The sequence below is a fragment of the Peribacillus simplex genome, from assembly GCF_001578185.1.
GTDB classification, from domain to species: domain Bacteria; phylum Bacillota; class Bacilli; order Bacillales; family DSM-1321; genus Peribacillus; species Peribacillus simplex_A.
In genome coordinates, this window is sequence record NZ_CP011008.1 from 549,043 (window position 1) to 779,728 (window position 230,686).

195 protein-coding genes, 10 pseudogenes and 3 riboswitches (1 of these 208 cut by a window edge) are annotated in these 230,686 nt (G+C 37.8%); of the genes and pseudogenes, 149 read left to right on the plus strand and 56 right to left on the minus strand.

Translation table 11 applies throughout. The features are described 5' to 3' along the window. Window positions 1-218, minus strand: the 5' portion of a protein-coding gene (locus tag UP17_RS02595; RefSeq protein ID WP_061461460.1) for a molybdopterin oxidoreductase family protein. It extends 1,831 nt beyond the left edge of the window; the window shows 218 of its 2,049 coding nt (coding positions 1-218); the start codon lies at window positions 216-218; its stop codon lies beyond the left edge, outside the window. A gap of 191 nt (window positions 219-409) precedes the next feature. On the opposite strand from UP17_RS02595, the gene putP reads away from it, so the two are divergent. The 3 genes from putP to UP17_RS02610 all read left to right on the plus strand — a co-directional run bounded on the left by putP (window position 410) and on the right by UP17_RS02610 (window position 4,507). Next, entirely contained in the window at window positions 410-1,879 is a 1,470-nt protein-coding gene (gene putP, locus UP17_RS02600; protein WP_061461462.1) for a sodium/proline symporter PutP, read from the plus strand. A 166-nt stretch (window positions 1,880-2,045) separates the two neighbouring features. Then, the gene (locus tag UP17_RS02605) at window positions 2,046-3,323 is read left to right on the plus strand and encodes an ATP-binding protein (protein WP_061461464.1); all 1,278 of its coding nucleotides are present in this window, start codon (window positions 2,046-2,048) and stop codon (window positions 3,321-3,323) included. Between the two features lie 47 nt (window positions 3,324-3,370). Beyond that, window positions 3,371-4,507, plus strand: coding sequence for a DEAD/DEAH box helicase (locus tag UP17_RS02610; protein WP_061461466.1), 1,137 nt, complete (start codon window positions 3,371-3,373; stop codon window positions 4,505-4,507). Between the two features lie 108 nt (window positions 4,508-4,615). Here the strand turns inward: UP17_RS02610 and UP17_RS02615 are convergent, their stop codons facing one another. Then, on the minus strand, window positions 4,616-5,509 hold the full coding sequence (locus UP17_RS02615; RefSeq protein WP_061461468.1) for a DMT family transporter: 894 nt from the start codon (window positions 5,507-5,509) through the stop codon (window positions 4,616-4,618). Window positions 5,510-5,674: 165 nt separating this feature from the next. Between UP17_RS02615 and megL the strand changes: the two genes are divergently transcribed. Next, window positions 5,675-6,850, plus strand: a complete 1,176-nt coding sequence (gene megL / locus UP17_RS02620; protein WP_061461471.1) for a methionine gamma-lyase — start codon at window positions 5,675-5,677, stop codon at window positions 6,848-6,850. Window positions 6,851-6,867: 17 nt separating this feature from the next. Here megL and UP17_RS02625 read toward each other — a convergent pair whose 3' ends face one another. After that, window positions 6,868-7,332, minus strand: a complete 465-nt coding sequence (locus UP17_RS02625; RefSeq protein ID WP_250211746.1) for a hypothetical protein — start codon at window positions 7,330-7,332, stop codon at window positions 6,868-6,870. 452 nt (window positions 7,333-7,784) lie between these two features. Continuing rightward, a riboswitch (FMN riboswitch) is annotated at window positions 7,785-7,915 on the plus strand. A 147-nt stretch (window positions 7,916-8,062) separates the two neighbouring features. On the opposite strand from UP17_RS02625, the gene ribE reads away from it, so the two are divergent. The 4 genes and pseudogenes from ribE to UP17_RS02645 all read left to right on the plus strand — a co-directional run bounded on the left by ribE (window position 8,063) and on the right by UP17_RS02645 (window position 11,551). Then, window positions 8,063-8,701 (plus strand): riboflavin synthase, encoded by a 639-nt coding sequence (ribE, locus tag UP17_RS02630; protein WP_061461474.1) that lies wholly within the window; start codon window positions 8,063-8,065, stop codon window positions 8,699-8,701. An 18-nt stretch (window positions 8,702-8,719) separates the two neighbouring features. Continuing rightward, window positions 8,720-9,358: pseudogene (gene ribB, locus UP17_RS02635) on the plus strand (3,4-dihydroxy-2-butanone-4-phosphate synthase); the annotation flags it as partial. 78 nt (window positions 9,359-9,436) lie between these two features. Next, the gene (ribH, locus tag UP17_RS02640; RefSeq protein WP_061461475.1) at window positions 9,437-9,907 is read left to right on the plus strand and encodes a 6,7-dimethyl-8-ribityllumazine synthase; all 471 of its coding nucleotides are present in this window, start codon (window positions 9,437-9,439) and stop codon (window positions 9,905-9,907) included. A gap of 477 nt (window positions 9,908-10,384) precedes the next feature. Next, complete coding sequence (locus tag UP17_RS02645; protein WP_061461477.1) at window positions 10,385-11,551, plus strand: DHH family phosphoesterase; 1,167 nt, start codon at window positions 10,385-10,387, stop codon at window positions 11,549-11,551. A 66-nt stretch (window positions 11,552-11,617) separates the two neighbouring features. On the opposite strand, the gene UP17_RS02650 is transcribed toward UP17_RS02645, so the two are convergent. The 7 genes from UP17_RS02650 to UP17_RS02680 all read right to left on the minus strand — a co-directional run bounded on the left by UP17_RS02650 (window position 11,618) and on the right by UP17_RS02680 (window position 17,182). Next, the gene (locus tag UP17_RS02650) at window positions 11,618-12,484 is read right to left on the minus strand and encodes a YihY/virulence factor BrkB family protein (RefSeq protein WP_061461479.1); all 867 of its coding nucleotides are present in this window, start codon (window positions 12,482-12,484) and stop codon (window positions 11,618-11,620) included. A 121-nt stretch (window positions 12,485-12,605) separates the two neighbouring features. Then, window positions 12,606-13,049 carry a hypothetical protein gene (locus UP17_RS02655; protein WP_061461481.1) on the minus strand — a complete coding sequence of 148 codons (444 nt, stop codon included), beginning with the start codon at window positions 13,047-13,049 and terminating at the stop codon, window positions 12,606-12,608. A gap of 117 nt (window positions 13,050-13,166) precedes the next feature. Next, window positions 13,167-14,393 carry a cation:proton antiporter gene (locus UP17_RS02660; RefSeq protein ID WP_061461483.1) on the minus strand — a complete coding sequence of 409 codons (1,227 nt, stop codon included), beginning with the start codon at window positions 14,391-14,393 and terminating at the stop codon, window positions 13,167-13,169. 6 nt (window positions 14,394-14,399) lie between these two features. Then, entirely contained in the window at window positions 14,400-14,897 is a 498-nt protein-coding gene (locus UP17_RS02665; RefSeq protein ID WP_061461485.1) for a cation:proton antiporter regulatory subunit, read from the minus strand. A gap of 51 nt (window positions 14,898-14,948) precedes the next feature. Continuing rightward, window positions 14,949-15,512, minus strand: a complete 564-nt coding sequence (locus tag UP17_RS02670; protein WP_061461487.1) for a tyrosine-type recombinase/integrase — start codon at window positions 15,510-15,512, stop codon at window positions 14,949-14,951. Window positions 15,513-15,775: 263 nt separating this feature from the next. Further along, entirely contained in the window at window positions 15,776-16,783 is a 1,008-nt protein-coding gene (gene mreBH, locus UP17_RS02675) for a rod-share determining protein MreBH (RefSeq protein ID WP_061461488.1), read from the minus strand. A gap of 111 nt (window positions 16,784-16,894) precedes the next feature. Continuing rightward, entirely contained in the window at window positions 16,895-17,182 is a 288-nt protein-coding gene (locus UP17_RS02680) for a hypothetical protein (protein WP_061461490.1), read from the minus strand. 127 nt (window positions 17,183-17,309) lie between these two features. On the opposite strand from UP17_RS02680, the gene UP17_RS02685 reads away from it, so the two are divergent. The 6 genes from UP17_RS02685 to map all read left to right on the plus strand — a co-directional run bounded on the left by UP17_RS02685 (window position 17,310) and on the right by map (window position 22,249). Continuing rightward, window positions 17,310-18,407 carry an AbrB family transcriptional regulator gene (locus tag UP17_RS02685; RefSeq protein ID WP_061461492.1) on the plus strand — a complete coding sequence of 366 codons (1,098 nt, stop codon included), beginning with the start codon at window positions 17,310-17,312 and terminating at the stop codon, window positions 18,405-18,407. Between the two features lie 365 nt (window positions 18,408-18,772). Then, window positions 18,773-19,564, plus strand: coding sequence for a flagellar motor stator protein MotA (gene motA / locus UP17_RS02690; protein WP_061461494.1), 792 nt, complete (start codon window positions 18,773-18,775; stop codon window positions 19,562-19,564). Further along, on the plus strand, window positions 19,557-20,309 hold the full coding sequence (gene motB, locus UP17_RS02695) for a flagellar motor protein MotB (RefSeq protein ID WP_061461496.1): 753 nt from the start codon (window positions 19,557-19,559) through the stop codon (window positions 20,307-20,309). Before motA ends, motB begins: the two co-directional genes overlap by 8 nt. 51 nt (window positions 20,310-20,360) lie before the next feature. Continuing rightward, window positions 20,361-20,519, plus strand: a complete 159-nt coding sequence (locus UP17_RS28525) for a late competence development ComFB family protein (protein WP_250211747.1) — start codon at window positions 20,361-20,363, stop codon at window positions 20,517-20,519. A gap of 352 nt (window positions 20,520-20,871) precedes the next feature. After that, window positions 20,872-21,387 carry a type 1 glutamine amidotransferase domain-containing protein gene (locus UP17_RS02700; protein WP_061461498.1) on the plus strand — a complete coding sequence of 172 codons (516 nt, stop codon included), beginning with the start codon at window positions 20,872-20,874 and terminating at the stop codon, window positions 21,385-21,387. A gap of 115 nt (window positions 21,388-21,502) precedes the next feature. Beyond that, window positions 21,503-22,249: a type I methionyl aminopeptidase gene (gene map / locus UP17_RS02705; RefSeq protein WP_061461499.1), complete on the plus strand. Its 747-nt coding sequence runs from the start codon at window positions 21,503-21,505 to the stop codon at window positions 22,247-22,249. A 41-nt stretch (window positions 22,250-22,290) separates the two neighbouring features. Here map and UP17_RS02710 read toward each other — a convergent pair whose 3' ends face one another. From UP17_RS02710 to UP17_RS02725, 4 genes are all read right to left on the minus strand, one after another. Continuing rightward, window positions 22,291-22,533, minus strand: coding sequence for a DUF2164 domain-containing protein (locus UP17_RS02710; RefSeq protein ID WP_061461502.1), 243 nt, complete (start codon window positions 22,531-22,533; stop codon window positions 22,291-22,293). Window positions 22,534-22,544: 11 nt separating this feature from the next. Continuing rightward, window positions 22,545-23,060 carry a molybdopterin-guanine dinucleotide biosynthesis protein B gene (gene mobB, locus UP17_RS02715; RefSeq protein ID WP_061461503.1) on the minus strand — a complete coding sequence of 172 codons (516 nt, stop codon included), beginning with the start codon at window positions 23,058-23,060 and terminating at the stop codon, window positions 22,545-22,547. Continuing rightward, window positions 23,048-24,313 (minus strand): molybdopterin molybdotransferase MoeA, encoded by a 1,266-nt coding sequence (locus UP17_RS02720; protein ID WP_061461505.1) that lies wholly within the window; start codon window positions 24,311-24,313, stop codon window positions 23,048-23,050. The genes mobB and UP17_RS02720 overlap by 13 nt, the downstream gene beginning before the upstream one ends. A 102-nt stretch (window positions 24,314-24,415) precedes the next feature. Continuing rightward, window positions 24,416-24,640 (minus strand): DUF1128 domain-containing protein, encoded by a 225-nt coding sequence (locus tag UP17_RS02725; protein WP_061461507.1) that lies wholly within the window; start codon window positions 24,638-24,640, stop codon window positions 24,416-24,418. A 230-nt stretch (window positions 24,641-24,870) separates the two neighbouring features. Here UP17_RS02725 and UP17_RS02730 point away from each other — a divergent pair, with 230 nt between their 5' ends. Further along, window positions 24,871-25,269, plus strand: a complete 399-nt coding sequence (locus UP17_RS02730; RefSeq protein WP_061461509.1) for a YtxH domain-containing protein — start codon at window positions 24,871-24,873, stop codon at window positions 25,267-25,269. 16 nt (window positions 25,270-25,285) lie between these two features. Then, on the plus strand, window positions 25,286-26,125 hold the full coding sequence (locus UP17_RS02735) for a YihY/virulence factor BrkB family protein (protein ID WP_061461511.1): 840 nt from the start codon (window positions 25,286-25,288) through the stop codon (window positions 26,123-26,125). A gap of 334 nt (window positions 26,126-26,459) precedes the next feature. Here the strand turns inward: UP17_RS02735 and UP17_RS02740 are convergent, their stop codons facing one another. The 3 genes from UP17_RS02740 to UP17_RS02750 form a co-directional block, all read right to left on the minus strand. Then, window positions 26,460-27,818, minus strand: coding sequence for an IS1182 family transposase (locus UP17_RS02740; protein WP_061461513.1), 1,359 nt, complete (start codon window positions 27,816-27,818; stop codon window positions 26,460-26,462). A gap of 303 nt (window positions 27,819-28,121) precedes the next feature. Beyond that, window positions 28,122-30,041 carry a heavy metal translocating P-type ATPase gene (locus UP17_RS02745; protein WP_061461515.1) on the minus strand — a complete coding sequence of 640 codons (1,920 nt, stop codon included), beginning with the start codon at window positions 30,039-30,041 and terminating at the stop codon, window positions 28,122-28,124. Window positions 30,042-30,374: 333 nt separating this feature from the next. After that, window positions 30,375-31,541 carry an MFS transporter gene (locus tag UP17_RS02750; RefSeq protein WP_061461517.1) on the minus strand — a complete coding sequence of 389 codons (1,167 nt, stop codon included), beginning with the start codon at window positions 31,539-31,541 and terminating at the stop codon, window positions 30,375-30,377. 187 nt (window positions 31,542-31,728) lie between these two features. On the opposite strand from UP17_RS02750, the gene cax reads away from it, so the two are divergent. Further along, the gene (gene cax, locus UP17_RS02755) at window positions 31,729-32,787 is read left to right on the plus strand and encodes a calcium/proton exchanger (RefSeq protein WP_061465948.1); all 1,059 of its coding nucleotides are present in this window, start codon (window positions 31,729-31,731) and stop codon (window positions 32,785-32,787) included. Between the two features lie 459 nt (window positions 32,788-33,246). Beyond that, window positions 33,247-34,059: a YfkD famly protein gene (locus UP17_RS02760; RefSeq protein ID WP_061461519.1), complete on the plus strand. Its 813-nt coding sequence runs from the start codon at window positions 33,247-33,249 to the stop codon at window positions 34,057-34,059. A gap of 33 nt (window positions 34,060-34,092) precedes the next feature. On the opposite strand, the gene yfkAB is transcribed toward UP17_RS02760, so the two are convergent. Further along, window positions 34,093-35,220, minus strand: coding sequence for a radical SAM/CxCxxxxC motif protein YfkAB (gene yfkAB / locus UP17_RS02765; protein ID WP_061461521.1), 1,128 nt, complete (start codon window positions 35,218-35,220; stop codon window positions 34,093-34,095). A 149-nt stretch (window positions 35,221-35,369) separates the two neighbouring features. Here yfkAB and UP17_RS02770 point away from each other — a divergent pair, with 149 nt between their 5' ends. Further along, window positions 35,370-35,555: an SE1561 family protein gene (locus tag UP17_RS02770; RefSeq protein WP_061461523.1), complete on the plus strand. Its 186-nt coding sequence runs from the start codon at window positions 35,370-35,372 to the stop codon at window positions 35,553-35,555. Window positions 35,556-35,875: 320 nt separating this feature from the next. After that, window positions 35,876-37,444 (plus strand): fumarate hydratase, encoded by a 1,569-nt coding sequence (locus UP17_RS02775; protein WP_061461525.1) that lies wholly within the window; start codon window positions 35,876-35,878, stop codon window positions 37,442-37,444. A gap of 52 nt (window positions 37,445-37,496) precedes the next feature. Here the strand turns inward: UP17_RS02775 and UP17_RS28175 are convergent, their stop codons facing one another. After that, window positions 37,497-37,634 carry a hypothetical protein gene (locus tag UP17_RS28175; protein ID WP_167555963.1) on the minus strand — a complete coding sequence of 46 codons (138 nt, stop codon included), beginning with the start codon at window positions 37,632-37,634 and terminating at the stop codon, window positions 37,497-37,499. A 111-nt stretch (window positions 37,635-37,745) separates the two neighbouring features. Here UP17_RS28175 and UP17_RS02780 point away from each other — a divergent pair, with 111 nt between their 5' ends. The 7 genes from UP17_RS02780 (at window position 37,746) to UP17_RS02810 (ending at window position 45,233) form a co-directional block, all read left to right on the plus strand. After that, entirely contained in the window at window positions 37,746-37,931 is a 186-nt protein-coding gene (locus UP17_RS02780) for a hypothetical protein (protein ID WP_061461527.1), read from the plus strand. Between the two features lie 299 nt (window positions 37,932-38,230). Next, complete coding sequence (gene pdaA / locus UP17_RS02785) at window positions 38,231-39,016, plus strand: delta-lactam-biosynthetic de-N-acetylase (protein ID WP_061461529.1); 786 nt, start codon at window positions 38,231-38,233, stop codon at window positions 39,014-39,016. Between the two features lie 122 nt (window positions 39,017-39,138). After that, the gene (locus tag UP17_RS02790) at window positions 39,139-40,023 is read left to right on the plus strand and encodes a DNA-3-methyladenine glycosylase family protein (RefSeq protein WP_061461531.1); all 885 of its coding nucleotides are present in this window, start codon (window positions 39,139-39,141) and stop codon (window positions 40,021-40,023) included. Then, window positions 40,020-41,408, plus strand: a complete 1,389-nt coding sequence (gene rlmD, locus UP17_RS02795; RefSeq protein ID WP_061461533.1) for a 23S rRNA (uracil(1939)-C(5))-methyltransferase RlmD — start codon at window positions 40,020-40,022, stop codon at window positions 41,406-41,408. Before UP17_RS02790 ends, rlmD begins: the two co-directional genes overlap by 4 nt. Before the next feature lie 222 nt (window positions 41,409-41,630). Beyond that, on the plus strand, window positions 41,631-42,614 hold the full coding sequence (locus UP17_RS02800) for a tRNA dihydrouridine synthase (protein WP_208857040.1): 984 nt from the start codon (window positions 41,631-41,633) through the stop codon (window positions 42,612-42,614). 363 nt (window positions 42,615-42,977) lie between these two features. Next, the gene (locus UP17_RS02805; RefSeq protein WP_061461537.1) at window positions 42,978-43,496 is read left to right on the plus strand and encodes a YehS family protein; all 519 of its coding nucleotides are present in this window, start codon (window positions 42,978-42,980) and stop codon (window positions 43,494-43,496) included. A 468-nt stretch (window positions 43,497-43,964) separates the two neighbouring features. Continuing rightward, complete coding sequence (locus UP17_RS02810) at window positions 43,965-45,233, plus strand: S-adenosylmethionine decarboxylase related protein (protein ID WP_061461539.1); 1,269 nt, start codon at window positions 43,965-43,967, stop codon at window positions 45,231-45,233. Between the two features lie 269 nt (window positions 45,234-45,502). On the opposite strand, the gene UP17_RS29135 is transcribed toward UP17_RS02810, so the two are convergent. Continuing rightward, window positions 45,503-45,634 carry a hypothetical protein gene (locus UP17_RS29135; RefSeq protein WP_284149555.1) on the minus strand — a complete coding sequence of 44 codons (132 nt, stop codon included), beginning with the start codon at window positions 45,632-45,634 and terminating at the stop codon, window positions 45,503-45,505. 372 nt (window positions 45,635-46,006) lie between these two features. On the opposite strand from UP17_RS29135, the gene UP17_RS02815 reads away from it, so the two are divergent. From UP17_RS02815 to UP17_RS02840, 6 genes are all read left to right on the plus strand, one after another. Further along, complete coding sequence (locus UP17_RS02815; protein WP_061461541.1) at window positions 46,007-47,197, plus strand: glycine C-acetyltransferase; 1,191 nt, start codon at window positions 46,007-46,009, stop codon at window positions 47,195-47,197. Between the two features lie 42 nt (window positions 47,198-47,239). Further along, the gene (locus UP17_RS02820; protein WP_061461543.1) at window positions 47,240-48,199 is read left to right on the plus strand and encodes an L-threonine 3-dehydrogenase; all 960 of its coding nucleotides are present in this window, start codon (window positions 47,240-47,242) and stop codon (window positions 48,197-48,199) included. 408 nt (window positions 48,200-48,607) lie between these two features. Further along, entirely contained in the window at window positions 48,608-50,011 is a 1,404-nt protein-coding gene (locus UP17_RS02825) for an amino acid permease (protein WP_061461545.1), read from the plus strand. A gap of 690 nt (window positions 50,012-50,701) precedes the next feature. Continuing rightward, the gene (locus tag UP17_RS02830; RefSeq protein ID WP_061461547.1) at window positions 50,702-50,995 is read left to right on the plus strand and encodes an RNA polymerase alpha subunit C-terminal domain-containing protein; all 294 of its coding nucleotides are present in this window, start codon (window positions 50,702-50,704) and stop codon (window positions 50,993-50,995) included. Window positions 50,996-51,170: 175 nt separating this feature from the next. Next, the gene (gene coaA, locus UP17_RS02835; RefSeq protein ID WP_061465949.1) at window positions 51,171-52,091 is read left to right on the plus strand and encodes a type I pantothenate kinase; all 921 of its coding nucleotides are present in this window, start codon (window positions 51,171-51,173) and stop codon (window positions 52,089-52,091) included. A gap of 135 nt (window positions 52,092-52,226) precedes the next feature. Then, complete coding sequence (locus UP17_RS02840; protein ID WP_061461549.1) at window positions 52,227-52,469, plus strand: PepSY domain-containing protein; 243 nt, start codon at window positions 52,227-52,229, stop codon at window positions 52,467-52,469. An 883-nt stretch (window positions 52,470-53,352) separates the two neighbouring features. On the opposite strand, the gene UP17_RS28450 is transcribed toward UP17_RS02840, so the two are convergent. Both UP17_RS28450 and UP17_RS29415 read right to left on the minus strand, forming a co-directional pair. Further along, window positions 53,353-53,547 (minus strand): Glu/Leu/Phe/Val dehydrogenase dimerization domain-containing protein, encoded by a 195-nt coding sequence (locus tag UP17_RS28450; RefSeq protein ID WP_061461551.1) that lies wholly within the window; start codon window positions 53,545-53,547, stop codon window positions 53,353-53,355. 445 nt (window positions 53,548-53,992) lie between these two features. Then, window positions 53,993-54,307, minus strand: a complete 315-nt coding sequence (locus tag UP17_RS29415) for an APC family permease (RefSeq protein ID WP_349817586.1) — start codon at window positions 54,305-54,307, stop codon at window positions 53,993-53,995. A gap of 324 nt (window positions 54,308-54,631) precedes the next feature. Here UP17_RS29415 and UP17_RS02855 point away from each other — a divergent pair, with 324 nt between their 5' ends. The 3 genes from UP17_RS02855 to UP17_RS02865 all read left to right on the plus strand — a co-directional run bounded on the left by UP17_RS02855 (window position 54,632) and on the right by UP17_RS02865 (window position 56,223). Further along, on the plus strand, window positions 54,632-54,928 hold the full coding sequence (locus UP17_RS02855; protein WP_061461555.1) for a TIGR04104 family putative zinc finger protein: 297 nt from the start codon (window positions 54,632-54,634) through the stop codon (window positions 54,926-54,928). A 161-nt stretch (window positions 54,929-55,089) separates the two neighbouring features. Continuing rightward, window positions 55,090-55,725, plus strand: coding sequence for a Type 1 glutamine amidotransferase-like domain-containing protein (locus UP17_RS02860; RefSeq protein ID WP_061461557.1), 636 nt, complete (start codon window positions 55,090-55,092; stop codon window positions 55,723-55,725). A gap of 132 nt (window positions 55,726-55,857) precedes the next feature. Then, on the plus strand, window positions 55,858-56,223 hold the full coding sequence (locus UP17_RS02865; protein ID WP_061461559.1) for a winged helix-turn-helix transcriptional regulator: 366 nt from the start codon (window positions 55,858-55,860) through the stop codon (window positions 56,221-56,223). Window positions 56,224-56,286: 63 nt separating this feature from the next. On the opposite strand, the gene UP17_RS02870 is transcribed toward UP17_RS02865, so the two are convergent. After that, entirely contained in the window at window positions 56,287-56,817 is a 531-nt protein-coding gene (locus tag UP17_RS02870; RefSeq protein ID WP_061461561.1) for an NAD(P)H-dependent oxidoreductase, read from the minus strand. 430 nt (window positions 56,818-57,247) lie between these two features. Here UP17_RS02870 and UP17_RS02875 point away from each other — a divergent pair, with 430 nt between their 5' ends. The 4 genes from UP17_RS02875 to ltrA (UP17_RS02885) all read left to right on the plus strand — a co-directional run bounded on the left by UP17_RS02875 (window position 57,248) and on the right by ltrA (UP17_RS02885) (window position 60,876). Next, window positions 57,248-57,859, plus strand: coding sequence for a PadR family transcriptional regulator (locus UP17_RS02875; protein WP_250211748.1), 612 nt, complete (start codon window positions 57,248-57,250; stop codon window positions 57,857-57,859). 3 nt (window positions 57,860-57,862) lie between these two features. Further along, a complete protein-coding gene (locus tag UP17_RS28535; protein WP_250211749.1) occupies window positions 57,863-58,249 on the plus strand; it encodes an MFS transporter in 387 nt (128 codons plus the stop codon). 255 nt (window positions 58,250-58,504) lie between these two features. Further along, entirely contained in the window at window positions 58,505-58,843 is a 339-nt protein-coding gene (locus UP17_RS28540) for an MFS transporter (RefSeq protein WP_250211750.1), read from the plus strand. 704 nt (window positions 58,844-59,547) lie between these two features. Beyond that, a complete protein-coding gene (ltrA, locus tag UP17_RS02885; protein ID WP_061461564.1) occupies window positions 59,548-60,876 on the plus strand; it encodes a group II intron reverse transcriptase/maturase in 1,329 nt (442 codons plus the stop codon). A gap of 253 nt (window positions 60,877-61,129) precedes the next feature. On the opposite strand, the gene UP17_RS02890 is transcribed toward ltrA (UP17_RS02885), so the two are convergent. Beyond that, window positions 61,130-61,774 carry a hypothetical protein gene (locus tag UP17_RS02890; RefSeq protein ID WP_061465951.1) on the minus strand — a complete coding sequence of 215 codons (645 nt, stop codon included), beginning with the start codon at window positions 61,772-61,774 and terminating at the stop codon, window positions 61,130-61,132. 615 nt (window positions 61,775-62,389) lie between these two features. Between UP17_RS02890 and UP17_RS02895 the strand changes: the two genes are divergently transcribed. Next, window positions 62,390-63,574 (plus strand): D-alanyl-D-alanine carboxypeptidase family protein, encoded by a 1,185-nt coding sequence (locus tag UP17_RS02895; protein WP_061461566.1) that lies wholly within the window; start codon window positions 62,390-62,392, stop codon window positions 63,572-63,574. Window positions 63,575-64,014: 440 nt separating this feature from the next. Here the strand turns inward: UP17_RS02895 and UP17_RS02900 are convergent, their stop codons facing one another. Further along, window positions 64,015-64,194: a small acid-soluble spore protein H gene (locus UP17_RS02900; RefSeq protein ID WP_061461568.1), complete on the minus strand. Its 180-nt coding sequence runs from the start codon at window positions 64,192-64,194 to the stop codon at window positions 64,015-64,017. Between the two features lie 1,522 nt (window positions 64,195-65,716). On the opposite strand from UP17_RS02900, the gene UP17_RS02905 reads away from it, so the two are divergent. From UP17_RS02905 to UP17_RS02920, 4 genes and pseudogenes are all read left to right on the plus strand, one after another. Next, window positions 65,717-67,243 carry a malate:quinone oxidoreductase gene (locus UP17_RS02905; RefSeq protein WP_284149578.1) on the plus strand — a complete coding sequence of 509 codons (1,527 nt, stop codon included), beginning with the start codon at window positions 65,717-65,719 and terminating at the stop codon, window positions 67,241-67,243. Between the two features lie 315 nt (window positions 67,244-67,558). Beyond that, window positions 67,559-68,709 (plus strand): IS3 family transposase gene (locus tag UP17_RS02915; protein WP_434218677.1). Its coding sequence is split into 2 segments (ribosomal slippage): window positions 67,559-67,808 and window positions 67,808-68,709, totalling 1,152 coding nucleotides; the frame shifts between segments, so codons are not numbered across the junction. Window positions 68,710-68,869: 160 nt separating this feature from the next. Next, window positions 68,870-69,331 (plus strand): annotated as a pseudogene (locus UP17_RS28545) (isochorismatase family protein); the annotation flags it as partial. A gap of 151 nt (window positions 69,332-69,482) precedes the next feature. Then, window positions 69,483-69,890: a YbaN family protein gene (locus UP17_RS02920; RefSeq protein ID WP_250211751.1), complete on the plus strand. Its 408-nt coding sequence runs from the start codon at window positions 69,483-69,485 to the stop codon at window positions 69,888-69,890. A gap of 306 nt (window positions 69,891-70,196) precedes the next feature. On the opposite strand, the gene UP17_RS02925 is transcribed toward UP17_RS02920, so the two are convergent. Further along, window positions 70,197-71,456, minus strand: coding sequence for an MFS transporter (locus UP17_RS02925; RefSeq protein ID WP_061465953.1), 1,260 nt, complete (start codon window positions 71,454-71,456; stop codon window positions 70,197-70,199). A 222-nt stretch (window positions 71,457-71,678) separates the two neighbouring features. Between UP17_RS02925 and UP17_RS02930 the strand changes: the two genes are divergently transcribed. Genes UP17_RS02930 through UP17_RS02940 form a run of 3 tightly spaced genes read left to right on the plus strand, consistent with a single transcriptional unit; the run spans window position 71,679 to window position 73,486 of the window. Beyond that, entirely contained in the window at window positions 71,679-72,221 is a 543-nt protein-coding gene (locus UP17_RS02930; RefSeq protein ID WP_081108682.1) for an ester cyclase, read from the plus strand. A gap of 44 nt (window positions 72,222-72,265) precedes the next feature. After that, window positions 72,266-72,847 carry a TetR/AcrR family transcriptional regulator gene (locus UP17_RS02935; protein WP_061461580.1) on the plus strand — a complete coding sequence of 194 codons (582 nt, stop codon included), beginning with the start codon at window positions 72,266-72,268 and terminating at the stop codon, window positions 72,845-72,847. Between the two features lie 42 nt (window positions 72,848-72,889). Beyond that, window positions 72,890-73,486, plus strand: a complete 597-nt coding sequence (locus tag UP17_RS02940) for a DUF4937 domain-containing protein (protein WP_250211809.1) — start codon at window positions 72,890-72,892, stop codon at window positions 73,484-73,486. 146 nt (window positions 73,487-73,632) lie between these two features. On the opposite strand, the gene UP17_RS02945 is transcribed toward UP17_RS02940, so the two are convergent. Further along, a complete protein-coding gene (locus UP17_RS02945) occupies window positions 73,633-73,977 on the minus strand; it encodes a DUF6176 family protein (protein ID WP_061461584.1) in 345 nt (114 codons plus the stop codon). Window positions 73,978-74,292: 315 nt separating this feature from the next. On the opposite strand from UP17_RS02945, the gene UP17_RS02950 reads away from it, so the two are divergent. Continuing rightward, a complete protein-coding gene (locus tag UP17_RS02950) occupies window positions 74,293-75,039 on the plus strand; it encodes a formylglycine-generating enzyme family protein (protein WP_061461586.1) in 747 nt (248 codons plus the stop codon). 1,009 nt (window positions 75,040-76,048) lie between these two features. On the opposite strand, the gene UP17_RS02955 is transcribed toward UP17_RS02950, so the two are convergent. The 4 genes from UP17_RS02955 to UP17_RS02965 all read right to left on the minus strand — a co-directional run bounded on the left by UP17_RS02955 (window position 76,049) and on the right by UP17_RS02965 (window position 78,718). Then, complete coding sequence (locus UP17_RS02955) at window positions 76,049-76,195, minus strand: sporulation histidine kinase inhibitor Sda (RefSeq protein ID WP_061461588.1); 147 nt, start codon at window positions 76,193-76,195, stop codon at window positions 76,049-76,051. Between the two features lie 340 nt (window positions 76,196-76,535). Continuing rightward, entirely contained in the window at window positions 76,536-76,814 is a 279-nt protein-coding gene (locus tag UP17_RS28550) for a hypothetical protein (RefSeq protein ID WP_250211739.1), read from the minus strand. Window positions 76,815-76,819: 5 nt separating this feature from the next. Beyond that, the gene (locus tag UP17_RS02960; protein WP_250211738.1) at window positions 76,820-77,767 is read right to left on the minus strand and encodes an IS110 family RNA-guided transposase; all 948 of its coding nucleotides are present in this window, start codon (window positions 77,765-77,767) and stop codon (window positions 76,820-76,822) included. 570 nt (window positions 77,768-78,337) lie between these two features. Continuing rightward, a complete protein-coding gene (locus tag UP17_RS02965) occupies window positions 78,338-78,718 on the minus strand; it encodes a MerR family transcriptional regulator (protein WP_061461589.1) in 381 nt (126 codons plus the stop codon). Between the two features lie 140 nt (window positions 78,719-78,858). Between UP17_RS02965 and UP17_RS02970 the strand changes: the two genes are divergently transcribed. The 6 genes from UP17_RS02970 (at window position 78,859) to ltrA (UP17_RS02995) (ending at window position 84,947) form a co-directional block, all read left to right on the plus strand. Further along, a complete protein-coding gene (locus tag UP17_RS02970; protein ID WP_061461590.1) occupies window positions 78,859-79,626 on the plus strand; it encodes an SDR family NAD(P)-dependent oxidoreductase in 768 nt (255 codons plus the stop codon). Between the two features lie 217 nt (window positions 79,627-79,843). Further along, window positions 79,844-80,215 (plus strand): YkvA family protein, encoded by a 372-nt coding sequence (locus UP17_RS02975; protein WP_061461591.1) that lies wholly within the window; start codon window positions 79,844-79,846, stop codon window positions 80,213-80,215. Between the two features lie 597 nt (window positions 80,216-80,812). Then, the gene (gene ltrA, locus UP17_RS02980) at window positions 80,813-82,075 is read left to right on the plus strand and encodes a group II intron reverse transcriptase/maturase (protein WP_061461592.1); all 1,263 of its coding nucleotides are present in this window, start codon (window positions 80,813-80,815) and stop codon (window positions 82,073-82,075) included. 174 nt (window positions 82,076-82,249) lie between these two features. Further along, window positions 82,250-82,783: a hypothetical protein gene (locus UP17_RS02985; protein ID WP_061461593.1), complete on the plus strand. Its 534-nt coding sequence runs from the start codon at window positions 82,250-82,252 to the stop codon at window positions 82,781-82,783. A gap of 158 nt (window positions 82,784-82,941) precedes the next feature. Continuing rightward, the gene (locus UP17_RS02990) at window positions 82,942-83,115 is read left to right on the plus strand and encodes a hypothetical protein (RefSeq protein WP_061461594.1); all 174 of its coding nucleotides are present in this window, start codon (window positions 82,942-82,944) and stop codon (window positions 83,113-83,115) included. 557 nt (window positions 83,116-83,672) lie between these two features. Next, complete coding sequence (ltrA, locus tag UP17_RS02995) at window positions 83,673-84,947, plus strand: group II intron reverse transcriptase/maturase (protein WP_061461595.1); 1,275 nt, start codon at window positions 83,673-83,675, stop codon at window positions 84,945-84,947. Between the two features lie 124 nt (window positions 84,948-85,071). Here ltrA (UP17_RS02995) and UP17_RS03000 read toward each other — a convergent pair whose 3' ends face one another. Continuing rightward, window positions 85,072-85,881, minus strand: coding sequence for a polysaccharide deacetylase family protein (locus tag UP17_RS03000; RefSeq protein WP_061461596.1), 810 nt, complete (start codon window positions 85,879-85,881; stop codon window positions 85,072-85,074). 377 nt (window positions 85,882-86,258) lie between these two features. After that, window positions 86,259-86,426 carry a hypothetical protein gene (locus UP17_RS27260; RefSeq protein ID WP_155727190.1) on the minus strand — a complete coding sequence of 56 codons (168 nt, stop codon included), beginning with the start codon at window positions 86,424-86,426 and terminating at the stop codon, window positions 86,259-86,261. A gap of 592 nt (window positions 86,427-87,018) precedes the next feature. Here UP17_RS27260 and UP17_RS03010 point away from each other — a divergent pair. From UP17_RS03010 to UP17_RS03040, 7 genes are all read left to right on the plus strand, one after another. Then, complete coding sequence (locus UP17_RS03010) at window positions 87,019-87,753, plus strand: SDR family NAD(P)-dependent oxidoreductase (RefSeq protein WP_061461598.1); 735 nt, start codon at window positions 87,019-87,021, stop codon at window positions 87,751-87,753. A 181-nt stretch (window positions 87,754-87,934) separates the two neighbouring features. Beyond that, window positions 87,935-88,546, plus strand: coding sequence for a Type 1 glutamine amidotransferase-like domain-containing protein (locus UP17_RS03015; protein WP_061461599.1), 612 nt, complete (start codon window positions 87,935-87,937; stop codon window positions 88,544-88,546). A 307-nt stretch (window positions 88,547-88,853) separates the two neighbouring features. Then, window positions 88,854-89,195 (plus strand): VOC family protein, encoded by a 342-nt coding sequence (locus UP17_RS03020; RefSeq protein WP_061461600.1) that lies wholly within the window; start codon window positions 88,854-88,856, stop codon window positions 89,193-89,195. Window positions 89,196-90,376: 1,181 nt separating this feature from the next. After that, window positions 90,377-90,883 (plus strand): RNA polymerase sigma factor, encoded by a 507-nt coding sequence (locus tag UP17_RS03025; RefSeq protein ID WP_061461601.1) that lies wholly within the window; start codon window positions 90,377-90,379, stop codon window positions 90,881-90,883. Then, the gene (locus tag UP17_RS03030) at window positions 90,867-91,841 is read left to right on the plus strand and encodes an anti sigma factor C-terminal domain-containing protein (protein ID WP_061461602.1); all 975 of its coding nucleotides are present in this window, start codon (window positions 90,867-90,869) and stop codon (window positions 91,839-91,841) included. The genes UP17_RS03025 and UP17_RS03030 overlap by 17 nt, the downstream gene beginning before the upstream one ends. Window positions 91,842-93,001: 1,160 nt before the next feature. Further along, window positions 93,002-94,276 (plus strand): group II intron reverse transcriptase/maturase, encoded by a 1,275-nt coding sequence (gene ltrA, locus UP17_RS03035; protein ID WP_061461603.1) that lies wholly within the window; start codon window positions 93,002-93,004, stop codon window positions 94,274-94,276. Between the two features lie 362 nt (window positions 94,277-94,638). Continuing rightward, entirely contained in the window at window positions 94,639-94,962 is a 324-nt protein-coding gene (locus tag UP17_RS03040; RefSeq protein ID WP_061461604.1) for a hypothetical protein, read from the plus strand. A gap of 120 nt (window positions 94,963-95,082) precedes the next feature. Here the strand turns inward: UP17_RS03040 and UP17_RS29420 are convergent, their stop codons facing one another. After that, window positions 95,083-95,310 carry a ribosomal-processing cysteine protease Prp gene (locus tag UP17_RS29420; RefSeq protein WP_081108685.1) on the minus strand — a complete coding sequence of 76 codons (228 nt, stop codon included), beginning with the start codon at window positions 95,308-95,310 and terminating at the stop codon, window positions 95,083-95,085. A 591-nt stretch (window positions 95,311-95,901) separates the two neighbouring features. On the opposite strand from UP17_RS29420, the gene UP17_RS03045 reads away from it, so the two are divergent. Both UP17_RS03045 and UP17_RS03050 read left to right on the plus strand, forming a co-directional pair. Beyond that, entirely contained in the window at window positions 95,902-96,300 is a 399-nt protein-coding gene (locus tag UP17_RS03045) for a hypothetical protein (protein ID WP_061461605.1), read from the plus strand. 330 nt (window positions 96,301-96,630) lie between these two features. Next, window positions 96,631-97,020 carry a hypothetical protein gene (locus UP17_RS03050; RefSeq protein WP_081108970.1) on the plus strand — a complete coding sequence of 130 codons (390 nt, stop codon included), beginning with the start codon at window positions 96,631-96,633 and terminating at the stop codon, window positions 97,018-97,020. A gap of 269 nt (window positions 97,021-97,289) precedes the next feature. Here the strand turns inward: UP17_RS03050 and UP17_RS03055 are convergent. Continuing rightward, a pseudogene (locus UP17_RS03055) lies at window positions 97,290-98,458 on the minus strand (IS4 family transposase); the annotation flags it as partial. Between the two features lie 110 nt (window positions 98,459-98,568). On the opposite strand from UP17_RS03055, the gene UP17_RS03060 reads away from it, so the two are divergent. Next, window positions 98,569-99,135 carry a TetR/AcrR family transcriptional regulator gene (locus tag UP17_RS03060; protein WP_061461606.1) on the plus strand — a complete coding sequence of 189 codons (567 nt, stop codon included), beginning with the start codon at window positions 98,569-98,571 and terminating at the stop codon, window positions 99,133-99,135. Window positions 99,136-99,193: 58 nt separating this feature from the next. Further along, window positions 99,194-101,050, plus strand: coding sequence for an alpha/beta fold hydrolase (locus UP17_RS03065; RefSeq protein ID WP_061461607.1), 1,857 nt, complete (start codon window positions 99,194-99,196; stop codon window positions 101,048-101,050). Window positions 101,051-101,344: 294 nt separating this feature from the next. Here the strand turns inward: UP17_RS03065 and UP17_RS03070 are convergent. After that, window positions 101,345-102,108, minus strand: a pseudogene (locus UP17_RS03070) (transposase); the annotation flags it as partial. Between the two features lie 388 nt (window positions 102,109-102,496). Here UP17_RS03070 and UP17_RS03080 point away from each other — a divergent pair. The 9 genes and pseudogenes from UP17_RS03080 (at window position 102,497) to UP17_RS28560 (ending at window position 110,752) form a co-directional block, all read left to right on the plus strand. After that, window positions 102,497-102,808, plus strand: a complete 312-nt coding sequence (locus tag UP17_RS03080) for an ArsR/SmtB family transcription factor (protein WP_002013825.1) — start codon at window positions 102,497-102,499, stop codon at window positions 102,806-102,808. A 120-nt stretch (window positions 102,809-102,928) separates the two neighbouring features. Further along, window positions 102,929-104,017, plus strand: coding sequence for a saccharopine dehydrogenase family protein (locus UP17_RS03085; RefSeq protein ID WP_061461608.1), 1,089 nt, complete (start codon window positions 102,929-102,931; stop codon window positions 104,015-104,017). Window positions 104,018-104,470: 453 nt separating this feature from the next. Continuing rightward, window positions 104,471-104,656, plus strand: a pseudogene (locus tag UP17_RS03090) (GNAT family N-acetyltransferase); the annotation flags it as partial. Window positions 104,657-104,715: 59 nt separating this feature from the next. Next, window positions 104,716-105,866 (plus strand): IS3 family transposase gene (locus UP17_RS03100; RefSeq protein ID WP_434218677.1). Its coding sequence is split into 2 segments (ribosomal slippage): window positions 104,716-104,965 and window positions 104,965-105,866, totalling 1,152 coding nucleotides; the frame shifts between segments, so codons are not numbered across the junction. A gap of 30 nt (window positions 105,867-105,896) precedes the next feature. After that, a pseudogene (locus tag UP17_RS03105) lies at window positions 105,897-106,211 on the plus strand (GNAT family N-acetyltransferase); the annotation flags it as partial. Between the two features lie 292 nt (window positions 106,212-106,503). Next, complete coding sequence (aiiA, locus tag UP17_RS03110) at window positions 106,504-107,256, plus strand: quorum-quenching N-acyl homoserine lactonase AiiA (protein WP_061461609.1); 753 nt, start codon at window positions 106,504-106,506, stop codon at window positions 107,254-107,256. 625 nt (window positions 107,257-107,881) lie between these two features. Further along, window positions 107,882-109,210 (plus strand): group II intron reverse transcriptase/maturase, encoded by a 1,329-nt coding sequence (gene ltrA, locus UP17_RS03115; protein WP_061461610.1) that lies wholly within the window; start codon window positions 107,882-107,884, stop codon window positions 109,208-109,210. Window positions 109,211-109,696: 486 nt separating this feature from the next. Further along, window positions 109,697-110,011: pseudogene (locus tag UP17_RS28555) on the plus strand (DUF642 domain-containing protein); the annotation flags it as partial. Window positions 110,012-110,422: 411 nt separating this feature from the next. Further along, window positions 110,423-110,752, plus strand: a complete 330-nt coding sequence (locus tag UP17_RS28560; protein WP_061465956.1) for a hypothetical protein — start codon at window positions 110,423-110,425, stop codon at window positions 110,750-110,752. A gap of 1,549 nt (window positions 110,753-112,301) precedes the next feature. Here the strand turns inward: UP17_RS28560 and UP17_RS28565 are convergent. Beyond that, window positions 112,302-112,457, minus strand: a pseudogene (locus UP17_RS28565) (FAD-dependent oxidoreductase); the annotation flags it as partial. Here UP17_RS28565 and UP17_RS29140 point away from each other — a divergent pair. Both UP17_RS29140 and UP17_RS25995 read left to right on the plus strand, forming a co-directional pair. After that, the gene (locus tag UP17_RS29140) at window positions 112,434-112,697 is read left to right on the plus strand and encodes a DapH/DapD/GlmU-related protein (RefSeq protein ID WP_284149556.1); all 264 of its coding nucleotides are present in this window, start codon (window positions 112,434-112,436) and stop codon (window positions 112,695-112,697) included. The pseudogene UP17_RS28565 and the gene UP17_RS29140 overlap by 24 nt on opposite strands. A 186-nt stretch (window positions 112,698-112,883) precedes the next feature. Continuing rightward, window positions 112,884-114,214 (plus strand): IS3 family transposase gene (locus UP17_RS25995; RefSeq protein WP_155727194.1). Its coding sequence is split into 2 segments (ribosomal slippage): window positions 112,884-113,271 and window positions 113,271-114,214, totalling 1,332 coding nucleotides; the frame shifts between segments, so codons are not numbered across the junction. A 214-nt stretch (window positions 114,215-114,428) separates the two neighbouring features. Here UP17_RS25995 and UP17_RS27270 read toward each other — a convergent pair. After that, window positions 114,429-114,596: a hypothetical protein gene (locus tag UP17_RS27270; protein ID WP_155727196.1), complete on the minus strand. Its 168-nt coding sequence runs from the start codon at window positions 114,594-114,596 to the stop codon at window positions 114,429-114,431. 489 nt (window positions 114,597-115,085) lie between these two features. Between UP17_RS27270 and gntB the strand changes: the two genes are divergently transcribed. Further along, the gene (gntB, locus tag UP17_RS03140; protein WP_061461613.1) at window positions 115,086-116,072 is read left to right on the plus strand and encodes a guanitoxin biosynthesis L-arginine gamma (S) hydroxylase; all 987 of its coding nucleotides are present in this window, start codon (window positions 115,086-115,088) and stop codon (window positions 116,070-116,072) included. Continuing rightward, the gene (locus UP17_RS03145) at window positions 116,069-116,965 is read left to right on the plus strand and encodes a DMT family transporter (protein ID WP_061461614.1); all 897 of its coding nucleotides are present in this window, start codon (window positions 116,069-116,071) and stop codon (window positions 116,963-116,965) included. The genes gntB and UP17_RS03145 overlap by 4 nt, the downstream gene beginning before the upstream one ends. A gap of 934 nt (window positions 116,966-117,899) precedes the next feature. On the opposite strand, the gene UP17_RS03150 is transcribed toward UP17_RS03145, so the two are convergent. Next, on the minus strand, window positions 117,900-119,930 hold the full coding sequence (locus tag UP17_RS03150; RefSeq protein ID WP_061461615.1) for a serine hydrolase domain-containing protein: 2,031 nt from the start codon (window positions 119,928-119,930) through the stop codon (window positions 117,900-117,902). Between the two features lie 510 nt (window positions 119,931-120,440). On the opposite strand from UP17_RS03150, the gene UP17_RS03155 reads away from it, so the two are divergent. Continuing rightward, a complete protein-coding gene (locus UP17_RS03155; RefSeq protein WP_061461616.1) occupies window positions 120,441-121,613 on the plus strand; it encodes a serine hydrolase domain-containing protein in 1,173 nt (390 codons plus the stop codon). A gap of 329 nt (window positions 121,614-121,942) precedes the next feature. Next, window positions 121,943-122,308: a cupin domain-containing protein gene (locus UP17_RS03160; RefSeq protein ID WP_061461617.1), complete on the plus strand. Its 366-nt coding sequence runs from the start codon at window positions 121,943-121,945 to the stop codon at window positions 122,306-122,308. A gap of 534 nt (window positions 122,309-122,842) precedes the next feature. Here the strand turns inward: UP17_RS03160 and UP17_RS03165 are convergent. After that, window positions 122,843-123,493 (minus strand): TetR/AcrR family transcriptional regulator, encoded by a 651-nt coding sequence (locus UP17_RS03165; RefSeq protein ID WP_061461618.1) that lies wholly within the window; start codon window positions 123,491-123,493, stop codon window positions 122,843-122,845. A 288-nt stretch (window positions 123,494-123,781) separates the two neighbouring features. On the opposite strand from UP17_RS03165, the gene UP17_RS03170 reads away from it, so the two are divergent. The 4 genes from UP17_RS03170 to ltrA (UP17_RS03185) all read left to right on the plus strand — a co-directional run bounded on the left by UP17_RS03170 (window position 123,782) and on the right by ltrA (UP17_RS03185) (window position 129,188). Then, on the plus strand, window positions 123,782-124,624 hold the full coding sequence (locus UP17_RS03170; protein WP_061461619.1) for an SDR family NAD(P)-dependent oxidoreductase: 843 nt from the start codon (window positions 123,782-123,784) through the stop codon (window positions 124,622-124,624). An 847-nt stretch (window positions 124,625-125,471) separates the two neighbouring features. Further along, complete coding sequence (locus UP17_RS03175) at window positions 125,472-125,777, plus strand: NIPSNAP family protein (protein ID WP_061461620.1); 306 nt, start codon at window positions 125,472-125,474, stop codon at window positions 125,775-125,777. 549 nt (window positions 125,778-126,326) lie between these two features. Beyond that, a complete protein-coding gene (locus UP17_RS03180) occupies window positions 126,327-127,310 on the plus strand; it encodes a ketoacyl-ACP synthase III (protein WP_061461621.1) in 984 nt (327 codons plus the stop codon). A gap of 615 nt (window positions 127,311-127,925) precedes the next feature. Continuing rightward, on the plus strand, window positions 127,926-129,188 hold the full coding sequence (gene ltrA / locus UP17_RS03185; RefSeq protein WP_061461592.1) for a group II intron reverse transcriptase/maturase: 1,263 nt from the start codon (window positions 127,926-127,928) through the stop codon (window positions 129,186-129,188). 124 nt (window positions 129,189-129,312) lie between these two features. Here ltrA (UP17_RS03185) and UP17_RS03190 read toward each other — a convergent pair whose 3' ends face one another. Continuing rightward, window positions 129,313-129,957 (minus strand): YczE/YyaS/YitT family protein, encoded by a 645-nt coding sequence (locus UP17_RS03190; protein WP_061461622.1) that lies wholly within the window; start codon window positions 129,955-129,957, stop codon window positions 129,313-129,315. Between the two features lie 116 nt (window positions 129,958-130,073). Here UP17_RS03190 and UP17_RS03195 point away from each other — a divergent pair, with 116 nt between their 5' ends. The 23 genes and pseudogenes from UP17_RS03195 to UP17_RS03295 all read left to right on the plus strand — a co-directional run bounded on the left by UP17_RS03195 (window position 130,074) and on the right by UP17_RS03295 (window position 153,826). Then, entirely contained in the window at window positions 130,074-130,526 is a 453-nt protein-coding gene (locus UP17_RS03195; protein ID WP_061461623.1) for a MarR family winged helix-turn-helix transcriptional regulator, read from the plus strand. Window positions 130,527-130,547: 21 nt separating this feature from the next. After that, complete coding sequence (locus tag UP17_RS03200) at window positions 130,548-131,066, plus strand: spermidine/spermine N(1)-acetyltransferase (protein WP_061461624.1); 519 nt, start codon at window positions 130,548-130,550, stop codon at window positions 131,064-131,066. A 181-nt stretch (window positions 131,067-131,247) separates the two neighbouring features. Then, window positions 131,248-131,859, plus strand: a complete 612-nt coding sequence (locus UP17_RS03205; RefSeq protein ID WP_061461625.1) for an FMN-binding negative transcriptional regulator — start codon at window positions 131,248-131,250, stop codon at window positions 131,857-131,859. 348 nt (window positions 131,860-132,207) lie between these two features. After that, a complete protein-coding gene (locus UP17_RS03210) occupies window positions 132,208-132,687 on the plus strand; it encodes a metallophosphoesterase (protein WP_061461626.1) in 480 nt (159 codons plus the stop codon). Between the two features lie 23 nt (window positions 132,688-132,710). Continuing rightward, window positions 132,711-132,869, plus strand: a complete 159-nt coding sequence (locus UP17_RS27275; RefSeq protein WP_155727198.1) for a hypothetical protein — start codon at window positions 132,711-132,713, stop codon at window positions 132,867-132,869. 86 nt (window positions 132,870-132,955) lie between these two features. Beyond that, window positions 132,956-133,180: a hypothetical protein gene (locus tag UP17_RS03215; protein WP_061461627.1), complete on the plus strand. Its 225-nt coding sequence runs from the start codon at window positions 132,956-132,958 to the stop codon at window positions 133,178-133,180. 620 nt (window positions 133,181-133,800) lie between these two features. Next, complete coding sequence (gene ltrA, locus UP17_RS03220) at window positions 133,801-135,063, plus strand: group II intron reverse transcriptase/maturase (RefSeq protein WP_061461628.1); 1,263 nt, start codon at window positions 133,801-133,803, stop codon at window positions 135,061-135,063. Between the two features lie 248 nt (window positions 135,064-135,311). After that, window positions 135,312-135,701 (plus strand): cupredoxin domain-containing protein, encoded by a 390-nt coding sequence (locus UP17_RS03225; protein WP_061461629.1) that lies wholly within the window; start codon window positions 135,312-135,314, stop codon window positions 135,699-135,701. 307 nt (window positions 135,702-136,008) lie between these two features. Beyond that, entirely contained in the window at window positions 136,009-136,395 is a 387-nt protein-coding gene (locus tag UP17_RS03230; protein ID WP_061461630.1) for a DUF1259 domain-containing protein, read from the plus strand. Between the two features lie 29 nt (window positions 136,396-136,424). Then, window positions 136,425-137,522 (plus strand): annotated as a pseudogene (locus tag UP17_RS03235) (IS110 family transposase); the annotation flags it as partial. Between the two features lie 441 nt (window positions 137,523-137,963). Further along, window positions 137,964-138,229, plus strand: a pseudogene (locus UP17_RS28575) (IS6 family transposase); the annotation flags it as partial. 107 nt (window positions 138,230-138,336) lie between these two features. Next, the gene (locus UP17_RS03240; RefSeq protein ID WP_061461631.1) at window positions 138,337-139,833 is read left to right on the plus strand and encodes a helix-turn-helix domain-containing protein; all 1,497 of its coding nucleotides are present in this window, start codon (window positions 138,337-138,339) and stop codon (window positions 139,831-139,833) included. 174 nt (window positions 139,834-140,007) lie between these two features. Next, window positions 140,008-141,378, plus strand: a complete 1,371-nt coding sequence (locus UP17_RS03245; RefSeq protein WP_061461632.1) for an MFS transporter — start codon at window positions 140,008-140,010, stop codon at window positions 141,376-141,378. A gap of 129 nt (window positions 141,379-141,507) precedes the next feature. Further along, window positions 141,508-143,043: a histidine ammonia-lyase gene (gene hutH / locus UP17_RS03250; protein WP_061461633.1), complete on the plus strand. Its 1,536-nt coding sequence runs from the start codon at window positions 141,508-141,510 to the stop codon at window positions 143,041-143,043. Between the two features lie 304 nt (window positions 143,044-143,347). Continuing rightward, entirely contained in the window at window positions 143,348-143,608 is a 261-nt protein-coding gene (locus UP17_RS03255; protein WP_061461634.1) for a hypothetical protein, read from the plus strand. Between the two features lie 413 nt (window positions 143,609-144,021). Next, on the plus strand, window positions 144,022-144,654 hold the full coding sequence (locus UP17_RS03260) for a LysE family translocator (protein WP_061461635.1): 633 nt from the start codon (window positions 144,022-144,024) through the stop codon (window positions 144,652-144,654). Between the two features lie 317 nt (window positions 144,655-144,971). Then, entirely contained in the window at window positions 144,972-146,246 is a 1,275-nt protein-coding gene (locus UP17_RS03265) for an IS110 family RNA-guided transposase (protein ID WP_061461636.1), read from the plus strand. Between the two features lie 553 nt (window positions 146,247-146,799). Further along, window positions 146,800-147,270, plus strand: a complete 471-nt coding sequence (locus tag UP17_RS03270) for a hypothetical protein (protein WP_061461637.1) — start codon at window positions 146,800-146,802, stop codon at window positions 147,268-147,270. A gap of 722 nt (window positions 147,271-147,992) precedes the next feature. After that, window positions 147,993-149,321, plus strand: a complete 1,329-nt coding sequence (ltrA, locus tag UP17_RS03275) for a group II intron reverse transcriptase/maturase (RefSeq protein ID WP_061461564.1) — start codon at window positions 147,993-147,995, stop codon at window positions 149,319-149,321. A 227-nt stretch (window positions 149,322-149,548) separates the two neighbouring features. Further along, window positions 149,549-150,367 (plus strand): MerR family transcriptional regulator, encoded by an 819-nt coding sequence (locus UP17_RS03280; RefSeq protein ID WP_061461638.1) that lies wholly within the window; start codon window positions 149,549-149,551, stop codon window positions 150,365-150,367. Between the two features lie 62 nt (window positions 150,368-150,429). Beyond that, the gene (locus UP17_RS03285; protein WP_034314427.1) at window positions 150,430-151,113 is read left to right on the plus strand and encodes a DUF554 domain-containing protein; all 684 of its coding nucleotides are present in this window, start codon (window positions 150,430-150,432) and stop codon (window positions 151,111-151,113) included. 779 nt (window positions 151,114-151,892) lie between these two features. Beyond that, window positions 151,893-152,546: an ArsR/SmtB family transcription factor gene (locus UP17_RS03290; protein ID WP_061461639.1), complete on the plus strand. Its 654-nt coding sequence runs from the start codon at window positions 151,893-151,895 to the stop codon at window positions 152,544-152,546. Window positions 152,547-152,557: 11 nt separating this feature from the next. Beyond that, the gene (locus tag UP17_RS03295; protein WP_061461640.1) at window positions 152,558-153,826 is read left to right on the plus strand and encodes an MFS transporter; all 1,269 of its coding nucleotides are present in this window, start codon (window positions 152,558-152,560) and stop codon (window positions 153,824-153,826) included. Between the two features lie 236 nt (window positions 153,827-154,062). Here UP17_RS03295 and UP17_RS03300 read toward each other — a convergent pair whose 3' ends face one another. Further along, complete coding sequence (locus UP17_RS03300; protein WP_061461641.1) at window positions 154,063-155,253, minus strand: MFS transporter; 1,191 nt, start codon at window positions 155,251-155,253, stop codon at window positions 154,063-154,065. A gap of 928 nt (window positions 155,254-156,181) precedes the next feature. Here UP17_RS03300 and UP17_RS03305 point away from each other — a divergent pair. Then, window positions 156,182-156,598 (plus strand): hypothetical protein, encoded by a 417-nt coding sequence (locus UP17_RS03305; protein WP_061461642.1) that lies wholly within the window; start codon window positions 156,182-156,184, stop codon window positions 156,596-156,598. Between the two features lie 428 nt (window positions 156,599-157,026). Here the strand turns inward: UP17_RS03305 and UP17_RS03310 are convergent, their stop codons facing one another. Next, a complete protein-coding gene (locus UP17_RS03310; RefSeq protein WP_081108688.1) occupies window positions 157,027-157,971 on the minus strand; it encodes an urea transporter in 945 nt (314 codons plus the stop codon). A gap of 746 nt (window positions 157,972-158,717) precedes the next feature. Between UP17_RS03310 and UP17_RS03315 the strand changes: the two genes are divergently transcribed. The 9 genes from UP17_RS03315 to UP17_RS03355 all read left to right on the plus strand — a co-directional run bounded on the left by UP17_RS03315 (window position 158,718) and on the right by UP17_RS03355 (window position 165,215). Beyond that, window positions 158,718-159,020 (plus strand): urease subunit gamma, encoded by a 303-nt coding sequence (locus tag UP17_RS03315; RefSeq protein WP_061465959.1) that lies wholly within the window; start codon window positions 158,718-158,720, stop codon window positions 159,018-159,020. A 23-nt stretch (window positions 159,021-159,043) separates the two neighbouring features. Beyond that, entirely contained in the window at window positions 159,044-159,367 is a 324-nt protein-coding gene (locus tag UP17_RS03320; RefSeq protein WP_061461643.1) for an urease subunit beta, read from the plus strand. Then, the gene (gene ureC, locus UP17_RS03325; protein ID WP_061461644.1) at window positions 159,364-161,076 is read left to right on the plus strand and encodes an urease subunit alpha; all 1,713 of its coding nucleotides are present in this window, start codon (window positions 159,364-159,366) and stop codon (window positions 161,074-161,076) included. Before UP17_RS03320 ends, ureC begins: the two co-directional genes overlap by 4 nt. Before the next feature lie 22 nt (window positions 161,077-161,098). Then, complete coding sequence (ureE, locus tag UP17_RS03330; protein WP_061461645.1) at window positions 161,099-161,557, plus strand: urease accessory protein UreE; 459 nt, start codon at window positions 161,099-161,101, stop codon at window positions 161,555-161,557. Continuing rightward, window positions 161,547-162,233 carry an urease accessory protein UreF gene (locus tag UP17_RS03335; RefSeq protein WP_061461646.1) on the plus strand — a complete coding sequence of 229 codons (687 nt, stop codon included), beginning with the start codon at window positions 161,547-161,549 and terminating at the stop codon, window positions 162,231-162,233. Before ureE ends, UP17_RS03335 begins: the two co-directional genes overlap by 11 nt. Window positions 162,234-162,253: 20 nt before the next feature. Continuing rightward, a complete protein-coding gene (gene ureG, locus UP17_RS03340; protein ID WP_061461647.1) occupies window positions 162,254-162,865 on the plus strand; it encodes an urease accessory protein UreG in 612 nt (203 codons plus the stop codon). Then, window positions 162,865-163,689: an urease accessory protein UreD gene (locus tag UP17_RS03345; RefSeq protein WP_061461648.1), complete on the plus strand. Its 825-nt coding sequence runs from the start codon at window positions 162,865-162,867 to the stop codon at window positions 163,687-163,689. The genes ureG and UP17_RS03345 overlap by 1 nt, the downstream gene beginning before the upstream one ends. Window positions 163,690-163,811: 122 nt before the next feature. After that, on the plus strand, window positions 163,812-164,525 hold the full coding sequence (locus tag UP17_RS03350; protein WP_061461649.1) for a HoxN/HupN/NixA family nickel/cobalt transporter: 714 nt from the start codon (window positions 163,812-163,814) through the stop codon (window positions 164,523-164,525). 78 nt (window positions 164,526-164,603) lie between these two features. After that, complete coding sequence (locus tag UP17_RS03355; RefSeq protein WP_061461650.1) at window positions 164,604-165,215, plus strand: PadR family transcriptional regulator; 612 nt, start codon at window positions 164,604-164,606, stop codon at window positions 165,213-165,215. 377 nt (window positions 165,216-165,592) lie between these two features. Here UP17_RS03355 and UP17_RS03360 read toward each other — a convergent pair whose 3' ends face one another. Next, window positions 165,593-168,097, minus strand: a complete 2,505-nt coding sequence (locus UP17_RS03360; protein ID WP_061461651.1) for an NEW3 domain-containing protein — start codon at window positions 168,095-168,097, stop codon at window positions 165,593-165,595. 262 nt (window positions 168,098-168,359) lie between these two features. Here UP17_RS03360 and UP17_RS03365 point away from each other — a divergent pair, with 262 nt between their 5' ends. Genes UP17_RS03365 through argH form a run of 5 tightly spaced genes read left to right on the plus strand, consistent with a single transcriptional unit; the run spans window position 168,360 to window position 174,989 of the window. Further along, a complete protein-coding gene (locus UP17_RS03365) occupies window positions 168,360-169,583 on the plus strand; it encodes an ROK family transcriptional regulator (RefSeq protein WP_061461652.1) in 1,224 nt (407 codons plus the stop codon). A gap of 2 nt (window positions 169,584-169,585) precedes the next feature. Beyond that, complete coding sequence (locus UP17_RS03370) at window positions 169,586-170,677, plus strand: extracellular solute-binding protein (protein ID WP_061461653.1); 1,092 nt, start codon at window positions 169,586-169,588, stop codon at window positions 170,675-170,677. A 14-nt stretch (window positions 170,678-170,691) separates the two neighbouring features. Then, window positions 170,692-171,804, plus strand: coding sequence for an ABC transporter ATP-binding protein (locus tag UP17_RS03375; RefSeq protein WP_061461654.1), 1,113 nt, complete (start codon window positions 170,692-170,694; stop codon window positions 171,802-171,804). Next, window positions 171,801-173,489 (plus strand): ABC transporter permease, encoded by a 1,689-nt coding sequence (locus UP17_RS03380; RefSeq protein ID WP_061461655.1) that lies wholly within the window; start codon window positions 171,801-171,803, stop codon window positions 173,487-173,489. The genes UP17_RS03375 and UP17_RS03380 overlap by 4 nt, the downstream gene beginning before the upstream one ends. A gap of 15 nt (window positions 173,490-173,504) precedes the next feature. Next, window positions 173,505-174,989 (plus strand): argininosuccinate lyase, encoded by a 1,485-nt coding sequence (argH, locus tag UP17_RS03385; protein ID WP_061461656.1) that lies wholly within the window; start codon window positions 173,505-173,507, stop codon window positions 174,987-174,989. A 25-nt stretch (window positions 174,990-175,014) separates the two neighbouring features. Here argH and UP17_RS27280 read toward each other — a convergent pair whose 3' ends face one another. The 3 genes from UP17_RS27280 to UP17_RS29145 are packed head-to-tail and all read right to left on the minus strand — an operon-like array spanning window position 175,015 to window position 175,606. Next, window positions 175,015-175,158, minus strand: a complete 144-nt coding sequence (locus UP17_RS27280; protein ID WP_155727202.1) for a hypothetical protein — start codon at window positions 175,156-175,158, stop codon at window positions 175,015-175,017. Next, on the minus strand, window positions 175,115-175,447 hold the full coding sequence (locus UP17_RS03390) for a hypothetical protein (protein ID WP_061461657.1): 333 nt from the start codon (window positions 175,445-175,447) through the stop codon (window positions 175,115-175,117). The genes UP17_RS27280 and UP17_RS03390 overlap by 44 nt, the downstream gene beginning before the upstream one ends. A 36-nt stretch (window positions 175,448-175,483) precedes the next feature. Then, complete coding sequence (locus UP17_RS29145) at window positions 175,484-175,606, minus strand: hypothetical protein (protein ID WP_284149558.1); 123 nt, start codon at window positions 175,604-175,606, stop codon at window positions 175,484-175,486. 99 nt (window positions 175,607-175,705) lie between these two features. On the opposite strand from UP17_RS29145, the gene UP17_RS03395 reads away from it, so the two are divergent. Next, window positions 175,706-176,002 (plus strand): hypothetical protein, encoded by a 297-nt coding sequence (locus tag UP17_RS03395; RefSeq protein WP_061461658.1) that lies wholly within the window; start codon window positions 175,706-175,708, stop codon window positions 176,000-176,002. A gap of 162 nt (window positions 176,003-176,164) precedes the next feature. Here UP17_RS03395 and UP17_RS03400 read toward each other — a convergent pair whose 3' ends face one another. From UP17_RS03400 to UP17_RS03410, 3 genes are all read right to left on the minus strand, one after another. Next, the gene (locus tag UP17_RS03400; RefSeq protein ID WP_061461659.1) at window positions 176,165-177,646 is read right to left on the minus strand and encodes a sodium:solute symporter family protein; all 1,482 of its coding nucleotides are present in this window, start codon (window positions 177,644-177,646) and stop codon (window positions 176,165-176,167) included. Beyond that, window positions 177,643-177,843, minus strand: coding sequence for a DUF3311 domain-containing protein (locus UP17_RS03405; RefSeq protein ID WP_061461660.1), 201 nt, complete (start codon window positions 177,841-177,843; stop codon window positions 177,643-177,645). The genes UP17_RS03400 and UP17_RS03405 overlap by 4 nt, the downstream gene beginning before the upstream one ends. A 267-nt stretch (window positions 177,844-178,110) precedes the next feature. Continuing rightward, entirely contained in the window at window positions 178,111-179,451 is a 1,341-nt protein-coding gene (locus tag UP17_RS03410) for an amino acid permease (RefSeq protein WP_061461661.1), read from the minus strand. Window positions 179,452-179,655: 204 nt separating this feature from the next. Then, window positions 179,656-179,734: riboswitch (glycine riboswitch) on the minus strand. 549 nt (window positions 179,735-180,283) lie between these two features. Between UP17_RS03410 and UP17_RS03415 the strand changes: the two genes are divergently transcribed. The 3 genes from UP17_RS03415 to UP17_RS03425 all read left to right on the plus strand — a co-directional run bounded on the left by UP17_RS03415 (window position 180,284) and on the right by UP17_RS03425 (window position 185,709). After that, the gene (locus tag UP17_RS03415) at window positions 180,284-181,672 is read left to right on the plus strand and encodes an amino acid permease (RefSeq protein ID WP_061461662.1); all 1,389 of its coding nucleotides are present in this window, start codon (window positions 180,284-180,286) and stop codon (window positions 181,670-181,672) included. 630 nt (window positions 181,673-182,302) lie between these two features. Further along, a riboswitch (ZMP/ZTP riboswitch) is annotated at window positions 182,303-182,381 on the plus strand. Between the two features lie 52 nt (window positions 182,382-182,433). Continuing rightward, on the plus strand, window positions 182,434-184,026 hold the full coding sequence (locus UP17_RS03420) for a glutamate/serine transporter AimA (protein WP_061461663.1): 1,593 nt from the start codon (window positions 182,434-182,436) through the stop codon (window positions 184,024-184,026). Between the two features lie 333 nt (window positions 184,027-184,359). Then, complete coding sequence (locus UP17_RS03425) at window positions 184,360-185,709, plus strand: FAD-binding oxidoreductase (protein ID WP_061461664.1); 1,350 nt, start codon at window positions 184,360-184,362, stop codon at window positions 185,707-185,709. 403 nt (window positions 185,710-186,112) lie between these two features. Here the strand turns inward: UP17_RS03425 and UP17_RS29675 are convergent, their stop codons facing one another. After that, a complete protein-coding gene (locus tag UP17_RS29675; RefSeq protein WP_155727204.1) occupies window positions 186,113-186,292 on the minus strand; it encodes a hypothetical protein in 180 nt (59 codons plus the stop codon). Window positions 186,293-186,557: 265 nt separating this feature from the next. On the opposite strand from UP17_RS29675, the gene UP17_RS03440 reads away from it, so the two are divergent. Further along, a complete protein-coding gene (locus tag UP17_RS03440) occupies window positions 186,558-187,118 on the plus strand; it encodes a thioredoxin family protein (RefSeq protein ID WP_061461667.1) in 561 nt (186 codons plus the stop codon). 233 nt (window positions 187,119-187,351) lie between these two features. Here the strand turns inward: UP17_RS03440 and UP17_RS03445 are convergent, their stop codons facing one another. After that, complete coding sequence (locus UP17_RS03445) at window positions 187,352-187,897, minus strand: helix-turn-helix domain-containing protein (RefSeq protein WP_061461668.1); 546 nt, start codon at window positions 187,895-187,897, stop codon at window positions 187,352-187,354. 449 nt (window positions 187,898-188,346) lie between these two features. Here UP17_RS03445 and UP17_RS03450 point away from each other — a divergent pair, with 449 nt between their 5' ends. From UP17_RS03450 to UP17_RS03520, 15 genes are all read left to right on the plus strand, one after another. Beyond that, a complete protein-coding gene (locus UP17_RS03450; RefSeq protein ID WP_061461669.1) occupies window positions 188,347-188,586 on the plus strand; it encodes a PLD nuclease N-terminal domain-containing protein in 240 nt (79 codons plus the stop codon). Then, window positions 188,583-189,488 (plus strand): ABC transporter ATP-binding protein, encoded by a 906-nt coding sequence (locus UP17_RS03455; RefSeq protein WP_061461670.1) that lies wholly within the window; start codon window positions 188,583-188,585, stop codon window positions 189,486-189,488. The genes UP17_RS03450 and UP17_RS03455 overlap by 4 nt, the downstream gene beginning before the upstream one ends. Further along, window positions 189,485-190,273, plus strand: a complete 789-nt coding sequence (locus UP17_RS03460; protein ID WP_061461671.1) for an ABC transporter permease — start codon at window positions 189,485-189,487, stop codon at window positions 190,271-190,273. The genes UP17_RS03455 and UP17_RS03460 overlap by 4 nt, the downstream gene beginning before the upstream one ends. Before the next feature lie 48 nt (window positions 190,274-190,321). Further along, a complete protein-coding gene (locus UP17_RS03465) occupies window positions 190,322-191,038 on the plus strand; it encodes an ABC transporter ATP-binding protein (protein ID WP_061461672.1) in 717 nt (238 codons plus the stop codon). After that, on the plus strand, window positions 191,013-192,605 hold the full coding sequence (locus tag UP17_RS03470) for a hypothetical protein (protein ID WP_061461673.1): 1,593 nt from the start codon (window positions 191,013-191,015) through the stop codon (window positions 192,603-192,605). The genes UP17_RS03465 and UP17_RS03470 overlap by 26 nt, the downstream gene beginning before the upstream one ends. An 88-nt stretch (window positions 192,606-192,693) precedes the next feature. Further along, window positions 192,694-192,978 (plus strand): transposase, encoded by a 285-nt coding sequence (locus UP17_RS03475; protein WP_061461674.1) that lies wholly within the window; start codon window positions 192,694-192,696, stop codon window positions 192,976-192,978. Between the two features lie 591 nt (window positions 192,979-193,569). Next, complete coding sequence (locus tag UP17_RS03480; protein ID WP_061461675.1) at window positions 193,570-193,794, plus strand: hypothetical protein; 225 nt, start codon at window positions 193,570-193,572, stop codon at window positions 193,792-193,794. 17 nt (window positions 193,795-193,811) lie between these two features. After that, on the plus strand, window positions 193,812-194,468 hold the full coding sequence (locus UP17_RS03485) for a hypothetical protein (RefSeq protein ID WP_061461676.1): 657 nt from the start codon (window positions 193,812-193,814) through the stop codon (window positions 194,466-194,468). A 12-nt stretch (window positions 194,469-194,480) separates the two neighbouring features. Continuing rightward, on the plus strand, window positions 194,481-202,004 hold the full coding sequence (locus tag UP17_RS03490; RefSeq protein ID WP_061461677.1) for a non-ribosomal peptide synthetase: 7,524 nt from the start codon (window positions 194,481-194,483) through the stop codon (window positions 202,002-202,004). A 10-nt stretch (window positions 202,005-202,014) separates the two neighbouring features. Further along, window positions 202,015-202,281 (plus strand): phosphopantetheine-binding protein, encoded by a 267-nt coding sequence (locus UP17_RS03495; RefSeq protein ID WP_061461678.1) that lies wholly within the window; start codon window positions 202,015-202,017, stop codon window positions 202,279-202,281. Between the two features lie 26 nt (window positions 202,282-202,307). Further along, window positions 202,308-207,026, plus strand: a complete 4,719-nt coding sequence (locus UP17_RS03500) for a non-ribosomal peptide synthetase (protein ID WP_061461679.1) — start codon at window positions 202,308-202,310, stop codon at window positions 207,024-207,026. Between the two features lie 79 nt (window positions 207,027-207,105). Beyond that, window positions 207,106-214,791 (plus strand): non-ribosomal peptide synthetase, encoded by a 7,686-nt coding sequence (locus tag UP17_RS03505; RefSeq protein WP_061461680.1) that lies wholly within the window; start codon window positions 207,106-207,108, stop codon window positions 214,789-214,791. Beyond that, window positions 214,788-217,694, plus strand: coding sequence for a non-ribosomal peptide synthetase (locus UP17_RS03510; protein WP_061461681.1), 2,907 nt, complete (start codon window positions 214,788-214,790; stop codon window positions 217,692-217,694). Before UP17_RS03505 ends, UP17_RS03510 begins: the two co-directional genes overlap by 4 nt. A gap of 24 nt (window positions 217,695-217,718) precedes the next feature. Next, window positions 217,719-218,450, plus strand: coding sequence for a thioesterase II family protein (locus UP17_RS03515; protein WP_061461682.1), 732 nt, complete (start codon window positions 217,719-217,721; stop codon window positions 218,448-218,450). Window positions 218,451-218,933: 483 nt separating this feature from the next. Continuing rightward, window positions 218,934-219,950, plus strand: coding sequence for an alpha/beta hydrolase (locus UP17_RS03520; protein ID WP_349817587.1), 1,017 nt, complete (start codon window positions 218,934-218,936; stop codon window positions 219,948-219,950). A 472-nt stretch (window positions 219,951-220,422) separates the two neighbouring features. Here UP17_RS03520 and UP17_RS03525 read toward each other — a convergent pair whose 3' ends face one another. Further along, window positions 220,423-221,814: a hypothetical protein gene (locus UP17_RS03525; protein ID WP_061461683.1), complete on the minus strand. Its 1,392-nt coding sequence runs from the start codon at window positions 221,812-221,814 to the stop codon at window positions 220,423-220,425. A 788-nt stretch (window positions 221,815-222,602) separates the two neighbouring features. On the opposite strand from UP17_RS03525, the gene UP17_RS03530 reads away from it, so the two are divergent. Further along, entirely contained in the window at window positions 222,603-223,097 is a 495-nt protein-coding gene (locus tag UP17_RS03530) for a hypothetical protein (RefSeq protein WP_061461684.1), read from the plus strand. Window positions 223,098-223,131: 34 nt separating this feature from the next. Here the strand turns inward: UP17_RS03530 and UP17_RS29155 are convergent, their stop codons facing one another. Further along, complete coding sequence (locus tag UP17_RS29155; protein ID WP_284149559.1) at window positions 223,132-223,260, minus strand: hypothetical protein; 129 nt, start codon at window positions 223,258-223,260, stop codon at window positions 223,132-223,134. 151 nt (window positions 223,261-223,411) lie between these two features. Here UP17_RS29155 and UP17_RS03535 point away from each other — a divergent pair, with 151 nt between their 5' ends. The 5 genes from UP17_RS03535 (at window position 223,412) to UP17_RS03555 (ending at window position 228,224) form a co-directional block, all read left to right on the plus strand. After that, complete coding sequence (locus tag UP17_RS03535; protein WP_061461685.1) at window positions 223,412-224,476, plus strand: C45 family autoproteolytic acyltransferase/hydrolase; 1,065 nt, start codon at window positions 223,412-223,414, stop codon at window positions 224,474-224,476. A 236-nt stretch (window positions 224,477-224,712) separates the two neighbouring features. Continuing rightward, window positions 224,713-225,003, plus strand: coding sequence for a DUF3817 domain-containing protein (locus tag UP17_RS03540; protein ID WP_061461686.1), 291 nt, complete (start codon window positions 224,713-224,715; stop codon window positions 225,001-225,003). A gap of 188 nt (window positions 225,004-225,191) precedes the next feature. Further along, complete coding sequence (locus UP17_RS03545) at window positions 225,192-225,959, plus strand: ABC transporter ATP-binding protein (protein ID WP_061461687.1); 768 nt, start codon at window positions 225,192-225,194, stop codon at window positions 225,957-225,959. Continuing rightward, complete coding sequence (locus tag UP17_RS03550; RefSeq protein ID WP_061461688.1) at window positions 225,946-227,865, plus strand: ABC transporter permease; 1,920 nt, start codon at window positions 225,946-225,948, stop codon at window positions 227,863-227,865. The genes UP17_RS03545 and UP17_RS03550 overlap by 14 nt, the downstream gene beginning before the upstream one ends. 5 nt (window positions 227,866-227,870) lie before the next feature. Then, window positions 227,871-228,224 (plus strand): YxeA family protein, encoded by a 354-nt coding sequence (locus UP17_RS03555; protein WP_061461689.1) that lies wholly within the window; start codon window positions 227,871-227,873, stop codon window positions 228,222-228,224. A gap of 59 nt (window positions 228,225-228,283) precedes the next feature. On the opposite strand, the gene UP17_RS03560 is transcribed toward UP17_RS03555, so the two are convergent. Further along, entirely contained in the window at window positions 228,284-229,684 is a 1,401-nt protein-coding gene (locus tag UP17_RS03560) for a sensor histidine kinase (RefSeq protein ID WP_061461690.1), read from the minus strand. 6 nt (window positions 229,685-229,690) lie between these two features. Continuing rightward, a complete protein-coding gene (locus tag UP17_RS03565) occupies window positions 229,691-230,392 on the minus strand; it encodes a response regulator transcription factor (protein ID WP_061461691.1) in 702 nt (233 codons plus the stop codon). Window positions 230,393-230,686: the final 294 nt, after the last annotated feature.

The window sequence follows — 230,686 nt, forward strand, 5'->3', positions numbered from 1 at the left end:
TTTAATGGCTGCTTTAAGCGATTGGGGTCATATAGGCGGGCAGTCATGTTTCGGACTTTGTTGCAAATATTCCCTTTGGTGACTGGGTGATCAGGGTCCCCCAGGACTTTAATGATTTTCCCGTCTTTTTTGTGCAGCAGTAAACCGCATTGATCAGGACAGTCAAGCGAGCAAACAGAGGGAAAGACTCCATCTGGCTGATCGATATAGGATTGCATGGGCGTATTCCTCCTAATAATCTAATCTCATAAATGAATCCAAAATTCTTTTATATCTTAATTATATTGAAAGTGAAATCATTGAAAGGTGCAAGAACTTCTTAACATATGTTTTTTTTTCTGATAAGCTTACAAGATGAAAATTAACCTATATTTATCACAAAACCAATAAGTAATAGGAGGATTCATTTTTGGATTATGGAATTATAGTATCAATTGGGATATATATGGCAGGTATGCTGTTAATTGGTTATTTCGCCTATCGGAAAACGGCCAACTTAACAGATTATATGCTTGGCGGACGGAACTTGGGCCCGGCTGTAACTGCATTGAGTGCAGGTGCTTCCGATATGAGCGGTTGGCTATTGATGGGTCTTCCGGGTGCAATGTACATTAGCGGTTTGAGTGCTGGCTGGATTGTCATCGGCCTGTGTGCAGGATCTTATTTAAACTGGTTATTCGTGGCGCCGCGACTTCGGACATATACGGAAGTGGCCGACAATTCGATTACGATTCCCGACTTTCTGGGAAATCGCTTTAAAGATGAATCCCGGATTTTAAAAGTGGTATCAGCATCGGTCATTTTAATTTTCTTCACCTTTTACACATCTTCAGGTATGGTAGCAGGCGGTGAGCTTTTCCGCTCCACTTTCAATTTGGACTACCGGTGGGGCATCTGGCTGACGGCGAGCGTCGTTATTCTTTATACATTATTTGGCGGATTTCTGGCTGTTAGCTGGACGGACTTCGTACAAGGTACGATTATGTTCATTGCCTTAATTCTAGTACCAGTTGTCACGATTGTAAATATTGGTGGCTGGGATCCTACCTTCAATGAAATAAAATCGATTAACCCGAATTTATTACATGCTTTTGAAGGAACATCAACCATAGGCATCATATCACTTCTGGCTTGGGGACTTGGTTATTTCGGCCAGCCTCATATAATCGTTCGATTCATGGCGGTTTCATCTGTTAAAGATTTGAAAAGGGCACGAAGAATCGGTATGGGCTGGATGATTTTTGCTATCGTAGGAGCCATGTTCACCGGATTGGTAGGGATTGCTTATTTTAACCTGACAGGCAGTCCTTTAGGGGAAAGAAATGCAGAGTCTGTCTTCATCCTTTTAGCTAAAGAACTGTTTCCTTCTTTAATTACAGGTTTCTTGTTGGCGGCGATTTTAGCAGCGGTCATGAGTACGATTGCGTCTCAGCTGTTAGTTTCGGCAAGTGCTCTGACGGATGATTTCTATAAGCAGTTCATTCGGCCAAATGCATCGGATAAGGAATTGGTGCTGGTGGGACGGTTCGGCGTTTTGGCAATTGCTGCCATAGCCCTCATTTTAGCTTTTAATCCCAGTGGTACGATTCTTAAATTGGTGGGTTACGCATGGGCTGGTTTTGGAGCGGCTTTCGGTCCGGTCATTTTGTTAAGCCTGTACTGGAAGCGAATGACGAAATGGGGAGCACTGGCGGGAATGATTGTCGGTACCGCAACCGTGATCATCTGGGAAATGATTGATAAGTTCTCTGAAGTATACGAAATCATTCCCGGTTTCATTGCTGGTACAATAGCGGTGGTTGTCTTCAGCTTATTATCGGCCAAGCCTTCAAAAGATATAGAAGAGGAATTCAATCAGGCCATCAAAAACCTCTCTTGATCCTTTGAAACAGCCCAGTTAAATGGTGCTGGATTTTTTAGAGATATGAAACAATGAATGCAATATATATGATACAATATCCAGAGAGTCCTTATGTTGAAAACATGAGGGCTTTTTTTGAGTGATTTGGGAATAATAAACCAAAAAACAATACAAAGGATAAAACATGAACCAATCTCATAAAATTGCATGTAAAGTGGCTATTATATATATAATCATTGGGGTCTTATGGATTATCGTTACGGATTATATCTCTATGACACAGGCAAAGGAAGATGTTCAGATATATGCAATGTTTCAACATTCCAAAGGGTGGATTTTCATTTTCATAACCGGGCTTTTCTTATACTTCATAATTAGGTATTGGACAGGGGAAATGTTGAGGTCCCAACAGGAATTTAATCTGAAGGATGAACAGTATCAGTCACTGTTCAACCATAACCCGGATTGTGTCCTTGAACTGAATCTCGAAGGTAATGTCGTTTCGATTAACCCGGAAGCTGAAAAGCTGTTAGGTAATAACAGTGACAATTTGAAAGGCAAGAATGCGAAGCATCTCATCAACTGGAATGAAAGGGAAAAGGTATCTGTTTTCTTTATACAGTCCCTTAAAGGCGAGGCTGTAAAATTCGAAACGACCATTCAGAATAAGAGTGGTGAAGAACGGATAATCCGTGTAACCTTTTTACCGATCATCGTTCAAGCGGAGTTGCTTGGAGTATATGCAATCGTTAGGGATATTACTGAATCACGGCGAGAAGAGGAATTGATGATCATGTCTGAAAAGCTATCCGTAATCGGACATCTGGCCGCGGCCGTGGCACATGAGATAAGGAATCCGCTGACATCGTTAAAAGGATTCGTACAGTTAATGGATATGACGAAGGAAGTCAATCCGCTGCATTCTGATATCATGTTAAAGGAAATTGATCGAATTAATATAATCTCGAGTGAACTTTTGGTTCTCGGAAAAAAACAGGATGTCGCTTTCCAAAGGATTGATCTTGCCGACAGTTTACAACAGGTATTCACGTTAATGAAAGCAGAGACGAATTTGAATAATATCGAGATGGGGTTCAGGGTTAAAACCGCCGAACCGATTTATATTATGGCTGATACAATCGAACTTAAACAGTTGATAATCAATATTGTCAAGAACAGCATTGAAGCGATTGACGGAAATGGGAAAATTGATCTGTCGCTGCAAATCATTGATGATCAAGCTGTAGTCAGCGTGAGTGATAATGGTATAGGAATGGTACCCGAGCGCCTTGAACGGATTGGTGAACCTTTCTATTCGACAAAGGAAAAGGGCACAGGGATCGGGCTTGCGATTTGCCGGAAGATCGTTCATCGCCTTGATGGGGAAATGCATTTTGAAAGTGAGATAAACAAAGGAACGACGGTTACAATTCGTATTCCGTTGGCTACTGGACAAGAATAAATGGTACTATGAAAGATAGGAAAAGTTTTATATTAAAGGAGAACGATATGAGCGAATTACCTGCATTAGTGAACGATAGAAAACCATATATACAAGAGGTCTGGAAAAAATCCGGGTTCGGACAACTTACCCCGATTCAAACGAAAGCGATTCCCGTGATTGTTGAGGGAAAAGACATCTTGGCTGAATCACCGACTGGAACCGGAAAAACTTTAGCTTATTTACTGCCATTGCTAGAAAAGATAGATCCTGAAAAAAAATCGCCCCAAGCTTTGATTTTAGCATCATCCCGTGAACTGGTTATGCAAATCAATGAAGAAATTCGCATTTGGTCAGAGGGAAGCGGTATAAATGGTGCAGCATTCATCGGCGGTGCTAATGTAAAAAGGCAGTTGGACAAACTGAAGAAGCATCCACAGGTCATTGCTGGAACACCAGGACGGATTTACGAATTGATTGCCCAAAAAAAATTGAAGATGCATGAAGTTAAGACGATTGTACTTGATGAAGGTGACCAATTGATCACTCCAGAGCATATGGGAACGATCAATAATATTATCAAAACAACGCTAAAAGACCGGCAAATCATGGTGTTTTCGGCAACCCTGCCAGAGGAAACGGAAAAAGCGGCCAGAGGATTCATGAATGAACCCGAAATGATCAAGGTCGATAAGCATGAAAAAATGGAATCGAAAGTGGACCATCTTTACTTTGTTGTAGAGAGACGGGAAAAATCCAAGATTCTTGAGAAAATCACAAGACTTAAAGATGTGAAGGCCCTTGCCTTCCTTAACGATATAGCAGAGCTGAGCGTCCTACATGAAAAGCTGAGTTATAAAGGTGTTGAAATGGGTGTGCTTCACGGGGAATCCAATAAAGTCGACCGGGAGAAGGCGCTGCGCAAGCTTCGTTCCGGAAAATCCCCGATGTTGATCGCAACGGATGTAGCGGCAAGAGGGCTAGATATAAAAGGCCTCACAGCAGTCGTTCATATTGATATGGCTGACAACATCGATCAATATATCCATAGATCAGGGAGAACAGGGCGTGCAGGTGCAGATGGCACTGTTATTTCAATCGTAACGGAAAGAGAAGAGCGAGAGTTGAAAAAAATGGCTCGTGAACTGGAGATTCCATTAACTAGAGTAACTTTCTATGGTGGAAACATCGTAGTCGATGAATGAGTTGGGGAAAAGGGATGGCCGTTGCGGCTGTCTCTTTTTTTTGCAGGAGTCAGATACAATCCGCAAACATGCCTGAACTCCTTCTCGTCTTGAAATTAAAGTGGATATTCATTTTGCAGAATCCACTCTACATGCCTTTTCCACTGTATGGTGGGATTCCCAGTTAACCAAAAATATGCCGATGAAAATGAGTGAACCTCCAACCGCAACGTACCAGTGAACAGGCTCATCCAGCAAGAGGTAGCCAGATAGGACACCAAAAAAGGGAGCTAGAAATAGAAAGGCGCTCGTTTTGGCTGAATCCCCCTTTTGTAATAGGAAAAACCAAACAGAAAATTGAACGATGGATGCCATGATGGCCAGCCATAACAAAATAAGGATGGATGCCTGGGAAATCTTGAAAAAGGGCTGTTCAAAAAGAAATGATCCAATGAGCAGGAGAAAACCTCCGCACAGCATTTGATAGGCTGACATGACCCAAGTGTCGAAGGTATGTCCCCAAACTTTCATCAATAGGGTCGCAATGGACCACGAAATGGCTGACATCAATCCAAGAAGAGTACCGGTCTTCAAATCAAGATGTGCCCCCATTGTGATAAAAACGCCAATAAAGCCGAGCAAAACTCCCGACCATTGTTGCAAGGTGTAAATCGTTCTAAGAAATAGCGTTCCAAAAATGACCACTAATAATGGGTTCATGAATGTCAAGATCGAAAGTTCCCCGGCTGAAATGGTCCTTAAACCTACAAAGATGCATCCCATTACACCAGCCGTCTGGAAAAAACCGATGATACTCAATTTTGACCAGTCCTTGATCTTTTTTGGATGCGGGCGTTTGATGAGCTTGACGACAATGGCCATGATGAAACCTGCTAGGATGAACCGAATCGCTGCAAGTAACATTGGGGAAGTATACGCTAAGCCAATTTTTCCTATAGCGAATGAAGAACCCATTAACGCAGTCGTTAAAATGACCAGAAAACCAAAAATGAATTTGTTCATCTTGTGCCCTCCCGAAGTCTTCAACTATAAATACCAGATTGTGAAATTATATCACACATACTAAAATATGGTTTTTTACAACAGGGATATCCATGCGTGAAAACGCTTCCTTTATGTGGATTTTTGACATATGATATCTATAGACATAGGTTAGGAGGAGATGTTATGACAGGAAAGTATAAACAGTTTGAAACGGCGGTCATACATGAAGGATATGACTCGAAGAAGCATTTAGGAAGCTTGGCAACACCATTATTCCAAACCTCAACATTCACTTTTGAAACGGCCGAGCAAGGGGAACGGCGTTTTGCCGGTATAGAAGAGGGATATATTTATTCACGCCTTGGAAATCCGACGGTACAAGTGCTGGAAGAAAAGATTGCCGCTTTGGAAGGCGGGGAAGCTGGCCTTGCTTTCGGATCAGGTATGGCTGCAGTTTCTGCGGTGCTTTTTGCCTTAACTAAAACGGATGACCACATCCTGTGTTCACAGGGTTTATATGGTTGTACTTTTGGCCTTCTGCAGTTAATGAAAAATAAATACCGCATCACTCATGATTTTTGTGAAATGGATACAGAAGAAAATGTAAGGAAAATGATTCGGCCGGAAACGACCTGCATTTATGTAGAAACCCCGATCAATCCGACGATGAAAATGATTGACTTACAGATGGTAGTGAGAGTAGCGAAGGAATATAATGTGACGATTGTAGTCGATAATACGTTTTCGACACCCTACTTACAGAGACCCCTTGAATATGGGTGTGATATCGTCCTTCATAGTGCTACGAAATATCTTTGCGGACATGGGGATGTCGTTGCGGGCCTTGTCGTTGGTAAGAAGGACTTTATTAATATGGTAGCTGGGACTACACAGAAGGATATCGGTGGAATCATTTCACCATTCGATGCCTGGTTACTATTGCGGGGGTTAAAGACCTTGCCTGTTAGGATGGATCGTCACTCAGCCAATGCAATGAACATCTTTCATGAACTTGAGAAACATCCAAAGGTGAAAAAGGTATATTATCCAGGTGATGAAGCTTCACCGGATCATTATATAATGCAAAAACAGATGAAACACGGAGGCGGCCTTATCTCCTTCGAATTGCATGGTACAAAACAGGATGCACAGGAATTCCTCAATAAATTGAAACTTATCAAAATTGCCGTCAGTCTAGGGGATGCCGAGACATTGATCCAGCATCCCGCTACCATGACGCATTCTGCCGTTCCTGAAGAATCGCGGGAACAAATGGGCATCAGTGACCAACTGGTCCGTCTCTCAGTTGGCCTTGAAGCTTGGCAGGACATCTGGCACGATCTTCAGCAAGCTTTTTAGACCACCAGATTTCCCTATCAGTTCTTCCGATTTTTAATGAAGGTCGTGATCGACACGATAAACATGAGAGCAGCCAGAATATAAGAAATATCTGTGATTACCTGGTAGGGCGCACCATTTCGGATCCCGATGCCAACGAACGCCCAAACGAATACGAGAGGATAGCACCAATCCCGGTTTTTACCAGCAAAGACAAAGGCCAGGATTGTTGCTGCAATCAGCAAAACGATCGTCCAAGCTACACTGGAAATCCCAAAACCGTCCCATTCGATATAGGTATGGTAATAAGAAATGTCGGCGATGGCTGCAACACTCACCCAGCCGGTATAAACGGAAAACGGAAATAGGTCGAAAGGAGTATGCTCCACTTTTTTAATGCTTGTATAACTGACCAATAATATAGCCAAAAGAGCAATGATAATCGTTCGTAATGCCAAGCCAAAAGCCAAGCGCCATTTAGGACACAGCTTAAAGCGAACCAAGGGAAGGATGCCTTATTGGCAGGGCTGTTTTGATGTTTACTTAAAAACTGCCTGAATACCCAGATGGCGAGCAGAAAATAGATTAAACCCCATATGGAAAATACATAACCGGCAGGAGTGAAGAGGACATCCAGTTTATCGGAAATCTCTCCAGGTGTTCGGCCGTTCAAAGGCAGGAAATTGGCTAAAAAATTCATCGTGACGACGAATAGAAAGAAAAGAAAATTGTTGATGGCAATAAGCTTGGGCTTCCTCCTTGTTTGAATTGTAATCCCTATAACCTATTCCACCAATTAGGCCCGGTTAACCTTTTGGAGCACATCGAAGTTACTTGGAGCGGAATTTCATTTTTCCATAAAGTGAGGGAGTTCCTGTAACAAATGAACCATTTAAGTTTAGAAATTTTACATCCTCACTTTAAGGTGATAAAATATTCAAAGATTCATATTATTTTAGTCCTTCGGGGTCGGGTGAAAATCCCAACCGGCGGTGATGAAGAAATTCTAAGCCCGCGAGCCTGATAAAGGCAGGATTTGGTGAGATTCCAAAGCCGACAGTAAAGTCTGGATGGGAGAAGGACGTGTGGAACCCAAGTGTATACGTACGCCTAATTTTTCAAAAAAGAAAATATTGGGCTTTTTAGGTATACAGTTTTTTTCACTCATTTCTCCTGTTAACTCCTTAGGTCATCCTAAGGGGTTTTTTTATATTTTATAAAAGGGGGAAAAACATGTTTACGGGAATCATCGAGGATATCGGTACCGTCCATTCCTTGAAAAAAGGGAAAAGCAGTATGGAGTTGTCGATTCGTTCTGAAAAAATCCTTGAAGATGTTCATCTGGGGGATAGTATTTCAGTCAACGGGGTCTGCTTAACGGTAACGTCCTTCACGAAAAGTTTGTTTACGGTCGACGTAATGCCGGAAACGGTCAAAGCTTCCTCGATCCGGACGTTAAAATTGGGATCACCTGTGAATCTCGAACGAGCCATGAGTGCACAGGGAAGGTTTGGCGGTCATTTTGTTTCAGGTCATATCGACGGGACCGGAACAATCATAAAAAAAGAACGAAAAGAAAATGCCGTATATTATGTAATCCAATTGGAAGAAGGGCTCAGTGCCTTTTGCATTCCAAAAGGCTCTGTAGCCATTGATGGAACGAGCCTGACGATATTTGGAATTGAACGAAACCTTTTGACTGTATCTCTGATTCCATTGACTCATCAGGACACCGTATTGGGACAAAAAGCGGCTGGCGATATCGTTAACATTGAAAACGACATGATAGGGAAATATATTATACATCAAATGAAAAATGGCGATTCAAAACCAGGACTGAATTTAGAGTTTTTGGCAGAGCACGGATTCTAATAAAAGGGCGGTGTAATGATGTTCCATACAATTGAAGAAGCGATCGAGGATTTGAAAGCTGGCAAGGTAGTAATCGTATCCGATGATGAAGACCGTGAAAACGAAGGGGATTTCGTCTTGTTGGCCGAAAAGGCTACGCCGGAAGCGATCAATTTCATGGCGACTCATGGACGAGGTTTGATATGTACAACCATTACAGAAGAACTGGCAGGGAAATTGAACCTGCATCCTATGGTAGGAGAAAATACCGATCATCATGGTACTGCCTTTACGGTAAGTGTTGATCATAAAAGCACTTCGACAGGAATAAGTGCTTTTGAACGGTCCTTGACCATTCTTGAGCTTCTTAAAGAAGGTTCGGTTGCTGAAGATTTTCAAAGGCCTGGTCACACTTTTCCGATAGTCGCTAAAGAAGGCGGCGTATTAAGGAGGGCAGGACATACGGAGGCTTCGGTGGATTTGGCAAAATTATGCGGTGCCGCTCCAGCTGGTGTCATATGTGAAATCATGAATGATGATGGATCGATGGCACGCGTATCCGATTTAGAAGTCATCGCTGGGAAATTCAACCTGAAGTTCATTACGATAGCCGATTTGATTCGGTATCTTGAACAAAGTGATACAATCGGGAAACAGGCACTTGAACTGAACATCCCGAATGCTTGAAGGATTTTTAGCGAAATTAATCTTTAAATGAAAAAAATGATATTTTTTAAAAATTAGGAGGAATTGGACATGGGGAAAGTTATTGAAGCACAATTAATAGGATCAGGATTGAAAGTCGGAATCGTGGTAGGAAGATTTAATGAGTTTATCACAAGCAAGCTTTTAGGAGGGGCATTGGATGGCCTTAAGCGTCATGGCGTTGATGAAAATGATGTTGACATCGCGTGGGTGCCGGGTGCTTTCGAACTTCCGTTAATTGCGAAGAAACTTGTGAATACGGGTAAATACGATGCGGTTATCGGACTTGGAACGGTAATCAGGGGTGCCACTTCACATTATGATTATGTCTGCAATGAAGCAGCTAAAGGCATGGCTTCCGTTTCCTTGGACACAGGTGTACCGGTTATCTTCGGTTTGTTGACAACTGAGAACATTGAACAAGCCATTGAACGTGCCGGAACAAAATCAGGTAACAAAGGCTATGAAGCTGCCGTTAGTGCCATTGAAATGGCCAACCTTGGAAAATTGATAGAACAGTGATTTCACATCAGGAAAGCCGCAGGGAATAACATTCCCTGCGGCTTTTTGATGTGCCGGATTTTAAGGTCAATGAAGCATTTGTGACTTCCTATTTTTCCCCTGTTGTATGGACAATCTTGAAAATGGATAAGGCCACTTATTGGGAGGGACCTAGAAAGATGGATAGGGTAAGACTTTAAGTAGTCACTAACAGGGGAGATGTCAGAATCATTAAAGGTTAACTGTGCTGCCCTGTCAGTTTTAAAGGAATACATGGAAATACAATTTCAAAGTAATGTGTTTTCATTATATTTGGGTATAATTTCTGTGAAATAATGAATCATTAGTGGTTTTTCGAAAAAAAAAACGAACAAAAGCATCGCGTAATGAAAGCATGATAAAATATGCGGATATGATTATGCTACAATTGTAAAGATTGCAATTGAAATTCCTGTCTTTAGGGAAAAGTAAAATTATTAGTTATTAGGAGGGGTTTGTGTGTACCATCTCTTTACACATAATGATTTAGATGGAGTCGGCTGCGGCATTGTCGCTAAGCTGGCATTCGGAGAAGAAGTAGTGGTTAGTTATAATTCAATCGGTCGCCTTAATCAAAATGTAGGAGCATTTCTTGAGCAGGCAAAGATTGAGGATACATTGATTGTTACTGATCTATCGGTTGATGAAGATAACGAAAAAATGATTACGCAGTTTGTGGAAGACGGAGGCAAAGCGCTGCTGATCGATCATCATAAGTCAGCACTGCATTTGAACGAGCATGATTGGGCATCTGTAACTGTCGAGCAGGAAGACGGTAAACAGACGGCAGCAACTTCATTATTCTATCAGTATGCAGTTGATAATAAATTGCTGGAACCCTCAAATATTGTCGCTGAATTCGTTGAATTGGTCCGTCAATACGATACTTGGGAATGGGAAGTAAATAAAAATTCAACGGCAAAACGGTTGAATGACCTGTTTTTCATGATTCCGATAGAGGAATTCGAAATGAAAATCGCAAATAAGCTTTCTACTGCTGAAAGTTTCACTTTTGACGAAGTGGAGCAAACGCTTCTAAATGTAGAAGAAAGTCGAGTAGATCGGTACATAAACAGGAAAAAAAGAGAAGTTTATCAAGCTACGGTCGGTCCACATACAGCTGGTGTGGTCCACGCAGAGTCATATCACTCAGAACTTGGAAACGAACTGTCGAAAGAATTCTCACATTTGGATTATATCGCAATCCTGATGGTCGGAAGTAAAAGAATCAGCTTCCGGACAATCCACGATGACATAGATGTTTCTGAAGTTGCTGGCAAGTACGATGGGGGGGGCCATCAAAAAGCAGCCGGTTGTACCATGTCCGAAAAGGCATATAGTCAATATGTCGAAAAGACCTTCTTTGCCGAGCCTCTTAAACGCGATGCACATAAAAATCAATTGAATGTAAAAGAATCCCCAGAGGGATGCCTATATTCAACAAGAGAAAAACAGGACATATTCATCTATGAAGATGAAGAAGAGGAATGGATTGTTGAAATCAACGGAAAACAACAGAAAAAAACATTCGATACATTTGGGGATGCGGAAAAATACATGAAGCGGAAATATGCGGCATGGCTGGCCCATGATGAGAGATATGAAGAGTTTGTCAATAAAGGGTGAATAGGAAAAGCGGCTGTCCGAATGGAATAGCCGCTTTCTTAGTTTCTTCCATCGAAATTCATGATTTTATCTTTTGAGCGGGACAGGATGTACAATCGTACGTGACTGTTTTTTTGGAATGGAATTTTGGCGATGAAGGATTGCATTTATTTCTCCGCCAATCACAAAGATCAGACCACTCAAATACAGCCATAGCATCAAGATGATGACGCCTCCTAAACTGCCGTATGTGGAAGAATAGTTGGCAAAGTTACTGACATAGAATGAAAATCCAAGTGATATTCCAAGCCAAAGTACAGTTGCGGTCACTGCCCCGGGGATGACATGCTTAATGGGAAAACTTTTATTAGGTGCAAAGCGATAAAGAAAAGTCAGGACGAGTGAGATGACTGCAACCGCGATAATCCACCGTAATAAGCTGAATAAAATTTGCATTTCTTCAGGAATCGGAATGACTTGCTGTAATATATCGATGATGACTTTTCCGAAGACTGGGAGACCCAACATGACGATGAATGCTACAACCAAGCCTAATGTCAACATAATGGAGATGAAGCGGGCTTTAAGGAAATTCCTTGTTTCTTCAACATCATAAGCGATATTCATGGAATGGATGAATGCATTCATTCCGTTGGAAGCAGACCATATGGTGCCAAGGAAACCAAAAGTCAGTAAGCCGCCGTTCCGTTCAGATAATATGTTGATGATATTTTTCTCGATGACTTCCATCGTTTCCGTAGGCATGAAGGTTTTTATCGTGTCCAGGGCTGTCTGAATATCAATATTCAGATAAGGTAATATGGACAGCAGTAAAATGAGTAAAGGGAATAGTGCGAGTAAATAGTAATAAGCTTGTTCAGCGGCCAGCCCCGTTACACGATCTTCCTTTATTTCTTTAATCAGTTCCTTTGAAAATTTAATCGACTTATTCATTCGCATCACTCCTGAATAGTTACTTAGGTTATCTGCTTCTTTTCCCTCTGTTCATGTAAGTTAATCCTCAAAAATTAAAAGAAATTGAAATGGGCTTCCAAAGAAGAAGTCCCTTTCATGTTTAATCCGCCCGCTTGTAGAAGCTTGTAACAATGATATAACCTGCAATTACTCCAGTGATCGTATTTAATGTGGTGGATCCATTTGCGCCGAAATAACCAAAAACCAGCTTTGAGAGGGGCAAATCAATTTTAACTGCTTCAGAGAAATACAAAATCGGAATGATGGCGAAGTAAAGGAATGGCAAGCCAAGGATGATTATTCTTAGCCAATTCACTTTCAAATGCCCTTTTTTTGAAAAAATTTGCAGAATTCGGGGAATGGCGAGTACCATGCCCAGGAAAATCGGGAATGAAGATTCGAACAACAAGTACCCCTTAATCTCGTATGTTTCGCGGCTAAGCTTAAATAGGTGCTGTTGGTACTTTAATCCTATGAATAATACGCCCGATAATACTACTAGGAATATTAAATATCTAATGGCTCTTTTCAAAGAAAGATTCATGATTTTTGCCCCCTTTATAACAAGTATAATAACAACTAGTAAATAATGGAAGTTATTTCGAGTGTGTTATTATAGGTAAACAGAAAAAAAGCCAGACAGCTTGACTGGCTTTTTTATCTATTGCACTTCTTTTCCCTGTTCCTTTGGAACCTTAGGAGGGGTCCATTTGAAGACTTTATTTAGGATATTATAGATGTGTTTGGATTCTTTTGTAAGGATCGGCCCAAGAATCGCTAAGGTCAAAACATAAAGTGCCGCGAACGGGGTTAGTATAGGCATTAAACCGCCGGCAATGCCTAGGTTTGCCAAAATTATGGAGAATTCGCCACGTGAAACGATCGTTAAACCGATGTTTGCGGAAGCTCTGTGAGATAAACCGGATTTGCGTCCGGCAATCATACCAGCAACAAAGTTACCGATTATAGTGATGATGACAGCTCCAAGAACCATCCAGACAGCTCCACCAAGCGTCGTCGGATCGATACTCAATCCAAAGCTAAAGAAGAATATGGCCCCGAAGAAGTCTCTAAAGGGAATGACAAGTTTCTCAATCCTGTCGCTGTGTTCCGTCTCAGAAAAGACTAGGCCGAGCAGTAATGCACCAATGGCTTCTGCAACATGAATCGTTTCCGAGAAACCTGCAATGAAGAATAGTAAAGCGAACACGACGATGATAAAAATCTCATCAGAGGTTATATTGAATAATTTGTTAAGGATCCCAGATGCTTTCCGGGCGATAACAAAAAATACAAGCATATACCCAATCGCGATAAAAGTAGAAAGTAACGTTCCCCAAATGGAACCAGAGGAGCTTAATACCAATCCGGATACGACTGATAAATAAACAGCGAGGAAGATATCTTCAAACATGATGATGCCAAGGATAAGCTCCGTTTCATTGTTCCCGGTCCTTTTAAGGTCCACAAGCACCTTTGCCACAATGGCGCTGGATGAAAAGCTGATTATCCCTGTTAATATTAGTACTTCTTTTAAAGGAAGACCGAGAAGGAAACCATATACAAAGGCTAATCCCGCGTTGATTACAATGTAATACGTTCCGCCTGTCACGATATTTTTCCCGGACTTCATAAGCTTTTTAACGGAAAATTCCAGACCTAAGTAAAAAAGAAGGAATAAGATACCGACACGTCCGAGGAACGCTATGATTTCATCACTTTCAATGAAACGTAGGTCAAGTAATCCGAATTGTGGGGCATGAGGGCCAACGAGCATCCCGATGATAATTAATAGTGGAACATTTGAGATTTTAAATTTACCTGCAACGAGAGCAGCCAATGCTACTAGAAGTAGGGCAGTTCCCACTTCAAAGACTAAATGGTCCATATGAGCTTAGTCACTCCTTTCGTCGGTCAATAATTCTCTTGTCAGGTTACGGATATCTTTTCTTTCCCCGGATATCACAAGGGTATCGCCTGTTTCGATGATAGAGTCGGGACCAGGATTATTCAGTTGTTTTTTTCCTTTTTTCGAATGGGCAATGACGGTTACGTTATAATTGCTCCTGATATCTATCGAACCGATCGTTTGATTGATGGCCTTGGAACCAGGTTCCACTTTGAACCATTCAATCACTAAGTCTCCCAATGACATTTCAATCGTTTCAAGTGCTTGTGGTTTATAAACCATTCCGCCTATGATGGAAGCCATTTGCCGTGATTCTTGATCGTTAAGGGTGATGCTCGATATGACGTCTTCATGTTCACTATCAAAATGGTACAATTCCCGACGGCCGTCATCGTGAATAACGATTACTAACTTTTCATCATTCCTTGTTATGATTTCAAATTTTTGACCAATACCAGGAAGTTCACTTTCTCTAATTCTCACTGGAATTCCTCCTTAAAATGTTGGTTAGAGTTTACAGAAGATAGCAGAATGTTATAAGTTAACGTCAATATTCGTCTTGAATTTCTTCTCCTTGGATATGCCGATGTATTTTAATGTCTCCGATGGACTTGAATGATGGTAATGCTTTTGTATCAAGGCTAGTGAAACTCCTTGTTTATAGGCATGGTAGCCAAAAGTTTTACGCATCGAACTTGCTCCGAATTTACCCGTCAGACCTGCACCTTCCACAGCATCATGGATAATCCGGTGCGCCTGTTGACGTGTAATCGGCTTTTTCGTCTTAGGGGAAAGAAATAAAAACTGACCTTCGATAACCTTCGAACCTTTAAGGTATTCTTGTAAGGCAGTTCGGACTTTCAGGTTCAAATAAATTTGGTTGACCTCGTCATTTTCCATCCGTTGCTCATAGAACTCCTTGATTTTTCCAGTTTCATCAAGAACGTTAGCGGCGGTGATTTCGAGCATTTCATTTATCTTCATACCAGTATTGATGCCAAGTACGAACAATAAATAATCCCGACTGGAATGAGCTCGTAAGTATGTTTTAATTTTGCTGATCTGATTGATATCCTTAAAGGCTTCTACATATTCCATAAGATCTTCTCCTCTTACCAATGTAACATAATTATATTATATCACAACTTATGTTACATTGCATGAGTTTAGTCCTGGAGAAATAATCTTTCCCAAAAAGCAACGCATACTGTCGAACTAAAAACCATTTTCCTTATTCTCTACCCAAACGAGGTAAAATATATCAGGGAAGATATTTAACTAAAATGTGGAGATTATCATCATGGGAACATCAGGCTTGTAGATAAAAAAAAGAAACCCCAAGTTGGGATTCCTTCATCATTTTAATATACGGCTTTTTGTAATTTGTGAATGACCTCAAGTGAAAGCCCTGTTCCGATGGCAACTGATTCAAGCGGATTATCTGCAAGTTGGACTGGGACGACAATTTCATTCGTCAGCCATTCTTGTATCCCGTTGAGAAGTGCACCCCCGCCGGATAAAATGACACCTTGATCGACGATATCCCCGCTTAATTCAGGAGGACAGTCTTCCAAAGTGGCCCTGATTGCTTCCAATATATGAAGAAGCGATTCTTGGATGGCTTCCTGGACGTCAGTGGATGATATTGTAATCGGCTTTGGAAGACCCGTTACAAGATCGCGGCCCCTGACTTCCATGGTGATCACAGGATGTTCAACGAGTGCGTAGCCAATTTCTTTTTTTATTTCCTCGGCTGTTCTTTCCCCGATCAGCACATTATGTTTTTTTCTAACATATTGGCTGATATCTTCATCCAATTGATCTCCACCAATTCTAATTGAATTACAAGAAACGACGCCGCCGTAAGATATGATTGCGACCTCAGTCGTGCCGCCGCCGATATCAACGATGACATTGGCAATGGGCTCTTCGACAGGCAGGCCTGCGCCGATTGCTGCCGCTACTGGTTCCTCAATAAGGTGGACCTGTTTGGCTCCGCAGCTTTTGACAGCATCCTGAATGGCCCTTCTCTCAACTGATGTGGAACCTGATGGTGTACAGACCACTACACTAGGCTTTCGAATCGATAAGCCTAATGCCTTACTTGCTTTTTTCATGATTTCCCGAAGCATTTGCGCGGTTACATTAAAATCCGCAATGACACCGTCCTTAAGTGGACGGATCGCAACGATATTTCCAGGTGTTTTCCCGATCATGTTCTTAGCATCCACACCGACTGCCAATACTTTATTAGTCTCTATATCAATGGCCACCACCGATGGCTCATTAAATACGATTCCTTTATTTTTACTGTAAACTAGCGTATTTGCAGTTCCTAAGTCAATGCCTATTTCTGTATTTGATAACATCTAGTCACCCCTCCATAAGAGTTTGACCCCCTATATATTCATTCTACCTTTTATAGCGAGTTTGTGGGGGTGGGAAATCTAGTAAATTGTGGAAATGCCGAACTGTTCCTTTCATAGAGCGAAAACATGATGAAATATAAAAATGCGCTGGCGATGGAGAGCGGGGCCAACATTCTGCCTATTGCAGCTGCTGCAAAATATTTCCCCATGTGTAAGGGCAAGCTTGGATACAAATGCTTGCCGTTGACTACCAAATCGATCTGCACAATAGCCGCCAAATAAATTGGCCACGACGGCAAAAAAATGTGAAAGGATCAGCGGTAATCCAAGAAAAGGAAAATGAAACCCAGGATAACCGGCAAGGTAGATTTTTAAATTATTTCCAATCTCGTAAGTCATAAGTAATTCTTGCTTCCTCGTATTTTCCCCATCATACCCCTCGCTTCAGGGTGCAAGACAGCTTTGAACCAGCTTATTTTATGTTAAGATATAGATGAAAATCCGCTTAGATAAAGAAGGTAATTTTGTGAGTGCAAATTTAATCGAGAGTAAGAGTTTTAGAGTCATCTTTACATCTTTTTTAGCTTTCCTGGGTGGATATGCGTTTGATGGCCTTGGGATATACTTACCATGGATGCTAGGACCATTATTCGTGGTGATGATTGCGAAAGTGAAGTTAGGGAAGTACATGTTTTGGTCTAAAACCTTTAGAAGCACAGGATTGGTCATTCTTGGTTTGCAACTGGGCAGTTCATTCACGAAACAATCGTTAAATGAGATGCTTGAATATTTGCCGGTTATGCTTTTTACGACAATCGCAATCATTTTGTTTACAGTTTTGACTGGCTGGTTTATAGGGAAGCGAATGGACTTATCATTGAGCACTTCCATGCTTGGCAGTTTTCCGGGAGGTCTATCCCAGATGGTGGTCTTAAGTGAGGAAATGAAGGATAGTGATGAAACGGTTGTAGGTTTCATGCAAACACTTAGGGTCATCCTTGTGATATCCATTGTTCCTTGGCTTGTGACCCATGTAATGTCAGTTGAATCAGGTGCGGTATTGGACAAATCGGAGCGGCCGTTTTTCTTATTTGAATATGATGGAAAGTTAGCAATCATGATGTTGGCAACCTTGCTATTATTCATCTACATCACAAAGAAGGCGAATTTCCCGCTGCCTTTTTTACTAGGACCTCTCATGGCCGCAGCCTTATTTAATTTAGTAGGTCCAGGTGCCCCGCAAATTCCTGACTTTTGGTTGAACTTTTCGCAATTGTTGATTGGCGCACATTTAGGCTACACACTGAAGGTTGATAATCCCCGACTTTTCAGAAAGATGTTCGGGGCCGTATTCCTCAGTAATGTCCTGTTAATTGGATTTTGCTATTATCTTTCCATTCAATTTGCTCCGATCCTATCCTTGCAGGCGAACGAATTATTTTTGAGCATGGCGCCAGGCGGCGTGGCCGAAATGGCAGTCACAGCCATGTCTGTACATGTGGATTTATCCGTTGTCACAAGCTTTCATTTATTCAGGATCTTATTCATTTTATTTTTTCTATCACCCATCATAAAATGGTTGGATGGAAGAATCCATGGGAAGCAGAAACAGGGACAAGGCTGACAGGCTTTGTCCCTGTTTTCAATATGGAATTACTATGTCGAAAACTTTTAGCATTGCCCATAAAAGGGTAGCACTCACGAGTAAAAGCATGAAACTCACGAGTAAAGCACCGAAACTTAAGAGTAAATGAACAATTTTCAGGCGCAAAGCGAAACTCACGAACGAAACGCCCTGAAATTCCATTTTCGACGGAATTTTTAATTGGACTATTGAAATATGCTGTTGAATTCGACCTTACAAGTAGTGGAAAAAGTGGGATTTGTGGTAATTTAATTAAATTTAAAATTAGTAAAATAATCCTCACTTTTTTTTAACTTCATCCGATATAAGGAGGAGACGAGACTTTAAATGAATGGGTGAGTAATATGGATATAACATCAGTTTTGGGCGTAGTTCTGGGTATTGTGGCCATCTTAGTCGGAATGGTGTTGAAAGGCGTTAGTGTTACAGCGTTGATTAACCCTGCAGCTATTATGATCATTATTGTAGGGACGATAGCTGCTGTCGTAACGGCTTTCCCTTTGTCAGAATTAAAAAGGCTTCCAAAAATATTCAAGGTTTTATTCTTTGAACAAAAATTGACAAAGCCTGAAGAATTAATAAAAACTTTTTCGGAATGGGCGGTCATTGCCAGGAAAGAAGGCTTATTGGCATTGGAAAGCATTTCGGATCAAGTGGATAATACTTTTTTGAAAAATGGCTTGAATCTTGCAGTCGAAGGTCAGAGTGCCGATTATATTCGTGATATTTTAGCAGAGGAAATAGACGCGATGGAAGAACGTCATCTGAGTGCTTCAGCGATTTTCAGTCAAGCCGGAACATACGCACCGACACTTGGTGTATTGGGTGCAGTAATCGGGCTGATTGCTGCATTGGGTAATATGGCTGACACGGAGGCATTGGGACATGCGATATCTGCCGCTTTCGTTGCAACCTTGATGGGGATTTACACGGGGTATGTGTTATGGCATCCATTTGCCAATAAGCTCAAACGGAAATCCAAGCAGGAAGTCCGGATCAAAGAAATGATGATAGAAGGGATTTTGTCGATTATCGAAGGGGAAGCGCCAAGGACGATTGAACAGAAATTAACATCATATTTGCCTGCTGGAGATCGTAATAAGTGGTTAGAAGGCGATGTGAGAGAAGATGGCTAGGCGAAAAAAGAAACAAAGGCATGAAGAGCATATCGATGAATCATGGTTGGTTCCTTATGCCGATATCTTAACATTGCTTCTTGCGCTTTTTATCGTCTTATTCGCTTCAAGTTCGGTTGATGCAGTAAGGTTCCAGCAGTTGTCCAATGTATTTAACCAGGTCTTTACAAGCGGGACGGGTTTTATGGAATTCCCAAGTGATTCCCCCAGCAATGAGCCTACATCACCAGAGCAAAGATCAGGGGCAGAAGATCTTAAGAAGTTAGGGAAAAACGAACAAGAAAAACTTAGGGAAGTTCAGAAACGTGTAAATGCCTATATAAAGAAGAATGATTTAACGGATAAATTGGGAACGAACCTTACGGATGAAGGCATGTTGATTTCAATTAGGGAAAACGTGCTGTTTGAATCGGGTGTGGCTGAAGTGAAAAGTGAAAACCGAAAAATCGCTAAGGAAGTCTCGGATTTACTGGTCATGGACTTACCCAGAAACATTATCGTAAGCGGACATACCGATGATGTTCCAATTAAAAATTCCCGATATGAATCCAACTGGGATCTGAGCGTGATGCGATCCGTGAATTTCATGAAACTTCTCCTCGAAAATAAAGAGTTGGATCCCGAAATGTTCAGTGCCAAGGGACATGGGGAATTCAAGCCGGTTGCTTCTAATGCAACGAAAATAGGAAGAGCGAAAAACCGGAGAGTTGAAATCCTGATTGTTCCAAGGGACAGCAATAAATGAGTGTAAACCCTGCCATGATATGGACGGGTTTTTCTTCTTGAAGGAGAATGTATGGAAAGACAATATACAAACGTGATGGAAGAGATCGTTGTGACATGGATCAAGGTTTTAATATCAGGTATGGAATACCAAACATTTTGTTCGTGCAGCAAATGTAAAAATGACATCATCACATTATCACTGAATAACCTGCGCCTAATTACTATGTAACCACGGAAGAACGGCGGAAAAGGATATTTGAAAATTTGAATACAGAAGAGAACAGGAAGTGGATCAACAATAGAATCATCAATGCCATACACGTTGTTGGCCAGTATCCCAAACATTGATCAGGTTTGGGAAAAGAAAAGAGGTCAGGGACCCCTTATCCTTCAGATTTTAAAGCCGAGGTGTAGCAACCTCCGAAAGAATGTCGGAAATTTTAGCGGGATCTCACTCAAATGAACGGAAATGATTTTTGGTAGTGACAACTTTAAATTGTGTTTTATTCATGCTGCAAGAGGGAACATAATTAAAGTACAAAGTAAGTTCATTCGATCAAAAATTGAGGAGATGAATTTTCATGGGTAAAAATATCGCATGTTTAGTAACGAATATGTTTGAGGACTCGGAGTACAGTGAACCCGCAAATGCATTTGAAGCAGCCGGCCATACCGTTACGACGATTGAAATGGAAAAAGGGAAAATTGTTAAAGGGAAACAAGGGGAAGTAGAAGTAGAGATTGATGAAAGCATCGATTCGGTGAAACCAGAGAACTTCGATGCATTGTTCATCCCCGGAGGGTTCTCGCCTGATCAACTGCGTGCTGATGAACGCTTCGCATCATTCGCCAAATCGTTTATGGATGATAAAAAGCCTGTATTTGCAATTTGCCATGGACCACAGTTGCTGATTACAGCGAAAACACTTGAAGGACGCCACGCAACAGGATATACATCCATTAAAGTGGATATGGAGTATGCAGGTGCCACATATTTGGACAAAGAGGTCGTTGTATGCGGCAATCAGCTTGTAACCAGCAGGACGCCAGATGATCTTCCAGCATTTAACCGGGAATCGCTTAATCTATTGAAATAATGAAAAATCCCGGCAGCTGCCGGGATTTTTTATTTAATAAGATTTAAAGGATTCATATACTTCAATCTTTGCAGTAAAATAAAAGGAGAGACGAATAAAAAAGGAAGTGTCACGATTGATTGTATTAAAATCTGCACGTGAAATTCAAGCGATGCATGAATCGGGTAAAATTTTGGCAGCTTGTCATAGGGAAATTGCAAAGTTGATTGTTCCTGGTGTGACAACATGGGAAATAGAAGAATTTGTCGAAGGATTCTTAAAAAAACATGGAGCGAAGCCGGAACAAAAGGGTTACAAGGGGTATGAGTATGCGACATGTGCCAGCATAAATGAAGAAATCTGTCATGGTTTCCCCCGTAAGACCCCTTTGAAAAATGGAGATATCGTAACGATTGATATGGTCGTCAATTATAACGGGGCCCTTTCCGACTCTGCCTGGACGTATACGGTCGGAAAGGTTTCCAAGGAAACTGAACATTTAGTGCATGTGACGAAGGAATCTTTATATAAGGCGATTGAAGTGTGTGTTGAAGGCAATCGGATTGGTGACATTGGTCATGCCATTCAAACCTATGTCGAAGCGGAAGGCTTCTCGGTCGTTCGTGATTTCATCGGACATGGGATAGGAAATGTCATTCATGAAGAGCCGCAAGTTCCGCATTATGGGCTGCCGAATAAAGGTCCGCGTCTTAAAGAAGGTATGGTATTCACTATCGAACCAATGGTAAACGTAGGTACATATAAAGCCAGCAGGGATGCGAATGGATGGACGGCTTCCACTGCAGACGGGAAATACTCGGCTCAATATGAGCATACGATTGCCATCACGAAAAACGGTCCGCTTATTCTGACAGAACAATGAACGTAAAAAAACAGCATCAATTATGATGCTGTTTTTTCATTTTAATCAATCGGTCGTTCCAATGAATACAAATCCTCTTCAATATTGCCTAATCTGTCCTCAATCACTTTTTTCGCATCATTAATGCCTTCGTTATAAATAAAGGGAGCGATGTTTTCCAAAATGAATTGCAAGTGATTTTCAGCAGCGATTTCACCGATTTCCTTATCATGTTCCTGATACACATATTCTTGGATACGTTCGATCATCTTGCGGCGTTTCTCTAAGGGAAATTGAATGAACATTGTGCCCTCCTTCATATTTGTTTTAAAAACCATGGAATGAATTGATCCGAATCCAAAGGGAAGACGGGTACTGAAGCATAATCCCTGGTTCGTTCCAGACATTCAGGCCAAGCCACCGCTGCTTTGACATTCGTAAGTCTTTCCAATAGCAGGAGGTCACTCTCTTCTTTGATTATAATGACCTTAGGAAAGTCCTCTTGCTTATAACCTTCAATTAAAATCACATCGGGGAGAAATAGACCCAATAATTGAATCAACTCAGCGATAGGGGCCTCGCCCTTGAAATTGCCGAGCAATTCTATTGTCCCGTCTCCTTCAACAAGTGAAGCGGCTGCCCCAGCCTGAAAGTGTTTATGGGAATCCTTCATACCAGTGATATCTGGTTTTCCGCCATGCCCATGGTGTTTTAAAATGGCTGTTTCTAATTTTACTGCGCGAAGCTTTTCGATTATATTCGTTATGAATGTCGTTTTTCCTCTATTTTGGTAGCCAACCACTTGAAAAATAAAGGGTTTTACCAAGGCCATTTGCTTCCTTCTTGGTCATCGAGAAGCAGAACGTCCACGATATCTCCAGTTTGAAAGCCACGGGTCCCCCCAGGTAAGACAGTCAATGAATTGGCACCAGCCAGGCTTGTTGTAATATTGGATTTATCAACACCACTAGGAATTACCTTCAACCGGCCGGATTCGTAAAATAATCGGGTTCGAAGCAGACGTGAGAATGGGTTGGGCTTTAAGAAGTCCTCTGCCAATTGAGCAGTCTCTTTTCGTAAATGCGGATGTTCCGAAAACAACATGGTGCGGATGATGGGTCTTGCAAATAGTTCAAAGCCGACATAACTGGCGGATGGGTTACCGGATAAACCGAATAAAATCTTGTTATTATATACGGCTACGGTCGTCACGCTGCCAGGGCGCATGGCCACTTTGTTGAATAGGACATCTGCTCCCACTTTTTGATAAATATCTGGGAGAAGGTCAAAATCGCCGACGGAAACGCCTCCAGTTGTAATGAGTAGATCGACTTCCTCCAAAGCTGTTGAAATGGCTTCGTAGCTTAATTCGAATTCATCTTTAAGCTTTCCATAAAAACGGACTTCTCCTCCCGCCCTCCGTATTTGAGCGGAAAGGGCATACGAATTGCTGTTGCGAATCTTCCCGGGCTGCAAAGGTTCATTAACATCAAGTAGTTCCGAACCAGTAGCGAATAATCCGACGACAGGCTTTTTGGCAACAGGGACTTCTGCATAACCGAATGTTGCCAGTAAGCCGATGATCCCTGGATTGATCGCTGTTCCTTTTTTTACAAGAAGATCCCCTTTCTTTGCGTCCTCACCTTGAAAAGAAACATTTTCCCCTTCTTTAAGTGAGCGTTTAAATGATATGTACTTCTTTCCATCCTTTTCGAATTCCTTCGTGAGCTCGAGCATAATTACGGCATCACACCCAGCTGGCATCTGAGCTCCAGTCATGATTCTTGCAACTTGGTTTTTTTGCACGGGGATAGTCGATACCATACCTGCAGCTAACTCTTCGACCACTTCGAATTCGAGTGGGTTATTTATGGAACCTTCAACGGTATCCCTGGACCTGAGGGTGAATCCATCATATGGCGAGCGATTAAAATGCGGAACATCATTTGTAGCTGTAATATCTTGAGCCAAAAAACGATCTTGACTTTCTTCCAGGGGAATCAGCTCCACTTCTCCTCCTAATTTATGCTTCATCACTTTTTCCACTGCTTCAGCGATACTGATGGGCGTTCTTCTATCTACCATGCTTACAACTCCTGTCTGTTTTCAACAATAAGTTCTATATCAAATGTAGCAGAAATCTTTAAAAATTGAAAAAATCCTCACCGGAATGGGAGGATTTGAATGTTATTTATTACGCAGTCTTCCAAGTTCTTCAGCGATAGCTTCCATTTCACGGACACTGAAATTGTTTTTTTTCATCACCATTTTATAAATATCGTGCAGTTCTTCGTACATTTCGATATCAAAATGGGTTGATTTGATTGCACCGAAGTTCATCACCTTCAATTTATCCTTAATTGCTTCAACCATAAACTCGACACTTTCGGCTGTGTTTTGTGTTAAATCCATACCCCTCATCCTTTCATACGTTCCTAAATTATTTACATCTTTGCATGATTACCCCTAGAAGTCAATGAATATTCGGGTGGAAAACGAAGCTTGAGCCTCAATTCACTTTGTCGTCTTTGCGTTTTAAAGTGAGAGAGTTTGGGAAAAGATAGGAAAAAACTTTTTTAAACATTGTATAATGGAGATAGCTACCATTATCATCAACCAATATATGACGAGGAGGAGAATATATGAGCAACATTCGAGAAGAATATAAATGTGCCAAGAAAAGTAAATTTATGCAAGCGGTCTTTATCGGGGCGTTAGTAGGGGCTGCAGTAAGCCTTTTTGATAAAAATACGCGTTATTCGGTATTGGAAAACAGCAAAAGTTGCTTGAGTAATATGAAAGAATTAGTGAAGAATCCCAATGGGGTACTTTCACAAGTACGTGAAACATCATCTAAGGTCCGTTCCACTGTAGAAAAAATTTCTGATGATGTATCATTCATTTCCCAAAAGGTGGAGGAAATGAAAGATATTCCATCGCAAGTTGCGCAAGTGGTGATAGAGACGAAGGAAGTCTTTGCTGCAGAGCCGGAAGATTCGACTTCAAGTCAGGATCCGCAAGGACGGGTTTCCTCAAATTAAAAAATGGGGTGGGGGTATGGCCAGTAAAAAAGAATGGCTGAAAGGCTCATTCTTCAAGACATTCATAAAACGGTTACAGATGGATGATGTGTCGGGACTTGCCGCACAGCTGTCTTATTTCTTTTTGCTTTCCCTGTTTCCTTTACTTATTTTTTTGTTCACTTTATTGGCCTATCTGCCATTTTCCCAAGAAGATATTTTAAATACTATAAGTACATATGCACCCGCGGGTTCGATGAAAATAATTGAGGCTAACCTCTCGGAAGTGATGGAAGCGAATAGTACTTTATTGTCGTTTGGTGTCATTGGAACCATATGGTCAGCCTCGAATGGGATGAATGCAATCATTAAAGCATTTAATCAAGCATATGGTGTAAAAGAAAGTCGAACTTTCTTTATTTCCCGGGGAATGTCGATTCTTCTCACTTTAGCGATGATTTTTGTGTTTATTGTCGTTTTATTGCTTCCGATATTCGGAAAACAGATCGGAGTATTCCTATTTGCTGAAATTGGACAATCCGATGAGTTTCTAATCATTTGGAATCAACTGCGCTGGGTGATCAGCACGCTTGTATTTTTAATAGTGTTCACGATCCTTTATTGGATTGCGCCCAACAAAAGACTGAAATGCCTAACCGTATTGCCTGGTTCTATCTTTGCAACGGCAGGATGGAGCCTCGTTTCCCTTTTGTTTTCTTTTTATGTGGAGAATTTTGCTAATTATTCGGCGACATATGGAAGTCTTGGAGGAATAATCGTATTAATGGTCTGGTTTTATTTATCTGGGCTCATCATCATACTGGGCGGGGAAATAAATGCCCTGTTAAGTGAAAAGGAAAATCCAGAATGTAAATGATCTTCCTGGAGTTCCCGTAATAGAGGACTATCCTGAAGCAGATACTATTCAAGAAATGACATAACTTTTGTAGAGGGGGAGTACTTTCATGAGTAAAAAGGATGGCAGCACAAAGCAAAAAGGAAAAAAAGGATCGAACCATAAAACATCAGGTTCAGCAAACGGTAAGAACGGGTATCATTAAATGAAACGAACATAAAAAAGGGAGCCTTTTAGGCTCCTTCAGTTTGTAGACAAAAGGGGTTCGGAATTAAAAAATTCCGAACCCCTTTTTGAGATTCCCTTTGAATTTTTGCCTGAAGTTAGGAGATTGGGGCTCTACGAGCCCACTATGTTAGGCCATTTTTGGACCTCCCCATGTCCAATTGGCCATCTTCTTTAAATTAATGGCAGCGAAAGTAAGCATCGCCTGCATCGACAATTTTTTAAGTCCCCTTAAAGTTGTCCAACGCATACCATGCTTTTCTTTTGCATCTGCGAATACACGCTCAATCGTTTCTTTACGTTTCGCATATATAGTTTTTACATCTTGATGATGACGCAGATGATCTGCTTCTTCCACATGTGTTTGCCAAATATGCCGTGTCACCACTTTTTGATGGTCTTTGCTTTCTGTACACTGAGATAAAAATGAGCATGTCGCACAAGTGTGTTTGGGTGATTTATACTCGCGATAGCCCTCTTTATTGGTTGTTGAGTACTTTAATAGCTCTCCCGAAGGACAAAGGTAACAATCAAAATGTTCATCGTATACATAGTCCTGTTTGCGGAAAAATCCTTCTTTGGTGCGAGGACGTGTATAAGGTAAAGCCGGTATGATTTCTTTGTTAAAAAGGTAGCTTGTAATCGCTGGTGTTTTATAAGCTGCATCTGCGGCAACGGCTTCTGGTTTTCCAATTTTCTCAATCACTTGTTCAACTAGTGGCTCTAAGATCTGACTGTCATGTATATTTCCAGGTGTTACAATCGTTCCCAATATAAAACCGTTGCGGTCTACGGCCGCGTGGAATGAATAGGCAAACTGTTTTGTTCGTTCATCTTTCACATAGTAGCCACTCTCAGAATCCGTTGTACTTTCTTTAATCTCTTTGGTCTCTTCTTTATCAAATTTATCTGATGGAAAAGGCTTCTTTCCATGGTTTTCACGATCTTGATTGATTTCTTCTTGAAGACGCCCTTGATACGCTCGTGTTTCTTTACGAACGATTTTCTTTTCAAATTTCCGTTTATTCGCACTGGCTTTCACATGTGTGGAATCCACGAAAACGTGTTCAGCACTTATTAACTTTTTATTAGCAGCTGTCATTAAAATGCGATAGAAAATCTGTTCAAACAGGTCTGTATCTTTAAAGCGTCGCTCATAATTTTTCCCAAACGTAGAGAAATGAGGTACTTTATCATGGAAACCATAGCCTAAGAACCAACGGTAAGCCATATTAGTTTCAACTTCTTCAATCGTTTTACGCATGGAACGAATACCGAAGGTATATTGAATGAATGTCAGTTTAACTAAAATAACTGGATCAATACTTGGGCGTCCTACCTCTGAATACATATCTTTCACCAAGTCATAAATGAAAGTGAAGTCAATGGCAGCCTCTAGTTTACGAACCAAATGGTTCGGTGGCACCAGTTGATCTAACGTAATCATTTCAAGTTGATCTCGCTGAATAGAATCATGTTTCGAAAGCATCCTCATCACCTCAAGTTTTAATACTTCTATTTTAAAACAAAAGCGACTCAGGGCAAAAGTGTTTATCTAAAAGATAAGACAAAGTTGATTGGAACGGAAGGTACGAGACTCCTGCGGGAAAAGCGCGTCTAGGGGAGACCCCGCAGGCGAAAGCCGAGGAGGCTCCCCGACCGCCCGCGGAAAGCGAGTGCCTGGAGTGGAAATCAACGGCCAAATTGTACAACTCATAAAAAATAGACAAACTCGATTTTCCTAGAGTTTGTCTACAGTCTGAGGGAGCCTTTAGGCTCCTTCTTTTTCATTTTAGTTTCTCAAAAGTCTTAAGCTATTCAATATAACAAGGATTGTGCTTCCTTCATGGCCAATGACACCATATGGAAGGTCCAGGAATTGAAGGAAATTGGATGCTATCAGAATCATGATGACCGAGATCGAGAAAATGACGTTTTGTTTGATGATTCGATTCATCTTCTTGGATAATTTGACGGCTTCCGCGATACGCGGGAGGTCATTCTTCATCAGAACAACATCAGCTGTCTCCAAGGCAACATCCGTGCCTTCACCCATTGCAATTCCAACGGAAGCTGTTGCCAGTGCAGGTGCATCATTGATGCCATCCCCAACCATTGCTACTGTACCAAAATTTTCTTTCAGCTTTTTCACTTCATTCACTTTGGTTTCAGGTAGGCACTCGGCAATATATGCATCAATATGGGTCTCCGACGCAATCGCTTTAGCGGTTTTTTCACCATCACCTGTCAGCATGACGGTATGGATCCCCTCATTTTTCAAAGCTTCGATGGCAACGATCGCTTCTTCACGCACGACATCTTTCAAAGTGATTATACCGGCAATCCCAAGATCATCTTTAGCATAAACAATTGTCTTGCCTTGTTCAGCAAATGTCAGCGCAATGCCGTTTTTGAATCGTTCGGCTTCGCTCCGGCCGACGAAACCAGCTTTTCCGACTTGCCAAAGCATGCCTTTGAAATAAGCTTGAACCCCATTACCTGAGATATCTTCCATGTTATCCGGTTTAATGATGTCCTTTTGCAACTTCGTTTTAGCATAACGTACGATTGATGTTGCCAAAGGGTGGTTTGAATAATTTTCAACAGAAGCAACATGAAATAAGAAATCTTCTTCGCTTAAATCTTCGCGGATAATAACATCCGTTACCTCTGGTTTACCTTTTGTCAGTGTTCCGGTTTTATCTAGGGCAATAGCCTGTAGATTTCCTAGATTCTCAAGATGGATGCCGCCTTTAAATAAAATGCCATGGCGGGCGCCATTTGAAATGGCAGAAAGTGTAGCTGGCATTATTGATGCCACAAGGGCACAAGGAGAAGCGACAACGAGCAGGATCATCGCTCTGTAGAATGTTTCGGTCCAGCTCCAGCCCAATATGAAATGTGGTACGAACATCATCAAGCCGACAACTGTCAATACGACTTTTACATAAGTCCCTTCAAACCGTTCAATGAACAGCTGGGAAGGGGACTTTTCGCTTTGTGCGGATTGAACGAGAGTGATTATTTTTTGAAATAATGTTTCACTTGCTGGTTTGGTAATTTCCACGGTAATCGTCCCACGGAGATTAACCGTTCCCGCAAAAACTTCATCATCCAAGGATTTGCTGACTGGTATGGATTCACCAGTGATGGCCGCTTCATCTAGATTGGTACGGCCGTCCGTGATTTTTCCATCAGAAGGAACTCTCTCACCTGGTTTCACTAAAATCAAATCCCCGACAAGCAAATGGGAAACGGATACGGTCTCTTCATATCCTTTAGTGATGCGCAGCGCTTCTTCTGGCTGTAAGTCCATAAGCGCCGAAATCTCTTTATGGCTTTTATTCATCGTGTATGTCTCAAGCGCACCGCTTAAAGCGAAGATGAAAATCAATATGGCACCTTCCGTCCAGTATCCGATAATCGCAGAACCGATGGCGGCAAAAATCATCAGCATCTCAACATTCAATTCCCGGTCGGCAATCGTATCTTCTATGCCTTCTTTTGCCTTGGCGTATCCGCCAATCAGGAAAGAGGCTAAGTATATGACTATGGAAGTGGACTCCATTCCGTTCTTTGAAAGAGCCCAGCCCAAAACTATTAATAAACCGCTGAATAATGCAGCAATAAGTTCTAAATGAGGTTTTGCCTTTTCCAACCAAGAGGTTTTGCATGTAGCCGGTTGGGTTAAATGTTTAGTATCTGTAGTCATAAGATTCCCTCCCAAATTCTTTTCTATTTTTGTGTAAATGATATGGATTATCATTTGTATAATATCTAATTGAGAAAGATAATCAACGTCATTTCTCTGGATAAAATATGAAAGCTGCCATCGTAATTGCGATGACAGCAATGATTACAAAGATTTATTAACGTGATGTCCCTTTTGTTAATATTATATTACCACATATCCTATTCAAAAATAAAGAAGAATGATTCTAATCTAGTAAAAAATATAAAATGCCAGTTATTTCAATATACAAGGGCTATTGTAAATACCATGCAAATTGAATAATAAATGGAATTGTCCAGATAATAAACTATATTACATAACAGATGCAGGCAGTTTCTCCTTAAAAAAGGCCAATGAAATAAAGACAAGGAAAAGCATGATACTTATCATATGAAAAAAATTCCCACTGTGTACATGATCTATTACAAGGCCGCCAAAGAATGGACCGCCGATGCTGCCCAGACTATAGAAAATACTGCATAATAAATTTCCTGCTGGTAAAAGGTTTCGAGGTAACAGATCTGCCATATAACTGATTCCCAGAGAGAAAGTCGAACCAACCATCATACCTCCAAGCATGAAGCAGATGAATAGTCCAAGCACTGAATAAGAATAAATCCCTGCTAGAGAAAATATGGTAAAGCCCGAAAAGAGGATAGTCAGCAAGGTTTTTCGCCGGCCAAAGCGATCACTGATCATTCCCAGGGGAATCTGTGTAAGCAGGGTTCCGCCTGAAAATGCCGGAATTATAATGGATACCGCAGTTAAATCGATTCCGGAGCGCAGGGCGAAAACTGGAAAGTTGCTATTCAATGATGCTTCGAGCACGCCAAAAGTGAAAGGAAGTAAAAAAGCGACCCAAGCTATGCGGCTCACCTTCGTAAACCTTTTAAGTGTGCCCAGAAATGATGTGTTTTCAGATTCATCCTGTTCAGGAAGCTCATTTCTAATAAGGAAAACAGTTAACCAAGTAAGAAGACTGAGTATGGATGTAAAGATGAAAGGCAAAGACTGATTAATCTCGAGAAGCTTCGTCATTAGCGGGCCAACCATGAAGCCAAGACTGAAGAAAAGTCCGTAAATAGCGAGATTTCTACCGCGCTTCGCTATTGGTGAAATGGCAGTGATCCATGTTTGGGTAGCAAAGTGGAGTGTATGATCGCCGATTCCAATGAAGAAACGTAGTACGAACCAAAACCAGAATGATTTCCAAACAGGAAATAATGCAAGAGAGAGAATGACCGTTATCCCGCCAAATAATATCAATGGCTTATACCCATATTTACGGAGTGGCGCTTCCATAAAAGGAGAAATCAACAGAATCCCAATATAAAGGGAGGCGGCATGAAACCCGTTTAAGGATGAACTAATTCCGTCATTTTCAAAAATGATGGCAATGATCGGCAGAAGCATTCCTTGAGAAAAACCTGATATGCCGACAATAAAGATTAAAACACTTAAAAGCAGTTTATTATTCATAAAATCATGTCTCCTAAGAAATTGTACAATTTTGATGTTACATCTTAGAAAGAGGATTAAGCAATAGGGATTTGGGTAAATATTGACAAGAAGAGGAGCGGTGAAAAATTTTCCTTTGTCTTTGCCCGAAGTTTATGTATGATAGTTTTTGTTATATGAAAAGAACTATAGGATTGTGAGGAGAAGTATCGTGAATAAAATATTTTTGGGGCTTGTACTATTAGGCGTCCCATTATCTGTCCTTGGGTCTTTATTGCATTGGCCGAGCGTAATCATGTTCATAGTATATTGCTTAACAATCGTCGCGCTTGCAGGCTTCATGGGCAGGGCGACTGAAAGCTTAGCGATTGTTATGGGACCAAGGATTGGCGGTCTTTTGAATGCAACCTTTGGTAATGCAGTTGAATTGATCATATCGGTCTTTTCGTTAAAGGCGGGGCTGGTTGGTGTTGTATTGGCGTCTTTGACTGGTTCCGTTTTAGGAAACTTATTGTTGGTGGCTGGCCTTTCGTTCTTCATCGGAGGGACCAAATACAAACGGCAGAAATTTAATGTTTTTGATGCCAGGCATAATGCCGGGCTGTTAATATTTGCAGTTATTGTAGCCTTCGTCATACCGGAAGTATTCACACAAAACATGAGTGAGTCAAGTACGATGTCGTTAAGTGTCGGAATTTCCATCATTTTGATCTTATTATATCTTGCTGCATTATTCTTTAAATTGGTTACTCACCGCGGGGTATATCAGCATAACCAGAAAACCAAGGAACATGAAGAGGAAGAACCGGAATGGAGTAAGAAAAAGGCAATTATAATACTTGCTGCCGCTACTTTGGCTGTTGCGTTCGTATCGGAGAAGCTTGTACATACCTTCAGCGAAGTGGGGGAAACCTTCGGATGGACAGAGTTATTCATCGGTGTCATTATCGTTGCGATCGTGGGTAACGCGGCAGAGCATGCGTCCGCCGTCATAATGGCCTATAAAAATAAAATGGATGTCGCTGTGGAGATTGCCGTTGGTTCCACACTTCAAGTAGCGATGTTCGTAGCTCCTGTACTCGTATTGATTTCGTTAATGTATCCAACTCATATGCCGCTTATTTTCACATGGCCAGAGCTGATTTCAATGGTTTCAGCAGTCTTTCTGATGATCATGATTTCGAATGACGGGGAAACGAACTGGTTTGAAGGCCTTACCCTATTGGCTGCCTACTTCATCATGGGGATTGGATTTTACTTATTATAATAATGCAGGCCTTCCAATGCGGAAGGTCTTCTTTTATATAAATAAAAATGACTCTGCTCAGGTTAGATTTAGCAGAGTCATTTCTATATTAGTAAATTACCATTCATAAGTTTCCAAAATTTTTCATCATGCTTTTGTAAAAGTTGAGAAAATATTCTAGAGTGTTACACCATCCTTTTACATCAGATTTAAGTATGGGCGAATTCGTTTTCTGTCATCCTTTAAAAGGGTGTCATGGATTGTTCGATAAGCATACCCCCTGAGAGTGTAATAGGTATGAACGATTTCGCCTCCTTTTTATAATGTAAATTAAGTATAACCGATTCCAATTAAAAAGTAAATATTCTGAACTTTAAAAATATATTACAAATTCGACAGCAGAATGAAATGTATAGAATGTTGGCTAAAAACAAAATCTATAAACAAAATGATTGAACCCCTCAAAAGGAGTGCGACAGCATGAAAAGAATTATTCTTATTACGATGATTGCCCTAATTGCCTTCATTCAGGCGAATGTAAGTTTTGCAGCCAATAAACCAGGAGATAAAGCAACTCCGAATAAGGTGAATATCCCGCCTTCCGTATTGAATATTGCAAAGGAGAATACGTATCCGAACCCGACTCAGGATCTTCCGATGCTGCAGCCGAGTAAGTTTGCCAAACAATTGATCGGCTCGTCGGATATAAAGATTGAAAATCCAGAACTCATTCATATGTTGAATGAATCAGCAATTGCAAAGGCTCCGCTTGCTTTTGGTTACAGGGCGACCATATACCTTGGTCATTGGGCATTGAATTATGAGTCTTCGGAAACGGCCCCAAACTGGGAATACCAAAAGATCAATATGAATTACTATGATAATCGCGGCGGTGAAGTTCCATACAGGATCCGTTACATCCAGGAGAGTCAGAAGGCAGTGAGCGGCGGTCTTACCGCGAAAATCCCTAAGGCAGAGGATGTTCAAAAGATGATGCTGTTAAAAGCCACAGAAAAAACCAATTTGCCATTGGCTTTCGAAACAATCATCGGAGCTGGTACGAAAAAAGATGAGGTATACAATGTTGCTTCAAATAGGATTGGTTACTTATCCAGTTATGCTTCTGCAGTCAATGAAAAAGGAAAGGTCACATATGGGGAAGTATATTTGAACCTAAAAGGAAATAAGCGAACCATAACGATCAAGAACATCACTTCTCAAGGCATCGGTGCATGGATACCGGTTCAGGACCATGTTTCCTTCAGCTTTACAGTCTCTCAGCAACCTAGGTAAAAAGAAAAACTCGCCGGATTGGCGAGTTTTTCTTTATATGGAAGACTTTCTGATCCTGAAGTCTTCCATCGGGTAGTATGCATTTTTGACGAGAACATTCGGGCCTAGACATTTGACTGCCGGGCAGTGGCAGTTCAATTCATTGGCCAGTTTCGAATTCATCCATGTGTCATACGATTCGGTCAATGGCGAATCAATGATATTTCCCAATGTAGGTGCGTCCCCGAAATCGGTCACGATCACTTCCCCAGTGAAAATATTGACGTTCAACCTGGAACGTCCATCAGGGTCATTTCGAACCGTCACTTTATGTGAACCATACAGGCGTTGAAGCAGCTCTATATCCTCTTTAGCGTTATTGCAAGGATAGAATGGCAGGGTACCAAAAAGCATCCATACATTTTCATCACGGATATCAAGCAAATGATGAATCGCTTCACGCATATTATCCAATGATAACGTTTCAAGTGCCGAAGCGAAATCGCTTGGATACATCGGATGAATTTCATGTCTTTGGCATCCCATTTCATCGACGATTTGTCTGTGAATATGCTCAAGATGCGGCAATGTGCGTTTATTAAGCATTGTTTCTGCAGAAACCAGCACACCAGCTTTTGTCAGGGCACGGGAATTTTCGATCATTTTATCAAATAACTTCTTTCGCTGTTCCCGTGATGGTTTTCGGTCCATCATGGCGAAGCCTATATCAATGAATTCATCGATCGTTCCCCAGTTATGGGAAATGTGCAGGACATCCAAATAAGGAATGATTTCCTCGTACCGTTCCAAGTCAAGGGTCAAATTGGAATTGATTTGTGTGCGGACCCCACGGCTACGGGCATATTTCAATAAAGGTAAAACATAATTCTTCACTTGTTTCCTAGATAGCATCGGTTCCCCGCCAGTGATGCTGAGCGAGCGAAGCAAAGGAATCTCATCAAGGCGCCGAATCAGTAATTCCAAAGGCAGAGCATCCGGATCCTTAGGTTGAAGTGTGTAACCGACAGCACAATGTTCGCAACGCATATTGCAAAGGGTGGTGGTAGTGAACTCCACATTGGTCAAGCAGAGTTTTCCATATTGTTCAACGTCCATATATGCTTCCCAAGGATCATACTTGGGTGTAATTGGTGTTAAAAGATATTGCTTGATTATTGACATGTTTAAAACTCCTTACGTAATAATGCACTAACCCATTATGAACAATGGGGACAAAAATTGTCAAATAGCGGAGAGCTGCATTTTAGCTTGCCATTGCACTTTCAAGCAGATTTCGTTACGATGAAAGAAGAACGGAAGGAGAGTGCCTCATGGGAAAATCCATTACAGGTAAAAACGAACAATTAACATACTTAAAAGAACGCCTCACGATGTTCATGGAGGTTCTTGATCATATCGAACCGGAAAATACTGAATTGGAAGATATAGACCGCTTAATCGGCATGATAGATGATTTGGAAGGCAAAGTTGAACAATTCAAAACCCACAAAGAATAATATCTGTTTCGATAGTATGATTTTTTCAATGTTAATATTCATGAAGGGATGACGAGCAACCTGCGTCTTCCCTTTTTTATATATAATGCTTGATTGCGTTCATCATAAATAGGTAAAGATTGGTGATGACATTTTACCCATGGGCTTATTCTTTGCGGCTTGAACATTCCTCTTCAAATTGCTTTTCATTAAGAAAAATAATTACTTGTTTTCGAAAGATTATGTTAGATGTATAATAAAACGGGTGTTGTATCATTCGCTCTTTATAGAGAAGCAGGGAAATGATTAAATCTAGGGGAAATAAGAGGGGGAAGAGAAATTTGGATATTCAAAAATTCCAAGAAAGTATGTACAGTCTTATCGTTGAAACTTCAACGAATCTTCCAAAGGATGTTCGTCGTGCGGTAAAAAGCGCAAAACAACGTGAAAATGCAGGCACTCGTTCAGCGTTGAGCTTGGCCACCATCACGAATAATATTACAATGGCTGACGATAATGTATCACCGATTTGTCAGGATACTGGTCTGCCGACTTTCAAAATTAAAACTCCAGTTGGCGTGAACCAACTTGAAATAAAAGACGCAATCCGTAATGCGATCATTTTAGCGACAAAAGGCGGAAAACTTCGTCCAAACGCAGTTGATTCTTTATCGGGTGAAAATAGCGGGGATAATCTTGGGGAAGGTCTTCCTGTCATGAAATTCGATCAATGGGAAAAAGACTACATTGATGTTCGTCTCATCTTAAAAGGAGGCGGCTGTGAAAATAAAAACATTCAATACAGTCTGCCTATGGAGCTTGAAGGATTGGGGAAAGCGGGCCGTGATTTGGACGGAATCCGTAAATGTGTCCTACACTCTGTCTACCAAGCACAAGGACAAGGATGCAGTGCCGGCTTTATCGGCGTTGGTATTGGAGGGGACCGTTCATCCGGATATGATCTGGCTAAGGCTCAACTTTTCCGCAGTAATGAAGATGTGAATCCGAATGAAGATCTTCGTAATCTTGAAGATTACATCATGAAGACAGCTAATGAATTGGGAATCGGCACGATGGGATTTGGCGGCGAAACCACATTGCTTGGATGTAAAATCGGTGTCATGCACCGTATTCCTGCAAGCTTTTTCGTCTCCGTTGCTTACAACTGCTGGGCTTTCCGCCGTTTAGGTGTGAAAGTGAATCCCGAAACAGGAGAAATCAATGAGTGGTTATACCAAGAAGGCGAGAAAATCGACTTTGCTCTAGAAGAAGAAAAAGCAGCGAAGGAAGAAGTGGCAGCCGCTGTAGAATCTGACGTTGAAGCTTCCCGTGAAATCACCCTACAAGCACCGATCACGGAAGAACAAATCCGTGAATTAAAAGTTGGTGACGTAGTTCATATTAACGGCAGAATATATACGGGCCGTGACGCTATCCATAAGCACTTATCTGAAAATCCTGCACCAATCGACCTAGACGGACAAGTCATTTATCACTGTGGACCAGTTATGCTGAAGGACGAAGAAGGAAAATGGCATGTGAAGGCTGCGGGACCAACAACAAGTATTCGTGAAGAACCATACCAAGGAGATATCATGAAACGATTCGGCATACGTGCAGTCATCGGTAAAGGCGGAATGGGACCGAAAACATTAGAAGCACTAAGTGAACATGGCGGCGTTTATCTAAACGCAATCGGCGGGGCTGCTCAATATTATGCAGACTGCATCAAATCCGTCGAAGGTGTTAACTTCACTGAATTTGGTATTCCAGAAGCAATGTGGCATTTGAACGTTGAAGGATTTACAGCAGTTGTTACCATGGATTCACATGGAAACAGCCTCCATAAAGATGTTCAGCAATCTTCATTGGAAAAATTGGCACAATTCAAAGAACCAGTATTTAAATAATGTATGGTAAAAGACGCTCACCAATCGGTAGAGCGTCTTTTGCATATCTTACTCACTCGTCGATTTTCGGAAGTGGGTCAATCCTCGATGAATCCTTTAAATTCAATCCACTTTTCACAAAATGAATAAACACTCCACCACCTAAACCAAGACAACCAACAAAGCCTAACGTGATAACCCATTCCAGCATTTCATTCCCCCCTTGATAAATGTATATGAAAAAAAAGGCGATAATTACCTCATAAAAGTACAATCTTTTGGAACGGCCGCACATATATTAGAAGAGAAAGGGGGGATTTTCATGCAGAATAGCTACTTCTTATTCTTTATCGCCATGTTATCCGGTTTTGCTTTCATCCACCTTCCTGTGGCAAACACTATTTTCTCCGGTCTTGAAACATTCCTAGACGTAATCGGAATTGTAATCGTTCTCATTTTCGCCATCACTATTATTTGGAAGGCTGCACAGGCGCTATTTAAAGGATAAACAAACAGAGGGGCCAATCCTTTTCGGAGGAAAGGCCTTTTTTTGTGTGGGGTTAAGGTTATAATTCAGCCTAGTGCAGCAGAAATCATCCTCCAACTGGATAAATCGACCTAAATCGGAACTAATTCGACCCACGGAGCGAAAAATCGACCTAAAGCGGAACTAATTCGACCCACGGAACAATAATTCAACCCAAGGGGAATTAATCCCCCACGGAGCGAGATTCGACCTTCACAATATCATGCATATAAATCTCTATGTTCCAAACACTAAGAAAAAAGAACATGGGGGATATTCTAATGAAAAAAAACGTGATTTTATCCGCTTTTATATGCTTGATATGCTCTTTGGCAAGTCCAGCTTTTGCAGAATCCTATAACTGGGGCTTCAATAAAGGGAAAAATGGGACACCTGCCGATGCTGGTAAAAACTTCAATGAGATGCTGCCTAAATATGAGGCGATTTATAAAGGGGATACAAAGAAAAAAGATATATACTTAACGTTTGATAACGGTTATGAAAATGGGTACACGGCGCAGATTCTGGATGTTCTGAAGAAACATAAGGCTCCTGGGGCTTTTTTCGTCACGGGTCATTATTTAAAAACGGCACCTGAGCTTGTTGTCCGTATGGCGAATGAAGGACATATCGTCGGGAATCATTCTTGGAACCATCCTGATATGACCAGTGTGACGGATAATGTAATTCGCACTGAACTGGAGAGGGTTAAAAAAGCGACGGAAAAATTAACCGGTCAACAGGGAATGAACTACCTTAGGCCGCCGCGTGGTATATTCAATGAGAGAACAATGAAAGTCGCACAAAAAGAAGGATATTACCACATTTTCTGGTCGCTTGCATATAAAGACTGGATTGTTGACCAACAAAAGGGTGCCGCGTTCGCTCACGATGAAGTGCTTAAGCAGATTCATCCCGGGGCGATATTATTACTGCATACCGTATCAAAAGATAATGCGGAAGCACTCGACTCGATTCTGACGGATCTTGAAAAACAGGGGTACAAATTCAGTAGCCTTGATGATTTAATGATTGAGAAACAATTGCCGAACCGAATGCTTTATTAAAATAAAAAGCGGGTCCTGTAATGATAATTCAGGTCCCGCTTTTATCCATTCTCTTCAATTTCAAGTAATATTCCTGGAAACATGCTATAATACGTGGAAAACTGCTAAAGGATGGATCGCTTGTGTGGACAGAAAAATTACAGGTTCAAGGACCCTATAATTTCGATCTTGTTCTCGAACGATTATCGTTAGACCCACTTCAGGTAGTTGATTTTACTAACAGGACGGTAAAAGTTCCGCTATATATAGAAAGAGAACCAATCGTTTTGCAGGTTCAGGCAATAGGAAATATCGATGAACCATCTTTCATCATCAAAGGTCATTCAGAGGTTTACAAGTCAAAAGCAATCGAACGGTTAAAAAAGGTTTTTCATTGGCATCAGCCATTAGAAGGCGTTTCCCGGCATTTCCGGGAATCAGATTTAAGGGGAATCTTCGAAGAGCACCGCGGTACAGCCATAGTCTTGGACTTCGATTACTACAGTTGCCTCGTCAAATGCATCATACATCAGCAATTGAATTTATCTTTTGCACATACGCTCACGGAACGATTCGTTAAAACATTCGGATACCAGATAGAAGGTGCCTGGTTTTATCCGACATCGGAAACAACCGCCCAACTTAAAATCGAGCAATTAAGAGCCATTCAATTCAGTGGCCGAAAAGCGGAATACGTCATCGGACTTTCCGAGCAAATCATTCAGGGCCATCTCAATCTTGATATAATGGACAAGTTATCCGATCAAGATGTTAAGGATACACTAATAAAAATACGCGGTATCGGTAGATGGACGGCTGAAAACTTCCTGCTTTTTGGACTCGGCCGACCGAATCTGTTTCCAAAAGCCGATATTGGCATTCAAAATGCCTTGAAAAAATTATATGGCTTACCGCAAAAGCCAACCCAAGAAGAAATGGAAACCTATAGTGTGAAATGGGCTCCATATCTAAGCTACGCTTCCCTCTATTTGTGGAGAAGCATTGAAAAACGGAGTGAAAAGAAATGACAAACATTCAAGATACAAAACTAGAAGTGGATCAAACGCTTCCCCTTACCATTAAACGGCTTGGCATTAACGGGGAGGGAGTCGGTTATTTCAAAAAGAAAGTCGTCTTCGTCCCAGGAGCATTACCAGGTGAAGAAATAGTAGCTTTAATAACAAAAGTACAGCCCAACTTTTCTGAAGCAAAAATAAAAACCATCCGGAAAGAATCACCGCACCGCATTGCAGCTCCATGTCCGGTTTATGCTGAATGCGGAGGATGTCAGTTACAGCATTTAAGCTATGACCAGCAGCTTATTGAAAAACGCGATATCGTCATTCAAGCAATGGAACGTCATACTAAATTCCCGCTTTCTTCATTAAATATAAAAGAAACGATCGGCATGGAAGATCCTTGGAACTACCGCAACAAAAGTCAGTACCAAGTCGGTCAGAAAGATGGCAAATTGATTGCCGGTCTTTACGGCTTAAACTCCCATAACTTGATCGATATTCCCAACTGTCTTGTACAGCACAAGGCTACTAATAAAGTAACACGTACGGTGAAGAAGATTCTAAAGAACCTGAATATCTCGATCTATAATGAAAGAAAGAGAAAAGGTGTGATCCGTACAGTCATTACAAGAGTCGGCTTTGAAACAGGCGAAGTACAGGTTGTCCTTGTTACAGGAGCGGAGGAAATTCCACAAAAAGATCAATTGCTTAAACAAATTCGTGACCAACTGCCGGAAGTGAAATCGGTCGTTCAAAATATTAATAATCAAAACACATCACTTATTTTTGGCGAAAAGACGATTCACCTTGCAGGCGAAAAAGTCATCAATGAAACATTGGGTGACCTATCATACGAACTATCGGCCCGTACTTTCTTCCAGCTTAATCCGGTCCAAACAGTACGCATGTATGACGAAGTGAAAAAAGCCGCAGCCCTAACCGGCACTGAAAAAGTCGTAGATGCTTATTGCGGTGTAGGCACTATCGGACTTTGGCTGTCTGAAAATGCAAAAGAGGTTCGCGGAATGGACGTCATCAAAGAATCCATTGAAGACGCCAAGAAAAATGCCATCAGGCACAAACGCACCAACATGCATTATGAAACAGGCAAAGCCGAGAATATCCTGCCACGCTGGACCAAAGAAGGCTGGAAACCGGACGTGCTGGTCGTCGATCCACCAAGATCCGGCTGTGACCAATCCTTACTGCAGACCATCTTGAAAGTTAAACCGAAAACCATAGTGTACGTATCTTGCAATCCGTCTACATTGGCGAAGGACCTTCAAGAATTGAGCGCATTATACGAAGTTGAATCCATGCAGCCTGTGGATATGTTCCCGCAGACGAGCCATGTGGAGTGTGTCTCGCAACTCATTTTAAAAGAAGGCAACTAACCCTATACGGGAGTTGCCTTTTCCTTATTCTATTTGTAACGGATTAACAAATTTATATTGAATATGAATATCGCCAGGATGTAAGAAGGTAGTTTTTCACAAATTATAAATGTCCAAATGTACTTGCGTTTGATAATAAGTTATTAAGCATGATATAAGTGTAAAAGAAGTGGAACATTTGGCTTTATATTTTTTGACCGAGAGTTTGAAGTTGTATCCATAGTGAGAGGATTTGAGTTTGAAATGATAGATAATTTTTGGCGTGATTTACCACGACCATTTTTTGTACTTGCACCAATGGAAGATGTGACAGATGTTGTTTTTCGCCACGTAGTAAGTGAAGCCGGTCGACCGGATGTATTTTTCACAGAGTTTACAAACTCGGATAGCTATTGTCATCCAGAGGGCATGAAAAGTGTACGTGGCCGTTTGATTTTTACAGAAGATGAACAGCCAATGGTGGCACATATTTGGGGGGACAATCCCGAATATTTCCGTCAAATGAGTATTGGCATGGCAGAGCTAGGATTTAAAGGCATCGATATTAATATGGGCTGCCCTGTACCGAATGTGGCATCGAGAGGGAAAGGTAGTGGCCTTATTCTGCGTCCAGACGTTGCGGCAGAACTTATTCAAGCAGCAAAAGCGGGCGGACTGCCTGTCAGCGTGAAAACACGACTTGGCTTTAAGGATGTAAATGAGTGGGAGGAGTGGCTAAAGCATATTTTAAAACAGGATGTTGCGAACCTTACTATTCATTTACGTACAAGAAAGGAAATGAGCCAAGTGGATGCGCATTGGGAGCTAATTCCGGAAATCAAAAAATTACGTGACCGTATCGCACCAAATACGCTAATAACAATCAATGGAGACATTCCTGACCGTCAAACTGGGCTGCAGCTTGCTGAACAATATGGTATTGATGGCGTTATGATCGGGCGGGGTATTTTTAAAAATCCTTTTGCTTTTGAAAAAGAGCCAAAAGAGCATAGCAGTAAAGAATACCTTGATCTTTTAAGACTGCAGCTTGATCTTCAAGATCAATATGCGGAAGTACTGCCACGTTCAATCACAGGGCTTCATCGCTTTTTCAAAATTTATGTCAAAGGATTCCGTGGAGCTGGTGAGTTAAGAAATCAATTAATGAACACGAAATCAACAGATGAAGTGCGTGCATTGCTTGATAACTTTGGAAAAGATTGTTGATGGGACGGGGACAGTGAAATGATGTAACTCTCAAAAAATTTGAGAAAAAATGAATCACATCAACTCTTGTGTGCTTATTTTATTCAGTTTCAAGTTCCTTTGCAGCCGGCAACTTTGGGTTTTGATAAAGTCTATTTTCTGAAAGAAAAAGGTCTTGAGAATGTAATAAGCCCACAAGCACCCTTGTGTTGCCACCTACACTCTGCACATGTGGAAGTAGTCACGAAACTGAAAAGAAAATAATAGGCAGATTGATCCGGGAATCCGTAAAGGGTTCCAGGATTTTCAGCTGCGTTTATTCCCATCCATTTGTGAAATAATGAAGGTACTGTGAAAAAAGAAAAATATACAGGAGGTCTATGAATGCATAATCATGATATATTAATTCGATTAAGATATGCGCTGGATATAAAAAATAAAGATATGGTAGAGATATTTAAACTCGGGGATATTGAAGTGACAAGAGAAGAAGTCATGCAGATGCTCACAAAGCCGAAAGACGGTTTCTATGATGAATATGACGAAGATGATATGGATGATGAATGTATAAAATGTAACAATACGATGTTGGAGTCCTTTTTAAATGGCTTGATCATTTTTAAAAGAGGGAAACAAGAACCAAAACCCGGCCAGCCAGTAAACCCGGCACCTACTGCAAAGATTAAGGAAAGCATGAATAATATTCTGCTAAAGAAAATGAAAATCGCGCTGACATTAACAAGCGAGGATATGATTGATATCTTGGAAGAAGCAGGAGTCATGATAACCAAAGGAGAATTAAGTGCCATTTTAAGAAAAGTTGGTCATAGAAATTATAAAGAGTGCGGGGATAAATTCGCCAGGAATTTCTTAAAAGGGTTAGCTTTGAGATATAGGGGATAAGGGTTCAGTAATAGCAGCTATATTAAAAAAAATGCACATTATGATAATTTCGCCTTGATTTCGTGAAAATACATTTCCGATTTCGGGGTCTTTTTCGTTTGTTTAAACATATAAGAAGTGTGGAATCGTATAAAAATCGAAGGTGCCCATAAGGCACCTCCTCACATTCATGCCGAATTCCTGTATGAGTTAATACACTGTTGTATGTCTGTTTTCAAAATAACTGGGTGTCTATTCTATAAGTTGGCTTTATAAAGTTGTGTATAATGTGTGGACAAAGAAAGAAAGTAGGAATTAATCACATCGCTCATACCTATTAAATCCGTTCACTTGATTTTCCCTTTGGATAATATGGTAGAGAATAATAGCTTGTACGTATTTCTCATTTCATCATTAAATGGTAGTCGCCTATTGCATTTCAGCCTCAACCACATAGTTTAATAATAAAAGGTTGAACGAGGTGCAGAAATGGATGATAACAAAAAAGTGATAACCATTTTAGGAAGTGCGGGAGGGGCCGCAAAATCAATACTTTCCATATTGAATAAATCAGTTATTGATAAAAGGGATCCAATCCATCATTTTATTTCCAGTTGTACTTTACATTTAATCGATATTAAACAAAAAGAAGAAAAATATTATCATGAATTATTTCCACAGCTAAAAAATCACTTTGTATTCCATCAACTTGATTTAAAAGATACAAAGAGGTTTACTAAGCATCTTGAATGCACAAAAACATTTTGTGTAATAGATCTATCACGGGCGGATACGGTTGAAACTCTAGATTGCTGTAATGCATTAGGTGTTAATTATGTTAATTCAGCTATAGAAAAAACAACGATTGACGATAAGGAAGAATTATCTCATGGATTTCCTTTAATTGAACGAATCAGGCATTTTGAAAAGTATAAAGATCAATTTTCAAATTCAACAGCCATCATTGGTTCGGGAATGAATCCAGGGGTGGTTCAATGGATGGCCGTTGAGCTGTTAAAGAAAGATTCAGGAGAACGTCCACTTGGCTGTTATATTGTAGAGCATGACAATTATTTTTTTAAGGACAAGGCGAAGGCAAAAAAGGACGTCATTTACACAACCTGGTCTCCCGAGGGCTTTCTGGACGAGGCTATTTCAAGCTATCCGATGTTTATGAACCACCATACACCGCTCTTTTTATATGAAAATGTTTATGATGTCGAATTTAAAGTCACTTTAGGGGACAAGCAGTTTTACGGTTGTTTAATGCCTCATGAAGAAGTATATTCTTTGGGCAAATTGTATGATATGGAAGGCGGCTTTTTATATAAGGTAAATGACCATACGACGGAGTTAATCCGCTCAAAACTGGATGACGTTGATCAATTATGGGACCATGAAATGAAGGTTCTCGATCCGCTTGAAGACGAACTTGAAGGGGAAGATCTAGTTGGTGTCCTTATTGTTTATCAAGAAAAGGAGCATTATATGTACAATGTATTAGAGAATGGCGAAATCTTTTCCAAATACAAAACCAATGCAACGTACTTTCAAGTGGCCTGCGGTATATATGCTGCCTTATCGGTGCTGCTAATGGATCGAATCCCCAAAGGAGTTTACTATGTGGATGAGTTATTGTTAAAAACCAATAATCATTATGGTCAATATTTGACCTATTATATGACGAATTTTGTAATAGGGGAAAATAAACATTCAGATGGTCCTTTACTTCACCGGATGAAAAGGGTGAACCCATAATGTACATTTGAAGTCGTCATCAATGAAAGGGACTGGCTTCAATTTTTCAATTTAATAAAGTTGTGCACAAGGTGTGGATAAAGGAAGGGGGAAATAGGGGAAATCCTTATTCTTCAGACTTTTCTCCTGATTATGTGCATAACTTTTTTTTTTGGATGAACTAAAGGGTCCGTTTAGTCAAAGGATGAATGGACCCTATGTGTTGTAATGAACTCTAACTGTCCATTAGAGCAAAAACAGATAAAAGAGGATAATTAATCCCGCTAAGTTTACTTGCATTTATTTTCTTCTTCATCAGATTTTTGGACGATTTCTTTTATTTCTCCTATGTCACCTTTTGCATTGATGATTTCAAAGATCTCATTTAAGCCTTCTGAGGTTTTTTCATCTTCTGTTTTCACTATATCCCTCCTTTTTTATGGTTATTTGTTAAAGTCTCCAAAAGCCAGAAGATAAAACATATGTCTCCTTGGAAAATTGATGCTATTCTCTTCGTATTTCCAGCGATTTGAACGACTTTTTTAGCGGTTGTTATTGTAAAACTACAAAAATTCCGATTTTTTTGTCCACACAATATGGACAACATTGAAAATTTCTATTATTATGAGTGTTATAACTATTAGTATAAAAGGATTTAGGTTACTTCCTAGTGTATTTTTAGAGTGGACACATGTATTTTTAGAAAAAATAGTCAAATTCAATAAACTTGAAATAGGGGTAAAACATATAAAATTCCTGCATTTATTCCAAACATCAATGAGGGGGTATATTAAATGTCAAGTGAAATATTAAATCGATTTTTGAAAGAAAATTTGGAAGATTTAAAAGATAAAGGACTTTACAACGTTATTGATCCGGTAGAAGGTCCAAACGGTCCGGTAATCACCATTGCGGGCAGAGAATTAATTAATTTATCATCAAATAACTATTTAGGTTTAGCAACAGATCGACGATTGATAGAGGCTTGCATAGAAGCAACGAAAACATATGGAGTCGGAGCCGGTGCCGTTCGTACGATCAACGGAACATTAGATATTCATGTTAAATTAGAAGAAAAGCTTGCTGAATTTAAACATACAGAAGCGGCCATTGCTTATCAATCGGGCTTTAATTGTAATATGGCTGCCATTTCAGGAGTGATGGATAAACATGATGCCATTCTTTCAGATGAACTGAATCATGCATCCATCATTGATGGATGTCGATTATCTAAAGCAAAGATTATTCCATTTGTCCATTCCGACATGGACGATTTACGAACAAAAGCGCGTCAAGCAAAAGAGTCCGGATTATTCAACAAAGTCATGATTATTACCGATGGAGTTTTCTCGATGGATGGGGATATTGCCAAGCTTCCTGAAATTGTGGAGATTGCAGAAGAGTTTGATTTAATTACTTATGTTGATGATGCACACGGTTCGGGGGTACTAGGCAATGGTGCAGGAACGGTAAAGCATTTCGGGTTATCGGATAGAGTGGATTTTCAAATTGGAACATTATCCAAAGCCATTGGTGTTGTAGGAGGCTATGTAGCAGGAAAGAAAGATTTAATTGATTGGTTAAAAGTGAGAAGCCGTCCATTTTTATTTTCAACGGCTGTCACACCGGGAGCAGTTGCAGCTAGTATAGAAGCCATTGATATTTTGATGACAAGCTCAGATCTTCAAAATAAGCTGTGGGAAAACAGTGATTACTTGAAAAAAGGCCTAAAAGAATTAGGGTTTGATATCGGAGCGAGCGAAACACCGATTACGCCTTGCATTATAGGTGATGAAGCAAAAACGCAGCAATTCTCAAAGAGGCTGAATGAAGAAGGCGTATATGCTAAATCCATCGTATTTCCTACCGTTCCAAAAGGAACAGGAAGAGTGCGGAATATGCCCACTGCTGCTCATACAAAAGAGATGCTGGATCGTGCATTAGCGATTTATGAAAAAGTAGGAAAAGAAATGTCGATCATTTAAGAACATTGCATGCTGTAAAGAGAAAAAGGGGAGGGATTTTTGATGAAAAAGGTCTTAGTAACGGGTGCTTTAGGTCAAATTGGTTCAGAACTGACGCTGAAAATGAGAGAGATCTATGGATCTGACAATATCATTGCAACAGATATTCGAAAAACGGACAGCGATGTTGCCCAATCAGGCCCATTTGAGATTTTAGATGTTACAGATGAAAAAGCGATGTTTAAGATGGCAAAAAAGCATGAAGTGGATACGATTATACATTTAGCTGCTTTATTGTCAGCAACAGCTGAAAAGAAGCCTCTTTTAGCTTGGCATTTAAACATGGGCGGATTGGTCAATGCTTTGGAATCGGCACGAGAACTTGATTGCCAGTTATTCACACCTAGTTCTATTGGTGCGTTTGGTCCATCGACTCCTAAAGATTGGACACCGCAAGACAGCATTCAACGGCCGAATACGATGTACGGAGTGAATAAGGTATCCGGGGAGTTATTATGTGATTATTACCATCATAAATTTGGGGTTGATACGAGAGGTCTTCGATTCCCGGGATTGATTTCGTATGTTACACCTCCTGGCGGTGGAACTACCGACTATGCAGTTGAAATTTACTATGAAGCGATTAAAAACAAGCGATATACTTCTTACATTGATAAGGGAACGTATATGGATATGATGTATATGCCTGACGCTTTAGCTGCCATCATTACGCTAATGGAGGCAGATGCTTCAAAATTAAAACATCGGAATTCTTTCAATGTGTCTGCCATGAGCTTTGATCCGGAGCAAATTGCAGCCGAGATTAAAAGGCATATTCCGGAATTTGTCATGAATTATGACGTCGATCCTGTAAGACAATCCATTGCCGATAGCTGGCCAAATACAATAGATTCAACTTGTGCAAAGGAAGAGTGGGGATTTAAGGCGGAATATGATTTGGAGAAAATGACGAATGACATGTTGGTGAAACTGAAATTAAGGTCACTTTTAGTAACCGCATAAATAAACCTGCTTGCCGAATAAAAGAGTTGTAATACTCTTTTATTCGAGTTTCTTAATTCAGATGAATTTTAAACGTTTAAAGGATGCACTTTCAATAACCAATGAAAAGTAAGCGCTTTCTATAAGGCGTAATTGAACAACCTCGTATTAATTATCCGGAAATAGGTTGATTAGGATAAAGCTATGCTTCTAAGTTCATATGATACTTAATAACTAGAAATTCATGTTTACAAGAACCTTTCTAACTGTCAGGAATGCTTAAATTAAAAGTGAAGAATGATTTTAAGAGGCAGCTTTAAGATAGATTTAAAAGAGTGGGAGCCTGCTATATCATTTCTATACTAAATAGGGAGAGCATTAAGCATCTTGCATCAAATTTCGACTATTAGTAGTGTAGGGGGAAATGGAATGGCAAACAAAGATTTGAATAGGGACTTGAAAGGCCGTCATATTCAGATGATCGCTTTGGGCGGTACGATTGGTGTTGGTCTTTTCATGGGTTCAGCCAGCACAATCCAATGGACAGGTCCGTCTGTAATGTTAGCTTATGCAATCTCAGGGATTTTTATATTTTTGATTATGCGTGCCATGGGGGAAATGCTGTATTTAGAGCCAAGTACAGGTTCATTTGCAACATTTGGTTATAAGTACATTCATCCATTGGCAGGGTATATGACTGCTTGGAGTAACTGGTTCCAGTGGGTTATTGTCGGGATGGCAGAAATTATTGCAGTTGGAACGTACATGCAGTATTGGTACCCGGATCTCCCTGCTTGGATTCCAGGCTTAATCGCAATGGTCATTCTTGGGGCAGCAAACTTAATTTCCGTTAAGTCCTTTGGTGAAATTGAATTTTGGTTTGCACTGATAAAAATCATAACGATTATATTAATGATCGTTGCAGGATTTGGACTTATTTTCTTTGGCATCGGTAACGGGGGAGAAGCATTAGGGTTATCAAATCTTTGGGAACATGGTGGTTTATTTACAGGTGGTTGGAAGGGTTTCTTCTTTGCACTATCACTAGTTGTTGCTGCTTATCAAGGTGTAGAACTAATAGGGATTACAGCTGGTGAAGCAAAAGATCCGCAAAAAACGATAACCAAAGCGATTCAAAGTACCATTTGGCGTATTTTAATTTTCTATATCGGTGCGATTTTCATTATTGTAACCGTTTACCCTTGGGATCAATTAAGTGCGATTGGCAGTCCATTTGTTGCCACTTTTGCGAAAGTTGGTATCACGGCAGCAGCTGGAATCATTAATTTTGTCGTAATCACGGCTGCTATGTCTGGCTGCAATAGTGGTATTTACAGTGCAGGACGCATGCTTTACACATTAGGGATGAATGGCCAAGCGCCAAAATTCTTTGCGAAAGTATCTAATAGCGGTGTCCCTTTATTCGGAACGTTCGGCGTGATAGTCGGGTTAGCAATTGGGGTTGTTTTAAGTTATATTGCACCAGAAAATTTATTTGTGCATGTATACAGTGCGAGCGTACTTCCTGGTATGATTCCGTGGTTTGTCATTCTGATCAGTCAAATTCAATTCAGAAAAGTAAAAAAAGCTGAAATGGATAATCATCCATTCAAAATGCCTTTTGCACCTGTTACAAACTACCTGACCATCGCTTTCTTGATTATGGTATTAATAGGTATGTGGTTTAATGATGACACACGTATATCACTTATGGTTGGAATAGGTTTTCTGGCTATCGTTGTAATTAGTTATTTCGCTTTTGGAATAGGTAAGCGTGTACAAGCCGATGTTCAGACAGATCCTCAGACAGAAGATAAAGTGATTAATTTATAATTCACTTTGGATATTTCTAAGTGAGACGATTGTTTTTCATGCATTTTTAATGATTGAAGATAAGAAAATCTAAATAGTCTGATGCTTAACTCAAAATAAGGGCTGCTGCTGCAGCCCTTTTCTAATGCATTAAAGGGGCAGGTTAATTACATTAGAAAGTGAGAAGCACATTAGACACATTTTGTAGCATATTAAGTAGGTTGTTATTTTTGCTCTGTTCTTTTATATTTATGGAGCAAACCATTTATGAACAACTATTCGATATTCATTTTTTAATATTCTAGTTTTACCGGATAATAGGTCTTGGTAAACCGTTGATTGATTGCAATCGATATACTAGCTTTATCGATATACTTATTGTCAGCTTGGATGGTCCTTTTCGATTTTTAAATATGATTTTACTTTTACGATGGCCAATGTTTAGTTACTTATTCATAGTTTTTTTGACTAGTGAAATAGTATCCTAGTTCAATTAACTGGTGTGCCGGCTTAAAATCTGAGCGGGTCTTAAGGCAACTTTTTCTTTCTTCATAAGTGAGTTTAGTTGCATTACATAACATCATGAACGTGGCGAATACATATCCACTAATACTTAGCGTGATATACCTATGATGTTAGTGCTTTTAAGTATTCCATTGAAAAGTTGGCAGAAGATAGAAGGCAAAAAAGTGAGAAAAGGAGACAGAAAAAATGACAACTTCAAAGAAAATTTTAAGGACTTGCAACAAAGGACACAAATACTATAAATCCAGCGACTGTCCGATCTGCCCTATTTGTGAGCAAGAACGGAAACCTGACAATGGATTTCTTTCACTGCTCTCGGCACCAGCCAGACGGGCATTGGAAAACAATGGGGTAACTTCATTGCAACAGCTATCAACATATAGTGAAAAAGAGATTTTGAAATTTCACGGTATGGGACCAGCTTCTTTGCCTAAACTTAGGACTGCTTTGCAGACAAATGGGTTATCATTCAAAAATTAACCACCAAGAAAGGAATGCATTTTATGTCTCCTAGAGCATATTTCATTCAATTTCTTTCGCAAGTCACAGGGGGATTTACGTCAATAAGGGATTAGGAATCGATTATTCCTGAATTTCTATGGGCACCATCCTTGTTAAACTGAAAGTAACTCTAAAAAGTGAGGTAACGAAAAGCATGAGTTCCTATACTCCCTATTTTGAATTCAATAGAAAAAAGTGGGCATCTTTACGAAACCATACTCCCCTTCCTTTAAATGAAGAAGAATTGGATGACTTAAAAGGAATAAATGAAGAAATATCTATTCAGGAAGTAGAAGAGATTTATTTGCCCTTGACTCGTTTAATTAATTTATATGTCGAAGCTTCTCAGCAACTTAACACTGCTACTTCTTCATTTCTAAAAACAAATGCTAAAAAAGTACCCTATATCATTGGAATTGCAGGGAGTGTTGCTGTAGGAAAGAGTACGACAGCAAGGTTACTTCAGACATTATTATCTAGATGGGATAATCATAGAAACGTAGGCCTGGTCACAACAGATGGTTTTTTGTATTCAAATGCCTCTTTAGAAGAAAAAGGATTGATGAAAAGAAAAGGGTTTCCTGAAAGTTATGATACTCAAAAATTAATTAATCTTATCGGTGATGTAAAAGCAGGGAAAAATAAAGTGGAAGTTCCAATTTACTCACATTTAACGTACGATATTTTGTCAAATGAAGTACAAACTATCTGTAATCCAGATATTTTAATAGTGGAAGGTGTTAATGTTCTTCAAGTTGACAAAGAAAATCAAGTATTCGTCAGTGACTTTTTTGATTTTTCACTCTATGTTGATGCAAACGTAGTTGACATAGAAAGGTGGTATGTTGAAAGGTTTCTTCTACTTCAAAAGACTGCATTTCAACGTCCCGAATCCTATTTTCATCGTTATACTAACTTGTCTAAAGAAAATGCTATTGAACAAGCGACTCAAATTTGGGAAGAAATAAATTTGAAAAATTTACATGAAAATATACTGCCGACAAAAGGACGGGCCAATCTAGTTTTAAAAAAAGGATCAGATCATAAAGTTGAAAATATCTATTTACGAAAATGATATGGCTATTAATAACGGATTAAGAATGAGGTAAGACTTTAATACTTCTAAATATAACCAATCTATTTCCAAATTGTATAAAAGGAAGCAGGGAGGTTTTGTATTTGTTTTGAAGTCAAGGAGGGTGATGGAACAATGTCGAAATCTGTAAAGTTGTATCATTTAAGCAAAAAAGTACATAAATGGTCAGGATTAATTTTATCTGTTTTTTTTATGTTCATAGCAGTCACAGGCCTCTTGCTTGTTTATATGATACCACTGGGAGTGGCTGATGAGTTAAGGACGGGAAAAGGAGGCGAGTCCAAGTCAATCGATACCTATGGACAGGGTCGTGTCCATTGCTACGTCTCAGGGGCTTCCAAATGTAGACTCGGTTGAAGATATATTTAGAATTGAATATAGACCAAGTGCAAATGTTTACCAGGTTCGCTTTAACAATAGTCAAGGTGTTCAAATCGATGCGAGTACGGGAAAAGTATTATCTACAAACCCGGATTACTCAACTTTCCTCATTACTTTGCATGATGGATCCTTCTTTGGTAATTGGTATAGATACAGTATCCTCACAATAACAGGTCTATCTTTAATACTGCTGTCATTTTCAGGGTATTATATGTTTGGCTTTCCCCTTTATAAGCGTCGAATGGCGAAAAAAAAAGCAAGAGATTTGGAGGTTTAATCGTATGAAAAAGCTTTTCCATTCAATCTAACCATTCCTACTCACCTAGCTTTTAGTAGGAATTGGAGCATATCATGCTGTAAGAGTAACTGGCAATATTTTAGAAGATGGAAAAGCCAACAATACAATTTCGGTTCAAACCATACGTTTTGGGGGCACGATACAAATCAATCGTAACTGGAAACTCAGAAATTGAATGGGTGTGAAATGTAAATACGCCAAAACACTTCCAAATGGGGCTGGAAGTGTTTTGTTCCATATATTAATATTCAATGAATAGAGATAGTTCAGAAAAAGACAACAAATAAAAGGTGAATTAAGTTAACTCTCAATCAAATCTCTGACTGTAGGCTCACCTTTAAATTTCCACGCTTCATCTGCACAAAATGCTACACCATAGCCTATTACAGCATCGTTTAAAAGGAAGCAATCTATTTTTGTAGCTAACATAGCATTAAAGTCTTTTATACCTTTTTGAACATTTAAATCTTCCTTCATAGATTTAGTTAAAGGTATTCCAATGTTGAATTCATCAAATACTCTTAGTACATCCTCATACTTCGCACCTAAATCACTACCTAATTATACTCCTACATCTATATATGGCATCATCGCAATCAGAAACCTTCTTAGCACTTCATACGCATCCGGGGCTTTATAATCGTAAGAAATGATTGCTTTATACCCTCCGGTGGTGACACTTTCAGAAGCGTTATATTTATAGGCCATTGCCTCTGCTAATCGCTCTACTTCTTCTCTTGTCACTGTTGGATGCATCCTTGTACCTCCCTCCTGCGTACCCTTTAACAAAGTTATGCACCACTAACCAACCCTTTGCCTCTGTTTCACAATCATTCCACTCTACGATTAAGTAAGGTTTTTTCATAATTTATATCCCCCTATAATTTAGTTAAGGTGTATTTCAAGAACCTCTTTTAGTTTGGTATTATCAGTAAGTCCAATTTTAAGAGAATCTTGCACAGCACCCAAAATTGAACCTATTCTCATACTCTACTTTTGGGTGTTGTTACCTCTCCATGGTCTTCCTTCAGTATTATCTTATCTTTTCACGTAACGTATAAATTAATAAAGATAACAAGCCCCCATGAAGCCTAAGTCAACTACGAGGGGAGAACGCTGTGCCGGATCAAATGCCATAAACAGTATAGAAATTCCACATAAAACAAGACACAGAATGGGTATTAGCGGAAATAGGGGAACTTTATACTTTAACTCCTTCACATCTCCACCAGTTGAAATTGTATTGAGATAGGGCGATGGTCATCCAACTGATTGTACCTGCTAGACCATTTACAGAAAGCAGGACGACAAAAACGGTTTCTGCTGAAACTACACTTGTAAGTAAAGATACTAGGGAAAAAAGCAGACTAAATAATACTGCATTAAATGGGACACCTCGAGAATTTAACTTCCCGAATGCCATACCATTTTGCGAAAGTGACCAAAGCATACGAGAACAAACATATAATCCGGAATTCCCTACAGAAAGCAACGCCGTTAAAATGACGAGGTTCATAATATCAGCTTCAAACGGAATACCTACGCTGTCAAAAACTGCAATAAATGGACTTTGTACTACTCATGCTTTCCTCCATGGAATCATGCTGCTAAAACCACGATTATTAGATGTTGTCTAACAATTGGGGTGCAGTTCTCCGGCAGCTCTTTTTCTTACGGAGCTAACGGAGAAGTTAGGTACAAACAAATCAGGGTTCGGGAATGATGTTTTTCTTGGTCACCTAGTTAGGAACCTTTAAATCTTCCACTAATGTGGTCAGGATAGTTTGGGGAAAAATGGTATAATTTATAATGTAATTTAATTGAAAGGAGGTCGTTTCATATGCCAATCTGTCAGCACTGTGGCTATAAATGGGGCTGGATAGAGACTTTTTTTAAAATGTTTACCTTTAAAAACAAGTTAAGTTGTCCATCCTGTGATTCATCCCAATACGTTTCCAAGAAATCAAGAAACCAATTAAGCTTATTTTCATTTATACCTTTACTGATTTTACCATCAATAGCATTTGGGGTACCTAAAGGTTATGTCTTATCTTTTGAAATAGTTGCTTATGCTTTGGTTCTTATTTTGATGCCATTTATATATAAGCTAAGTAACAAGGATGAACCGATGTGGTAGTCATTCCAGTATCGGGTGCTTTAGCTTAAGGTGGGAGCTGTCTTTAAGGCAGTTCTTTCTGTTTGCAACAATCGAGGCAGCTTAGTTCATGAGAAACTAACTTTTTGAAGCTTTAGAAAATGGTATAATATGTGAAAAGTACATAACAAGGAGAAATACTAATGAGCCTTTGTTTTATTGGGGGAGGAAACCCTTTAGCTGGGGAACTTGATGATGTAATGAATTATTTATCAAATCACGTTGAAGCAGGTGATAAAACCTTAATAATTCCTTTCGCTACGGAGGATCCAAAAATTGATAGATGGTTTAATTCTGCCAAGAAATCATTTGGGGATATAGGAATGGAGCATATTAAACTACTAGACTATCGACTCACAAATCAAGAAATGCAAAATGAAATAAAAGACCATAATGTTCTTTATTTTACTGGCGGAAGACCAGAGAAGTTAATGGAAAGTTTGATTGCAAAAGAATTGATACAAGCTATTAAAGGTTTCTCGGGCTTAATGGTGGGTGTCAGTGCTGGGGCTTTAGTTTTTTGTAGAGATTGTATCATCACAAAAGATGAAGATTATCCCGAAACACAAGTAATAAAAGGTTTAGAGTTAGTAGATTTTAGTGTAGAAGTTCACTATGATGGAACCGTTGATGAAGAATTATTCCCTTTATCATACAATAGGGATATATACGCTATTCCAAATGGTAGTGCAATATATTGGGATAAACAAGTAATTACACCTATTCACAATGTGACGCTTTTTAGAAAAAGAAATAAACAAATTTTTGGTGAAGATTAGACTAACGGGTGCGTTAGGTGATTAAGAAACACAAAAATGATCACTTTTTTATAAAAGAATAATCATGAGATCTCATAATATTGAAAAGTATGCATTTTTATATCATATACTTACCAAAGGGGAGTGTAACTTGTGCGCGAAACCTGTGTTCCGACTGACGTGGAACTAAAAGATACTGGCTTTGGATATACGTTGTCCTTAATAGGCGGTAAATATAAAATGATCATTATGTACTGGCTTTCTGAAAATAAAGTTATGCGGCATAATGAACTGAAGCGAAGTATCGGTACCATTTCCTTTAAAACCCTAAGCATCATGTTAAAGGAGCTGGAAGCAAATGACATTATCATTCGCAAGGAGTTTCCCCAAATACCCCCAAGAGTTGAATATTCATTATCTGAACGTGGTCTTTCTCTCATTCCATTGTTAAATATGATGTGTGATTGGGGAGAGAAAAACCGTTTGCCAGCTCTGGAGGATCTACAGCGACAGATATAAATAAAAAAGAAGTATCTCCTGAACAAGGAAATACTTCTTTTTGTAGCTTTAAAAAAGCTACCTTTACAGGTTGTCAACAAAGGTCAAATAATCTTGTGCGCTTTTATCCACTTCGCTTATAGACGGCGCATTTTCTGTGCCATAAAACGCAAAGAACGAACGATAATCTGCATTGCAGTATAGGAAGGTAGTTTCAAAAGGAGATAATAAATGTTCAAGTGTATAGCGATATTTTGCCTCTTCACTATAATCTTCTTTTTTAATGCCGGCAGATACAGCTAAAGCAGCTTTCCGGTTCTTTAATTGATCGCCTCCATTTGAACCATAAGCCCAACCATAAGCAAAAACATCGTCAAGCCATTTTTTAAGGAGAGGCGGACAATTAAACCAATATATAGGGAACTGCAAAACAAGATTACCATGCGATTCAACCAATTTTTGTTCTTTTTCCACGTCTATGTTTCCATCGGGGTAAACCTTAGACAATTCTTGAACAGTATATTTCTCCGGATACTTTTTAAGTTCTTCCACCCATCTCTTATTAATGAGGGATGTTTCTAAACTTGGGTGTGTTACGATAACAAGCGTTTTCAAAATATTTGTCCTCCTTTAGTATTATTTATTTTTGAGTATAAAGTTAACACTGCGATTATGTAAGTATGCACTTTTAGTACAGGTACTTTCATAAAGGTGAGTGTACCCCAATCTTTTCGGGTTGCCACTGTAGTTTTGAAACAAGTCGTGCCGATTATAAAAAAGTTAAACCGTTTATAAAAAGATGAACCGAAATGATTTTTGATTTCGGTTTTTCTTATTGAACTAAAGGGGAGTTTAGAGTGCTGTTTAATCATTGATCAACAATTGGGCCAAATTGTGAAACAACAACTTTTTAAAAATTGGATCAGTGTGTAACAGGATAACTTTCTTGAAAAAAATATGTAAAAAAATTTTTATCTGGTTTATTTTACCTACAATTAAACATATCATGATGATATATCACTTTGATATGTGAGAGGGGTTATAAATGTTGGCTATTGAACATTCTATTCTTGCTATTTTGAGTTTTTATCCAAGTACCGGATACGATATTAAATCTGAGTTTGAGCATAAAGCAGCCGGCTTATATTGGGGGATGAGTTATGGAAGTATTTATCCTAAACTAAAAAAGTTTGAAGAAGAGGGTTTTATTTATCCTATCGAAAAAGATGAAGAGGGACGTAAAAAGAAACTTTATGAACTTACTCCAAAGGGGTGGGAAGAATTTGAAGATTGGCTTCGGCTTCCCCCGAGCTATCCAAATATTAGAGATGAATTATTAATGAAGATGTCCACATGGCATGAAGATATAGAAAGCTCAATATTAATCAGTCATCTTCTAAAAAGAAAAGAGACAACTGAAGATTTACTTGAATTTGTTAAAGGCTGGCCCCAGAATGGTGTTTCTTACATCAGTAATTTTGGTATGCTAGCAATTCGCCAGACCGAAATACAATTAGAAGCTGAGTTAATATGGATTGAAGAATCGATAAATGCTTTGGAAAAAAATCAACTCCCAAAAGGACAGGATCCAAATGGGAATACAGAAAAACTTCTAGAAAGGCGAAGAAAAGCAATCCAAGAAGAAAAGGGGAAATAACAGATGAAGGCTGGCATATTTAAGCCTGTTAGATTCCGTACATTTCGTTCACTATTTGGTGCACAGCTATTTTCAGACCTTGGTAATTGGCTTGATTTTATTGCTTTGCAGGTTAGTGTTGCTTACAATTGGGGGCTAAATGAAACAGCCATCGCGGCAGTAATCATTGTATTAGGACTACCTTGGGTCATTATAGGTCCTTTTGCAAGTGTCTTTGTTGATCGGCTTCCCAAAAAGCAAATAATGGTTATTTGTTTATTTTTAAGAATCTTGATTGTAGCAGGACTATTTTTTGCTCCTGATCTTTATACCCTTTTAATATTTGTGTTTTTGAGGGGAACAGTCGCAGCAATTTATGATTCGGCAAGACAAAGTATACCCCTTTATTAAAAATTTCAGTGATTTTTTCCTCTGTAGCGTTTTTTATCATTTTCCTGTACGATGGACTATTGGTATTTATCGCTCAAAATCTAGGCTTTAATGAAGGCAATTTTGGACTACTGATAAGTGCGATAGGACTGGGAAGCGTAGTAGGTTCGCTTCTATTAGGGAATTGGATAAATTGGAAAAACAAACCCTTACCATCTAATATCATATGCACCAATTATTAGTGGTTCTTTAATAATTGTTATGGGGTTTGGTATTATGGGGATTGTAAATCTTCCTTATTGGGGTTGGATGATTGGCGCTTTTTTCCTTGGTTTTATTAGCTCTGGTGAGTCTGTCCCTTATGGTTTTATTTTACAGTCCGAGACGCCTAAGCAAATTATGGGGAGGGTATCTGCTGTGGCCACATCTTTACAAACATTTTCTATGCTTATTGCACCGGCTGTGGGATCTCTCCTTGCCAAATGGCTTGGAGTTTCACTCGTCTTGATGGGAGCAGGAGGGGCAACCTGCTTATTGGGTGCACTTGTCCTCATCTTTATTGTGAGAAGGATTAACATTCAAAAAGATATTCATGAAAAACAATTCCAAGCTTAACAAGTTACATGATGATACAATCTACTTTTGAAACATGAATGTTGAAGTTGGGTTGACATTTTTAGCAACTTTAATTTATTGGTCAAAAAACATAAAGCAAGTTGAAATATGTATGTTTGAACTCTAGATTTTATTCCACAATCGTGAGAGATCCTTAAATAAGAATCGCTTTTCTTATAAAACTAACAGGTGCTTGTGCGGCCGAGCCTAGGTCGTATCATATAGCGGGTGGGATTCCCGTCGAGTAAGAATTAGCCATTCGCTCGTAGCGAGTCTTGGAGGGCTAATGGTAACGTTAGTCTTTAAGCGTAGACAGTTAGGTGACGGGCCGAAAGCCAAATGGTTGAAGGGATTGAGCTCCATAATGTTAGTAAATCGAGAGGGCTGATGCCTTAAGCGCAGCAGAAAGCTACATTTTATTCTTCGTTAAAGGCAAGAAGGATAAAGCCTCTCTGGAGTCAGAGACCTTGGCACGTTATACATTGATATGATGCGGCAACTCGGGAGACCCTTCCGGTCTTTTCTATTTTATTGAAGAGTATGGTGTACAAGCGATAACAAGTAAGGAAACCAAATGCCGTGTAGGGAGTCGGATAGCAGCGTAGTACCAATGAAGTTGGGTAATGCCGATGGAGGGAAGGCTAGCTACCAGTTATCACCCTTACTAGGGAAACATTTACTACACACAGAGGTAGGTATTATAAATGGAAACAAAACTACTAAGGATAGCAGAATTAGCAAAATCCGAGCCTGAAATGAAATTTACATCTCTTGCGCATTTATTAAATGAGCAATCGCTAACACAGTGTCATCATGAACTACCTAATAAAAAGGCGACTGGTGTTAACGGAACGACTAAAGAACAATACAGCGAAAACTTGGAAGAAAATATAAAGGATTTAGTAAGTAGGCTTAAAAGCAAAAGTTATCGCCCTGTTCCAGTAAGAAGGATGTATATCCCAAAACTCAATTCTACCAAGAAAAGGCCTTTGGGGATACCGGAACATGAGGATAAAATTGTACAAAAAGGCATTACAAAAATACTAAATACTATCTATGAAAATGACTTCCTAGATTGTTCATTTGGGTTCCGTCCTAATAGAAATTGCCATGATGCGCTGAAAATACTGAACCATTATATTGAAAAGAAATCAGTAAGTTATGTAGTGGATGTAGATATCAAGGGTTTCTTTGACAACGTTGACCACAAGTGGATGATGGAGTTCTTGAACCTCCGAGTCACCGACCCTAACCTACAGAGAATAATCAGCAGGTTTCTTAAAGGTGGATACATGGAGGAAGGTAAGAAGTACAAAACAGATAACGGTACACCGCAAGGTGGAGTAATATCTCCGATATTAGCGAATGTATATCTCCATTACGTTCTCGACTTATGGTTTGAGAAAGTGGTTAGGAAACAATGTAAAGGGCAGGCCTACATAGTAAGATATGCAGATGACTTTGTTTGTTGTTTTCAACATAAAAGTGAAGCTCAGCAATTCTTCCATTCATTAAAGCTTAGATTGAAGAAGTTTAACTTAGAGATAGCCGAGGATAAAACGAAAATTATACCCTTTGGGAGGTTTGCAGAAAATAATGCAAAGCGAGATGGGAGTAATAAACCGGATACCTTTGATTTCCTAGGGTTTACTCACTATTGCGGGAAAAGCAAACAAGGGAAATTTCGAGTGAAACGGAAATCTAGTAATAAGAAAGTCCAAGGTAAACTAAAAGAATCTAAAGAATGGCTGAAGATTAATAGAAATAAAGATATTCATACGATCATGGATAGATTTAAACGCTCACTCATAGGTTATTACAACTATTATTGTATGACCGATAACATACAAATGGTTAACAACTTCAAAGAGAGACTCGAATACTTACTATTTAAATGGCTAAACAGAAGAAGCCAAAGAAAGTCCTTTACATGGGATAAATTTAATCTCTTTCTCCGTAAATATCCACTGCCTTCACCAAGAATCAAAGTGAATATCTATGAACTAAGAAAAGAGATTAGCTACCTTCTGTAAACGATGACTAGGAGGAGCCGTGTGCGTTAATAGCGCAAGCACGGTTCTGTGAGGGGGAGGAGTACAATTTACCGTAAGGTAGGAAGGCTCCTTTCTACTCGACTACTTCATTTTCAGGGGCTGATCAGCAGCTCCTTTTATTATGGAACTAATAGGGCAGCATTCCTATAATAACTGAAAATGAGGTTTGAACGAAATATTCTAAGTGAAATAAAAGTGCACCATAAAGGTACCTTAACGGAGATTCTTAAGATTATTTATTAAACTTCTCCGGAAACTGCTTCACAACTCCAGCAGAAATAGCATCTGCCATTAGAATTATATGTGTGACCCTTTCATCAATCGCGACGATTCTTGCATCCCAATCCTTTGCCAAGCTTGCAGATAAGTCATTTGTCACCAATTTTAGATGTATACAAAGCAATTTTTTTAGATCTTCATCTTTTAAATAAGGGTTGGCACCGCTAAGGAACGCCGCTATGTCATCAGCATTTCTATACCATTCTTTGTTTAGCTGTTTCACCAAGGCTTCCTTTCCGGTTTTAGCGGCATCTACGATCTTGCCGGCAATAACAATATGTTCCTTAAGCAAATCCGTAAGTTTGTTCTCAGCCTCCTCACCGTATACACCCTTCACAGCATTACCAATATCCTCTTGATTTTTAAGAAGCCTGGACAACACTTGCTTTTGGTCTTCAGCTCCTGCTGTTGTTGCACTTGTAATATAATTACTTGTCCACAATACATGATCCATCCAAAGTTTCCTGAATTCATTTTGAAACTTTACTTCAGATTGGCTTATGCAATTTTCTTGTGTTTTAGTGACGGCACTAATTGATCCAGCCAGCATATATAGCGAAAATAACAAAATAAACCCCTTAAATAATAATTTTTCCATGAAGTATATGGGATTTTTTACCTTAATCAAATTGTTAAGATGCTTCTTAGGAAGAGGATACTTATAATGAAAATTCATTTTGCAATATTAGGATGGGCTTCAATTTTTTTAAAAAAATAAAAAATTACCGAAACATTAAAGTGCATTAATAAATTTTTGGTTTATGGTGAAAAATTCTTAAGATAACGAGGGGAGAACCCTTAGATGAAGGCCGCTAAACTTTTCGGGGGGCTAGAACAAGCATAAGTGTTTATAAGGCCCTATTTAAGTTATTCCATTAAGGGAGCAATTGTGGTCAGAAAAAGTATAGCCACTCAAACCCCTTAGAAATAACAACTTGGAAAAATGGGTTTTTTAGTTCAAGAATAGGTATCACAAGCTATATAAAAACATCGAATATCCTCTTTGCTTCTTAATAATTTTATAGGTACTAAAAGAATCAAAACCCTTATAAAGGTATTCCAGGAAAGTAAATGAAGGATATTATCCAAAATGCTTCCATGATTATTAAAGGATAATTACTGTTTCATTTCAATTTCAATAAAACATCTTTAAACATTCAGATTTATTATAGTATGACTATATAGGATTTAACTATCAACTAAGGAGAGGTATATGAAAAGGTTTTTCTTTATCTTCATTTTGGCTTTAATCCCCTTCACCTCTACGACTGTAAGTGCAGAATCCGACTTACCTCTCGTTAGTGAAGTTGGGATCATTATTGATGCTAAAAGTGGAAAAGTATTATACGAAAAAAATATAAATAAAAAAATGTATCCAGCAAGTCTAACGAAAGTTGCTACTGCTATATATGCTATAGAGCACGGGGATCAGAATGAATTAGTGACTGTTAGTAAAAAAGCAGCTGAGGCAGACGGCTCTTCGGTATTTATTGAACCTGGGGAGAAAATAAAGCTTTCCAAATTAATTGCAGGAATGTTAATCAACTCCGGAAATGATGCAGCTATCGCAATTGCCGAGCATATGTCTGGAAGTGAAAAATTATTCATGGAGGATTTGAATGAGTTTTTAAGAAAAGAAGTAAAAGTCACTGATACTCATTTTACGAACCCCCATGGCTTGTTTGACAAAAACCATGTAACTACAGCCAGTGACCTTGCTAAAATTACACAATATGCAATGAAAAATGAAATTTTCCGTGAAGATTTTGGGAAGAAGAAGTTACCATGGAAAGTGGAAACATGGGACACAACTCTAGTTACCCATCATAAAATTTTAAAAGGTGAACTCCCCTATAAGGGAATAACCGGTGGGAAAACCGGCTTCGTTAGTAAAGCGGGCCACACCCTTATTTCTACTGCTACTAGAGGAGAACAGGACTTGATTGCGGTCACTCTTAAAGCTCCTTCAAACAAGGATGCCTACTCCGATACTGAGCTTCTATTCAATTATGGTTTTGAAAATTTTAAATCAGCCAAAATTGATAAAAAAACCCTACTTTATTCAGCAAATCACTCTAAATCCTATAAGCTGAACAAAGACTTATACTATACTCATTTAATTAGTGATGAACCTAGTCTAAAAACGAGTAATGATGGAATTCTCTCAATCAGGAACCAAGGAGGGCGCGCCATAGGATCCTTTAACCTTAAAACGGTCGCTGATGTTAGGAACACAGCTGTGCCTGCCTCGTTTAAAAAAGAAGCAATCAGTGGGGACGCTAATAAATTTTCTGTTTCATCTCTAGGAGGGCTAGGCTGTGTCATTCTGATCATTCTGATAACGGTTTTCCTAAAGAAAATCAGAAAAAAACGAAGTGATTATAGAAATCGTTACTGAAAAACCTCATCGATTGGCAATGAGGGGCGTTATTGCTTATACTTTTTCCCTAACAAGGGTGGCTTTAATTTAATAAAAAGAACAAAGGAGTACACATATTATACATGACTAATTTGTGAACTCCTTTATTTAATAAGGCTTTTTATGATTTAGGTTTGGAAAACTCCAGGAAATGGATTTTCTTTTAGGGGTACCGCGAAAAAGGTCGGACAAACCTTTACGGACTGCTTTTTCATTGCTAAGGAAAACGCCTCTAGTCGATGTAACCTATACGGCTATTCTTTTTTTAAAAAAAATAATCCAAATAAATATTAAAAGGTCATGTTTTGATTGGTTTTTCAAAACATGACCTTTTATTTATTCATTTATCTATTAATTGATTAAACTTTGTTTCAAAGCTACATCCGAAGGCAAAGGATTACCAAAGGACATTTAACATATTACTGTTCATTTAAGCTGGTTATAGAAACACTTTGTTTTTTATTTGGTTCATCAAGGGAATGGATTGTAGCTATTCCATTTTGTTCATCCACGTGCTCAATGTAGATACTTTCCTCATTATAGGTCACATTTGCCATAATTGGCGAAGAAGCAATTTCTTCTGCTCGTTGTGCGTTCATTTAGCCACCTCCTTTGAATTTGCAACAGTTATAATATTTGTTCCAAATTACTTAGATATACTTGTTGTAATTGAAATGCTTCAAAGAATCCTTTAGACTTTACTGAACTACCGGGTACGTGAGTTGAACAACTTTGTTTCAAAGCTACACGAATAAAAGAGGATATAAGATAAAAGAGACAGCCATATTAAATACTGTCTTTTTTTATTTGGCTCTTTTCGTAAAGATTGTTGTTTTTAAAACGAAACTATTTAAGGTTGATTGGAGCGGAAGTGCGAGACTCCTGCGGGAGCAGCGGGACAGGTGAGACCCCACAGGCGTTTACGCCGAGGAGGCTCACCGCCACCCCCGCGGAAAGCAAGCATCTGGAGGGGAAATCAACCACAACTCACTACCTGGTAAATAGCAACAAAGTATGTGAAAACAGCCTTTTATTTAAAAGGTTCCAATCAATAGCGGATAGATTAATGCCATCAGCAGATAATATGAGCGGAGGAGTGAAATATATGCAACAAGATAATACTGATTCATTTAATGTTCTATACCTAATTGCTTTTGGGGATAAATCCAAAAATAAATGCTGCAGAAGATAAGTTAATTGCGTTGTTTCCAGACGATTATAAGTTGATATTTACCCCTAAGATTGGTGACTGGATTCTTCATTCCTATTAAGGATACCTAAATCGAAGGAAAAAATGGAATCATGTGGAAAAATAAACCAGGAACAAAGAATAGTTTATTCGAACTGTTCATTAACTACTTCCTATCTCCTCTGAAAACTGTCATAATAATAAAGATGAAATTTTGTGGAGAGTGCTCATATGGGTTTGGTTATTCTTATCTTTATTGGGTTTAATATTTATTGTTTTAGCAATCTTTTATTTTGTATATAAAGCTAAAACATATGATAATAATCATTAAGTACTATTTCATTTATATTTCATTTCATTTTTTCAATAGGCAGTGGGAGCAATTTTAATAGGATTACTTCTTATTATCATTGGACTGAAGGTTCCTAATAATTCAGGCCATCTTCTCTTGCTTATGTCGCCCATTTTATTTCCAATTTTTATTTCGGATTGTACTACAATTTTATGTTCTCATTTGGACCTAAAATTTGTATAATTAGAAGAGCGCCGGAAAACAACCGGATAGCAAGGCAAGGGTTTCAGCACTGGCAATAAGATAAGATGTAATTCCTGCCGTTGAAATTACGTAGGGAATGTGTTCGAATCCTGTCAGAGGCTCACTTTTCTATGATGCAATTTGTGTCATATCTTCAATAAGCCTTAATTAAATAGGCGTTATTCTTCATTAAGAAGTTTCGCCTTGCCTCACAGAACCAAAGGGGGCAGTTTAGTTTAAGTTCATTTCTTCACATAAACTATATAATAGCAATATAGTTTATTCTATTAATTATTGTAATACACTATGATATGGTTATAATGAGGCAGAAAAGGTTTGTGACTAGGTCGCGCCTTGGCTTGACGCCTAAACAGGAGCATCTACATCCTTTCTGCAAATATATGGAGTAAGGAAGGTTAACATGAGCAACAGTGAAACTAAAACAGAAGTTATCTTAATTGGCGCCGGTATTATGAGTGCGACTTTGGGAACATTCCTGAAAGAGTTAGTGCCGGAATGGGAAATCAAAGTGTTTGAGAAGCTTGAAGACGCAGGGGCGGAAAGCTCTAACGAGTGGAATAATGCGGGAACAGGGCATGCTGCACTGTGTGAGCTTAACTACACAACTGAAAAACCGGACGGATCTATAGATATTAGCAAAGCTATTAATATTAATGAACAGTTTCAGCTTTCAACGCAGTTTTGGTCTTATCTTGTAAACAGCAAGCTGATAAAAAACCCTCAGGACTTTATCATGCCATTGCCTCATATGAGTATGGTGTTAGGGGATGAAAATGTAACATTCTTAAAGAAACGCTTTGAAGCGCTTTCAAAAAATCCTCTGTTCCAAGGGATGGAGTTTTCTGAGGACCCGGCAAAACTGATGGAATGGATTCCGCTTATTATGCAAGATCGCCTTTCGAATGAAGCTATAGCGGCAACCAAAATCGACTCTGGAACGGATGTCAACTTTGGTGCTTTAACACGCATGTTGTTTGACCACTTAAAGACTAAAAACGTCGATATCAAATATAAACATAGTGTTGATAATCTTAAAGTTACTAGCGATGGCTCATGGGAATTAAAAGTGCGTAATGTCGATAGCGGAAGCGTAGAGCGTCATACTGCAAAATTTGTCTTTATCGGAGGCGGGGGCGGAAGCCTTCATTTACTGCAAAAATCCGGTATTCCTGAAGGGAAGCACATTGGCGGTTTCCCAGTAAGTGGATTTTTCATGGTATGTAATAATCCAGAAGTAATTGAGCAGCATCAAGCAAAAGTATACGGAAAAGCTAAAGTTGGTGCTCCACCAATGTCTGTTCCGCATCTTGATACACGATATATCGACAGTGAAAAATCGTTGCTATTTGGACCATTTGCCGGTTTCTCACCGAAGTTCTTAAAAACAGGTTCAATGTTCGATTTAATAACTTCCGTAAAACCGGATAATGTCTTAACAATGTTGGCGGCGGGTGCAAAAGAGATGTCATTGACGAAATACCTGATCCAGCAAGTTATGTTATCGAAAGAACAGCGCATGGAAGAGTTACGAGAGTTTATCCCGAACGCTAAGAGCGAGGATTGGGATTTAGTAGTAGCTGGCCAACGTGTACAAGTTATCAAAGATACTGCTGAAGGCGGCAAAGGAACGCTTCAATTTGGTACGGAAGTTGTTAGTTCCGCTGATGGCTCGATTGCAGCATTACTAGGTGCTTCTCCAGGTGCTTCCACTGCTGTTCACGTTATGATAGAGGTAATTAAAAAATGCTTCCCGCAACATCTGAAAGAGTGGGAACCAAAAATCAAAGAAATGATTCCTTCTTATGGCGTGTCACTAATGGAAAATCCAGAGCTTCTGCAAGAAATTCATGCTTCAACAGCAGCGGCTCTTGGTCTAAAAGAAAAAGAGCTAGCCCATAGTTAATTCTTTTGATGTAGAAACAAAGGTATGAATTTACTTAAGGAATTGAGTAAATAATAGAATGCCATTGGAAGTAAAACATAGAACCTTTGATCTATCTTTGGATTGAAGGTTCTTTGTTTTGTCTTAAAGAGTAATTTCTTATTCAACTGGTATGAACGAAGCTGTCTACCCACCACACCCAAATGTTCGAGGAAGAAGGTATTAGTAAAGCTTTTGAAGAAAAATAAAGAGATTGCTAAGAAGTGGAGTTAGTATAGTTTCATGGACACATTTTAGTTAAGTCCTTACAATGATTTTTGAGAGGATGTGTCCGTTTTGGAACGTAAGAATACAGGTAAAAAATATAATAATGAATTCAAGAAGACTATTGTAGATCTTTATCACTCGGGTAATTCAGTAAGAGAATTAAGTGGCGAATATGGTGTATCAGACGTAACTATTTATAAATGGGTTAAAGAATTTACCCCTATCGGTTTAGGGGAAGAGTCTATGACTCCGAAGGAATTAGCCGCCATACAGAAGGAAAACCTTCGGTTAAAGCAGGAAGTTGAAATCTTAAAAAAGGCTATGGCCATATTCGCGAAAAAATAACCGAGACAGATCTTACCGAATTTATCGAGGAAAATAGGAATCTATACCCTGTACAGAGAATGTGTGAAGTATTAGAAATCCCAAGAAGCAGCCATTATCAGTCTCTTCAACTTGTAGTATCCAATCGCGAACAGGAAAACAAAGAACTAACGAATAAAATTAATCTCATTTACCTAGAAAGCAAGGGACGGTATGGTGCTCCTAAGATACATCAAATCCTATTAACCAAAGGATTTTCCCTCAGTCTAAAGCGTGTTCAACGCTTAATGAGCAAGGCGAGTATTCGTTCTATCACGAAGAAAAAATACCGTCCTTATCCATCTAAAGAAAAAGTTATTCAGTTAGATAATTTGCTTAAACGAGACTTTACCACCCAGACCATTAATGAGAAATGGGTAGCTGATATTACGTATATCCACACGTTAAAAGACGGATGGTGTTATTTAGCTTCTGTATTGGATCTTCATTCAAAGAAAATAGTAGGGTATTCCTTTTCACGTTCTATGACGACAGAACTGGTCATAAAAGCTTTCGATAACGCTCACTCTTCACAAAAGCCCTCGGAGGGCTTAGTTCTTCATACGGATCTTGGCTCACAATATACAAGCAGTGAGTTCACTCAACATACTCAGAATCATCATATTAAGCAATCCTTTAGTCAGAAAGGTTGCCCGTACGATAATGCCTGTATTGAATCCTTTCATGCGATATTAAAAAAGGAAGAAGTCAACCACGTCCAGTATCTAGATTACCAAACAGCTAAATTAGCGATATTCCAATTTATTGAAGGTTGGTATAACCGAAAAAGAATTCACAGCAGCTTAGGATATAAAACTCCACAAGCCATTGAAGACCAAATTAGAAATGCAGCTTAAGATTTAACTTTTTTGTGTCCAAAATATTGACTCAAATCCAGAAGTGCTTAAATACTTTCTGATATTTAATGAAATTTAAAAACGGTAAAACTATTTAATAACTTTAGGGGGGAATATTGAAACAAGCATTACTAATAATCGGAATTATGGAAGTTATTAAGAAGAACAAGGAGTTTTTGAGAAAGAAAAAGTCGTTAATAACATTAATACTGAAATTGAAAAAGCAATAAATAAAAGTATCTCAGTTGTTTTTATGAGAGATTTAGATGTTTCAAATGAGAAGGACCTGGGTTCCAGATACACCGGGACATTAGAGTACCATCAACTGCTATCATATTTGATAAAGCTTCCCCGAATTCTTTTTATGGCATTCCATTACACGAGCATGTAAGTAAAAAATAATATAGAGCGTATCGTAATAATGTGATGTAAGACGGAACATTGTATTGATACAGCCTTAGAACAGCAACAATCACTCATTTTGATGTAACATTAGGTAGCGACGGACATTCTACTTCTGATTCCAAAAACTAAACGGCAAAACAAATAATTCTTCATCACCATGAAATCCTTTATGGTCACTATAATAGACAATTTTTCACTTGTTAGAAATACTAATTAATATTTGTTTAAACCTGTTCACAATAATTACCGATAAATATCATCTTCAACGAACTGGTACTTTACTTCGTTACCAGGAGCTGCTGATCAGTGATGTTTAATCAATTGGACTTCCTCTTTACGTTATAAGGGAATAGAATATAAATAAAAAGGTGATTACAATTAAAAAAGTAAAAAGTATCCTATTTTTCCTTCTTGGATTCATATCCCTTGTGATTGGTGTTGCAGGGACTGTGTTACCTGTTCTGCCGGGCGGACCGTTTTACTTATTCGCTGCTTTTTGCTTTGCGAGAAGTTCAAAGTCAATTGAAAACTGGTTCAAAAAAACCTCATTATATGAAAAATACGTTGAAGCATTCCTACAAAAAAAAGGTATGACTAGAAAAGAGAAAATTAGAATCAATTTAGTTGCCGATTTCTTCATCATAATTTCTGTATTTTATGTGGACATCCTTTTAGTGAAAATCCTGTTGGTGGTTCTCGCCCTCTACAAACATTATTATTTCATTAAAAAAATTAAGACAATTGACCGAAACAGTACGAAACAAAGAACCTCTTGAAAATGTTCTTGGGTGATTTACTTCAGTAAGAGAGTTGCTTCGGCAGCTCTTTTTCTTATGGAGCTAAAAGGGGAAGGATAGTTGAAGCGTGCTATTATTCAACAATTGGGCCATTTAATTGAATAAGTGTATATTTGAAATAAAGCTGCACTGCTTTGAAAAAACTCTGTATATAAGCGTGTGTGTTTGTTGAACAAGATGTAAAAGGGTTATACATATTATACATGACTATTATGTATAACCCCTTTTTGTAACTTTGTATGATTTTAGTTCTTGAAAAATTTCAAACCAACATAAAAATCGGTATTATTTCTCTCTAATCTGCTCCGTTAGACGGTAGGTTATTACCCAATACAATAGGGCCAAAGCGCTGACAGAGGCACCAAATAGACATACACCAATCCATCCATAGTTTGCGTATATATTGGTTGAAACAATTGAACCCATGGCACTGCCGATGGAATAAAAAATCATGTAAGCAGCAGTAAGTCGGCTTCTCGCCTCAGGACGCACTGTGAAAATCATACTCTGATTGGTGACATGTACTGCTTGCACAGCCAGATCAAGAAAGATAACGCCAATGACTAATGCGATCAGTGAGTGTTCGGTTAAGCTGATTAGAAACCATGATGCTAGCAATAAAACTAGGGCTATGCAGGTTGTTCGCTGCCCTAAACCTCGATCAGCCAGACCCCCAGCACGAGCAGCAGCTAATGCTCCGGCAACTCCAGCAAGACCAAACGCTCCAATAGCGGTATGTGAAAGAGAGTATGGTGGAGCACTGAGAGGTAGCACCAGCGAAGTCCACAATGTACTAAACGCGGTAAAAATAAGCAGAGCCAGTACTCCGCGGATGCGTAGGATTCGTTCTTGCATGAACAATGTGAGCACCGAACGAAGCAGCTGCGGATAGGATAGTGACTCTCTTTCGCTTTCATCACGCGGGAGTACTCGGAACAACACGCCAGTCATGATGAGCATCATGGCAGCAGAAACTAGATAGACCGAACGCCAACCGGCGAGATCGGTTAGTACACCAGCAAATGTTCGTGCTAGCAGAATGCCGATCACGACTCCACTTTGCACCAAGCCGACTATACGTCCACGCTCGGCTGGGGCAGCCAAAGTCGATGCGAACGCTACGAGCACCTGAGTCACCACAGCAAGCAGCCCGACCGCAGCTAACCCCGTGAACAGCACTGTGATGATGGGGGCGATGCCAACTACAATCAGAGACAACACGGATAAAAGCATCTGACCGACGATTAGCCGACGTCGATTCAATAGATCACCGAGCGGTACCAGCAGTAGCAGTCCTAGCGCATAACAAAGCTGAGTAATGGTAATGACAATGCCGATGGATGAATGGGCGATACCGAACTCGGTCGCCAGTGAGTCTAGCAACGGTTGTGCATAGTATATGTTGGCGACAGCCATCCCACAGGCTGTTGCAAACAATAGTGCCATATAGCGAGTCATGGTTGATCCGGACACTATTTGTAATTGATCCGATTTCGTATCATGATCTTCAACTTTAATTGTTGTTTTTTCTTTAACCTTCACCATTACCATTATTTACATCCCCTTTTATTGTACTTAACAGTATAATATATCGTTCGGTATAAAATAATTCCTAATAAGGATAACCAACAAAATGTTTTGATGTCAAGTAAGTTACGCAGTTATTTGAATGCTGTTCTTGTATGAATCATCACAATTTGACAATAGGACTTTAATAAAATAAAATCATAATATACCGATTGGTAATTTAAGGGGGATTAATTATCCATGACTCGAATTCGCCAAATTGATAAGGAATGGACATTAGATGAATTGAATCAATTACCGGGGAATAACGAATTAACTGAAATATCTGGGGGCGATTCACCAGCTCCAAAATTCCTACAGACAAACGAACAGATTATAAAAAGCTTCTTTGAAGTTGTCAGATCAGGTTGTACTCCCGAACAAGCTAAGGTTTTTTTGGCGAAAGAGGTAAGATCACATCAAGTGAATTCAGAAAGCATGGTGACAATTATAAGGTCACCTGAGAATTATGCTGATCATATAAGAGAAATGATGGATTCATGGGGGAATTTTAAAATTGAAATCCAAGAATTAATTTCTCAAAATCAAAAAGTTCATGTCAGATGGAAGCAGACAGGAATACATATTGGAGAGTATGAGGGTTATATGCCTACAAATAAAGAGGTTATTGAAATAGGTAGTGCCGTATACCGATTAGAGGATCGTAAAATAGTGGAATACTGGATTCAAGTGGACAGATTCGGAATCATTGAGCAAATAAAAAAGAATCAAGAACAAGATTAATTATCTAGTGAAGAAATTTTGTTTTTTGAAATGAGGTATTTATTATGGTTCGACAACGTGAATTTGATGAGGAAAAAGCTTTGGATGATGCTATGTTGCTTTTTTGGGAGAAGGGGTACAAGGCTACTTCCCTAAGCGATTTGACTGCCAAAATGGGGATACAACGACCAAGCTTATACTCAGCTTTTGGAGACAAAGAGGAATTGTTTGAGGCTGCATTACGCAAATATACAAAGCTACATGCTTCCCATATTCGAACAAAACTTCAAAACAATCTATCTGTAAAGAAAGCATTTCACACATTTTTTGAAGATTTGGTGGAAGAGGAATATAAAGAAAGTCCGAACAAGGGATGTTTTTGCATTAATACAATAGTGGAACTTGCCCCTCACGATGAAAAATTTGAAATCCTTACAAGAGAGCATCAGATGTATCTTTCGATCATATTTCAAGAAACGATTGTCCGAGGTATTCGCTCAGGCGAGCTCGAGCGCAGCCTTAATGCTAAAGTTTTAGCACAGACACTAGTCGTTTCATTAATCGGACTTACCGTGTTGATGAAATCTCGTCCAGAGCGTTCATTTGTAGATAATTCTGTAGCGATGATATTATCATTATTAAAATAAATTTATCAAAATTCCAGTTTTATCAATCATGTCAGTCTCCGTATATTCTCAAAATTACAAGCACAATGGCAACCTGTAAATACCACCAACGGGTTTTTAGGACAAGTTGGTGGATGGAGTATAAAAAATGAATTTACTGCTTGTGTATTTTCCTTCTGGGAAAATAAAGACGTTTATGATTATTTTATGAATAATGTTCACGACGGTATTTTTTTAAACACTAATCAGTCAAGTACATATTCATCAATTGATGTTGAAATATTTGAAGAGGTCTTTAATATTCAGGGATTAGAAAAAGACATAATATCGATTTTAAGAGAAAGTAATTTCATTCGAACTGCATTGTCTAATGTAAAGGAGGGAAGGGCTTCTCATTTTATAGAAACACAAAGTAAAGTTTGGAATTCAGGAATGAAAAAGACTGAAAAAATGCTTGGTGGAGAGTTTGGTTCTTCTGTTAAAGATGATAAACGCTTCCTTGTACTCACCGGGTGGTTAAGTGAAGAAGCACATAAGGATTATATAATTTCATCCTTTTCTGCTTTAAAAAGTCAGGCAAAGACGGAATTGGATCTTGAAGGAATTATAGGGGAACAATTCACAATTGAAAATTCTTGGCGTGTCGTACCTTTGATATAGAAAGATAGAGTGCTTATGGAACTAAAGGGGCAGGTTAGTTGCATAAGAACTGGTATAATTTAGAGAAAAGTAGAGTGTAGAAACGAGGAGTAATTGCTTATTTTTAGTGTGTCAAAATAGCAAAAAAAGACCTCAAATAGTAGAGGTCATTTCATATTTTGTCTTATATTTTCTGGAATCATAACTACTTCCGTTTTTAAATCAACAGGTCTGAATGTTTCATCAATACATTCTTTCCAATACTCTAAATGCTTCTTATCTATCCAGTGGTCTGATTCCTGGACTTCTTGTCCGCCTTGACCCTGGACAGAGTACCAATATAAAAACTCATCACCATTTAGACGTTCTCTAAATATAGTTTCAACATACATTTTTTCTGCTTCAAGGGTTATCAGCACATCATTCATATTTTCGTTTAGAAACTTTAACCATTCATCTACCCGTTCCGATTTACCTTCCTTAATTCTAAATCTTGTTAGTTCTACATCCATATTTCTCCCCCATTTAATTAGTTATCTTGCTTACATTACATATTTTAGCAGGTTTTAACTCAGCAGATGAAATAAGGGAGTTTCTTTGGCACATCTTTATCTTATGGAACTATCGGGGCAGTTTAGTTGAACAATCGTCATTAGCTTTTTATTCAACAATCGGGCCAGATTCTTGAATAGACTTCCAAACAATGCTGGATATTTATGTTAATGTTGGTATGAGATTGTGAAGAAATACTTAAACAATAATCCTTAAAAGATGTCTTAATATGAAAGTTGTGTCTAATAACATTAATTCAAGACTAGGAGAGGACAATGTTAGCTAACTTAAATGACTACTTAAAAAATTTAATGGTGTATATTCCTGAAGGAGAAATCCGTCTACGAGATTTTCGAAACGAGCAAAAATGGATTAGTTCAAACTATAAATTCGGAATGCCGGGTATTAGAAAAAATTTAAAGGAAGTTCTTTGGAATGTTGAGATTAAGCCATTTTATCTTGCAAAATATGCGGTGACAGAAGAACTTTATGCGATTATTATGGGGAAGAAATTTTTAACAACAACTGAGGCTCGAAAACCAGTTGTTAATGTTTCATGGATAGATGCAGTGAATTTTTGTAATTTACTATCTGATGCACTTGGTTATGAAAAGTTTTATGATTTTAATAATGAAAGCAAATCAGTTATTTGCAATTATAGTACTAATGGTTTTCGTTTACCAACAGATGCTGAATGGCAATATGCATGTAAGGCAAAATCAAAAGGATATCGGTATGGTGAAATTGATGAAATCGCTTGGTATAAAGATAATTCTAAGGAACGAGTACACGAAGTTGGTGAGAAAAAGCCTAATGATTGGGGCTTGTATGACATGATCGGAAATATTTGGGAGTGGTGCTGGGACTTATACGATGAAGAAACATTTGGTTATTACAGAATAATTCGCGGAGGAAGTTGGGCAGAAGAAGAACGTGGATGTGGAGCTACTTGCCGTAGAAAGAGTATGCCTGATTTTTATATAGATGATATCGGATTTAGAATTGCTAGATCAATCGTCTAATAATTTGAAATCTGAATTGATATACGTTGTTGGAATTATAAGGAAGTTTACAGGGCTCATGGAACCCGAAAGACGGTATAAGAGGGTAATTTATCTTAAATTATCCAGGGTCCTTTTCCGCCATATCTACGAAAGTAGCTAGAAGACTCTTAATAATGATGAACGATCTTCCATTTAAGGGCGCTTTTCTTTAGTAAGAAGGCGTCTTTTTTGTATGCTCCTAAACAAAGATATGTGAAGGTTTTCACTTAAACTAACGGGTGCGTGTGCGGCCGAGCCTAGGTCGTATCATATAGCGGGTGGGATTCCCGTCGAGTAAGAACTAGCCATTCGCTCGTAGCGAGTCTTGGAGGGCTAAAGGTAACTTTAGTCTTTAAGCGTAGACAGTTAGGTGGCGGGCCGAAAGCCAAATGGTTGAAGGGATTGAGCTCCATAAAGTTAGTAAATCGAGAGGGCTGATGCTTTACGCACAGCAGAAAGCTACATTTTATCCTTCGTTAAGGGCAAGATGGATAAAACCTCTCTGGAGTCAGAGACCTTGGCACGTTACACATCGATATGATACGGCAACTCGGGAGACCCTATCGGTCTTTTCTTATTAGAAGAGTATGGTGTACAAGCGATAAAAAGCAAGGAAACCAAATGCTGTGTAGGGAGTCGGATAGCAGCGTAGTACCAATGAAGTTGGGTAATGCCGATGGAGGAAAGGCTAGCTACCAGTTATCACCCTTACTAGGGAAACATTTACTACACTCAGAGGTAGGGATAAATGGAAACAAAACTACTAAGGATAGCAGAATTAGCAAAATCTGAATCTGAGAGATTAGCTACATTTTGTGAATGGTAACTAGGAGGAGCCGTGTGCGTGAATAGCGCAAGCACGGTTCTGTGAGGGGGGCAGGAACACAATCTACCGTAAGGTAGAGAGGTTCCCTTCTACTCGACTAGTTGAGACCCGGAGCTGCCATTTGGTGGCTTTTTTTTAATTAACTTAAGAGGCTTATACTAATTAGTTACGCCTATCTTTTTGAACGATAAGGTGTAGACCTCTTCTCTTCATTTCTTCTTCTAGAACGAGGATGAAATTTTTATCTAAGCCTAATTCAATTGCTTTAAGGTATGATTCTATCAATAGTTGATCATTTAATTTTTTCATATCTTCCCTCTTCTATTTCTTTAAAACCACGTTTAAACATACAATAAAATGGATTTAATATTATTCTATATTCAAACTACATAAACCAACATAAACCGACATCATTAAACACAATATATATTTAGCTTTCCTAGTTTACATAATGCTGTTTGCAATAATTTATTTTGATATGAATCGTTGTTGTGGAGACGGTTCTGTAGATTTCAATTAAGTGGTTTATTTTAGAAGATCGTAGCTTTTTTGTATGAAAACATATTCGTGAAAGGCCATACTAAAATAAGCCCACCAAATTCTAATTTTTTTGAAGGACGTAAATGTACTATGTCGTTATTTTAACTGGTTATGCAGTTTGTTGTTCTGATGGATCGATTGTATAGCCTTTCTTTTTTAGGTATTCGATCATTTTTAATTCTTTGTTCATTTGTTTTTCTTCAAGGTAATTTGAGCCTAGTTCATGATAGGGTTCTCCTGTTTTTAAGATGTTGTAAGCAATCGTCAAAAGTAAATGAGCAGAAGCAATTCGGCCCTTCATTTTTCCCTGTCGTTTGGTAATCCTTTTTCGATGTGAAGCAATTCGATTATTTTGCCTTGAGGTTGCCAGTACACACTCTACAGCCATCGTTTTTAATGCTTTGTTACCTTGTGTGGTTTTACTCGTTTTTTTTTACCAGCACTTTCGTAATTTCCGGGACTCACACCAGCCCAAGAGGCAAGATGTTTAGCTGACTTAAATACGGACATATCAACGCCCATCTCTGCAATAAAAGTAGCTGCGGCAGCTTTGTTCACACCAGGTATTCCATCCAATAATTCTACTTCCTTACGATAGGGGGACAGGAGTTGATCGATTTGTTTTTCCAATTCTTCTATGGCTTTTTCTAAATAACTCATATGCTCCCAATGGTAACGCAACATATCACGATGATGACGGCGAATACGACCATTAATTGCACTGGCAATGTCAGTAATACTTGCTTTTGTTCGCCAATCCACCATTTTTCGAAGACCATCGGTCTCTATTTTTTCACCGTTTAGAATCGCTTCAAGGATACGGCGTCCCGATACACCAAAAATGTCTGATAGTACGGATGTTAGCTTGATATTAGCATCTTGAAGAATTTTGTGAATGCGATTCTGCTCTGAAGTGCGATGATGAATCAATTTTTTTCGATAACGAGTAAGATCTCGTAAATCACGAATATCCTCTGGTGGTACAAAATTGCTTTCAATAAGTCCACATCTTAGAAGCTTGGCAAGCCATTCGGCATCTTTCACATCAGTTTTACGCCCTGGAACATTTTTGACATGTCTGGCATTGGCAAGAACAAGGTGAAAAGAACCTTCAAGTATATTCCATATTGGTTTCCAATAGACTCCGGTACTTTCCATCACAACATCGGATACCTGAAGTGTAGCTAGCCAATCACTTAAAGCCAAGAGTCCCGTTGTTGTAGTTGAAAACGTTTCAATAGAGGTTTTTGGCTTTTTATCTAATGGACCAAATAGTACACAGGCTACTACTGTTTCTTGGTGTACATCTAGGCCAGCACACCGTTCAATCATTGCTTCCATAGGAGAATCACCTCAAAAAAAGATTAACAATACATATGACAGGAGATTTGTTACAAAAATTTTTGTATACGTACTTGTAGTACACTAACTGGTTCTTCCATACTGTCACAACCAGTTTCTTATACAGGGTATATTCCTTAAGATCCACCAAAAAAAGTCCAGCCTGGTTGTATTGTTATCATCCATTATTGTCAAGGGTTTAATGGGTTAGACTTTATTTTTGGGTAAAGAGCAGGTTTTCGTGCTAGATGGTGGCGGCGAGAATCGCCGCCATAGAAGTTTCTTATGCAATTAAAGGGGATTTACTTCAATAAAGGGCTGCTGCGGCAACCTTTTTCTTACGGAACTATCGGGGCAGTTTAGTTGCATAAGGATTTTACTTTAATAAGACGAACTTTTACTAAATTTAAGGAGTTTGTCCAGAAATAAGTTGATAACTTTAAAAAACTATATTTCCGCATAATCCTGATGCTACCCCATTAAGGACCGCACATATTAGACGTATCTAATATGTTGGTCCTTTTGATTTTATGAGTTTTCGTAATTTAACACTTTCATTTTCAGATAATATTATGCTTTTGTAACTCCTTCATCTCTTTTCAGAATCATTTCTTTATATGATGTAATTTTATGTTCTAACATTTTATTTGTTTCTTCCAGCGTCTTTAACTGGTTTTCAATCGAACTTTTATGATCTTCTAACAGTTTTAATCGATTTATTGCTGTATGTTCTCCTTCAGTATACAAGTAGGCATATTCTTTTATTTTTGTGATCGGCATTTGCGTCTCTTTTAACTTTAAAACAAATTTTAGCCATTGAAGATGCGATTCAGAATATATTCTATCTCCATGTTCATTTCGATCTGGAAGAATGATTTTCTCTTTTTCATAGTAACGTAATGTATGTGTGCTGACTCCTAGAAGTTGTGCCACTTCGCTAATTGTATACATAAAAACCTCCATACTTAACCAATGCTAATCAAGTGTAAAAATAGGTTTGACTTAGAGTTTACTCTAACCCATATAATAAATTCGTATCATCTAAAAAATCAATTGTTATTAGTATAAACAAAATAGTAGGAGGAAATGAAATGAAGAAATATACAGTTATTACAGGTGCAAGTTCTGGGATTGGTTATGAAACAGCTCTTGCTTTTGCTGCTCGTGGAAAAAATTTAGTCATTGTGGCACGTAGAACTGAGGAACTCGAAAAACTAAAATCAGAAATCGCGAAAGTAAATGCTGAATTAGATGTCATTATAAAAACAGTTGATTTATCTAATACGAAAAATGCGTATACATTATTTGAAGATTTAAAGGAATACGAAATTGAAACTTGGATTAATAATGCAGGGTTTGGTAATTTCGCATCAGTTGGAGAACAAAATTTAACTAAAATTGAGACTATGCTAAATTTAAATATTGAAGCTTTAACTATTTTAACTTCTCTTTATGTGCGTGATTATTCAACTGTTGAAGGAACGCAATTAATTAACGTTTCATCAGGTGGAGGTTACACGATTATTGGAAATGCAATCACATATTGTGCTTCTAAATTCTATGTAAGTGCCTTTACTGAAGGCCTTGCACATGAATTAAAAGAACAAGGTGCAAGCATGCAAGCAAAAGTATTAGCTCCTGCTGCAACTGAAACTGAATTTGCAAAAGTATCGAATGACTTGGAGGAAAATGTTACATTCGAAGGGCTTCTTCCAAAATACCATACAGCTAAAGAAATGGCTGGATTTATGCTTGATCTTTACGATAGCGAAAAAGTAGTTGGAATTGTCGATGGTCTTACGTATGAATTTCAATTAAAGGATCCAATTTATCCTTATGCAGTAAGAATGAGAAACTAAAAAGGTTGATTGATCATCGTTTTTCTATTAGGAGAACCTTTCATTTCCTTGTTCAACTGACGGATGTGAGATTTAAAGATTAGGATCGCTGCGGCGGTCTTTTTTTCTTTTTCGACTAACAGGGCAGGTTAATGCAATATCAATCCTTAGTAAATTTTATTTTGTCATAATGGAAATAAAATCTTAAATATTATTAGGAGATAAAATGTTTAACTAAATTAAGACTTGGGCGAGAAAATTAAAACGACAGATCTTTATCCTTTACTTTGCTTGTAAAGATGAACGGGTGCCTTGGTATGCAAAAGTATTTACGGCTTGTGTTGTAGCTTATGCATTCAATCCGATTGACCTCATACCTGATTTTATACCCATTCTTGGCTACTTAGACGATGTAATTCTCGTTCCAATAGGGGTAATGATTGCATTAAAGATGATACCAAAGAGTGTATTAACCAACTGTGAAGTTAAGGCAGAAGAAATGATGAAAAAGGGTAAGCCGAAGAATTGGATAGTCGGCTCAATAATAGTATTGATTTGGGGCTTAATTATAATATGGGCTATTATTAATATTTATCGCTTAATGAACTAACGGGTGCGTTAGCTTTAGATCAGAGCTGTCTTTAAGGCAGCTTTTTCGTGCGCCCGGCATGGGTGCAATCTATAGGGTGGAAGTCCCGAATCATGAAGGCAGTAGTAGTGGTTAGCTTAATGCAAGGGTGTCCACGGTGACGTGGAATCTGAAGGAAGCAAGCGGCAAACCTCCGGTCTGAGGAACACGAACTTCATATAAGGCTAGGTATCATTGGATGAGTTTGCGAAACAAAACAAAGTCCTTACTGCCGAAGGTGGTACAGAGTAAATGAAGCAGATAGATGGAGGGAAAGATTGCACTCTTACCCGGGGAGGTCTGATGACAGCCAAGTACACTTGGTAACCTTTCCAGTGATGGACAGCTGAATCATCAGAAGTCAGCAGAGGTCATAGTACTTGTCTACTCGAGAAGACAAGGAAGGACCGAACAGATTAAGGAGGATGAATACTAGGCGTTCGTTATCTGTGAAGAAGCAAACAATTCCTAACGGAACTTATTTGAAGGAAGAAGTGGTGAATACACGGGGAACTTCAAAAGGGTGGAGCAGATAAAGGCACAAATAGACCATTTATCCACGTAGAAAGGATATCAACGATGTTAATGGAACAGATACTAGAGAGGGAAAACTTAATACAGGCATTGAAGCGTGTAGAAAGAAATAAGGGAAGCCATGGTGTAGATGGAATGCGGGTCCAAAACCTGAGACCGCACCTCGTAACCGAATGGTACAACATGAAAACTGCCCTTTTACAGGGTACCTATCAACCGAAGCCCGTCCGTCGTATCGAAATCCCGAAACCAAACGGCGGAGTTCGGCTTTTGGGTATTCCAACCGTTCTAGACCGTTTCATTCAACAAGCCATTGCCCAAATATTGACCAAGATATATGACTCAACCTTTTCGGAGAATAGCTATGGATTTCGCCCTAACAAACAAGGGCACCAGGCGGTTCGAAAGGCAAAGTCCTATATAACCGAAGGTTATACATGGGTAGTGGATATGGATTTGGAGAAGTTCTTCGATAAAGTGAATCATGACAAGCTCATGGGAATGTTAGAGCGGAAAATTGAAGATAAACGAGTTCTTAAACTGATTCGTAAATTCCTTCAAGCAGGCATTATGATAGGCGGACTTTTTCATAAAAGTGAGGAGGGAACTCCGCAAGGAGGTCCGTTAAGTCCTTTATTATCTAATATCATGTTAGACGATTTAGATAAAGAACTAGAGAAACGCAATCTTCGATTCGTAAGGTATGCGGATGACAGTACTATCTTTGTGAAGACACGAAAAGCCGCCAAACGTGCAATGGGAAATATCTCAAGCTTCATTGAAAATAAACTGAAGCTAAAGGTCAACTACGAGAAGTCGAAGTATGATCGCCCTTGGAACAGAACGTTTCTCGGTTTTAGTTTCACGAAGTCAAAGAAGAACCCGAAGGTTCTACTGGCTAAACAAACGGTGAAGAGGGTAAAGAAACGAATCAGGGAAATGACCTCGAGAAAATTACCGATACCCATGGAACTCCGAATAAATAAGTTAAAGCAATACCTTAGAGGTTGGATGGGGTATTTCGCCCTCATTGATACTCCGAACGTATTGAAGAATTTAGATTCATGGATTCGAAGAAGACTCAGAATGTGCCTATGGAAGCAATGGAAATTACCAAGAACGAGGGTGAGGAAACTCAAAGGATTAGGCGTCCCATTTGGAAAAGCATATGAATGGGGAAATAGCAGAAAGGGTTATTGGCGCATAGCGCATAGTCCTATTCTAGACAAAACCCTTAATAATGTTTATTGGCTCCATCATGGGTTAGTAAATCTATATGAACGATATACAAAACTACGTCAGACTTAAACTGAACCGCCGTATACCGAACGGTACGTACGGTGGTGTGAGAGGTCGGAGGCTAGGCGCCTCCTCCTACTCGATTTATGCACTATCGAGGCAGTTTAGTTCACTAAGAATTCACACTTATTTTGGAAATAATTGTTATAATAATACAGTTGTATTAAATAAAGGGGTGTTGAATTGATTGGTTGGTTAATTATTTTCTGTGAGATTGGATTTTGGGTGTTTGTTTTAGCAGGATTATTAGTTAGATATATTTTAAAGAAAAAGAAGCTTGGTACATTGTTGCTTATTTGTACGCCAATCGTCGATATCATTTTACTCATTGCTACTGTTTTAGATTTAAAAAATGGGGCTATTGCAACCACCGTACATGGACTTTCTGCCATTTATATAGGGGTAAGTGTAGCGTTTGGGCATCAGATGATCAAATGGGCGGATGTGCATTTCGCTTATAAATATGGAAATGGTGAAAAACCTATAAAAAAGAAAAAATTCGGAAGGGAACATGCTAGACAGGAGCGTATAGGATGGTTCCGGCATTTTGTTTCTTGGTTAATAGGAGGAGCTCTTTTAGCAGTGATGATCTTTTCGATTAATAATCCTTCTCAAACTCAAGCATTGCTTAATACTTTAAAATTATGGACATTGATCTTGGTTATTGATTTTATCATCAGTTTTAGTTATACCTTGTTTCCAAAAAAAGAAAGGTAAAATTTTTCATCCATCTTGAAAAAGTTGAAACGAATATGGTAAGGGAACTTGAAGATATTCTTATGGAGCAAAAGGTGCAGGAGAGTAGTAGAAACTTTTATAAAAGTTATTCGTAAAGATATGAAGAGGAATTAACATTACATAGAGGTGATTTAGTCGTGTTATGGGATAAACCCAAATGTACTATTTGTGATAAAGAGATTAAGGGAGATGACGTTGTTTTTGTAAAAATGCGTTATCCAAAGCGAAAAGGTTTTACTGAAATAAAAGCATATTTTAGAAACGAAGGTAAATTCATTTGTGAAGACTGTTTTAATAATAAATCCTACTAAATACTATTCAACTAACAGGTGCTCAAGATCGAAGCTGTCTCTAAGGCAGTTTTTTCTTGTGTGCCAGGCATGGCAACTATCTAGGTGGTGTAAGTCCACTGTGGGGGTACACATCGACCAACCACTAAGGAAGCGCAAGGTACTTATCGTGAGGTAAGGGCTAGAGGAAGCGTGGAATAAAATCTTGGCTCGACGAACAGGAATCTGATACTAAGGCTCTATAAAGGGATTAAACTCCAAGACAAGTTAAAGTCCAAAAGATGTGCGTAACTTTATAGAGTAAATCAGGCGAGTAAAAGAGGAAAGATAGGTGTCTTACCCTGGGAGGTCTTGCGGATGTACAGAAGTACAGTCGAAAAAGGTTAGTCGCAAGAAGTCAGCAGAAGCCATAGTAATGAAATAATTTCATGAAGGGCTGAACAATTTATAGTGTTTCAACGCCACGAATGCGTAAGTGACGAACTCCGAATGTGTTAATGGTGAATGTATGAGCGTACCTCAAAGAATAACCAAAATGGAGATATTACTTACTACGTGAGAGGAAAGGAGAAACGAGTGTGGAACTTTTAGAACAAATCCTAAGTAATAAAAATATGAACGAAGCCTACATACGTGTCTATAAAAATAAAGGTGCAAGTGGGGTCGACGGAGTAACAGTCGACGAACTAAAGCAATACCTGAAAGAGAACAAAGATGAACTGCGTCAGCGCATCAGAACAAGAAAATACCAACCACAAGCTGCCTTAAGAGTGGAGATCCCAAAAGAAAATGGAAAGATGCGCAAATTGGGAATACCAACAGTAGTGGATAGAGTCGTTCAACAAGCCATTCATCAAGTTCTCAGTCCACTATTTGAAAAGCAATTCAGTGAATTCAGTTACGGTTTCAGACCAAAAAGAAGTTGTGAAATGGCGATAATTAAAAGCCTGGAGTTTCTGAATGATGAACATGATTGGGTAGTCGACATTGATCTTGAAAGATTCTTCGATACCGTCCATCACGATAAACTCATGAGAATCATATCCAACACAATAAAAGACGGAGATGTCATCTCGTTAATCAGAAAATACTTAGTCAGTGGAGTCATGGTGAATGGAAAATATGAAGACACACCTGTCGGTACTCCGCAAGGAGGCAACCTCAGTCCACTATTAAGTAATATAATGTTAAACGAACTTGATAAGGAACTGGAGAAAAGAGGACTAAGGTTCGTGAGGTACGCTGATGATGCCCTTATCTTTGTGAAAAGTGAAAAGGCAGCGAACCGAGTAATGAGCACAATCGTGAGATTTATAGAAGAGAAATTAGGCCTGATAGTCAACGTAGAGAAGAGTAGAATCTCACGTCCAAAAGAGTTGAAATTCTTAGGATTTGGGTATTATTACGACACTAATAACAACAACTACAAAGTGAAACCTCATCCAAGTTCTGTACAGAAATTTCAAAGGAAACTTCGACAACTGACAAAGCGAAATTGGAATGTTCCACTAGACTACCGAATATTGAAATTGAACCAAGTAATAGTTGGATGGGTAAACTACTTCAGAGTGGCAAACATGAAAAAAAAGACGGAACGAATAGACACAAAACTTCGCTCTAGAATTAGGGTCATCATATGGAAACAATGGAAAGTAGCGAAGAAACAAATTAAATCGCTTATTCAACTAGGAATTCCGGAGGAAGAAGCGAAAGGATTAACCTACTGTCGAAAAGGTTACCGATTCATAGGATTATCCAAAGTCGTCCAAAGAGCAGTCTCAAACAAAAGACTAAAGCAGAGGGGAGTCCCCTCTGCTTTAGAACATTATCTAAAAGTACACACTGTGATATAAATTGAAACGCCGTATACGCGAACCGTACGTACGGTGTTGTGAGAGGGGCGAAAATAAACTTATTTTCCCCCTACTCGATTATGGAACTAAAGGGGCAGGTTAGTGGACAAATAAAGATGATTATCTATCTCTCTTTGTCCATTTGGCTCCTTATGCGAAAACTTTCTCTTTTTGTAGGATAAATTTCAAAAGAGTCTGGAATTATTTGTGTCGACTGGTAGAGCAATTCAGATACAGTTACACATTTATACCCTCTATCATATAAAAACCCCAAAATGTTATCTAATACAATAACTGTTTGAGAAGTCTGAGTATATTCACTACCATGCCAATCATGAAATAGAATGATATTACCTGGTTTTACTCCTTTTGTTATATAGTTATAAATTTGACTTGCGGGTGGATTTGCCCAATCGCGAGAGTCCTGACCCCATGACCATAAAACGACATCTTTTCCGTTTTTTAATGCAGTATTAATAATTAAATCATTATAAAAACCACCTACTGGTCGGTAAAGAGTCGGTTTTAAACCAACTGACTTCTGTATAATTTTATCTGTTTCTTCTAATTCTGATGATAGTTTTGCTGATGTAATATTTCCGTAAATATGATGATAAGTATGATTGGCAATTTCGTGTCCTTCTTTTACTTCCCGTTTTAATAGTTCAGGAAATCTTATTACTTTATTACCAGCTACAAAAAAGGTGGCTTTAGCATCATATTTAGCTAATATATCAAGTATTTGTGGGGTAAAAACCGGATGAGGTCCATCATCAAAAGTAATGGCAACTAATTTTTCCTTTGTGTTAACTTCCCAAATAACATGTCCAGTTTTTTCATATTCCTCACGACTTTTAGTGGATGCGGACACATTTATTTGAAAGGAGAAGGAAGGAATTAATAAAAGAAAGATAAAAAACAATATTTTTTTCATTGGACACGCTCCTCATTTAACGACTTGGTTTATGATGCCCTTATTAAAATATTTAATGAGAAACATGAAATGATGGCAGGATTTAGTTTCATATTTAGGTGCAATAAAAGATAAGGTGCTTGTTCAACTAACGTTTTAGCTGTAGAACAGAGCTGTCTTTAGCATATTTTTCTTTATGCAACTAACGGGGCAGGATAGTTGAAGAAGAAATCACCCATTTTTTATCAATTCATTTAAATTCAAATGTACAATTAGGAAAATACAAATATGCACAAGCGTTTCTTGATACTAAAAAAATTTACCTACCTAATAGTTAATTAACATTTATCAACAAAAAAAGGACCCTCTGATTAGTAAATCAGGGGGATTCTTCTTTGTTAAGAATTATTTTCTTTGAGTTTCTTGATTTTATAACCAAGGAAAAGTACTGCACATACAGCATAAATCCCAAGATATACAGCAGGTGACTCTTCTGAAATTAGCCAATAAGTACAAAAGGCAATTAATAAAATATACATTATAAGATCCAAAATTTTAGATTTCATAGTTTATTCTCCGATAATTTTATAGGTTGAATGCTTCGACTATTAATACTATCGCTCCCAAAAATAAAGCCACAGTTAAAAAGAACCATACCATTAGGTTTACTGGATTATGAAGTCCCATAACCTCTTGCCACTTAGCTTTATGAGACCTGTCATTTAACTGATATCTTTTAAGCTGAGTGTATAAATAAATATTTATTACAATTGAAATTATTATTATAATAACTAAAAATGAAGTGAAAGTTATATCCATATTAAATTAACTCCCTTAGACTCTTTAAATTTAAGTATAAATTATCACAATATCATTTTATTTTAACATAAATAACCAAATGGTTTGCATTTTTTCAATCAACCTTAATCTTTAACATAGCCTAATAAAATAAAATATTGTTAAAATGAAATAATACTCTGTTTGTGATGTTTCTCACTTAAACTAACGGGTGCTATAGTTCATTAACAGGGGTTGCTTCGGCAGCCTTTTTGTTATGGCACTAACGGGGCAGGATAGTTGAATAAGGTTAATAGATAACGTTCATGATACTATTTGGTTAATTAGAGTAATAAAAGGTAGAGAGAGGGGCTTTAATAAGTGCTCAAAAATAGAAAAGTAATCGTAACAGGCGCGGCTTCTGGAATAGGTAAAGAAATTGTCAAACAATGCTTATATGAGGGGGCTTCAGTAATTGCATGCGATATTAATGAACATTCCTTATATGATTTAAAACAGTCAATGGATGATCGCTATGTTCTACATACATATCAGTTAGATGTAAGTAACCATGAAGAGGTCGTTAAATTTTTTGTATATGTTGAAGCAGAACAAGCTGATGTAGATAGTTTAGTTAATAATGCGGGGATTTATTTGGCGAAAAATATACTGGATTATCAAGTAGATGAAATTGATAAAGTCCTAGATATAAATGTTAAGGGGTTTATTTATCTCTCACAAATGTTCGGTAAAAAATTGTTCCAAAGCCAACGTAAGGGAGTTATCGTTAATATGTCTTCAGTGTCAGGAATGGAGGGCAGTTCAGATGCAATTTATGGGTTATCAAAGGCTGCCATATTAGGTTTAACTAAAAGCTGTGCAATGAATTTCTCACCATACATCCGAGTTAATGCTGTTGCTCCTACGATGGTTAATACTCCCATGATGGGTACAATCCCTGATTGGAGAAAAGAGGAGTATTTAAGTAACCAACTTATCAATACGCCTGTCCTGCCTGAAGATGTGGCTGATACTGTTGTCTTCTTATTATCAGATAGAGCCAAGCATTATACAGGCGCAACATTAGATATTAATAATGGAGGATATCTAAGATAGTGCTGCGGCTTGTTAAACTACAGGTACGTTTGTTGAGATCCCCCGGGGCTGCCATTTGGTGGCCTTTTTGCTTAATGAACTATCGGGGCAGGATAGTTGATTAAGAAAAAGCTAAAAAGGAGGGGTTTACTGTTTTTACTGGAACATATAAAAGTATATTTAATAAAAGAGGTTGATTTGAATGACTAAGATTTTATTAACTTCTAATGGATTTTTTACAGATTTAATTAAGCAACAATTTTTACAACTAATTGATGGAGATTTGAGTAATTTAAAAGCAACAATAATTACTACAGCTTCTCATAAAAAACAAAATAATAGATTCGCAATGAAAGCAAAAGAAGATCTTTTAGGATTTGGATTTAAGAAGGTTGATTTTAATGATATAGAATTCGACAAACCAGAACTACTAAAGAAATATAATGTAATCTATATCAACGGAGGGAATCCGTTTTATTTGCTGTATCAAATGAAAAAAAATGGGGCTGACTTAATATTAAAGGACATAGCAAAACAAAACACTGTAATTGTAGGGGTAAGTGCTGGAGCGATTGTTCTTGGACCAAACATTGAAGTGGTAAATTATTTTACACCTCAGATAAATACAGTAGATATGCAGGATTTAACAGCACTAGGATTAACTAATAAAGCTATTTTCCCTCATTATGATAGGGAAGATTTGTTCCAAAATAACTCTGGCAGGTCAATAGAAGATAGGTTGAAAGTGTTCGAAAATATAAATAAATGTTCTGTTGTTAGACTCAAGGATGACGAATCTGTACTTATACAATAAAAATGTCTTATTCAATTAACAGGTGCTTTAGCTGTAGATCGGAGCTGTCTTTAAGGCAGTTTTTTTAAAGGGACAGGTTAATTGAAGATGTAACTATAAATATAAAACATTAAACATAAGAGATTCTTATGTATTTTTATAAAAAATATAAAATTTTATTTACTTTGAAAGTTTAGTATCCTTTAGTTAAAGGGGAAATTTTGGGAAAAATTTGAATTCATAAGGGTGATAAAATGATTAAAGGATTACATCACGTTCAGATAACTATTCCAAAGGAGACTGAAGAAAAGGATTACATCACGTTCAGATAACTATTCCAAAGGAGACTGAAGAAAAGGCTAAAAATTTCTATTGTGATATTTTAGGTTTACAAGAAATCGAAAAACCCGAATCCCTTAAAGGACGAGGAGGATTTTGGTTAAAAGTCGGTGATAAAGATGTACATATAGGAACAGAAGATGATTTTGATAGATTGAAAACTAAAGCACATATTGCTTACGAAGTAGAAGACATCTCATATTGGAAAAATAGATTAACAAAAGAGACAATAAAAATACTTGATGGTGTTCCAATTCCAAATTTTGAACGTTTTGAATTTAGAGACCCATTTGGTAATAGGGTAGAAATGATTCAAAATTTGAACTTATAAGTTCTTTTTTGAAACATAGAGTACAATACAAGGCCTTAAAGAACTAACGGGTGCGTGTGCGGCCGAGCCTAGGTCGTATCATATAGCGGGTGGGATTCCCGTCGAGTAAGAACTAGCCATTCGCTCGTAGCGAGTCTTGGAGGGCTAAAGGTAACTTTAGTCTTTAAGCGTAGACAGTTAGGTGGCGGGCCGAAAGCCAAATGGTTGAAGGGATTGAGCTCCATAAAGTTAGTAAATCGAGAGGGCTGATGCTTTACGCACAGCAGAAAGCTACATTTTATCCTTCGTTAAGGGCAAGATGGATAAAACCTCTCTGGAGTCAGAGACCTTGGCACGTTACACATCGATATGATACGGCAACTCGGGAGACCCTATCGGTCTTTTCTTATTAGAAGAGTATGGTGTACAAGCGATAAAAAGCAAGGAAACCAAATGCTGTGTAGGGAGTCGGATAGCAGCGTAGTACCAATGAAGTTGGGTAATGCCGATGGAGGAAAGGCTAGCTACCAGTTATCACCCTTACTAGGGAAACATTTACTACACTCAGAGGTAGGGATAAATGGAAACAAAACTACTAAGGATAGCAGAATTAGCAAAATCTGAATCTGAGAGATTAGCTACATTTTGTGAATGGTAACTAGGAGGAGCCGTGTGCGTGAATAGCGCAAGCACGGTTCTGTGAGGGGGGCAGGAACACAATCTACCGTAAGGTAGAGAGGTTCCCTTCTACTCGACTAGTTGATTAAGGAACACAAAAATGATCGATTTTTTTATAAATGAATAATCCAATAAAAATATTATAAGGGCATGTTTTGATCAATTTTTTTTCAAAACATGCTCTTTCCATTTATTCATTTATCAAGGTACTTGTATTAATGTGATCAAACTTTGTTTCAAAGCTATAGGAAAGATATAGGCAGAAGAACCAACAGTCCCTATTGCATAAAAAAAGCCTAATTTTCTCTATTAATTCAGAGTTAAATTGGGCTTTTTAATTGAAAAATATCTTAGCGTTGTAAATCCACATTTTCCTGACTGTACCCATTATAGCCTAGTCTTTTTTTAATTTTAGACAAAATTATTTATAGTTAAAAACGTTATTAGACAAACAAGTAAACTTTTTTTGTAAATTTTTGTTAACCTTTTTTTTACTTAAACGTTTTAAAGGTGGGAGGTCGGAAATGAATGATTACATGATGGGGAAAAAACTTAACGAAATATTGAAATTTGTTTACTCATACCTGTTGAAAATGGGTGCTTCAAAGGAAGATGCAGAAGATATTGTTCAGGATACTGCTTATAAATTCTTACAATATATTGATTCAGTCACAAATACACAAAGTTGGCTTTTTAGAGTAGCAGTAAATCAATACTATGACTTGACCCGTAAGAAATCGAGGCGGAAAGAAATATTATTGAAATTTAACATACATGAACTATTCGAGGAAGACACACCTGAAATTGCCCTCTTACAAAGTGAATTAGTGAAAGATATACATGAACTGTTAAAAAGATTAAAACCAAAATATAGACAACTACTTCTTCTCAAATATAGTACGGGATTGAAAATAAATGAAATAGCAGAATTATATGGCATGAAAGAAGGATCCGTTAAGACCATTCTTCACAGGGCAAGAAAAGAATTTATAGAACAATATAGGAGGTATGACAATGAGCAAAGAAAATGAATTTATACCTAAAGATTTTGAGTTTGAGAAATTAGTGAAAAAAGCAAAGAGACGCTCAATGCTAAAAATGGTGCTCATTTCTTTAAGTATTAGTTTAATCGTTTTAACTGGTCTATACTTTATTGGTGATACAGTAATGAAAATGAAAATGGAAAAGGAAACTAGTTTAGATTCAACTTGGAATGGAATTATGGGAGCAAATATTGAAGAACAAGGAACAACTTATAATTATTCTCCGATTTCAGCAACAACAAAAACAAAGTTAGTTAAAAAAGTTGGAGGGGTACCAATCCCATGGGGAGAACAGGAAAAAGTCTTTACTATTTTTGGAACATCAAGATTCATTACTACTGATGGTCCCTCAGGATCTGGGAGTATTGAGGATGAGAGAATTCCTTTATTTTACCAAGGAGAAAGAGTAATTGAATTTTATCACCCAGAAGTTAACTATAAGCAAATTTTTGATGACAGGGTTTTACTTAATCAAATTGATGATAACTCCGTCGTAGAAATGGCATTTTCATTTAATAAGGGCTATTCAATAGAAGAAGTTAACAAAGTTTTTAAAGATCAATTAGCTTGGTATTGGGTAGATACCTTTAGTAAGGATGACATAAAAGAGCATAACGAGTTAAATGAAGAAGAGAATATTCCTAGAGGACATACCATAAGTGGATTTGAAGCATATGGATTTCAATATAATAATCATCCAAAAGCTGAGCCAGCATCTAATTTTATATCTAACCTAGAGATGATAAAATCCGATGGTGCAAATTATCAGAATGAGGCAATTGAAATTTACAATAACATTACTAATAAAGGTAAAATTAAACTAGAACCTGAGAACCTTAAAATTATTGGTGTAGTAGTTACAGGGAAACCTAGTGATTTAAAAAAGTATAATGACAATTCTATGATAAATGGTGCTACCTTAGGAGCCACAACAGATCAATATTAGTATTATCAGTGAGTAGAGTGGATCAATCTATCCTGATTGATGTATATAAGATGCTTATTATTATTTAGGCGGGCTGTTGGGGTTGGTATTACAAATGCTAAGGAGAAGTACAGTTGTTACGACACAATGTGATATTCCTGATAGAGCCAAGCAAGATCTTATTGTTGCCCTTATTACATTGAAATATATCTTTTCTCTTTTCGTAATATTAGTTTTGTTTTTACTAAGAAAACTAGTGCAACCGAAGTAAGAACTTCAACAAAAAATAGATAAACTAGAAGAAGAGGTTCGAATATTAAAAAATCACAAAATAATAAACTATGCTTTAATGTACTAACGGGTGCATTAGCTGAGATCAGAGCTGTTTATAAGGCAGCTCTTTTCTTTTGGAGCTAACGGGGCAGGATAGTTCAATAAAAAAACTTGGTTTTTTATGGTAAAATATAAAATATTGTTGGGGAGGATTACTTGGAATCAAATATTATGGTTTTATTCGTATTTTTAGTTTGTATATGTATTAGTTCGGTTCTGAATATACTTTTTAAGATGACAAAAAAAAGAGATTGGCTTATAACTTTCTTAATAAGTTTAGGTTTATTAATAATAATAGTTCCTCTATTAAATGGTGGATAAGAGCTGTCTTTAAGGCAGCCTTTTTCTTGTGTGCCAGGTATGGCAACTATCTAGGTGGTGAAAGTCCACTGTGGGGGTACACATCGACCAACCACTAAGGAAGCGCAAGGTACTTATCGTGAGGTAAGGGCTGGAGGAAGCGTGGAATAAAATCTTGGCTCGACGAACAGGAATCTGATACTAAGGCTCTATAAAGGGATTAAACTCCAAGACAAGTTAAAGTCCAAAAGATGTGCGTAACTTTATAGAGTAAATTAGGCGAGTAAAAGAGGAAAGATAGGTGTCTTACCCTGGGAGGTCTTGCGGATGTACAGAAGTACAGTCGAAAAAGGTTAGTCGCAAGAAGTCAGCAGAAGCCATAGTAATGAAATAATTTCATGAAGGGCTGAACAATTTATAGTGTTTCAACGCCACGAATGCGTAAGTGACGAACTCCGAATGTGTTAATGGTAAAAGTATGAGCGTACCTCAAAGAATAACCAAAATGGAGATATCACTTACTACGTGAGAGGAAAGGAGAAACGAGTGTGGAACTTTTAGAACAAATCCTAAGTAATAAAAATATGAACGAAGCCTACATACGTGTCTATAAAAATAAAGGTGCAAGTGGGGTCGACGGAGTAACAGTCGACGAACTAAAGCAATACCTGAAAGAGAACAAAGATGAACTGCGTCAGCGCATCAGAACAAGAAGATACCAACCACAAGCTGCCTTAAGAGTGGAGATCCCAAAAGAAAATGGAAAGATGCGCAAATTGGGAATACCAACAGTAGTGGATAGAGTCGTTCAACAAGCCATTCATCAAGTTCTCAGTCCACTATTTGAAAAGCAATTCAGTGAATTCAGTTACGGTTTCAGACCAAAAAGAAGTTGTGAAATGGCGATAATTAAAAGCCTGGAGTTTCTGAATGATGAACATGATTGGGTAGTCGACATTGATCTTGAAAGATTCTTCGATACCGTCCATCACGATAAACTCATGAGAATCATATCCAACACAATAAAAGACGGAAATGTCATCTCGTTAATCAGAAAATACTTAGTCAGTGGAGTCATGGTGAATGGAAAATATGAAGACACACCTGTCGGTACTCCGCAAGGAGGCAACCTCAGTCCACTATTAAGTAATATAATGTTAAACGAACTTGATAAGGAACTGGAGAAAAGAGGACTAAGGTTCGTGAGGTACGCTGATGATGCCCTTATCTTTGTGAAAAGTGAAAAGGCAGCGAACCGAGTAATGAGCACAATCGTGAGATTTATAGAAGAGGAATTAGGCCTGATAGTCAACGTAGAGAAGAGTAGAATCTCACGTCCAAAAGAGTTGAAATTCTTAGGATTTGGGTATTATTATGGCACTAATAACAACAACTACAAAGTGAAACCTCATACAAGTTCTGTACAGAAGTTTCAAAGGAAACTTCGACAACTGACAAAGCGAAATTGGAATGTTCCACTAGACTACCGAATATTGAAATTGAACCAAGTAATAGTTGGATGGGTAAACTACTTCAGAGTGGCAAACATGAAAAAAATGACGGAACGAATAGACACAAAGCTTCGCTCTAGAATTAGGGTCATCATATGGAAACAATGGAAAGTAGCAAAGAAACAAATTAAATCGCTTATTCAACTAGGAATTCCGGAGGAAGAAGCGAAAGGATTAACCTACTGTCGAAAAGGTTACCGATTCATAGGATTATCCAAAGTCGTCCAAAGAGCAATCTCAAACAAATGTCTAAAGCAGAGGGGAGTCCCCTCTGCTTTAGAACATTATCTAAAAGTACACACTGTGATATAAATTGAAACGCCGTATACGCGAACCGTACGTACGGTGTTGTGAGAGGGGCGAAAATAAACATATTTTCCCCCTACTCGATTATGCAACAATCGGGGAAGGTTAGCTTAAGAAGGAAAATGGGTTAATGTGGTAAAATTAGTTTAATGATTTTCTTTAAGGAGGTAATCTAACATATTAGCTAACAAAAAGAAAAAGATACAAATGAAATATAGAAAGAGTATTAAGGAAAAGAAAGAAGCAGATGAAAATAACAGTAAAAAAGTGTTTGTTATTACTATTTTCATTGTTTTATTTATATTGGTGACATACTGGGGACGATTTATTTCAATATGAAATCTCTAAAAAAATTAGGAGTTGTTTATATGAGTGGTGATGGGGTAATCTGGCTTGTTTTAGTTGTCTCTCTTTTAATTTTGAATGCCTTGGCTATTTCTTTATACAAGAGAAATAAAATGCCTTTGTGGTTATCCGGTATAGTTATTGGAATTTCAGGGCCTATTATAGCGTTTATAGCAGGTTATTTTTTTGTGAAGATTGATCATAATAGTGGTGGTACTGGAGAAGGGGCAGGATTTGGAGCTGCATTTATAGGTTTAATTATAGTTGCTAATGGAATTATCTATCTAATCATCGGTATTATTTCCATGGTTAAAAGTTTAATCAATCAAAAAAATATAAACCAATAATGTGAAAAATAAAAAAGAACAAGTATTGAACTAGCTCTCATTACTTGTTCTACCTGCTGTTTTAGCAAACGAAGCACATAGTAGTTCAACAATGGCCATACCATCCAGATGCCTGTGATTTTATTTTGTTAATACTTGTATGTTGTTTGGGTAATTTTGTTCTAAGTCATTTAAATTATAGAGCATAGAGGTCAATAAGATTCTAGCTTCATCCATTTTCATTATGCTTTTTGGTAAGAGTACTTGCAGATACCCATCGTCTTGTTCAATTTTTATTTCTTTCTTACACATCCTTATAATTGAATTAATAGTTCCTATGGTTAAAATTGAAACACTAGAACATACAATATCCTACCATATTGAGCGTACTCAGCATGCCCTTCTACTGTGACCCTTTAATGTTTGAACAATCATATAAAATTTCTACGGCTATCAAGTCATACAACTCCTTGTTATAAGAGATTTAATGTTAAAACCCCTTTCGTACATTTCCAATTTTATATCAATATGGCTGTAATAGTAATGAAAAGTCAAATTAATAGTTTATCTTAACCAAGTACGGTTTTGAATAAAGTTTAATCGTTTATAAAAATGATAAACCGAAATCAATACTTGCTTTTGTTTTTCCTTAATTTAATAAGGGGCAGCATTCCTGTATTAACTGAAATACTAAAAAGTATGTGAAGAAATCTACTTAAACTAACGGGTGCATTAGCTGAAGATCAGAGCTGTCATTATGGCAGCTCTTTCTTTATGGAACTATCAGGGCAGGTTAGTTGCGTAAGAATTTTATGTTATTCGACTAACATGTCAAGCTAAATTATCAAACTCAGTTATCTAATTCAGATAACAACCCTTTCCTGATTTAAAGCCCTTTTATAAACCTTACATAAAAAAAATTTTCAGGATAAAAATATAGTAAAGAGGAGTGATGATCCGGTGTTTTATAAAATAGCTGTTTTTATTTTATTGTTTTCCTTAACTATTTCAACTACAGATAATGTACGAGCTCAATCATTATCTAATCAAAATCAAAAGATTGTTTTTGAATATACGCCTAATTACAATCGTCTATATAGCTTTTTGAATATAACTGAGCAGAAATATACAAATTCAATTAAGGTAGGAAAGACTATGGCAGAAATTGCTGAAAATCAAGGCATTTCAAAACAATCTTTAATTAATTTTTTATCAAACGAGATGACTGCTCAATTAGATAAACAGCTCAATGAAGGCAAAATCAATAAGGAAACCCATGAACATATAAAAAGTAATTTAAACCGTGCTATTCAATATGATATTAATTACAGATTTCAAAAACCTAACTTAAATCCTTAATGATTGGAAATTAAGGACAACAAAATAATAAAATTGAAAAGAGCTGAGCGTAATAGTCAATAAAACTGACTATACGCGCAGCTCTTTTTTTAAATCAGTTATAAATATCAGCTCCAGGACTTATTACATAAGACCAACCATTTGTATCATTAAAATACATAGTTTAATAAAACTTAATCTTAGTGAACTAACGGGTGCGTTAGTTGAGAACCGGGGCTGCCATTTGGTGGCCTTTTTCTTAATGAACTAAAGGGGCAGGATAGTTCAATAAGATGACTGGGAAATGAAGTATAATTTAAATAGTCAAATTAAGAAATGAGTGATAATGAAGTGGATTTTAATGAATTGATGCAAGAGAAAGGATATATTTATTTGGAAAAAATAATAGAACCCAAAGAAAATTCCTTACGATTGCTTATTAATAGAGGCACGTTCAACATCGATTTCCCTATGCTGCAATTAGAATTTGAATCATATATTTCATATTCTGTTATCGATGAAAGTTTTTCATATTCTATAGATAACTCTGAAATATCAAAGGGAGAGCTATTTCGGATATATACCAAGTCAAGGTATTTGGATTTTATAAAAATAGCCACGAATGAACGAGAAGATTTATGTCCCTCTGAAAATTACATCCATTATCAGTTTCCCTGCTTAAATCACACGATTGATGTTATTTCTTGTGAAGAACCAAAATTAACCATGGTAACAGGTTAAACTAACCTATTTGAATCCTTTTCTTGTTGAACTAACGGGTGCTTTAGTTCATTAAGAAAATAAAAAAAGTTGATTCCTTAAACTAGTAATCAACTTTTTTATTGGGAGAAAACTTCCTTAGCGTTGTAAATCCGCTTTTTCTTGACTCTACCCCATGCCCATCAAGCTAACAACGTAAATTACTAGATACGAAATGATCCTTTTTTCAAAACTTGCGAGTGAGGAAAAGTAGGCATGCCAAAAAAGCCTATTAAAACACGATTTTTTCGCTAGGCAGCTTGTCTATGCTTCACCGTCGTTTCATACACGACCCCTAGAATATCAAATACGGTCATCTTCTTATCTCGATGACATTTACGACCATTCTTTTTTAGCAGTTGATAAAGGCGATGCAGAATGTTCAAAAGTACTTCTGTGCCAACTGCTATCGCTTGAAACAGTAACGGAAAGTAATCTTTAATCATATAAATCGCTTTGTATTCACTCAGCTCATGCTTTTTCTTTTCAAGCAGAAGCTGTCGCATTTGAAACATCGTAGAAGAACAAAGGAGAATGCCAATGAGTTGTCCATATAAATGGCACTCGAGGCGTTCTCTTTTAATATGTTTACATTTATCAATTTCAAAGAATGACTTCCACGTTTTAAACAAAATCTCAATCTGCCAACGAAGTGAATCCAATGAATGTACATAGCTCGTCGGTATTTCTTCTAGCGACGTGTTCGTGATATATACATTCATGCCCATTAAACGTTTACTTTTATTCTTCATGACAATACCTTTCTTCTTTTCACGTATCGCTTGGTTTTTCAGTCGTGTTTGCGTTTGATCGTCAGTTAAACGATGGATAATGACACGTGCCGGAAGCTTCTGATTTTGGCCAATGTTTGCCTCGGAGACTTCCATCGTTTCACCAGTAGTTAGACCAGACATCATTTGTGTCATATCAAGCTGGATGTATTCTGTTGCTTTTTTAACGTGCCATTTTTGAAGTATTTTGGCTCAGGGTTCTCTTGATATAAATGCGTGTATTCAGCTTCAACCGCGAGATATAGTAAGCCTTTTTATCATGAATGACTTGTAAGTCTCCTAAATCGAAGTAACCAAGATCACGCAAACATAAATCGCCCTCCTCTACGGTTTCAAGGCAGATTGTACCGTATGTTTTATCATTGTTCTTTCCCGGTCCTAGCTGCACGTTTAAAAATTGGCCACTCAGTAAATCGTATTCCAATTGGATTTTCAAGCCTGCCGTATTACTACTCCCACCAGAGCCTTGATAATCTGGCGAATGAATCAGGTAGCTGAAACACAGTTGCATCTAAAATCCGAATGCGTTCGAAAGATGAAATCATGTGTGAAGATAGTGAATGTGTCGCACAGAGTTTTTGTGTTAGGAGTGAAGTAAAGACTTCTCGGAGGAAAGCGACAGCTGTTGGATATGAGTATCTAAAGGGGTGTTTCTATGTCCCATAGAAAAAGAAATAGTTAATACTTGCAACATTCAAACTAGTACTATATAGTTCTAGTTATGACAAAGGTAAAATTAATGAATCAAAAACGTGTGATTGAAGTGGCGGCAACATTATTTTTAGAAAAAGGGTTTGCTTATACAAGTATGGATGAATTAGTGCGTGTAAGCAAAGTATCAAAATCTAATGTGTATTATCACTTTTCTAATAAGGAAGAATTGTTAGAAGGGGTCGTTGATTATTGGATTGAAACGTATCAGCGTGTCATTGATGAAATACTTTCTCAGAACCAATTATTAGTTGAAGATCGTGTCCAGCTGTTTTTAAAGCATTTATCACAGGGAGTTCAGTCAAGGGAGTATAAGGGTGGCTGTCCATTTATTACTCTTTATATTCAAAGTCCTGCACAAGCCACGCACATAAAAGAAAAAATAGGTCTCTTTTTTACAGGATTACAAACGAAAGTCTCTCTATTACTAAAACAAGGAGTAGAAAAAGGGGAGTTTAGAAATACGATTAATATTGACGAGGTAGCGGCACTTTTTATAACGAATCTTGAAGGAGCGCTATTTATTTCAGAAACATTGAAGGATGCAACTGTTATCAAGCAAACAGCAAACCATTTTTTTAACTTGCTTCGATAAGAGAAGCATTTTTTTTACATTGAATTAGTACTATGTAGTACTAAAAAGGAGCGCGGATATGAGGACAATATTTTTAACTGGTGGAACAGGCTTTATTGGGAGGCAATTAGTGGAGGAATTAACTAAAGAGGAAGTTATGATTTTTCTTTTAGTTAGGTCAAAAAGTAAGGCAACACGCATTTTTCAAGAAAAAGGTATTGTAAATGAGGCAGCCATGCACTTTATTGAAGGTGATTTAACGAAAACAGATTTAGGTTTAAGTGATGAAGATAAGGATAGGATATTAAAAACGGATGTGATTATTCACGCGGGTGGACCAATGGATATTAAAGCGACAGAGCAAGAGGCAGTTTCTGTAATTTTAAACGGTGCCAAGCATATCGGTGAATTAGCTAAAAGTATTCATCAATTGAAGGGCTTGCAGCAATTTATTCATATAGTAGGTTATATGAGCCCCTTGAATGATAAAAGTAGCATGGTTACGATTGATGTGTTTAAGGAAGGCAACGATTATTTGAAAATAAAAAATTCCTATGAAAGAACAAAATTTTTAGCAGATCTTTATATTCGCCAGCAGGCATCTGAAATAGGCTATCCGCTTTCTGTGATTAATCCACCAACTGTAGTCGGCAGTAGTAAAACAGGGAGTACGGAGCAAGTAGCAGGCTTAGGCTTGCTTGTGACGAGTATGCGAAGAGGGCTAATGCCAGTTGTTCCTGGAGGTAAGGGGTATAGATTACCACTTATTTCAAACGATGAGCTAGCGAAGTTTATTGTGCAGGTTTTTAAGCAGGAGCAACCGTCTATTCAAACATATACACTTGTTCAAGACAAACAGCTTGATCCAAATATGTCTGAATTATTAGGAGTTATGTCAGAAAGTATGAATATGGTAGCACCTAAAATCTCTGTACCCATTCCTTTCATGAAGGCACTTATGAAAAGTGGGGTAAGTAAAATAACACAAATTCCATCGGATGGACTGAACTTTATTACAAATAGGAAGTTTTCAAATGATTCATCGAAAAAAATCATGGGAGGGGATTGGTTTAAGAAGACGAGTGTAATGAAATTTTTCCCAGCCGTCGTAGCGGATTTGGATTATCGCTTGATGTATCAAAATGACCAGCATAATCATGCATTTGAACGAACATTAATCGGAAACACTGTCATTTATCAAATACAAGGAGAGGGTAAGCCGTTTATTTTATTACACGGTTTATTGAGCGATGGAGAGGATTTATTTCCTTTAGGACTAGAGCTTCATGAAAAAACTGGTCAACCGGTATGGATCCTGGATCTTCCAGGTTTAGGACGTTCCCCTTTTAAACGAGAGAAAAACCTTCTGGATCTCTATTTGAATGTAGTGAAAGAGTTAATGGGGGAAGCTACTAATGGTGCACATTTGATTGGCCATTCCTTCGGTGCGGTAATTCTTCTGGAAGCATTAGTACAAGAGTACATTGATACGAAGAATACTATTACTTTACTTCAGCCACCTGTTGCAAAAAGAAATTCTAACTCGTTTAATGCTCCTCAATTTATGAACAAATGGGCGTTGAAATTGGCAACTGCTAATTTGATAGAGCGATATTTATTAGGTAATGGTCTGTTTGAAAGTACGGAGAGCATTCCGGAACATTATATTGCCAAAGTAAGTAGGAGCTTTACTTCGCCTAGAATTTTAAATACAACGGTTCAGCTTAACAGTTTTCTATTGAAAGACTATCAGGGTGATTTTAATAAAGTACAAAGGTATAATCTTCATATTATTTGGGGAGATCATGATAGAAGCTATTTTGCTCCATTGCATCTTGGTAAGGTTGATATTGTTCCATATGGTCATCATTTCCCTCTTAGCCATCCGAGGGAAACGGCTGATTTGGTTATAAAAAATAGTAGTACTAGCAGATGATAGTGTGGGGTAAATACAAAAAAAGTGCGTAGTAAGATTGTTCGTTCAAAGTTTGGTTTAACATCATCGGTTGTCCTGTATCCAATAATAAAAGAAAATAGTATTTTTTGCTTGGATTAGCTTAATCATAGGTGCATTATCATATTGCTTCTTATGTATTTTCTATTAGGGGTACCACATGCCCATCAAGCTAACAACATAAATTACAAGATACGAGTTGATCATTGTTTTAAAACAAACGAGTAATGAAAAAGTAGCCATGCCAAAAAAGCCTATTAAAACGAGATTTTTTTGCTAGGCAGCTTGTCTATTCTTCACTGTCGTTTCATACACAACCCCTAGAATATCAAAGACGGTCATCTTCTTATACCGATGACATTTACGACCGTTCTTTTTGAGCAGCTGATAAAGGCGATGCAGAATTTTCAAAAGTTCTTTTGTGCCAACTGCTATCGCTTGAAAAAGTAACGGAAAGTAATCTTTAATCATATAAATTGCTTTGTATTCACTCAGCTCCTGCTTTTTCTTTTCAAGCAGAAGCTGTCGCATTTGAAACATCGTAGAAGAACAGAGGAGAATGCCAATGAGTTGTCCATATAAATGGCACTCTAGGCGTTCTCTTTTCATATTTTTACATTCATCTATTTCAAAGAATGACTTCCACGTTTTAAACAAAATCTCAATCTGCCAACGAAGTGAGTACAATGAATGCACGTAATTCGTCGGTATTTCTTCTAGCGACGTGTTCGTGATATATACATTCATGCCCATTAAACGTTTACTTTTATTCTTCATGACAATACCTTTCTTCTTTTCACGTATCGCTTGGTTTTTCAGTCGTGTTTGCGTTTGATCGTCAGTTAAACGATGGATAATGACACGTGCCGGAAGCTTCTGATTTTGGCCAATGTTTGCCTCGGAGACTTCCATCGTTTCACCAGTAGTTAGACCAGACATCATTTGTGTCATATCAAGCTGGATGTATTCTGTTGCTTTTTTAACGTGCCATTTTTGAAGTATTTTGGCTCAGGGTTCTTGATATAAATGCGTGTATTCAATATCCTGTTTTCTTGTGACACTTAGTACAATTATAGACAACATCTAAAATATTAAAGACTTACTTTTTCTCATAACAGTGGCACTTTCGCCCGTTTTTCTGTAGGAGGATAAACAGGCGAAGCAGGATCACTTGAGTTGGAAGCTTTTGATACAATCCGATATAAGCTTCGTAAATTTCGTGGGTTTGTCCTGGTTGTAGCTGGAAGGCAATTGTTACAGAAAAAAAAACGACATTCTTACAAATCTGGAAAATTGAAAATGGTTGTTTATGAAACTTTCAATATTTATACTTAAAGTTGGTGCTACTTCTTTATTGCAATAGTTAGCAATGTAATTTACAATATGTTTAAATGATTAAATTCTTAAACGGAAGGTAATGTTAGCGAAATGAACTGTAATGATAAAGTAATGCATATTTTAGAAAATTTAAGACCATGTTTTCAAGGGTTGGGAGATCCAACTCGTCAGCAAATTGTATCACTTTTAATTGATAAAGATAGCTTGAATGTGACGCAAATTGCGGAGAATATTCCCATGTCAAGACCTACTGTATCTCATCATTTGAAAATATTGAAACAATCAGGGTTACTTCAAGTTCAGAAAAAAGGTACTGAAATGTATTATTGTCTTGAGTTTAATGAAACAATAAATCTGTTAAAAGAACTTGTATCTTTAGTTGAAGATGAATGTAAGAACTAGGTACTCATTTATAGTTTAGGGACACCTTTTGTCCCTTTTTTTAGCGATAATATGTTAAAAGGTTTAAGTTTTTAATCGTTTAAATTTATAATCTCACACTAATTATAATGGAGGTTTCAGATGAATAAAAAAACAGTATTAATTGTTGGTGGGTATGGAGTTGTTGGTAGTCAAATTGCTCGAATTTTACATGATCGACATCCTGATTTGGAAATTAGATTAGGAGGAAGAACCTTAGGGAAAGAGTTACCTTTTGAATCAGAGAGAGTAAAAATAGTCAAGGTAGACAACACAATAGATGATCCTTTAAGAAATTTGGATGATAATTTCACATTAGTTGTTAATGCGGTTAATGACCCTCAAGATAGACTACTCCTATCCGCAGTTCGAAAAAAAATCCCATTGGTTGACATTACTCGTTGGACTGAACGCTTTAAGAGTTCTATTGATCGATTAAAAAATGTTGAGGTCCAATCCCCTGTTGTATTAGCTTCAGGGTGGATGGGGGGGACAGCAGCCCTTTTTTCTAAAATTTATTCAAAAGATCTTCAAGAGGTTACGGTTGATATCAACGCACTATATTCTCTTCAAGACAAAGCAGGACCAAATTCAACAGCGTATATGGACCGGTTAACTATTCCGTTTGAAGTCAAAGCTCGAGAGGGAATGCGACAGGCTTATCCAATGACTAATCCAATTAAAGTCCGCTTTCCCAACGGTTATATAACCAAATGTTATCGTTTGGATACTCCCGATCACGTAACCCTGCCAGAATCAATTCAAGCTGTTTCGACTAACTTTCGTATTGCTTTTGATAGTAAAATATCTACATATGGACTGGTTTCTCTGGTGAATACAGGGATTTGGAAAATGATTAGTGGAGAAAAATTTACCGATTTACGGAAAAATATTCTCTATAAACCCGGAAGGGGAAGTGCACATAACATAGTTATTCACCTTAAAGGTTATGATGCTACTGGTGTATTGTATAGACGATGTGTGAACATATCAGATCCGTTAGGACAGACACATCTTACTGCTTTAGGAGCAGCTGTCCAAGCAGAGAACATTTTACAAACATCTGATATTGTGGTTCCGGATTCTGGAATTTACTTTCCGGAAAATCTATTAGATTTGGGTGTGAATGCATCCGCAATTTTAGATTTTTATAGGGAATATGGGGTTACTATTACGAAAGAAAATATATAAAAGGTACCGTTCTATTCGTGGTAGGGGTCACCATATCAAAAAAAGAAAATTGTACGTTTAGACACAATTTTGACACGAATTAAGATGTTTGGTGTACGCTAAGACTATTTTCCAGCTAAATAGGGACTATTTGGCACTGGAAATTCGATGTTTTTTAAAATATCAACTGGAATATTACTTTCACTAATGGGAAAAGTGACTGTAGTTTGTAAAGATATACCTTTAAGGACAAACCTTTAAGTCCTGTTAAACCAAGGTTTGTAACGTTTATAAATCTATCAAAAAATATTTACAAACGTTTACTAAGTGCATATCACCTTTATAAACTTCTTAGCGTACAATTTTCTTTGCTTGATATGGTGACCCCATCAATAAGAATCAATGGTAAAATGATGAGAATTAATTATGCTATGGGGCTGGTCAGTTGTAATTTTATAAAGGAGTTGTGAAAAGTTGAAATATCGCAAAGCAAATATCGATGATATTGATAAATTGGTCGAGTTAAGAAAAAAGCAATTAGTTGATGAGGGGATAGAACCTAATATAGATATTGGTAGAGAACTATATGCTTTCTTTAAAAATAAACTAAGTGAAGGTACTTTAATTCAATGGCTAGTGGAAGATAATGGAGTTAGTATAGTTTCATGGACACATTTTAGTTAAGTCCTTACAATGATTTTTGAGAGGATGTGTCCGTTTTGGAACGTAAGAATACAGGTAAAAAATATAATAATGAATTCAAGAAGACTATTGTAGATCTTTATCACTCGGGTAATTCAGTAAGAGAATTAAGTGGCGAATATGGTGTATCAGACGTAACTATTTATAAATGGGTTAAAGAATTTACCCCTATCGGTTTAGGGGAAGAGTCTATGACTCCGAAGGAATTAGCCGCCATACAGAAGGAAAACCTTCGGTTAAAGCAGGAAGTTGAAATCTTAAAAAAGGCTATGGCCATATTCGCGAAAAAATAACCGAGACAGATCTTACCGAATTTATCGAGGAAAATAGGAATCTATACCCTGTACAGAGAATGTGTGAAGTATTAGAAATCCCAAGAAGCAGCCATTATCAGTCTCTTCAACTTGTAGTATCCAATCGCGAACAGGAAAACAAAGAACTAACGAATAAAATTAATCTCATTTACCTAGAAAGCAAGGGACGGTATGGTGCTCCTAAGATACATCAAATCCTATTAACCAAAGGATTTTCCCTCAGTCTAAAGCGTGTTCAACGCTTAATGAGCAAGGCGAGTATTCGTTCTATCACGAAGAAAAAATACCGTCCTTATCCATCTAAAGAAAAAGTTATTCAGTTAGATAATTTGCTTAAACGAGACTTTACCACCCAGACCATTAATGAGAAATGGGTAGCTGATATTACGTATATCCACACGTTAAAAGACGGATGGTGTTATTTAGCTTCTGTATTGGATCTTCATTCAAAGAAAATAGTAGGGTATTCCTTTTCACGTTCTATGACGACAGAACTGGTCATAAAAGCTTTCGATAACGCTCACTCTTCACAAAAGCCCTCGGAGGGCTTAGTTCTTCATACGGATCTTGGCTCACAATATACAAGCAGTGAGTTCACTCAACATACTCAGAATCATCATATTAAGCAATCCTTTAGTCAGAAAGGTTGCCCGTACGATAATGCCTGTATTGAATCCTTTCATGCGATATTAAAAAAGGAAGAAGTCAACCACGTCCAGTATCTAGATTACCAAACAGCTAAATTAGCGATATTCCAATTTATTGAAGGTTGGTATAACCGAAAAAGAATTCACAGCAGCTTAGGATATAAAACTCCACAAGCCATTGAAGACCAAATTAGAAATGCAGCTTAAGATTTAACTTTTTTGTGTCCAAAATATTGACTCAAATCCAATAATGAAGAAACTATAGCTTGTGGTGCAGTAATTTTTTATGAATTTCCACCTTGTTACACCAATAAGACTGGAAAAAAGGCTTATATCACAAATATGTATACTAATGAAAATTATCGTGGGCAAGGAATCGCAACAAACCTGTTAACTAAATTGGTTGATGAAGTTAAGATTTCAGGTATCTCACAAATATGGCTTGGGGCTTCAAAAATGGGTAGAACAGTGTATAAGAAGTTTGGTTTTATGGAAACTGATGAATTTCTAGAATTACAGTGTTTTTGCCCATCCACCGAAAAAGGGGAATAAGACAAGATATTCCAATGTGGAAAAGTAACTCTAAAATCAACCTTTATTGTGTATTTTGGAGTTACTTGACGTTTACTTTTCTACGGAAAGTTGACACTTTTATCCTATGCCCTAAAGGCGGACTGAATTCCTGCATAGGCTTTCCAGTATCACTGAATTTGTAATGAAAAGTTGTGAACAATTGAAAAAATAATGGCTGAAATAATGAAAGGTGAGAAGGAGTTTATTTCTAATAAGCGAAATATTATATTTTATTGTTTTATCCTAAATTATTTGTAAAGGTGGATACATAATGACAGTAAAGAAGCTTTATTTCCTCCCAGCAGGTCGTTGTATGTTGGATCATTCTTCAGTTAATAGTACACTTACACCGGGTAAACTACTAAACTTACCTGTTTGGTGTTATATTTTGGAGACAGAAGAGGGACTTATTTTAGTAGATACAGGTATGCCAGAAAGTGCTCTTAATAATGAGAATCTTTTTAAAGGTACATTTGTTGAAGGACAAGTTTTACCTAAAATGAATGAGAACGATAGAATCGTAAATATTTTAAAGCGTGCCGGATATGAGCCAGAAGATCTTCTTTATATCATTAGTTCTCACTTGCATTTTGATCATGCAGGAGGAAATGGTGTTTTTACAAATACACCAATTATTGTACAGCGTGCTGAATATGAGGTAGCACTCCACAGAGAGGAATATTTGAAAGAATGTATATTGCCGAATTTAAACTATAAAATCATTGAAGGGGATTATGAAGTAGTGCCAGGTGTGCAATTAATATATACACCTGGACATACGCCAGGGCATCAGTCATTATTAATTGAGACGGAAAAATCAGGTCCAGTGTTGCTAACTATTGATGCATCATATACGAAAGAAAACTTTGAAGATGAAGTACCGTTTGCTGGATTTGATTCGGATTTAGCTTTATCTTCAATAAAACGTTTAAAAGATGTTGTTAGGAAAGAAAATCCGATTATTTTCTTTGGACATGATATGGAGCAAGAAAAGGGCTGTAAAGTGTTCCCAGATTATTTGTGATATAGCATATAAAAAGTCATGGGCTCGTTAGCTCATGACTTTTTGTTTTGGGGTGTTATAAAAGTCTTAAGTTGATGGGCATGTGATACTACCCCATATAGAACTAAAAGGTGCTTGTGCGGCCGAGCCTAGGTCGTATCATATAGCGGGTGGGATTCCCGTCGAGTAAGAATTAGCCATTCGCTCGTAGCGAGTCTTGGAGGGCTAATGGTAACGTTAGTCTTTAAGCGTAGACAGTTAGGTGACGGGCCGAAAGCCAAATGGTTGAAGGGATTGAGCTCCATAATGTTAGTAAATCGAGAGGGCTGATGCCTTAAGCGCAGCAGAAAGCTACATTTTATTCTTCGTTAAAGGCAAGAAGGATAAAGCCTCTCTGGAGTCAGAGACCTTGGCACGTTATACATTGATATGATGCGGCAACTCGGGAGACCCTTCCGGTCTTTTCTATTTTATTGAAGAGTATGGTGTACAAGCGATAACAAGTAAGGAAACCAAATGCCGTGTAGGGAGTCGGATAGCAGCGTAGTACCAATGAAGTTGGGTAATGCCGATGGAGGGAAGGCTAGCTACCAGTTATCACCCTTACTAGGGAAACATTTACTACACACAGAGGTAGGTATTATAAATGGAAACAAAACTACTAAGGATAGCAGAATTAGCAAAATCCGAGCCTAAAATGAAATTTACATCTCTTGCGCATTTATTAAATGAGCAATCGCTAACACAGTGTCATCATGAACTACCTAATAAAAAGGCGACTGGTGTTAACGGAACGACTAAAGAACAATACAGCGAAAACTTGGAAGAAAATATAAAGGATTTAGTAAGTAGGCTTAAAAGCAAAAGTTATCGCCCTGTTCCAGTAAGAAGGATGTATATCCCAAAACTCAATTCTACCAAGAAAAGGCCTTTGGGGATACCGGAACATGAGGATAAAATTGTACAAAAAGGCATTACAAAAATACTAAATACTATCTATGAAAATGACTTCCTAGATTGTTCATTTGGTTTCCGTCCTAATAGAAATTGCCATGATGCGCTGAAAATACTAAACCATTATATTGAAAAGAAATCAGTAAGTTATGTAGTGGATGTAGATATCAAGGGTTTCTTTGACAACGTTGACCACAAGTGGATGATGGAGTTCTTGAACCTCCGAGTCTCCGACCCTAACCTACAGAGAATAATCAGCAGGTTTCTTAAAGGTGGATACATGGAGGAAGGTAAGAAGTACAAAACAGATAACGGTACACCGCAAGGTGGAGTAATATCTCCGATATTAGCGAATGTATATCTCCATTACGTTCTCGACTTATGGTTTGAGAAAGTGGTTAGGAAACAATGTAAAGGGCAGGCCTACATAGTAAGATATGCAGATGACTTTGTTTGTTGTTTTCAACATAAAAGTGAAGCTCAGCAATTCTTCCATTCAGTAAAGCTTAGATTGAAGAAGTTTAACTTAGAGATAGCCGAGGATAAAACGAAAATTATACCCTTTGGGAGGTTTGCAGAAAATAATGCAAAGCGAGATGGGAGTAATAAACCGGATACCTTTGATTTCCTAGGGTTTACTCACTATTGCGGGAAAAGCAAACAAGGGAAATTTCGAGTGAAACGGAAATCTAGTAATAAGAAAGTCCAAGGTAAACTAAAAGAATCTAAAGAATGGCTGAAGATTAATAGAAATAAAGATATTCATACGATCATGGATAGATTTAAACGCTCACTCATAGGTTATTACAACTATTATTGTATGACCGATAACATACAAATGGTTAACAGCTTCAAAGAGAGACTCGAATACTTACTATTTAAATGGCTAAACAGAAGAAGCCAAAGAAAGTCCTTTACATGGGATAAATTTAATCTCTTTCTCCGTAAATATCCACTGCCTTCACCAAGAATCAAAGTGAATATCTATGAACTAAGAAAAGAGATTAGCTACCTTCTGTAAACGATGACTAGGAGGAGCCGTGTGCGTTAATAGCGCAAGCACGGTTCTGTGAGGGGGAGGAGTACAATTTACCGTAAGGTAGGAAGGCTCCTTTCTACTCGACTACTTCTATATGGGGCTGGAAACAGCTCCATTTTCTTATGGAATTATCGGGGCAGGATAGTTCCATTAGAAATCAAAAAAAGAAAATTGTACGTTTAGGCAATTTGGACACATTCTAACCGGTTCCCTGTACCTTAAGGAACCGGTTTATCAATTTACTGCTTTTTTATGGGTTTTTGTCTCCTAATGGCCTTAAATTATTAAATTCGTTTTTTGATTTAGGTTCCGTACATAACCACCTACTAAAGTGATATTTTACCTAATTTTACAATAATAGCTTTTAATTAATTACATAAAATGGTATTTTAGGTATGCTGTTTAATATTTTTTAAAGGGGGATACGTAATGAAAAATATTGTAAAAATGGATAATGAAAATTTAATTATGAATGGTGATTTCGAACAAAACTTTACAGAGTGGCAAGTAGAAGGTCCATCAGGAGAACAGATTATTAATTCGGGTGCAAATAAATTTTTAAGGCTTAGTTCATTAGGACGAATCTCTCAGGAAGTCACAATTACGCCAAATAAAACTTATACACTAAGTTTCAATACACAAGCTCTTTATGTAGGCGGGAAATCAAATGTGACAGTAGGTACAAATGATACAGGAAATTTATTTGATGAGCATTATGAAAATAATCAAATGGAATCCAGAGAAATTATCTTTAAAGCTGGCTCAAATGATACTTCACTTAAACTTACTTTACACTGTAGTGGTGGGGAAGCAAGGTTCGATAACATAGTTTTAGCACAAGATGTTCCAACAGTAAGTAGTGCCTATGTATATAGTGGAGGATACATTGCAATAAATTTTTCAGTACCTTTAAGTGATCAAACTACATTTACGATGTATGTGAACGGGGAAAGAAGAAGAGCTATGACATTTGATATTGGACGCAAATACTGGCGTGGTGATGTTTCATTTTGGGGAGGTACTTGGGCGGAAGCTAAAGACTCTAACACAAGATTTACATTAAAAACTATGATAGGTGATACAGAACAAACTTTAATTGAATTTAATGGTGTTAGCTCACATGATGTGGCGATTAAGGAAGACATAGCATTTGATCCGTTAAACTATGAATCAATTAAGAAAAAGGGAATAAAAATTGAAACAAAAGCACAACAATTAGTAGCAACTGTATTATCACAACCGGGACCTTTAGAAGGGCAGAAAAATCGTTCAAGTGGAAATTTTAGCACTGAAAGTCTTCCATCAGGAACAAAATATTTAAGATGGGAAATCGAAGGGGGAGGAGATCCAGACTTTATAAGTTTCAATGTAATGGAAGACAAATCTGCAGCAGTAGATCCAGTTCATTTTACTGGTGTACTAAGTGGAAATCGAACAAATGTAGTATCAAAAAGATCACTTTATATTGCAAATCCTAGTAATGCTTCTGGACCATTTACTGTAAGTGTATATGCTATTTTTTAATAGTATGCTTTTTTAGCACACCTTACCAGAAGAAGAGGTTCGAATATTAAAAAATCACAAATAATAAACTTATGCCTTAAAGAACTAACGGGTGCTTAGCTCAAGAACGAAGCTGTCTTTAAGGCAGCTTTTTCGTGCGCCCGGCATGGGTGCAATCTATAGGGTGGAAGTCCCGAATCATGAAGGCAGTAGTAGTGGTTAGCTTAATGCAAGGGTGTCCACGGTGACGTGGAATCTGAAGGAAGCAAGCGGCAAACCTCCGGTCTGAGGAACACGAACTTCATATAAGGCTAGGTATCATTGGATGAGTTTGCGAAACAAAACAAAGTCCTTACTGCCGAAGGTGGTACAGAGTAAATGAAGCAGATAGATGGAGGGAAAGATTGCACTCTTACCCGGGGAGGTCTGATGACAGCCAAGTACACTTGGTAACCTTTCCAGTGATGGACAGCTGAATCATCAGAAGTCAGCAGAGGTCATAGTACTTGTCTACTCGAGAAGACAAGGAAGGACCGAACAGATTAAGGAGGATGAATACTAGGCGTTCGTTATCTGTGAAGAAGCAAACAATTCCTAACGGAACTTATTTGAAGGAAGAAGTGGTGAATACACGGGGAACTTCAAAAGGGTGGAGCAGATAAAGGCACAAATAGACTATTTATCCACGTAGAAAGGATATCAACGATGTTAATGGAACAGATACTAGAGAGGGAAAACTTAATACAGGCACAGGAATCAGCAAAAAACCCACCTCATGGTGACGTGGGTTTAGAATATAAGGTTATCTTTTTACTTTCGTGGCACCTTCATACACAGAATTAACTATTATATCGTGATTTCTCCTGAATCAGGTCCTAAGTAATTCTTTAGAAGAAGTATTCCAAACTTAAACTCAAAAGAAAATACAATGTGGCTGACAATACAAAAGCGAGGACTGTACCTACACCAGCACGTGCTAGATATAGTTTAACGCTACTTGATTGATATTTAGCAAACTTTAGCTTCTGCACATATTCTAAAACAATAAAAATCGAGGCGACTGTAATAAAAATAGCGAGAATGCTACTCATTACTGTGACCAAACTTTTAGTAGGATGAAATTTGAATTAAATCTGAAAACCTTAAAACGGCTGCTCCGGCAAGTCCTTATCATGCTATTACTCGGCTTAACGATCGTTAACTTTGATTGGATTAAAATAGAATTAGGTGGGTTAACCCTACCTCTGCCTTTAGGCAAGAATTTATGACCTTCTGTATTTTAAATCAAATAGGTAAATGTAAGCCAAAATGAAATTTCGCTGTAGAGCGTTTCTCAGCATCACATTATTTAAAAAAGTAGTGTTTTTGTCTGGTAAAAGGTATGTTTTCACTTTCAGTTAGGTTTGCGATTAGCTTTTATTTATAACCTGACGCTACCCCGAAGATAACAAAGTCGCTATACTACCTGCCGATAGTATAGCGACTTTTGGAAATTGAAAGATATTGAATTGTTTATACTGCGAGTTAACGAAGAAGTTAGCAGAGTAAACCAATTTATCATTTCAGTTTATTAATTTCGGATTAGGTAATCAAATGCGCCAAGAGATGCGTTTGCTCCTGATCCCATTGAAATAATGATTTGTTTGTATGGGTTATTTGTACAGTCGCCTGCAGCAAATACGCCAGGTACGTTTATAGAACCGTGCTTATCTGTAACGATCTCACCAAATGGAGTGCGTCTGTAAATCATGCAACTGATCCACAAGCTAGAAAAGAAGGTTTCGAGATAGCTGCACCTGTTAATATTGCTAACAACGTTTGGGTTGGAGGAAATACAGTAATCAATATGGGGGTTTCTATTGGTGAAAATAGTATTATTGGTTCAGGAAGTGTTGTGACAAAAGATATTCCAGCTAATGTTATTGCGGTGGGCAATCCCTGTAGAGTAATTAAAACGATAGGATAATTTTTTGGTATAGCCATAGGATGAATATACATTTAATATATTAGACCTGTAAAAAGAATCCTATATATCTGAACTATACCCCGAATTATGGACACAGTAAAAAAAGTCCCTTATTCGGGGTTTTCTATGTCCTTTTTCTAGAACCCCGTTTATAATCATTTCAGATATAGGGCGGAGGAAATCAAAATGAGTAAGATTTATTTTAATGAATTTCAAATAAAGGAATTAGAGAATAATCCACATGTGAAACAGGTTTCAGATCGTTCGATTGCTTATCATCCAGACTTTAAGGTAAAGGCTATTAAAGAGAATCAAGCTGGTAAATCACCTACCCAAATCTTTATTGAACATGGCTTTGAGTTAGAGATGATTGGATCGGATAAACCAAAAGGCTGCTTAAAACGTTGGAGAAAAACGTTTGAACAATATGGCGAGGATGGCTTCTATACAGAGCGACGTGGGAAAGGAAGTCCAGGAAGACCAAAATCCAAGGAGTATTCGCAGGAAGATCAGTTAAAAAAGGCTGAAGCTCGTATTAAATATTTAGAGGCTGAACTTGAATTTCTAAAAAAGTTAGACGAACTCGAAAGGCAGGCTTCGAAGAAGAGAAAATGACAACGAGTGAAAAATTCACGTTAATTGAACAAATCATTCGCCAATATAATCTTACCAATATGGTCCGTTATTTTTGTGAAATGGCCGAAGTCAGTCGTAGTGGATATTATGCTTGGATACATGCTGAAAGGATTCGATTGACTCACGAGAAGAAAGATTCGCAGGATTATGAACTTATTAAGGAAGTATTTGAGGCCAAGAAGAAAAAAGCAGGTGCCCTCACCATCAAAATGATTTTAGAGAATAAGTATTTTGTCACGATGAACCATAAAAAGATTCGAAGGCTTATGCATAAATTCAATCTTAAAGCCATAATTCGTCAAGCGAAACCTTATAAGAAATTAGCGAAAGCCACTCATGAGCATAAGGCCGTTCCAAACCACTTAAACAGGAATTTTAACCAAGGAGAACCGAGGAAAATTCTCCTTACAGATATTACTTACGTTTATTATGGTTCTGGACAACCAGCTTATCTTTCTTGTGTCAAAGATGCTGTTACACGAGAAATCATCGCTTTTCACTTATCTAGAAGTCTCAAGATGGGGATTGTCTATCACACATTGGAGAAGCTCTCTGATTCCCTAAATGATCTGATTCATCCTGAAGCGATCATTCATTCAGACCAAGGCGTTCATTATACACACCCTGAGTTCCAGCGCCGAGTGAAAGAACTAGGGCTGAAACAATCCATGTCCCGAAAGGGAAACTGTTGGGACAATGCCCCTATGGAATCATTCTTTGGCCATTTTAAAGATGAAGTGGATTATTTGGAGTGTCAAACTTTTGATGAGTTACACCAATTAATTGAAGAATATATGGAAGATTACAATACAAATCGTTACCAATGGAGCCTAAATAGAATGACTCCCGCACAATACGGGAGTCAACTATTAGCTGCTTAATTTATAGGTCTTTTTTTAAGACTGTCCATTTTGAAGGGCACAGTTCAATCCTTTAGGATTCTTTTTCTTCCGAAGAGTCAACAACTTTTGTATGAACTTTCTATATCATTTGATGTTAAAACTAGATTTTTTAGTATGGTTGTTTACTAAAGCTTCTCCAGCACTTACCCCTACAATGACAGTGTTTTGTTTTGCTATGTCCTTTAATATTATGTCATAAGTCAGCTCCACTTTTTTTCATATTATACTGCAAATAAAACGGATTTCCTCTGTTGAAATAGATTACATTATATTTCTCAAGTAGTTCTGGTTTGTCGAATTCTATATCATTAAAATCAACCTTCTTAAATCCATACCCTAAAAGGTCTTCTTTTGCTTTCATTGCGAATCTATTATTTTGTTTTTTTATGAGAAGCTGTAGTAATAATTGTTGCTTTTAGCTTACTAAATCTCTATCAATTAGTTGGCAAAAATTGTTACTTAATTAAATCTGTAAAAAATCCATTAAAAGTTAATAAAATCTTAGTCATTCAAATCAACCTCTTTTATTTAATATACTTTTATATGTTCCCAGTAAAACCCTTTAGTGCCATACCTCAGCATCCCTCCTGTAAAGCACCCGTTTAACAAACACCATCTCTTCTATTGCACATATTCATATTAAATATGAGATTATACCGCGTGTGAAAATTTATCTATATTTGTAAATTTAATATAATATATGAAAAAATATGTTTTTCTGTCTTTTTCTGTATGTTCATGTAGTTCCTATTGTAAATTAAAGATACGTTCTTGCTAGAGAGAATGTATGAGAGCGCGCTTAACAACGCTTTAAGTGGATCTGTGAAAAATTATTAGGGGAGGCTATATATTGGCAAGTTATGAATACCACAATTTTTCTAGTGAAGTGAGAGAAAAATTAAGACCATTGTATAAGTCAAATAACTACAGAGGAATAATCGGAATCTTGTATGACTACTTTATAATTGGATTATCTATATTTTTAGGAGAATACAGTATATGGTTTTATTTACTATCTGTATTTATAATTGGATCTAGACAAAGAGCTTTAGCAACAATACTTCATGATGCTTCACATCTATGTTTGTCTAAAAGCCGAAAGCTGAATTACATATTAGGAACGTACTTTTCAGGCTATCTGATTGGACAAGAATTTAATATATATAAAGATTCCCATGTTAAAGGACATCACACCCATTTAGGAGATCCAAATAAAGATCCTGATTATCAATACCATATAGATGCAGGGTTGTATAAGTTACGAAATAGCAATCATTTTCTCATTAAATATGTATTAAGACCCTTATTTTTATTAAACATTCTGAGCTACGCTTATTACGTTTTTAAATACAGAATGTTACAATTAAAACAATATCCTAAGCAATTTACTGCTATGGCAGTAATGTGGATTACAATAATTGGTGTACTAGCATACTTTGACTCTTTAAAATATCTCCTTCTTTATTGGATTATTCCGTATTTCACGTCTTTTATGGTTATTGGCTGGTTTATTGAAATAGCAGAGCACTATCCATTAGTATTAGATAATAAAAAGAGTATTAAAATGACCCGTAATAGATATAGTCATTGGATTGAAGCTTTCTTTCTAAGTATTCATGCAGAAAATTACCATTTGACTCATCATCTTCAAGCTAGTATTCCTTATTGGAATATTGCCAAAGCACATAAAATTATGATGAAGGATAAAATGTATAGAGAACTAAATAAAAAAATGGGAGGGGTTTTTATTTCTTCTAACTCTAATCCACCATTAATTTTCGATTTAATCAAGAATAACAAACTACCTATTATAAAAGCATCAAGGAAAAGCGCATGAAAAACACATACACTCTAGGCATATTTTTAGCCTTAGGAGCAGCAATTTTAAATGGTACCGTAGGAATACTTAGCAAAGGTTTATTTTCAAGTGATTTAACGCCAGCAGCTGTCTCATTTTATAAATGTTTTATTGCTTTTGGTGTCCTTTCCATTTTTACTGTTTTCAATTCTGATTTCAGAAAAAATATCATTCTATTAACGAAAAATATTAAGGCTATTGCTCTTTGCTCCTTTTTAGGAATATTTGTTTTATATTTTTTCGAAACCACTGCTTATAACTATGCTGTTGTACCTTTTGTCGTGTTTCTTCTACTAGGTTCATCTGTTTTAACAACTTTTGTGTTTAGTTCTTTATTATTAAAGGAAAAAAAGAACAAGTTAAAGTATGTAGGATTATTCTTATTGATAATAGGCTTAATAATAATGGCATTTGCACAGGGGGCTACTGGAGGTCTTTCAACGGGAGCAATTCTTGCAGGTGTTGCAGGTGTTGGTTATGGTTTATTTTTAGTGTTAACAAAAAAATTCTCTTTAAATGGCGGTTTATCATTAATTTGGTATTTCATGTTATTTGGGGTATTTTATTTGTTTATTCCTTTCTGTAGAGAAGGAATAGTTGCACCAGAAGTAAGTTCAGTTCCATCCTTAGTAGCATTAGCAATCTTTCCTACTATAGGAGGCTTTTACTGTACAACGAGAGCCCTTAACTATTTAGAAGCTAATAAAGTTCAGTTCTTAGAATTAAGCGAACCTATATTTGCCACTATATTTGCTTTTATTGTCCTTAGGGAATTTGTACAAGGAATAGAATGGTTAGGAGCCATTTTAATTTTAATTGCTATTTACAGCTCTGAGTACTCACCCAAACCAAAAGCAAAGGCAGAGAACTAAATCAACATCAATCAAAATTATAAAGAGATATAGACTAAACAAATATCTGGTATAAAAAAATTAGTAAACTGTATATTAATATAAACATAGTTAATTCAACATAAAACAAGAGGGGTTTAAACTCAGCCTTGAACTGATTTAGGCGAAAAAAGATGGGGAGAGCATAAAAACTCATTCAAATCATTAATGTACATAATACAGAATATAGGCAATCAATAAACACTGAAGAAATATTATTTCAAGCCTATTGGTTTAGTTCCTGTGCTCACTCTATGGAACTGAATACCGAAACAAAAAAGTTAAGTTTCGTGAGTTAACATTTAAAAAACAAGTTTCAATGTTAGTATCTTATAAATTTAATTTCAATTAATAACTGAGGGTAAACCTATTACAGGGTTTGCTCTTTTTTTAGTGGCCTGATTAACCTTACGGGTAACCCCCATAATGAGGCATCTCCTTCCTTTACCATATCATGAACAGTGTACAGTAAGCAAAGACCATCAAAAAGTAGTGATACGTCACATGCCCATCAAGTTAATATTTTTATGTCCCCCAAAGTGAAAAAATCTGAGTTTTGTTTAGCTAGTAACTAAAATTTCCATTTTTTTGGAGGGTTTATTTTCTTAGCTTGATGGCTATGTGACGATACCCCATAGCCATCAAACTAAGATTTTTAATTACCCCCATAACGAACAATTAATTTCTTAAGTTGATGGGTAAGTAGGATTCCCCCTATATAACAAAATAGGAACCTATCATATTTCATGATAGGTTCCTTCTTTAAATGCAAAAACTTAAGATGTATCGCATTATCTTTAGAATCGTTTAGTTTTCATAAAGGTCTTACAAAGTCGAATTTTTTGTATTATTTTAGCTGGATGTTGGTTCTCATCAGCATCCAATTTTTTCATGATTCAATCTATGAATAAAATATCTACTGCTGTTTGTTAGGTAGTGCATGATAGCCAAAAGCTAAATCCAGCAAAGCACTTGCTTCTTGACGCAGTAACAAATCCTTCGGACGGAAGGTAATGGATCCGTCAGCACTGATGGAAGTATCAGGATCTAGAATTCCTTGGGAGGCAAGTGCCTGAATCGATTGAATTGCCCAGTCATCCGCAGCATCAAGTAATTTAACTTTAATAGCTTTGTCAGGTTGAATCGGTTTCAAGTCATGAATTTGCTTTAAGTTTTGAATCATGGTTGCTGCGACCTGTCGGGTAATCGGAGTAGCACGGTCATACCCTGGAATTCCTTTCATAACTTTTTCCCTTGCCTCCTTGGAGTCGTCTGGAAAACCATTCCATCCATAAGCAAGTAACAACGTATCCGCAAACTCTCCTTGTGTCATGATGTCCATCGGTTTGAATAGATTACCTGTTTTAGCACCCATAATATTTAGAGCATGAAGATTATCAATGTGACTTCTATAGTTACTCTTTTGTGGGACGTCATCAAAAGGTGGTTTGTTGTTAATTCTCTGGGCATCTGCTACAAAATCAAGGCTTTTAGGAGAGTTGTAGTGAAAATATGTGATTTCTCCAGCTGAATTCTTTTTGAAAGCAACATTGTTGCCTTCCGAATCTTCAAATAACAACGGATGAATCATTTTGAGAACTTGTTTTCCAGTTGTTCCACTCTCCATGACCAAATTCCCATTTTCATAAGTAAAATGAGTGCGAATTGCAGCGAAACGCGTATTTTGGAATAAGCCCAAGTATTTATGAGCTTCTTTTTCCTCTAACGGGAGATAACTTGTTTTTACTTCATTCTTCTTAGCAGGGAAATAGTGATCCATGAGAGTTTCATATATGTCTACACTCATCATTGAATCATTATTGTAAGACATGAAGAATGCTGTTTTTTGTTCAGGCACTAAAATCAGCAATGATTGATGTCCAGGCATGCTTCCCCCTTTTATTACAACGTGTTGACCGTTAGCAAATTTATTAAAAGGCGTTTCAAATCCAATTGTCGCAACAGGAATCGTCTTATCATCAAAAACTTGATAGGCATGCATCATATCCATGCTTTTTTTACTTACAATTTCTTTGTCTTTAAACTTTCCTTTCTGTAGTTGCATAATCATGTATTTTGACATGTCTTCCGCAGTAGATAAAATGCCTCCTTGTGGTGTATCCCTTAAACCGCTCCCACTTGTTGGAATCGAATCTCCAGTGGGGCCATAAGGTGTAGCCATTTTTTCGAGAAGATCAGGCGTAAAGCTCATGCTTGTAGATTTCATATCTAATGGTTTGAAAATATTCTTTTCCATATATTTCGAGAAAGGGGTGTTAGTAGCATTCTCCACTGCAAACCCTGCGAGCGCAAATCCGACGTTGTCATACGTATAAACTTCTCCTGGTGGCCGTACCACAGTTGGCATATGTTTAGAGAAAAATTCTTTCATCGGTATACTATTATTAATATATTCAGGTCCAGTTATGTTTGTAAGATCGGGAAAATCCACCCCGCTGGTATAAGTGAGCATATCAAACAGGGTAAGAGGTTTACCAGTTTGATTAGGTAATTGTAATCCACCAAAATATTTTTGTACGTCTTGATCTAGTTTAAGCTTTCCTTTATCGACTTGCTGCATCACAGCCAAAGCAGTAAAAGTTTTCGTGACTGAACCGATTTGAAAGACCGTGTCCTTAGTGACGGGGATTTTCTTTTCTTTATCGGCATATCCATACCCTTTATTGACAACGACCTTTCCATCATGAACGACGACAAAACTAGAACCGTTCACATTGTACTTCTCCATTTTTTCTTCAAATAACGGATCAGCAAAAGATTCTATTTCTTTTTTATTATTAGGTCCTTTCGTCATTTGGATATTAGCCGTGGATGCCGATGGTTTTGATTTTCCTGCTTCTAACGATTGTTGGGAACACGCAGAAATCATGGTTGAAGAAGAAAGAAGAATTGCAACGATCCCCAGTTTGTTAATTGCTTGTTTCATTTTTGTACGCTCCTTTATTTGATTGAAATTTTTTGTTAGCACAACGAGTTAGCGGCTCGTTAGTGTATGAACAGAGTGTAGCAAGCGGCGAGTCATATTCGATAGTGAACTTTTGTCATATTTATAAAGAACAACAAAAATTGAGTGGGATACGGCTGTATTAATAGCTATGTCATAGAAACCATGACATTTTGACACTACCGTATGTGACAGAAAAACACTCAGAATCAAAGAGCGGTATTTAACGCATTAACAATAAATGAGGAGGGAGATTTTCATTGTGTGTGATAAAAATATAAAGAGGCGTGAAAGGGGAAACAGGTATGACCTATCTATGAAAAACAAACAAGAGTGTTTTAAGGAAATGAAGTAATTTCTAGGGTTAACATACATGTGATAAAAGAGGAATTTACCGTTTGTTAGGACACAATAGCGTTTGTGAAAATAAACCCTTTTGTCTTTGGTTACGATGAAAGCTGTGTGACTAGTATAAAGGAGAGGAATATCTTTATGAAAAAGCATTGTCAAATTACATCTACAGGTTTAGTCCTTTTTATGACTGGAAGTTCTCTGTTAAACACAACACCAACCTCAATTGTAAAAGCAGAGCCAACTCAAAATGTATCTAGTTCGTTACAAAAAAGTACCCAACGAGATCGTACTTCTGTTAAGCAAGCAATGCGGGATACACTACAACTTGGATACCCTGGGATACTTGCTGAAATTCATAAGGGCGGAAAAACGTGGAGTTATGCCGCTGGGATAGCGGATCTTAGCACCAAGAAACCAATGAAAACAGATTTTCGCTTTCGCATTGGCAGTGTGACGAAGACGTTCATTGCAACAGTGCTACTTCAATTAGCTGGAGAGAACCGCTTGAATCTAGACGACTCCATTGAAAAATGGTTGCCTGGTGTCATTCAAGGAAACGGATATGATAGTAACCAGATTACTATCCGGCAGATATTGAATCACACAAGTGGTATCGCTGACTACATAAAGTCAAAAGACTTTGATATTAAGGATACAAAAAAATCGTATACAGCTGAAGAATTCGTAAAGATGGGGGTTTCTCTTCCCCCAGACTTTGCTCCAGGAAAGGGCTGGTCTTATTCAAACACAGGATACGTATTACTGGGCATCCTTATTGAAAAAGTGACTGGAAACAGCTATGCGGAAGAGGTTGAAAATCGGATTATTGAACCGCTTGAATTGTCGAATACATTCCTGCCTGGCAATTCAACGGTTATTTCAGGCACCAAGCATGCCCGTGGATATGAAAGATATGAAAGATATGACGGAGAAAGTGAGCTAAAAGACGTTACATATTCTAACCCAGGTAGCTCGGATGGAGATTTGATTTCTACTGCTGACGATTTAAACAAATTTTTCTCTTACTTACTCAGTGGCAAATTACTGAAGGAACAGCAACTAAAACAAATGCTTACTACAGTTCCTACTGGAATAGAAGGGATCGATGGATATGGTCTTGGAATCTATGAAACTAAACTTCCAAACCACGTCTCGATATGGGGACACGCAGGCGGTGTTCCGGGGTTTTCTACTTTTGCTGGAGGCACACTTGGAGGCAAGCATACATTGGCCATCAATTTGAATGGCCATAAAACTAATGGTGGTTCTGATCCTTTTAAAAATATTTTACTTGCTGAATTTAGCAAGTAGGCAAAAAGGAAAGCCAGGTAAATTTTGTTATAGTTAATATACCTTTCTGGTTCAGAAAACCAACTTACTTTTAAAAATCTTTTTTGGAATTAAGGTGGTAGATGGTATTAAGCTAATAAAACAAAATCCTCCGTAACATGAGAAAACGTTATTCCTTTCTCTAGAATCATAGGAAAGGATAGCGTTTTTTTACACTTGGGGGTTGATCTTTGATCACCAACTGGACCATTTTGTGGAAGAGCAGCAGAACTTTTGAGATCTTAATCAAAATAGTAATTAATCTATCAAAGTTGTAAAATAAGGGTAAGAATAGTTCTGGGGGGATATATATCAATTATAATGCTGTTAATCTAAGCGAGAAACTGTCCAAATTCAGTGAACACTGGTCGCCCAAAGTCATTGGTGAAATGAATGACTATCAGTTTAAGTTAGTTAAGATTCTGGGGGATTTTGTATGGCACGATCATAAAGACACCGATGAGGCATTCATCGTGATAGACGGCGAGATGTCCATCGCATTCCGCGATGGAGAGGTTAAACTTTCCAAAGGAGAAATGTATGTGATACCAAAAGGTGTGGAGCATAAGCCTTATGCTGAAAAGGAATGCCATATAATGCTGGTAGAGCCTAAAGGTGTAGTCAACACTGGTGAAACTAATTTTAAACTAACTGCTGAAAATAATATATGGATTTAAACCAATAATTTTTCAGTTACTATCTTTGTATCAACATATAAAAGGAAGTTACATATTTTCCGTAACGGGAGCGATTCTTTAATAAGAATCGCTTTTCTTATAGAACTAACGGGTGCATTAGCTGAAGATCAGAGCTGTCTTTAAGCCAGCTTTTTCTTGTGTGCCAGGCATGGCAACTATCTAGGTGGTGAAAGTCCACTGTGGGGGTACACATCGACCAACCACTAAGGAAGCGCAAGGTACTTATCGTGAGGTAAGGGCTGGAGGGACGGGGTCCAAGCCCCACGGGCAGGAACATTCTACCCCAGCTACCGTTATCGTATATCGATATAACAATTGTTCAACCAGAAATATCTGGCTGACCTTATAATACGAAGGGGCAGGATTGTTCATTAAGGAACATAAAAATGTTCAATCTTTTTTATAAAAGATAATCCAATTAAAGTAGAAGGGCATGTTTTGATTAATCTTTTTCAAAACATGCCCTTCTATTTATTCATTTATCAAAGTTGCTTTTTTTCTTCTCTAGAAGACTCAACTCGAAAATAACGAACCGACAACCAAAGACAGCGTTTGCTTGTAAACGGCATGTGCCGACTGCACATCACCAAAATGTCCGCACATGTAAAGATGGATAACACCGTGGAGCGACGCCCAGAAGATACGGACGACGGTTTCCGTGTCATACGGACCGGTAATCAGTCCCTGCTCTTGCGCATCACCAATTACTGTCAATAACTGCTGCATAGCTGTTACGGTGCCGTGTATGCTCTCCTCGTCTGGTTTGAAATCCGCGAAGGCTCCTCCGAACATCAGCTTGTAATAACCGGAGTAACGCTGTCCGAATTGCCAGAAGGTTTCGCCTAAATTAAACAGCTGCTGCATCGGATCGTCAGCGCGCGGCGTTCCCTCGAATTCGTTGGCGAGAATCTTGCAGCCGTCGAGATAAAGCTGCTGAGCCAGTCCATCTTTATTGACAAACAGGTTGTATATGATTTTGGTAGAGCAATTCATCTTCTGCGCAACTTTACGCACCGTCACAGCTTCAGGACCCTCATCGTACAAAATCGTTGCCGCAGCATCGACGACGAGCTTTCGAAGATTTTCAATATTTTTCAAGCGAGCCTCCTGATACGTTTCCAACTTTTTCGTATTTGCAGCGAAGGAATTATTTTGTTCTGTCATCGCTATCACCCTCAATTAATACATTTTTGATAAGAAACAATGTTTCCAGCTCTTAACAGGAATTTTAATATAATTGTCGGACTGTTGTCAATGTTGCGAGGGATGCTAAAAACCAACGATTCAAAAAACGATGTTGACTTTCTTAAAAAGCTTAGTTACAATGATTTCAATTGGAAACACCGTTACCGGAACTTATCATTCTTGACTCTTATGAGAGTCAGGAATTATTTTTAAGGACAAAGTAACACTGTTTCCTAATTATAAAAAAGTAGATAGGAGAGTTGCACAATGAACATAAAAGGAAAGTGGGCGCTTGTTACGGGAGCTTCATCCGGCATCGGAGAGCAATTCGCCCGACAATTGGCCAAAGAGGGTGGCGACCTTGTACTCGTAGCCCGATCGAAAAACAAGCTGGAGAACCTGGCATCGGAGCTAAGAAAGAAGCACGGCGTCAAGGTCGAGGTGATTCCAACCGATCTTGGCAAAGAGGGCGCGCCAGGCGAGTTATATCGGCAATGTCAACTTCTGAATTTAGAGATCGAACTGCTGGTCAACAACGCAGGCTTTGCCACGCATGGTTTGTTTGAACAAATGTCAGGCGTGCGCCAGCATGAGGAAGTCATGCTCAATGTTGCCGCTGTTGTAGATATGACGCACTTGTTCTTGCCGGCTATGTTGTGTAGAAACTCCGGGGCCGTTATCAATGTCGCATCGACCGCCGGATTTCAGCCCCTTCCCTATATGGCCGTATACGGAGCAACGAAAGCCTTCGTCTTGTCGTTTACCCAAGCCTTGTGGTGGGAGAACCGCAACAGTGGCGTCCAATTTTTCACGCTTTGTCCCGGAGCGACGGACACCGGCTTCTTCAACGTAGTAGGCGCGGAAGAAGCCGCCGTCGGTAAGAAAGACACACCGGAGCGAGTCGTGGAAGTTGCGCTTCGGGCATTGAAGGACGGGAAGCTGTATGTCGTTCCGGGAACACAGAATTATATAGGTACGCAGATCGGACGATTCATGACGAGGAAACAGGGACTCCGTCTCGTTGGCGGCATGCTTCGTCCACGCGACGGCTCCGCCAACAATAAGAAGCCGGCCGGTCCGTCCGATCTTGCAGAATGGATGATCCAGTAGGCGCACTGATGGCTAATACGGCAAATATTTCAGCTAATGCTTCTGTCCATCAACCCATCCGGGACTGAACACACGCAGGTGAAGCACAGGCTTGTTTCAGAGATCAGCCCGGCCGGGAAAGTCATGGAAAGCTGGCACATTCAATTCGAGAAGGCAGAATAAACTTTAGATACACTGAAATTGATTAAAATTTTTTATAAAAATCAAACTGAAATATTCTGGATAGGAATCTATTTTGATCAAACTTTTTTCAAAGTAGATTCTTTTTATTTATCGTAAAAGGTGGGTTTGCGAGATATTTTTGATTAAACTTTATTTAAAAGCTACACCTCGAAAGAGGGTGGAGCTTGATTGAATTACTAGTAGGATAAAGAGGTGGAAGTACATGAAGAAACCAATTGTACTCCAATGAAAATTAAAAAGACTCAAAATTCAGAAAACATCACAACGAAATAGACCCAGTAAAAACGCTTCTTAAAAAAAGGCTGAGCCTTATGAGTGATCTGATTGAGGTTGGTAAATCGTTAAACAAAAATATCCAATCATAGCAAATTAAGTAGAGGCTAGCGCGACAAAAAAAAAAGGATTAATCTCCCATGAGTGCTACCCATAAAGGGCGCGACAGTCGGTGGTACACCGTGATAGTCGGAGTCAGACTAACGGATGGGCTCAAAGGCACCATAGTTCAATGACCTTCTTCGCCAGCCATTAAACATTATTGACCCCGAACCTCATTTTCATTCTCTGTGGTGCAGCGCCGGTTTTGCGCTGCATGGATGGCTAACGGGGCAGGTTATCCGAATTATATGTTATGATGGAAAAAAATAGATTTTCGGGGGGGGGTAAAATGGTTACATGCTATTTGAAATATGTTATTGACTCATATAAATTAAATGAGTTCGAGGAATACGGTAAGATGTGGATTCGATTAGTTAATAAATTAGGTGGTACACATCAGGGTTATTTCCTTCCACATGAGGGTGCTAATAATATTGCTTATGCATTATTCACTTTCCCAAGTTTAGCAGCATATGAAGAGTACCGAGTAAAAATGGCATTGGATGCAGAATGTCAAGAAGCATATAAATTTGCAGAAGAGACTAAATGTATTTTAAGTTATGAGAGAAGCTTTATGCGTCCTTTATTCGAATGAACATATATTAAAGTTGAAAAATAATCTATACATACCTTGTTAAGCTAACAGGTGCTTTACTTCAATAAGGAAGGTTGCTTCGGCAGCCTTTTTCTTATGGCATTGACGGTGCAGGATTGTTGAACAAGAAGATTTACGTAATTATAGACTTTGGAAGGGGATTACTGGGATGTAATGTTAAACTTTTTAAAAAGATATTGAAAGGACTGGACTCAGAATTTGTTTTTGGAAGATGATAATTACCAATATAAATATCCAGATGAAGACGGTGCAAATAAAATTTCATTTAGAGAGTCGCAACAAAACTGAACGAAAATAGCATTACTCTTATGATGTCTCATAGGTGTAATCTCATATTTTCTATAAATAATACGTTGTTCTTTAACTAAAATGTTACTGAAGATCGGAACTGTCTTTAAGGCAACTTTTTCTTTATACAACTAAAGGGATAGGATAGTTGCATAAGATTTTTTTTACTTTATAATTAGTACCAGGTAATAATATCAAGTGGTGAAATTGATATAATTCATACAACGAGGTGGTTACTCTGTGATTAAATCTAAAGCACGTATTACTGCGATAGGTTCTTATGTTCCAGAAAAAAGGTTAACAAATAAAGACTTAGAAAAATTGATTGAAACCAATGATGAATGGATTGTTAAACGTACTGGAATTAAAGAACGAAGAATATCACATGAAGAAGAGTTTACTAGTGATATAAGTTATAAAGCTGTAAAGGATTTAATGGAACGGTATGATAAATCGGTCGAAGATGTTGATATGATTATTGTCTGTACCTTTTCACCTGATTTCAACACACCAAGTGTAGCTTCTTTAGTCCAAGCAAAGCTAGGTATTAAGAATACTGGAGCTATTGATTTAAACGCTGCTTGTGCAGGATTTACTTATGGGTTGCATGTAGCTAATGGATTAGTAACATCTGGTTTAAACAAGAAAGTCCTTGTTATTGGAGCTGATACTCTATCTAAAATTATGGACTATGAAGACCGAGCCACTTGTATTTTATTTGGAGATGGTGGAGGGGCAGTTCTTGTAGAATATGATGAACAACAACCAAGTTTTATTTCTTCACATTTATATTCGGAAGGAGCAGGCGGAAAACATTTATATAGTACAAACCTATCGACACGTATAAATGGTGAAGACTTAAATAATAGTGGTAACCTTGTACAAAATGGACGTGAGGTTTATAAATGGGCTGTTACTACTGTTCCAAAAGGAATGCAAACTGTGATGAAAAATACTGAATTCCATTTGAATGATGTTGATTGGTTTGTTCCGCATAGTGCAAATTTAAGAATGATTGAGTCAATATGTGATAGAAGTGGTTTTCCAATTGAGCGTACATTATATAGCTTAGTGGAGTATGGAAATACTTCCTCAGCATCAATACCATTAGCTTTAGATAAAGGAGTAAGTGAAGGAAAGCTCAGTAATGGTGAGAAGATTTTATTATATGGTTTCGGTGGTGGATTAGCACAAGCAGGATTGCTTATCAATTGGACCCTATAACGCCTTTTTCTTAAACCAACAGGTGCCTTAGCTAGATCGGAGCTGTCTTTAAGGCAGCTTTTTTTGTGCGCCCGGCATGGGTGCAATCTATAGGGTGGAAGTCCCGAATCATGAAGGCAGTAGTAGTGGTTAGCTTAATGCAAGGGTGTCCACGGTGACGTGGAATCTGAAGGAAGCAAGCGGCAAACCTCCGGTCTGAGGAACACGAACTTCATATAAGGCTAGGTATCATTGGATGAGTTTGCGAAACAAAACAAAGTCCTTACTGCCGAAGGTGGTACAGAGTAAATGAAGCAGATAGATGGAGGGAAAGATTGCACTCTTACCCGGGGAGGTCTGATGACAGCCAAGTACACTTGGTAACCTTTCCAGTGATGGACAGCTGAATCATCAGAAGTCAGCAGAGGTCATAGTACTTGTCTACTCGAGAAGACAAGGAAGGACCGAACAGATTAAGGAGGATGAATACTAGGCGTTCGTTATCTGTGAAGAAGCAAACAATTCCTAACGGAACTTATTTGAAGGAAGAAGTGGTGAATACACGGGGAACTTCAAAAGGGTGGAGCAGATAAAGGCACAAATAGACCATTTATCCACGTAGAAAGGATATCAACGATGTTAATGGAACAGATACTAGAGAGGGAAAACTTAATACAGGCATTGAAGCGTGTAGAAAGAAATAAGGGAAGCCATGGTGTAGATGGAATGCGGGTCCAAAACCTGAGACCGCACCTTGTAACCGAATGGTACAACATGAAAACTGCCCTTTTACAGGGTACCTATCAACCGAAGCCCGTCCGTCGTATCGAAATCCCGAAACCAAACGGCGGAGTTCGGCTTTTGGGTATTCCAACCGTTCTAGACCGTTTCATTCAACAAGCCATTGCCCAAATATTGACCAAGATATATGACTCAACCTTTTCGGAGAATAGCTATGGATTTCGCCCTAACAAACAAGGGCACCAGGCGGTTCGAAAGGCAAAGTCCTATATAACCGAAGGTTATACATGGGTAGTGGATATGGATTTGGAGAAGTTCTTCGATAAAGTGAATCATGACAAGCTCATGGGAATGTTAGAGCGGAAAATTGAAGATAAACGAGTTCTTAAACTGATTCGTAAATTCCTTCAAGCAGGCATTATGATAGGCGGACTTTTTCATAAAAGTGAGGAGGGAACTCCGCAAGGAGGTCCGTTAAGTCCTTTATTATCTAATATCATGTTAGACGATTTAGATAAAGAACTAGAGAAACGCAATCTTCGATTCGTAAGGTATGCGGATGACAGTACTATCTTTGTGAAGACACGAAAAGCCGCCAAACGTGCAATGGGAAATATCTCAAGCTTCATTGAAAATAAACTGAAGCTAAAGGTCAACTACGAGAAGTCGAAGTATGATCGCCCTTGGAACAGAACGTTTCTCGGTTTTAGTTTCACGAAGTCAAAGAAGAACCCGAAGGTTCTACTGGCTAAACAAACGGTGAAGAGGGTAAAGAAACGAATCAGGGAAATGACCTCGAGAAAATTACCGATACCCATGGAACTCCGAATAAATAAGTTAAAGCAATACCTTAGAGGTTGGATGGGGTATTTCGCCCTCATTGATACTCCGAACGTATTGAAGAATTTAGATTCATGGATTCGAAGAAGACTCAGAATGTGCCTATGGAAGCAATGGAAATTACCAAGAACGAGGGTGAGGAAACTCAAAGGATTAGGCGTCCCATTTGGAAAAGCATATGAATGGGGAAATAGCAGAAAGGGTTATTGGCGCATAGCGCATAGTCCTATTCTAGACAAAACCCTTAATAATGTTTATTGGCTCCATCATGGGTTAGTAAATCTATATGAACGATATACAAAACTACGTCAGACTTAAACTGAACCGCCGTATACCGAACGGTACGTACGGTGGTGTGAGAGGTCGGAGGCTAGGCGCCTCCTCCTACTCGATTATGCAACTATCGGGGCAGGATAGTTGAACAAGAAAAATAAAAAGAATTCTATATTGAATGGTTTTTATCTTTAGCATAATTTGGTGATGTACTAGAGTGTGATAATATCCGGTCTAATACCTTTTTAGTAATTGGCATAAAGTAATTAAGTATGAGCCCCCCTAAACAAACGGTTAATAAGGTTCCAATGCCAATTGGTCCATTGGAAATTATTGCCATCATCAAGAATACGAGGTAAATGAATGTTCTCGAAAAAAATATATTTGTGCTAGTTAATTCTTGTATGATCAATGTTAAACGATCAACTGGAATCGGTGCAAAATTTGTGTGTAAATATGTTGCAGTTCCTAATCCTATAACAACTAAGCCGATTCCAAAACAAACAACTTTGCTGTACCATAGTTCAGGTCTTATCAAATTGTGCAATAAAAAAAGCCACATATCAATACCTATACCCGTTATAAATGCTGTTAACAACCCCAAAACTTCTGGTCTTTGTCTTTTTAAAAATGAATTACAACCTATCAATATTAAAGCTATTATTATTTCCCAGCTTCCGACAGTAAGCCCCACATTTATCGACAGTCCTACTAAAAGTGCATCAAAAGGTGAAGTTCCAATGTCTGATTGTATAGTGAAAGAAATACCAAGGGTTAATATTAAAATTCCTAATACATAAAAAACATATTTCAATTTACTCGCCCCCTTTATCATTATTTTTTTGTTGCAAATGCAACGAATTTAAGTTAAGTTTAATATATATCGTTTTTATTGCATTTGCAACGAAAATACGTACTAAGGAGTTAATTATGAAGGAAATTCTTCGTGAAATTGGAATGATAGCAAGGGCATTAGATTCTATAAGTAATATTGAATTTAAAGAATATGACCTTACAAAAGGGCAGTATTTGTACATTGTCCGAATATGTGAAAACCCAGGAATCATTCAAGAAAAGTTAGCTGAGATAATAAAAGTAGATCGAACAACAGCATCTCGTTCTATAAAAAAACTTGAAATTAATGGCTTTATTGAAAAGAAAGAAGATAAACATAACAAAAAAATTAAAAAACTCTTTCCAACAGAGAAAGGGAAAAATGTTTATCCTTTTATTAAAAGAGAAAATGATTATTCCAATAGCGTTGCATTAGAGGGATTTTCCGAAAGAGAAGTAGAAACCATTTTCAACCTTCTTCAAAGAGCAAGAAAAAATGTAGAAAAAGACTGGGAATTTGTAAAAAAGGGAAACAAGAGAAATTATTGATTATATAAAGGAGCGACATATATGACCATTCATATAAAAAAGTGTACCCTTGAAGATTCACGCAAACTTCAAGAAATTAGTTATGAAACGTTTAATGAGACATTTAAGCATCAGAACACACCCGAAAATATGAATGCCTATTTGGAAAGGGCATTTAACTTCAAACAATTAGAAAAAGAATTATCAAATACTTCTTCACAATTCTTTTTTGTTTATTTTAATAATGAAGTCGCTGGATATTTAAAGATCAATACCAATGATGCTCAGTCTGAAGAAATGGGTGATGAATCACTTGAAATTGAGAGGATTTATATAAAGGACAAATTTCAAAAACTTGGGATTGGTAAATGTCTGCAAAATAAAGCAATGGAAATTGCGATGGAACATAACAAAAAGAAAATTTGGCTAGGCGTATGGGAGAAAAATGAAAATGCTATTGCCTTTTACAAGAAACTGGGCTTTGTTCAAACTGGAGCCCACTCTTTTTATATGGGTGATGAAGAACAAATGGACTTTATAATGACCAAAATACTACTATAACTTTTTTTGAAAGGTCATAATTAAGGGGTATTTTTTTAAATGAAGTAGAGTGAGGTAGGATAATAATAGATGAGGTTCTCGAGGATAGACATTTAGTAAAAGTTGCTATGATTGTGTTTAATAATTTTTACGAATCAATTGTCTGTTTAAAAGTTTATATCAGGTGGAAAGGAGATTTTTTATGTATATCCCTAAGCAATTTGAAATAAAAGAATTAGCAGTAGCCTACGATGTAATACAGGAGAATGGTTTTGCGACATTGTGTTCAATGCATGAAGGCTTGCCTTTTGCTACACATTTACCACTGCTGTTGAATAAGGAGAAAAACTATTTGTATGGTCATTTTGCTCGTCCGAACCATCAATGGAAAGATATTGAAAATCAAACAGTCTTAGCAGTTTTTCATGGTCCTCACTGTTATATCTCCTCCTCTTGGTATGAGACCAATCAAGCAGTACCAACATGGAATTATGTGACTGTTCATGTATACGGCGAAGCCGAACTTATTGAGGATGAACAGGAGTTAACGGATTCCTTGCAGGACATGGTATTGAAGTATGAAGCCCCTGATAGTTCATACAAATTGCAAGATTTAGACGCTGACTTTCTCGCTGGGATGAACAAAGGAATTCAAGGCTTTAAAATAAAAATCAACAAGATAGAGGGGAAAGCGAAATTAAGTCAAAACCATTCCTTACATCGACAAGAGCTGATTATTAATCAGCTGGAAGAAATCCAAAATACAGATGAGCAAAAAATTTCCTCTTTAATGAAGGCAAACCTAAAAAAATAACAATTAAATGTTGCTGCACTAATGGGAGTGTTGATCCAAAAAGGATTAACACTTCTTTTGTTGAACTTCTTTTACAACGGAGCAGATTTCAATACTAACTGTAATTAGCAGCTGCATTTTTTTACTATCGGATTAATGGAAGATAAATTGAGCCTTTTTAAATAATCTAGTCAAAATCTTAACAGATTTCTAAATGTTAAGCAGTATGAATATTTTTAAAAGGATATGCATGTGCTGGGTTAATTTAATAATTATTATCTAAAATATAACAAAAAATCATGGTCCCTTTATACGAATATAAAATTCCAGAGTTATTCTTAATTTACATCTAGAGGGAGGGATCGGAAGTTGTCAAAATTTCAGGCCATAACTTCTTTGTTCATCTTGGTATTTATCATCATTCTCGTAACTTATAAAATCACAGCATTATCATCCAAACATTCCACATCCAACCGCAGCATTCAAGTTCAATTGTTAGGCGTTAATGATTTTCACGGCCAACTAAACAAATATCAAATGGTTTCAGGAACCATGGCAGGGGGTGCTGAATACCTGGCTGCCTATTTAAAAAAATATATAAAAGAAAACCCAAATACACTACTTGTTCATTCTGGTGATATGGTAGGAGGAAGTCCTCCAATCTCTTCTCGATTTAAAGACGAACCCACGATTGAATTTTTAAATCTCCTGCACTTTGATGTCGGGACACCTGGAAATCATGAATTAGACCAAGGCTTAAATGAAATGAAACGTCTTATTTATGGAGGATTCAATAAAAAAACAGGTTATTTTCAAGGTGCCAATACTTCTTACAGTTTGCAAATATAATCGATACAAAATCGGGTACTCCCTTGTTACCACCGTATGTTATTAAACAAATTGACGGAGTAAATATTGGCTTTATCGGTGTCGTCACAAAAGAGACTAACCTGTATGTGGCGCCTGAAAATCGAAAGGAAGTAGAAATTACGGATGAAGTTACAGCTATTAACCAACCGTTAAGCTTTTAAAGGAAAAAGGGATCAAAGTAATTGTTGTACTGGCACATGATTCAGCTAAATCAGATCAGTCAGGAGCAAATTCCAGTGGAGCTATAGTGGAGAGGGATCCAAAAATCGATGATGAGGTCGATGTCATTTTTGCCGGTCACAGCCATGAATATGCCAATATCGTTGTAGCCGGTAAACTGATCGTTCAAGCTTATTCTAATGGGAAAGCCTTTTCTCAAGTAAATCTTGAAATGGACCCACATACTAAAAATATTGTTAAGTTACCTCAAGATTGGTTTATAGAGTGGGTAGAGAAATTAAACGAGAAATAAAAGGTAACTACTTATTCAGATAACAAGTGCTTTACTTCAAATAAGGGAGCTGCCTTGGCAGCTCATTTTCGTGCGCCCGGCATGGGTGCAATCTATAGGGTGGAAGTCCCGAATCATGAAGGCAGTAGTAGTGGTTAGCTTAATGCAAGGGTGTCCACGGTGACGTGGAATCTGAAGGAAGCAAGCGGCAAACCTCCGGTCTGAGGAACACGAACTTCATATAAGGCTAGGTATCATTGGATGAGTTTGCGAAACAAAACAAAGTCCTTACTGCCGAAGGTGGTACAGAGTAAATGAAGCAGATAGATGGAGGGAAAGATTGCACTCTTACCCGGGGAGGTCTGATGACAGCCAAGTACACTTGGTAACCTTTCCAGTGATGGACAGCTGAATCATCAGAAGTCAGCAGAGGTCATAGTACTTGTCTACTCGAGAAGACAAGGAAGGACCGAACAGATTAAGGAGGATGAATACTAGGCGTTCGTTATCTGTGAAGAAGCAAACAATTCCTAACGGAACTTATTTGAAGGAAGAAGTGGTGAATACACGGGGAACTTCAAAAGGGTGGAGCAGATAAAGGCACAAATAGACCATTTATCCACGTAGAAAGGATATCAACGATGTTAATGGAACAGATACTAGAGAGGGAAAACTTAATACAGGCATTGAAGCGTGTAGAAAGAAATAAGGGAAGCCATGGTGTAGATGGAATGCGGGTCCAAAACCTGAGACCGCACCTCGTAACCGAATGGTACAACATGAAAACTGCCCTTTTACAGGGTACCTATCAACCGAAGCCCGTCCGTCGTATCGAAATCCCGAAACCAAACGGCGGAGTTCGGCTTTTGGGTATTCCAACCGTTCTAGACCGTTTCATTCAACAAGCCATTGCCCAAATATTGACCAAGATATATGACTCAACCTTTTCGGAGAATAGCTATGGATTTCGCCCTAACAAACAAGGGCACCAGGCGGTTCGAAAGGCAAAGTCCTATATAACCGAAGGTTATACATGGGTAGTGGATATGGATTTGGAGAAGTTCTTCAATAAAGTGAATCATGACAAGCTCATGGGAATGTTAGAGCGGAAAATTGAAGATAAACGAGTTCTTAAACTGATTCGTAAATTCCTTCAAGCAGGCATTATGATAGGCGGACTTTTTCATAAAAGTGAGGAGGGAACTCCGCAAGGAGGTCCGTTAAGTCCTTTATTATCTAATATCATGTTAGACGATTTAGATAAAGAACTAGAGAAACGCAATCTTCGATTCGTAAGGTATGCGGATGACAGTACTATCTTTGTGAAGACACGAAAAGCCGCCAAACGTGCAATGGGAAATATCTCAAGCTTCATTGAAAATAAACTGAAGCTAAAGGTCAACTACGAGAAGTCGAAGTATGATCGCCCTTGGAACAGAACGTTTCTCGGTTTTAGTTTCACGAAGTCAAAGAAGAACCCGAAGGTTCTACTGGCTAAACAAACGGTGAAGAGGGTAAAGAAACGAATCAGGGAAATGACCTCGAGAAAATTACCGATACCCATGGAACTCCGAATAAATAAGTTAAAGCAATACCTTAGAGGTTGGATGGGGTATTTCGCCCTCATTGATACTCCGAACGTATTGAAGAATTTAGATTCATGGATTCGAAGAAGACTCAGAATGTGCCTATGGAAGCAATGGAAATTACCAAGAACGAGGGTGAGGAAACTCAAAGGATTAGGCGTCCCATTTGGAAAAGCATATGAATGGGGAAATAGCAGAAAGGGTTATTGGCGCATAGCGCATAGTCCTATTCTAGACAAAACCCTTAATAATGTTTATTGGCTCCATCATGGGTTAGTAAATCTATATGAACGATATACAAAACTACGTCAGACTTAAACTGAACCGCCGTATACCGAACGGTACGTACGGTGGTGTGAGAGGTCGGAGGCTAGGCGCCTCCTCCTACTCGATTTATGGATAAACTGGCAGTTTAGTTGCATAAGAATAGACTCCAGAATATTAGAGTCGATCTTCCTCTTTTCACTGTTTCAGATAAAAAAGTTACTATTTGAAAGCACGCAACCAAATTTATAGTAATAATATTTAATGAATTAGAAAAAAATAGAGGAAAGGAGGGATTGCGAATGTCTATGAAAAAGTGGGTAACAGGATTGGGCGTTGTGCTTGCAATGGTTGTAGTTGTGGCAACACTAGGCTCACTCGGCGTATTTGCCGAATCCGGTGTTGTAAATCAGCCTATGGAGACGGGGAAATCGATTGAGGTCGAGTTGAAAGATGATTTCTTTAATCCGAAAGTCATCACTATTCCGAATGGAACAGCCACAACGTTGATATTGAAAAACAAAGGCAGTAAAGAGCACACCTTCACACTGGAAAAGCTCGGAATTGACGTTGAGCTCCAGCCAGGTAAAGAAAAAAGCATTACCGTGAATCCGAAACAGCCCGGTACATATGAACTGATATGTCGGTACCATTTCGAGAAAGGAATGGTTGGGAAAGTAATAGTCGAATAAAATGCAGGGCCAATAAGGCCTTGTTTTTTTATAGGCAAGGCTTGTATTATCGATTAAGTTTTAGAGAGATTTTTATTAAGCTTGTTTTTCATTACAGAGGATATTGATGCTTGAATAATAATTGTTCCACCTCTAATAAATGGTTCATTAGTGAGCTTTGACGATCAGCTCTTTTCTTATGGAGCTAACAGGAGCAGTATAGTTTGAACAAGATATAAAAATAATTTTCATTTCAAAATAGATTCATATCCGTTTCGGATCTATTCATTGATTCATATCCTATTAATATTAGGGAGGGGATGAATAGATGGCATCTAATGATGAATTAATTTGTCAAAAGTTTGCTAGAATTATCGGCGGACAAGAAGGTTTTGCGGGTGGAAAATGTGTAACAACCATAAACCGAAATGAAATAAAAGCAAAAATTTTAGGAAAACGTTTTAGAGTAACCTCTTCTTTCTCATTTGAATCAAGAGATAATCAGACTGGACGAGCATTGTGCCTAGGTAGGGTTGCACTCTTGCAAAAAGAAGTCAAGAATTTTGTTACTTTGATTCTTAAACAAGGAATAATAGTTTCATCCATACACAATGAGTGGCTATTTGATAATCCGAATTTGATTTACGTTAATATCGAGGCTGTTGATGATCCATTAGTTTTTGCAAAGAAAGTTAGAAAAGCGCTAAGGAACTAACGGACGGCGAATACGACCATTGGCAATGTCAGAAATACTTGCATGTGATAGTTGGGATGGAACCGACAGGGCATTATTGGTTGAACCTAGCTCATATGTTAAAAGAAAATGAAATTAAGTTTGTAGCTGTAAACCCTTTGCACGTCAAGAAAAGCAAGGAGCTTGATGATAATTCTCCTATTAAAAAAGATGTGAAAGAGGCTAAAGTCATTGCACAGTTGGTCAAAGATGGAAGATACGCCGAACCTACGATACCACAAGGAGTTTATGCCGAACTACGGGTGGCGAAGAAAATTCGTGATCTTTTAACAGAGGATTTTCAGACGGTCCAAGGCCAGGTCCATAACTGGATTGATCGGTACTTTCCAGAATTTCTAACGGTATTTAAGAAGTGGTAGGGAAAAGCAGCATTACAATTCCTAAAGCCCTATGCTTTACCACATGAAATAGTAAATTTCACTGAACACGAACTGTTAGCCCACTTAAGAAAAACCGTGACCCGAAGTGTAGGTCTAAGCAAAATTCGTAAGTTAAAGCAAGCAGCCAGTTAGTCCATCTGACTTCGACAAGGCTCCGAAATGGCAAAACTGGAGCTGAAAACGTTTCTGGCTAAATATGAATTAATCCACTTAAAATTCGAAGAATTGGATACAAAAATAGATTGTTTACTTGATGAAATACCAGGTGTGCCACAAATGTTAGCGATAAAAGGTGTTGGTAGAGACACTATTGCCGGCTTCTTTGCAGAAGTTGGTGACCTTAAGGAATATACTCATCCCCGACAAATTATTAAGCTGGCCGGCTTAAGCTTAAAAGAAAATATCTCTGGTAAGCATAAGGGGAAAACAACCATCACTAAGAGGGGACGGAAAAAGCTGCGAGCCATGTTGTTCAGGGTTTGTATGATTCTGGTCGCCAGAAATTCAGCATTTAAGGCATTACATGCCTACTATACTCAACGTCCAGATAATCCATTAAAGAAGATGCAGTCCCTTATTGCTTTATGTAATAAACTGATCCGTATTTTCTTTAGCATGGGTAAAAAGCAATTTGAATTTAATGAAGAAAAGATGTTAAAGGATATTCCTCATATGCGAGTATCAAAGAAGGTGGAACTAGCAGCTTGATTCAGTTTTAGATTAGATAAAATAGTAGAGGCGAGTTTTCTTGGTTATGTATATTTGGGTATCATTTGAAGCACGGATTAGTCGGCAAAGCAACTAAATTACGGGCAAGGACCCTGTGGGACAGCATGGCTGACATCCACCTCAAGGAAAGGTTGGACGAAGGAATTTGAGAGCGAAGACTCTGGGAGGCATGGGAGGGTTGACCTCCATGAGAAATGTGGACATCCACCAGTGTGATCATAATTTAACTCATTCACCAATTTGGTAAGTTGTTGGTTAGTGGGCTATAATTCTTTTTTTTAAAAGGTCTAATTTTATCCATTCAAGTGATTTTCACCCAACATTAAGTGATTACCGGCAGGTAAACTACTATGAAAATCTAAGAAAAACGGAGATATCGAGTGGTTTTGCTATTTTTATTGAGGGAGTTTAGTTGAGTAGTTAAAAGAGGACAAGATGATACCTGAAGGCGTCAAAATCAGTCAAATACGGTATATTAACATATAGTTGAACTTTGAACTAGATCATCGTTTCATTAAGAAGCGTGTGCGTTAATGTTAGGATTCAAGTCGTATGGAACACCCACTTCTATATTGAGTGGTATTAAAGCGATGCATACGATGAAAAAAGGACAACTTCACCAGCATGTGAAATCTGTCAAAAAAGATGTAAAATTCATACATAAGATGTTTGAAATTGCTTCATAATCAGTTTTTGCACCAGAATCCTTAATCGGATAGACACTGTAGTGATGAAAATAAGCTTGGTTCGGAGATAATTAATAAGAAAAAATCTATCATAAGGGAGTACCTGTATGGTCAAATTGTTAATTGCTGATCGCGATCAAAATGAACGAACAGGGATTGGCTGGCTAGTTTCTTCGTTTTCGATTCCATTTGATCACATTTTATTAGCAGGCTCAGTATCTGATGTATTTCATCTAATAGAGGCCGAAGTACCAGATGTTGTTTGCATTGAACTCGATATGATTCCAAAGGATACGTGGGACAGCTTTAAGGAGCTGACCAAACGGTACATACAAAAGGTCATCGTCATGACGGCTGAAGCCACATTTGAACGTGCGCTTCAAGGCATTGAGCTTCATGCCTATGATCTATGGGTAAAACCTCAGTCGCCTGACCATATCAAACGAGTATTAACCCAGTGCTGCAAGGCCGTTTCCCAAACTGAGGAGAAACAAGAGCCATCGGCCCAAATTGAGATGCCTGCCGTATCTTACAGTTCTCTATTCGTGCATCAAGAAACGTTAGGCGCCAATTTCCGATTAATGCTGATGCAGTTGGAAAATTCGAAGAAACAACCTATATTGCTATCTTTTTTACAAGAATATCCATTTAAGAATCGACCGGTTGTATTGCCGCTAAGCGACATGATTGTTTCTGTTTTTTCATTCGATAACCAGCAGCCACAGCCACTCAAACAATTAAAGCACATAGGCAATCGGATTCTAACCGAATGGGAAGAGCAGTTTTCGGAGCCCATGTCACTAGTTTTATATGATACTAATGACCCGTTGCTTTCGTTAAATGAAAAATATCTTCATGCGAAGCAAGCGCTAGAAATTCGTTTTTTCAAAGGGTATCGGCAGCTTTCGGTCATTGAGGATAAGGTGAACTGGGTTATGATCGATCCGTTTTTAACCCCGTCTGAACAGCGCGAATGGATTGACATGCTGAACGAAGGTGACAGGGACAAAATTAAGCAGTGGATGTATAAAGAATTTTTGAATAAGGAAGATCCCTATCCCGAGCCAGGTTTATTGCGAACCCGGTTAACAAGCTTATTAGCCCAAGTCCGCCGCTTTATGAAGTCATTTTACCTTGACGAAGGGATGCTTGAGAGACGTTATCATCAAGTATTTGAATCCATCCTATACAATCCGATTCTATATCGGATCGTCCAGGAGTTATTGCTGTTCTTATATGAAGTTCTTGATCGGGCAAATAACAATCAAGAAAACGCTCGTACAAATGTGATTGAGCAGGCCATCCGGTACATTGAGGAGCATTTTACTAACCCTGAGCTAAGGCTTGAGGACGTTGCTAACCAAGTAAACAGAAGTCCAGCGTATTTTAGCTCGCTCTTTACAAAAAAACAAGGAAGCTCGTTCCGACAGCTATTAACAAAGATACGGATAAACGAAGCGCAGCGTCTATTGATAGATACAAAACTCTCGATTCAAGATGTAGCAGATAAAACAGGATTTATAAATGCAAATTACTTTAGCAAAATTTTTAAGGAAAAAACCGGTACAACCCCTCGTTCATTTAGAAATCGTAAAAAAGTATAGAAATCTAAAATAATTATAGTTTTCAAATGTAAGCGTTTTATATTGCATTTTAATTTCGAAAAAAATTAGAAAAATTCAAAAAATAGACGTCTGTTTTCAATCGCTTTCCTTCTCTAAACTAGAGAAGTAGAAAGTGTCCCAAAAATCAAATAATTGAAAAGGGGAAAGACGCTTATGCCCGAACAAAAATTTAAGATGGATGACGCTCCACTTAACAAGTTCCATATGAAAATTACAGCGCTTACTTTTGGCTCAAATTTCTCTGATGGGTATGCTCTTGGGATTATTGGAGTTGCTCTTACTCTCCTTAGCCCACAAATGGAACTCAATTCTATGTGGGTAGGACTAATTGGAAGTTCTGCTTTGATCGGGCTCTTTTTCGGTAGTCTAGTACTTGGAGGGCTATCTGACCGCATAGGCAGACAGAAAATATACCTGCTTAACTTCTTATTGGTCACTATAGCTTCGTTGCTGCAACTATTTGTGGATGGGCCCGTAGAGTTGTTAATTTTGCGTTTACTGATAGGTTTTGCTCTCGGAGGCGATTATGCAGTCGGATCGACTTTACTTGCCGAGTTCGCGCCTAGAAAGTATAGGGGATTCTTACTGGCTTCTCTAAATGTGCTCTGGACGGTAGGTTACGTCTCTGCAACCATTGTCGGATATTATTTAGGTCAAGCTGGTCCGGAATCATGGCGTTGGATGCTTGCTAGTGCTGCAATCCCTGCATTCATTGTGCTGCTACTGCGAATCGGAACACCTGAATCCCCACAATGGCTCATCAGCATGGGACGTATTGATGAAGCACGCCATATCGTAAAGAAGTATATCGGACCTAATGCGGAAATCGACGAAACTGTTATTGAGACTCAATATAAAAATGGCTTTCGGGCTCTTTTTAACAAAAAATTTCGGAAGCGAACAGCTTTTGGAAGTCTATTTTATGTCTGTATTGTCATTCCGTACTTTGCCATCTACACATTCCTACCGTCTATCTTAAATAGTATGGGTTTAGCAGAAAACTTCACTGTAGACTTGTGGTTAAACATATTCCTAATCTTGGGTTCGATTGCTGGTCTTTGGCTTATGGAGAAATTTTCTCGCAGAGGTTTCACGATTAGTACGTTTGCAATCCTGACCGTCTGCTTGCTTATGCTTAGCATTTTTCACGAACCTAAACTTTTAGTAATTCCGATTTTTCTGGCTTTTACTTTTATATTATCAGCAAATTCAAATCTTACGCTAACATATCCGGCCGAACTTTTCCCTACCGAAATTCGCGCATCTGGGGTTGGTTTTGTGACAGCATTCAGCCGAATTGGTTCTGCTATCGGGACATTCCTCCTGCCCCTTAGTATGAACACTATAGGGTTGGATGCCTCGATGATTGGAATGACGGCTATTCTGTTAATTGGTACTATCATTTCGATTGCCTGGGCACCGGAGACAAAGTCACTCTCTTTAAGCGAGGCAAGTAATCCTTTTAATGAAGCAAGTAATTCAAATTCAAACTTAAACCCCTTGAACCATAAGAAGATTAATTGACATGAAAAAAGGAGACCTTTCCATTTATCGAAAGAGAGGTCTCGTTGCGAAATTTTACTAATTCAATGGCTTAAACATCATAAAAGTTAATGTTTTGTCAAACTGCACAATATAGGAGATGAGTTTATTATGAAAACACAAGAAAAAGTAATAATAACTGAAGATGATTTTAGTATTGGGGGTTTGATTTCAGTAGCAAGGCATCATGCCCCTTTGGAGCTGTCTATGAGTGTAAAGAAAAGGATTATCCAAGGAAGGGATATAGTCGAGCGTTTTGTCGAGGAGGAGCGAGTCATATACGGAATTACGACCGGAGTAGGAGAGAATTCAAAAATAAAAATTTCAGCCTCTGATTCGAGAGAATTGCAAAAAAATATAATTATGAGTCATGCTTGCGGTATGGGCGATCCGTTGGAGAAGGAAATAGTAAGGGCAATTATGGTGATGATGATCAAAAATTTATCCTTTGGTTATTCTGGAGTAAGACTTGAAACGGTAGAGAGATTAGCAGAGATGGTGAATAAAGATGTCATACCATTCGTCCCTCGAGAAGGTTCCCTAGGTTACTTAAATCATCAGGCACATATCAGTTTGGTCCTTTTGGGGATGGGTGAGGCCTATAATCAGGGCGTACTAACAGATGGCGAGACGGCTTTGAAGAAGGCCGGAATCAAGCCAATCGAACTGCATGAAAAGGAAGGGCTTTCTTTGATTAATGGCACGGTAGATATGACTGCAATTGGCGCTCTGGCCGTTTATGATGCCATTAATGTTCTTAAGGCGGCAGACATTGTGTCGATAATCAGTTTTGAGGCGCTGAAAGGAACATACTATGCCTTTGATCCCAAAATTAGTAAAGTAAAACGTCATCCTGGACAAAAAAAGACAACTGATAATATTCATAAGCTGATAGAAAACAGTGAGATCACGGAAAAATTTAAAGATTACCGCACACAAGATGCTCTTAGTATTAGGTCCATTCCACAAGTGCATGGAGCATGTAAGGACGCTGTTGATTACGTTAGGACGATTGTGGAGAGAGAAATGAATTCAGCCTCAGATAATCCGTTGGTGTTTGATGATCAAGAGGGTGCAAGAGCGATATCCTCTTCCAATTGTCATGGGGAAGCGATAGCCTTAGCCATGGACTTTCTGGCAATCTCTCTATCTGAATTGGCCACTATTTCTGAACGAAGGATTTTTAGACTCGTCTCGCCTCAGTATAGCGAGCTGCCTCCGTATTTGATCGAGCAAAGTGGGCTTAACTCGGGCTATATGATTCCGCAATATGTCGCGGCGTCATTGGTTTCTAACAATAAGGTTTATTCACATCCTTCGTCTGTGGATTCCATTCCGACAACCGGGGGACAGGAAGATCATGTAAGCATGGGGACATCTGCAGCTTTAAAGGCACTGAAAGTAATCGCCAATACTGAAAAAGTGATTGGGATCGAATGGATGTGCAGCTGCCAGGGGATCGAATTCCTTCAGCCATTACAGCCTGGAACAGGAACGACTGCAGCCTGCGATTTGTTTAGAAAATATGTGCCTCGCCTTGAGCAGGACAGAATTTTATACAAAGACATGCGTACAGCTGCGGAACTGGTTCATACAGCAGAAATTGTAAAGCATGTAGAAGCAAAAATCGGTCCTTTGCAATTTTAAAGATATGATTCATAGCTAAAGTTGCAGTTTGAATCAATAAAAGAATATGAAGGACAGATATTCGTTTGGAAATAAAAAAATTTAACAATATATGATGACCACGAGACTCGTAAAGTAAAAAAAATATGGCCACTCGGTTTAGCTTGATCAAACGGCAATCCTAGAAAGAGAAACAGTAAAAATAAATAAGGAATTCAATTTAGAAAATAAAACATACTAGATTAAAAGGGTAGAGTTTTCACCATTAGAAACAAGAATTGTTGTTACTGGATCTGACACGAAACTCCTAACAAATGAGAGTGGGATGAAATACAAAGTATTAAGCAAACTGGAACATAAACTCCTTAATGCAAGGAAACATGATAAAGAGCACGGTTATAGTGTTGAGTATGAAAAATCTGGTGTATTTTTAAAATCAGCTGGTGAAAAAGTTGAGCCCATTTTTAGTAAGGCTGAAGGAGCAGGTGAAGATGACGAATATGTAATGATTTTTGCTCTGGTTAAAGACCGCCAAGACTGCTTGCTTGAAGTTGGTAATGATATAAAGATTAATTTAACAAAGTAAGTTATATTTACTTAATACTTATATATATATATATATATATATATTAATCTTTCGTAATAGGGCGCGATTCTTTAATAAGAATCGCTTTTCGAACTAACGGGTGCTTTACTTCAATTAGAAAGGTTGCTGAGGCAGCCTTTTTCTTATGGCACTATTGGGGCAGGATAGTTCAATAAGAACAGTAAAATAATAATGTATAAAATAACTTATAATGTATAATTATTACAAAAGAGAGAGGGGTATTATATTTTGCAGAAGTTTCAGATGCACCATTAATTCAGGATTTAATAATTAAGACTTTTATGGAATATAAAGATGAAATTCCCTCATCAAGTGCCTTAGAGGAGACCGTACATTAGTAGAAACTTACGTTATTTAACGTGTATAGTGATGATTGAAAAGGGGGCGATTTAATGATTGAATTAGGAACACTAGGCGCTTTTGCTCTAGTATCTTTAGGGATGGTCTGTTCACCTGGTCCTAATATGATTTATTTAATATCTAGGACAATTTCGCAAGGTAAAAGGGACGGGATAATTTCTCTTTTAGGTGTAATTACTGGTTTTATGATTTATATCATAGCTACAATGTTGGGCTTATCCTTCTTGTTCGAATTAGTTCCAGTAATGTATGACATCATTAAATGGTTAGGTGTTATCTACTTGTTGTGGTTAGCATGGAATGCAATAAAACCAGGAGCAAGTTCAATCCTGGAGCCAAAGCATTTAGCTGTAGAGTCACCAAAAAAACTATATGTTATGGGCCTTATGACAAATTTGTTAAATCCAAAAATTGCGGTCTTGTATGTTTCACTTTTACCTCAATTTATGGATCCTAATAGTGGTTCACTGCTTGTTCAAACTGCTCAATTAGGAACGGTGCAAATTTTTGTTAGCTTTGCTGTAAATTTACTAATTGTTTTATTTGCTGGGCAGGTTGCGGTTTGGGTTGGAAAAAGACCTTTTTTGGTTAAAATTCAACGCTGGTTCATGGCATCTGTTTTAGGTGCCTTAGCTATAAACTTAGCTTTTCAAGAAAAAAAATAAACCTTCGAAGAGTTTTATTAGCTCCTCTTGTTTTTATCACGAAAGAAAACGTGTGTTTATATACGGTGGCTGTATTTAATGATTGCTTAATCAACAAAATCAGCTTGTATTTCTTATTTGTGAAAAAATGTACTTAAACTATAGGGTGCTTTACTTCAATAACAGGGGTTGCTGCGGCAGCCTTTTTCTTATGGCACTAACGGGGCAGGTTAGCATTCCTGTAGAGCGTTATTTTTCAGCTTTGAAAAAAATAGGGCTCCTCAGTAAGATATGAGTAAGACACCACTCTAACTCAAAACCTTAGGAGGAACCCTAATATGAAGTTTAAAATGCAAGATAAACAAAATCAACTAATAGAGAGAATTTCTGATCGACATCTCGTTGTTGGCGTGGATATTGCCCAACAATTTCACGTTGCTCGAGCTGTAAATTATCGAGGAATCGTGGTAGGTGATCCTCTTACTTTCGAAAATAACGAAGAAGGCTTTAACAGGTTTCTAGAATGGATTAATAAACTAAAAGCTAAAAACAGCTTAGACACAACGATTGTCGGTATGGAACCTACAGGTCATTACTGGATTAATATATCGAAATGGTTATCTAACGAAAAGATTGATGTCGTAACAGTCAATCCTCACCTTGTAAAAAGAAATAAAGAAAATCGAGATAACACTCAGTCCAAAAGTGATAAAAAAGACGCTCTCGTGATTGCGGATATGGTGAAGAATGGATACTATGCCTTTGTTCGTTCATCTCCAGAGTCTTTCGAAAAACTTCGAGTCCTTATGTCCAACCGTGATGTAATCGTTAAACGTCTCGTTAGTTCTATCAACCAATTAAATCGTTGGGTAGATGTAGTCTTTCCTGAGCTACGACAAGTGTTTAAAGATGTGAAAGGCAAAGGGGCAATCGCAACTCTACGATTATTTCCTACACCAATCGAGTTACAATCGATGCAACCTCAAGACATTGTAGGCAAATGGAAATCGGTAATGAAGCGTCAGCCTGGGTTGAAAAAAGCTTATCTACTTAAAGATTTAGCTAAACGTTCTATCGGAACGCACCAAGCACTTGATGCTTACAAGCTACATTTAGAACAACTACTAGAAGAGTATGATCTAGCTACAACGCAACTCGAAAGAGTGGAACAAGAAGTCACTAACGTGCTTCAACAAATTCCTTTCGCAAAGAAGCTGCTGGCTATTAAAGGGATCAGTGAAATCTCTTTAGCTGGAATTTTAGGGGAAGCTGGAGATTTAAGTGGATTCGCCCATGGTAATTCCCTCCTTCGTCATGCAGGGTTACATCTTTCCGAGGCGAGCTCTGGTAAATGGAAAGGACAAATTGTCATTTCTAAACGTGGGAGATCCAGACTTAGGCGTTTCTTATACCTAGCGACGATGAGTCTTGTCATGAATAACCCTGAGTTTAAAGCGTTGCACGCCAATAATGTTAAGGTAAAAAAAATAAAGAAAATGAAGTCTATTATGAAATTATGCGGAAAGCTAGCACGGCTCTTTGTGGGAATAGCCAAAAGAAATGAAACCTATTCTCCAGAAAAATTACAACCTTTAACAACTCTGGCAGCGTAGTTTTATTGAATAAATCAAGCTTCACAGGTTCTCGAAGGGAACCAACTAAGAATGGTTGAACGGTTGATTTTCAGCTTTCTTTTATCGAATGTTTTCTTATTCGTAGGATTTCAAAGATGCACGGAGTACCAGATTTAATCAACAAAAGGGCACCGACCCATTAGGTTAGCAAAACTGGCCTCCACCCCTTGGATAGGCATGACGAAGGAATGAGAGGGCATATTTTATGACCCGTTGAGACATGGGAGGGAAAGCCTCCAGGGGCGGCGTGGAGAAAATGTGCATTATATGGTAGAATATGGAGTTTTGGTAAGACTCCTTTATTTAACTATGCCTCCGCGAACCAAAATGATCTGAGCTCATTGCTTTTAACCGTTAATATATTTTCAAGGGTTATGAAATCCTGCGAATAAGTGAGCATTCGAGAGCTATAGCTATCATACTGAGGGAGTTGATTAAGTAAAAAAATGATAAACAGCGAAAATGGGATAATATGGATTATTGATGTATAATTGGATTGAAATTAGAAAGGGTGAAAAATAGGGGGTATGAAATGAAAGGCTTTTTTAGATTATTTATAGGAATGTTTTTAATTTTTATATTAACAGGATGTATAGGAGAAGATTATGATGTTGGTGTTCCAACTGCTCATTTATATTCAGAAGACCTTGCTACATCTGTGCAATTAGCAGAAGGAAATGTCAGTTGGAGTTCATCAAGTGGAGATGTAGATCAAAAAATAGATGATATTCAAGAATTCGGATTATCACAAGAAAAAATGAAGGTTACTGCTAACGAAAAAGTTTCCTTAGATTTTCAAGAGAACGTAAGAAATGGTGGAGATATTTGGACAGACCCAAAAATAACAGTTGCCCTACTTAAAGATGAACAACGAATTGAACTCGAATTGCATGAAAATAGGGAATTTCAAATCCCCAATAACAAAGGGGGGGATGTTTTAGAAGTTGTATTCACAAGTTCAAGAGGTACTGCCCAATATGTAGGGAATATCTTAATTCAGTGATAGTAAAAATCCCTTCTTTTTGAACAAAAGGGGATAATGCTTTAGTTTTTCACCTTAGAATGCGGTGTTTGATACCATAAACGATTATGATTAATCAAAATCAACCAAGAACTTTAACATATCCTTTTCTTATCTTGAAACGGGGCAGCATTCCTGTATTAACTGAAATACTAAAAAATTTGTGAAGAAACCTACTTAAACTAACGGGTGCTTGTGCGGCCGAGCCTAGGTCGTATCATATAGCGGGTGGGATTCCCGTCGAGTAAGAATTAGCCATTCGCTCGTAGCGAGTCTTGGAGGGCTAATGGTAACGTTAGTCTTTAAGCGTAGACAGTTAGGTGACGGGCCGAAAGCCAAATGGTTGAAGGGATTGAGCTCCATAATGTTAGTAAATCGAGAGGGCTGATGCCTTAAGCGCAGCAGAAAGCTACATTTTATTCTTCGTTAAAGGCAAGAAGGATAAAGCCTCTCTGGAGTCAGAGACCTTGGCACGTTATACATTGATATGATGCGGCAACTCGGGAGACCCTTCCGGTCTTTTCTATTTTATTGAAGAGTATGGTGTACAAGCGATAACAAGTAAGGAAACCAAATGCCGTGTAGGGAGTCGGATAGCAGCGTAGTACCAATGAAGTTGGGTAATGCCGATGGAGGGAAGGCTAGCTACCAGTTATCACCCTTACTAGGGAAACATTTACTACACACAGAGGTAGGTATTATAAATGGAAACAAAACTACTAAGGATAGCAGAATTAGCAAAATCCGAGCCTGAAATGAAATTTACATCTCTTGCGCATTTATTAAATGAGCAATCGCTAACACAGTGTCATCATGAACTACCTAATAAAAAGGCGACTGGTGTTAACGGAACGACTAAAGAACAATACAGCGAAAACTTGGAAGAAAATATAAAGGATTTAGTAAGTAGGCTTAAAAGCAAAAGTTATCGCCCTGTTCCAGTAAGAAGGATGTATATCCCAAAACTCAATTCTACCAAGAAAAGGCCTTTGGGGATACCGGAACATGAGGATAAAATTGTACAAAAAGGCATTACAAAAATACTAAATACTATCTATGAAAATGACTTCCTAGATTGTTCATTTGGGTTCCGTCCTAATAGAAATTGCCATGATGCGCTGAAAATACTGAACCATTATATTGAAAAGAAATCAGTAAGTTATGTAGTGGATGTAGATATCAAGGGTTTCTTTGACAACGTTGACCACAAGTGGATGATGGAGTTCTTGAACCTCCGAGTCACCGACCCTAACCTACAGAGAATAATCAGCAGGTTTCTTAAAGGTGGATACATGGAGGAAGGTAAGAAGTACAAAACAGATAACGGTACACCGCAAGGTGGAGTAATATCTCCGATATTAGCGAATGTATATCTCCATTACGTTCTCGACTTATGGTTTGAGAAAGTGGTTAGGAAACAATGTAAAGGGCAGGCCTACATAGTAAGATATGCAGATGACTTTGTTTGTTGTTTTCAACATAAAAGTGAAGCTCAGCAATTCTTCCATTCATTAAAGCTTAGATTGAAGAAGTTTAACTTAGAGATAGCCGAGGATAAAACGAAAATTATACCCTTTGGGAGGTTTGCAGAAAATAATGCAAAGCGAGATGGGAGTAATAAACCGGATACCTTTGATTTCCTAGGGTTTACTCACTATTGCGGGAAAAGCAAACAAGGGAAATTTCGAGTGAAACGGAAATCTAGTAATAAGAAAGTCCAAGGTAAACTAAAAGAATCTAAAGAATGGCTGAAGATTAATAGAAATAAAGATATTCATACGATCATGGATAGATTTAAACGCTCACTCATAGGTTATTACAACTATTATTGTATGACCGATAACATACAAATGGTTAACAACTTCAAAGAGAGACTCGAATACTTACTATTTAAATGGCTAAACAGAAGAAGCCAAAGAAAGTCCTTTACATGGGATAAATTTAATCTCTTTCTCCGTAAATATCCACTGCCTTCACCAAGAATCAAAGTGAATATCTATGAACTAAGAAAAGAGATTAGCTACCTTCTGTAAACGATGACTAGGAGGAGCCGTGTGCGTTAATAGCGCAAGCACGGTTCTGTGAGGGGGAGGAGTACAATTTACCGTAAGGTAGGAAGGCTCCTTTCTACTCGACTAGTTCAATAACAGGGGTTGCTTCGGCAGCCTTTTTGTTATGGCACTAACGGGGCAGGTTAGTTTAACTTCATATAATTGTGTATTATAGTGATAATATAAAGTTTTTCTAAAGGAAGATTAAATTGAAGAATAGATTTTCAATTGGAGAAATGGCTAAACTCCATAATACGACCATAAAAACCCTTCGATATTATGATGAAATTGATTTATTAAAACCTATACATACGGATCTAAACAACGGTTATAGATATTATTCAACGGAACAATTTGAACATTTGAACACTATTCATTATTTAAAGGAATTAGGTTTTTCATTAAAGGAGATCAAGGGACATCTAGACGACAGGAATATCGATGGTTTTTTGTATCTCTTAGAGGAACAGAAACGATTAACCGAAAAAAAAATGAAAGAACTGGAACGAATTAACCGAAGGTTCCAAAATCGAATCAAGGACATTAAATTAGCACGAGAAATAAAAGAATTGGAAGTGCCATTCATACAGGAGAGGAAAGAGAGAAGGATAGTAAGATTAATGGAAATAATCAGTTCAGAACCTGAGATGGAAGTTTCCTTACGACGATTAGAGAGTCTGTCTAATATGAGTTCTTCTATATTTATTGGGGGAGTAGGTCTTACGATAAGTATTAATAATACATTAAACAACAAGTTCAATGAATATAACTCGATATTTATTTTAGTCGAAGAAGATGATATTCAAAATCCTTTAGTGACAACTCTTCCCGAAGGATTGTATGCCTGCATTTATTATAATGGAAATCACAGCGATTCACCCGAACATTATAGAAGCTTACTCAATTGTATTCAAGATAACGGTTTCCAAGTTATCGGGGATTCCATTGAAAGAACAATAATTGACCATTATATCTCAGGTAGTAAAGAAGACTATCTGACAGAAATACAAATACCAATAAAGTGTTGACCCTCCCGTTACAGGAGGGTCTATATTTTTGGATAGAACAATAATTAAAAGGAGAAATGATTATGTTTGGAACAATCTTTAATACAATGATGATAGTAATCGGAAGCATTATCGGAAGCATCTTTAAAAAGGGGATAAAAGATGAATATCACAACATTCTAATGCAGGCTATGGGGTTAGTTGCGTTGGGGTTAGGAATAAATGCACTAGTGCAACATTTACCTTCCAGCAAATATCCGGTACTTTTTATTGTAAGCTTAGCCGTAGGGGGATTGCTCGGTCAAAGGCTGAATTTAGAATCAAAATTTAATGCTTTAGTTAATAAATATTCCAGAGGTAATTTAGCTGAGGGGTTAGCGACTGCTATCCTATTATTTTGTATTGGAACGTTATCTATTTTAGGTCCTGTAGAGGCAGCGTTAAAGGGAGATTATACGTATCTGCTTGCAAATGGGGTGTTGGATGGGATTACCTCGATTGTATTAGCATCCACATTTGGTATTGGGATAGCTGTTGCAGGAATTGTTTTATTTATTTGGCAAGGTGCCATTTATTTAATTGCTATTTTAATGGAGAACTCCATAAATAATGATCTTCTGAACGAAGTGACGATTGTAGGAGGTATATTGATAATCGCATCTGGTTTAAATATTTTGGGGATTAAGAAATTTAATACTTTAAATCTTCTACCATCAATAATAATTCCTCCTATTGTATTTTTAGTTATTCATTTTTCTCATTTATAATATTTGTGAAATATTACACTTAAACTAACGGGTGCGTTAGTTGAACAAAGAGTTGTCTTTAAGGCAGCTTTTTTTTATGCAACTAACGGGGCAGGATAGTTGAATAAGGAAATACAAAATGAAATATAATGAATGATTAATTAATGTTGAAAATTGTAAATTAAGATTCTGAAGAAAAATTCTTTCTTATAAAATGTAGTAATGAATATAGCCGTATATTGTTATTTGTATTGAAATAATTAAAGGATTTTTTATACAACGGAAGTTAGGGAGACAATTAGCGCCAGGCGAACAATATTTTTTGAGGAGAATTTAGATTGAAAAAATACAGTATAGCAATTCTTTATCTAGCAGGAAGAGACTATTTTTAGCAATTGGTTATATCTTTCTGATTGTTGGCATTATTCATTTCTTAATTAACAGCCTTAAAAGGAAATAACTAGTTAACTTTCTGATATTACAAGCACATAATTAAACGAAAAGGGTGCATTACTTCTATTTGGGGCTGGAAACAGCTCCTTTTCTTATAGAACTAAAGGGGAAGGTTCGTTCAACAAGATTAGTGTATTCGTATTGTGCGATAATGGTCTGGGGATGACTCAGCAGTCTTTTTCGCATGAAAACTGACTGTTTTATATGCCCATTTATATGGTTTAGTGCCATACTAAGTACAAAAGAGGAACTTGGTTGGAGTTGAGGAATTGTTTGACAATTCTTATAGTTTTGATTAATATTCAAGTATTCAATAAAACACTTGAATAGATAGATGGTGATTTTACATGTTTGATGATCGAAATTTAAAAGATTTATTGTATCAAGAGTTCGCAAGAATAGGTAAAAGTCTTTCTAGTCCAAAACGGTTGGAAATTCTTGATATTTTATCTCATGGTCCAAAGTCGGTGGAGGCATTATCAAAAGCTACTAATATGTCTGTGGCGAATGTATCTCAACATTTACAAACCCTTGCTAATTCTAGATTGGTAAAGTTTCAGAAGAAAGGGAACTACGTCATTTATGAACTAGCAGATGCAGCCATTTCAGATTTTTTAACTTCCTTGCATAGATTATCAGAAAAACAGTTTGTACAGGTTCAACAAATTAAGCAAGAGTTCTTAAATGTCAATCTTGGCACGGATGGGGTTTCACTTTCAGAACTTAAAGATCGGATGGATAAAGGTGAAGCTATTTTGTTGGATGTAAGACCTTTGGAGGAGTATGAAGAAGCTCATATTCCTGGTGCAGTTTCTATGCCAATTGAAGAGTTAAGCGAGAAACTCTCAACTTTACCAACCAATTGTGATGTGATTGCTTATTGCCGTGGTTGTTACTGTTTAATGTCAGTGGAAGCTGTTGAACTTTTAAGATCCAAAGGTTTTAATGCATTTCGTCTAGAGGAAGGTGTACATGATTGGAAATTACAGAATGATAAATGAGGTATTAACAAATGTCTAATAAAGCATATCAATTGAACCAGAGTTATGTAGATTCTCAAGAAAAACAAAAAATGTTATACAAACGCACATTAATTATTATAAGTATTTCACAAATTTTTGGTGGTGCTGGGTTAGCGGCTGGAATTACGGTGGGGGCACTTCTTGCACAACAAATGCTTGGCACTGATGCATTTGCTGGACTTCCTTCGGGTTTATTTACTCTAGGGTCTGCAGGGGCTGCTTTAATCGTAGGGAGACTTTCTCAACGTTACGGTCGTCGTACAGGTCTAACAGCAGGTTTTATGATAGGTGGACTTGGAGCAATAGGAGTCATAACTGCAGCTATAATAAATAGTATTTTCCTTTTATTTGCTTCCCTGCTTATTTATGGTGCAGGAACAGCGACAAATTTACAAGCTCGTTACGCTGGTACGGACTTAGCGAACAATAAACAACGAGCTACTGCTATTAGTATTACAATGGTGTTTACAACATTTGGTGCAGTTGCAGGTCCGAATTTAGTGAATGTAATGGGGGATTTTGCTACATCTATTGGCATTCCATCACTTGCTGGTCCTTTCATTTTATCAGCAGCAGCATTTATCCTGGCAGGTCTTGTACTTTTCGTCATGCTTCGCCCAGACCCATTAGTTATCGCAAGAACGATAGAAGCTTCCAACCAAGATAGTGATCGAATAGAACATTCGGCTGATACTGAACAAATAGCAAACAAAAGAGGTATTATTGTTGGTGCGACAATTATGGTTCTTACTCAAATCGTAATGGTGGCTATTATGACAATGACACCAGTTCATATGAGACATCATGGACATAACTTGGGTGAAATAGGTCTTGTTATTGGTTTTCATATAGGGGCAATGTATCTCCCTTCACTGGTTACAGGTGTCCTTGTTGATAAGTTTGGTCGTACTGCTATGGCTATTGCCTCTGGAGCTACGTTGCTTCTGGCAGGTTTAATATCAGCGATTGCACCAGGTGATTCTATGATTCTCCTAGTAATTGCTCTTTCTTTACTTGGATTAGGATGGAATTTTGGTTTAATAAGTGGGACTGCTCTTATTGTTGATTCAACTGAAACTTCAACTCGGGCTAAAACTCAAGGTACAGTGGATGTTTTAATTGCATTATCAGGAGCTTCTGGTGGAGCCTTATCTGGAATGATTGTGGCTGGTTCAAGTTATACAACATTATCATTTATTGGAGGGTTATTATCTATATTATTGATTCCAGTGGTTATCTGGTCTCGAGGAAGTAAATAATAAAAAAAACCAATTTCACTACGAAATCAGTTTTTTTTCTTGAAACTAACAGGTGCGCTAGCTTAAAATCGGAGCTGTCTTTATGGCAGCTTTTTGTGCGACAGGCAGTCGTATGGGGGTGCTGACACAGTCAGTGTCCCTCATTTACTTTATTCGACAGAGACGTCATTTCGATGAAACGACGGGCAAAAAAATGAAGCAATTGAATCCCAGATGGTGAAATTCCATTCCCAAGGTTAAGCTGCTTTCTTTTGTTTTTGGTCTAAGCGATAACTTAGGAAAGTGAGAAGACTTGCACAGATAGCAACCAGCCCACCGACCAATGACACACTCATCAAATTTCCCTGATGGTAAACAATTCCGCCTAATGCGGAACCAAAGGCGATACCGACATTGCTTGCCACTGGCATCAGTGAAGCAGCCAGTCCTGTAGCTTTTGGTTGATAAATACCGGCAAGGTCTATCAAATAAAGCTGAGTAGATGTTGTTAAAAGGATGGCCATTAATGACATCAAGCCAATGTTAAACAATCCAAAGATAAAATTGTTTGTCGTCCAATATAAACTGATCAGAACAATTGCTTGCACGAGGAAAACAAACCGGAGGCGCCCGATAGCATTGTAGCTGGCAATTTTACCAGCGAGTATGTTGCTGAAAATGGAAATGAATCCATAGCAAAACAAAATCAAACTGATTGAACTACTTGGTGCTTCCATTACTTTCAGGATCGGAACAAGATACGTATAAACGGCATACGTAGCCCCAAATCCAAGAGATGGAATGAAAAAAGCCATTAAGATTCGTGGGTGTGTTAACAAAGAAAATTGCTCGCGCATCGAACTGCGAAATGGGCTGTGCATAGTAGGCAAAATGAAGAAAGATGCCAAAAATGCAATTCCACCGAGAAAAGTCGTTAACAGGAAGGTTGCATTCCAGTCGTACATTTCGGCGATGACCGTGCCTATTGGTACTCCAATCACGTTTGCAAGAGTAAAACCACCGAAAACGAATGATATAGCAAGTCCACGTTTTGCGATCGGCATGGCTTCACTTGCAACAATCATGGCAAGAGAAATTAAAACTCCTGTTACAATCGCAGTCATCATCCGAAGTGCAAGGAGCATGATGTAGCTTGTCGAAATCACGCACAAAGCATTCAGGATGATGAACGAACCTATCAAAAACAACATCCATTTACGCTTTGGAAAATGACTTGTTGCCGACATTACGAGTGGTGTGGCAATGGCAAACGTAATCGCAAACGCAGAAACGAGCGTGCCTGCTTTTGCATTTGTAATATGGAGACTCGAGGAAATATCGGTTAAGATCCCGATGATAACAAATTCGCTTGTCCCGAGAACAAATGTTAATAAAGTAAGTGTTAAGATGAGTAACCAATGTCGCTTGGATAATTCTGTGTCGTGCATAAATACCTCTTTTCTTAGATGAATGTAAATGTGTCACAGGGTAGATAAACAATCTAATTATCATACCATAAAACATTTTCGCGAGGAAAACCCTTGCTTAGTTATCGTTGACTATTTCTATAAAAATTAAATAACGTTATGAGATAAATTACGGAGAGCCGTACCAAAAGTAAATGAGGTTTTGGATATTTTAGAGATTCAGTTTATAAGTAAGCATGTGTACAGTATAATACAGGGAGAGTTGGTGTTTTTAGGAAGGTCTGGTTTTTGAAAGAACAGAAAGCCTTTATCTTAAGTGGTGTATCTGAACGGTCATTGTGTGGAGAATTAAGAAGCATTTTACAATAGAAATAAGTAAAAAAAACTAGTTTTCTGCCTATCATGTTAAAGATATTCAGGCTTCTTGGGAGCACCTTTTTCTGTCTGGGGGAGTTCAACAAGGATATCGATGCTTAGACGTATAATAAGAAGTAAGAGTTATTTTTGGATTTTGAACCAATAGATTTAAAAAGCATCGGAATTATGTGATTCCTTTTCGAACAGATTCTTTCATAATTAGTTTTGGCAGAAAAAGACTTCGGAAACGGAAATGAATATCTTGGTTGGCTTGAAAAAACAAATTGATTTATTCCCTGAAGAATTTGTACTAGTGATGGAACACAGAACACCCATTGGTCAACTTGAACTTACTAAGCGTGATAAGTAAACAAAATTGGAATGTAAATTTATATTACTTAATACAAAAAAAACGTGGAGAGGGTCTAGGAAAAAATTGCACGAATATGCCTTTTGATTTCTTAAGAAACAATGGAGTTGATGATATCACCTTCGAGTGTCACAAGCAAGAAATTGCCTTAAAAATTTCAAAAATATTAGTACTCATTGGGTAAAATATCGCGTAAGTAAATTTTAACTTGGAGAGAATACAATGAAAAAAAGTTATTTAGTTTTCTTTATACCGCTATTAGTAATCTTGTTAGGTATTTATTGGTATAACTCCACTGGATCTATTTCTGGGAAATCGGATAACGATATGTGGAAAGTGAGTTATAAAGAAAATAGAGATCCAAGTGAACCAACTGGCTGGGATGCCTCGATTAAACAACTTAATGATGACAAAGTTGTTGTCAAAGAAATCGCGCTATTAGAGAATGATAAAACTCTAACAACTCTTACAAGTTTTAAAGAAGGAAGACGAGAAGATGGAGCAGAGACTAAATTACATCCTTTTTTTTATGAGTCATTTTATTTAGGGGATGCACCAAAAAAAGAAAATACCTATAAAGCTTCTGTTACTTGGGAAAAAGATAAAAAAGTACACACAGATAGATTTGTTATAGAATAATAGCTTAAGAAGAGAGCAAGAAGAATTTGAGCTTGCTCTATTTCTTATTAAAATAATTGGTAGAGTTTCATCTTCTTTATAAACCGTGTTCCTAAATCGCTTCCCTTATTTCGCTAACAGGTGCATTACAACAGGGGGGCAGCGCCAGTCTTTTTCTAATTGAACTAATCAGCTAATTCAATGAATCGAAAATTAAGTTCATTTGAAAACCTTATCTAAACAATGGCTACAAGGCAATTGACGATGCGTTAGGGAATGCGAATTAGTAAATGTAAGTCATCACAACAAGCTAACTAAAGGAGCGCTTTTTATTTTCTTTATTGATCAAGCCATAACATGAGAACCACTTAAGGTTTCCCGATGGTTACTTAAAAGGTAGCGGTCTTTGGAAGTAATGCCTCATGCTCCATTCTCAAAAGTCAAATTTGTTACAACCTAGGAAGGACTTTTCTCGCGCCTAGGAAAAGCCAGGTACTAAGAACGAAAGGCATTGTCAGGGCTGGGAGTCCATAGGGTAAAAGCCAGGTAGCAACACTTGCCGATAAGGGTACTGTCACACAAGCTGCGATAATCCCTGATATAGGCGCAAATCGATTATGGTCCTCTTTAAAAACTATAGATACGGCAATGCAGGTTAAAATCGCATTGTAGCCATAAAGCCCCATGATAATTAGCGAGTGTTCCCCTCCAAGTACGAATGATATGAGTAATGCGAAAGCATTACCTAAAATGGAAAAAAGACCATACTTCCATCCGGCCCAAAATACGCCAATAAATAACAGAATGCCAGCTAAGGTACTATCTAGAAAAAAAATTTGCCCTATCCCATTAAAACTCCCTTCCAGCCAATTAACCTTTCCAGAGATGTTTAAGGTCCAGTGTGATAAGTCTTGAGGAACTAGTCCCGGACTTAACTGGAAAGCCTTTAACTTGTAAGATACAAGCAACATAAACCAGGTCAGAATGATAAAAGGGAATGTAAGGATGGGAATCCCTGTGTTTCTCATGAAATGTACCATTGCTGCGGAAAAGATTGCGGCTAAAGCAGCTCCAACTAAAGCGATAAACCACTGAGAGGGCCCAGTTAAAAACAATGTTAGTGCAATGCCTGTTAGCACGGAGTTATATCCGTATAAACCTGAATTCACACTGTTTTCATTAGCTCCTCCCAGTTTTCCGATTAGCGTTCCTATGATAGCGGAAGATAAAGTAATAATCCCTAAATGATAAGAATAAATCGTGATCGCCATTAGAATAATGAAACCAGTAACAGCATTCTCAATCAATATGACTTGAGAGATTCCTTTCAGTGATGACTTCATTAAAGAAAGAAACATTCCATCGGTCAATGAAGTACGTTTGTCTTTTTGCATAATACTAACCCCTCAATTAAGATATTAAAAAAATAGATTCAGATACAATCATTTCATTTTCTACAGTTTTAAAAAATATCCTCTGACACATAACTTGCTAATCATGCATCAAGAGTTTGAGTTCAGCAGAAGGGCAATGTAATAACCGAAACGAAAAATGTAAGATAATCATTTTTCCAAGTTTACTTTTTTTATAGGGGATTTTTGCAAGTCCTATGTTTCCGGAAAGAGTTCTCCCTCCTTTAATAGCTTTTCTTAAATTTCCTCCTTACAAAGTCCATTCACTTAACTATTAAATACATAAAACCATATATAATTTGATATATATGTATATTATGATATATTAATGTTTCAGGGGAATCAATCCTTCATTTTATTGTAAAATCTGAATTTTTTTATCAATGAAGTAAAAATAAGGTTAATTCCTACATCATTGTTTTTCTAAAATAGTGATGTTCCGCATGGGGTTTAATGGTATTTTTTATCATTTGATTTCAGATAATTCAGGTAACGTTTTGATGAATATTTGATTCTCCATTAGTAAAAAAGCAGGCCATATAAAGAGGGGTTTTCCGTTTATCTCAGATAACAGGGTGTAATGTCTACCTTATATCTTTGAGGAGTCAGGCGAGCATTTGAAGGGGGATAAAAAGTTCATACATCCCAATTGGTTTGGAAGAAAGGTCTCGAAAATTGATGGAATTTTCGCTATACTTAGTCATTTTAAAAAATGGGGAGGCTTTACGATGCAATTATTACCGCGTGAGATAGATAAGCTCATGATTGTAGTGGCAGCTGATCTTGCTAAGCGACGAAAAGAAAGAGGATTAAAATTAAATCATCCAGAAGCCGTAGCACTTATCACCTATGAAGTGTTAGAAGGGGCAAGGGATGGAAGAACAGTTGCACAATTGATGGAATATGGTGCAATGATTTTGTCGCGTGAAGATGTTATGGAAGGTATTCCAGAGATGATCCACGATATTCAAGTAGAAGCTACTTTTCCTGATGGAACGAAACTAGTAACGGTTCATAATCCAATCAGATAAGAATCGACAAGGAGGCATGCTAAATGATACCAGGGCAACTATTTTTAAAAGAAGAAGAAATTATTTGTAATGCCGGGAAAATAGTCACAAAGCTGTCTGTAATTAATACAGGAGATCGGCCTGTTCAAATTGGCTCTCATTTCCATTTTTATGAAGTCAATGAAGCTCTTCAATTCAATCGAGAAGAAGCGTTTGGGAAACGGTTAAACGTTCCTGCGGGTGCTGCCGTTCGTTTTGAGCCTGGAGATGAAAAAGAAGTAGAATTGATTGATTTTGGTGGAGAACGTCGTGTGTATGGATTAAATAATAAAACAGATGGATCCGTGGAAAGAGGGGGAAATCAATGAGTTTCAAAATGTCACGAAAGCAATATGCCGAGATGTATGGTCCAACGACAGGAGATTCCATTCGTTTAGCGGATACAGGTTTAGTGATCCAAATTGAGAAAGATTATACTACATATGGTGAAGAAGTAATTTTTGGCGGCGGAAAAGTAATCCGTGACGGGATGGGGCAACATCCTCTTGCAACTCGCGAAGATGGAGTTCCGGATGTAGTCATTACAAATGCTGTTATTCTAGACTATACCGGAATTTATAAAGCGGATATTGCAATCCGTGACGGAAAAATTGCTGGAATCGGAAAAGCCGGAAATCCTTTAGTAATGGATAATGTGGATATTGTAATTGGGGCTTCTACAGAAATTATTGCTGGGGAAGGGATGATCGTCACAGCTGGTGGAATCGACTCCCATGTACATTTTATTAATCCAGCACAGGTTGAGACTGCATTAGCTTCCGGTCTTACAACTTTAATTGGAGGAGGCACGGGTCCTGCTGCAGGATCAAAAGCCACAACTGTTACGCCAGGTGAATGGAATATTCATAGAATGCTGCAAGCAGCGGAAGGATTTCCAATTAACGTAGGCTTCACTGGAAAAGGACAAGCTGCGAACGATGAGGCGTTAGCTGAGCAAGTCCGTGCAGGCGCAATTGGATTAAAAGTGCATGAAGACTGGGGAGCTACAGCCTCTGCTATCGACCACGCTCTCCGAGTAGCGGACCAATATGACGTACAAGTTGCCCTTCATGCAGACACGTTGAATGAAGGCGGATTTTTGGAAAACACGCTAGCGGCGATTAAAGACCGAGTTATTCATATGTACCATACGGAAGGGGCAGGGGGCGGACATGCTCCTGATTTAATTAAATCAGCGAGCTTTATGAATGTTCTTCCATCATCTACAAACCCGACATTGCCATATACAATTAATACGATTGACGAGCATTTGGATATGTTAATGGTGTGTCACCATTTAAACCCATCTATTCCTGAAGATCTTGCCTTTGCTGATTCAAGGATTAGACGCGAAACGATTGCGGCTGAAGATATTCTTCAAGACATGGGTGTATTCAGTATGGTTAGCTCAGATGCACAAGCAATGGGACGAATTGGCGAGGTTATTTTACGTACATGGCAAACAGCAGATAAAATGAAAAAACAGCGAGGAGCGTTGGAAGGTGACAGCGAGCTTTCTGATAATAATCGCGCGAAGCGTTATGTAGCTAAATATACGATTAACCCTGCTATCACTCATGGTATTTCTGAATATGTCGGTTCGATTGAAGTCGGAAAAATGGCGGACCTTGTCATTTGGTCACCGGCATTTTTCGGCGTGAAGCCTGAAATGATTCTTAAAAATGGCTTTGTCGTAGAAAGCTTAATGGGTGATGCCAATGCGTCCATTCCGACACCACAGCCAGTTATTTATCGGCCAATGTATGGATCTTATGGAAAAGCCTTGTCTAAGAGCTCAATTACCTTTGTTTCTCAAGTCGCTTTTGATGATAAAGTGCATGAAAAATTAGGCTTGGAAAAAACGGTTCTTCCAGTTCGTGGTATTCGAAACTTAACGAAAAAAGATATGAAGCTTAATTCCGAAACGCCTGAGATTACGGTTGATCCACAAACGTATGAGGTAAAAGTAAACGGGGAACTCATTACTTGTGAACCTGTGGATATAGTACCGATGGGACAACGCTATTTCTTATTTTAAGTCTTATTTTGAGGTGAAAATATTGATCATTGAAAAAATTGTTACAAATATCGACGCAATGGACAGAGAAGAAATTGCGAAACGCCATATGGAAAAGGTGTACCTGGAAAGTGCTAATTTAGTGAAACGGATTCAAAGAGTGACCACCGACCACGGCCGCGAAATTGGCATTCGCTTAAAAGAACTGCGTGACCTTAAGGCGGGCGATGTTTTATATATGGATGATAAAAATATGATTGTCGTAGATGTCCTTTCCGATGATCTATTAGTCATTAGCCCGCGAAGTTTAAATGAAATGGGAACGATTGCCCATCAATTGGGGAATCGTCACCTTCCAGCTCAATTTGAAGAGAATAATATGCTCGTTCAGTATGATTATCTTGTTGAAGAATTGCTTCAAGAGCTTCAAATTCCTTTTACACGTGAAGATCGGAAAGTAAAACAGGCTTTTCGCCATATTGGACATAGCCATGAATCCTAATATTCTTTCTTTATTCCAACTATGTGATTCGAATTTTCCAACTGGTGCTTTTAGTCATTCATATGGTCTAGAGACATATATTCAAGAAGATCAAGTGTATGATCAAGCATCGTTTTCCAAGTGGCTTCACGTATATTTAAATGAACAGCTTGTCTATTCAGATGGGCTGGCAACCCGTCTTGTCTATGATGCCTTGGAAAATGAGGATGTACAAACGGTGTGGAAGGTCGATCGAATGCTGACGGTTCAAAATTTGCCGCGTGAAACAAGAGAAGGCACCAAAAGAATGGGAGAACGCATGGTAAACCTTGTGGGATCTTTATATGAGTTTCCTGTTCACTCGCAATATCAAAAACGGATTAAGGAGAAGCACTCCTTTGGACATCCAGCTATTGCTTTTACGATGATAGGGCACCATCTTGGTGTTCCGAGATCAACTACCACCCTCTATTATTTGTATTCTACTATTTCAAGTCTTGTTCAAAATGCCGTTCGTGCGATTCCGTTAGGACAAACCGCGGGACAGAAGACGATTCATGAGTTTCAAAGTGCTTTAATAGAGGCGACAGAAAAAATTCAAACTTTGGATAAAGAGGATTTTGGAATCATTTCACCAGGTTTAGAGTTATCTCAAATGAAACATGAGCGTGTGAACATTCGTATTTTCATGTCTTAATATAGAAGGAGTGTTTTTATATGGAACCGATTAAAATTGGAGTAGGCGGACCTGTTGGAGCCGGAAAAACGATGTTGGTTGAAAGGCTAACCCGTCATTTAGAAGGTGAAATCAGCATGGCCGTTGTGACGAATGATATTTATACAAAAGAAGATGCCAAATTTTTAATGCAAAATGGAGTCCTACCGGCAGACCGTATTATTGGGGTTGAAACAGGCGGATGTCCACATACAGCTATTCGTGAAGACGCCTCCATGAATTTTGCCGCTATAGATGAATTAAAAGAGAAGCATCCGGACGTAGAGCTCATTTTTGTGGAAAGTGGAGGCGATAATCTTGCGGCGACTTTCAGCCCAGAGCTTGTGGATTTCTCCATCTATATTATTGATGTAGCTCAAGGCGAAAAAATTCCGCGTAAAGGTGGCCAAGGGATGATTAAATCAGATTTATTCATCATTAATAAAACGGATTTAGCTCCTTTCGTTGGCGCAAGCCTCGAAGTGATGGAGTCTGATACGAAGGTTTTTCGCGGAAATAAACCGTTTGTTTTCACCAATTTAAAAGATAACACGGGGCTTGATCAGGTCATTAACTGGCTTATGAAGAATGCATTATTAAAAGGATTGGAATAATGGAAGACTGGACTGGAGTTTTGTGTCTAGATGTCGAAGATAGGAATGGAAAGACTGTAGCGAAAAATGTATATTTTCAGGGCGCATTGAAAGTGATGCGTCCGGTTTATCATGACGACTCTGGACAAGCTTGTTATTATATATTGAACCCCGGTGGAGGCTATTTAGACGGAGATCGCTATAAAATACAAATTACGCTCGAGAAGCAAGCGAGACTAACCTTAACGACACAATCCGCAACAAAGGTTTATAAGACACCTAACACTCATGCCTACCAGGAAACAGAGATCATTCTACAGTCTGGATGTTATCTCGAATATATTCCGGATCCGCTTATTATGTATCAGGACGCGCGCTATAAACAAAAAAATGTCATTCGCATGGAGAAAGGGGCGACTTTCCTTTATTCCGACATTTTAACCCCGGGGTGGTCTCCGGATGGAGATCGTTTCAGTTATAATCGGCTTCAATTCATCAATGAAATTTATATGGACGATGAACTTGTGGCATATGATCATATTCAATTGAATCCTGCTGCCCAAAATATAGAGAAGATTGGATTCATGGAAGGGTTTTCGCATTTAGGTTCCATGCTTGTGGTTGGCGAACAAACAAGCCCTGACCTCCTTGATCGGCTATATCAGGCTATTAATGGGAATACAGATCGATATAAAATTGGACTATCTTTATTATCTGTACCAGGATTTACGGTTCGTATATTAGCCAACTCGACACAAGAAATAGAGAAAATCTTTACTGAGTGTCACCGAATTATTAGTCAAGAGTGGTTTATTACAAAACCGTGTTTTCTAAGAAAGTATTAATACTTAGAACCCGGCAATCAAAAGGTTGCCGGGCTTTTATCCGGGTTAATCAGGCTGTAAAAAACCGCCACTTATGGAAGTTTCACTTTATAAGGGACAAAAAGTTTGAAGGAGAAATATTTATGGATGTTACATTGTTTTCAGTTTTAACGATAGGTTTTGTTTTGGGAATCAGGCATGCAATTGAGCCTGATCATGTGATTGCAGTATCAACAATTGCAAGTCAAAGCAAAAAGTTATGGCACGCTTCTCTAGCAGGGGTATTTTGGGGGATAGGTCATACGATAACATTATTTATAGTTGGTATTATTCTTATTCTTATGAAGGGTGAAATACCAGGGAAATGGTCTATGTCTCTAGAATTTTTAGTAGGAATCATGCTTGTCTATCTTGGTGTTACAACGATCCTTTCTTTCAAAAGTATCCATGTACATACGCATGGACATGATGGAGATGAACATAAACATGTCCATACCCATGAACATGGTGGTAAACATGAGCATAAACACAAACATAAACATGTTTCATATTTGAAATCGATGTCTATTGGTCTAGTCCATGGTCTTGCAGGAAGTGGCACTATGGTTATATTGACGATGAGTACAGTAAAGAGTGTTTGGGAAGCGGCTATTTATATCCTTTTATTTGGAGTAGGAACGGTCATTGGTATGCTTTTTTTCACTACGATTATTGGTATCCCTTTTGTGTTAAGTATGAAACGTGTTAAAATTAGTAGAACACTTGTATTCACAATGGGCACAATTAGCATGGTTTTTGGAATATATTATATGTATAATTTAGGGGTTAATGAAGGATTATTTAACCTTTGGTTTTAAGTCAGTAAGGAATGTTGAATCGAAGCGGCTAACATACACACTATTATTGAATGCTATATATAAATGAAGGGGGATTAGATGAATACTCTTGGATATGCGATACTTAGTTCGCTTGGTAGAAATCCATGTTCCGGCTATCAATTAGTTGGATATTTAGAGGTATTATGGCCTGCGAAGCATAGTCAAATATATCCTCTGTTAGCTAAAATGGAGAAGAATGGGCTTTTGGAATTTGAACATATTGAACAAACGGGTAAACCTGATAAGAAAATATATTCACTCACAGAAAAAGGAAGAGAAACTCTGGAAAAATGGGTCACTGAATCGCCTTCTGATCCGATCATTCGAGATGAATTTCTTATTAAGATGTATTCGATTTGGTTATCGAATGAAGAAAATGCGAAAAAATTAATTCAGGACCGAATTGCTAAATTAGAACAAACCGTGGCTTTACGAGATGAAAATATAGCCAGAATTGAACAAACACATGGGAAGAATGGGTTAGAAATGACATCTAAACATTTTGGTGGTTATATTCTTTTTAATAGAAGGAGTATGTTAGATGAAGAAGAAATTTCATGGTGTAAGTGGGTTCTGAATTTGATTGAAAAAGCAAGATTAAACAATTTATTGTTAGGAATCATTGTAGGAAAACTTAATATAATCATTCAAGACAAGATATTGATTTAATGACTATAATCAAAAATTCCAGCTTTGTTTCGGTGCCTGTGCATCCCAATCATCCCAAAAGCTTAATTATTGAATCTGATACCAAAAAAAGGAGGGCTGTTTAAAAGCACAGCCCTCCTTTTGATGTTGTTGGGAAATTTCCCTACAATCAAAGCGAAAGGTTCCCTCTAATGAATATTTAAGAGGAGAGGTTTTCGTTGAAGATTAAGTATTTATTTGAAGATGCACCTCAAAATTTGGAGTCTTTAATCACCGCTGACAAAACAGCCTCTTTTAATCGTAGGCAGGTAAATCGGAAATCTAGTAAAGCTTCAATTTGGCAAACATCAGAAAAAAGAAACCTATGCAGTCAAAACTTGCATAGGTTTCTTCCCTATTTACTGCCCATAACTAATCAGGTTCGTCATGATTCGATATCCGCCTGGAACCTGACCTTGAATTTGCCTGTATAGGACAAGGTTCGTGTAAAGGTAGGTGCCTTTACCGTATTTTGCCATAAGGATTCCGCCATCAAATGGTGCTTCATTCGGATCAGCCATGGAAATGAACGTTTCAAATCGATTATCCCATTTCATTGGGAAGTACAATCCTCTTTCTTGATCCCAATTATTCCAGTCGTCCGATGTTATTTTATTTGGATAGTTAAAAAGCGCTGATTTTGGTTTCAACACGTTTACCGCGGCATTTTCATCTGTTACCCTCCAGCGAATGGAAGGATTCCCGAGGGTAAGTGGATATGGGGCAGTCTTCAGGGCATCCCATCCATCACCAGGTTTATGGTATTGAACGACGAGATGACCGCCATTTTCCACATATTCAAGTAAGCGAGCGTTATTTGCCTTCAAATCTTCCCTGGATAGATAGGCACGTATGCCTGTAACGATCGTGTCGTATTGGCTCAAATCACCTTCTGCTAAATCAGCTGCGGTTAACTTTGTAATGTTAAGGCCTGCATTGCTTAAGTAATCTGCTACTTTATCAAATCCACTTTCAATGTAACCCACTTTTAATGAAGCCGGCATTAAAAGCTCAAATGCAACAGTGTTGGTGGCTGCTGGGTATTGGTAATAGAATGTTCCGATATGGTCATAGGAAATTTCCTGGATGGTTGAATCAAAGGTTTTGCCATTGACAGTGGCAACTGCCTTAACCTGATATTCCCCATTTTGAATTGCCTTCGGTGGTGTGAGGGTGAACTTCACTTGTTTTTCTTCTGATTTTTCATTAAGTGATACGGTGGCTTTTTTAGGGAGAATTCCCCAATTTTCAGGGATTTTCAAAGCGACCTTTGCTGATGTCTTTCCCTCTGTATAATTTTTCAAGGTTACGGTCACTGGTATTTCTTCTTTTACATCTACTGTATTTACCACGATATCTTCAGGAGATAGGGTAAGGCCAACGTCAGGAAGGACAGCTATCGTTCCATCCAATTCTTCCTTTATGGCAGTTTTGGTGCTGCCGTATTTATAAGAAATATTGGTTGTAATTGTTGATTCATCATAAGCATGGTAATAAGCTGCATCTTCTGGGACTTTAACCTGGTAGGTTATTTTTGCTGATTCATTTGGTTTTAGATTGATTTCTTTAGATTTTGTTTTAGCCGTCCATCCTTTAGGCACGTTCAATGCAGCCGCGACTTTTTTCAATGCTTGTTTCCCGTTATTCTTCAAGGTTACGGTTACGTTCGTATTTTGGCCTTTCGTAAGAATCATTGAAGCAGCTTTAGCTTGAACATCCAGTCCTGAGGAGACATAACTGACGTTTTGCAATTGCTCATCTTTTAATGAGAGCTTATGAATCAAGTCGTTCTTCGTGGCAGGACTTAGCTTAGCTTTTTTGATTTGCGCAATAATTGAACGAACATTGGAGAGCGCTGTTTGGGATGTTGAAAAAACACGTTTATCATTTGGATAAGCCGTAATAACGGCATCCAAATTTCGTTGTAAGTATTTAAATTCACCCTTTAATTTTGAAGCTGAGTGAGGGAGTTTTTCAGCCCATTCTGTAAAATTATAAGGTACACCTGCAAAAAGGTCCGACTGTTTTTTTGTATCAACGGCACTTTGTTTCAAATCCAGATGGATCTGTCGAGGTGCTGCAGGAATATCAGAACCCATGCCTTGGCTTTTATGAAGATAGCGGGATTGTTCCCCAAGCTGCGGGTAAGTCACACCATATATTGGATCATATTTTCCGATTTCAATCGAAGTGGTTGCTTGATCTGCGGAGGAAACAGGTAAATATAACTTTTTCACTTGCCATACAGATAGACCCTGTTTCAATTGTTGTGGAAAAACAGTTGGATCAGCGGCATCCTTAAAGGCACGTTCACTTAAGATTGTCATTGTTCGATGATGTCCATGCTGGGTATCATCATTTTGGAAGGAAGGCATCAATATATCAGGCTGATACGTTCGAATAAAGCGGATAAGCCGTTCATACGTGAGTTTCTCACCCCACTTTTCTAATGTTTCCCCTGGTGTTTTAGAGAAGCCGAAATCATAAATGGGATCAGAGGTTGTTTCACTTAGATGATACGCCTTCACCCCAGTGATTTTTGCAGCTTCTATCATTTCCCTTGAACGGATGATTCCAAGAGCATTGTCCAGTTCATCCCCAATTTCATTTTGTCCCCCTTCACCCCGATTTGCAATCAGGCTGGATGTCTTCACACCTAATCCTCTCGATAGATAAGCGAGAAAGTCACTTCGCTCATCATCTGGATGGGCTCCGCTGTTTAAGAATGTCACGGTCGTCTCGAGTGGCTTGACTGCATTCCATAACTCAACGTTGGCTTTCTCCGTTTTTGCAGCGCTGCCCCCGAGCGGCAATGATGCAAGAACGAACCAAAGAGAAAGCAAAGATACCAGAGCTTTTTTCATTTTTCATTTAACCTCCTTCAACTAAAATACCTAAACTCTTGTGAAGAAATTAATGTAGGTTAGTAATATTTTCTAACCAACCAGGCGAAAAAACATATCTAATAAATATCATTGATGGTTATAAATGTAAATAATGCGAAGTAACTATTAAAATAAGAATATTTAAAAGAGTCAAAAAAAACTTGTGTGCTAAATTCCTTTGAGTTATATTTTTACTTAATTAGGAAAAATTACTAACTAAATGATGTAAGGCCGTGATGTGATGAGTTTTAAAAAAACACCCAGTCATCAAAAATATGCAAATAAAAAAAGGATCATTCAATGCATTCAACAATGTTCACCCATTTCAAGAGCGGAAATCGCCGTTAAGCTTCAGTTGAGTAAACCGACTGTTTCTCTGGCTGTGGATGAACTTATACAGGAGAAATGGGTATTTGAGAAAGGGATTGGAGAGTCCTCTTCTCAAGGTGGGAGAAGGCCTATCCAGCTCTTTTTCAATGAGGAGGCTGCCTATATCATTGGGACTGATATTGGCGGGACGAAAGTGAAAATCGTTTTATGTGATTTAAGTGGAAAAATCCTTGCTGAAACTAGTTTTTCAACAAAAAATTATTTGCAATCAGGTCTTCTTAAACAAATGGCGATTGAAACGGAACGGTTAATTGCAAAGAATCAGATTGTGAAAAACAGGATATTAGGGATGGGGGTTGGGATTCCTGGTATAACGCAAACGGCAAGCGGATTAGTCATAGAGGCACCGAGTTTAGGATGGATTCAATATCCGTTTATAGCGGAAGCGAAACGGTATTTTGATTTCCCTATTTTTCTCGACAATGATGTAAACGCGGCGGCACTCGGTGAACAGTGGCTGGGTAATGCACAAAATAAGCGGAATTTGTTGTTCATTGCGGTTGGAACCGGTATAGGAAGCGGGATTATCTTGAATAACCAGTTATACAGAGGGGCTTCCAGTGCAGCTGGGGAGATGGGTTATATGGTGACGGACAAAGAGGATATGAAGCGTGAATTCAAGCCGATTTTCCATAGATACGGTTATCTGGAAAGTGTCGCAGGAGGAAAATCGATTGGCGGTCATTTTACCAGAGCTGTTCTCAAAGATCCTCAGCATTCTTTATTTGAACGGGCCAAGTCATCCGAACTGACAGGGGAAGATGCCTTTTTGTCCGCGAAAAAAGGGGACACGACAGCCATGGCCGTCATTAATGAAGCAATCGAACATTTAGCCTGCGGAATTGTCAATGCGGCTAGTTTGCTAAATCCAGATGTGATCATATTAGGAGGTGGTGTATTAAATTCTTCTGAATACATTTTACCTAGAATTCGTGAGATCGTTGATCGATATCTTCCAAGTTTAGTAGAAATGAAAATTTCACAACTGGGAGAAAACGCAGGAGTATTAGGAGCGGTTTCCCTATTCTTAAGGGAACATGATAGCATTTTGAATTTTCATGATGAGGGGGATTAATAATGAAAAAGAGGAAAAAGTCGCTTGTTTCAGTACTGACTTTATCGGCAGCAATATTGATTTCAGGATGTAACGGTACTGATACGAAAACGAATTCGGATGCTGGCGGTGCCAAGGGAGAAAAAGGTGAGTTGGAAGATAAAATCGTCGTTTATTCACCGCATGGCAAAGATATTTTATCAACATTCGAAAAGCAGTTCGAAGGTAAATATGGCATTGATGTTGAGTGGCTTGATATGGGGTCTCAGGAAATCCTTGACCGTGTTCGCTCAGAAAAAAATAATCCGCAGGCAGACGTTTGGTGGGGAGCACCTTCCACAAACTTCAATCAAGCAAAGGATGAGGGGCTGCTAGCTGCTTATAAGCCTACCTATTCCGATAGTCTCGAGTCAGGATTCCGCGATCCGGAATGGTATTGGACGGGAACGAGCCAGACACCGGAAGTCATCATGTACAACAGCAAAGAAATATCCAAAGCCGAAGTGCCGAAAGATTGGGATGAGCTGCTTGATCCGAAGTGGAAAGATGAAATCATCATCCGCTATCCGCTAGCCTCCGGGACGATGAGGACAATTTTTTCTGCGATGATCTATCGTACGTATAAGGATACAAATGATCCACAAGAAGGATATGACTGGTTAAAGAAGCTCGACCAAAATACAAAGGAATATTCAGCCAACCCGGAAATGATGTATAACAAGGTGGCAAAAGGAGAGGGCACGCTTTCCGTTTGGGCAATGCCGGATGTTGTCATGCTGAAAGAAAATAAAAATTATCCGTTTGAGTTCGTCATTCCTGAAAGCGGAACGCCAGTATTGACAGAAGGAATTGCCATCGTTGAAGGTGCCAAACATCCCAAAGCGGCTGAAGCGTTTTATGAGTTTGTGAATTCACCAGAAGCCGCAAAGATTTTGGCGGAAGACTTTTACAGGATTCCGACCAGAAGTGATGTGAAGGATTTACCTGAATGGATCACGGATACAGAAATTAAAGCGATGGATATTGATTGGAATGCATTCCAAGAAAAAGGTGACGAGTGGATGAAATATTGGGACGAAAATATAAAAAGTGGGGATAAAGAAATTAAAGAATAAGGAAGTGTCGTTGGATGGCGTCAATAAAAATAGAGAATGTCCAAAAAGCCTTCGGGAAAACGATAGCTGTTGATCATTTAAATCTGGAAATCAAAGAAGGCGAGTTTTTTACCTTTCTTGGCCCAAGTGGCTGCGGTAAAACGACAACGCTTCGGATGATTGCCGGTTTTTATTATCCTACAAAAGGCGTCGTCCGATTCGGCAACAAAGATATGACGCGTGTACCTCCGGAGAAAAGGAATACAGGCATGGTATTTCAAAACTATGCCCTCTTTCCCCACATGACTGTATTTGAAAATGTTGCATTTGGTTTGCGCGTGAGAAAAGTTTCTTCAAGCGATTTAAAGGGGAAAGTGCTGGATGCACTTCGCAAAGTCAGACTGGAGAGCTACTCGAGTCGTCAAGTGAGCCAGTTAAGCGGAGGACAGCAGCAGCGTGTTGCCCTTGCCAGGGCCCTGGTTATTGAACCGGAAATATTGCTGCTGGATGAACCATTAAGTAATCTGGATGCCAAGCTTCGTGATGAAATGAGGGGAGAAATCTTAAGGCTGCAGCGTGATTATAAGATTACCACCATTTATGTCACACATGATCAAGCTGAGGCATTGTCCATGAGTGATCGGATTGCTGTGTTCAATTTTGGTGTATGCCACCAGGTCGGGACGCCGGCAGAAATTTATAATCGGCCGGCCAATGATTTCGTGGCGAGTTTCATAGGTGAGATTAATCTATTGCCCGTTCAAGTCGAAAAAGTTCAACAAGATAATATAGTGGTAACCCTAAAAAACAGTGAACAACCGATTAAATTCAATGTACAAAATCAAGTTAGTGAAGGAATTTCTATTCTGCAGACTGATTATGACCTTGCTGTTTCGATTCGTCCTGAAGCAATCAGGATTCTGGATGTGGCCGAAGAGGGAATGAATATCTTTAAAGGTAAAATCAATTCCGTCCAATTCTTTGGATCTGTAGTAAATGTAATGGTGGATGTTCAAAACGTGTTATTAAGGGTGGATGTATTTAATACTCATGAATTTGGTTACTTTTATCAAGGGAAGGAAGTATATGTCCAACTTCCTGGGAAACAGCTGCGCCTTATCCCTGTCATAAGCGGTGAAGTTCCATGATTAAAAATCGTGATACTAGACTAACGATTTGGCTCCTAATACCAGTTGTATTAGTGCTCGTGGCTTATGTTCTCTATCCATCGTCGAGAACATTTATAGAAAGTTTGCAAAAAGACGGATCGATATCCCTGGGGAATTATCAGGACTTCTTCGTACAGGAATCAAAAACGAACCTAGAGGCTCTATGGAATTCCGTTTATATATCCATATTGAGTGTATTGGTCAGTGCCTTGATTGGCATTCCGCTCGCATTCATTTTTAACCGTTACGATTTTCCAGGCAGAAGCTTCTTTTCATCAGCAGCGATTTTGCCGATTGTTCTTCCATCATTGGTGGGGGTTATGGCCTTTATGTTTTTATATGGAGAATCGGGATTAATTCCAAATGCTATCAAGGATATGTTCGGTCTCGATAAAGTTCCATTTAAAATTGGCGGGGTATCAGGAATCCTGATCGTTCATGCCTATACGATGTATGTCTATTTTTATATGACCGTATCCGCTGCAATCAATAAAATTGATCCCTCCCTGGAAGAAGCTGCATATAACTTAGGCGCAAATAAATTCAAGGTTTTTTGGAAGGTGACATTTCCATTATTGACACCTGCCATCGTTGCCGCTTCTTTACTTGTTTTCATGATATCAATGGCTTCTTTCAGTGCCCCGTTTCTATTGGCTGGCGGGTACAGGGTGTTGAGCCTGCAAATTTATTTTTCGAAAATCAATGGTGATATGGAAATTGCTGCCACTCAATCCGTCATTCTATCCATTGTTTCAATTTCATTTCTATTATTCATGCGTTGGTATCAGAATAGGAAAGATTACCGCATGGCTTCGAAAGGGATTGGGGCACACAGGAGTGAAGTGAAAAATCCATTTATGAAGTGGGTGATGGTCGTAACGGGTATCATCGGCGTACTTATTCTGCTTTTACCGCACTTTACGATTCTATTGCTTTCGCTTGTGCCGGATGGAACCTGGACGTTTCAAACGTACCCGACAGTATTTAATGCGGAAAATTACCGACTTTTGTTTGAAGACCCCAATATCTTTAAACCGTTACGAAATAGTTTACTGATGGCTGTTATTGCCACACTAGCAAATTTGGTGTTTGGGGTCATCGCGTCCTATGTTCTTGTTAAACGGAAATTCGTCGGGAAAAGCTTTATTGATATCCTAGTCATGATTCCGTGGGCCTTGCCTGCAACGGTTATTGGGATGAACTTGATATTCGCATTTAATGAACCTAGCGTTTTTTCTTTCGGTCAAATATTAGTAGGAACATTTTGGATTTTGCCCCTTGCCTATTTCATCAGACATATTCCCCTTGTTGTTCGTTCAACTAACGCCGTTCTGGAACAGCTTGATGACTCAATTGAGGAAGCGGCAAGAAACTTGGGGGCAAAGTGGTTTTATACCTTCAGAAAGGTCATTTTACCGATTATTTTGCCTGGTGTTTTATCAGGGACATTATTAGCCTTTATAGAGTCTGTAGGAGAATTCCCAACCTCAGTCCTGTTGTACACGATTTCAAACAGACCCATATCTATTGAAATCATGAATCAGCTTCGGATGTTCAATATGGGGCAGGCAGCTGCCTATGGGATGATTCAAATCACGCTGATAGTTATCGTTCTTTTTATTTCGAACAAGTTTTTTGGAATAAAAGCGGAAAAAGCTTTATAAATCGGAGGTTCAAAGATGAGTAAGCTTGAAGAATTTATCAAAAATGAAGGCAGTGTTTTTCCCGGGAAAACATATGCGGAAGAGCTTCTAATGCCTGTTTTTAATGATCAAAGAGATTACTTATTTCATGTTATGTTCGATATTCATCGGGCACATGTCATCATGCTTTCGGAACAAAAGATCATTAAAGAAGAAGAAGCGAAAACCATGCTGGAGGGGATTCGGAAAGTGGCTCAAACTGATCTCACTCTCCTGACATATCAACCTCAATTCGAAGACTTATTTTTCATGATGGAGGCAAAGATTGGCGAGGAAATCGGTCACGAGCTCGCAGGAAAGATTCATATCGGCCGCAGCCGTAATGATATGGGAGTTGCGATGTATCGGCTTGTTATAAGAGGTCATCTTCTCCAATTGATCGGCTATGCAAACCAATTGAGGGAGGCATTCTTGGTGCAGGCAGAAAAACATATAGAAACCTATATTACTGGTTACACGCATACCCAACCGGCTCAGCCGACTACATTAGGCCATTACTTTTTAGCCATTTATGACGTTCTTCAAAGGGATATTGGACGGTTATGGGCAGCCTATGAAACGGTGAACCAATCCCCCCTCGGCGCGGCTGCGTTAACAACTACTGGTTTTCCAATCAACCGTAACCGTACCGCTGAACTGCTTGGGTTTGAGGCGGTTGTTGAAAATTCCTATGACTCGATAGGCGGGGCTGATTATTTATTGGAAACCGCAACTGCCATTATGACGTGCATGGTTAATACTGGGAGGTGGATTCAAGATTTCTTGCAGCATGTGACAAGGGAGTTTGGTACATTTCATGTGGCAGATCCTTATGTTCAAGTTAGCAGCATCATGCCGCAAAAAAGAAACCCAGTATCAATTGAACATTCCCGTTCGATTGCAAGCAGTGCGTATGGTGATGCACTTGCTGCAATGAATATGATCCACAACACACCATTTGGTGATATCGTCGATACGGAAGATGATTTACAGCCGCATTTATATCGGGCTTTTTCGAATGCAGGCCGTGTCATGAAACTAATGTATGCAGTCATATCAACATTGAAAGTAAATGAAGAACATACAAAAAAAATGGCCGCAAAATCCAGTATAACGGTTACTGAATTAGCTGATACCCTATCAAGAGATTACGAGATATCATTTAGAAAAGCCCATTCCATAGCAAGTACAATTGCAAAACGGTCGATAAGTGAAGGGAAAGAGCTATATGATTGGGACACCCAAGAAATCAACAAGATCATCAATGAATTCGTTGCAGTGAATTTAACTGAAGACGAATGGAAAAAAATCATCTCTCCTGAATACTTTGTGGAAATTAGAAGCATTCAAGGCGGGCCCAGCCCGAAAGAGGTTTCGAGGATGATTGTAAATAGAAAACAAAAACTGGAACAAGCGTTGCAGGAGTATAAGGAAATGGTTAAAACATTGAATGATGGAAGGAAGGCTTTAGTGGATTACTAAGTTACCAGGTATTAAGAAATGAGTTTTAACGGGCATTAAATTCACGAGTATTTGCTCCAAATTCACGAGTAAAAGCGTGGAATTCACGAGTATTTGCTCCAAATTCACGAGTAAAAGCGTGGAATTCACGAGTATTTGCTCCAATCGCGAGTAAAAGCGTGGAATTCACGAGTATTTGCTCCAATCGCGAGTAAAAGCGTGGAATTCACGAGTATTTGCTCCAAATTCACGAGTAAAGCGTGGAATTCACGAGTATTTGCTCTAAATTCACGAGTAAAAGCGTGGAATTCACGAGTATTTGCTCCAAATTCACGAGTAAAAGCGTGGAATTCACGAGTATTTGCTCCAAATTCACGAGTAAAAGCGTGGAATTCACGAGTATTTGCTCCAATCGCGAGTAAAAGCGTGAAATTCACGAGTATTTGCTCCAAATTCACGAGTAAAAGCGTGGAATTCACGAGTATTTGCTCCAATCGCGAGTAAAAGCGTGGAATTCACGAGTATTTGCTCCAATCGCGAGTAAAAGCATGAAATTCACGAGTATTTGCTCCAATCGCAAGTAAAAGCGTGGAATTCACGGTATTTGCTCCAATCGCGAGTAAAAGCGTGGAATTCACGAGTATTTGCTCCAATCGCGAGTAAAAGCAATGCGGGATGTATTTTAAAGTTCATATTTCATAATATATAGTCATTCTTTATTAGAGTGGCTATTTATTTTGATTTCTATTGCAACTGAGATTTCCCTAATGATAGTAAATGAAGATTATTTCCAAAATGATGGTATTATTTGTAAAATATATAAGATAAGGCGGAACGTTAAATCAAATAGATCTCAGTTCGGTTTTATCCTGATTTTAATAGCTTTTGTAATATCGATTACTTTTTGCTTTAATCCGGAAGCCTTATTAAAAGGTGGATATGATTTAGCTATGGATGGTCTGGTAGTAGCCAGAACCTTGATGAATTTATTAGTTAAAATAGGGGATTTGATTATAAACAAAAAAGATTGGTAGTTTATTATGAGACATTGTTTTTTGACGGCTATTAACTTTCTATAATCACTCTAAGAAAAAGGACATTATTACTGTATTATTCGAAGGAAGGCTCAGTCTTTTGACTGAGCCTTCCGATGTTCATTCACAGGATTTCCAAAATAATCAGCATCAATGAGTGCTTCATATATCGTTAACGGATTTTGGTTCCAACTGAACCGCATGATTCCTGAGGGCAAGACTTACCGTTATCATCACAATGAAATTGAATGCCAAGGCGATGATTCCCACATTCAAATCTTTCGCTGCTTGTGGCAAGGATGGAAACAGGGTCCCTATTGTTGAATGACTGAGTGTAATGCAGATTACTATGGCCAATCCGGTGATGATGCCGGCGATTGCGCCATATTTATTGATTGGATTCTTTTTCTTCTTCAGACTAAATAGAAGGGACGGGAATAGCTGTGTGATGAGACTGTATCCCATGAGAATTAATGTTGACATCGTTTCGCCGCCGTTTAAGGTGAAGTAGACGGCTATAAGGGCAATGATTGGCACAAGGATCTTTGCCAATCTTACAACGTGGCGATCTGATACTGTAGGTGCAAATTCCTTATAAACGTTTTTAGCGAGCAGTGTAGCGACGCTCATCAAAAGCATGGATCCCGGTACCAATGCGGTCAGCAAACCAGCCCCGCCAATTATACCTATAAACCATGGGTCAAAGGTCTGGATCGAAAGGCGCAGCAATGAGAGGTCTGCATCTGCCCCTACGAGTCCAGGCACTTTCAATATAGCTGTAAACCCTACAAAAAATACGAATAACAGCATGAGCGTATATAAAGGGCTGATGATGGCATTTTTTCGAAATACCTTCCCGCTGCGAGCTGAATAAACCGCGCTGAAAACTTGGGGCCACATATAGAAACCAAATACGAGCAATATTACCGTGGAGATGAACCATGATATGCTAAGTCCCTGCTCGGGGAACTTTAGAAAACCAGGCTTGGCCGCATCAATTGCTTCGAACATCGGCTGAAATCCACCAAAGTAATGAATGGGCAGATAAATTCCTAAGAATCCTATAATGGCGATCATCATGATATCTTTAATGACTGCTGTCCAGACTGAGCCGTGTATACCGGAAATCATTACATAAATGGTAAGGCCGATTGCCCCCATCCATACCGCCGCAGACATTGAGATTGCACCATAAGATGCCTCTGAGACAATGATCCCCAATCCTTTCAGCTGCACGACGATCACTGGAATCATCGACACCACACCGACAAGCGCAGCCAAAATTCCTAGACTGGGACTCTTATATTTGCTTACAAAAAAATCGGATTGGGACATCAGTTTATTTTCTTTGGCATATTTCCATATTTCAGGAAGGAGCCAATAGGATAATACGTAAGACAAAGTAATGTAAATAAGAACATATAGAGCGGGTGCGCCCTTGCCATAGGCCCAGCCGCTGCCGCCAAGGAAGGAGAAGGTCGTATAGATTTCCCCAGCCATCAGGAGGAAGACGAATATTGCACCAAAACCGCGTCCGCCCACCGTCCATTGTTCCAAGTTCATATCTTTTCCTTTTGAAGAACGAATGCCTAAAAATATCGATAGTAGTAAAAAAGCTAAAATGATTATGAGGGCAATATTCATTCCTGGTCACCTTCCCGATTCCGGGGATCCAGCTTATACATGATGCCCAAGATGGCAGAGGTAAGGACCACCCACATAGCCATCCAGAACATATTGAAAGGCATCCCTAATACATAAGGTTCTATTCTATTAACAAAAGGTAGAAATCCTAGTATGCCTATAAAAGGAACTAGAGTAAGTATATATAGAATCTTCATTAAACAAACCCCTCCGTTTTAAATAAAGTGAAACGTCCAACAATGGGGGTTTTACTTCAGTGCCACTGATGGATGGGTGAACCAAACTGGATGGAAAATTCATACATGACGGATATTCCTTCTTTGATAAGGAACCGATGATAAATATAAGCTTACACTATTTTGATATGAAATTTAATGCAGTTGCTTGATATATTTTTAGCAACAGAGCCGCTGATAAAAGATAAAGCCTTGAATTCTTATAGAGTTCAAGGCTTTATCCTTTTTCTATCTTTTTTTCTGATAGTTATATAGTATCACCAAGACCATGAACCAGATTGGCGTCATGAGCAGTGATAGCCGTGTGGCTTCAGCGAATAGCATAACAATAAGGATGAACAGGAATAATCCTAAAATGGCGTAATTGATAAAGGGTGTAAAAGGAGCCCTGAAAGTTGATTCGGCTCTTAGGTCCGGCCGTGTTTTCGAATATTTGATATGTGAGATCAAGATGATGCTCCATACCCATATGAAACAGATGGCACTGATGGTTGTCACAACGGTAAATGCCTGTTCCGGTATCAGTTTGCTTAACAATGCTCCTAGTGATACAACGATTGTTGATGTTAATAAGGCATTGCTAGGAACAGCCTGTTGATTTAATTTTTCCAGTTTAGCAGGGGCTTCTCCATTCCTGCTTAACGTATAGAGTATTCGGCTTGTTGAAAATAAACCGCTGTTGCATGCAGAAGCAGCTGATGTCAAAACGACGAAATTGATGATCCCTGCAGCGACAGGAATGCCGATTAGCGCAAAGACTTCTACAAATGGGCTGCTCGTGGCATCCAGTTGTGTCCAAGGGTTGACACAGAGAATGACGAATATTGCACCTACATAGAAAAGCAAAATCCGGACTGGGATTTTATTGATGGCAGACGGAATGTTCTTTCTCGGGTTCGCCGTTTCTGCTGCTGAAACCCCGACCAATTCGACACCTACAAAGGAGAAGACGACCAGCTGTAAAGACAACAGGAAACCGGAAATTCCATTTGGGAACATGCCTCCATGAGTCCATAGGTTCGTTAGGGAAACCGTTCCCGTATTGGTATTGAAGCCGATGGCCAAGAGAATGATTCCTACGAATATCAAGGTGATGATCGTGATTACTTTTATGATGGCAAACCAGAATTCCAATTCTCCAAATAACTTAACGGTCAATAGGTTCAATCCTAACAGAATGACAAGGCATATTAGAGCCGGTATCCATTGAGGGATATCGAACCAGTATTGTATATAGACACCGACAGCTATGATATCGGCCATTGCGGTCATGATCCAACAGAACCAATATGTCCAACCGGTCACGAAGCCAGCCCATGGGCCGACATATTCGGTTGCGAATTCAGTGAATGATGTATACCCTGCATTGGATAAGAGCAATTCACCTAGGGCTCTCATCACAAAAAACAAGGCAATTCCAATTATTAGATAGGAGAAGATGATAGATGGACCTGCCATTTGTATGGCTTTTCCGGATCCCAAAAACAAACCGGTACCAATGGTTCCTCCTATTGCAATAAGTTGTACATGACGATTTTTTAAATCTCTTTTTAATTCCTGTTTAGCCAATTCGTACGCCCCCATCTTTTATAGTCTTGGTAGTGAATGATTTCAAACCTGCATGGTCTTGGGAAGGACGTGATTTTTTTACCCAGCTTGCATTTTCCAATGGTTTTCACGAGTGTTGTTTTAAGTCCAATCACAAAGTGGACAATAAAAAAAGAGATTGGATATACCAATCTCTTAAAGGGTTCAGAATAACAATTTATCATTCGTTACTCTTCTGTCCTTTTGCCTGAGATTGTGAATCCTTCGGCGCTGCATCTTGTACAGTCTCTCCAGAAGCTGCTCCTGCTATAGTGTCATCCATAGCATTCATCGCTTGCTTGTATGCGGTTGTGTAAAAATGTCTGTCTGCGGTGATCTTCCACTGCTGAAGCATTCATTATACTTATAAAATAATATTGGAATTCTATCATCTATTTTTCTGAAGGTCAACAATTTTTTTTGGGAGTTAGCCAGTCTTATAGGAGGTTTATAACACATTGAAATGGTTTTAATTTTTTTAAACGTTCACTTGAAAAGACTTTGAATGGTTCAAAGCAGAAGTGATTGTTTTCTACTCTTTTTTTTGTAATCACTATTATAAAATACTGATTCACTTTTTTAAAAAAGGTATTTTAAGATAGGAAAAATCGCCAAGATATATTTGACAACTGTTTTTTTGAAAAATACATTTGTGTTTTTACAGAGTATTTACTATTATAAGATAAGAAAACAAAATTAAAGTGTTATTTATATGATTACGATAAGGCATTTCTAACCACAATAATAAATAGAGTCGATTGGCGGTAAGGATGGAAGAGCATTGCTGCTAATATTGCATCTGGGGGAGTTAATCATGTCAAACAAGGAATTAAAGAGAGGGCTGGAGGCACGTCACATTCAAATGATAGCTTTGGGCGGAACCATTGGGGTCGGCTTATTCATGGGATCGGCGAGCACGATCAAATGGACAGGGCCTTCTGTAATGCTTGCATATGCCATCGCAGGTATATTTATATTTTTCATCATGCGTTCTATGGGGGAGATGCTATATTTAGAACCGACTACGGGTTCTTTTGCATCCTTTGCTAGCAGCTATATACATCCTTTGGCAGGTTATATGACTGCTTGGAGCAATTGGTTTCAATGGGTAATCGTAGGAATGTCCGAAATCATCGCCGTTGGAATGTATATGCAGTATTGGTTCCCGGAGTTACCAGCTTGGATACCAGGTGTGGTCGCCATGATCATCTTGGGGGCAGCCAACCTCATTTCCGTAAAATCTTTCGGGGAATTTGAATTTTGGTTTGCGCTTATAAAAATAATAACGATTGTATTGATGATCGTTGCCGGCCTTGGCCTTATTTTCTTTGGAATAGGGAATGGCGGAGACGCAATTGGATTATCGAATCTTTGGGCAAATGGCGGCTTCTTTACGGGAGGCTGGACAGGATTCTTCTTTGCGCTTTCCCTTGTCGTGGCTTCCTATCAAGGCGTTGAGCTCATCGGCATCGCGGCCGGAGAAGCGAAGAATCCAACGAAGACCGTAACAAAAGCGATCCAATCAATCATATGGCGCATTTTAATTTTCTATATTGGCGCTATATTCGTCATCGTGACGGTTTATCCATGGGATAAACTAGATGACATCGGAAGTCCATTCGTTTCAACCTTTGCTAAAATCGGTATCACAGCAGCTGCAGGCATCATTAACTTTGTCGTAATCACTGCGGCAATGTCAGGATGCAACAGTGGGATCTTCAGTGCAGGGCGTATGCTTTACACACTGGCATTGAATGGCCAAGCTCCTAAAATCTTTGCAAAAGTATCTAAAAGTGGAGTGCCGGCATATTGTACGATCGCTGTACTATTAGGATTGGGTATCGGGGTTGTCCTGAATTACCTTGCACCGCCGGAATTATTCCTTTATGTGTACAGTGCGAGTGTTTTACCCGGAATGATTCCATGGTTTGTCATACTTATCAGTGAGCTTAAATTCAGAAAGGTAAATGCTGCTGAAATGGAGAAACACCCGTTCAAAATGCCGTTTGCCCCTTACAGTAATTATGCGACAATTGCCTTTTTACTGATGGTGCTGGTGGGTATGTGGATCAATCCCAGTACCAGGATTTCCTTGGTTGTCGGGATCGTTTTCCTAGCATTGGTCGTAGTAAGTTATTACATGCTGAAAATGGATAAACGAATACCATTGGATGCTAAATCCGATGATGAGATTTCCAGTTAAGAAGTCTCGTGCCATTTTGATAAAGATGAGTGATACGAGTTTTTCTATAATAAAGATTTTGGGAGATCATCTTGTTTAATCTACGTTCATGACTCGAGCTTTGCCGAGTGTGTTTCCCCTTAGTATAAATATAATAGACATTAATTAAAGTTGTGCATAAATTGTGGACAAAACAAAGAGAGATAAAGAGAAATCTTCATCCCTCAGGCTTTTTCCCAACTTGTGCATGACTTTTTTTGAGGAAAGAACAGTTATTGTAGAAAAAATTCTCAATAAAGCTATGGAGTATTTCAAGTATTTCCTTTGGCAGAAAATATGATTTTCCTAACTAGTGCATGAATTCTATGTAAATGGTTTTGGGATATAATTTGTAAAAAGTGAACAGTTCATTTTTGCACATATAGGCTATTTAAGTTTTTAAGTATAATGTTTAAGGGAAATAATTATAGGTTTTAACATATGTTCTAAAAATCGAATGTTTGTTTTTTGAGCCTTTATTCACCTAATTTTTTCAAATTCAAAAGAATATAGATAGGTAATTCCGAAAAATCAATGGTAATATTTAAAAAATATAAATATTTTTTTAGTGTTGTGGAATTTAAAATAATCTTATATACTTAAAAAAACTATTTTCCTATATGTAACTGGCGCAACATGGAGTACCATGGGGGAGCATATAGAGTATAAGCCGCGCGCCTGGGCAAACACTTGATTTATAGATCAAGTGTTTTTTATTTTCCTAGGAAGAGGTGTAGGTAGAGATGGGTAATATGCATAGAAAGATGGGGACCTTTGCTTTAACTATGACAGGTATTGGTTCTATTATCGGCTCAGGTTGGTTGTTCGGAGCGTGGAAAGCTGCCCAGATTGCTGGACCAGCAGCTATTTTTTCTTGGATTATCGGTATGGTGGTAATTTTATTTATTGCATTATCTTACGCAGAGCTTGGGGCAATGTTTCCTGAAGCTGGAGGCATGGTTAAGTATCCTCAATATTCGCATGGCTCTTTTATTGGATTTTTAGCTGCGTGGGCGAACTGGATATCTATCGCTTCGACTATTACCGTTGAGGCCATTGCTTCGGTACAATATATGAGTACGTGGCCTTGGGAATGGGCCAGATGGTCTCATTCTTTAGTTGATAACAATATCTTAACGACCAAAGGATTATTCATAGCTTCTTTACTACTATTGTTCTATTTCTTCGTCAACTATTGGACAGTCAACCTTTTTGCTAAGGCAAATTCATTTATTACCATTTTTAAATTAATTGTTCCAGGTGTAATGGCAGGATCGTTATTTTTTGCTGGATTTCATGGTGAAAACTTTACAAGTTCTCAGGGTATCGCACCATATGGTTGGGCAAGCGTTTTAACAGCAGTAGCTACTTCTGGTATAGTGTTTGCGTTTAACGGATTTCAAAGTCCCGTTAATATGGCAGGTGAAGCGAAGTCACCGAATAAGTCTATACCTATTGCTGTTATTGGCTCTATTCTAATTGCAGGTTTTATATACGTTATGTTACAAGTTGTGTTTATCGGTGTAGTCGATCCGTCAATGATCGTGAACGGATGGAGTCATCTGAATTTTAATTCACCTTTTGCAGATTTGGCAATTGCTCTAAGCCTTAACTGGTTAGCGATTGTATTGTTTGTAGATGCGTTTGTTTCACCGTCTGGTTCAGGTGCCACTTATACAGCTACAACTTCGCGAATGCTTTATGGAATGCAGAAAAATGGATACTTACCGAGGATCTTTGGTACATTACACCCACTTTATGGTGTTCCGCGTGCAGCGATGTTATTAAACTTAGGTGTATGTTTTATCTTTTTATTTTTGTTCCGCGGATGGGGCGTACTTGCAGAAGTGATTTCAGTTGCCACACTTATTTCGTATATCATGGGGCCAGTTGCATTGGCAACATTAAGACGTACCGCTTCACATTTTAACCGTCCATTTCACTTAAAAGGTGCCTCTATTATTGCACCTTGCGGATTTGTTTTTGCATCGCTTACTTTATACTGGGCGCGTTGGCCATTAACAGGAGAAGTCGCTTTCATCATTGCCATTGGACTGCCTATTTACTTTTATTATCAAGCTAAAAATAAATGGAATGGATTCAAAAAACAATTTTTATCAGGTGTTTGGATGCTTCTTTACTTAGGTTGTATGATTTTGATTTCTTATATTGGAAGTGAGAAGTTCGGCGGAAAAAATATTCTTACATTTGGCTGGGATATGGTGGTCATTACATGTCTGGCACTTGGCTTCTTTTGGTGGGGAGTTAAGAGCGGCATTAAAACGGAATACATGGATGAAGCTGAAAAAATCAACAAAGAATTTATCAATAAATAACTTTTTGTGCAGACACAGAAATATGAGTATCAAGAAAACATGGTTATTTTATGACCATGTTTTTTTATTTATTTTAAAATAAGTCCTGGCGATTGTAACAGTATTTTGTTTTAAGGGTTTTTTAGTCTTTGCGATTAATTCACAAGTAAATAGTGAAATCTTGCGAGTTAAGTATGCTTTATCAAATAGAAAACAAAATATCCTACTTTTTAGTGAGGTAAAAGTGTGAATTGGATTGATTTTAAATCACTTTCACCTATAGAATGTGTCTTTTCCTAAAGGTTTTCATAGTATATATAACTCTCCACATCATTTGAGAAAGGGGTTAATATTTTGGAAAGAACAAAGCTTACCGGGCGTATCGTTACACATAATGATGCCGAATACGAGCATGCCAGGATAAATAATAACTTAAGTTTCCCTAAATTTCCAAAGGTCATTGTGTTTTGCCAAAATACCAATGATGTGTTGAATTCACTGAAGTGGGCCCGGGAAAATCATACGCCTTTCCGGGTTAGGAGCGGCAGGCATAGTTATGAAAACTTTTCATTAGTGAACGGCGGTCTAATCATTGATATTAGTGAAATGTACAAGATCAAGGTCAATCGTGAAAAAATGATCGCAAAAATTGAAGCCGGCGCTGATTTAGGGCAAGTATATAATAAGCTATGGAAGTATGGAACGACGATTCCGGCTGGGACCGAAAGCGGTGTAGGTCTTGTAGGTCTTACGCTTGGCGGTGGTATAGGGATGTTAACGAGGCGCTTTGGACTTACTTGTGACAATCTGGTTGAAATAGAAATGGTAAGGGCGTGTGGAAAGATGGGCGCCAAACTCATTAAAGCAAATAGGAAAATTAATAGTGATTTATTTTGGGCATGCTGCGGGGGTGGAGGAGGAAACTTTGGCATAGTCACTTCTCTTACTTTCAGGGTACACCCTGTATCGAGGGTATCGGTTTTCTCCGTCACATGGGGGTGGAAAGATTTCGAAGCGGTGTTTAATGCCTGGCAGGATTGGGCCCCTCAAGCTGATGAATGTCTAACTTCTGAAATTGAATTCAAGGCAAAGGAAGTAAACCAAATTATCGCTCAAGGTGAATTTGTTGGAACGTCACATAGGTTAAAGCAGCTTCTAAAACCTTTGACGAAAACTGGTTCACCAACAAATGTCATGATAAAGGAAGTCCCTTACATTGAAGCCGTAGGATTCTTTAATGATCCGAGTGGAAATCGACCGGCCCATCGTAAGAGGTCAGGTTCTTTCATTGAAAAAACTTTTCCTCAGCGAGCAATCTTGACGATGAAGCATTTTCTGGAAAACGCTCCAAATGAAAATGCAGCCATTTGGCATCAATCCCTTGGAGGAGCGGCTGGCCGTGTGGAACCAAAGGAAACGGCATTTTATTATCGGGATGCTATAATCGCCCAGGAGTATTTGGCTACATGGACTAATCCAGAAGAAGAGCGGCAAAACATTCACTGGATCAAGGAACTTAAGTACGCCTTGTCTCCGTATACTACAGGTGACTATGTGAATTGGCCGGATACCCTTATCAAAGATTGGCCAACTGCGTACTATGGAGAAAATTTCAAACGGCTTCGAGAAGTGAAAACGACCTATGATCCATACAATACGTTTAGATTCCCTCAAAGCATACCGCCATTAAAAAGGTGGGGTTAAATGGAAGCATCAAAATCATTCGATATTAAAAGACCTATTCCTCAATATGGGTATAGCGCTCTGTTATTTAGGTTTTGTATATATTAATTGAGGTAATCCCAAAAATCATGCTCTTATGAAAGTAAGGTTTGCGTAAGGGGAACGTTTGCTTTTCCCTGATTTAATTGATTGTTATCAAGTTATTGTTGAGGCATGTAGTTTCTTTCCTTATGTCATTATTGGAATTCCCTACATTAGGTTGACCCTTCTTTTCTTTTATAAGGAGAAAAAATATAACATATACATGATGGTCCATCAATTTCCTAAAAAGTGGACCGCTTGGAAAAGTCCCGAAACGTCCAAAAATGATTGACGAACAAAGAATAGATAAGGATTCTGTGCATAACTTGTGGACAATAAATGATCAAGTGACCATCCAAATCCAAGAAACTTTAGTTTTTAAAAACGGAAGAAAGACAATCCGGACTAGACTGCTCCATTCCAGGGGATTGACGAAAGACATCACGATGGTGAACAGTAATGAACCGACTGTAATGCCAAGTGTTTGATTATAAGAATTGCCTCCAAGTTTTTCAGAAAACAAGAACTAAGCTGCCCCAGGTCAATGCAGGGAGTAACGCAAAAAGAAGCCCTTCACTCATCTCCTAAACTAGAAAACCAATGTTTTTATGAATATAAAATAGTTAGTAAGCTATTGAAGGTATTTAAAGTTTTCACGGGAAAGAAAACATGGATATAATTTACCAATTTAGGTTGGATTCTCAATCAATTTATTTTTCAGTGTGGAAACAATGAAATAATAAGTGGTTTATGGTACTTTTAACTTAAAAATAGATAGGAGAAATAGTATGACGACACTGAATGAATGGTTTGAAAAGGGGATTCCGGCTAAAGAATTTATATCTTCGATGAAAGTCCATAAAGAAAACTTACAATCGATTCAGGAGCGTTTTTCCATTACTGAAGCGGATCAAGTTTTTTTAAATGAATTAAAATCAAAGGAACTTCGAGCAATTGTCATTACTGAAGACTGGTGCGGAGATGCAATGATGAATATACCTATTCTGCTGAATATATCTGAAGCGGCAAATATTGAAACTCGCATGGTTTTACGAGATCAAAATCTTGAGCTGATCGATCAATACTTAACGAATGGAACAGCGCGTTCTATTCCAATCTTTATATTCATTGATAGGAATGGTGAAGAAAAAGCGGTTTGGGGACCTCGTGCACCAAAAGTGCAAGAGTACGTAATGGAGTTGAGATCTGACCTGCCTGCTAAGGATGATGAAAGTTTTGAGGCAGAGCAAAAAGAAGTTTTTAAAAAGATAACAGTGGCTTTTTCTGAAGATAAACACCTTTGGGACGAAGTATACGGCAGTATCAAGGAAGCTTTAGGGAAAATTTGATAGTTGGTGAGTGACCCTCTTGCAGCTGACATCGGGTATACTCATTTTGATGTCCTCAAAGGAAATAATAAAAACTTGGTGGTAAACTTTTTTTATTGGAGTTTCTTCCATTATGAAGGGGCTGTTCCAAAAGAGATTGGAACCTATTGCTTGTGAATATATAGATATGTTTTTAACGTTTTTTTCTATATTATTTAAGGTACCATGGTTTTGGAACAGCCTTTTTCATTTGTTTATGATTCTGGAATAATTGTAACGCCGATTGTTCGTATTGGAGAGTCCTGTTTAGCACTTTGATTCGTAGCTTTGTAGTATTTCAACATTAAATCGTTCAATTCATTTTGAAAGTTAATAAAACTTTCATCATCAAGCTTTAGTTCTAAAAGTGAAAAGGTTGACCCATCTTCTGAGCAGTCTCTTTCTTCTAATTTAGTAAGATAGTTCTGATATTGAGTCATAAGGGATAATTGATAATAAGAAAAAAAGTTCAGCTTTTTCTCATTTGAAGATTTTTTCCATTCTTCCCCGCTAAGTCGCGCTTCTTCTTCATTTAAAACATAGTATTTTTCGGAAACGGATCTCACTTTTTTCTCTTTTACAATGCGAATGACCCCTGAATCCAATAAAACCTGTATATGTCTATATAATGTTGCTTGTGGTACATCTTTAATGATTTTTAACATTTCTAATGGTGTCAAACCATTTTCCCTGTTTCTCATTAAAGCTTGGGAAATCTTTATTCTCACAGGGTGCATTAAAATTTCAGCTTTATTAATCATCGTTTTCTCCTTACATTAGAAATTAATAACTGGATTGTTAATCAATTTTGATGTTTCAGCAGTTCTCTTTCCTTATAGGTCATGAATAATAAGTTTATTTAATCATATATTGTAATGTTGGAATCATTTTCATTTACGAAAATGACACATTTGGAAAAATAATATTACCGAAATATTTTTTCGAAGTAAATAAAAAGCCATTTTTAAATATTTTCAATTGTTAAAAGCTAATCTCTCCATGCAATAAAGCAAAGAGGATTTACACGAATAGGCGTTAAAAATATCATTATATTTTTATTGTTATTTATAATGATAATATTATCATTATAAATAACAATAAAAACTAAAACAATAATTTATTAAGAAAAAAATAGGTGCAATATTCCAATTTACATGTTATCATTATTGATAATGATAACATTATTTCGTTATTAAAGGAGTGATTATATATGGAATTGCATTATGGATGGAACGAATTGAAAGATATTGATTTCATGTCTATTCTGCCGATCATTTTACCGGTAATTGTTATTGGATTGATTTTAGTCCTTATAGCATTGATTGATTTATACAGACATCGAAAGACGAGAAAAAATGTTTTATTGTGGACACTCATCATTATTTTTGCAAATACTATTGGTCCAATTCTGTACTTCGTTATTGGTAGAAAGGACAGTGACAGAATATGAAATTAGAAATTAGAAATGTTACAAAAAAATTCAAAGAAAAAACAGCGGTCAATAATTTTTCAATGGAACTGCAATCAGGGGAATGTGTTGGATTGATCGGGCCAAATGGGGCTGGTAAATCGACACTAATAAAAGTGATTGCAGATATTATAGATCCAAGTATGGGAGAGGTATTGCTTGATGGTAAGAAAATTTCAAAAATGAAAAAGGAAATAGGCTACTTACCGCAATACCCAAACTTCTTTCAATGGATGACTGCCAAAGAAACACTAACTTTCATGGGGCAGCTCTCAGGCATCAAGAAGGAAGAATTATTAAGGGGCATTCCAGAGATAATGTCGAAAGTAGGTTTGAGCGGGGAAGAGAATTCGAAGGTGAGGACTTTTTCAGGCGGAATGAAGCAGAGGCTTGGAATTGCACAAGCGTTGTTACATAAACCAGCATTGATTGTCATGGATGAACCAGTTTCGGCATTAGATCCAATCGGCCGGAGAGAAGTGTTAAATATAATAAAAGAAATAAAGAAAGATACGACAATTTTAATATCGACACATATATTAAGCGATGCAGAAGAAATATGTGAAAGATTTGTCATTATAAAGAGTGGGAAAAAAATCGAAGATACAACAATGTCAGAATTATTAAATAGGAATAGCGGAAATAAAATTAATGTCGATATAACCTCTAAAAGTCAAAAGTGGATTGAAAACGTTAAAAGCTTGAACTTTGTAAAAGGTGTAGAGGTAACGGGAAATAAATTGAAGATAGAAGTGGAAAATATTGAATCGAACAAGAACATGTTACTCGCGAGTGCTCTTGAGCATAATGTTGATCTTGTAAGGTTTGAAATAGATAACGATACATTGGAAGAGATATTCTTAAAATTGGTGGTGGAAAAATGAATAATTTTACCGTTTTAGCGAAAAAGGAATTTGTTCAGATGGTACGTGAATTTAAAGTGATTTGGCTGCCACTTGTATTTATATTTTTAGGAATAACTCAACCAGTTGTAAGCTATTACTTACCTTCAATATTAGAGGCACTGGGTGGGGGCCAAGGAATCACGATTGATCCAAGCATGGCAGCCCAAAAAGGCGGCGAAGTTCTTGCAAGTACATTAGGGTCCCAATTTGATCAGCTGGGGGTCATGATCATCATCGTTTCCATGATGGGGGTCGTACAATCTGATAAAGCAAATGGTATGCTGGCTTTCATTCTTACAAGGCCCGTGACGGTTGTATCTTATATAAGCGGGAAAATCATTTCCAACTATCTATTTGTTGCCTGCAGTGTGGCATTAGGATACTTGGTTTCATATCTGTATGTAGTTTTTTTGTTTACGAGTGTTGATTTTGTGGATTTAATAATAGCTTTGTTGTTCTATCTGCTGTGGATTCTATTTATCGTTTCATTCACGACGATGATCAGTACCATTTTTAATAGTCAGGGTATTATTGCATTAATTTCGATAGTATTTCTTCTCGGCTGCAGAATCATTGTTGGTTTAAATCCGGTTATGGACAATTTGAATCCAGCGAGCATGAGTAAACACGCCATGGAAGTACTGATTTTAGGTACAGTCAATACACAGGCGATCTGGGGTGCATTAGCGGCACTTGCGTTGACGGCGCTAACGATATTAGTAACGAACATATGGATTTCAAAGAAGAAATTCAATAACGAATAAGTTTGGGAGGAAATGTGTTATTCATGAAGTGATTGGAGGATGATAACATTGTTAAGCATCACAGATTTAGAGAAAAGCTACTCAACAAAGAGGATATTGAATGGTGTAAATCTAAAAATCAAAAAAGGGGAAATTTTAGGTTTTATAGGTGCGAATGGTGCAGGAAAAACAACTACGCTGAATATTATTACGGGCATATTGGATTATGAAAATGGAAAGGTTGAAATAAATGGCCTGACCAAGGAAGACGGCATAGAATTTAAAAAACAATTTTTCTTCATTCCTGATACTATCAATGTATTTAAAAATGTTTCGGGGTTTGATTGGATTCGGTTCTTGATGAACCTATATGGGAATGACGACAAAGAACATTTGGGGAAATATATCAATCGGTTTGGGATGCAGGATTCCATTAAAAAGCCAATGGGAAGCTATTCTTATGGGATGATGCATAAGGTATCCCTGATAGCGGCTTTTACCATTAATCCCCCGATCATCATTATGGATGAACCGTTAAATGGATTAGATCCAAACGCCGTTTTAGTTTTTAAGGGGTTAATCAAACAATATGTTGAAATGGGCGGTACAGTGTTTTTCTCGACACATCTGTTAGATGTGGCAGAAAAAATTTGTAATACAGTGGCTATTTTAAAAGAGGGTAAAATCATCCTGCATGATGAAATAAAAAATATAATAGGTGAAAGTTCTTTAGAATCTACCTTTATGGAGGCTCAGGTATATGAAGGAAAAACTTCAATTAACTAGATTTTTCGTTTCTTCCTTCTATAAAATGCCCAAGCAGACAATGCTGCAGGCTGTTTTGATAATAGCCGTTTTTTATATGTTTTTGCAGCTAACTGTCGTAAATGCCTTTGTTTATTTTCTTGGGGATACCCAGGTCTTCCTGTTTTACAATTTAACCATTTCGAGCATTCTCGTCTTTGCATTAGTTTGCTATTTATCCACATCGCAAATATTTGCTTATTATGAATTTAAAGTATTGGCTCCGCTGCCACTGACCTATAAGGAGATTTCAAAGGCTAAGGTACTAAGCAGCTTATGGGTGCCTATCATCTTATCGATGGTAATCCAAGTGCCGACCATGGGATTCTTGATAGTCGATCAAAAGTTTATGGAAACGATTAAATTATTTATATTTTTACCCATTGTAAATGGATTAACGGCATTGATCCTACTATTCATTCTGTCGTGCATTAATAGGTATTATTATAAATTCAGAAATAAACTAGCATACTTAATGGTGAACATTGCTGTCATCCTAATGCTTTTGATTATTTCCATTGTTTATTTTGCTGGAAAATCATCAATTGCTATATCAAAGGTCATTTCCGAAATTGATTTGAATTCTATTGAAGGGTTTAAAAACTCGTTGGAATTCATAATGAAACATATGTTTGAAACCGCAAATATGATTCCAGTGATTAATTGGATACTAGATGCATTTGTATCAAATGAAATAACTGCTCATTTTCTTGTTATCTATATTTCGATAATATTAATCAGTTTCCTATTATATACTTTCATTATAGAAAACATTTCTGTTAATTATTTTAAAAACGGGTTATTGGAAAATAACAAAACGAATATGAAAAACTCAAAGGTCAATATCTCTAAAAATCAATGGAGTAACTATTTACAAAGAGAGATATGGATCATTAAGTCTGAAGCATATTTTAAGATGCAAATAGTTTTAGGTCTTTTATTACCGCCCATCTTTTCACTTGTAATGCTATTGTTGATACAGAAGGAAGTGTTTCCAAATTATTTGGATATAACGAAAGAAGGAGTCTTTGATAAATACTTTTCATATTCTGTCCTCTTTTTGAGCTGTATAAATAATATAAGCGGAACCCCATATTCAAGAGAAGGGAAATATCATTATTTACTGAAAAGTGCCCCTTTTAATGAAAGGTATGTTTATTTTTCTAAAGTGATATTTTCATCAATTATCAGTATTATAGCCGTAGTGATCAGCTTTTTAATATTTGCTCTATTTGGCCATTGGGAATTGGAAAGTGCAGTCATGTTATTAATTATTTCTTGTTTAGTGGTTTGCTATAATCTTCTAACACCCATATATGATATGAAAAACCCAAGTATAGAATGGGAGAACCCATCAGCTGCAATTAAATCAAACCCCAATGTATTAATAAGCCTACTTTATGGATTTCCATTTTTAATCATGGTTGCACTCATTCATTTTGGCTTGGTCTGGTTCAGTGTCCAGCCAATTATGGGAGCTCTCATAATTTTAATGATCGTAATAGTAATCAATTCCGTTTTGGTTAATAGATTGAAACTATATTTATGAAAGTCTTTATATTAGAAAAATTTTTTACGTTGATAAAGGATGTACAGAAAATCGGCACTAAATAAATTTAAAAAAGGAGTGTCTTATTATGGGGAAGCACCATGATAAAGATTTTAAAATTTATGCTGCTCGATTAGTATTGGAAGAAGGCAGAAAACCTAGAGAATTGGCCGAAGAGCTCAATATCTCGATACCTACATTAAGAAATTGGATCAATAATTATAAAGAAACAAATGAAGAGGGCTTGGAGGATTCCCGTAATGGTTTTACAGGGCTAAGTCTGAAAGAGGAAAAGGATAAAATAATCAAAGACTTACAGGAAGAGAATGAGATATTAAAAAAGGCAATGCATATTTTCACGAAACAACCATAAATGAATGAACAGTTTATAAAGCCATATTTTATTTTTCACAATTATAGTGAAAAATAAAATACGGCTTTTTTTATTGGAGAAATAAAGGTGGCCAATTAAAAATTTTTATATTTTTATAAAAATTTTTTAAATATAAATTAATATTAGATAAATTGGTAAAGTTATTATTTAATGTCTATAATTTACAAATTTTTAATGGACTCGACAAAATTGTTGTGATAAAGTGTTATCGATAATGATAATAGGCAATAATTAACCTAGAAAATGAAATATTTGTTTTAAAAAAGAAATTTTACAGGATAAAAATGGATGGTTTGGAGGAGTTTTATTATAATTGATTGAATATTTTATGAATAAGAAAAAAATTTTCAAAACTTAGAGATAAAGAAGAGGATTCAGTCAATTTGGACTATATTGATGATATTTTCAACGAAAAGAATGGAATTATTTAATTTGCAAGCTGGCCCCAAAAAATAATCGAAGCAAAGAAAAGTTTGTTTGTGGAAAAAAGCAATTATGAATTTTTAGATATAGGTTTGGATGAAATAAAGAATATATCCCTGTTGAAAGGAGAATTTGGACAGCCGGTAATTGTTAATAACTTGTCTTTTACCAATGAACATCGGTATTTCCATCACTCATACAGATAAAACTTTTGGAATCTTGACTTTTGATCAACTGCATCCAATGGGAATCGATATTGAAGCTAAAACGAAAACTGACTCTGACTTTTTGGAGGCATATTTAACGGAATCCGACAAAAAAAAGATTAAGGAAAGTGAAGGAGTTTATTTTCTAATAAATTCCAGAAAATAAATTGAGGGGGAATACCAATGGAATTAAAAGTGGAAGCAAATGCTGAAATTAAAAATAACAAACTAGTACAATATCTATTTAAAAAAGAGGAAAGAGTACATAAGTTAATCATTTCGTTATTGATCCTCAGTTTAATTGCAGGTATCGAAACGACGCTTTTGTTATATTCTGCAGATCAAAAAGGGATGAATGTATTAAATGGCATGTCCATTTCAGAGATAGGGGTCATGAGTTTTGCCATAAACACAATTGTAATGGGAGCTCTTGGATTATTGGTTACATTTATTATTCAAATAATAATTGTATGCCTATTATTTTTATTCTCAAAAGAAAGATTGGTAAATATAAAAGGGATTTGTCAAGCTGTCATTAATGCAGGGATATGCATTGTAGTTGGATCTGGTGTTAATGCAATAATCGCATTATTGGTTAAGAGCAAGGAAACGACATTTACTAGTTTATCCTTACTCGTGCATGATAAAACTTCAATTCTTCACACATTCATGGCTGAGTTTGAATTGTTTTATATTGTCAGTTTAATTTTATTCAGCTATAGCTTAGAAAAATTAGCACTCATTAAGAGAAAAAAAGCATTAATCATAACGATTTTCATAGCTTTAATTTCTTTAGTTTTTCATATGTTGACGGTCGCATCAGGCACATATTTAAAATGATGGGGGAAAATGATGAATATGGATTCTTTAGTGAATTTATTTGAGGCAAGTGTTAGGAAATATGAGAACAATATTGCAGTAAGAAATAAAGATATGCACTTTTCATATAAAGAAACGAATATTTTGGCAAATAAAATGGCGATGTATATAAAGGATCAAGGGATAAATATAGGAGACAATGTCGGAATCTATATTGAAAAGTCCGAGTATGTTTTATTTTTAATCATAGCACTCCTTAAATTGGGTGTTACCTATGTACCTATCGACCCAAAAAGTCCGGATGAAAGAGTAAAGCATATAATAAGGAATTCGGAATTGAAGTTATTAATAGGGGATAAAGGTCAGCTTGACGATATTGATTGTGGGCATTTAACCATTGATGAGGTGGTAGAGAATTCTAAAGATATGATAGGTGATAATTTACATACCTTAATTGACCCAAAGGATCCAGCTTATATCATTTTTACATCGGGCTCAACCGGCAAGCCTAAAGGAGTTTGTGTTTCACATGAAAATGTCATGAACTTGTTTTTAGGTTGCGAGGGTTTGTTCGAGTTTAGTAATAATGAAAAATGGACATTTTTCCATTCCTACGCATTTGATTTTTCCGTTTGGGAGATGTGGGGAGCTTGGATTTATGGCGGAGAAGTCGTAATGGTTTCATTTGAAGAAAGCAGAAATCCAATATCCTTTGTTGATTTAATGGTAAGTACTCAAACAACCGTTTTTAATTGTACGCCAAGTGCTTTCTTCGAGGTGAGTGGAGAGCTCATAAATCGTCAAAATGAATTGAGTTTAAAATACATTATATTTGGAGGAGAAGCATTAAACTTCAAAAAATTGGCGCAGTGGTTTTCGCCAGAAAACGGCAGGCTGCCAAAGCTAATAAATATGTATGGAATAACTGAAACCACCGTTCATGTAACATACAAAGAAATCGCTAAAAGTGATGTTGAAAAAGGAATCACTAATATCGGAAAAGTCCTGCCTCATCTTGGATTTAAAGTAATGAATCAAAATGGAGAAGAAGTAACTGGAGATGAAGAAGGCGAGTTATACGTTTCAGGAAAAGGTGTTTCGCTAGGTTACTATAAAAATGCCATGATGAATAAGATGAAATTTACTTATATCGATAATGTTCGCTACTATAAGTCAGGGGATGTAGTGAAAGTTTTAGATGATGGGGATCTGCAATATATCTCCAGGAATGATGAGCAAGTGCAGCTAAGGGGTTTCAGGATTGAATTAGGGGAAATTGAGAGCTCGTACAATGAATTGAAAAACATCAAGAATGCTGTCGTTACAATGGATACAGCGTTTAATGATGATAAGCATTTATTTTTATACTATGTTGCTGATGAGGAATTAGCTGCTGATTATTTGAGGGAAAGTGTAGGAAGCTCATTGCCGTCCTATATGATACCAAGCTTTTTTATCAAGGTAGACAACATCCCCTTAACTGTAAACGGAAAACTGGACAAATCATTATTACCCAAAGTCATTATAAAAGACAGTGAAACTGCATCGAGTATTAAGAGTCCAGCAGATGAAAAAATAAGTGAAAAAGTAAGAGAAGTGGTTGTTAGCATCATAGGTAATGAGGTTATAAAAAATAATCAGTCACTACTTGAAAGTGGAATGAACTCATTATCGATAATGAGATTAATTGTCAAGATAAAAGATCAATTCAATACCGAAATCGCTCCTTCAGTTTTTTTGGATAACGATACGATTGCGAAATTATCCCAAGTTTTAGAAACCCGTAAAAAAGAAGAGGTAAAGCAAGATTATATACCTATAAATGACCTGAATACATACCCTTTAACATATGAACAAGAAAATTTGTGGTTCATTCACCAAACCAATGTAGATAAATCGTTATATAACATAGTTTTTTCTTATGAAATATCAGGTGAAGTGAATAAAGGAAAACTGGAGATATCTTTAGATAAGCTGAGCAATAAACATCAAATTTTAAAAAGTATCATAAGAGAACAATCTGGAAAAGGCATCTTGGTTTTTGATGAGTCGATTAACCATTGTATTAACTATATTGATGTTTCGGACATTCCTTTAGACATACAGGAAGAAAAAATAAATCACCTGGTGAATGAAGAAACGGAACGACAATTCGATATAAGTAATGGTCCTCTCTTATGGATTGCGTTAGTGAAGAAAAATGAATGTGAATATCAATTAATATGTAATATCCATCATATTATTTTTGATGGTTGGTCGATTCCATTAATGATCAATGATTGGTTTTCCATTTATGAGGAAATCGAGAATGGGGAACAAAATGATATAAATAACAAATCCATTCAATATGGAGATTATGCTTTATGGCAAAAAAACTCACCAAATTATATAAGCGGCAAGGATAATGAGTTCTGGAGTAATGAAATAACTGCATTACGGCAAAAGTCCTTATTACAATATGATCATCAAAAAACAGGAGAAGGTAAAAGCACTTCCGATATTATCAGCTTCTTGTTACCAAAAGATATTCAACACAATCTAGAAAGTCTTCATAAAAAAACGAAGTCGACTTTGTTCATGAGTTTACTTACAGCCTATCAAACCTTTTTGTCTGTTTATTTTGATGAAGAGGAAGTTGTCGTCGGAAGTCCATTGGCGAAGAGAAACCATGTGGATACAGAACAATTGATAGGTTATTTCGTCAACACCTTGCCCTTTAAAATAAAGGTATCTCAGGATGATTCATTTAAAGGGATTTTAAGAAAAAATATAAAAAATATTGCAGGTGTTTTTGACCATCAAAATTTACCTACTAAAGAAATTTTAAAATATTCACCGGAAGAAAGAACCATGGAAAATACGCCTTTGTTCGATACAGTATTTGTTCTGCAGAATAACCAAAAAGAAAAGCTGGCGTATAAAGATTTCAAATTAAAACCAAAAAAAATCAATACCTTTAAAGCTAAATTTGATTTGGTTGTTCAGGTAGAGGAAATTGATGAGGATGAATTAGTCATTTCGTTTGAATTCAACAAATCATTATTCAATAAAACGACGATTCAAAGAATGGCTAAAAATTTCAAATATTGGCTGCAAGAGATTACAGCCCAGGAAAGCAGGAAATTAAAGGACATTACCTATTTAGAGCCTGCACAGTTACAATCACTAATCGAAATGGGGACAAGTAACGTAAAACAAGAAATGGAAGATCAACATTTTGAAGATGTAATAACTAGGTTTGAGAATAAAGTACGTACAAATTTCAATGATATTGCCATTGTTCATGGAGATGATCAAGTATCGTATAGCGAGTTAAATGCCCGTGCAAATCAGGTGGCACATAAATTATTCCGAAACGATGTAGGTGCAGAAGATAGAATAGGTATTTTTATGGATCGATCGATCAATATGGTAACGGCTATTTTAGCCGTTATGAAAGTTGGGGCAGGGTACGTGCCTTTGGACCCGTCACAGCCAGAGTCGCGGCTGAAACATATGATTGAGGATTCTCAAATCATATATTGTTTAAGTAATGAAGAAGGACTTTCAAAGTATCCCGGTGATGAAGGAAAACTAATATTGATCGAAGACATACTAAAAGTAAGAGAAAGTGAATGTGAAGAATTCGATTCAAGAAAGCTATCGGATAATGATTTGGCCTATATCATCTACACTTCAGGAACAACGGGAAAACCTAAAGGAGTCATGATTGAACATGGCGGATTGGCAAACCTCTGTGATTGGCATATCGATTATTATTCTGTTGATGAAAAAGATGCAGCATTACTGGTTTCGAATACATCTTTTGACGCTTCTGTTTGGGAGGCATTCCCTTACCTAACGAATGGGAATAAACTCCTGATTCTGGATTACTATGATTTACTGGATGTTGAGATCCTTTCGGAGAAGTTAGAAAAGGAGAGTGTCACACTCGCATTTTTTTCAACGGGACTGCTAGAGCAATTATTTATCAACGAAATGAAATTCCCGCAATCAATCAGAGCTATATTGACAGGTGGGGATCGTTTAAAAACGAAACCTGATCGTTTGAGTTTTGACTTATATAATAATTATGGGCCAACGGAGGGTACTGTCGTAGCGACTGTATATAAGGTACTTCCAAGTGATGATACAGTGATCCCCATTGGTAAGCCAATTCTAAATGCTGAAGCGTTCGTGTTGAATTCCAGGATGAAGCCTACACCAAAAGGGCAAATAGGCGAGCTGTATATCGGCGGAAAAGGAATTGCAAGAGGATATATAAATAATCCGGAGAAGAACGATGAAAGCTTTATTCCGAGTCCGTTCAATCCCTCAAAAAAGCTTTATAAAACTGGAGATTTGGTTAAGTATACCGAGGATGGAAATTTACTATTTGCAGGAAGAGCGGATGACCAAGTGAAAATCCGGGGATATCGTATCGAACTTGGTGAGATCAGTGCTGTTCTAAACAAATGTACAGGTATAAAGGATTGCTTTATCGCGATAAAAGATGAATCTAAATCGAAGAAATTCATCATTGCTTATTATATCTCAGACAATGACCAGGAAGAAAATCATATCAGGGATTATATGAAGAATCATCTTCCTCATTATATGATTCCTTCTTACTTCATTAAAATGGAGTCTTTTCCGCTGACAGTTAACGGTAAAGTGGATACCAAGAGGTTACCGGATACAAAAACGAACTCGGAAGAGACTAAAAGTAAAAGTGTCATTAATGAAACGGAACAAAAATTGCTAAAGATATGGAAAGAGGTCCTGAATAATCAGGAAATAGCCATCAGCGATAACTTTTTCGAATGTGGGGGAGACTCCATCCTAAGCATTCAAATTTGTTCACTTGCCAAGAAAGAAAATCTTTTCATTACTTCAAAAGATATCTTTGAAAAACAAAGTATCGAAGAGCTGGCAAAGGTTGTGGAATCGACGGGGGATTTAACGATAAATCAGTCTGACGTTTTTGGAAAGGCATCATTTACACCTATTCAAAGTTGGTTTTTCTCTCAACAAATAAATAATTATAATCATTGGAATCAATCCGTAACATTAAAGGGCTACCCGCAACTGAGTGAGAAAAGGCTTATGAAGATCATGGCGCATATCGTTAAACATCATGATGGGCTGAGATCAAGGTTCACTAGCAAAGAAGCATTTTCACAAATAGAAAAAAATACGGATCCGAATGAAAATTGGACTTTGAATTACGTAAATCTATCAAACATGAATAAGGACATACAAGAACAGGAAATTGTTAAACTCGGAATCGATGCACAAGAGGGCATAAACATTTCAAACGGACCGCTGATGAAAATTGTATGCATCAATACAGGCAAAAATGAGCATAGAATCATTTGGATCATTCATCATTTACTTGTTGATGGGGTTTCCTGGAGAATCTTAATCGAAGACTTTGACCGGCTATATATTCAAGATATTAACGATCAAGAACTAAAACTGGATAATAAAACGACATCATATAAGGAATGGGCAAATAACCTTAATGAGTACAAAAATAGTATTCCTTTAGGCATTAAAGAGTACTGGCTGAATGAAAATAACGCACTGTATGAAAACGCCTTGGTCAAAACAGGGAATGTATACGATGGAAGATCATTTGATATGAAGCTGAATAAAGAGATTACAAACAAAATCTATAATGAAATGACAAAAGCTCATAAAGCATCCATCGATGAAATATACTTATCTATTTTTACAATGCTAATCGGGAATTATTTTAATAAAAAAGATATTCATTTTACTTTGGAGGGACATGGTCGCGAAGAATTATTCGCAGATGTCGATTTATCCAGAACAGTGGGATGGTTTACGACCATGTGCCCGGTTTATTTAGAAAATAAACAATCCATTACAAACACGATTAAAGGTACAAAGAAAAAGTTAAGGGCCTTGCCTAATAAAGGGATTGAGTATGGGATCATGACCGAATTATGTGGCGAGACACAAATGAAACAAAATAAGCCGCTTATCAGTTTTAATAATTTAGGTAGATTTCATCAAAACAATGAATTGGCTGCGAAGGAGGTCATCTTTTTTAGTGAACATGATATTCAACATAATTCCTATACCGAGCATGAAGTCGATATCGAATTACTTGTAGTGAATGAAGAGCAAACTATAAAAATAAACTACAACAGACATTTCGTAAGAGAAGATTTTGAGAATTATATTCAAAACAATTTGCTGGAATTGTTGGAAGCAGTGACAAAATTGGAAAATTCGATGTACGGTCCGGAAGACTTTCCATTAGTGGATGTGCCTGAAGAGGAACTTAACCAACTACTAAGCAAAGAAACAGGAATTGTTGATATTTATGAATTGACTGCTTTGCAAAAAGGGATGTTATATCATAGTTTATTTGATAGTGAGAGCAGCCAGTATAAAGTACAACTCATTTTTGATATTAAAGGCGTTCTGGACGTCGGAAAATTAAAGAATGCCATTAGGACAGCTGCTGGGAAACATGACATTTTAAAAACGAAATTATATTCAAGTAGAAAAGGGATATTCTATCAACTATTGATGAGTTCCATGGATATCGAGATTAAATATGAAGAAATGACCGATCATCAAGCGAAGCTGGAAAAGTTGTTAGCAGATCAATACAAAATCATAGATATCGAGAACAATAGGTTGAATAGCTTCATGATCGTTAAGCTTGCGGAAAATGAGTACCAATTAATATGGACATTCCATCATATTATTATGGATGGTTGGAGTTATTCAATGGTGATTAATGACATTTTTGACTCTTATCATTCAATAACACCGTCATCATCTTTGAGTACCTCATTTAAAAAGTATGTTGAATATATGAAAGATTATACGAGTAATAAGGAGCTGCGGGACTATTGGGCATGGAAACTGGAAGGTGTCCGAAGTTCTGTACCTAGTTTAACGGGTGTGTTGGAAGGCGAGGGTTACATTGAGAATAGCTACTTGAAAGTACTGGATGAGGAATTGAGTGATTCCATTCAACGATTCTGTCAGGAATACAAGATTACCATGAATACTTTCTTTCTAACTATTTGGCTAACTACTTTAAAAGAAATAAAAGGTACGGATAATGTATGTTGCGGCGTAGTGACATCCGGCAGGAATATCCCGGTCCAAAATATTGAGGTTATGGTTGGTCCATTTATCAATACCGTTCCGTTTATAAAGCATATCAGCCAAGAGAAGACCTACATGGAACTGCTGGATGAGGTTCAAAAGGAATTTTTGGAACTAAGTGCCTATGAGAATACACCATTATCAGAAATTTATGAATGGGCTAATATGAAAGATCATTTATTTGACTCATTATATGCTTTTGAAAACTATCCCATGCAACTAGCTAATACTGGTGAAATCAATGTAAGTTTGAAAGAAGGGCGGGAAACCACCCATTATCCAATCGTCATCATCATTAACCCTGGTTCAAGTGTTCAAATCAAGTTTAATGAGGCAGCGGTCAATCTAAAGTTAAGGACATCAGTCATTTCTATATTTAATCAAATCTTAAACGGAATGTTAGAAAAAATGGGAGTTAAGTGAGGGGAAATATATGGAGACAACTATTGCGGTCAAGGGAAGGTTAATTGAGGAAAAGCTTATTGGATTTTGGAAAGAGATCTTAGAACAAGAAACCATTGGTACAGATTCTAATTTCTTTGATTTAGGGGGGAATTCCCTTTTAGCCATGCAATTTATTCAAATGGTGAAGAATAACATGGGAGTAAGATTGCCAATCAAAGTGTTGTTCGAACAATCAACCATACAGGAACTATCTGTACTCATCAAACAATTGGACGATATTAATAAGTTAAGTTGAATGGAAAAGAATTGAGGTGATGTTCTATGAACAGGATCATAAGTGAAACGGAAGATAGGCTATTAAACATGATATCAATTATCATCGAACCTCTTAAAATATCACTATTAGAGGACATGAATGCATCACTAAGTACAAATGAAAAAAAGGATGAGTTTTTGTCTTCGATAAAACGGGAGTTCGGTATTCAATTAACATCTGAAATCATTACAAGTCAATGGAACATAGAAAGGTTGGCAAGTTTCCTGGACATGCTTCTCAGCATGAGAGAAGACGAGGTCAATAAGCCTTATAAACGTGGAAAAAGGGAAGGGATGCTTTCTCATAATCAAGATCGAATGTATCTGTTTGACAGTCTCGATGAAAGGAAAATGCTCTATAATATGCCATTTAAATTCATTTTAAATGGCGTAGTGGACATTGGTGACTTACAACAGGCATTAGATATCATGATTGAACGCCATGAAACTTTACGAACCAATTTTAAGGGTGAAGAACATCAAGTACTTCAATTCTTGTCAAAAAACAGCAGTAACTTAATAGCCTATGAAGACTGTCGGGAAGTAGGCCCCGAAGTCAGTAATATAATGGTCACCTCCCATCTTACTGAAGAAATAGAAAGATGTTTTGATCTGGAAAATGATCGGTTATTTAATATGAAGCTATTTCGAATTGAGGAAGAAACGTATTATTTAGTATGCAATTTTCACCATATCATTTTTGATGGAGTATCGTTTGTAACCTTTTTCGAGGAGTTAATGGAGATTTATGAAAGGGTTCAAAAGGGCAAGGTTGGTGATATTCCTCCTGTGGACATGCAATATTTAGATTATGCTGTCTGGCATAAGGAGTGGGTCAGGGAAAGTACGCCAAGCCAAAGGAGGTTTTGGGAAAGTTATTTAGATCGGGAGGAAGAAGCATTAGAACTTCCATTTGACTTTCAGCGTCCAAAATCACCTTCTTATTCTGGTGACAGACTGGAAATGCCTATAACGGATGAACTTCGTTTATTGATAGACAGGATTTTAAAGGAGAATGGCACAACTTTATATACTTTTATGATGACCGCCTATCAAGTGTTTTTAAGTCAGTATACCGGGAAGAATCGAATCATCGTTGGGAGTACCGTCGCAAACCGCGGCCAAGAAGAATTTTCCCGGACAGTTGGGTGCTTTGTCAATACGCTGCCACTGAAGTTAACAGTGGATGTTACGGAATCATTTCATGAAATCTTGACCCGAAATCGCAAAGTGATTTTGGATGTATTGGAACATCAGGCTTTTCCATTTGAAAAAATTGTTGAAATCATTAATCCAGACAGGGATCTAAGCCAATCCCCATTGTTCCAAACAGCTTTGGCTATGGAAGAAAGATTTGAAGGGAATTTTAGCAATTCATTCTTCACGCTTGAACAAGACCAATTCGAAATACCTTTTTCAAACTATGATCTAACTATAAAAGTAAAGGGTTCTCATGACCTAATACTTGAATTCGAGTATTCCGATGAGCTTTTCAAACGGGAAACAATCGAAAGACTCATGATGAGTTTCGAAAAATGGTTATTCCAAATTTGTAACAATACAAATATGCCCATTTGTCATTTGGATTATTTAGACGAAAATCAAATGAATAAATTGTTATTTGAGTGGCAAGGTGAGGTTTCGGATGTACATCAAAATGAGACGATCACCTCCATTTTGGAAAGAATCGTTAAGAAGCATCCAAACAAATTAGCCGTTACTGATAATGGTAAGACCATTACCTATTCAGAATTAGATCAAAAGTCAAATGTGATTGCGAAATTGCTTAGTAACTATATGGAAAATGGCTCTAATAAAGTGGGCCTGCATGTTAGCAGATCTATTGAGATGGTAATCGGCATGTTGGGAATCATTAAAGCTGGATGTGCATACGTTCCGCTTGATCCCATGCTACCAGCTGAACGGTTGGAATATATCATCAATGATTCAAAAATGGACATATGCATTACGAATCAAGTTGTGGCACCTGCGATTAAAAAGATAGCTAAAGTGATAGATCTTGAATCTGTACATTACATGGATTCCGAATGCTGTACCGAAATGATTACACCATCAGATCTAGCTTACATAATTTATACTTCCGGCACGACAGGAAAACCTAAAGGCGTCATGTTATCCCATAGAGGAGTAGTGAATTTAGTAATAAGTCAAAACAAGTACTTACAGCTTGATGTGACCTCAAAGGTATTACAATTTGCCACCTTTAATTTTGACGCTTCTATATATGAGATTTTTGGAAGCCTATTAAATGGTGCAGAGCTGCATATCGGGAATAATAAGGAGGAAATGTTTGATTTATTCGCATTGGAAAATCAAATCAAAAGTGAAAAGTTAACGCACCTAGTATTGCCGCCAGCGGTATTACTAGAGCTGAATATAGAGGATTCTGATGTGAAATTCGTTGGTTCAGCCGGATCTGAATGTCCAATAGCTTTGCTGGAGCGCTATCAAAATATAAATTTTTATAATGCCTATGGTCCAACGGAATATTCAGTATGGACCACGATTGAAATGTTTAAAGCGTTTGAAAAAAATGAAACTACTAATAATAAAGTATCGATAGGCAAACCAATCCTGAATACTGACGTCTATTTATTAAGTCCTGAGCAAAGACTCGTACCAATAGGTGCTGCAGGGGAAATATATATTGGTGGTGAAGGATTAGCTGTTGGATATGTGAATAATGATGATTTAACAAAAGAAAAGTTCATTGAACATCCTTTTAAAGCTGGAAAGCGTTTGTATCGCAGCGGTGACCTTGCAAAATTCACGAACGATGGTGAGTTGATTTTTCTGGGGCGTAAGGATAATCAAGTGAAAATAAGAGGATTCCGGGTGGAAGTTGATGAGATTTCGTTCAATCTCAATGCGTATCCGCAAGTAAGTGACTCATTCATTATGGTTCAGGATCAGCCAAACTTAAATAAACAAATAATCGCTTATTTCACATCAAAACAACAGGTTGATAACGATCACTTAAAAGCATTTTTAAAAGAGAGATTACCAAGTTACATGATTCCTTCATTCTTTATGCAAGTGGACAATTTTCCGTTAAATGCAAATGGGAAAATTGATTCAGCAATTCTTCCGGTACCAGTCACTAGAAACAATACATCAGAAGAACCTAAGACGTTTAATGAGAAAGTGCTTCTTCAGATTTTTAAGAATATCTTAGGGTTAGATGACATAAGTATCCGAGATAACTTTTTCGAACTTGGCGGCGATTCCATTCAGAGCATCCAAATATGTTCCCTAGCAAGGCAGGAAAGTATAATCATCAGTCCAAAATCAATTTTTGAAAATCAAACGGTAGCTGAGCTTGCAGCGGTTGCAAAAACTGAAAATAAAGTCATGATTCAACCAATAGCCACTAGAGGAAATGTGGAATTGACCCCCATTCAAGAATGGTTCTTTGCTGAACACACGACTTCCATCAATCATTGGAACCAGTCTATTGTTTTTAGTAAAAATTCCTGTGCCCTAATGGAGGATATTGAAAGTATTCTATCTCAAATCGTGGAACATCATGATGGATTGTTGACCTTATTTGAAAAGCATGACGAAAAATATATCGGGAATATAGACTCTGAACACAAAACATGGGAGTTAGTCTATAAGGATATTCATCATTTAGATGAGGAAACGCGAATAAGAATGAGAGATGAATGGGAAAGTACGGTTCAAGGTTCATTGGACATAAGTAATGGACCGATCATGAAAATGCTTGTTTTAAAAGAACAAAAGAACAAGTATCGCTTCTTTTGGGTAATCCATCATTTATTAATCGATGCAGTTTCCTGGAGGATTTTACTTGAAGATTTCAATCATCTCCATGATCAAGCATTAAACAATCAAAAAGGGAAACTCGCCTATAAAACTTCATCATTTAAAGACTGGTCAAATTTCTTAAAGAAATACAATGAAACGTTGATGGACCCTGAAACACTCCGTTATTGGGAACAAAAAACAAAAAGTGAAATAACGGATTTCATGATAGGGGAAGACTTTATAGCTACGCAAGAAAGAACGGTGGAGAAATCATTCGGTGAAGAAGAAACTGAGTTTTTGGTCCAGGAATTAACAGGGCAATCTAAAGCGACTGTAGAAGAAGTATTGTTGTCATTAATTGCGAAGAGTTTGAACCAATCTTTTGAAGTGAAGAAATTCTGGATAGAAGTAGAAGGGCATGGCAGGGAAATGGTGGACGAAACAATGGATGTTACTCGGACCGTTGGCTGGTTTACTGCGATGTATCCAATATTGCTGCATTCAGATAAGACGTTTGATGATACTTTAAAAAACACGAAGAATGCTATAAGGGAAATTCCGAATAAAGGTTTTGATTATGGTGTGATCAAGTATTTAAGTCCTGGGGTCATTCAGGAGCCGGATATCCACGTTACTTTTAACTATTTAGGTAGGTTGGACTCTCAATTCGAATCATCCAATAGCAAGGACTTTGGTGAATTTGAACAAAAACCAAAACTCCATTTTCTGGCATTGATCCAGGACGGAAGACTAAGCATAAAAATAATTTCAAAATTAGCTGAAGAAAAAATGAACTTATTAATAGAAGCCATAGGCAAAGTCGTGATGGAAATCAAGGGATCTGAATTTGATCAAGGTTCTTTAATAGAAAGTGATTTTCCAGATGCAATGCTTACTGAGGAAGATCTGTTTCATATATTGAATTCTAATAAATAATGTGAATACTCATTTAATAGAAAGAAGAAGTCAGTAGATAGGATGGAACACAACGATAATGGAATCGGGAGGCGCTAAATTGGAGAAATCTATTCAGAATATCTACTCATTAACTCCGCTTCAAGAAGGAATCCTCTACGAACTGGAGATGAACAATACAGCTGAGAACCTTTACATTTCTCAAATGCGAATCAGGATAACGGGCGCTCTTGAAGTAAATGCATTATTCCAGGCATGGAGTCAGGTTGTAGAACGTCATGAAGCATTAAGAATGAAGGTCATCTCTAAAAATATTGAAAATAATGTTCAGGTTGTATTCAATGCAATGGACTATCAACCAGAAATAATCGATATGACGGAGTTGAGTAAACATGATCAATTAAATGAAATTCAGAGAGTGACATCAAAATCCCAGCAGATGGATGTGAATAACTCCAATTTGATGAAACTCCAGTTAGTGAGAATTGAAGAAAATCAGTATATCTTGATTTGGACTCATCACCATATAATTTTGGATGGCTGGAGTACCAGCATAGTCATCGATGAACTCTTTGTTATTTACAGCCGAATTGTAGGAAAAGACTCCAAACGGCTTATTGAAAAGCCAAAGCAATATGGAGATTTTATCCGGTATATGAATAAAATCGATGCGGAAGATCTAAATCGTTATTGGAAAGAGCTAGCAAAGGATATTGAGCAGCCGACAATCACATTTCCCGTTCTGAAATCTGTGAAGGAAAACCGGCAGGAAAATGATCTATTTTGGGAGCTGGATAAAAAACAGAGTGAGCTTTTAAGAGAATTTGCCGCTAAAAACCATGTAACGGTTAATGTATTATTGCAGTTAATATGGTCGATCGTGCTAAAGGAAATGTCCAACCAAAACCGAATAGTCTTTGGAATTGTGAGCTCTGGCAGATCGAATAACTTATTCAAATCAGAAGAAATTGTCGGGCTGCTCATTAATACGATTCCGATGATAGCTGAAATAAACGATACTGACAGCGTTACTGATTTACTGAAACGGTTCCAGGAAACATTAAACAATATGCTGGAACACTCTCAAATTTCTTTAGTGGATATCAAAAATCATACAAAATTAAAGAAGGAAGAGCCGATTTTCGAAACGTTATTTGTTTATGAGAATTATCCGGAAGCTAAAAATGAAGGCAATAGTATTAACTGGGAAGTTGAAGGCGGAAAAGAATCACATAGCTTTCCGTTATCATTACAAGCCCAGGATAATAAAGAAACCATTAAATGCAAATTGTACTTTAATCGCTGCTTCTTAGAGCATTCACTAATTAATGATATCCAAAAAGCCTTCATGCAGATTGCCCATCAAATTACAAAAGCACAGCAAATTGACGAAATATATGTCGATGTTGATTTTTCAAAACTAAAGAATAATGTAGGTAATGACTTTCATGCAACAAGTGACAATAAGATCACTTCGGCATCGGTTAATCAAGAACTTAAAGAAATATGGCAAGAGTTTTTCTTGAATACTGAGATTAATGGTGATTTCTTTCAATTGGGCGGGCATTCGATAACAGCTATGAAATTGGTATCTAAGGTGAATAAACGACTTGATGCGAATATAAAATTGACTGATTTGTTTGAAAATCCCACATTAAAATTGCTAAGTCATAAGATCTTTCCAGAAGTGATAACATCTCCTAAAGATGAAACGCAATTAGTTTCATCATTTGTAGAAAAGACATTTTTGGAAGTCTTATCAACAAGTCAAATCGAAAAAGATGCCGATTTTTTTGAAATGGGCGGACACTCGATATTAGCCATGAAGTTATTGACAAAGTTAAATAAAGAATACAACCAAATTCTAACTTTGAAAAATATTTTTCAAAATTCAACGATCGATTCGTTGACGGCCTTCATCATGACTCGAATTTCAGATACTGACAGTGAGCACAAAGAAATCCAAACAGAAAATCATGTTTTATCCAGTAACCAAGAGGCTTTGTGGTTCAACGAAAAACTCAATGGTAAAACAACCAATTATAACATTCCTCAGAAATATAAAATTACTGGCAAAGTGGATACTTCACTCCTGGAAAAAGCCGTCAACCATGTCATTGATAGACATGAAATCTTAAGGACCATCGTGCATGAAAAGGACGGTAAAGGCTATCAAGAAGTTAAGGAAGATTTGTACATTAAAATAAATGAAATGGACCTCTCTGAATTAAAGGCAGAACAGCAAACGACCCGTTTGCTGCAAATTGAAGACGACGTCCAATCGGAAATCTTTGAACTTGAAAAAGGTCCTCTCTTGACATTGAAACTTGTTAAATTGAGTGAAAATGAGTCTGTTTTATTTGTGAATCTTCACCATTTTGTTTTTGATGGATGGTCAGTGAGTATATTTTTAGATGAATGGTTATCATTTTATGACAGTGAAGTGAATGAAAAGGAACTTAACCTTGGAAACGACTTTAAACAATATAAGGATTTTGCCATTGAGCAAAAAAGCTGGTTGGAAAGTAACATTAAAGAAGAAACGCTATTTTGGGCAACAAACTTATCTGGGGAATTACCTAAATTGGAGCTTCCTATAGATTCTATGCGTACAAAAGAAAATCGCAACGATGGCAGTAGTTTTATAGTGGAGCTAACAAGGGAAGAGCTCCAAGGTTTAAAGCGGATGTCCCTTGAAAAAAACTCGACATTATTCATGACACTTCTAACGATGTACCAGTCTTTTCTAGCAAAATATACAGGTCAAAACGATATCATTGTCGGATGTCCTTTGGCGAATCGAATGATTGAAGGAACAGGGAAATCGATAGGTTATTTTGTCAATACACTCCCCTTTAGATTAAAGCTGGGACCCGAGGAAACATTTGAAGAGATTCTTCAAAGAAATACTAGTCATATCATTGACATCTATGATCATCAGCAAATGACATTGGAGAAAATTGTTGAAGTCATCAACCCTGAAAGAAATTTAGTAACCACTTCTTTATTTCAAACCGTCTTCATTTTACAAAATAATGCTAAAGCTGCATTTGAAAGTGAATACATAAAGATAACGCCTGAAGTAATAAAATCAAAGGTAGCAAAATTCGATTTGAGTTTAGCTGCGGAAGAATATGAAGATAAACTTTTATTCGCTTTTGAGTATAATTCAGGTATTTTCAATGAACAAACCATTCGATTATTAGGTGAAAATTTCTTGGAGTGGATTCGGACAATTACATACGAGCCTGAACGATACATTGACCAAGTATCTGTAGTGAGTAAGAAGCAGGAGAAAGTATTATTGGAAGAATGGCAGGGAGAAACCGTTCAGTTTGAGGGGATCGATGATACAATCCCAGAAGCATTCTATAAAATTGTTGAGAGATTTCCTGATAAGGTAGCCATTGTTGATGGTCCCAGAACCATTACATATCGCGAATTGAATCATAAGAGCAATCGTCTTTCACGCCATTTAATAAGCAGGGGAATTTCTACAGAAGAAAGAATCGGAATTTATGTGAATCGATCAATTGATATGGTTACCGGGATGTTGGCAGTAATTAAAGCTGGAGCTGCGTATGTTCCATTGGATCCTCATTATCCTAATGATCGATTAAGCTATATGGTTCAAGATTCGTCCATTTCCTATTGTTTGAGTCACAAAGAACTCGGTGTGAATGAATTGATCGATTCAGCTAAAATAATATATTTTGAAGATATTGAAAAAGAATCGGATTTGTTAATGGACGCCAATCTTCACATTCCGGATCAGAGAAATCTAGCGTATGTCATTTATACTTCGGGAACGACAGGCAGACCAAAAGGAGTCATGTTAGAACATAGAGGAATCATTAACTTAGTGTATAACCAAAATAAAATGATGTGTTTAGACACATCAGCTAGAGTGTTGCAATTCGCTACATTTAATTTTGATTCATCCGTCATTGAGGTTTTCAGCTCACTTTTATTTGGTGCCGAACTGCATATAAGTGTGGATAAAGAAAATCAATTTGACATGAGTAAACTTGTTGAACAAATTAAGGGAGAAGGAATTTCCCATATCATTTTACCGCCTGCCGTGTTGAAGGAACTGCCAATCACGGAATTGAACAGTATTAAAGTACTGGGATCTGCAGGTTCTGAATGTCCATTTGAGCTCGTTTCAAAGTTTAAACATATATCGTTTTTTAATGCCTATGGGCCTACAGAATATTCGGTGTGTACAAGTTTTAAACTATTTCCTCCGAATGAAGAGGTAGCGAATGAATTAGTTGTTTCAATTGGGAAGCCTCTGACTAACACAGTTGTACTTGTTTTGGATGAAAACCGGAAACTAGTTCCGGCAGGATCGGTTGGTGAACTATACGTTGGAGGAATTGGGTTAGCAAGGGGATATTTGAATAATGAGAGCCTGACAAATGAAAAGTTCATAGCCAATCCATTCAACCCTGCAGAAAAAGTATATAGAACCGGGGATTTAGTTAAGCATAACAAAGCTGGGGAATTAGTCTATATAGGCAGAGCGGACGATCAAGTGAAAATAAGAGGATACCGGGTTGAACTATCGGAGGTTAATGTTTCCTTACGAAAGATGGAAGAAATCAAGGATAGTTATGTAACGGTATTGGAAGATGAATTTGAGAATAAAAGGCTAATTGCTTATTATACGGTGAGTGATGTGGTTTCGATAGAATCAATCAGAAGACGATTGAAAGAAACACTGCCTGCATTCATGATTCCTGCTCATTTTATGCAACTGGATAAATTTCCTTTGACGCCGAATGGGAAAGTTGATCGGAAATCCCTGCCGAAATGGACGGAACAGATGGACGAGCGGAAGGGAAAAGTGCTGGATGTGCAAGAATTGTCCAAAACTGAAACAGCGCTTCTGACAATATGGAGAAACGTTTTAAATGATCCCACTATAGGCCCGGATGATAACTTCTTTGAATGTGGCGGTGATTCAATCATCAGTATTCAAATATGCTCTGCTGCAAAAGAAAAAGATTTATTTATAACTCCTAAAGATTTATTTGAATACCAAACGGTCCGCGAGTTGGGGAATATTGTGAATGAATTGGAGCAAAACCAAGTGGTTCAAGAAACAATATCAGGTTATGTCCCGTTAACGCCTATTCAATCATGGTTTTTTAATGAAAATCATGAGAATATCCATCATTGGAATCAGTCCGTAGTATTAATGAAGGATAATACATTATCAACTGAACAATTTAAAAAAATCATCATGAAATTAATTGATCAGCACGACGTATTAAGGACAATATTTGAAAAACATGGTGATTCATATATAGGGAATATTAGGAATATTGGGAATGCCGATACAGCATGCGGTTTTTATGAGTATAATGTTTCAAGTTTTAAAGATGAAAATAGTTTGAAGGAAATTAAGGAGCTAGAAGAAAACGCCCAACAAAGTTTAAACATACACAATGGCCCCATGATGAAGTTTCTTCTATTCAGGGATCAAAGGGAGGTAAGGATCTTTTGGGTGATTCATCACCTCATAGTTGATGGTGTTTCATGGAGGATACTTCTTGAACATTTCGAAAGATGTTATCAGCAGATGAAGAAGAAACAAAAACTATCACTTCCTTTAAAAACGACTTCTTATAAACAATGGTCCGAGAAACTAAACAAATATCAGAACACTGACCTATCGGAAGAATCCGTTCAATATTGGGAAAAGGAAATGAATACTCCCGTTTCTCCGCTAACGAAAAGCTTAGGAGAAACGTGTGATTTTGAAAACATGTACAAAATAGAAGTGGATGAGGATCGAACACAAAACCTCATTAAAAATACATTAAGAAAACATAAAACGACGATTGATGAAGTTTTATTATCAGTTATCGCCTGGGTGTTTTCCAATCGTATGGGAATCAATGAATTTTGGCTCGATTTAGAAGGACATGGTCGAGAGGATATTGAGGAAGGCGTTGATCTTTCAAGGACGGTAGGGTGGTTCACCTCCATCTATCCAGTAAGGATTGAAGGAAGGGCGTCTTTGGGATCTACACTGAGAAATACGAAGAACATAATAAGAAGTGTGCCGAACAAAGGGTTTGACTTTGGAATCCTAAAGTATATTTCCACTCGGGATTATCGTTATCCAGAAAGCCTTGTGAGTTACAACTATCTAGGTCAGTTTAATAATACAGGTGATATGGAACAAACCAATAGCAGCAATATCGATTTGAAATACAAATTTCCATATAAACTCAATTTTGTCGCTAGCATCGTAAACAATAGACTCATGCTGAATATTATCGGGGATAGCAACAATGAAAACTTCCAAATGATATGTAAAGAAGTTGAAGCACAATTAAACAAAGTTTTATGCGGAAGTGCAGATTTGTATGACTCTATTATCGAAACGGATTTTGAATCAGAGGAAATAGTTGATGGAAGTACAATTAAGCATTTCATTAATAAGTTTAATAACATTGAAGAAATTTACCCAGTGACATCACTTCAAGAAGGGATGTTATTCCATAGCGAAGTAACTCAAAGTCCTGAATATATCTCGCAGCTATCCATCGACTTAATAGGCGATCTTGATCTGGATAAATTAGAAGAAGCCTGGAATGATACTTGCAGAAAATACGACGTCCTAAGATCGGTTTTCAGGCGCAATCAATTGGGGGACCGTTATCAAATCATACTCAATGATATTTATTATGTGTTTAATCATGTGAATCTAACGATGTTCAGTGTAGACGAGTCAGAATCCAAGATAGAAAATCTATTAGAACAAAGCAGGAGCAGACAAACGGATTTAGAGAATGGGCCGCTCATGAACATCACCTTAATTCAGCTATCGGATCATCGTTTTAAATTCATCTGGACACATCATCATGCTTTAATAGATGGCTGGAGCCTGCAAATCGTCATTAATCATTTTTTGGATAATTATCGAAATCCATCCAGTACGTTAAAAGACAGTGATGAACATAAGTATGCTTATAAACAAGTCATGAACCATGTAAGAAATATTAATAAACAGGAAGAAGCAGCTTTCTGGAACAAAGAGTTGAGCGATTTCGAACAAGTAAAAGCACTGGTGAGTAAGAAAACGGATAAGGAAGCTTTTACATCGGATAAAGTTATTGAATATAGCTTACCTGAAGAGCTTACTGAAGAATTGATAGAGTTATCCAAGCGGCATAGAAAAACAATTAATACCGTTGTTCAAGGAGTTTGGGGAATCGTTCTATCTTACCTTAGTGAAAGCAACTCAGTATGTTATGGGGTGACAAGCTCAGGAAGGAACCTCAGCATTCCGCATATCGAATCAGCTGTAGGCTTATTGATCAATACTCTTCCATTCTCTTTGAAAATCGATTGGGAGGATGATTTACAATCCTATTTCACCGCTATTCAAAACAAGCAATTACAAATGAGAGAGTATGAGTTCAGTTCACTTACGGATATAAAGCGATACGCTGAAATTCCATGGGATAGGGATTTATTTCAACATATATTTGTATTCGAAAATTATCCGAGCGCAGAACTGGCAGATGATTCGCCAATCATGATCGAAAGTTCAGTTGGAAGTGAATCAACTAATTTCGATCTTACGTTCTCTGCAGCTGTAGTGCAATCAAAGTTGCATTATAAAATCATTTATAAAAACAATAAATTCGATGAAAATGAAATTTTAAGTTTTATGGATTCCATGCAAGAAATATTCTTAAATCTAACAAAAGATGAAACACTATCTATTGGTAAATTAATAAATCACTTGAAAGTTGGGGCCCGATGATAAGTAAATCGATGACGACGAATAAATTGATGTCAATAACTGAAGCTTTTAAAAAAATGGCGGGCGATAATCAATCAAAAGCGGCACTTTATGAAAATGAACGGCAAATAACTTATAAAGAATTAGATATTCTCTCAGATAATCTTGCCAAAAGGATCATTGACATGGGAATTCAAGAAGAAACAATGATCGGGATTCCAAGCAAAAGGTCCATTGAACTGATCATAGGGATGCTTGCCATTATAAAGTCTGGCTGTTGCTATGTTCCAATAGATGAAAAATACCCATTAAAAAGATTGGAATATATGCTTGAGGATACGGATATGGAGTTCTTCTTATCATTTAATGATCATGAAGGGAAGCTCAGTGAATTGGATATTGAACCAATTCCATTTGAGATTAAAGAACTGAGCAGGGAAGGGCACACTCCTGTGAACCGTTCTTCAGAGAATGGTCTAGCGTATGTTATTTATACATCTGGAACGACTGGAAAACCAAAAGGCGTAATGATAGAACAAAGAAGTGTAGTCAATTTAGTATTGAACTCTGAAATACTTGAAATAAACGAAAATAATAGAGTGGCTCAATTTTCCAACCCTTGCTTTGACGCCGCAACTTTTGAGATATGGGGAGCGTTATTAAATGGAGCAACATTATTCCTGATGACGAATGAGTTCACTTCTTTTGATGATTGGAAAGAAGCGATATCGATTGGAAAGGTGGATGTAGCTTTTTTTACGACAGGTCTTTTCAATGCAATGGTTGATGAGGATCCATTAATTTTTGAAGGATTAAAGAAAATTGTGGTTGGAGGAGATAAAATCTCGATTTCCCATGTCAAAAGATTGAAGCAGACGATTGGTCATTTTTCCTTAATTAATGGGTATGGACCAACTGAATGCACAACCTTTGCCATTTGTCATGAAGTCGAAGATAAGGATGTAGATGTTATTCCCATTGGAAAGCCATTAACCAATGTCGAAATCAGGATTTTATCTGAAGAACAAGTTGAGGTAGGCGATGGCGAAATAGGTGAAATCCACATTGGCGGTCAAGGGGTCATGAGAGGCTATTTAAATCAGCCACAATTAACAGAACAAGCTTTGATCATGGATGATTTGAATCAAACGAAGTGGTATAAAACAGGTGATCATGGCATCCGGTTAAATAATGGTGAGATCCTTTACAAAGGACGAAAAGACAGTCAAGTGAAAATTCGCGGCTTTAGAATAGAACTGAATGAAATTCAAGATAAGCTTGATAAGTACATGAAGGTTGAAAGTTCAGTAGTAGCAGTTAAAAACATCAATGATGAGAATTATGTTATCGCGTATTACAAACAGAAGGATGAAAACGCGAAAAATGCTGAAAAGGATATTAAAGATTATCTTGGCAATGAATTGCCGAATTATATGATTCCACACTTTTTTGTCAGAGTGGATGATTTTCCGCTTAATGCCAACGGTAAAGTGGATAAAGCGAAATTATTGGAAATGGATATCATGCAAAATAAGCTTTTTTTAGCCAATCAAGAAAATGGAAAGAAAAAAGAAGTATTGAAGATTTGGAGAAATATATTAGGAAATCAAAGTTTAGGATTAGACGACAATTTCTTTGAAAATGGAGGTCATTCCATTTTAGCTACCAAACTCGTCTATATAATGAAGGAAACTGTACTTCCTGAAGCTACTTTACAGATTTTATTGGAAAATAACACAGTGAATAAATTTGTTGGTGCACTTGAAATTGATTCATCTGGCAGTATGGAAGCTCTGATGGAGAAGGACTCCACACTCAATCGATCGCTTATGGAGAAAATAAGGAAAATATGCACTAAACCAGTTCAATTTGAAAAGAATATGATGATTACTGGTGGAACAGGGTTTTTAGGAGCCCATCTATTAAACAAATTGTTACGGGAATTGGAACATGTCAAAATATATTGTTTGGTTAGATTTCCTTCAAGAAATAGATTGAAAGATACTTTAATGAAATATGGTCTTTGGCAGGATGAGTTCGAAAGCCGAATCGTTGTAATTGAAGGCGATTTTAGTAAACATCAATTCGGTTTGGATGATATGACATATGAGAAATTAAGCAATGATGTTTCCCATGTATATCATGTCGGTGCCGAAACGAACTTCTTCGAGCCGTATAGTAAATCAAAAGTTTCAAATGTGGATGGTGTAGTGGAGATCATTAAGTTTGCTTCATCATACACTCGGAAAAACATCTATTATGCCTCAACGCTTTCTGTCTTGACCGGCGAAAGGAAATGGGATGAGGAAGACGAATTGGTTTACTCCCCAGATTTAATGATCGGGTACAGCCAGTCCAAATGGGTAGCAGAGAAACTGCTTCTTCAAGCAAGGGAATATGGATTGACAATCGATATTTTCCGATTAGGCAGGATTTCATCTAATTCCCTAAACGGGGTTTGGAACGAGAAGGATATGCTGTACAAGGTTTTTGAATCATTTATTGAACAAAGGATATTGCCATTTAAAGAGGAAATTCATTTTGAATTGATGCCAGTCGACTTTGTAAGTGGGTTTATGTATAAAATATCAAGATTGAATGAGAATCAGAAACTCGGAATCTATCACATGTTCAATGATCAGAGGGTTTCAAGTGAATTCGTGACCTCCTTCTTCGAAAAAAATAATATACCTTACTCCAATATGGGTTTGCAAGAATGGCTACAATCTTTAAAGGAAAAGACACAATCTAATGAGATTCATTCATTAAGTGCTTTGTCCCAGTTAATTGATGAATCAACAAAATTAAAAGAGTCGGAAATCCTTCAATCCAAAACCAAGAAGGATATGGAATGGCTATCAATGAAAATGCCGGAAATTGATTCAAGGTATGTGGAAAGCTTTATGAAGTTCATGTTGAAATAATCTTTATTGATCTGGAGAAGGGGGATGAAGGGACTGAAGAAAACACTTTTTTGTTTCCCTTATGCTGGGGGAAGTGCATCTTTTTATAGAGAGTGGAAATTTGATGACGATGTGATAGAGGTAGTCCCGCTGGAATACCCTGGACATGGCAGTAAATATAGTGAACCATTGCGTGATCATATGGCTGATCTGACGGATAGCCTAATGGAAGAAATGGAAACGAAATATCAAATTCAATCATTGGAAAACATCTCTTTGTTTGGACATAGCATGGGTGCGATAGTGGCCTATGAAATTGCGGCAAAATTAGAAGAGAGATATGGCAATAAAGTAGAGCATTTATTCATTTCAAGTAAATCGTCCCCAGATTATAAAGTAGATCAAATCGATTGTTCTAATTCAAATAATTTAAAACAATCACTCAAAAAAATCGGGGGAACGAACAAGGAGCTCTTAGAAACGGAAGATTTCATGACATTATTCCTGCCGATAATACAATCGGATTTAAATGTTTTAGCCAACTACCACGATGAAAATAAACGCAAAAAAAAGGTGGGAAATAAAGCAGTTTTGCTATTGGGCTCAGAGGATTCCGTGACGACGGAAAGTATGGAAAGCTGGAATGAATACATTGAACATATTGAAGGATTGCATATGTTAAAGGGAGATCATTTCTATTTAAAGCAAAACCAAGATATTGTATTAAAAATCATTCAAGAGTATTTACTAAGAAGTCGTTGTGAAATTCTGATTTAGGTATATGCAATTATTTGTGAACTCGGATTAGGAATGATTAATGTAAAAAGAATAGGACCCAAAAGTGTTCGGATCATGACTCTAGAATTATGGATTATATCCAGATTTTAAAGATGAAATGATTTCAGCCACTTTTGGGTCCTTTTTTTCTATCTAAGCTATAATGTGACTTTGGTTTTTAAGCTGGTTATTAATGGGCTAGACACTATTATTTGAAATCATGTATATTATCATGTAAGGCTCGAATTGGAGCAGCTAAAGTCTCTAAAGTTAAAGGGGAACAATTATCATTGGTTGATATTATTATTTTCAGCCAGTATGTTGGGGGATATGATTAAACATTGACTCATAACGGTACGAAAAATTTACCTTTGATATAAAGAATATGAAGCAAAAAAAATGCTCCAAATAGTTTTTTTGAAAGAATGGATCTCTATACGGATTTTCATGTTTAATTAGAAAGATAAAGAAGGGTTGACGCAATTGATAACAACGACCAAATTTTATAAGAAAAAACGATGGATGATTCCCATCTCTATCATGATCATTCCAATTATCCTTGTATTAATAATAGGGAAATTCACACCGGTACTTAATACCTTTATGATAAAGCATCTTTTCGAAGCAGATTCTTTTGCATCCCCTAAAAACATGGAGATCATTAAAGAACAGGTTCATGTCGAAAAAGATTTAACTTATGATAAGCATGGAATGGATAATAGTATTTTAGATATTTATTATCCCAAAAATATGAATAAACCACTCCCCGTTATCATGTGGATACACGGAGGTGCTTTTGTATCAGGCAGTAAGGAACAAACAAAAGAATATGGAATGGCATTAGCCAATGAGGGATATGTCGTGGCAAATATAAACTATGCGATTGCACCAGGACAAAAATATCCCGGTCCAATTCTGCAAGCCAACCAAGCCCTCAAATTTTTACAGGAGAATATCGCAAAATACGGTGGTGATATGAATACACTATTTATCGGGGGGGACTCAGCTGGTGCGCAAATCGCTAGTCAAACCGTTGCGTTAATAACGAATGAAGCACTCGCAAGGTCAATGGATATTCAACCTTCAATTGATAAAGAACAGTTAAAAGGTGCACTTTTATATTGTGGGATTTATAACATGGACGAAATGGGTACTCAGTCTTCGCCAGTGATAAAGAAGGGGATCGACTCGGTGTTTTGGGCATATACAGGGAAAAAGGATTATAAAGCTTTCTCTAGACTGAATGAGATGTCTACAGTTAAACATATAACACCATATTACCCTCCTACCTTTTTGACAGTTGGAGATGCGGATCCACTAGCACCACAATCAGCAGAACTTATAGACGTTCTTGAAAAACAAGGAGTGGAAATAGAAAGTGTTCTATTTGATGGAACAAATACGGACTTAGGTCATGAATACCAATTTGATTTTACCATCCCGCATGCTGAACAAACTTTTGAGCAAACCATTCAATTCTTAAAGGAACATAGTGAATGATTTTTTTGCAATATGATATTCAATTCGGTGTATTTCAGCATTATCAGGCTAATATGTTTGTGTAACTGATTATATCCTATACATTTAGGGGGTATTGTCCGATAATATTTATCAGACTTGCCACCTAAAAAACGAAATCCCCTGTTTCACTAATGGAGGGGATTTCGTTTTTTTTTATAAACAAGCGAGGTTATGAAAGCAATGAGCAATAGAAAGATGGGGAGAACATTGCTTATAAACTGAAAATATTTGATTCCTTTACAACTGTTAGAGTAGGTTGATACGTCTTCGATAGATGCAGTTGCATATTTAGAGCATTAGCTCTCCCGCTTATCAAGCTATTTTAAGCTTAACATGAGGGATGAGATTCAAGTAAGATATCGTAATTTATCGATAATCATCCGCTATGTCGATCGATTTGGGATTATTTAAAATCAATCTACCCTGTTTAGGAACACAATAGTACATTAAGCTAAATGATAATCATCGCGACTATTGTAGTGACTACTAAACCAATTGTTACCGGCAGCAGGTTCCGGCGTGCAAGTTCAAAAGGACTGACGTTACAAATTGCAGCGGCTGGGATTAATGCCCATGGAATCAGGGTGCCTCCGCCAACCCAAATCGCGGTTATTTGCCCAAGGGCGGTCAATGTGGCAGTTCCGCTTCCGATTGCCGTTCCAAATAGTTTGGCAACCGATCCCGCTAAAGAAATGCCTGAGAAGCCCGATCCATCCAAGCCAGTGATGGCACCGATTCCCGTTAAAGTGACGGCGGCTATTTCTTTCGTTAAAGGAACGGAAGCCGCTAAGGCGGCACCGAGATCATTGACGATGCCGAGAGAAGTTTTTGGTAAATAGGCACCGATGATCTGATTGAAGCCAGAATCACCTAAATAGAAGAATGCAGCGATTGGAATGACGGGTCCGAATACTTTGAAGCCAAATTGAAAACCCTGAATCAAATAGGCCGTTGATTTTTCAAGTCCTTGTTGTTTATGAGCGACAAGGGATAAAATCAGCAAAATGAAAACGGCTGTACCGCCAACCAACGCCGTGGCATCCCCGCCTTGCAGCTTCAAAATCGACAATGCCACAACATCTAACAGAAATGCGATTGGAATGAAGACGGCAAAAAACTTCTTTTGTGCCAGTGTGAGCAGATCTTCACTGAATGTTTGATCTTGGACGATCCCTTCATTATCTGCCGCCTTGATTCTGCCAAGTTTCATATCCCGCTTTAAAAGGATAAAGGCGGAGAGGGTGGTGACGACCCCCATTGTAATGACAAGGGGAATGCTCGCAGCGATGACATCACCGACTGGGATGGAAGCGGCATCCGCCGTTAGTTTAGGTGCAGCTTGAATGATGAAATCCCCTGATAATGCAATTCCATGACCAAAAAGGTTCATCGCCATCGCCACGCCTAACGCAGGTAAACCAGCACGTAATGCAACGGGAAGCAGGACCGCCCCAAGTAAGGCAACGGCCGGTGATGGCCAGAAAAACCAGGATATGATCATCATGACGATCCCGATAATCCAAAAGGCAAGTGTAGGATTTTTAATGAATTTCGCAAATGGTGCGATCATGACATCGTTAATGCCGGACTTCGTTAAAACCGTGCTCATGGCGACTATGATTGAAATGATTAATATCGTGGGCATTAATTCCGTGATTGCAAAAATGAAGCTGTTGAATATCCCGCTTATGGATGAGGCTAAACTGCCTGTAGCCACTAAAGCCAAAAGAAAAATTCCAATTATGCAGATGAGGGTAGTATCACGACGTTTTACCATAAACCCGATTATCAATGCAATAAATACAACATAAATCCAATGGAGTGCCGTTAATTCCAACTCCATGATCCGTCCCCCCTCATAATATGCCTAGTTACAGATTATGAGGGAGGTATGGGGGGGTGAGTTGTTTCATAAATTTAAAGGCTTATTTACTTTATTTTCACTTATGATGTAAAGTGCCTAGTTCAGGAAGCAACAACCTGATTATTTGGCCAGAGTATTTTTTCTTGTGTAATCTGATTATAAAGAGGATACCAAACCTTCGAACAGGGAAATGAAACAGTCAGGTCCACCTCAAAAAACGTAAAAATCGTTATAAATAATGTCTTGTTACGAATGGATTTTATGGTATTGAAACAAAATCAGCACTTATTAAAGCTCTAAAACAGAACTTAATAAGGAGTCCAAAAAAAACCTTGATGTGGATGGAAAATGGGGCTAAGACTAAGGCTGCAATTGTCACTATCAAAAAAGGTCCAATAGGCAATCTCATCTGGATTCTACAGGAACTATATTCGAAGGATATAATCCGGGTCGGGATGATATAAATTCAAGAAGTCTAAAAAGACTAATTTGTTTGCTGCATAAAAAAGAGGATGAATTATAAATGGATTTGATTGGCGACACATATATTATTGTTCTCCCCCAAAAGTGGTAATCCTCCCCATTGTAAAAGTCTTCTCTTAATTGAGAGGCCTTTTTTTATTTGTAATGCAATTATACTGAAATAGTGAATTGGTATTAGCCTTTGATAAGGTTTTTAAATCTTTATGGATATTTACCACATGTATTGAACAATTTAATAAAGGGCCTTTTTTTAAAGGTTAATTTTCAATGCGGAGGGATTTCTTATGGATAATAATACTAAAAAAAAGATTGAATCAGAAGTTAAAAAAACGGTGGATGTTGAAATTGCTCAAGAGTTAAGTGATTTTAGAACTCAATTGAATCATCTTCAAAATTCACTATCAAATAGCGGGCAAAATTCAGGGCAACAAAATCAACAGCAAAATCAACAACAAAATCAATTAATGGAACAAATCCAGCAATTTGCTAGCCAAGCACAAAACCAACTGCAACAAACTGATCAACAATTACAACAGTCCATTCAACAAGCAATCCAATCTTTAAACCAATGTCTTCAATATGCACAAACAACTCAAGCGCTTAACCAGATCAATCAAGTAGTAGGTCAAGCACAACAGCAATTTAACCAATTGGGTCAACAGCAAGGTCAACAGCAAGGTCAACAGCAAGGTCAACAGCAAGGTCAACAGCAAGGTCAACAACAAATGAGCAATCAGCAATATGGCCAAATGGGACAACAACAAAACCATTTACAATAATTTTACCTAATTCAATCTATTTGAGAATCCAGTACTATATTGGATTCTCTTTATTTATGTATTTAATTTTTAACCGGGTATTCCTTGTCTTATACCATAATCCGATTATCAATGCAATAAATACAACATAAATCCAATGGAGTGCCGGTAATTTCATCCCCATGATCCGTCCCCCCTTATAAATATGTCTAGTTATAGAGGGAGGTATGGGGTGGTGAGTTGATTCATAAATTTAAGGCTTATCTTCTTTATTTTCAACAATACTTCAAGTATCCTTAATTTAAATAGCAACTATTGTAAATGAGGGATAAGCCGTGAAGCAAATATATAGTGATGTCATACAATTTCGGGGTACACATTATGGGTTTGGGTACATGCAAGGGGAGGAATTAAAAGATTCACTTACGGTGAAAAATCGTGAAGATCAGTGGAAGATTAGGCAGCCGCGGTTTACGGTTGAGGAAGAAGAGGTCAAGAACGCAATTACACAATTCGCCCCTGGAGTTTGGGAAGAATTACTGGGGTTGCAAGAAGCGTTGAAATGGCCAATTGACCGCGTGCTGCAAGAGTTCGGTGGATATCGATTGGATTATGTTCGGTCGGGCTGCTCCATCATGACTGGCGATGATTATCTGATTCGCAATTATGATTACCACCCAAAGACCTATGAAGGACGCTATGTTTTATTCCAGCCAACCGATCAAGGGTATTCAAGCATCGGCCCGAGTCAGCGAGGGACTGGTCGGATGGATGGAATGAATGAAAAAGGTTTGGTGATAGGCTATAATTTCATGAATCGCAAGAACCCTGGTGATGGTTTCATTTGCTGCATGATTGGCAGACTGATTGTTGAATCTTGTGCGAACGTACAGGAAGCGGTCGCGATGTTGAAGGAAATCCCGCATCGTCATTCCTTCACTTACGTCGTCTATGATAAAAGCGGAAGTACCTATATCGTAGAAACCTCTCCGAGAAATGTAGAGGTGCGCACGTCAAATGCCTGTACCAATCACTTTGAAATCATGAAAAATGAGAACCGTAACCATCTTATCGATTCGAAACGCCGATTGGAGATCATCCAAGATCATGAAGGGAGACTTTCATCTGCCTACGATGCTTACAGGTTGTTTAATGATACCAATCGAGGTGTCTTCTCGGATTTATATAGCAGCTGGGCAGGAACGATTCATACATCCGCTTATTTTCCTAAGGAGATGAAAGCTTGGATTGCCTTGGGAGGGAACCAGGAGCCGACTTCAATAGATTTTGCGAAATGGCTCGATGGGGAAGATGTTGATTTAGAACGAATCAAAGGTGTAATTGATACGGATATTCCATTCGTGCATATGGATGAGGGAGCGAATTGGTTTCGGAATTGAACGTTCTTGAACCCTTTAAGTAAATTTCAATTACGTTGAATAAGTAAAAGTATTTAAAAGGCCCAATCCTTGGATTGGGCTTTTGCTGTTCTATTTTTAGGCAAACGGATCCTGGAACTTTTTATTAGGGGATCTGCCAGTAATATAATATGATAGAGGAACATATTTTGGATGGGGCACAAGTTGCTGGAAGTCTGTTTGTGCCATACTTGTACAATGAATAAGGGGATGTGCGAATGTTTTCTACAGCTATTGGATGGTTTCGGTTTATTACAATAATTGAGGGAATCTCATATGTTCTATTGCTTGCTATTGGTATGCCCATTAAGTACTTATTGGATATTGGGGAAGCAACACTCATTTTAGGAAGCATCCATGGTTTCTTATTTGTCGTGTTTGGGCTATTACTGCTCTATGTGAGCATCAAATCAAAATGGTCCTTTTTTAAAATGGCGATGATCTTCATCGTTTCATTCATCCCATTTGGGAATTTCGTAATCGACCGCAGGATATTGAAGCAAAGTTAAATGATAAAGAACCTGATTTCGTATTTACTCAGTACTTTTACTTTTGACAAATCCATAAAAAAACGTCTTCCTATTTAATTGGAAGGCGTTTTTTTTTATATTTAAGCTTGCTGTAAGGTTGGCATAATTATGCTGTAAGGATGAGCATGTAAAGTATAAGTATCAACAATATTGAAGAGGTGAAATACATGGAACCATTATTAAAAGTAGAAAATATAAAAAAAACTTATGGTAAATCAAGCGCTTCCTACACAGCGTTAGAAAATATATCTTTTGACATTCATGAAGGAGAGTTTGTAGGTATCATGGGACCTTCTGGAGCGGGGAAATCGACTTTGCTTAATATGTTAGCAACTATTGACTCGCCAACAGAAGGGAAAATATATATGAATGATACGAGCATTCACGATATGTCGGGAGCCGAATTAACGGATTTCAGGCGTGATAACCTTGGTTTTATCTTCCAAGACTACAATTTGCTCGATTCATTGACTGTGAAGGAAAATATATTATTACCACTGGCGATTGCGAAAATTCCAGCGAAAGAAATTACTATCTTAGTGAATCGGATTGCTAAAGTATTTGGAATTGAAGGTTTACTAGCTAAATATCCATACCAAATCTCCGGTGGTCAAAAGCAAAGAACAGCTGCCGCCAGGGCGCTTGTGACAGAGCCAGCATTGATCCTTGCAGATGAGCCAACGGGTGCGCTTGACTCAAAATCGGCGACAGGCCTGCTGGAAAGCTTAAGTGAATTGAATGAAAATAATAATTCCACCATCATGTTGGTGACACATGATGCATATGCCGCAAGCTTCTGCCGGCGGATTATTTTCATCAAGGATGGTACGCTTTCAACAGAAATTTATCGTCGTGGCCGAACACGTAAAGCTTTCTTCCAAGAGATTTTGGATGTCCTTGCAACAATTGGAGGTGAGGTAGATGACGTTATTTAGTCTAGCGAGAAAAAATATTGCACGAAACCTCTCCCAATATTTTTTATATATCGCATCCATGGTTTTTAGCATTATCATATACTTCACATTTGTAACATTAAAATATAGCGACACGATTGCAGAACAAACGGCTTCATCACAAAAATTAGGTTCATTGATGAGTGGTGCGGCAGTCATCCTGATTTTCTTCGTTTCCATTTTTATTGCCTATTCAAATTCATTCTTTATGAAAAAACGTAAAAAAGAAGTGGCATTATATGCATTGCTTGGCGTACGTAATCGTCAAATAGGGTTTATGCTCTTCTTTGAAAACTTATTACTAGGTTTGGTTTCATTAGTTGTGGGGATTTTACTTGGATTCCTTTGTTCAAAAGGATTCATGACGATTTTGATTTATTTAATGGGTTATGATGTCATAGCACCATTTACATTTTCAGGAACGGCAGCTTGGAACACCTCTATCGTATTTCTTCTTATTTTCTTGGTGACATCATTCCAGGGCTATCGTTTAATATATCAATTTAAACTAATTGATCTCTTCCATGCATCTAAAAAAGGGGAAGCGGCTCCGAAGCCATCAATGATTGTAGCCATTTTGGGAGTTTCCCTGATGGTCATTGGTTATTGGTTGGCGATGCAAGACCTTTTTACTTCTAAAGTGTGGGAAAAAGCCGGCTTTTTAATGACGGCACTCACTATTTTGACAACAGTAATTGCCGGTACATTTTTATTGTTTCATAGCGTGACAGGCTTTGTGTTGGCCATAATTAAGAAAAATGAAAAATGGCTATGGAAAGGCCTTCATTTAATGACGATTTCGCAACTGCTATATCGGATTCGGGGCAATGCACGTACATTGACCGTAATTGCAGTGTTAAGTGCTACAACGGTAACGGCTGGCGGTGCGGTTTATGGTCTTTATTACAACGCAAATGACCAAGTTATGACCGCTGATCCGAATACCTTCATGTATCAGCAAACGGATGAAAAAATCGATCAACAAGTCAGCGCTGTATTGCCAGATACCATGTACGATAAAAATATCGTAGCACTATCTATCCCATTTAATACGAAAGAATTAAACACGGCATCAGCATTCGATAGCTCGGAAAAAAGAATTTATACAGTTATCGACGAAAAAACATATAACGAATTAGCAGAAGTACAAGGCAAGGAAGCACTGCTTGTGAATGATGACAATGCAGTTATTCTAGATATTGGATATGACAAAAGATTCTCACCTAAATACAAGGACAAGACCATTAAGACAGAAAACAGCAAGGCAATCACATTCCAAAGCTATAAAACACAAACAGTTTTAAATGCCGGAACAGCAGGCATTACAGTGGTTGTATCAAATGATCAATTTAAAGCATTGCAAACAGAAGGCGAACACCTAAATTATCGTGTTATTGGAATGGATCAAGCTTCCACGGATTTATCTGAAAAAATTGCAAAACAAATACCTGAAGAAGCGCTATTTTCTAGTGCACCTAAAGATTTCCAAACAAGCATCGAAGGTGTAGGCTCATTGCTCTTTATCGGAAGTTTTCTGGGTTTGGTTTTTTTAGCTGCTACAGGCAGTATCATTTACTTTAAAGTTCTAACTGAAGCTGAGGAAGATAAATCACAATATAATATGCTTCATAAAATGGGCGTTAACGCAAAAGAAATGAGGAAATCCATTGCCTCACAAGTATTCGTAATCTTTTTCGTTCCACTGACAGTGGGGTTATTACACAGTGCAATCGCTTTAAAAGCCTTCTCGGGCTTATTGATGATGGACCTAGCAAAACCTGTGTTGATCTGGATGATTGCTTATACGGTTATCTACGGGCTGTATTATATCTTAACGGTAGCTTCCTATAATCGTATTATCACACAAAATAATAAAACAGAAGGATGATCGGAATGAAGAAATTTTTTATGGTAATTGGTATTTTGTTAATACTGGGAGCGGCGGGAGTCTTCGCGCTTACTAAAATAGACTTTAACCGCATGAATGCCGACAATTATTATTTGCAAGTTACAGAGGATGGAGTACAGCATGAAACCAAACTGGATGATGGTTCAGTCATGACTTATTATTCTTATAAACTGGACGCCAAAAATGCAGATGGTGAAACGATACCACTTGAATTCACGGCACAAAAAAATCTTCGAAAAGATGCTTACTTAAAGATGTACGTGAAAAATGGTGATGAAGTTTCGTCATATGATGAAGTGAAATTTGAGGAAATTCCAAAAAAGGCACAAACAAAATAAAATATGAAAGAAGGGCTGTCTGTAAGTGAAGGACAGCCCTTTCTCTGTAAGAAAAATAATTATAAAAGTATAGTAATGGTGGTTCCTTCATTTTCAACGCTAGTCAAATTAAGTTTCCCATTATGAGCAAGAATAATATCTCTTGCAATAGCCATTCCTAAACCAGTCCCATGTGCACTGGCTGTATTCGTACCTCGATAGTATCGTTCAAAAACCTGTTCTATATCTTTAGGGGGAATACCCCGGCCATTATCGGCAATGGTAATTTGGGTATGAAGTTCTGATCGTAGATGAATATCATCAATTTGTATTTTAACAACGACATTTTCTTCGTTATGCACGAGTGCATTGTAGATAAAGTTAAATATAGCCCGTTTCAGTAATTTTTTATCCACTTGATGTGTTGCCTTATCCACATTTGCCTCGAATTCAACCTGGCGATCACCAAATTGTGAATCATTTAAAAGCTCGATCGTCATTTCTCGTATAAACCCAACGATATCTACATCTTCAAATTGAAAAGGGAGTCGTTGATTGCGTAAACGCATCGTTAAATTTAGGTCATCCAACAAATCTTTCATATAAATGGACTGTCTATTAATAATGGATGTATACTCATACAGTTCCTGTGATGTTAAATCAGTGGCGTTATCCTTCATCAATTCTGTATAACCATGGATTGAAGCGAGTGGTGTCTTCATGTCATGAGAAACATTGCTAATCCATTCCTCACGCATTTGGTCGAGTTGATCACGTTCTTTCTCATATTGATCTAACTTTACCGATAGTTCATTCATATTGCGAAACACATCTTCATAAACACCTTTTGGTATGCTCATCCTTTTAAAGCGCTTCTCCCGGAGCTGCTGAATTCCTTCTATTAATATGTTAAGCGGACTCGTTAACCTTTTACCAAATAAGAATCCAATGACGATTGCAATAATGATATCCACAATTAAAAACAGTAAAAGGAAGACTTTAAAGTTTTTAAAAACTTTTTCATAATCATAGGTCAGGACATAGCGACCTATTTTCTGATCCTTAACGCCTACAAAATAGCTGAAATCATGGACAGCACCTGCAAAAACAGTCGTCTCTGCATCAACTTCTTTATACTTATACATTTGGACGATTTCAACAGGTGAATACATGGTTTGCAATTTTGGAGGAGTATAAAAGGCAGCCACTTGCTTACCCTTATTATTCAAAAATTGTATCCAGGCGTTATTCTCCTGCAGTTTTTCTAGTCCTTCTTCATTTACAATTGGTTTGTTATCTTTTAGTTCTACATATTGTGAAAATGTTCTGCTAAAGTTTTCTGCAGATGCTTCTTCAGTCCCGAAATCATGCATGGCCCGATAAAAGAGTAAGCTTAAAAGTAAAATTGTATTTACAATCCCGACGATTACAACTATTGCCACAACGGATACTAAAAAGCGCCGTGTCAATTTCCACTTCATCTTGTTTCACCCCTTGGTTTGTAATTTATAACCAAGCCCTTTAACGGTTATTAAAAACGAAGGTTTTGAAGGATCTGCCTCGATTTTTTCGCGTAAACGGCGAATATGTACCATCACTGTATTATCAGAGCCAAAGAAATCATCGCCCCACACATGTTCAAACAAAGTTTCCTTGCTTAAGATCTGATTCGGGTGATGCATAAAACAGCTCATCAGACCGATTTCTTTGGCTGTGAGCTCAATCGTATTGCCATCCTTTTTCACTTCATTTTCATTTGCACTAAGCTCAAAAGGACCAACTTGCAAATTTTTCGGAACAGCTTTTTCATCCGAAAAGCCAGCACGCCTCAAATGTGCCTTTATTCGATAAGCAACCTCTTTCGGACTGAATGGTTTGGTGATATAATCATCCCCGCCAATCGCCAACCCTAAAAGCTTATCAATTTCCTCATCCTTTGCCGACAAAAATAAAACGGGAACATTCGACACTTCACGAATTTGCTTGCATAAATCATAGCCTTCACCATCTGGCAGCATAATATCTAGCAGCACAAGTGCAGGATTGATCTCCTGAAACTTTGACCAGCCATCCGCAACTGTTCCAGCCGTAACAATATTCGGGATACCTTCTTTATGTAAAACCGTCTCCATGAGACGTGCCAAATCATCTTCATCGTCAATAATTAAAATCCACTGATCATTAGACATTCTTCTACCTCCCATACTTCAATCATACCCTACAGTATAGTGTACCCCATAGGAAAAAATAAGGGGGAAGGGATAGATATTTCTCGAATAATTGGTGACATTGGCATCCGTCATAATTTTTTCAAAACGTTATGGATAGGGGCACGTAAGTTTCGCTAAAAAATGAAAAAGTACTTTCAAGATCAGGACTCGTATGCCTGATGTTTGGGGGGTTCCTTTCATTTGGGGAGAAAGAAGATCGTGCTTCATACTGATTTGGTAAAGGTTGTGTGATAAACTGTTTAAAGTATTGCT

Bases quoted from the DNA above. Each gene is read 5' to 3' on its own strand.
- UP17_RS02605 (WP_061461464.1), top strand. From the start codon at position 2,046: ATGAACCAATCTCATAAAATTGCATGTAAAGTGGCTATTATATATATA.
- UP17_RS02610 (WP_061461466.1), top strand. From the start codon at position 3,371: ATGAGCGAATTACCTGCATTAGTGAACGATAGAAAACCATATATACAA.
- UP17_RS02615 (WP_061461468.1), bottom strand. From the start codon at position 5,509: ATGAACAAATTCATTTTTGGTTTTCTGGTCATTTTAACGACTGCGTTA.
- megL (WP_061461471.1), top strand. From the start codon at position 5,675: ATGACAGGAAAGTATAAACAGTTTGAAACGGCGGTCATACATGAAGGA.
- ribE (WP_061461474.1), top strand. From the start codon at position 8,063: ATGTTTACGGGAATCATCGAGGATATCGGTACCGTCCATTCCTTGAAA.
- ribH (WP_061461475.1), top strand. From the start codon at position 9,437: ATGGGGAAAGTTATTGAAGCACAATTAATAGGATCAGGATTGAAAGTC.
- UP17_RS02650 (WP_061461479.1), bottom strand. From the start codon at position 12,484: ATGAATAAGTCGATTAAATTTTCAAAGGAACTGATTAAAGAAATAAAG.
- UP17_RS02655 (WP_061461481.1), bottom strand. From the start codon at position 13,049: ATGAATCTTTCTTTGAAAAGAGCCATTAGATATTTAATATTCCTAGTA.
- UP17_RS02660 (WP_061461483.1), bottom strand. From the start codon at position 14,393: ATGGACCATTTAGTCTTTGAAGTGGGAACTGCCCTACTTCTAGTAGCA.
- UP17_RS02670 (WP_061461487.1), bottom strand. From the start codon at position 15,512: ATGGAATATGTAGAAGCCTTTAAGGATATCAATCAGATCAGCAAAATT.
- mreBH (WP_061461488.1), bottom strand. From the start codon at position 16,783: ATGTTATCAAATACAGAAATAGGCATTGACTTAGGAACTGCAAATACG.
- UP17_RS02680 (WP_061461490.1), bottom strand. From the start codon at position 17,182: ATGACTTACGAGATTGGAAATAATTTAAAAATCTACCTTGCCGGTTAT.
- motA (WP_061461494.1), top strand. From the start codon at position 18,773: ATGGATATAACATCAGTTTTGGGCGTAGTTCTGGGTATTGTGGCCATC.
- motB (WP_061461496.1), top strand. From the start codon at position 19,557: ATGGCTAGGCGAAAAAAGAAACAAAGGCATGAAGAGCATATCGATGAA.
- UP17_RS28525 (WP_250211747.1), top strand. From the start codon at position 20,361: ATGGAAAGACAATATACAAACGTGATGGAAGAGATCGTTGTGACATGG.
- UP17_RS02700 (WP_061461498.1), top strand. From the start codon at position 20,872: ATGGGTAAAAATATCGCATGTTTAGTAACGAATATGTTTGAGGACTCG.
- UP17_RS02710 (WP_061461502.1), bottom strand. From the start codon at position 22,533: ATGTTCATTCAATTTCCCTTAGAGAAACGCCGCAAGATGATCGAACGT.
- mobB (WP_061461503.1), bottom strand. From the start codon at position 23,060: ATGGCCTTGGTAAAACCCTTTATTTTTCAAGTGGTTGGCTACCAAAAT.
- UP17_RS02720 (WP_061461505.1), bottom strand. From the start codon at position 24,313: ATGGTAGATAGAAGAACGCCCATCAGTATCGCTGAAGCAGTGGAAAAA.
- UP17_RS02725 (WP_061461507.1), bottom strand. From the start codon at position 24,640: ATGGATTTAACACAAAACACAGCCGAAAGTGTCGAGTTTATGGTTGAA.
- UP17_RS02730 (WP_061461509.1), top strand. From the start codon at position 24,871: ATGAGCAACATTCGAGAAGAATATAAATGTGCCAAGAAAAGTAAATTT.
- UP17_RS02735 (WP_061461511.1), top strand. From the start codon at position 25,286: ATGGCCAGTAAAAAAGAATGGCTGAAAGGCTCATTCTTCAAGACATTC.
- UP17_RS02740 (WP_061461513.1), bottom strand. From the start codon at position 27,818: ATGCTTTCGAAACATGATTCTATTCAGCGAGATCAACTTGAAATGATT.
- UP17_RS02745 (WP_061461515.1), bottom strand. From the start codon at position 30,041: ATGACTACAGATACTAAACATTTAACCCAACCGGCTACATGCAAAACC.
- UP17_RS02750 (WP_061461517.1), bottom strand. From the start codon at position 31,541: ATGAATAATAAACTGCTTTTAAGTGTTTTAATCTTTATTGTCGGCATA.
- UP17_RS02760 (WP_061461519.1), top strand. From the start codon at position 33,247: ATGAAAAGAATTATTCTTATTACGATGATTGCCCTAATTGCCTTCATT.
- yfkAB (WP_061461521.1), bottom strand. From the start codon at position 35,220: ATGTCAATAATCAAGCAATATCTTTTAACACCAATTACACCCAAGTAT.
- UP17_RS02770 (WP_061461523.1), top strand. From the start codon at position 35,370: ATGGGAAAATCCATTACAGGTAAAAACGAACAATTAACATACTTAAAA.
- UP17_RS28175 (WP_167555963.1), bottom strand. From the start codon at position 37,634: ATGCTGGAATGGGTTATCACGTTAGGCTTTGTTGGTTGTCTTGGTTTA.
- UP17_RS02780 (WP_061461527.1), top strand. From the start codon at position 37,746: ATGCAGAATAGCTACTTCTTATTCTTTATCGCCATGTTATCCGGTTTT.
- pdaA (WP_061461529.1), top strand. From the start codon at position 38,231: ATGAAAAAAAACGTGATTTTATCCGCTTTTATATGCTTGATATGCTCT.
- rlmD (WP_061461533.1), top strand. From the start codon at position 40,020: ATGACAAACATTCAAGATACAAAACTAGAAGTGGATCAAACGCTTCCC.
- UP17_RS02805 (WP_061461537.1), top strand. From the start codon at position 42,978: ATGCATAATCATGATATATTAATTCGATTAAGATATGCGCTGGATATA.
- UP17_RS02810 (WP_061461539.1), top strand. From the start codon at position 43,965: ATGGATGATAACAAAAAAGTGATAACCATTTTAGGAAGTGCGGGAGGG.
- UP17_RS02815 (WP_061461541.1), top strand. From the start codon at position 46,007: ATGTCAAGTGAAATATTAAATCGATTTTTGAAAGAAAATTTGGAAGAT.
- UP17_RS02820 (WP_061461543.1), top strand. From the start codon at position 47,240: ATGAAAAAGGTCTTAGTAACGGGTGCTTTAGGTCAAATTGGTTCAGAA.
- UP17_RS02825 (WP_061461545.1), top strand. From the start codon at position 48,608: ATGGCAAACAAAGATTTGAATAGGGACTTGAAAGGCCGTCATATTCAG.
- UP17_RS02830 (WP_061461547.1), top strand. From the start codon at position 50,702: ATGACAACTTCAAAGAAAATTTTAAGGACTTGCAACAAAGGACACAAA.
- coaA (WP_061465949.1), top strand. From the start codon at position 51,171: ATGAGTTCCTATACTCCCTATTTTGAATTCAATAGAAAAAAGTGGGCA.
- UP17_RS02840 (WP_061461549.1), top strand. From the start codon at position 52,227: ATGTCGAAATCTGTAAAGTTGTATCATTTAAGCAAAAAAGTACATAAA.
- UP17_RS28450 (WP_061461551.1), bottom strand. From the start codon at position 53,547: ATGCATCCAACAGTGACAAGAGAAGAAGTAGAGCGATTAGCAGAGGCA.
- UP17_RS29415 (WP_349817586.1), bottom strand. From the start codon at position 54,307: ATGAACCTCGTCATTTTAACGGCGTTGCTTTCTGTAGGGAATTCCGGA.
- UP17_RS02855 (WP_061461555.1), top strand. From the start codon at position 54,632: ATGCCAATCTGTCAGCACTGTGGCTATAAATGGGGCTGGATAGAGACT.
- UP17_RS02860 (WP_061461557.1), top strand. From the start codon at position 55,090: ATGAGCCTTTGTTTTATTGGGGGAGGAAACCCTTTAGCTGGGGAACTT.
- UP17_RS02875 (WP_250211748.1), top strand. From the start codon at position 57,248: ATGTTGGCTATTGAACATTCTATTCTTGCTATTTTGAGTTTTTATCCA.
- UP17_RS28535 (WP_250211749.1), top strand. From the start codon at position 57,863: ATGAAGGCTGGCATATTTAAGCCTGTTAGATTCCGTACATTTCGTTCA.
- UP17_RS28540 (WP_250211750.1), top strand. From the start codon at position 58,505: ATGGGGATTGTAAATCTTCCTTATTGGGGTTGGATGATTGGCGCTTTT.
- ltrA (WP_061461564.1), top strand. From the start codon at position 59,548: ATGGAAACAAAACTACTAAGGATAGCAGAATTAGCAAAATCCGAGCCT.
- UP17_RS02890 (WP_061465951.1), bottom strand. From the start codon at position 61,774: ATGGAAAAATTATTATTTAAGGGGTTTATTTTGTTATTTTCGCTATAT.
- UP17_RS02895 (WP_061461566.1), top strand. From the start codon at position 62,390: ATGAAAAGGTTTTTCTTTATCTTCATTTTGGCTTTAATCCCCTTCACC.
- UP17_RS02900 (WP_061461568.1), bottom strand. From the start codon at position 64,194: ATGAACGCACAACGAGCAGAAGAAATTGCTTCTTCGCCAATTATGGCA.
- UP17_RS02925 (WP_061465953.1), bottom strand. From the start codon at position 71,456: ATGGTGAAGGTTAAAGAAAAAACAACAATTAAAGTTGAAGATCATGAT.
- UP17_RS02930 (WP_081108682.1), top strand. From the start codon at position 71,679: ATGACTCGAATTCGCCAAATTGATAAGGAATGGACATTAGATGAATTG.
- UP17_RS02935 (WP_061461580.1), top strand. From the start codon at position 72,266: ATGGTTCGACAACGTGAATTTGATGAGGAAAAAGCTTTGGATGATGCT.
- UP17_RS02945 (WP_061461584.1), bottom strand. From the start codon at position 73,977: ATGGATGTAGAACTAACAAGATTTAGAATTAAGGAAGGTAAATCGGAA.
- UP17_RS02950 (WP_061461586.1), top strand. From the start codon at position 74,293: ATGTTAGCTAACTTAAATGACTACTTAAAAAATTTAATGGTGTATATT.
- UP17_RS02955 (WP_061461588.1), bottom strand. From the start codon at position 76,195: ATGAAAAAATTAAATGATCAACTATTGATAGAATCATACCTTAAAGCA.
- UP17_RS28550 (WP_250211739.1), bottom strand. From the start codon at position 76,814: ATGGCTGTAGAGTGTGTACTGGCAACCTCAAGGCAAAATAATCGAATT.
- UP17_RS02960 (WP_250211738.1), bottom strand. From the start codon at position 77,767: ATGGAAGCAATGATTGAACGGTGTGCTGGCCTAGATGTACACCAAGAA.
- UP17_RS02965 (WP_061461589.1), bottom strand. From the start codon at position 78,718: ATGTATACAATTAGCGAAGTGGCACAACTTCTAGGAGTCAGCACACAT.
- UP17_RS02970 (WP_061461590.1), top strand. From the start codon at position 78,859: ATGAAGAAATATACAGTTATTACAGGTGCAAGTTCTGGGATTGGTTAT.
- ltrA (WP_061461592.1), top strand. From the start codon at position 80,813: ATGTTAATGGAACAGATACTAGAGAGGGAAAACTTAATACAGGCATTG.
- UP17_RS03000 (WP_061461596.1), bottom strand. From the start codon at position 85,881: ATGAAAAAAATATTGTTTTTTATCTTTCTTTTATTAATTCCTTCCTTC.
- UP17_RS27260 (WP_155727190.1), bottom strand. From the start codon at position 86,426: ATGAAATCTAAAATTTTGGATCTTATAATGTATATTTTATTAATTGCC.
- UP17_RS03015 (WP_061461599.1), top strand. From the start codon at position 87,935: ATGACTAAGATTTTATTAACTTCTAATGGATTTTTTACAGATTTAATT.
- UP17_RS03025 (WP_061461601.1), top strand. From the start codon at position 90,377: ATGAATGATTACATGATGGGGAAAAAACTTAACGAAATATTGAAATTT.
- UP17_RS03030 (WP_061461602.1), top strand. From the start codon at position 90,867: ATGAGCAAAGAAAATGAATTTATACCTAAAGATTTTGAGTTTGAGAAA.
- UP17_RS03040 (WP_061461604.1), top strand. From the start codon at position 94,639: ATGAGTGGTGATGGGGTAATCTGGCTTGTTTTAGTTGTCTCTCTTTTA.
- UP17_RS03060 (WP_061461606.1), top strand. From the start codon at position 98,569: ATGAATCAAAAACGTGTGATTGAAGTGGCGGCAACATTATTTTTAGAA.
- UP17_RS03065 (WP_061461607.1), top strand. From the start codon at position 99,194: ATGAGGACAATATTTTTAACTGGTGGAACAGGCTTTATTGGGAGGCAA.
- UP17_RS03080 (WP_002013825.1), top strand. From the start codon at position 102,497: ATGAACTGTAATGATAAAGTAATGCATATTTTAGAAAATTTAAGACCA.
- UP17_RS03085 (WP_061461608.1), top strand. From the start codon at position 102,929: ATGAATAAAAAAACAGTATTAATTGTTGGTGGGTATGGAGTTGTTGGT.
- aiiA (WP_061461609.1), top strand. From the start codon at position 106,504: ATGACAGTAAAGAAGCTTTATTTCCTCCCAGCAGGTCGTTGTATGTTG.
- ltrA (WP_061461610.1), top strand. From the start codon at position 107,882: ATGGAAACAAAACTACTAAGGATAGCAGAATTAGCAAAATCCGAGCCT.
- UP17_RS27270 (WP_155727196.1), bottom strand. From the start codon at position 114,596: ATGAAAGCAAAAGAAGACCTTTTAGGGTATGGATTTAAGAAGGTTGAT.
- UP17_RS03145 (WP_061461614.1), top strand. From the start codon at position 116,069: ATGAAAAACACATACACTCTAGGCATATTTTTAGCCTTAGGAGCAGCA.
- UP17_RS03150 (WP_061461615.1), bottom strand. From the start codon at position 119,930: ATGAAACAAGCAATTAACAAACTGGGGATCGTTGCAATTCTTCTTTCT.
- UP17_RS03155 (WP_061461616.1), top strand. From the start codon at position 120,441: ATGAAAAAGCATTGTCAAATTACATCTACAGGTTTAGTCCTTTTTATG.
- UP17_RS03165 (WP_061461618.1), bottom strand. From the start codon at position 123,493: ATGACAGAACAAAATAATTCCTTCGCTGCAAATACGAAAAAGTTGGAA.
- UP17_RS03170 (WP_061461619.1), top strand. From the start codon at position 123,782: ATGAACATAAAAGGAAAGTGGGCGCTTGTTACGGGAGCTTCATCCGGC.
- UP17_RS03175 (WP_061461620.1), top strand. From the start codon at position 125,472: ATGGTTACATGCTATTTGAAATATGTTATTGACTCATATAAATTAAAT.
- ltrA (WP_061461592.1), top strand. From the start codon at position 127,926: ATGTTAATGGAACAGATACTAGAGAGGGAAAACTTAATACAGGCATTG.
- UP17_RS03195 (WP_061461623.1), top strand. From the start codon at position 130,074: ATGAAGGAAATTCTTCGTGAAATTGGAATGATAGCAAGGGCATTAGAT.
- UP17_RS03200 (WP_061461624.1), top strand. From the start codon at position 130,548: ATGACCATTCATATAAAAAAGTGTACCCTTGAAGATTCACGCAAACTT.
- UP17_RS03205 (WP_061461625.1), top strand. From the start codon at position 131,248: ATGTATATCCCTAAGCAATTTGAAATAAAAGAATTAGCAGTAGCCTAC.
- ltrA (WP_061461628.1), top strand. From the start codon at position 133,801: ATGTTAATGGAACAGATACTAGAGAGGGAAAACTTAATACAGGCATTG.
- UP17_RS03225 (WP_061461629.1), top strand. From the start codon at position 135,312: ATGTCTATGAAAAAGTGGGTAACAGGATTGGGCGTTGTGCTTGCAATG.
- UP17_RS03230 (WP_061461630.1), top strand. From the start codon at position 136,009: ATGGCATCTAATGATGAATTAATTTGTCAAAAGTTTGCTAGAATTATC.
- UP17_RS03240 (WP_061461631.1), top strand. From the start codon at position 138,337: ATGGTCAAATTGTTAATTGCTGATCGCGATCAAAATGAACGAACAGGG.
- UP17_RS03245 (WP_061461632.1), top strand. From the start codon at position 140,008: ATGCCCGAACAAAAATTTAAGATGGATGACGCTCCACTTAACAAGTTC.
- hutH (WP_061461633.1), top strand. From the start codon at position 141,508: ATGAAAACACAAGAAAAAGTAATAATAACTGAAGATGATTTTAGTATT.
- UP17_RS03255 (WP_061461634.1), top strand. From the start codon at position 143,348: ATGAAATACAAAGTATTAAGCAAACTGGAACATAAACTCCTTAATGCA.
- UP17_RS03260 (WP_061461635.1), top strand. From the start codon at position 144,022: ATGATTGAATTAGGAACACTAGGCGCTTTTGCTCTAGTATCTTTAGGG.
- UP17_RS03265 (WP_061461636.1), top strand. From the start codon at position 144,972: ATGAAGTTTAAAATGCAAGATAAACAAAATCAACTAATAGAGAGAATT.
- UP17_RS03270 (WP_061461637.1), top strand. From the start codon at position 146,800: ATGAAAGGCTTTTTTAGATTATTTATAGGAATGTTTTTAATTTTTATA.
- ltrA (WP_061461564.1), top strand. From the start codon at position 147,993: ATGGAAACAAAACTACTAAGGATAGCAGAATTAGCAAAATCCGAGCCT.
- UP17_RS03285 (WP_034314427.1), top strand. From the start codon at position 150,430: ATGTTTGGAACAATCTTTAATACAATGATGATAGTAATCGGAAGCATT.
- UP17_RS03290 (WP_061461639.1), top strand. From the start codon at position 151,893: ATGTTTGATGATCGAAATTTAAAAGATTTATTGTATCAAGAGTTCGCA.
- UP17_RS03295 (WP_061461640.1), top strand. From the start codon at position 152,558: ATGTCTAATAAAGCATATCAATTGAACCAGAGTTATGTAGATTCTCAA.
- UP17_RS03300 (WP_061461641.1), bottom strand. From the start codon at position 155,253: ATGCACGACACAGAATTATCCAAGCGACATTGGTTACTCATCTTAACA.
- UP17_RS03305 (WP_061461642.1), top strand. From the start codon at position 156,182: ATGAAAAAAAGTTATTTAGTTTTCTTTATACCGCTATTAGTAATCTTG.
- UP17_RS03310 (WP_081108688.1), bottom strand. From the start codon at position 157,971: ATGCAAAAAGACAAACGTACTTCATTGACCGATGGAATGTTTCTTTCT.
- UP17_RS03315 (WP_061465959.1), top strand. From the start codon at position 158,718: ATGCAATTATTACCGCGTGAGATAGATAAGCTCATGATTGTAGTGGCA.
- UP17_RS03320 (WP_061461643.1), top strand. From the start codon at position 159,044: ATGATACCAGGGCAACTATTTTTAAAAGAAGAAGAAATTATTTGTAAT.
- ureC (WP_061461644.1), top strand. From the start codon at position 159,364: ATGAGTTTCAAAATGTCACGAAAGCAATATGCCGAGATGTATGGTCCA.
- UP17_RS03335 (WP_061461646.1), top strand. From the start codon at position 161,547: ATGAATCCTAATATTCTTTCTTTATTCCAACTATGTGATTCGAATTTT.
- ureG (WP_061461647.1), top strand. From the start codon at position 162,254: ATGGAACCGATTAAAATTGGAGTAGGCGGACCTGTTGGAGCCGGAAAA.
- UP17_RS03345 (WP_061461648.1), top strand. From the start codon at position 162,865: ATGGAAGACTGGACTGGAGTTTTGTGTCTAGATGTCGAAGATAGGAAT.
- UP17_RS03350 (WP_061461649.1), top strand. From the start codon at position 163,812: ATGGATGTTACATTGTTTTCAGTTTTAACGATAGGTTTTGTTTTGGGA.
- UP17_RS03355 (WP_061461650.1), top strand. From the start codon at position 164,604: ATGAATACTCTTGGATATGCGATACTTAGTTCGCTTGGTAGAAATCCA.
- UP17_RS03360 (WP_061461651.1), bottom strand. From the start codon at position 168,097: ATGAAAAAAGCTCTGGTATCTTTGCTTTCTCTTTGGTTCGTTCTTGCA.
- UP17_RS03365 (WP_061461652.1), top strand. From the start codon at position 168,360: ATGAGTTTTAAAAAAACACCCAGTCATCAAAAATATGCAAATAAAAAA.
- UP17_RS03370 (WP_061461653.1), top strand. From the start codon at position 169,586: ATGAAAAAGAGGAAAAAGTCGCTTGTTTCAGTACTGACTTTATCGGCA.
- UP17_RS03375 (WP_061461654.1), top strand. From the start codon at position 170,692: ATGGCGTCAATAAAAATAGAGAATGTCCAAAAAGCCTTCGGGAAAACG.
- UP17_RS03380 (WP_061461655.1), top strand. From the start codon at position 171,801: ATGATTAAAAATCGTGATACTAGACTAACGATTTGGCTCCTAATACCA.
- argH (WP_061461656.1), top strand. From the start codon at position 173,505: ATGAGTAAGCTTGAAGAATTTATCAAAAATGAAGGCAGTGTTTTTCCC.
- UP17_RS03400 (WP_061461659.1), bottom strand. From the start codon at position 177,646: ATGAATATTGCCCTCATAATCATTTTAGCTTTTTTACTACTATCGATA.
- UP17_RS03405 (WP_061461660.1), bottom strand. From the start codon at position 177,843: ATGAAGATTCTATATATACTTACTCTAGTTCCTTTTATAGGCATACTA.
- UP17_RS03415 (WP_061461662.1), top strand. From the start codon at position 180,284: ATGTCAAACAAGGAATTAAAGAGAGGGCTGGAGGCACGTCACATTCAA.
- UP17_RS03420 (WP_061461663.1), top strand. From the start codon at position 182,434: ATGGGTAATATGCATAGAAAGATGGGGACCTTTGCTTTAACTATGACA.
- UP17_RS03440 (WP_061461667.1), top strand. From the start codon at position 186,558: ATGACGACACTGAATGAATGGTTTGAAAAGGGGATTCCGGCTAAAGAA.
- UP17_RS03445 (WP_061461668.1), bottom strand. From the start codon at position 187,897: ATGATTAATAAAGCTGAAATTTTAATGCACCCTGTGAGAATAAAGATT.
- UP17_RS03450 (WP_061461669.1), top strand. From the start codon at position 188,347: ATGGAATTGCATTATGGATGGAACGAATTGAAAGATATTGATTTCATG.
- UP17_RS03455 (WP_061461670.1), top strand. From the start codon at position 188,583: ATGAAATTAGAAATTAGAAATGTTACAAAAAAATTCAAAGAAAAAACA.
- UP17_RS03460 (WP_061461671.1), top strand. From the start codon at position 189,485: ATGAATAATTTTACCGTTTTAGCGAAAAAGGAATTTGTTCAGATGGTA.
- UP17_RS03470 (WP_061461673.1), top strand. From the start codon at position 191,013: ATGAAGGAAAAACTTCAATTAACTAGATTTTTCGTTTCTTCCTTCTAT.
- UP17_RS03475 (WP_061461674.1), top strand. From the start codon at position 192,694: ATGGGGAAGCACCATGATAAAGATTTTAAAATTTATGCTGCTCGATTA.
- UP17_RS03485 (WP_061461676.1), top strand. From the start codon at position 193,812: ATGGAATTAAAAGTGGAAGCAAATGCTGAAATTAAAAATAACAAACTA.
- UP17_RS03490 (WP_061461677.1), top strand. From the start codon at position 194,481: ATGAATATGGATTCTTTAGTGAATTTATTTGAGGCAAGTGTTAGGAAA.
- UP17_RS03495 (WP_061461678.1), top strand. From the start codon at position 202,015: ATGGAGACAACTATTGCGGTCAAGGGAAGGTTAATTGAGGAAAAGCTT.
- UP17_RS03500 (WP_061461679.1), top strand. From the start codon at position 202,308: ATGAACAGGATCATAAGTGAAACGGAAGATAGGCTATTAAACATGATA.
- UP17_RS03510 (WP_061461681.1), top strand. From the start codon at position 214,788: ATGATAAGTAAATCGATGACGACGAATAAATTGATGTCAATAACTGAA.
- UP17_RS03515 (WP_061461682.1), top strand. From the start codon at position 217,719: ATGAAGGGACTGAAGAAAACACTTTTTTGTTTCCCTTATGCTGGGGGA.
- UP17_RS03525 (WP_061461683.1), bottom strand. From the start codon at position 221,814: ATGGAGTTGGAATTAACGGCACTCCATTGGATTTATGTTGTATTTATT.
- UP17_RS03530 (WP_061461684.1), top strand. From the start codon at position 222,603: ATGGATAATAATACTAAAAAAAAGATTGAATCAGAAGTTAAAAAAACG.
- UP17_RS29155 (WP_284149559.1), bottom strand. From the start codon at position 223,260: ATGGGGATGAAATTACCGGCACTCCATTGGATTTATGTTGTATTTATT.
- UP17_RS03540 (WP_061461686.1), top strand. From the start codon at position 224,713: ATGTTTTCTACAGCTATTGGATGGTTTCGGTTTATTACAATAATTGAG.
- UP17_RS03545 (WP_061461687.1), top strand. From the start codon at position 225,192: ATGGAACCATTATTAAAAGTAGAAAATATAAAAAAAACTTATGGTAAA.
- UP17_RS03550 (WP_061461688.1), top strand. From the start codon at position 225,946: ATGACGTTATTTAGTCTAGCGAGAAAAAATATTGCACGAAACCTCTCC.
- UP17_RS03555 (WP_061461689.1), top strand. From the start codon at position 227,871: ATGAAGAAATTTTTTATGGTAATTGGTATTTTGTTAATACTGGGAGCG.
- UP17_RS03560 (WP_061461690.1), bottom strand. From the start codon at position 229,684: ATGAAGTGGAAATTGACACGGCGCTTTTTAGTATCCGTTGTGGCAATA.
- UP17_RS03565 (WP_061461691.1), bottom strand. From the start codon at position 230,392: ATGTCTAATGATCAGTGGATTTTAATTATTGACGATGAAGATGATTTG.